The sequence below is a fragment of the Kamptonema formosum PCC 10802 genome (genome assembly GCF_000332335.1).
Lineage (GTDB): Bacteria > Cyanobacteriota > Cyanobacteriia > Cyanobacteriales > Oscillatoriaceae > Oscillatoria.
On the sequence record NZ_KB235948.1, the window covers coordinates 2,245,878 to 2,429,995 of the forward strand.

Annotated in this window: 143 protein-coding genes and 2 pseudogenes; 72 read left to right on the top strand and 73 right to left on the bottom strand. The window is 54.5% G+C overall.

Features of this window, described 5'->3' with window-relative positions; genetic code table 11:
* The 3 genes from OSC10802_RS39410 to OSC10802_RS39415 form a co-directional block, all read right to left on the bottom strand.
* Positions 1 to 572 (bottom strand): filamentous hemagglutinin N-terminal domain-containing protein (locus OSC10802_RS39410; RefSeq protein WP_155968724.1); only part of this gene is annotated, 572 nt, incomplete at its 3' end.
* A gap of 138 nt (positions 573 to 710) precedes the next feature.
* The gene (locus OSC10802_RS0109590; protein ID WP_017716562.1) at positions 711 to 3,974 is read right to left on the bottom strand and encodes a two-partner secretion domain-containing protein; all 3,264 of its coding nucleotides are present in this window, start codon (positions 3,972 to 3,974) and stop codon (positions 711 to 713) included.
* Positions 3,975 to 4,196: 222 nt separating this feature from the next.
* Positions 4,197 to 6,575, bottom strand: coding sequence for a filamentous hemagglutinin N-terminal domain-containing protein (locus OSC10802_RS39415; RefSeq protein WP_052334298.1), 2,379 nt, complete (start codon positions 6,573 to 6,575; stop codon positions 4,197 to 4,199).
* Between the two features lie 628 nt (positions 6,576 to 7,203).
* On the opposite strand from OSC10802_RS39415, the gene OSC10802_RS0109600 reads away from it, so the two are divergent.
* The 5 genes from OSC10802_RS0109600 to OSC10802_RS49365 all read left to right on the top strand — a co-directional run bounded on the left by OSC10802_RS0109600 (position 7,204) and on the right by OSC10802_RS49365 (position 12,257).
* On the top strand, positions 7,204 to 8,148 hold the full coding sequence (locus OSC10802_RS0109600; protein ID WP_026098338.1) for an ADP-ribosylglycohydrolase family protein: 945 nt from the start codon (positions 7,204 to 7,206) through the stop codon (positions 8,146 to 8,148).
* 600 nt (positions 8,149 to 8,748) lie between these two features.
* The gene (locus OSC10802_RS0109610) at positions 8,749 to 9,513 is read left to right on the top strand and encodes a PEP-CTERM sorting domain-containing protein (protein ID WP_026098339.1); all 765 of its coding nucleotides are present in this window, start codon (positions 8,749 to 8,751) and stop codon (positions 9,511 to 9,513) included.
* 470 nt (positions 9,514 to 9,983) lie between these two features.
* A complete protein-coding gene (atpD, locus tag OSC10802_RS0109615) occupies positions 9,984 to 11,441 on the top strand; it encodes a F0F1 ATP synthase subunit beta (RefSeq protein ID WP_017716567.1) in 1,458 nt (485 codons plus the stop codon).
* 181 nt (positions 11,442 to 11,622) lie between these two features.
* Complete coding sequence (atpC, locus tag OSC10802_RS0109620; RefSeq protein WP_017716568.1) at positions 11,623 to 12,039, top strand: ATP synthase F1 subunit epsilon; 417 nt, start codon at positions 11,623 to 11,625, stop codon at positions 12,037 to 12,039.
* A gap of 11 nt (positions 12,040 to 12,050) precedes the next feature.
* The gene (locus tag OSC10802_RS49365) at positions 12,051 to 12,257 is read left to right on the top strand and encodes a hypothetical protein (RefSeq protein ID WP_155967515.1); all 207 of its coding nucleotides are present in this window, start codon (positions 12,051 to 12,053) and stop codon (positions 12,255 to 12,257) included.
* On the opposite strand, the gene OSC10802_RS0109625 is transcribed toward OSC10802_RS49365, so the two are convergent.
* From OSC10802_RS0109625 to OSC10802_RS0109635, 3 genes are all read right to left on the bottom strand, one after another.
* Complete coding sequence (locus OSC10802_RS0109625) at positions 12,254 to 12,553, bottom strand: DUF7734 family protein (RefSeq protein ID WP_017716569.1); 300 nt, start codon at positions 12,551 to 12,553, stop codon at positions 12,254 to 12,256. The two genes, OSC10802_RS49365 and OSC10802_RS0109625, sit on opposite strands and share 4 nt — an antisense overlap.
* Positions 12,554 to 12,904: 351 nt before the next feature.
* Entirely contained in the window at positions 12,905 to 13,504 is a 600-nt protein-coding gene (locus OSC10802_RS0109630; RefSeq protein ID WP_017716570.1) for a DUF3177 family protein, read from the bottom strand.
* Positions 13,505 to 13,682: 178 nt separating this feature from the next.
* The gene (locus OSC10802_RS0109635) at positions 13,683 to 13,907 is read right to left on the bottom strand and encodes a Calvin cycle protein CP12 (protein ID WP_017716571.1); all 225 of its coding nucleotides are present in this window, start codon (positions 13,905 to 13,907) and stop codon (positions 13,683 to 13,685) included.
* Positions 13,908 to 14,714: 807 nt separating this feature from the next.
* Between OSC10802_RS0109635 and OSC10802_RS0109640 the strand changes: the two genes are divergently transcribed.
* Positions 14,715 to 15,935: an FIST signal transduction protein gene (locus OSC10802_RS0109640; protein WP_198525252.1), complete on the top strand. Its 1,221-nt coding sequence runs from the start codon at positions 14,715 to 14,717 to the stop codon at positions 15,933 to 15,935.
* Positions 15,936 to 16,138: 203 nt separating this feature from the next.
* Here OSC10802_RS0109640 and OSC10802_RS56950 read toward each other — a convergent pair.
* A pseudogene (locus OSC10802_RS56950) lies at positions 16,139 to 16,307 on the bottom strand (IS200/IS605 family transposase); the annotation flags it as partial.
* A 23-nt stretch (positions 16,308 to 16,330) separates the two neighbouring features.
* Here OSC10802_RS56950 and OSC10802_RS0109645 point away from each other — a divergent pair.
* Positions 16,331 to 16,939, top strand: a complete 609-nt coding sequence (locus tag OSC10802_RS0109645) for a hypothetical protein (protein WP_026098340.1) — start codon at positions 16,331 to 16,333, stop codon at positions 16,937 to 16,939.
* Positions 16,940 to 17,098: 159 nt separating this feature from the next.
* Here OSC10802_RS0109645 and OSC10802_RS0109650 read toward each other — a convergent pair whose 3' ends face one another.
* From OSC10802_RS0109650 to OSC10802_RS0109675, 6 genes are all read right to left on the bottom strand, one after another.
* A complete protein-coding gene (locus tag OSC10802_RS0109650) occupies positions 17,099 to 17,851 on the bottom strand; it encodes a cadmium resistance transporter (RefSeq protein WP_017716574.1) in 753 nt (250 codons plus the stop codon).
* A 605-nt stretch (positions 17,852 to 18,456) separates the two neighbouring features.
* Positions 18,457 to 18,990 carry a DUF1634 domain-containing protein gene (locus OSC10802_RS0109655; protein ID WP_017716575.1) on the bottom strand — a complete coding sequence of 178 codons (534 nt, stop codon included), beginning with the start codon at positions 18,988 to 18,990 and terminating at the stop codon, positions 18,457 to 18,459.
* A gap of 2 nt (positions 18,991 to 18,992) precedes the next feature.
* A complete protein-coding gene (locus OSC10802_RS0109660; protein WP_017716576.1) occupies positions 18,993 to 19,832 on the bottom strand; it encodes a sulfite exporter TauE/SafE family protein in 840 nt (279 codons plus the stop codon).
* A gap of 537 nt (positions 19,833 to 20,369) precedes the next feature.
* Complete coding sequence (locus OSC10802_RS54235; protein ID WP_232731656.1) at positions 20,370 to 20,693, bottom strand: cadmium resistance transporter; 324 nt, start codon at positions 20,691 to 20,693, stop codon at positions 20,370 to 20,372.
* Between the two features lie 512 nt (positions 20,694 to 21,205).
* Positions 21,206 to 21,469: a hypothetical protein gene (locus tag OSC10802_RS0109670; protein WP_017716578.1), complete on the bottom strand. Its 264-nt coding sequence runs from the start codon at positions 21,467 to 21,469 to the stop codon at positions 21,206 to 21,208.
* 359 nt (positions 21,470 to 21,828) lie between these two features.
* The gene (locus OSC10802_RS0109675) at positions 21,829 to 22,626 is read right to left on the bottom strand and encodes a sulfite exporter TauE/SafE family protein (RefSeq protein WP_017716579.1); all 798 of its coding nucleotides are present in this window, start codon (positions 22,624 to 22,626) and stop codon (positions 21,829 to 21,831) included.
* 1,271 nt (positions 22,627 to 23,897) lie between these two features.
* Between OSC10802_RS0109675 and OSC10802_RS55525 the strand changes: the two genes are divergently transcribed.
* Positions 23,898 to 24,032, top strand: a complete 135-nt coding sequence (locus OSC10802_RS55525) for a hypothetical protein (RefSeq protein ID WP_255349128.1) — start codon at positions 23,898 to 23,900, stop codon at positions 24,030 to 24,032.
* A gap of 73 nt (positions 24,033 to 24,105) precedes the next feature.
* Here the strand turns inward: OSC10802_RS55525 and OSC10802_RS0109680 are convergent, their stop codons facing one another.
* Positions 24,106 to 24,282 (bottom strand): hypothetical protein, encoded by a 177-nt coding sequence (locus tag OSC10802_RS0109680; protein ID WP_155967517.1) that lies wholly within the window; start codon positions 24,280 to 24,282, stop codon positions 24,106 to 24,108.
* A 294-nt stretch (positions 24,283 to 24,576) separates the two neighbouring features.
* On the opposite strand from OSC10802_RS0109680, the gene OSC10802_RS0109685 reads away from it, so the two are divergent.
* On the top strand, positions 24,577 to 25,317 hold the full coding sequence (locus tag OSC10802_RS0109685; protein WP_017716581.1) for a phosphatase PAP2 family protein: 741 nt from the start codon (positions 24,577 to 24,579) through the stop codon (positions 25,315 to 25,317).
* A 791-nt stretch (positions 25,318 to 26,108) separates the two neighbouring features.
* Here OSC10802_RS0109685 and OSC10802_RS0109695 read toward each other — a convergent pair.
* The gene (locus OSC10802_RS0109695) at positions 26,109 to 27,215 is read right to left on the bottom strand and encodes a metallophosphoesterase family protein (protein WP_017716583.1); all 1,107 of its coding nucleotides are present in this window, start codon (positions 27,213 to 27,215) and stop codon (positions 26,109 to 26,111) included.
* Positions 27,216 to 27,540: 325 nt separating this feature from the next.
* Here OSC10802_RS0109695 and OSC10802_RS44155 point away from each other — a divergent pair, with 325 nt between their 5' ends.
* Positions 27,541 to 28,839 carry a hypothetical protein gene (locus tag OSC10802_RS44155; protein ID WP_155967519.1) on the top strand — a complete coding sequence of 433 codons (1,299 nt, stop codon included), beginning with the start codon at positions 27,541 to 27,543 and terminating at the stop codon, positions 28,837 to 28,839.
* A gap of 338 nt (positions 28,840 to 29,177) precedes the next feature.
* On the opposite strand, the gene OSC10802_RS0109705 is transcribed toward OSC10802_RS44155, so the two are convergent.
* The gene (locus tag OSC10802_RS0109705; RefSeq protein WP_017716585.1) at positions 29,178 to 31,331 is read right to left on the bottom strand and encodes an NAD(P)/FAD-dependent oxidoreductase; all 2,154 of its coding nucleotides are present in this window, start codon (positions 31,329 to 31,331) and stop codon (positions 29,178 to 29,180) included.
* 154 nt (positions 31,332 to 31,485) lie between these two features.
* On the opposite strand from OSC10802_RS0109705, the gene OSC10802_RS0109710 reads away from it, so the two are divergent.
* Positions 31,486 to 31,719: a hypothetical protein gene (locus OSC10802_RS0109710; RefSeq protein WP_017716586.1), complete on the top strand. Its 234-nt coding sequence runs from the start codon at positions 31,486 to 31,488 to the stop codon at positions 31,717 to 31,719.
* 331 nt (positions 31,720 to 32,050) lie between these two features.
* Here the strand turns inward: OSC10802_RS0109710 and OSC10802_RS0109715 are convergent, their stop codons facing one another.
* On the bottom strand, positions 32,051 to 33,121 hold the full coding sequence (locus tag OSC10802_RS0109715; protein ID WP_017716587.1) for a M23 family metallopeptidase: 1,071 nt from the start codon (positions 33,119 to 33,121) through the stop codon (positions 32,051 to 32,053).
* A gap of 151 nt (positions 33,122 to 33,272) precedes the next feature.
* Here OSC10802_RS0109715 and OSC10802_RS0109720 point away from each other — a divergent pair, with 151 nt between their 5' ends.
* The 4 genes from OSC10802_RS0109720 (at position 33,273) to OSC10802_RS0109735 (ending at position 37,683) form a co-directional block, all read left to right on the top strand.
* Entirely contained in the window at positions 33,273 to 33,968 is a 696-nt protein-coding gene (locus OSC10802_RS0109720) for a phosphatase PAP2 family protein (protein WP_017716588.1), read from the top strand.
* Positions 33,969 to 35,098: 1,130 nt separating this feature from the next.
* Positions 35,099 to 35,401 (top strand): hypothetical protein, encoded by a 303-nt coding sequence (locus OSC10802_RS0109730; protein WP_017716590.1) that lies wholly within the window; start codon positions 35,099 to 35,101, stop codon positions 35,399 to 35,401.
* Between the two features lie 177 nt (positions 35,402 to 35,578).
* Complete coding sequence (locus OSC10802_RS39430; RefSeq protein ID WP_017716591.1) at positions 35,579 to 35,797, top strand: hypothetical protein; 219 nt, start codon at positions 35,579 to 35,581, stop codon at positions 35,795 to 35,797.
* Between the two features lie 707 nt (positions 35,798 to 36,504).
* Positions 36,505 to 37,683 (top strand): acyltransferase family protein, encoded by a 1,179-nt coding sequence (locus OSC10802_RS0109735; RefSeq protein ID WP_017716592.1) that lies wholly within the window; start codon positions 36,505 to 36,507, stop codon positions 37,681 to 37,683.
* Between the two features lie 256 nt (positions 37,684 to 37,939).
* On the opposite strand, the gene OSC10802_RS0109740 is transcribed toward OSC10802_RS0109735, so the two are convergent.
* Positions 37,940 to 38,617 (bottom strand): PHP domain-containing protein, encoded by a 678-nt coding sequence (locus tag OSC10802_RS0109740; protein WP_232731657.1) that lies wholly within the window; start codon positions 38,615 to 38,617, stop codon positions 37,940 to 37,942.
* Between the two features lie 88 nt (positions 38,618 to 38,705).
* Here OSC10802_RS0109740 and OSC10802_RS49370 point away from each other — a divergent pair, with 88 nt between their 5' ends.
* Positions 38,706 to 38,981 (top strand): hypothetical protein, encoded by a 276-nt coding sequence (locus tag OSC10802_RS49370; protein ID WP_155967521.1) that lies wholly within the window; start codon positions 38,706 to 38,708, stop codon positions 38,979 to 38,981.
* Between the two features lie 666 nt (positions 38,982 to 39,647).
* On the opposite strand, the gene OSC10802_RS39435 is transcribed toward OSC10802_RS49370, so the two are convergent.
* Positions 39,648 to 40,919 (bottom strand): HetZ-related protein, encoded by a 1,272-nt coding sequence (locus tag OSC10802_RS39435; RefSeq protein WP_017716594.1) that lies wholly within the window; start codon positions 40,917 to 40,919, stop codon positions 39,648 to 39,650.
* Positions 40,920 to 41,032: 113 nt separating this feature from the next.
* The gene (locus OSC10802_RS49375) at positions 41,033 to 41,173 is read right to left on the bottom strand and encodes a hypothetical protein (protein WP_155967523.1); all 141 of its coding nucleotides are present in this window, start codon (positions 41,171 to 41,173) and stop codon (positions 41,033 to 41,035) included.
* A gap of 724 nt (positions 41,174 to 41,897) precedes the next feature.
* Here OSC10802_RS49375 and OSC10802_RS56135 point away from each other — a divergent pair.
* The 3 genes from OSC10802_RS56135 to OSC10802_RS0109765 all read left to right on the top strand — a co-directional run bounded on the left by OSC10802_RS56135 (position 41,898) and on the right by OSC10802_RS0109765 (position 43,412).
* Positions 41,898 to 42,131 (top strand): hypothetical protein, encoded by a 234-nt coding sequence (locus tag OSC10802_RS56135; RefSeq protein ID WP_155967525.1) that lies wholly within the window; start codon positions 41,898 to 41,900, stop codon positions 42,129 to 42,131.
* 547 nt (positions 42,132 to 42,678) lie between these two features.
* Positions 42,679 to 42,924, top strand: a complete 246-nt coding sequence (locus OSC10802_RS0109760; RefSeq protein WP_017716597.1) for a UPF0175 family protein — start codon at positions 42,679 to 42,681, stop codon at positions 42,922 to 42,924.
* A complete protein-coding gene (locus OSC10802_RS0109765) occupies positions 42,915 to 43,412 on the top strand; it encodes a PIN domain-containing protein (protein WP_017716598.1) in 498 nt (165 codons plus the stop codon). Before OSC10802_RS0109760 ends, OSC10802_RS0109765 begins: the two co-directional genes overlap by 10 nt.
* Positions 43,413 to 44,010: 598 nt before the next feature.
* Here OSC10802_RS0109765 and OSC10802_RS39440 read toward each other — a convergent pair.
* Entirely contained in the window at positions 44,011 to 45,171 is a 1,161-nt protein-coding gene (locus OSC10802_RS39440) for a helix-turn-helix domain-containing protein (RefSeq protein WP_369797067.1), read from the bottom strand.
* Between the two features lie 346 nt (positions 45,172 to 45,517).
* Here OSC10802_RS39440 and OSC10802_RS54245 point away from each other — a divergent pair, with 346 nt between their 5' ends.
* From OSC10802_RS54245 to OSC10802_RS54250, 4 genes are all read left to right on the top strand, one after another.
* Positions 45,518 to 45,688: a hypothetical protein gene (locus OSC10802_RS54245; protein WP_232731658.1), complete on the top strand. Its 171-nt coding sequence runs from the start codon at positions 45,518 to 45,520 to the stop codon at positions 45,686 to 45,688.
* 192 nt (positions 45,689 to 45,880) lie between these two features.
* Positions 45,881 to 46,315: a CHAT domain-containing protein gene (locus tag OSC10802_RS0109785; protein ID WP_198525089.1), complete on the top strand. Its 435-nt coding sequence runs from the start codon at positions 45,881 to 45,883 to the stop codon at positions 46,313 to 46,315.
* 112 nt (positions 46,316 to 46,427) lie between these two features.
* The gene (locus OSC10802_RS0109790; RefSeq protein ID WP_017716604.1) at positions 46,428 to 46,658 is read left to right on the top strand and encodes a hypothetical protein; all 231 of its coding nucleotides are present in this window, start codon (positions 46,428 to 46,430) and stop codon (positions 46,656 to 46,658) included.
* Positions 46,655 to 46,879, top strand: a complete 225-nt coding sequence (locus tag OSC10802_RS54250) for a type II toxin-antitoxin system RelE family toxin (protein WP_044170039.1) — start codon at positions 46,655 to 46,657, stop codon at positions 46,877 to 46,879. The genes OSC10802_RS0109790 and OSC10802_RS54250 overlap by 4 nt, the downstream gene beginning before the upstream one ends.
* A 265-nt stretch (positions 46,880 to 47,144) precedes the next feature.
* Here the strand turns inward: OSC10802_RS54250 and OSC10802_RS0109805 are convergent, their stop codons facing one another.
* A complete protein-coding gene (locus tag OSC10802_RS0109805) occupies positions 47,145 to 47,813 on the bottom strand; it encodes an L-threonylcarbamoyladenylate synthase (RefSeq protein ID WP_017716606.1) in 669 nt (222 codons plus the stop codon).
* 71 nt (positions 47,814 to 47,884) lie between these two features.
* Between OSC10802_RS0109805 and larC the strand changes: the two genes are divergently transcribed.
* A complete protein-coding gene (gene larC, locus OSC10802_RS0109810) occupies positions 47,885 to 49,309 on the top strand; it encodes a nickel pincer cofactor biosynthesis protein LarC (RefSeq protein WP_017716607.1) in 1,425 nt (474 codons plus the stop codon).
* Between the two features lie 271 nt (positions 49,310 to 49,580).
* Here larC and OSC10802_RS0109815 read toward each other — a convergent pair whose 3' ends face one another.
* The 7 genes from OSC10802_RS0109815 to OSC10802_RS0109840 form a co-directional block, all read right to left on the bottom strand.
* Positions 49,581 to 51,902, bottom strand: a complete 2,322-nt coding sequence (locus OSC10802_RS0109815) for a S8 family serine peptidase (protein ID WP_017716608.1) — start codon at positions 51,900 to 51,902, stop codon at positions 49,581 to 49,583.
* Positions 51,903 to 52,123: 221 nt separating this feature from the next.
* Positions 52,124 to 52,810, bottom strand: coding sequence for a DUF6658 family protein (locus OSC10802_RS39450; protein WP_017716609.1), 687 nt, complete (start codon positions 52,808 to 52,810; stop codon positions 52,124 to 52,126).
* 465 nt (positions 52,811 to 53,275) lie between these two features.
* On the bottom strand, positions 53,276 to 53,707 hold the full coding sequence (locus tag OSC10802_RS39455) for a DUF6658 family protein (protein WP_198525090.1): 432 nt from the start codon (positions 53,705 to 53,707) through the stop codon (positions 53,276 to 53,278).
* Between the two features lie 18 nt (positions 53,708 to 53,725).
* Positions 53,726 to 54,784, bottom strand: a complete 1,059-nt coding sequence (locus OSC10802_RS0109830; RefSeq protein WP_445727652.1) for a zinc ribbon domain-containing protein — start codon at positions 54,782 to 54,784, stop codon at positions 53,726 to 53,728.
* A 31-nt stretch (positions 54,785 to 54,815) separates the two neighbouring features.
* Positions 54,816 to 55,439 (bottom strand): IS607 family transposase, encoded by a 624-nt coding sequence (locus tag OSC10802_RS0109835; protein ID WP_017716612.1) that lies wholly within the window; start codon positions 55,437 to 55,439, stop codon positions 54,816 to 54,818.
* Positions 55,439 to 55,654 (bottom strand): DUF6658 family protein, encoded by a 216-nt coding sequence (locus tag OSC10802_RS56390; RefSeq protein ID WP_017716613.1) that lies wholly within the window; start codon positions 55,652 to 55,654, stop codon positions 55,439 to 55,441. Before OSC10802_RS56390 ends, OSC10802_RS0109835 begins: the two co-directional genes overlap by 1 nt.
* Before the next feature lie 288 nt (positions 55,655 to 55,942).
* Positions 55,943 to 57,748 (bottom strand): alpha/beta hydrolase family protein, encoded by a 1,806-nt coding sequence (locus tag OSC10802_RS0109840; protein ID WP_026098345.1) that lies wholly within the window; start codon positions 57,746 to 57,748, stop codon positions 55,943 to 55,945.
* A gap of 98 nt (positions 57,749 to 57,846) precedes the next feature.
* Between OSC10802_RS0109840 and OSC10802_RS0109845 the strand changes: the two genes are divergently transcribed.
* Positions 57,847 to 58,941 (top strand): putative bifunctional lysylphosphatidylglycerol flippase/synthetase, encoded by a 1,095-nt coding sequence (locus OSC10802_RS0109845; protein ID WP_017716614.1) that lies wholly within the window; start codon positions 57,847 to 57,849, stop codon positions 58,939 to 58,941.
* A gap of 29 nt (positions 58,942 to 58,970) precedes the next feature.
* On the opposite strand, the gene OSC10802_RS0109850 is transcribed toward OSC10802_RS0109845, so the two are convergent.
* Complete coding sequence (locus OSC10802_RS0109850) at positions 58,971 to 60,392, bottom strand: Sll1247 family protein (protein ID WP_017716615.1); 1,422 nt, start codon at positions 60,390 to 60,392, stop codon at positions 58,971 to 58,973.
* A gap of 279 nt (positions 60,393 to 60,671) precedes the next feature.
* On the opposite strand from OSC10802_RS0109850, the gene OSC10802_RS49385 reads away from it, so the two are divergent.
* Complete coding sequence (locus tag OSC10802_RS49385; RefSeq protein WP_155967529.1) at positions 60,672 to 60,899, top strand: hypothetical protein; 228 nt, start codon at positions 60,672 to 60,674, stop codon at positions 60,897 to 60,899.
* A gap of 154 nt (positions 60,900 to 61,053) precedes the next feature.
* Here the strand turns inward: OSC10802_RS49385 and OSC10802_RS0109855 are convergent, their stop codons facing one another.
* Positions 61,054 to 61,794 (bottom strand): sulfite exporter TauE/SafE family protein, encoded by a 741-nt coding sequence (locus OSC10802_RS0109855; protein ID WP_017716616.1) that lies wholly within the window; start codon positions 61,792 to 61,794, stop codon positions 61,054 to 61,056.
* 207 nt (positions 61,795 to 62,001) lie between these two features.
* On the opposite strand from OSC10802_RS0109855, the gene OSC10802_RS0109860 reads away from it, so the two are divergent.
* On the top strand, positions 62,002 to 63,174 hold the full coding sequence (locus tag OSC10802_RS0109860) for a DegT/DnrJ/EryC1/StrS family aminotransferase (RefSeq protein WP_017716617.1): 1,173 nt from the start codon (positions 62,002 to 62,004) through the stop codon (positions 63,172 to 63,174).
* 385 nt (positions 63,175 to 63,559) lie between these two features.
* On the opposite strand, the gene OSC10802_RS39460 is transcribed toward OSC10802_RS0109860, so the two are convergent.
* The 3 genes from OSC10802_RS39460 to OSC10802_RS54255 form a co-directional block, all read right to left on the bottom strand.
* Complete coding sequence (locus tag OSC10802_RS39460) at positions 63,560 to 65,056, bottom strand: sensor histidine kinase (RefSeq protein WP_017716618.1); 1,497 nt, start codon at positions 65,054 to 65,056, stop codon at positions 63,560 to 63,562.
* Between the two features lie 708 nt (positions 65,057 to 65,764).
* On the bottom strand, positions 65,765 to 66,232 hold the full coding sequence (locus OSC10802_RS0109870) for a response regulator (RefSeq protein ID WP_017716619.1): 468 nt from the start codon (positions 66,230 to 66,232) through the stop codon (positions 65,765 to 65,767).
* Between the two features lie 276 nt (positions 66,233 to 66,508).
* On the bottom strand, positions 66,509 to 72,511 hold the full coding sequence (locus OSC10802_RS54255) for a PAS domain S-box protein (RefSeq protein WP_082218269.1): 6,003 nt from the start codon (positions 72,509 to 72,511) through the stop codon (positions 66,509 to 66,511).
* Between the two features lie 948 nt (positions 72,512 to 73,459).
* Between OSC10802_RS54255 and OSC10802_RS0109890 the strand changes: the two genes are divergently transcribed.
* From OSC10802_RS0109890 to OSC10802_RS44170, 12 genes are all read left to right on the top strand, one after another.
* Complete coding sequence (locus OSC10802_RS0109890; protein ID WP_017716623.1) at positions 73,460 to 73,921, top strand: ABA4-like family protein; 462 nt, start codon at positions 73,460 to 73,462, stop codon at positions 73,919 to 73,921.
* Positions 73,922 to 74,352: 431 nt separating this feature from the next.
* Positions 74,353 to 74,616 (top strand): hypothetical protein, encoded by a 264-nt coding sequence (locus tag OSC10802_RS49390; protein WP_155967531.1) that lies wholly within the window; start codon positions 74,353 to 74,355, stop codon positions 74,614 to 74,616.
* Positions 74,617 to 74,711: 95 nt separating this feature from the next.
* A complete protein-coding gene (locus OSC10802_RS0109895) occupies positions 74,712 to 76,139 on the top strand; it encodes a dihydrolipoyl dehydrogenase family protein (RefSeq protein ID WP_017716624.1) in 1,428 nt (475 codons plus the stop codon).
* A 254-nt stretch (positions 76,140 to 76,393) separates the two neighbouring features.
* Positions 76,394 to 76,639, top strand: a complete 246-nt coding sequence (locus tag OSC10802_RS0109900; protein ID WP_017716625.1) for a type II toxin-antitoxin system HicB family antitoxin — start codon at positions 76,394 to 76,396, stop codon at positions 76,637 to 76,639.
* Between the two features lie 2 nt (positions 76,640 to 76,641).
* Positions 76,642 to 76,746, top strand: a complete 105-nt coding sequence (locus OSC10802_RS57185; protein WP_017716626.1) for a hypothetical protein — start codon at positions 76,642 to 76,644, stop codon at positions 76,744 to 76,746.
* Positions 76,747 to 77,019: 273 nt separating this feature from the next.
* The gene (locus OSC10802_RS0109905) at positions 77,020 to 79,260 is read left to right on the top strand and encodes an SPFH domain-containing protein (protein WP_017716627.1); all 2,241 of its coding nucleotides are present in this window, start codon (positions 77,020 to 77,022) and stop codon (positions 79,258 to 79,260) included.
* A gap of 92 nt (positions 79,261 to 79,352) precedes the next feature.
* Positions 79,353 to 81,197 carry a serine/threonine-protein kinase gene (locus tag OSC10802_RS0109910; protein WP_017716628.1) on the top strand — a complete coding sequence of 615 codons (1,845 nt, stop codon included), beginning with the start codon at positions 79,353 to 79,355 and terminating at the stop codon, positions 81,195 to 81,197.
* 262 nt (positions 81,198 to 81,459) lie between these two features.
* Positions 81,460 to 81,846, top strand: a complete 387-nt coding sequence (locus OSC10802_RS0109915; protein WP_017716629.1) for a hypothetical protein — start codon at positions 81,460 to 81,462, stop codon at positions 81,844 to 81,846.
* A 681-nt stretch (positions 81,847 to 82,527) separates the two neighbouring features.
* Positions 82,528 to 83,529, top strand: coding sequence for an anti-sigma factor antagonist (locus tag OSC10802_RS0109920; protein WP_017716631.1), 1,002 nt, complete (start codon positions 82,528 to 82,530; stop codon positions 83,527 to 83,529).
* Between the two features lie 94 nt (positions 83,530 to 83,623).
* Positions 83,624 to 84,127, top strand: coding sequence for an ATP-binding protein (locus tag OSC10802_RS0109925; protein ID WP_082218270.1), 504 nt, complete (start codon positions 83,624 to 83,626; stop codon positions 84,125 to 84,127).
* A gap of 180 nt (positions 84,128 to 84,307) precedes the next feature.
* A complete protein-coding gene (locus OSC10802_RS44165) occupies positions 84,308 to 84,730 on the top strand; it encodes a hypothetical protein (protein WP_155967533.1) in 423 nt (140 codons plus the stop codon).
* Complete coding sequence (locus tag OSC10802_RS44170; RefSeq protein WP_155967535.1) at positions 84,676 to 86,619, top strand: SpoIIE family protein phosphatase; 1,944 nt, start codon at positions 84,676 to 84,678, stop codon at positions 86,617 to 86,619. The genes OSC10802_RS44165 and OSC10802_RS44170 overlap by 55 nt, the downstream gene beginning before the upstream one ends.
* A 106-nt stretch (positions 86,620 to 86,725) precedes the next feature.
* Here OSC10802_RS44170 and OSC10802_RS0109940 read toward each other — a convergent pair whose 3' ends face one another.
* Positions 86,726 to 87,061 carry an STAS domain-containing protein gene (locus tag OSC10802_RS0109940; protein WP_017716634.1) on the bottom strand — a complete coding sequence of 112 codons (336 nt, stop codon included), beginning with the start codon at positions 87,059 to 87,061 and terminating at the stop codon, positions 86,726 to 86,728.
* A 418-nt stretch (positions 87,062 to 87,479) separates the two neighbouring features.
* Here OSC10802_RS0109940 and OSC10802_RS49395 point away from each other — a divergent pair, with 418 nt between their 5' ends.
* The 5 genes from OSC10802_RS49395 to OSC10802_RS0109960 all read left to right on the top strand — a co-directional run bounded on the left by OSC10802_RS49395 (position 87,480) and on the right by OSC10802_RS0109960 (position 91,359).
* A complete protein-coding gene (locus tag OSC10802_RS49395) occupies positions 87,480 to 87,683 on the top strand; it encodes a hypothetical protein (protein ID WP_155967537.1) in 204 nt (67 codons plus the stop codon).
* Positions 87,684 to 88,000: 317 nt separating this feature from the next.
* Positions 88,001 to 88,834 carry a metallophosphoesterase gene (locus OSC10802_RS0109945; RefSeq protein ID WP_017716635.1) on the top strand — a complete coding sequence of 278 codons (834 nt, stop codon included), beginning with the start codon at positions 88,001 to 88,003 and terminating at the stop codon, positions 88,832 to 88,834.
* Positions 88,835 to 89,243: 409 nt separating this feature from the next.
* Positions 89,244 to 89,450 carry a serpin family protein gene (locus OSC10802_RS56395; protein ID WP_071593297.1) on the top strand — a complete coding sequence of 69 codons (207 nt, stop codon included), beginning with the start codon at positions 89,244 to 89,246 and terminating at the stop codon, positions 89,448 to 89,450.
* 156 nt (positions 89,451 to 89,606) lie between these two features.
* Positions 89,607 to 89,798 (top strand): hypothetical protein, encoded by a 192-nt coding sequence (locus tag OSC10802_RS56400; protein ID WP_198525091.1) that lies wholly within the window; start codon positions 89,607 to 89,609, stop codon positions 89,796 to 89,798.
* A gap of 313 nt (positions 89,799 to 90,111) precedes the next feature.
* A complete protein-coding gene (locus OSC10802_RS0109960; protein WP_232731659.1) occupies positions 90,112 to 91,359 on the top strand; it encodes a serpin family protein in 1,248 nt (415 codons plus the stop codon).
* Positions 91,360 to 91,423: 64 nt separating this feature from the next.
* Here OSC10802_RS0109960 and rppA read toward each other — a convergent pair whose 3' ends face one another.
* Positions 91,424 to 92,113 (bottom strand): two-component system response regulator RppA, encoded by a 690-nt coding sequence (gene rppA, locus OSC10802_RS0109965; RefSeq protein ID WP_017716639.1) that lies wholly within the window; start codon positions 92,111 to 92,113, stop codon positions 91,424 to 91,426.
* Between the two features lie 72 nt (positions 92,114 to 92,185).
* Here rppA and hisG point away from each other — a divergent pair, with 72 nt between their 5' ends.
* From hisG to OSC10802_RS39490, 4 genes are all read left to right on the top strand, one after another.
* Positions 92,186 to 92,830, top strand: coding sequence for an ATP phosphoribosyltransferase (hisG, locus tag OSC10802_RS0109970; protein WP_017716640.1), 645 nt, complete (start codon positions 92,186 to 92,188; stop codon positions 92,828 to 92,830).
* A 196-nt stretch (positions 92,831 to 93,026) separates the two neighbouring features.
* The gene (locus tag OSC10802_RS0109975) at positions 93,027 to 93,842 is read left to right on the top strand and encodes a VanW family protein (RefSeq protein WP_017716641.1); all 816 of its coding nucleotides are present in this window, start codon (positions 93,027 to 93,029) and stop codon (positions 93,840 to 93,842) included.
* A 300-nt stretch (positions 93,843 to 94,142) separates the two neighbouring features.
* Positions 94,143 to 95,972 carry an ABC transporter ATP-binding protein gene (locus OSC10802_RS0109980; RefSeq protein ID WP_017716642.1) on the top strand — a complete coding sequence of 610 codons (1,830 nt, stop codon included), beginning with the start codon at positions 94,143 to 94,145 and terminating at the stop codon, positions 95,970 to 95,972.
* Positions 95,973 to 96,137: 165 nt separating this feature from the next.
* The gene (locus OSC10802_RS39490) at positions 96,138 to 97,310 is read left to right on the top strand and encodes a clostripain-related cysteine peptidase (RefSeq protein ID WP_017716643.1); all 1,173 of its coding nucleotides are present in this window, start codon (positions 96,138 to 96,140) and stop codon (positions 97,308 to 97,310) included.
* 201 nt (positions 97,311 to 97,511) lie between these two features.
* Here the strand turns inward: OSC10802_RS39490 and OSC10802_RS0109990 are convergent, their stop codons facing one another.
* The 5 genes and pseudogenes from OSC10802_RS0109990 to OSC10802_RS39505 all read right to left on the bottom strand — a co-directional run bounded on the left by OSC10802_RS0109990 (position 97,512) and on the right by OSC10802_RS39505 (position 114,618).
* Positions 97,512 to 98,657 carry an FAD-dependent oxidoreductase gene (locus tag OSC10802_RS0109990; protein ID WP_017716644.1) on the bottom strand — a complete coding sequence of 382 codons (1,146 nt, stop codon included), beginning with the start codon at positions 98,655 to 98,657 and terminating at the stop codon, positions 97,512 to 97,514.
* A gap of 814 nt (positions 98,658 to 99,471) precedes the next feature.
* A complete protein-coding gene (locus OSC10802_RS44185) occupies positions 99,472 to 104,751 on the bottom strand; it encodes a PAS domain-containing protein (RefSeq protein ID WP_017716645.1) in 5,280 nt (1,759 codons plus the stop codon).
* A gap of 615 nt (positions 104,752 to 105,366) precedes the next feature.
* A complete protein-coding gene (locus tag OSC10802_RS44190; protein ID WP_017716646.1) occupies positions 105,367 to 108,906 on the bottom strand; it encodes a PAS domain-containing protein in 3,540 nt (1,179 codons plus the stop codon).
* Between the two features lie 770 nt (positions 108,907 to 109,676).
* The gene (locus tag OSC10802_RS0110005; RefSeq protein ID WP_017716647.1) at positions 109,677 to 113,198 is read right to left on the bottom strand and encodes an AAA-like domain-containing protein; all 3,522 of its coding nucleotides are present in this window, start codon (positions 113,196 to 113,198) and stop codon (positions 109,677 to 109,679) included.
* 97 nt (positions 113,199 to 113,295) lie between these two features.
* Positions 113,296 to 114,618 (bottom strand): annotated as a pseudogene (locus tag OSC10802_RS39505) (AAA-like domain-containing protein).
* Positions 114,619 to 115,560: 942 nt separating this feature from the next.
* Here OSC10802_RS39505 and OSC10802_RS54270 point away from each other — a divergent pair.
* The 5 genes from OSC10802_RS54270 (at position 115,561) to OSC10802_RS0110035 (ending at position 124,341) form a co-directional block, all read left to right on the top strand.
* Positions 115,561 to 115,833, top strand: a complete 273-nt coding sequence (locus tag OSC10802_RS54270) for a hypothetical protein (RefSeq protein ID WP_017716649.1) — start codon at positions 115,561 to 115,563, stop codon at positions 115,831 to 115,833.
* Positions 115,826 to 116,476, top strand: a complete 651-nt coding sequence (locus OSC10802_RS0110020; protein WP_017716650.1) for a sensor histidine kinase — start codon at positions 115,826 to 115,828, stop codon at positions 116,474 to 116,476. Before OSC10802_RS54270 ends, OSC10802_RS0110020 begins: the two co-directional genes overlap by 8 nt.
* 74 nt (positions 116,477 to 116,550) lie before the next feature.
* Positions 116,551 to 121,392: a PAS domain S-box protein gene (locus OSC10802_RS44195; RefSeq protein ID WP_017716651.1), complete on the top strand. Its 4,842-nt coding sequence runs from the start codon at positions 116,551 to 116,553 to the stop codon at positions 121,390 to 121,392.
* Entirely contained in the window at positions 121,389 to 123,224 is a 1,836-nt protein-coding gene (locus tag OSC10802_RS0110030; protein ID WP_017716652.1) for a GGDEF/EAL domain-containing response regulator, read from the top strand. Before OSC10802_RS44195 ends, OSC10802_RS0110030 begins: the two co-directional genes overlap by 4 nt.
* Before the next feature lie 28 nt (positions 123,225 to 123,252).
* Positions 123,253 to 124,341, top strand: a complete 1,089-nt coding sequence (locus tag OSC10802_RS0110035) for a diguanylate cyclase domain-containing protein (RefSeq protein ID WP_017716653.1) — start codon at positions 123,253 to 123,255, stop codon at positions 124,339 to 124,341.
* A gap of 219 nt (positions 124,342 to 124,560) precedes the next feature.
* Here OSC10802_RS0110035 and OSC10802_RS44200 read toward each other — a convergent pair whose 3' ends face one another.
* The 3 genes from OSC10802_RS44200 to OSC10802_RS44205 all read right to left on the bottom strand — a co-directional run bounded on the left by OSC10802_RS44200 (position 124,561) and on the right by OSC10802_RS44205 (position 134,948).
* The gene (locus OSC10802_RS44200) at positions 124,561 to 128,181 is read right to left on the bottom strand and encodes a PAS domain S-box protein (RefSeq protein WP_071593298.1); all 3,621 of its coding nucleotides are present in this window, start codon (positions 128,179 to 128,181) and stop codon (positions 124,561 to 124,563) included.
* A 562-nt stretch (positions 128,182 to 128,743) separates the two neighbouring features.
* Positions 128,744 to 131,467, bottom strand: coding sequence for a PAS domain-containing sensor histidine kinase (locus tag OSC10802_RS39520; protein ID WP_017716655.1), 2,724 nt, complete (start codon positions 131,465 to 131,467; stop codon positions 128,744 to 128,746).
* 619 nt (positions 131,468 to 132,086) lie between these two features.
* Positions 132,087 to 134,948, bottom strand: coding sequence for a PAS domain S-box protein (locus OSC10802_RS44205; RefSeq protein ID WP_155967541.1), 2,862 nt, complete (start codon positions 134,946 to 134,948; stop codon positions 132,087 to 132,089).
* A gap of 1,034 nt (positions 134,949 to 135,982) precedes the next feature.
* Between OSC10802_RS44205 and bchD the strand changes: the two genes are divergently transcribed.
* Positions 135,983 to 138,070, top strand: a complete 2,088-nt coding sequence (gene bchD, locus OSC10802_RS0110060) for a magnesium chelatase ATPase subunit D (RefSeq protein WP_017716658.1) — start codon at positions 135,983 to 135,985, stop codon at positions 138,068 to 138,070.
* 687 nt (positions 138,071 to 138,757) lie between these two features.
* On the opposite strand, the gene OSC10802_RS0110070 is transcribed toward bchD, so the two are convergent.
* On the bottom strand, positions 138,758 to 139,939 hold the full coding sequence (locus OSC10802_RS0110070; protein WP_017716660.1) for an NAD(P)/FAD-dependent oxidoreductase: 1,182 nt from the start codon (positions 139,937 to 139,939) through the stop codon (positions 138,758 to 138,760).
* A 162-nt stretch (positions 139,940 to 140,101) separates the two neighbouring features.
* Positions 140,102 to 140,779, bottom strand: coding sequence for a hypothetical protein (locus OSC10802_RS0110075; protein WP_017716661.1), 678 nt, complete (start codon positions 140,777 to 140,779; stop codon positions 140,102 to 140,104).
* A gap of 844 nt (positions 140,780 to 141,623) precedes the next feature.
* Here OSC10802_RS0110075 and OSC10802_RS0110085 point away from each other — a divergent pair.
* The 4 genes from OSC10802_RS0110085 (at position 141,624) to OSC10802_RS0110100 (ending at position 146,465) form a co-directional block, all read left to right on the top strand.
* Positions 141,624 to 142,982, top strand: coding sequence for an FAD-binding oxidoreductase (locus OSC10802_RS0110085; RefSeq protein WP_017716662.1), 1,359 nt, complete (start codon positions 141,624 to 141,626; stop codon positions 142,980 to 142,982).
* 208 nt (positions 142,983 to 143,190) lie between these two features.
* Entirely contained in the window at positions 143,191 to 143,994 is an 804-nt protein-coding gene (locus tag OSC10802_RS0110090) for a creatininase family protein (protein WP_017716663.1), read from the top strand.
* 201 nt (positions 143,995 to 144,195) lie between these two features.
* A complete protein-coding gene (locus OSC10802_RS0110095; protein WP_026098352.1) occupies positions 144,196 to 145,824 on the top strand; it encodes a CocE/NonD family hydrolase in 1,629 nt (542 codons plus the stop codon).
* A 14-nt stretch (positions 145,825 to 145,838) separates the two neighbouring features.
* A complete protein-coding gene (locus OSC10802_RS0110100; protein WP_017716665.1) occupies positions 145,839 to 146,465 on the top strand; it encodes a hypothetical protein in 627 nt (208 codons plus the stop codon).
* Between the two features lie 109 nt (positions 146,466 to 146,574).
* Here the strand turns inward: OSC10802_RS0110100 and fdxB are convergent, their stop codons facing one another.
* The gene (gene fdxB, locus OSC10802_RS0110105) at positions 146,575 to 146,868 is read right to left on the bottom strand and encodes a ferredoxin III, nif-specific (protein ID WP_017716666.1); all 294 of its coding nucleotides are present in this window, start codon (positions 146,866 to 146,868) and stop codon (positions 146,575 to 146,577) included.
* A 596-nt stretch (positions 146,869 to 147,464) separates the two neighbouring features.
* Here fdxB and OSC10802_RS0110115 point away from each other — a divergent pair.
* Entirely contained in the window at positions 147,465 to 148,067 is a 603-nt protein-coding gene (locus OSC10802_RS0110115) for a CBS domain-containing protein (RefSeq protein ID WP_198525092.1), read from the top strand.
* Positions 148,068 to 148,224: 157 nt separating this feature from the next.
* On the opposite strand, the gene modB is transcribed toward OSC10802_RS0110115, so the two are convergent.
* On the bottom strand, positions 148,225 to 150,054 hold the full coding sequence (gene modB / locus OSC10802_RS0110120; protein ID WP_017716669.1) for a molybdate ABC transporter permease subunit: 1,830 nt from the start codon (positions 150,052 to 150,054) through the stop codon (positions 148,225 to 148,227).
* 71 nt (positions 150,055 to 150,125) lie between these two features.
* The gene (modA, locus tag OSC10802_RS0110125; RefSeq protein WP_369797068.1) at positions 150,126 to 150,911 is read right to left on the bottom strand and encodes a molybdate ABC transporter substrate-binding protein; all 786 of its coding nucleotides are present in this window, start codon (positions 150,909 to 150,911) and stop codon (positions 150,126 to 150,128) included.
* Between the two features lie 259 nt (positions 150,912 to 151,170).
* Between modA and OSC10802_RS0110130 the strand changes: the two genes are divergently transcribed.
* Positions 151,171 to 151,380: a TOBE domain-containing protein gene (locus OSC10802_RS0110130; RefSeq protein WP_017716671.1), complete on the top strand. Its 210-nt coding sequence runs from the start codon at positions 151,171 to 151,173 to the stop codon at positions 151,378 to 151,380.
* Between the two features lie 107 nt (positions 151,381 to 151,487).
* Here the strand turns inward: OSC10802_RS0110130 and OSC10802_RS0110135 are convergent, their stop codons facing one another.
* From OSC10802_RS0110135 to nifB, 19 genes are all read right to left on the bottom strand, one after another.
* On the bottom strand, positions 151,488 to 151,739 hold the full coding sequence (locus OSC10802_RS0110135; protein WP_017716672.1) for a FeoA family protein: 252 nt from the start codon (positions 151,737 to 151,739) through the stop codon (positions 151,488 to 151,490).
* A gap of 193 nt (positions 151,740 to 151,932) precedes the next feature.
* The gene (locus OSC10802_RS0110140) at positions 151,933 to 152,289 is read right to left on the bottom strand and encodes a hypothetical protein (protein ID WP_198525093.1); all 357 of its coding nucleotides are present in this window, start codon (positions 152,287 to 152,289) and stop codon (positions 151,933 to 151,935) included.
* 300 nt (positions 152,290 to 152,589) lie between these two features.
* Entirely contained in the window at positions 152,590 to 152,889 is a 300-nt protein-coding gene (locus OSC10802_RS0110145) for a 2Fe-2S iron-sulfur cluster-binding protein (protein WP_017716674.1), read from the bottom strand.
* A 221-nt stretch (positions 152,890 to 153,110) separates the two neighbouring features.
* Positions 153,111 to 153,485: a HesB/IscA family protein gene (locus OSC10802_RS0110150; protein WP_026098355.1), complete on the bottom strand. Its 375-nt coding sequence runs from the start codon at positions 153,483 to 153,485 to the stop codon at positions 153,111 to 153,113.
* A 167-nt stretch (positions 153,486 to 153,652) separates the two neighbouring features.
* On the bottom strand, positions 153,653 to 154,399 hold the full coding sequence (locus OSC10802_RS39530; protein WP_044170046.1) for a HesA/MoeB/ThiF family protein: 747 nt from the start codon (positions 154,397 to 154,399) through the stop codon (positions 153,653 to 153,655).
* A 12-nt stretch (positions 154,400 to 154,411) separates the two neighbouring features.
* Entirely contained in the window at positions 154,412 to 154,729 is a 318-nt protein-coding gene (gene nifW / locus OSC10802_RS0110160; RefSeq protein WP_017716677.1) for a nitrogenase-stabilizing/protective protein NifW, read from the bottom strand.
* A complete protein-coding gene (locus tag OSC10802_RS0110165; RefSeq protein WP_017716678.1) occupies positions 154,726 to 154,950 on the bottom strand; it encodes a CCE_0567 family metalloprotein in 225 nt (74 codons plus the stop codon). The genes nifW and OSC10802_RS0110165 overlap by 4 nt, the downstream gene beginning before the upstream one ends.
* Before the next feature lie 156 nt (positions 154,951 to 155,106).
* Positions 155,107 to 155,580, bottom strand: coding sequence for a NifX-associated nitrogen fixation protein (locus OSC10802_RS0110170; RefSeq protein ID WP_017716679.1), 474 nt, complete (start codon positions 155,578 to 155,580; stop codon positions 155,107 to 155,109).
* 135 nt (positions 155,581 to 155,715) lie between these two features.
* Positions 155,716 to 156,114 (bottom strand): nitrogen fixation protein NifX, encoded by a 399-nt coding sequence (nifX, locus tag OSC10802_RS0110180; RefSeq protein WP_017716681.1) that lies wholly within the window; start codon positions 156,112 to 156,114, stop codon positions 155,716 to 155,718.
* 82 nt (positions 156,115 to 156,196) lie between these two features.
* The gene (gene nifN, locus OSC10802_RS0110185) at positions 156,197 to 157,501 is read right to left on the bottom strand and encodes a nitrogenase iron-molybdenum cofactor biosynthesis protein NifN (protein WP_017716682.1); all 1,305 of its coding nucleotides are present in this window, start codon (positions 157,499 to 157,501) and stop codon (positions 156,197 to 156,199) included.
* A 70-nt stretch (positions 157,502 to 157,571) separates the two neighbouring features.
* Positions 157,572 to 158,933 carry a nitrogenase iron-molybdenum cofactor biosynthesis protein NifE gene (nifE, locus tag OSC10802_RS0110190; protein WP_017716683.1) on the bottom strand — a complete coding sequence of 454 codons (1,362 nt, stop codon included), beginning with the start codon at positions 158,931 to 158,933 and terminating at the stop codon, positions 157,572 to 157,574.
* 134 nt (positions 158,934 to 159,067) lie between these two features.
* Positions 159,068 to 159,388, bottom strand: a complete 321-nt coding sequence (locus OSC10802_RS39535) for a Mo-dependent nitrogenase C-terminal domain-containing protein (protein WP_044170048.1) — start codon at positions 159,386 to 159,388, stop codon at positions 159,068 to 159,070.
* 198 nt (positions 159,389 to 159,586) lie between these two features.
* Positions 159,587 to 161,125 (bottom strand): nitrogenase molybdenum-iron protein subunit beta, encoded by a 1,539-nt coding sequence (gene nifK, locus OSC10802_RS0110195; protein ID WP_017716684.1) that lies wholly within the window; start codon positions 161,123 to 161,125, stop codon positions 159,587 to 159,589.
* Positions 161,126 to 161,446: 321 nt separating this feature from the next.
* A complete protein-coding gene (gene nifD, locus OSC10802_RS0110200; protein ID WP_017716685.1) occupies positions 161,447 to 162,907 on the bottom strand; it encodes a nitrogenase molybdenum-iron protein alpha chain in 1,461 nt (486 codons plus the stop codon).
* A 136-nt stretch (positions 162,908 to 163,043) separates the two neighbouring features.
* The gene (nifH, locus tag OSC10802_RS0110205; protein ID WP_017716686.1) at positions 163,044 to 163,931 is read right to left on the bottom strand and encodes a nitrogenase iron protein; all 888 of its coding nucleotides are present in this window, start codon (positions 163,929 to 163,931) and stop codon (positions 163,044 to 163,046) included.
* 245 nt (positions 163,932 to 164,176) lie between these two features.
* The gene (gene nifU, locus OSC10802_RS0110210; protein WP_017716687.1) at positions 164,177 to 165,076 is read right to left on the bottom strand and encodes a Fe-S cluster assembly protein NifU; all 900 of its coding nucleotides are present in this window, start codon (positions 165,074 to 165,076) and stop codon (positions 164,177 to 164,179) included.
* 88 nt (positions 165,077 to 165,164) lie between these two features.
* Positions 165,165 to 166,370, bottom strand: coding sequence for a cysteine desulfurase NifS (nifS, locus tag OSC10802_RS0110215; RefSeq protein WP_017716688.1), 1,206 nt, complete (start codon positions 166,368 to 166,370; stop codon positions 165,165 to 165,167).
* A gap of 17 nt (positions 166,371 to 166,387) precedes the next feature.
* Complete coding sequence (locus tag OSC10802_RS0110220) at positions 166,388 to 166,747, bottom strand: 4Fe-4S binding protein (protein WP_017716689.1); 360 nt, start codon at positions 166,745 to 166,747, stop codon at positions 166,388 to 166,390.
* Positions 166,748 to 166,788: 41 nt separating this feature from the next.
* Entirely contained in the window at positions 166,789 to 168,243 is a 1,455-nt protein-coding gene (gene nifB, locus OSC10802_RS0110225; protein WP_044170051.1) for a nitrogenase cofactor biosynthesis protein NifB, read from the bottom strand.
* On the opposite strand from nifB, the gene OSC10802_RS49415 reads away from it, so the two are divergent.
* The 12 genes from OSC10802_RS49415 (at position 168,237) to OSC10802_RS0110285 (ending at position 179,170) form a co-directional block, all read left to right on the top strand.
* Positions 168,237 to 168,380 (top strand): hypothetical protein, encoded by a 144-nt coding sequence (locus tag OSC10802_RS49415; RefSeq protein ID WP_155967545.1) that lies wholly within the window; start codon positions 168,237 to 168,239, stop codon positions 168,378 to 168,380. The two genes, nifB and OSC10802_RS49415, sit on opposite strands and share 7 nt — an antisense overlap.
* Before the next feature lie 1,017 nt (positions 168,381 to 169,397).
* The gene (gene cysE / locus OSC10802_RS0110235; RefSeq protein WP_155968733.1) at positions 169,398 to 170,057 is read left to right on the top strand and encodes a serine O-acetyltransferase; all 660 of its coding nucleotides are present in this window, start codon (positions 169,398 to 169,400) and stop codon (positions 170,055 to 170,057) included.
* Between the two features lie 19 nt (positions 170,058 to 170,076).
* The gene (locus OSC10802_RS0110240; protein ID WP_017716694.1) at positions 170,077 to 170,331 is read left to right on the top strand and encodes an Asr1405/Asl0597 family protein; all 255 of its coding nucleotides are present in this window, start codon (positions 170,077 to 170,079) and stop codon (positions 170,329 to 170,331) included.
* 67 nt (positions 170,332 to 170,398) lie between these two features.
* Positions 170,399 to 170,653 carry a DUF2949 domain-containing protein gene (locus OSC10802_RS56405; protein ID WP_369797116.1) on the top strand — a complete coding sequence of 85 codons (255 nt, stop codon included), beginning with the start codon at positions 170,399 to 170,401 and terminating at the stop codon, positions 170,651 to 170,653.
* Positions 170,654 to 170,670: 17 nt separating this feature from the next.
* Complete coding sequence (gene nifV, locus OSC10802_RS0110250; RefSeq protein ID WP_017716696.1) at positions 170,671 to 171,807, top strand: homocitrate synthase; 1,137 nt, start codon at positions 170,671 to 170,673, stop codon at positions 171,805 to 171,807.
* The gene (locus tag OSC10802_RS0110255; RefSeq protein ID WP_017716697.1) at positions 171,794 to 172,060 is read left to right on the top strand and encodes a nitrogen fixation protein NifZ; all 267 of its coding nucleotides are present in this window, start codon (positions 171,794 to 171,796) and stop codon (positions 172,058 to 172,060) included. The genes nifV and OSC10802_RS0110255 overlap by 14 nt, the downstream gene beginning before the upstream one ends.
* On the top strand, positions 172,057 to 172,260 hold the full coding sequence (gene nifT, locus OSC10802_RS0110260) for a putative nitrogen fixation protein NifT (RefSeq protein ID WP_017716698.1): 204 nt from the start codon (positions 172,057 to 172,059) through the stop codon (positions 172,258 to 172,260). Before OSC10802_RS0110255 ends, nifT begins: the two co-directional genes overlap by 4 nt.
* Before the next feature lie 381 nt (positions 172,261 to 172,641).
* Positions 172,642 to 173,277: a (2Fe-2S) ferredoxin domain-containing protein gene (locus OSC10802_RS0110265; RefSeq protein ID WP_017716699.1), complete on the top strand. Its 636-nt coding sequence runs from the start codon at positions 172,642 to 172,644 to the stop codon at positions 173,275 to 173,277.
* 322 nt (positions 173,278 to 173,599) lie between these two features.
* A complete protein-coding gene (locus OSC10802_RS39545) occupies positions 173,600 to 175,966 on the top strand; it encodes a bifunctional diguanylate cyclase/phosphodiesterase (RefSeq protein ID WP_017716700.1) in 2,367 nt (788 codons plus the stop codon).
* A 266-nt stretch (positions 175,967 to 176,232) separates the two neighbouring features.
* Positions 176,233 to 178,296: a PAS domain-containing sensor histidine kinase gene (locus tag OSC10802_RS39550; protein WP_017716701.1), complete on the top strand. Its 2,064-nt coding sequence runs from the start codon at positions 176,233 to 176,235 to the stop codon at positions 178,294 to 178,296.
* Between the two features lie 65 nt (positions 178,297 to 178,361).
* Entirely contained in the window at positions 178,362 to 178,805 is a 444-nt protein-coding gene (locus OSC10802_RS0110280) for an ArsC/Spx/MgsR family protein (protein WP_017716702.1), read from the top strand.
* Positions 178,802 to 179,170: a hypothetical protein gene (locus tag OSC10802_RS0110285; protein ID WP_017716703.1), complete on the top strand. Its 369-nt coding sequence runs from the start codon at positions 178,802 to 178,804 to the stop codon at positions 179,168 to 179,170. The genes OSC10802_RS0110280 and OSC10802_RS0110285 overlap by 4 nt, the downstream gene beginning before the upstream one ends.
* 66 nt (positions 179,171 to 179,236) lie before the next feature.
* On the opposite strand, the gene OSC10802_RS0110290 is transcribed toward OSC10802_RS0110285, so the two are convergent.
* The 5 genes from OSC10802_RS0110290 to OSC10802_RS0110310 form a co-directional block, all read right to left on the bottom strand.
* Positions 179,237 to 180,523: a nitroreductase family protein gene (locus OSC10802_RS0110290; protein WP_017716704.1), complete on the bottom strand. Its 1,287-nt coding sequence runs from the start codon at positions 180,521 to 180,523 to the stop codon at positions 179,237 to 179,239.
* Positions 180,510 to 180,962, bottom strand: coding sequence for an ankyrin repeat domain-containing protein (locus OSC10802_RS0110295; RefSeq protein WP_017716705.1), 453 nt, complete (start codon positions 180,960 to 180,962; stop codon positions 180,510 to 180,512). The genes OSC10802_RS0110290 and OSC10802_RS0110295 overlap by 14 nt, the downstream gene beginning before the upstream one ends.
* Before the next feature lie 248 nt (positions 180,963 to 181,210).
* The gene (locus OSC10802_RS0110300; RefSeq protein WP_017716706.1) at positions 181,211 to 181,696 is read right to left on the bottom strand and encodes a hypothetical protein; all 486 of its coding nucleotides are present in this window, start codon (positions 181,694 to 181,696) and stop codon (positions 181,211 to 181,213) included.
* Positions 181,697 to 181,743: 47 nt separating this feature from the next.
* Positions 181,744 to 182,973, bottom strand: a complete 1,230-nt coding sequence (locus OSC10802_RS0110305) for an NHL repeat-containing protein (protein ID WP_017716707.1) — start codon at positions 182,971 to 182,973, stop codon at positions 181,744 to 181,746.
* A gap of 159 nt (positions 182,974 to 183,132) precedes the next feature.
* Positions 183,133 to 183,645, bottom strand: a complete 513-nt coding sequence (locus OSC10802_RS0110310) for a NifU family protein (protein ID WP_017716708.1) — start codon at positions 183,643 to 183,645, stop codon at positions 183,133 to 183,135.
* Between the last annotated feature and the right edge of the window lie 473 nt (positions 183,646 to 184,118).

Below are 184,118 nucleotides of genomic sequence, written 5' to 3' on the forward strand. Positions count from 1 at the left end.
AGTTGAACTGCAGGTAAACTCGCTCCTGCTCCCCTCGATTGATTGACAATTCTCCCCGGATTTGGCCCGAATTGCAAGCCGGCAGGCACGTTAACTGCCAGCAGCGGCGGCGCTGCCGGATTCGTGGCGCTGAAATCGCTGCCATCTGCAAATTTAATGCTGTTTGCCGTGCTGCCTATAAATGAGCCGCCGATATTTAACTGCGCGTTGGGGCCAAAAATGATGCCGGCGGGATTGATGAAGAACAGGTTAGCGGTTCCATTGGCGCGAATTAACCCGTCAATATTGGAGATTTTGCCCCCCGTTACGCGGGTGAGGATGTTGCTAATGTCGGGGGCGCTGTTGAAAAATGCCTCGCTGCCGGTGGGGAGGGAAAATTCCTGAAAGCTGTGAAAGAGATTGCCACCGGCTCTTGTTCCCCCCTCAATGCGAAGCGTGCTGCCATCCCGCGTTACGGTCGAATGCAAGGGCAGGGTTGCGTCTGGTATAATTTGCGCATGGCTCGGACTTGAAGCTGCCAGCATCAGCAGAGAAATTGTGCCGATTTGATAAAGGCTGCGGGTGGGAAGCATTGGTTTGGGTGAGTTGAACGAAGGTCAGTTTGAGGGGCCGGCATGAATTCAGCGGGACTGGCAAGCCAACCAATCATAAGTGTTAGAAGCTTATCACTTTCTTGCACCTTTGTCAAGATAAAAAACGAGGCAGCGGGCTTAATTCCCGCACTTAGTCTGCCTGTACCAGGGACTGTGCGGAGTGGGGGCATTGGCCACCAGCTGCACCTGACCGGCAGCACCCATCACCCATCCCGTCGCCTCCACCAGTGGCGGTGCTGGCGGGATGGGGGATTCGGCAGTCTTGCGTGCCTGAGGTTGGGTGCCGGCTGTCCCCACAAGGCGCACGTCCCGCCAAATCGCCGTCCCGTTCAGGGGCTGGCTGGGGTCTTCCGGAATTCCGCCGCGTCCGGTGACCACAAAGCGATTGCCCTTATCCGCCGCGCAGCCGGAAACAATTTGATTGCTGATGTCACTGAAAGACGCTGACACCTGAAGCAACCCTGCGGCGGGGTTAACATCAGGGGTTTTGATTTCCACAGTACCGCTTAATTCAGGTCTTCCCCCAGTGGCGGTGATGTCGCTCTGTGCGGTTTGTCCTGAGCGAAATTGGGTGCCAAAAACTCCAACAGCACTGACACTGACGCGACCCCCTTGACTTTGTGCGGCGTTGGCGCTGATGTCGCTATTTTCCAAAGCAGCGAGGGTGTCGGCGCTGATGGTGATGTTGCCGCCGGTGGCTGTGCCAGTGGCGTTGGTGGTGATATTGCTGCCGGTGCGCAACTGCATGTCGCCGGCTCGCACGCTGATGTTTCCGCGACTGCCGGCGGCGGTTTGAGCGCTGAGGGTGCCTCGGTTTTCCATTCGCAGTGAGCCGGCGATAATTTGCAAGTTGCCGGCACTTCCGGTGGCAGAACTGTCTGCAGCGATGAAAGCTCCATTACGAACCGTCAGCCTCCCCGTTTCTATTTTCAAATCGCCAGCATCTCCGCTTTGTGCGGAGCTGGTTGCCAGGTAGGTGGGAAACCCGCGAACTCCTCCATCCACTATTAGGGAATCGGCAGCCTTCAGCGTTAAATCGCCGCCCTGTCCAGGACCGTAAGTGATAGTTGACAGGATGGCTCCATCCCTCACCGTCAACCTGCGAGTGGAGATCGTTAAGTTTCCCGCCGGTGCCGGTCCGAGCGTTACCGCACTGAAGTTGGAGTTAGTTATCTGACCGAGAATATAATAGGGCTGGCTTCCGATCAGTTCCACCGATTCCGTTGCGTTTACGGTGAGATTTCCGCCCCGACCGAATCCAGCCGTGCCGGTGGAGATTACGCCTCCATTGCGCACCGTGAAATTCCGGGTGTTAATCGTTATGTCGCCGGTGTTTCCCCAGCTTCCCGGTATATTCCCATTCGTTAACAGAGCGCCACTCACTTCTGCGGAGTCTTTTGCGCTGACGGTAATTGACCCCCCCTGACCGCCGCCTAAATTAGAAGCGAGCGCCACCGCTCCATTGCTAGCCGTGAATTTTCCGGCATTAACTTCTATATTTCCGGCATTCCCTCCCCCGAAGCTGAGGGCCAGCAAGCCGCTGCGCAAATCGGACGGGTTGAGCTGGAAACTGGAAAGTCCTTGCAAAATATCAGCCACTCTGACTGTGCCGGTCAGTTCCACTGAATCCGCCGCGTTTATTCTCAGGTTTCCCGCCGGTGCGGCGCTAGCTGTAGTGCTTGAGATTAGCCCGCCATTCCGGACGATTAACCGCCCGGTATCAATGGTTAAATTCCCTCCCGCGCCGCTCCCTCCTGGCGCGACTGATGTTGTTATCGTGCTGGGAGTTTTACCGTCTGCTGAGGTTCCTGAAACTTCCACCAAATCCGTCGCTCGTACTGTCAGGGTGCCGGCGGCTCCCGCGCCCGCCGTCCCTGCAGAGATCAGCGCTCCATTGCTGACGCTCAACCGTCCTGTTTCCACCGTCAAATTTCCCGCCGGTCCCGTACTGCCTGCAAACGCTTCTGTCTGCACTGCAGTGGGCGAATTCCTTTTATCCGCACCCGTCATATCTACCGATTCCGTGGCGCGTACTGTCAGAGCTCCCCCCTTTCCAACACCGCTCGTGCTAGCAGTTACTAGGGCACCGTCAGAGAGAATCATTCTTTTTGTCTCTACAGTCAGGTTGCCGGCATTGGCTGCAGTAACCGGCGGGGTTGCGGTTCCCAAGTAGCTGCCGAATCCGGACGAATCTGTCCCGCTAATTTCTACCTGTTCCGAGGCGCGTACCGTCACAGATCCTGCATTTTCCGTCCCAAAACTAGAAGAAAATATCAAGCCCCCTTCGAGAAGGCGCAACCGGCTTGTTTCAATATTAATGTTTCCAGCCTTTCCTGTGGCACCTGGATAGGCTTCCGTTACAATCAGGCTGTACAGTCCTTGGGGACTGGCACCGGAAAGCTCTACGGAATCTGCCGTGCGGATGTCGATGTTCCCGCCCGGTTGTGAGCCCAGCGTTGCCGACAAAATCGCACTGCCGTTTTCCAGGGAAAGTTGCTGTCCTTGGATCTGAATGCTGCCGCCGCTTTCTCCAGCGGTGATGGCGGATGAGGCGTTGGCGAAGCGGATATTCGCGAAATTTGCGAAATTTTGCACTCCGCCATACTGTAGCGCCCAACCCGAGGGTGCGGGGGCTAGCGTCACCTCTCCTCCCGCGCCGCCGCTCAAAATAATCCGTCCTGCCGGTGCGGTGAGATTGCCTCCATCGAGTAAAATATTGCCTCCAACCAGGGCTAGAGTTTTTCCCGGACTGACTTGCAATCCGACCGGGCGATTGTTTAGCAGATACAGGTCTGTTACTTCTTGAAAAAAGTTGTTTGGGTCAATTTCGATATTATGCCTTGGCCCCCGCACGACAATCCCCCCCGGATTGGGCCCCAATTGCAAGCCAACCGGCACGTTAACTGCCAGCAGCGGCGGGGTTTGAGGGTGGGTGGCGCTGAAAAGGCTGCCATCTACAAATTTAATGCTGTTTGCCGTGCTTCCTATAAATGAGCCGCCGATATTTAACTGCGCGTTGGGGCCAAAAATGATGCCTGCCGGATTGATGAAGAACAGGTTCGCGGTGCCATTGGCGCGGACCGAGCCGTCAATATTGGAGATTTTGCCCCCCGTTACGCGGGTGAGGATGTTGCTAATGTCGGGGGCGCTGTTGAAAAATGCCTCGCTGCCGGTGGGGAGGGAAAATTCCTGGAAACTGTGGAACAAATTGCCACCGGCACGAGTGCCCCCCTCTATCCGCACGGCTGTCCCTTGCTGGGTGACGGCAGAATTATTTGGCAGGGTCGCATCTGGTATAATTTGGGATCGTGCCGGGCTAGAAACCGTGAGCAACAGGGCTGAAATCGTGCCGAGGAAGCAAAGGTGACGGGTGGGGTTCATCTTTTTTGCAGTTAAGCGTGGCGGTTGCCGGCTTCAGATTGCTGTCAAATAGGGCGGCTTTTTTATTGGACTTTAAGGTTTTTAGGGTTGGGGTGATCCGGTTCCGGAGATAAGCCACCAAATCGGTGTTCCCAGCCCTAATATACCCGAATCCGCACCTCAACTCTTTATATCATAACCGCGTAAGTTTGTCAAGGGGAAAAAAGAAGGCGAAACGTGCGGTTAATTGCCGCACTCAGCCGGGGTGTGCCAGGAACTGGAGGGTGTAACATTAGGGGGATTGGCCAGTAGCTCCACTTGCCCTTTGCCATTGATCGCCCAGCCTTGTGCTTCAATGATTGGGGATGGGAGCCCCGATGTGGGTATTAGGGGGTTAGGAATTGCAGAGTTGCTCGGCTCGGTAGTGTCCCGCGCCGCCCACTCAATCGCCACAGCGTTGCTGGTGAGAGGTTGACTGGGATTGAGGGGCAAACCGCCTTTGCCGGGGATGGTGAAGGTGCTGCCTTCTGCAACAGCTTCACAGGGGTTGCGATCCATTAGACCGGCAAGATCGACCACCTGAGCGGAGAGCGCCACCAACCCCGATCTCAGGTCAACATCCGGCGTTTTTATTTCCACAAACCCGCTGAATTTGGGGCCCTTTTGAGATGTAGCAGTGATGTCACTTTCGGGGGTTGTTTGAGTTCGGTATTCTGCGCCAAATATAGCTCTAGCATTGATAGCGATCGAACCCCCAAATCCTTTTTGAGCGTTGGCGGTAATGTCGCTATTTTCCAGAGCTACCAAGGTTTTTGTATTGAGATCGATATTGCCGCCATTTGTATCGCCTGAGTTGGTGGTTATCCGGCTCCCACGGCGCAACTGTATGTTTTCCCGGACTTGCAGGATGATATTCCCTGCTAGCCCCTCTTTAGTGCTAGCAGTCATCTCCGCTTGATTGTCTAATTGCAGGGTGCCGGTGCTGATATTAATGTCGCCTGCGTTTCCGGTTCCTTTATTAGACACATTTATGACACCCCGATTGCGGAGCGCCAATTTTTCGGCTTCAACTGTGACGCTGCCGGCGTCTCCTGTCGCCTTTTCCACCGTGGCGCGGGCGTAAAAGCCACTGCCAATTTTGCCATCTGCAGAAGTCCCCTGAATTTCAATAGTGTTGGCTCGCACCGTCAGATTGCCTCCTTTTCCCGCTGCGAATGTACTGACGGTCATTACGGCTCCCCCTTCCAGAGTTAACTGCTCTGTTTCAACGGTAACATTACCCCCGACTCCGGTGGCGGGAATGCCGGCATTGGAAAAAATGCCGGTCAGACGAGAACCGCTGGCTGAAAGCCCCCCTAATTTGACTTCTCTCGCCCGCACGGTCAAAGCCCCAGCATGTCCTGCGCCGTCAGTTTCCGTCGATATCACTGCCCCATCCCGCAGGATTAACCGGCCTGTTTCAATCTTCAAATCACCTCCCGTTCCAGCAGCATTCGTCAAAGTCATCAAACTGCTGGGAAAACTCCTGGAAGACCGCCCATCTGATGTTCTGCCAATCAATTCCACTGACTCGGAGGCGCTGACATTCACACTCTTTCCTGGTTGCGAACCTTGAGTGAGTGCCAAAATCGCTGACCCCTCTTGCAGGGTCAAATTCCTTGCCTGTATCTGGAGCGATCCGCCGCTAGTAAAAGATTCCTCTGCCATCCCCCCGCTTGCGCCTGGAATCAGGCGAGCGCCACTGACATCTATTAATGCTGTCCCGTATAAGTGTATGTCTCCATATTTCGGATTCCCTTGTCCGCTGTTAAAGATTATCTGTGAGTTGTTGCTTGCTAAAGATAACTCACCGCCAGCAACTGACCAAAGCTCAATCCGTCCCGACTCAGCCGTTAGATTGCCGCCTTCTAATGCTATCTCTCCCCCAACCAGCGCTAAAGTTTTACCGGCTTTCACCGCCAGCCCCCGGGCGCTATCCTCCCTTTCAAGAACGCCTGTCTCCCCAGTAAAACTGAGATTGTGCCCAGAACCGCGCACGACAATCGCCCCCGGATTTGGCCCCACCTGCAAGCCAACCGGCACGTTAACTGCCAGCAGCGGCGGCGCTGCCGGATTGGTGGCGCTGAAAAAGCTGCCATCTGCAAATTTAATGCTGCTGGCAGTGCTGCCTATAAATGATCCGCCGATATTTAACTGCGCGTTGGGGCCAAAAATAATGCCGGCGGGATTGATGAAGAACAGGTTAGCGGTTCCACTGGCCCGAATTAAGCCGTCAATATTAGAGATTTTGCCCCCCGTTACGCGGGTGAGGATGTTGCTAATGTCGGGGGCGCTGTTGAAGTGGGCAGTGCTGCCGGTGGGAATGGAAAATTCCTGGAAGCTGTGGAACAGATTGCCACCGGCTTTCGTTCCCCCCTCAATGCGAACGGTGCTGCCATCCGGCGTTACAGTTGAATTGCTTGGCAGACTTGCATCGGGTATAATTTGGGCTGACGCCGAGCCGTTTGCCTGGAGCAAACAGCCCATCACTGTTAAAAACAGCCCATTTTTTGTCCAGGTTTGCCTTTTCTGGCAGGAGTTTGACCTGCCGGTTCTGCCAAATGAACTAGATTGCTTTGCCATCTGTAAAAAATAACTGCTCGTTCTGAAGTCGATTCCTATTTTATCATGCCTGCGTCTGTGCGGCGGTACTCTCCCACGACTTCAAGCCAGAAACCGGGTTTCTTTGGTGGTGCACTTAAATATGAGTTGACCCTGCCACAGAAACCCGGTTTCTCACCCCCTAAATAAGACAGAAACCGGGTTTCTTGAGCGTCTGGCCTTAAATATGAGTTGACCCTGCCAAAGCAACCCGGTTTCTCACCCCCTAAATAAGCCCGGTATGCAGCGGGTGGCAAGGTGCCTCACCCCTTAGGGGATAGCGCCCTCTTGCGCTCCCCCACAGGTTATGTCGTAATCAGAAATATCCCCGTGGGTGGTTGAGCAATCAAACCTCTGCCCTCCCACAGGTGAAAATCAGGCTTCCTCACAGATAGTCTGAATCATTTGCCAATCACCGGCAATCCTGCCGGTACTGATGCTGAACTTCTCTTATGGTGGTTTTAATACCTGAAACGCCCTCCAGCTTCCCACTGGAGGGCCTTGTATTTGTATCGGAAGATACAGTAATTGCCCCCGGCAGCCCCGGGCGGATAAACTGTTCTCTGTAGATGTGTCGGCTATGGCTTTCAACTGTCCAGCAGGTGCCATGATGCAATCGGGTTCAAAAGTCCTGTCCGCTTTGATGGGGGTGTGTGTCGGCGACGCCTTGGGGGTGCCGGTGGAATTTTCCCGCCGCGCCGACAGGATAAAATCGCCCGTTAGGGGGATGACAGGCTATGGCACTTACCGCCAGCCACCGGGAACTTGGTCAGACGACAGCTCCCTCACCTTGTGTCTGGCAGAATCTCTGTGTGCCGGCTTTTCTCTAGAGGCAATTGCCGAATCCTTCTGCCGGTGGTTCCGCGAAGCTGACTGGACTCCCCACGGTGACGTCTTCGACATTGGCAATGCCACCCGCGAAGCCCTTTACCGCCTGGAACGGGGCGTCCCACCCCTGGAAGCCGGTGGCACTGGGGAACACAGCAATGGCAACGGCTCCCTGATGCGAATTTTGCCGGTTGCCTTCTATCACAAAACCCTCGACTTGTCAAGCTTAATTCAGCGGGCACACCTGGTTTCTCGCATCACTCACGCTCACCAGAGATCGCAAATGGCCTGCGGCATTTATATCAGCATCGCCGCTTGTCTGTTGGAAGGCTTAGCGCCAAAACCGGCGTATCTCCAAGGCGTCCAAAATGTCCGAGAAATTTACTCCCAGCCCCCTTACGCACCAGAACTGGCTAATTTTAAAAGAATCTTTAGCGGCAAGTTAGACGAATTGCCGGTGAGTGAAATTAAGTCAGATGGCTATGTTATCTCAACCCTAGAAGCCTCCCTGTGGTGCTTGTTAAATAGCGCGTCTTATGCTGAAGCCGTGCTAAAAGCCGTGAATTTGGGCGGCGATACAGACACCACCGGCGCAGTCACCGGCGGGCTAGCAGGAATTTTCTATGGATTTGACCGCATCCCTCAAGAATGGGTAGCCCAAATTGCAAGAATTGATGATATCATCGCTCTATCGGGCCGCCTGGAAGCAGCGCTCCACAGCAGCTGACCGAGGTACAGGGCCGATCGGGATCGATATCGGGGCTTTTCGCAGGGGTTTACCCCTGCTATAATTTACGCTCCTGTTACCGCAATTAGCCTCAGGACAGGGAAGGAGCAATGCCGTTCCGTGCGGGCTCCCCAGGGGGCTTGCCCCGCACCCCGCCCCCGCGCCAGTGTGGGACAAATCAGCCCGCCTGCTGAGCTGGAGGCAGGAGCGATGCCCACTCCAGAGATTTCTCTATAAAGTTCAAAGAAATTTTCATTAAACCACCTTGTATAGAGCCGCTAAGATATGCCATACTTGTTCCATCTAGATTGAGATGACACTTCTCGAAATCGAACTTTATGTCAGGCGACATCCAGTAGGTTTACGGAGAGGTCTTTAAAGTTTTGGTGAAGCTAGTAGTTGTGCGGATCCTGAAGTCCGGCGGCGAGAACACTCATTGATTGGAGTGCGATCAAATCACACTCGTCAAAAGCAACTGCTACTTGGGGGGACTAGCGGCTCTCAATCACGCATCTCACGGGGTCTGCGGCTCCTCTAGCTCGCGAACCTTTCAGGGTGTCTCTAGCGCGTCTACTGCATCTTTTTGGAGGAAATAGCTTTATGTCTGCATCTGCTGTAATGAAAAAGTTCTCTAGGGTCGTGACTGGAGCCGCAGTTCTCGCCGCAGGAGCGGCTTTCGCTAGCGCACCGGCTGCCAATGCGGCACTGTTTGCGGTGGGCGACACGGGAAGGTGGGGCGCGGGGGGGGCAAACACCATATCCAACCTGGGCTTCAATATGGTGAGCCTTCCCAACAACCCCTCTGTGCCCGGAGGGTTCACTTCCGTAAACCAAATCTCGTCGCCCTCCAACACCTTGAGCTTCAGCAAGACAGTTCAGAAAGCTTACGTTGGCACTGACTGGGCCAAATTGCTCACCTCGCGCCTCACCACCGGCAGCCCGGTGTACTTTAACGGAGGCGCTAACAGTACGACGATCTCCTTGGCTAACGCTGTCGCGGCTTTAGATTTGGTCGTAGAGACAAACTCTCTGGCACCGCTTGTGTTCAATATTGCCGTAACAGCTTTCGGCGGCGTCACCCAGACGCTGACGCAGGGCGTGCAAGGTAATGTGGGCGGCCAGTATTTTGGGTTCTACACTACTGGTACAGACCTGATCTCTTCGATCACCATCACCGCTCCCAGTGGCGCTGAGGGTTTTGCTATGGGTGAGTTCCGCCTCGGCAACGTTCAAGCTCAACCATCTGCTGAACCTCAACCCTCTCAAGCTGTCCCCGAACCGACTACCATTTTGGGGACACTGGCGTTTGGCTCTTTTGTTGCCGGTGCCAAGCTCAAGCGCAAACAGCAGCAGAAAAAGGGTTAGGTTTGAGGCGGGAGCGGGGGAGCTTCGGGAGCGGGGGAGCTTCGGGAGCAAGGGAGGCCGGAATATAGGTTCCCTAAGTGCCTACTGCTATAGCACAACCGCTGTGTTCAGATGCCAGAACCCCGGTTTCTTTGAGAAACCGGGGTTCTTTAGCTTTGGGCTTTGGGCTTTGGGCACCGGGCATGGGGCATGGGGCATGGGGCATGGGGCAGCAGGCAATGAGGCATCCCCGGGAAACGAGGGTAAATGCCCTTATTGGGGAAAGGGAGGCGGAGCCTCCAGAGCAGCGTTCCCCGGCGGAGCCGGGGAACGAGCGGTAGGGGCGGGCCCTTCCGCCCCCGGCAGCGGGCCCTGTCCCGGGCCCGCTTGCGGGAGGCGAGGCGCAAGAAAAGTTCGCGGCGAACCCGTTCAGTGGTAATCTGAAAAATTGTAACGCACCGTAAAACTATCCCAGCGTACAAGGCGCGAGCATGGTCACCACCGCAGAAAAGACAAACGTAGGGTATCTCACCCAAATCATTGGCCCGGTCGTAGACGTTAAGTTTCCGGGCGGCAAGATGCCACAGATTTATAACGCCCTGACGATCACCGGCAAAAACGAAGCCGGTCAGGACGTGTCCGTCACCTGTGAAGTGCAGCAGCTGCTCGGCGACAACCAAGTCCGCGCCGTCTCCATGAGCACCACCGACGGGCTCGTGCGGGGCATGGAAGTCGTCGATACCGGCGCACCGATCCGCGTGCCGGTGGGCCCCGCCACCCTGGGCCGGATTTTCAACGTCATCGGCGAACCCGTGGACAACCAAGGGCCGGTCAACACCTCGGAATACTTCCCCATCCACCGGTCAGCCCCCGCCTTCACCGAACTGGAAACCAAGCCTTCCGTGTTTGAAACCGGCATCAAAGTCGTAGACTTGCTCGCTCCCTACCGGCGCGGCGGCAAAATCGGCCTGTTCGGCGGTGCCGGTGTGGGCAAAACCGTGATCATCCAAGAACTGATCAACAACATCGCCAAAGCGCACGGCGGCGTGTCCGTGTTTGGCGGCGTGGGCGAGCGCACCCGCGAGGGCAATGACCTCTACAACGAATTTAAAGAATCCGGGGTGATTAACGAAAAAAACCTCGGCGAGTCCAAAGTGGCCCTAGTCTACGGCCAGATGAACGAGCCGCCCGGAGCCCGGATGCGGGTCGGACTGTCCGCCCTGACAATGGCTGAATACTTCCGCGACGTCAACAAGCAAGACGTGCTGCTGTTCATCGACAATATCTTCCGCTTCGTGCAAGCCGGTTCGGAAGTGTCCGCACTCCTGGGACGGATGCCCTCCGCCGTGGGATACCAGCCCACCCTGGGTACAGAAATGGGCGAGCTGCAAGAGCGGATCACCTCCACCACCGAAGGGTCAATCACCTCCATTCAAGCCGTTTATGTGCCAGCAGACGACTTGACCGACCCCGCACCGGCCACCACCTTCGCCCACTTGGACGCCACCACCGTGCTGTCTCGGGGCTTGGCATCCAAGGGCATTTACCCAGCCGTTGACCCGCTGGACTCCACCTCCACCATGCTGCAGCCGAACGTGGTCGGCGAAGAGCACTACAACACCGCTCGCGCCGTGCAAGCCACCCTGCAGCGCTACAAAGAACTGCAAGACATCATCGCCATCTTGGGCTTGGACGAACTGTCTGAAGACGACCGGCAGACAGTGGCCCGCGCTCGCAAGATTGAGCGCTTCCTGTCCCAGCCATTCTTCGTAGCCGAAGTGTTCACCGGCTCACCCGGCAAATACGTCACCCTAGAAAAGACCATCAAAGGATTCCAGAAGATTCTGGCTGGCGAACTCGATGACCTGCCAGAACAGGCATTCTACATGGTGGGCGACATTGACGAGGCGATTGCCAAAGGCGAAAAACTCAAAGCCGGCGGTAAATAATCACAGGGTATAGGGCATAGGGCATAGGGCATAGGGCATCATCGCATCATCGCATCATCGCGATGGGCATTGAACAATCAATCCCCAATCCAATCCACGCATCCACGCATCCGGGCATCCAAAATCCTATGCCCCATACGCCATGCCCCATGCGCCATTCCCCAATTAGGACAGCTGAGATATGACATTAACAGTTCGCGTAATTGCCCCAGACAAAACAGTTTGGGATGGATCTGCCGAAGAAGTGATTTTGCCGAGCACGACTGGACAGCTGGGTATCCTCTCCGGACACGCTCCCCTGCTCACCGCTCTCGACACCGGCGTCATGCGAGTCCGCCCCGAAAAGGAGTGGCTGGCGATAGCGCTGATGGGCGGTTTTGCCGAAGTTGAAGACAACGAAGTGATCATTCTGGTCAACGGTGCCGAGCGCGGCGACAAAATCGATCTGGAAAAGGCTCGCACCGCCTACAGCGAAGCCCAAACCCGCCTCGAAAAAGCGCAGCAGGGCGACAGCAAGCAAGAGCAAATTCAAGCCATGCAAGCCTTGAAGCGGGCCCGCTCTCGCTTTCAGGCTGCCGGCGGCATGGTGCCGGTCTAAAGTTAGTTTGGATGCAAGGATGGGCGATTTGGGACTATAGCAGCCGGCAATTGGGCGCGGACATCAGTAGCCTAGGGATAAAAGGCGTAGGACAGGCGTCTCGCCTGTCCTACTGTCCTAACCTAAGAGAATACTGCTATAAATCCCAATCCCCAAATCCCCAAATCCCGGCATCTCAAATCTCCCAAATCCCAAATCCCAAATCCCAAATCCTCTAAACTCCCACTTCTGACAGCAGAGCCTGCATCGCTTCCCAGGTTAGTCCTTGCTGGAGATAGCGGGGGTTAGCCTGATTGTAGGGTCCTTGCGCCCGGTCGATGGCGATAATCTTGGCCTCTGCCGGCAGCACCGGCACATCTGGGTCGAAAGCCGTAGGGCGCATTAAGGAACTGGAATAGCCTTTAAAAATCATAATTTTATCTAGTTCACCCGCAATTTCAGCGCTGACGACCAGGACTTCCTGAGGGCGCTTTGCGGTGTATTTTTCCAGCCGGTGTCCGGGAGAATTATTCATCGCTGACAGTCTTTTAGTCCCTGAATAATATTATAGCAGCAGCCACTTAGGTTAGGACGTAGGACAGGCGTCTCGCCTGTCCTTAATATCGCTTCCGCCTGTTAGAGACTGTTTATAAAGGAATTCTTAAGGCCGGCAGGGGGGAAGAAACCGGGTTTTGTTTAGTGAGAACCCCGGTTTCTTTAAGAAACCGGGTTTCTGGCATGTACTTCATTCAACTAAAAACCGCTAATGGCAAGCATCGGGTAGGGAAGGCCCCCGGTGGCCGCCCCCGTGGCTGCCCCGGGTTCGAGCGCCCTCACGTTTTTTTTACAAACACTCTCTAACCAAATTGAACATTCAGAGTGCTTCTCACTGGCCGGTAGCGGAGCGTCCCTGCTTGCTAAGCCTCAGCATAAAAAAGCTAAAATAAGCCGCATAAATCAGCAAGCCGACAATTCCTAAAAAGCCTAAAAAATCTTCGCTGGTATTCGCGTGGAAATACTCCTTATAAGCCCAAGGCGGCTCCAGCCAAACGCTACAAAACTGGTTGGCGATCAAGTCTTTTTTGCCATACCCAGCGCAGCGGACAAAGGGAATGAGAAACAGGACTCCCAGGGCATTGTAAACCGTGACAGCCCAGCGCCAGGAGGTGAGGGCCAGCTTCAGCGGCGACTGGGGCTGGTCGTCAATTTCCTCGTTGAGATCCACCCAAAACCAGAGGGAGACGGGGATGAGAATCCGGGCCACCAGCCCCGTAATGAAGCTAGTGGGTATGGCCGCAATCATCAGGTAAACCGTGACAGCGAGCAAGCTAGCCACCCGCCAGTAGATAATCAACAGCCGCACAATCGGGTCAGATTTCTGGACAAACGCCCAAATGAGCAGAATTAGAGGGATAATAACCGTAAACAGAACCGCCAAGCGGTAATCTGTCCAGACCAGCGGTTTAAACCAAGGTTCAGGTGGCATAATATTTTAACATAAGTATTGCCGATTTGTCAACCGGCATTTCCAGGAGAAAAGGGGGATTGCCAGGCTGAGAGCCGGTCAAAAACGACAAACAACTGGAATCTTGCAGGCTGCGTTCCAGTTGTTTGCCATAAGTGGGGTTTTAGGCCCAATCACCCGAAGCTAGATGCCGGCGGCATTAGTCTTCATAGATGCGGCACTCAGACGCATCGGGGTTGTCATCGCAATATTTCTGAAAATTGGTTTTTGGCTTGGTTTGCCGCTGGTGGGAGGCTTCTGCTTGCAGTTCTTCGAGGGCATCCCACGCCGCCGCACACTCAGGAGAAGTTGCGCCGGAGGCATCACAGAGGGCGCGAGCCTGTTCCCGCTCTTGTTCGATTGTTTGTTCGATGTTGTTGGTCATAGATTTTGGGATCTCAATAAGGTTCTGTGAGTACCGGACAGAACTCAAGATTTCGCTATCCTGAGCGTTCAGTCAGGTGTTCGGGGCGGTGAATCGCGCTGGCGCTCACTGAGAACGTGATACATGCAGCTAGAGCTGCCAGACGGGATCGATCCTTATTTTTTAAGGTTTGGCGGCTCAGGGAGCGCCAAAGGCCGCGGACACGTGAGTGTACAGATAATATGTTAACTCATGTTAAGCTGCCAGGCTAGCTCGTTGCAACAGGGCAGCTGCGCGCCCTGGGGCTGTCTTGCGCAGTCGCAGGTATCCTACCATAGGTGGTGAGGGGGAAATACTGGCAAGCGAGACAAAAGCAAAGGTAACTCACCAACCCTGTGACACGAAGGAAGTTCGCTCGCTCGCGTCACGCCCCGTCTGCGATCTCGCGGGGCGCAAATGCGACCCGGCGGCGTTCTGCCGCTGTAGAATAGAGTTGCTCCTAGCTCTTAGACCCGATTGGGTGGGGCTTGACATCCCGTGAGGGCAAATATACCTGCCGGCAGCAAAGATGTCCCATCGGCGAGAGTTTCTAGGCAAAGCATGTTAAACCGAAAACGTAAAGGGAAGCCTTCAGGCAACCCGTAGGGGCGCTTTGGCTGCGCCCGTGAGAGTCCATTTGGGCTCCCATCCCGAATCTCCGTCGCTCTCGAGCGCGGAGAGTGTCAAGGGCGCTCCTGTGGCTGGGTGTGGTTCGAGCCTGGAAGCGCCAGAGGTCTAGAAGCCAAGACCGGTGAGAGTTTCAGGAGGGCAAGAGCGATGGCAGACCGGATGAAGTGGGCAAACGCCCTATCAACCCGTCCTTCCTTGGAAGCGGCAGTTAAAGAAGTTGTAGAGGGAGCGCAGCAGCAGTTGGGCGCACCGGCAGATTTGGGGCTGGTGTTTATTTCGTCGGCGTTTGCCAGCGAGTATTCCCGCCTGATGCCTTTGCTGCGGGAGCAGCTGCCGGTGCCCCACTTAATTGGCACAAGCGGCAACGGCATTATTGGCATGAACCGGCAGCAACAGCCCCAAGAGAGGGAAGGAGAGCCCGCCCTCAGCCTGACTCTGGCCCACCTGCCGGGCGTGGACGTGCGGTCGTTTCACATTTCCGCCGACGAATTGCCCGACTCCGACAGCCCCCCAGAAGCCTGGGTGCGGCTGATTGGGGTGCCGGCGGCGCAGCAACCGCAGTTTGTCCTCCTGGCGGATGCGCTCACATTTAAAGTCAGTGACTTAATTGAGGGGCTCGATTTTGCCTATCCAGGGGCGACGAAAGTGGGGGGATTGGCCAGCGGGGGCCCCACCGGCAGCAGTATGGCCCTGTTCTGCAACTCCCGGCTGTACCGAGAGGGGACAGTGGGCTTGGCGCTCAGCGGCAATATCGTGCTGGAAACGATTGTGGCTCAGGGATGCCGGCCTATTGGCCAGCCGTACCGCGTCAGTGCCGGCGAGCGCAATGTGGTAGTGGCTCTCAATGAGGGAGTTGCCTATGGCGATCGGTCGCGCCCGCCGCTAGAAGTGCTGCGGGATTTGCTGCAAACCCTCGAGGAGAAAGACCGGCAGCTGGCGCAGCACTCGCTGTTTGTGGGCGTGGCGCGCGATGAATTCAAACCGGATCTCGAACAGGGAGACTTTTTGATTCGCAATTTGCTGGGGGTAGATCCGAAGGGAGGGGCAATTGCGATTGGGGACCGGGTGCGCCCGGGGCAGCGGATTCAGTTCCACCTGCGCGACGCCCGCACTTCCGCAGAAGACCTGGAAATGCTCCTGCAGCGCTACCTGGATCTGGTATCCGACGCCCCACCGCCTGCCGGCGCTCTGATGTTCTCCTGTCTGGGGCGGGGCGCAGGGCTGTATGGCGAGCCGAATTTTGATTCGGAACTGTTCAGCCGGTATCTGGGCAAGGTGCCGGTGAGCGGCTTTTTCTGCAACGGCGAAATTGGCCCTGTGGCCGGCAGCACGTTCCTCCACGGCTACACTTCGGTGTTTGGGATTTGCCGGCAGCCTTAGGGAAAAGGAATGAACCGCCTCCGTTCCGGTTCCCCCCAGAAAAGATCGCAATTGCCCTCTTTTCTTTGCTCACACGGAGATAGCTCGGGATCTCGCGTCACGCCCCGTCTCGATCGCGAGGGGGGCGGAAAGGCGACACGGCGGCTTTTAGCCGCCATCAGCAATGGTGTGGGTCGTCGATCTATTCTATGATTCAAGCCGTACTAACGCAAGCCAGTCGTGCCGTAAAAATAGCTTTTAGTCCAAAGACTGGGCAATTTGCACCAGAGGGTGGAACTCCTGCGTGAGCAGTCTTGAGGAGCGACCTTTAAACGCTCTAACGATTGGGTAAATGGCAGTCTAGGGCCCATACTCTACCAAGACATGAACATTCTGTTAATCAGTGACGGCCAACCATGAGCGTAAAGCCTACATCCAAGCAGATAGGTGCATTGCAAAAGCTGTTCAACACCGGTGTTGAGCGAGCCAATGCTATGTTGAATTATATGACCGACAGCCCGATTCACTTGCAGATGTCTGCGATTGAAATCCTGTCGCCCCAGCAGTTGCAAGCCAAACTGGAGCAACCTGTTGGCAGGGCTCACGCTTATGGAATGGAGCTTTTTATCAGAGGGGAATTTGAGGCAATTGCCATCCTGGTTTTTTCAGAAAAGAGTGCTGCCACGCTTGTAGACATTCTCGCGGACGAGCAGCGGCGAGCTATCGACCGCGATTCGGTAAAAATGAAAACCCTCAGTGAGGTGGGGAATGTCTTCTTCAACGGGATAATGGGGGCGTTCAGCAGCGTAATTAAGAAAGGAATTACCTATATGGCTCCTAGCTTCCGCGACGGGAGGCTGAAGGAGCTGATTTTATCGGGCGACTCTGATTCCAATTATACCATCTTGTCCGGCCAAACACACTACGAAATCCCAGAACAGAAAGTTGCAGGAAATATGGTTCTCTTTTTCAAGGTCGATCCCCTGGAGAGGTTGCTGGCGGAGATCGATCGGGCTTCTCCGTAAACCTCTCGCCGAATCCTCTGGTTCTGGGGCGCGGCGGGACGCGCCCCGGATCGCCCCGGAACGCCGCTTTATTTGCTCCGCCGACTTAAGTAGCAACTGGTAATTGGGACCCCATTCAGGGGAGGCGAGACGCCTGCCCTCAATATAGCGTTTCTCATATTAGTGAGGTACTGAGAGATCCGGTGAGCGTAGGGGCTTTTGCGTGATTCTCTTTTGCGTGATGCCCATGTCTATTACTGAGCTGTCTGCTGCTATAGGAATAAAAGGCAGGAGCCGGTAAGTCCCGCTTTCGACGAGAATGAAAATCCCCAAGCCAATCAAAACAAAGGGGGCGATATCCTTGCCGTAACGAGTGATAACGCGAGCGAAAGCAGGCTGGCGGGTTAGCCGGGAAGCAATCCAGCACCAAACTCCTGTGAGCGAAAAGAAGACGGCTAAAATGACTGCTAAAGTAGGGATATCGCTGCTGGCAAACAGGGGCACATAAATGCCAATATTGTCTCCCCCATTGGCAAAGGTCACAGCGGCTACGTTATAAGTTTGGGGGCTGAGAAGACTGGCCAGTACGGACACCGCAGAGCGATTGGAACTTAAGGGGTTAAATTCACCGGAGACAGCCTGAACCTCCCGCTCATCGTTCGTTCGATTTAGCAGCCGGCTGAACCCGATGGCGAGCGGGACTAACCCCAGGAGCCCAATCCAGGCTCTCGGCACGATTAAGCCACCAAAGAAACCGGGCAGACTGGCTAGGACAATTGCGGCAAAGCCCAGGTACTGGCCGAGAACGATATGCCGGCGGCGGAAGGTGGGGCTCACCTGTGCGAAAAAGAGGATTAAAATCAGAATATCATCAATGTTTGTCGCGCTGAAAGCTCCGATTCCAGTGGCAATTGCAGTTCCTAACACGCTCATTCTTTTCTGTCCTTATTTTCTGGCGCTCACTGCCGGCGCTTTTGGCGGGGTGTCCCCCCAGGCTGGCAGCAAGGGAGGCAAGTATTGACTGCCAGATTTCCCACCGCTGAGAGCTATATCGCTTTTCAGTTGGGTGAAGTGCGCAAAACCCGGAAGGGGGTGTGGCGGAACCGTCGGTGTCAGCTTAAGCTCCTTACAGCCGGCGCGGTTTGGTCTGTGCCGTGGCGGTTTGAACCGCCCAGTTCAACTTAAGCTGACAGCAATGTTGCGGGACGCGCCCCTGCGCTTACCGGAGCTCTCAGTACCTCATTATTCTAAAAAAGGCTATCACTTAATATTATAGAATCACCCCAAATAAACAGCTGCAGGTTATCGAGAAGCGAGATGGAATTCGGGTGCGGGTTCCGAGCCAAGGTCTTTTCCTCGATTTGATTTGGGCCGCCACCAGCAAGCGGATGGGCTCACTGGCAGCCGGCTTCCAGCTGGCACTGGGGTGGAAAGCGGGAAGCGCAATCGGGTTCGGCAAGACAGGGGTATTGCTCGCCCAACTGCGCTGTGCGGGGATTTCGCTCCTGATAGGGGGTGAGCCGTCAGGAGAAAAATATTCATTGGAATCTCAAATAGGCTCCTATAAGGCTGTAGAGCAGCCCAGAAAGTACGATTGATGTCACGATTACATAGGTAAAATCTCGCTGCCGCAGGAAAGTTATTAGAGAAAATATCACCCGGATGACGGGAGTGGCAATTAACATTAGGAGTCCCAGTTGAATGATGCCGCGCCGGCTGCCGGACAGGACCGCGCTCACCACACCTGTGGGACTGCAGAACATCGAGGGCTCTCCTCGGAAAATGTGGTAGTCAGCCGGCTCCGCACCGTGGCGGATCAAGTACAGGACTGCGCCGATAAAGACTGTGGCGCTAGCTAGAATCACCCCATATTTGAGCAGGTTGGCGATCGCCAGCTGAAGCTGCCGGTCGCTCGACTCTTCTGCCACCTGACTCGAACCGGCCACCTCACAGTCCTGAGAGAGTTCGCCGGCATCACAGTCTGGGGCTTCCTGCTGCAGCGGGAATGGAACTACTTTACTCTCCGACCGCACTGGCGATAGCCACTGAGAACGCGAATCAAATTGATACATTATTAAAGCCCCCCATGCAGACTGTTGTAAACCATCTTAAACGCCATTGCCGCCAGGACTAAACTGAAAATAACTCTCAAAACCTGAGTCCGAGCTCCCACCAGTACCTTCGCGCCCAACAGAGCCCCAGGCACTACGCCCAGCATCACCGGCATTGACAGTCCCGGATCGATATAGCCCCGCGCCAGGTAAACCCCCGCCGACGCCGCCGCCGTCACGCCGATCATAAAATTGCTGGTGGTTGTGGAAACTTTGAACGGGAGGCGCATGGCTTGATCCATCGCCAGCACCTTCAGCGAACCGGAACCAATTCCCAGCAACCCAGAAATCACTCCAGCGAGCACCATCAGACTGAACCCAACCGGGAGAGAGTGAACCTGGTAAGACATCACCCCATCCGCTGTTGGATAAGTGCCATTGAGTCTGAGCTGAGCGACTAGGGGGTCAGGCGGGTCAGTCTCAAAATACTCATCAGGTCGGGGCTGCTGTGACAGGTAGGCTGAATACAGCAGGACAATGCCCAGCACCACCGTCAGCGCTTTGACAGAGACAAACGTGGCAATTAAAGCTCCGATTATCGCCCCGACTGTCGTCGCTACTTCCAAAAACATTCCCAGCCGCAGGTTGGTATAGCCTTTTTTGATGTAGGCGGAGGCCGCACCGGCGCTCGTCGCGATCACAGACACCAGGGAAGCGCCGATGGCGTACCGGATGTCAACTCCAAATACGGAAGTTAGGAGGGGCACAATCACGACTCCACCCCCTAACCCAGTCAGCGACCCTAAAAACCCTGCGGTAAATGACCCCATCCAAACCAGGAGGGTAAATTCAATAATGCTCACAAATCATTCCTTTTTTTGTAGTTGCTTATAAATATAAACCAGGCGGTTCCGCGTATTTTTATTCAGCCGCCGGTTTCCGGATCTGGCTGCCCACTGACTGCTGCGTTTCGGTCGCCCCTGCGAGCGCCGGCGCAGCAGCCAGAGAGACTGCTTCAGTCCTTCTCCACTTCAGGGAGGCTGCCATTCATTATAACCAGACCCGTCAAACAAAGACAGCTAGCAACTAAAGATAGCGGGTTCAAAGCGCTACTTTTCAACACAATATAAACCCCCTACCCAATCAGGACAAAAGGAACGAGCGTGTTGCCCAGGCGAGTCAGGGCATCTGCGACAGCCGGCAGCTGGGTTAATTGGCAGGCAGTGCAGCACCCAACTCCAGGCAGCAGGAAGAAGACCCCTAGAATTACCAGAAGGCTTGTCTTAGCGCTGCTGGCAAACACCGGCACCTAAATGCCAATACTGTCACCGCCATTGGCCACCGCAACAGCCGCCACACTGCAAGTTTGGGGGGATAGAAAACAGGCCCGTGGAGAGCGTTCAGACTCGTTCAGACTGCTCTGCTTCTTGCGCAACCTCCTCCGCACGGCTGTCCGGATTCAGCAACCGGCTCAGACGGAATGTCCCCGGCACTAAGCCGAGCAGACCAATCCAGCGCGGCGGCAAGATTAAGCCCCCAAAGAAACTGGGCAAGCTGGCGGCTACCCGGGCAGCGAAGCCCAAATACTGGCCGGCAACGGTGTGCCGCCGGCGAAATCCAGCACCCACCTGCGAGAAAAACAGCCGCAGGATTGCTAGATCGTCGATGTTGGTGCCACTAAAGGCTCCTATTCCTGTCGGGATTGCAGTGATTAACCCGCTCATTCCTGTCTCCTCCTTACGGTCAGGCTTTCGCTCGACGCACTTTTCGGGTGCGTTTTCCAGCAAGCTTCCGGCAACCGCGTCACGCTCTCGCTCTGTGTGAGGAGCGCACAGATCGGTTGGGCTGTGGGAGGTGGCAGATACATTCCCAGGGGAACTTCCTTTGGCCCCTATTTGGCGTCATTCCTAACGTCTACCTCCTAATTTTCTTATCTCTTCCCCGATCTATAGCTGGCTTGAGCCCGCTGACCTGCGAGCCCCACCCTCATATTACGTTTACCTTAAAAAGTAGTATAAAGTCAAATTTTTATATTTTTTTCACAAATTCTAAACCCCCGCAAGCACATCGGAATTTAGTTCTATGGGTTTTCCGCGTGTTTCTGGAAGTCTGCTTTTGCCAATCCCGCAAACCTATCGAAATTATGTAGATTAAATCACCTGTAACCCTATCGACATTTAGCAAAATTGTCAAATTTACAGGCAAATGTTAGGAGTTTCAGTATAAATGCACACTTTTAAATTGCCACCGGCAGCTCGCCGCTATTTTGGCCACCGGCAGCGCTGCAAGTCTGGGACAGCAGTGTCCCGCCCATCAGAGCTAGCCGGTGCCGGTGGCGCTGCAGCGCCGAGCCCCCAAAGCAGGCCGCCTGCCGGTCCCCGCCAGTGCCGGCTCTCGGAGCTTCTCGGTAACACCTGCGCGGCGGGGTGCGAGAGGGAGGGGAAGGCACGCCAGAGAGAGCCCCTTCGCTGACGCCAGCCTGTGTCTTGAGCGCCCACACTTATAAAGTGGCCGCTGTAACAGTTGCCGGTGTGAGAGACACGAGCCATATCTACGGCTCCTATTTCCTAGCAGTAAGCCTGCGAGTCTGCGAGTGATTATTATCCTATTGTTTAAATAATAGCATATTGCTGCGCTGTCGCTCACCGATTAACCGGTCAACTTGCCAGCGCTCGGATGTTAAGCCGGTGCGGTAAAGCCCCTATTCCTTTCCTATTGATTAGTTTAGATATTCTTATCTTATCTGAAACCAGTGCATTCAGGCTGCAGATGCCGGTGAGAGCGCTAATATCCGCTGACGTCACAACCTCCTAAAAGCGCTTTCCCGACGGCCATTCCCGCTCAGCCCAAAGTCTCCGCTCAGACATCATACACCAACTTCCAGCTCACCATCACTAACAGGCTGTAAATCACAAACTTCAGCCCGCTTTGAGGGACGATTTTGCAGAGCTTAGCGCCCACCAGCACACCGGGCACCGTCCCCAGCCACACCGGCAGCACCAAACTCCAGTGGACTGTGCCGAGGCTGAGATGTCCCAAAGAGGTAAAAATCAGCAAAATCGCCGCCTGTGCGATATCCGTGCCCACCAGCATCCGAGAGTCCAGGCGGAAAAAGGCAATCAGCACCAGGGCGAACATCGAACCCGAAGACACGCTAGTCAAGCCCACCACACAGCCTAAAATCGCTCCCACACTCACCGTCAGCAGGCGACCCGACTTAGTTTTTAAGTCCAGCTTAGGCGGTTCGGGTAAATTCAACTCCGGCACAAAAGTCTTCAGCAAGAATTGTGCGAGCGCCAACAGGGCGACAAGCAGCATCACCACCCCAATCGCGCGGAGCAGGATGGCATCGGGGTTGAGATTCCCATTCTGCTTGATGGCGGCTAAAATCGCCACCCCTGTCAGCGATCCGGGGACACTTCCCAAGGCCAGCCATTTGACAATTTGCGGGTCAAGCGTTTGCTGCCGCCAGTGCTTGACGCCGCCAATAACCTTCATCAATGTGGCCGATACCACATCCGAGCTAACCGCAATCGAAGGCGGAACCTGGAACACAAAAATCAACATCGGGGTGATGAGAGACGCCCCGCCAATGCCCGTTAAACCCACGATGATGCCTACTAAAAAGCTGAGGAAGGGGAGGAAGAAATAGTCCATGTTGCTGTCCTGATACAGGGTAAAGTGCGGGGAGCTAAAACAGGGCGTTGGTTTTGGCTTTCTGGCCAGCGGTGAGCTTGCCGGCGAGAACCCCTCTCGCGCAGCCTGCTGGAACTGCAGTGGGAGGCCCGCAAGCGGGCCCTCGATCTTGACTTTTGTCGCCTTTTGCCAGATAAATCCACTATCTCGCTCGACTTACCGTAGTTTACTGCAAGTGGTGAGCAAAAGTCACTGAGTAAAAGTGCGGATTTTCGCCGGTGGCTGCTGCGGGGCGGTGAGTCTAAAATTCTGTAACGAAAAACAGATATAGCAGTATGCACTTAGGTTAGTACATGAGCATCATCGCATCATCGCATCACGCAAAAGCTGTGAGTTTTTCCCATGCGCATGAGCCCGATGCGCATGAGCCCCATAAGCCATGTCATTAATGTCTTAACCAATATGACTACTGCTATATCGCAGTAGTCATATGGGTTAGGACAATAGGAGCTTCGGGAGCGGGGGAGCAAGGGAGGCCGGAATGTACGTTTCCTAAATGCCTACTGCTATATAGACGTAGGGGGGGCGTCCGCCGAGCCTGAAGGTCTAATGTCCTAATCTAAGTGGCTATTGCTATAAGCGGCAACCTGAGCGATAAAAACGTTAAAAATTTAGGTCAGTTGCAGCTTTATAGCAGCAGTCATATTGGTTAGAACAATAGAAGCTTCGGGAGCTCTGGAGCAAGGGAGGCCGGAATGTACGTTTCCTAAATGCTTACTGCTATATAGACGTAGGGGAGGCGTCCGCCGAGCCTGAAGGTCTAATGTTCTAACCTAGGTGCATACTGCTATATCTGTCCGCCGCAGCCCGTTCCCACGCACGGCAACTTATCTAATATCCGGTTGAAAGCATATATACAAAAACGGTCTGAAGGCGCGTTTTGCAAATCTCATTTAATCGGAAACCCTCTCATTTACGGCAATTTGCTGCCGAAAAGCGGCCACCGGCAGCCGAAAGTGGGCCACGAACAGCCGATTAGCCCCACAGAAGGGGGTGCCGGCGGGTCAAATTATCTAATATCCGGTTGAAAGCATATATACAAAACCTGTCTGAAGGCGTGTTTTACAAATCTCATTTAATCGGATATAGCAGCAGTCATATTGGTTAGAACAATAGAAGCTTCGGAAGCTCTGGAGCAAGGGAGGCCGGAATGTAGGTTTCCTAAATGCTTACTGCTATATAGGCGTAGGGGGGGCGTCCGCCGAGCCTGAAGGTCTAATGTTCTAACCTAAGTGCATACTGCTATAACGGGCTTTTTCAGCGTTTTTCAGGGTTTGTGGGCTTTTTCGACCGGCTCCCCCACCGGGCCGGCGTCTCGCCTGTCCACCGGGAGGGGGAAAAGGGGGTGGGGCGATCAGCCGGTGTGAGATATTGAGGGACTCAGAAACCCGGTTGAAAGAAACCGGGTTTCTGGGGCGCACTTCATCCAACTGAAAACCCCTAGATATATTCCCCACTTCTGAGGTGGGATTCTTCGCCTGTGGCCTCCGCCAGACACCGGCAGCCGGTTCGTCCCAGTGCCGGGGGAGCCAGTAGGTTGCGAGCGCCGGCGGGGATGGCTATGATAGTGGTTGCGACAAATTGCCCGTGAAAGCCAGCGGATTCGGCGTTGCACAAAGGCAGGATAAACCCGGCACCCCAACCCCCTCCCCGCAAGCGGGGAGGGGGAGTAAGAGAGGGTTTTGGATGAGTGCAAAAAGTTCAATCATCCTTCTCCTGTGCAACGCCGCTGATTCGGCAGCAAGTTTCAAAAGCCCGCGCTGTGCCGGCGCAGCTACGGGTGGCGTCTCGCCTGTGGTACAGCCCGCATCTGGGGCCAGGGTATATTAGCGTTAAGTAAGTAGACTCTCCCCGCCCGTCTCAAAAAAGAGAATTTTTCTAAAGTCCGCCCACTCTCGTTTAGCTTGGCGAATGTTTGAATCCGATTTCGCGAAACGTCTCCAGTCCTTCACTAGCTTTTTCAAGGAGCTGCTCCTCGCTCGCTGGCGCTCACTCCTGGCGCTATTGATAGGAATCTATTTACCTTTGCAGGTGTTTGAGCTGCTCGCACTAGAAATGCGGCAAAATAAAGGCGGCTTTCCGTGGGACTTGTCCGTACTGCGGGCAATTCACGCCACAGAACAGCCGCAACTGAATGCTTTTGCCGCGACGCTGACTAACTATGGAACGTTTGACACTCTGTTTCCGCTCCTCTTGGCGGTAGCGCTGCTGCTGTTCCTGCGCCGGCAGTGGCGAGCGCTTGTGTACTGGATCGTCACCCTGCAGGGAAGCAGCATCATCAACCACACAGCAAAAGTCGTGACGCATCGAATGCGCCCCCACCTCTGGGAGTCCTTCTACCCACACCCGTCGGATTACTCCTTTCCCAGCGGTCACGCCATGTCGAGCATGACGCTGGTGGCAGCTGTGGTAATTTTAACTTGGGGGAGCCGGTGGTGCTGGTTCGCTCTAATTTTCGGGAGCGTATTTGCAGTAGCTATTGCCTGGACGCGCCTGTATCTGGGAGTTCACTTTCCCAGTGACATTCTAGCCGGCTGGATGGTTTCGGTCGCCTGGGCAATGGGAGTCAGCCTGCTGCTCAAGCCGAATTTCTATAAAGCCAGCACCGCAACACACCGGCTCACCGAGCCCTCAGAAGACTCCGCTATCTGAGTGCGAGGGCTCTGATACGCCGGCTTTTTTAAAAAATTGCATCGCATGTAAATAGGCGTACCGCCCCCTGTGACAGAGCAATTCTGTGTGAGTGCCGGCCTAACCCACCTCACAATTGAGGTCGCTGCGTAAGTTCTGCTGCTATGATTTAGAGGAATGGTACAAACCCAAAGAAATTCCCTTTCAATCGCCCTATTATTGGGGTGGTTTTGCGCGGGTGTACAGTACAAGGGCCTAAATCCCAACTGCGAACCTTATTAGAGGGAGTAGTTATCACCCCCGCCGAGGCTCCCGATTTTGAGGCGAAAATTGAAGCTGAAGCCGCAGTTTTGCGACGCCTCCCGCAACCAAGAAACCGGGTTTCTGCGACAACTTTTGCATCCTACCCGAAACATTTATTCAGAAACCCGGTTTCTGGCCCCTTCTGGCCCCCCGCAACCAAGAAACCGGGTTTCTGGCTGCCGCTGCCCCCCGATAGCTTGAATCCGGGGATATAGCAGTATGCACTTAGGTTAGAACATTAGACCTTCAGGCTCGGCGGACGCCTGCCCTACGTCTATATAGCAGTAAGCATTTAGGAAACGTACATTCCGGCCTCCCTTGCTCCAGAGCTCCCGAAGCTTCTATTGTTCTAACCAATATGACTGCTGCTATATATAGCGGTTGCCAATGATTTGTGAAATCCTCTCTCTTCCTTGGCGCTCCTTCACGGCGGCGGTTTATTAAAAAAAAATTTCACTCCTCAACACCGAACCGCTATATAACCCGTTGAGAGAAAATCCTCCCTATCCCTAAAGCAGCAGCGTCGTGTGGTTGTCAATCGGATTGGGGGTGCCATCCAACCCAACCGCGCTAAACGCCTCGAAGTACCGGCGGGCATTTGTCGGGAAGTGGGAGAAATCAAACATGGCATCCCCCTTGGCAATATCCGCCCAGAAGTAGCGCAGACTGGGAACCAGGGGATCTGCCTGTGCCGGCGGCATATTTAAAGGCGGGTCCGTCAAAAGCCGCAGCATAAAAGGCCGGCTGCGCTCGCCTATCCACTCCCGGGACTGTAGCGGCAAATCTGGCCAACCCGGAACCGATGCCACCCAGTCGGACTCAATCTGGAGGGATTTTCGCCCCCACTCATCCATTTGAAAGTGCAAGATGCGGTAGGGGTGGGGGTAGCTCACCAGAGAGCCGGTGGTGATATCGCTGATCCCGCCGCTTTTGGCCACATCCTGAACGTGCAAATGGCCGGTAAACACCACCTGCACCCCAGCAGCCTGCAGCAGCTTCAGCAAAGCCGGTGCGTTTTCCAGCATATACCGGCGGCCTAGCTGGTGGCGAGACTGCCCAGGCAGGTGCTCCAAAACATTGTGGTGCACCATCACCAAGATTAACTCCTCGCGAGCTTTGGCCAGAACCGCTTCCAGCCAGGCCAGCTGCGCCTCATCCAGTCGCCCGAATGGCAGCAGCTTGCCCTTGGCATCAAACTGGTTGGAATTCAGCCCGATCAGCCGCACTCCCGGCAGCACTTGACAAGTGTAGTAAAGCTGTGCTATGTCTGCATAGCCCTGCCGGTGGTAGTAGCGAGGAAAATCTGCCAAGCCGATAGAACTGGCATCTGGCTGCAGCACCGGCACGTCGTGATTGCCCGGAACAACATAAACAGGAAACGGCAATTTTGTCAAGCGTTCCGAGAGCCAAGCGTGGTTGGCCGGCTCGCCGTGCTGAGTCAAGTCTCCGGGAAGCAGCAGGAAATCGATCTCCAGCCGGCTCAAGCGCTCCAGAACCGTCTCCAGAGCGGGGATACTGATTTCCACGAGATGAAAGCGGCTGGGATTGTCCCAGATTGTCTGAGGGAGGGCGATGTGTGGGTCGCTCACCACCGCAAAACGAAAATTTAGCTTCATAATAAAAATTTAACAAACTGGCCTGCTGTAAACCTTTGCCGGCACGGAAGCTCGGGGCTGGGAACTTCCGTGTCCGGGCATACATGCCTGTAACAATTTTTACTCTTTACTGCTGACTTTTGACGTTTTGGTGGCTCGGCACCCATCGCTGGCGGGAAAAATAGACCGTAGGGCTGCTATTCTGTCTTACTAAGCCAACTTCTGTGCAGGCACATTTAGTGGCAGGGATTTTAGACGGTGCGCGGACAGCCTGGAAATATTAAACAAATATTTACAAAGTGACGGAAGCCTGCCGTGAGGAGTTGTAAGTTCCTGGATCGAACCGATGAGTGAACCACACATGCCCAATAACCCGCATTTCCCTGAAGCGCAAGAGCCAGTCGGGGCGGATTCCCCAGCCGCCCCGACAGATGTCGCCTCTGGCGAGTCCCGCCCGTTCTCCGACACTGAGGCGGAAGACTGGCTGACAGTGAATTTCCCCAATGCCATTAGCATTGATGAAATTGAGTGCGAAACCTCACCGGCACCGTACAAGACAGAGGAGACGCCCCTCCCTGCCGGCGAGATCAAGAGCGCAATCGCCACTTGGCACCCCGCAAGAGCGCCCCAACTGCTGGCTGATGTCGAGGAGGTCGAGCCGGAGGTCAGTCTGCCTGCAGCGGTGGAACTGCTGGGCCTGATTCACCAGTTGCGCCAGCGCAACAGTGAGCTCGCCCATGAAATGGCGGAGATGGAAAACGCACTTCACGACACCCAAACGGCCCTGCAGCTGAACAAGACGCGAGCGCAAGCGCAACAAGTCTCCTTAACCCAACAAACTCAAGACTTGGCAGTGGCAAAAGCCCAAGTCCTGCGGGTGACTCGCGAGCTGGAATCCTCCCGTCAAGAAATCCAGCGCCAGCAGCAGCTGATTCAAAACCTGACCGATCGCCTGCAAACCAGCCAGCAGCGGCTAGCGCAAATCGAGCGGGAGTGCGCCCTCACCCAGCTGCGCTACAGCGAACAAGCTCAGCGGCTGTTGCAAAGCGAAACGACCTGCCGGGATTTGCGCTCGCGCCTCGCCAGACAGCAGCGCCAAACCTTGCAGTTCAAAGCCGCTCTGGAACAGTGCCTGGAGACGCCGGAAGCCCCGGAACAGGCCCGCATCATAGCTGCCAGCCTCTCAGAGGGCACCTTAAATGCCCCAGACGCGCACCTGGCCAAGGCGCTGCCCATCCAGCCCTGGACAGCGCTCCCACCCTCTGAACCCCTGGCGTCCCCACCCCCGGCAGAGGAAGTGCCGGTGCAGGTGTATCTCGCTGCGGCAACCGACCCAGCAGACGCCTTATTGCCCCACCCAGAACCCAATCCGCCAAAGGACCCTCTCTGGCAAGACTTAGCCCAGCTGATTGACAGGGCAGCTGAGGCAGTCAGCCCCAACGAGCCGGCCATCTTGACCCCCGCTGAGCCAGATAGCCCGACTCCTGGTCACAGCGGCGACACCGGCACCCCCACTGAGCCAGCCGGCTCCGCACCGGCTGCACCTCCGCCAGACTGGCAAGCGCCCGAAATTCCACCGCAGCAGCCGGCAAAAAAACGCCACTCACTCGCGGGGGTTCAGCTGCCCACTTTTCCCCGCCTGTAGCCTTGATTTCCCCGGCAGTGGGATTAGCAATTGCCAGCGCCGGCCAACCCAAGAGTAAAAGCGAGATCCGGGTTTCTTTGGCACGAAGATCGAGAAACCCGGCTTCTGGCTTTTGCGCTTTTGTCTGGGAAGCCAGACTTCTTTGAGACGTTGCCCTTAAGTAATTTGTGTGAGTAGAGCCCCGCATCTCACACAAGTGAAACCCCGAGTTTCTTTGAGTGCGAGGGCGCGCAAGCGTTCCGCCCCCGCAGGAGCCAGAAACCGGGCTTCTTCGGCGAAACCGGGTTTCTACGCCTTTTTCAATCCAAAATCCGGGCATCCAAAATCCAAAATCAATATCAGCTGTCAGCTGTCAGCTGCGGTTTGCCCGCTACAGCCACCGGCATCTGGAGGCGGGCGCGAGGCTTCAGGGGACGTCCCAACCCATCGGTGAGGGCGTAGCTCTGGCTGAGCAGCCACAGCCACAAACCGGGATAGCGGGGTTCGATCCAGGACTGGAGGCGGCGGCTCAATGCCGGCAGCCATCCAAGCAGCCAGCTTTTCAGAGAGTCCAGGGTGAAAGTGAGGTAGCTGCTCAACCAGCGCAGCACCTCCCCAACCGTTACAAATTCCACGATCCAGAGCAACAGGGAGGGGTTTTTCCAAGCTGCCTGGAGAGCCAGCCCAGTAAAGGTGCGCCAGTCCGTCCGGTCTTTGATAAAGGTTTCCGCCAGCTGCGGGTCTTGTGCGGCCAAAATCCCGAAGAAGACATTCAAGATGGAGTTGATCCGCTCGGGTTTGACAAACTTGCCGGTGGGCACCATCATGCCCTTGGAAAACAGCCACGTCACCGAGACATTGCTCTGGTAGGCGCGAATCTGGTTCAAGTGAGCGGCGCTGAGCAGGTCGTGCTTGAGGGCCGTGTGGAGCAAATCGGTCAAGCGAGGCAAATTCCGCACCAGCGAGCCAAAGCCGGTGAAGACGAGAGGGGATTGCAGGGAGGCGGCGTCGCCAATGGCAATCAGCCGGTCAAAGGCAACTTTGCGGTCCCTGGCGCTAGCGCTGAAATGTCCGGGAATATAGCCAAACGTAGCCTTTTTCCAGACCAGCTTGTCCATATCGCACCGGCGGTACTCTGGCAGGATCGTGAAAAAGTCCTCGTACATTTCCAGGAGGGAGCCCGGATTGTCTGGATGCACCTGGTGGTAGTGGAACAGATAAACCGTCAGTTCCTCACCGGCACCCGGGAACAGCTCCCAAATCAGCTGGCGTCCCCGCGAGATATCCCCGTGAGCGTTGAGCACGTCGCCATATTGCGAGTCCCAGACGGAGGGCTCAAACCCACCGGCAATCACCGCTCCCACTGTCGGGCAGACGCTGTTAAAAGCCCGACCCCCATTCAGCTGCCAGGCGATAGGCGAAGCCGTTCCCATCGCATCCACCAGCAAGCGACCGGCTGCCTCTTTTTCCTCACCTGCCGGCAGGTGCTTGACACGCACGACGACTTGTGATATACTTGTCTCGACCCGTAAAAATTCTGTCTCATCCCAGATTTCACCGCCGGCGGCTCTGAGTTTTTCCCCGCACAGCCGCAGGAGTTTCTCCGCATCGAGCGCCACATTCAGCACCTTGGGGGTGTGGAGGACCGGTGCCTTAGCGGAGGGCGGGTTATTGGAGTCAAAGAATTTGTGGAATCCGTCCCTGTACTCCCGGGCAATGATGGATTCAAACTCTGCCGGTGTGAACAGACCCAGGTCAATGAGACTTTGGAACTCACTGCGAGAAATATTCCACTCCCGATTCATGCGGGCAAAGGGCAGCCGCTCCACCAGCAGCACCCGATAGCCCAACCGGGCCATCACTGCCGCGTGGAGGACTCCGAGAGCACCACCTATATATATAAGGTCGTAAACCGGCGAGAGGGAGGGGGAAGGGCCACTCTCCCCCGCTTGAAACACAACCTGCCGGGGTGTTTGCGGATTGCGGACGCCCTCGCGCCAGCGCTGCTCCCACCAATAGACCCGTTTTAGGTCATACTCCCCGTTGGGTATTTTCTGAAAGTATTGAACAGTGAGGGGGTAATATGGGGCTAGTGCCTGAAAAATCGACTGCTGCGACAGATCGACAGCAGGCGGTTGCGGGTACTGGTAGGGAAACCGGTCTCTCAAACCGGCAGTTAGGCCAGCGAGTAACTGGCCCTCACCGGCAAGGGGCTTTTCTGCCCAGCGGAACACTTTTAAGTAGGTTGTCCGCTGCAGCGACCAGACAAAAATCGAGAGTTCCCCCTCGGGCACAGCCGGTGCGCTAGCGCCAGCGTCAGGAGAGAGTTCGACTTCTGTTTCAGGCGGCGGACTCGCTGGTGGCTGAACCGGCAAGCTTTGGAGCTGCACTCGGATACCGCCCCCGGCAGAGCGTTTCCACCAGCCCGCCGCGGGCTGGAATTCTTCAAGCAACCAGAGGCGGACTGAATCTGTATCCGGGGTGGGAACTTCCAGGTAGAGGATTTCTTTCATTGATTGGGCGTTGACTGCGACAGATCCCCTAAAGACAGAGTTGAAAGGAGCGCAACGTGGGCGCTTACTTCCGGATACTGAACTTAAAGAGGTTTAAAAAAAGTTTACATAACTCTCATATTGTTAACCTAGAAGATATTTGCCGGAACTTGCCATGAACTATCCCATTCCAACCAGTCCGCAAGAAATCGAGGCGATGCGGCACCTCACGGTGAGTGAGGAGTTGGTCGCAGCCGCGATAGTCGGGGTGATTAAAATCTTCCGCTCTCAGGGGAGCTCCTTAGAAGACTTAAAGGCAGAAGTGCTAGCCGAGGACTCTCTCCTCGACCAGGTGCAGAGACGCTGGCTCAGTGATGTGGTCGCTGAAGCTTGGAAATGTCTTTCCTAATCGAGGCGGCGCAAATTTATTTCTTTCTTTCTTTCCCTGACAGGGACTCACACAAATGGCCCGAGCGGGGGAAATTATAGCACATTTCCACAGGCTTTCCCCACGAGCCCGGAGGAGAAAAGCGCGCTACAGGCTTCTCCCTATATATAGCAGTAGCGATTTAGGGCGCGGACGTAGGACAGGCGTGTCGCCTGTCCCTAGTGGCAAGTGAGATGCCCTGTCCTAAACTGACTGTGTGCTGCTATATATCGCACGGCGTCAGAGCCGGTGCGAAGCGGCAGGCACGGCAGGCCGGTGGGGGGTGTGAGGGCTGAAGTCCTCACTGCAAATTCTACTTCAGCTCGACTTCTCGTTTTACGTCAATCAGCACCCGCTCGCCGCGCAGGAGTTGGTACTCTCCGCGCCAGACGCCAGGGGTGAGGGGGCGCTCTTTGGTGTTCTTCTTGCCGACATAATTCGACCAGTTAATGCGATTGGGGGATTGGAGCGCTCGTTTGCTCTCCGCAATGGTTGTGCCGTCAGGAGCGAGCAGGCGGAAATGCTCCACATCCCCTTTGAGAACGCCGAAAGGGTGAGCCCAGAAGATCAGCACCGGGCTGTTTGTAGAGATGGGGGCTTGGGAAAAGCTCCCCTCCCACAGGCTATTGATATCCCCCGGTGGCTGGCTGGAAAAGCCAGCTTTGACCAAACCCGTGCCGGCGTATTCCAGGTCCTGCTCCCACAGGGGGTGGCGCTTTACCTGACAGCCGGCTGCGGCGTCAGCGCCCACAAAGGGGTCTAAGGGTTGGCCCCGGTAGCGGAGAGTCAGGTGGACGTGGGGGAAGGAGGCCAAGCCAGACATCCCTACCATGCCCAGGACAGTTCCTTTTTCTACCTTCATTCCCGGTTTGACGGCTACGCTGCCAGAGCGCATGTGGCAGTATTGAGTTTGCCAGCCGTTGCCGTGATCGATGACGGCTCCATTGCCACACTCAATGCCTTTGAGTTGGGAGGCTTCTTCCATCGCCTGCATCCGCCGGTCGGGAATTGCGTCCCGCACCCGCAGGACCGTGCCGGCTGCTGAGGCTCTCACGGCCACCCCCCGGGCCATCGCCTGTTCGTCGGGAATTCCGAAGTCTGTGCCGTTGTGGCCATCGTAGGTTTGGCGACCGCAGCCAACATCAACGTATTCCGGGCCTGGAGCGCGGTCGAAGTAGGACAAAATGAAGCAGTCTTGGCCCAAGGTGCAGTCGATGGGAATGGCAAACTTGGGCGAATCGCCGGCTTGGGCGACGGTGGCGGCGGGTTGAGCTGCCGGTGCCTGCGCCCCTGTGGCTGTCCCCTGCTGGAAGCTGCTGGGGAGGCTGGCTAGTGTGAGGGCGAGAAGGAAGGTAAAAAGATGTTTTCTTGACAGTGCGATCATCGGTTGCATTCCGAAAAATCAAAAATATGCCGCATGGCTCAGCTCAATCCCAGGGCTGTGCGGTCTATAATGTGACGTGGGCCGGTGGCGGTCGGTGACTCTGCGGTAGAAATTTTGTTCACTTAAGAACGCTCTCGCGGTAATCCTGGAAATGGGACTGAAAACTAAGCTTTTATCAATCCTTTCGACGATTCGGATTGCGGGGTTGCTCCAGGCTGGTCTGGCGATGTCGGTATTTGCCTGGATTGCCAAGGAAGTGCTGCGCAAGCAAACCGCCGCTTTTGACACGGCAATTTTAATGGCTCTGCGGCAAACGCACACCCCCCTGCTGGACCGTGCCGTTGTGGCTGTCACCTTTTTGGGGGAGCCGGAATTTTTACTGGCCCTGTGTGCCGGTTCGGCAGCAGTGTTGCTGCGCGACAAGCGCCGGTCGGAAGCCACAACTCTCGGCATCGCCGCCGCCGGCGCAGTCGGTTTAAACTACTGGCTGAAACATCTATTTTCTCGCGACAGGCCGGCCCTGTGGGACCGCATTGTTGATGTCGGCTTCTACAGTTTTCCCAGCGGTCACGCTATGATTTCGATGGTCGTTTACGGGATGCTGGGCTATTTGCTGGCCAAGCGCTTCCCCCGCTGGCGCGGGCTGATTGTCTCCTCTACGGTTGTGCTGATTGCTGCCATCGGTCTGAGCCGGCTTTATCTGGGCGTCCACTGGCCTACTGATGTGATCGCCGGCTATTCGGCAGGTGTGGTTTGGCTGATTGCCTGTATCCTCAGCCTGGAAGTCTGGCGAGAGTATCGCTTGGTTGCCGGCGGTTCCGCAGACCGGTCCCTGCTGCCTGATTAATAGGTATTGTAAAACTTTATTACGTTTGCCGGCAAGAGCAGAGACTGGCAGACTATAATGGGTGGCTGCATTGCGACAGCATCCCAACCGGCACACCTTTCAGCAACGAACACCGCGCATTCTCAAAGGAAGCGTGCGATTCTCAGTTGGGACGTCAGTCAAGATGGTTTGAAGAGTGGTGCCGGCATAAATGGCGCATTGAATCGTTCGTTTTCAGAGGGACAATCACAGACAGAGCGATTGGCACCCTGCTCGGGGTTTAAGCAACGCTTGTGCCTTCCCCCAAGTATGAGGGGAACAGTTATCTGCCGGAAGGGCGAATAGCTCCAGCTTTCATGCGTGTCTATGCCCAACAGCAGAGTTGCTCAAACGCAGATTTATGAGTCTGTCGGTATTTGGCTGTGAGAGATGGAACTGTAAGACGGGCCCAGCCTATTTAACAGCATTCCTGACTTTCAAGGTTCTCTCCTCTCTCACCCCCTCACCGCCTCAGCTTGCCGTTTGAATGCGCGAGATCCGAAGTTGCCGGTTGCCCGAGGGACCGACGCCTCCGGGTTGCCGGTAAAACTCTCTACCTAGGAGAGTTTGATTTTTTTAGGATTTATTGCAACTAATTATCCGGACTTTAAAACAATCTCTGTCCCGCCCTGTCGATTTCAAGTGCAGCCAATTGTAAATTTATGTGTGCGCAGCCAGCAGGAGGGAAGAAAATATGATATTAGCAGAGCAGCCCGAGGAACACGCCGAAGCGTTTTCCGCACTCGGAAGGAGTTCGCCTTAGCGAGGGGAGGGGCTCCTGTGGGGTGGGGGTTGCCTTTGGGTAGAGGTTCTCGAAAGCTAGGATAAGATGAATTCCCGCGCCGGGCCTTTTCTCAACACCCGCCGCCCCCGGTGGGAAATTGAGGCAGAAAGAGGTTGCTGCGAGCGATAAGCACACAAGGATCGAGGCGCGACAGCTGGGGATCGCGGTTTTTAGCACCCGACCCCCAACAGCCAGCCCCAGCAAACCCCTGAAAACTGGCACCAAAAAGTTTTTAGTTAATTTGGTTACAATTTGAGGATTCTTCACGAGTTCTTCACGTTTGGCCGCTAACCTTAGTGAGATAGGCAGCTCGCTGAAGGGGAACGTTATGGTTGTGCTAAAGAATAAGTTTGATGAAGAGTTAAACCGGCAGGAAACGATGAACGATCGCTCGGGACGGAAGGTTGAGGTGAAGCCGCATCCGGGCGCTGTCCCGATCGTTGCCGAAGGCGATCCAGTGATGGACCGGCCTATCCGCTCAGTTCACGACCGGCAGCCGCACGGTCCAGAAGAGTTGAAAGCGGTTCGCCACTGCCCGATGAGTGTGGGTTCGTTTAAACCGGCGGGGGGTTCCAAGGTTCGCTATCTGGACTTCCAAGGGCATTTCACGGAGATCGGCAATTCTATGTAGTGCCCCTGTGGGACAAAACGCTCCTTGACTGAACTTGCTTCAGCCGGCTGGATCGCTGGCCCACCTCGCGGTCAGAGCGGTTCAATGGCAAATGGGCCACGCAAGCCGGTGTCGCGGGCGGGATGAGTGTCAAAAAATGTAATACAAATGTAACATAAAAAACGCGGATAAATCAGGGTGTTTTGGCGTTCAGGGGCGGTTTTTAATTGCACCTGCCGGTGTCAGACAGTTTCCAATGAGGGCGATCGCGACTGCGGGCAGTTCCGTCAGCCGGTGGAGCGCCACATCGTCAGTCAGAACGGCTTAACAGCTGGCGGCCATATTTCGCAAAATTCCATTACCTCGCGGCGCGGCTGGGGTGCAATGTCGCAGTGGGCCACTCTGCAGGGCAGGTGAGCGATGAGACGCAACTACTCCTGGAGCGTCAGCGCATCCGATTGTTTCACAAGCTGAAATAGGAAGTCTTGCGATCTGGCGGTTAACTCCAGTAAAATTGATAGGGATACCGGCACGATTAGTTTTAGGTTATGGCACTGCTGGGCAGCCGGCTAGTTGCGGCTGGCGTGCCGGTGCTGGGGTGAAACTGCCGGACGGAGCAACGAACACCGATTCATCTTCGATGCTAAATTTAGGCATTGTACGAGAAAAGTTAATTAATGTTAGCTCTTATTTTCTCTATTGTCCTGGCGCTCTAACCTTCAGGAAGACGCTGGCGCGTCTAGGGCGTATTGGCGGTTTCTAAAAAATAAATGACACAAATAAATTAGGCTCTATATCCCCTGAATATTTAAAATCTAGCCAAGATTTATTGGCAATTATAAACTCACGGCGACCAGAAAAGTAGCGTTACGCGGAGCGTAACGCACCCTACTGCTGCCTACACCGGCACTCTAGCAGTATTCACTTAGGTTAGGACAGTAGGACAGGCGGGACGCCTGTCCTACGCCTTTTCCCCTAGGCGACTGATGTCGTAACCAATATGACTACTGCTATAACGCCCTCGCCCCGCCACCCACACAAATTGAAACAAATCCCACGGATTCACAATCATCCGCCTCCATGATATCTTCCCCCGTATTCCTGAAAACACTAACCACCGGCACATGAGTGACGAACAATTCCAGCCAACCCAGAAACCGCAGAAGCGCCTGATGTCCCTCGACGTGTTTCGAGGCATCGCCATCGCCAGCATGATTCTCGTCAACAACCCCGGCAGCTGGGACTATATCTATCCCCCCCTGGAACACGCAAAGTGGCACGGCTGCACACCGGCAGACCTCGTATTCCCCTTTTTCCTGTTTATCGTCGGTGTGGCGATGTCCTTCTCTCTGCGCAAATACACGCCAGAAAACCGGCCCGCAGCAGCGGTTTACTGGCGCATCCTGCGCCGGTGCGCCCTTCTATTTGCCCTGGGGTTGCTACTCGCCGGCACTTCCTTAACCCTAGACTGGCTGCTCAACGGCAAACCCCTGGACTTCGGCACAATCCGCATCATGGGAGTGCTCCAGCGGATCGCAATCTGCTACGCCCTCGCCAGTTTAGCGGTGCTGCACCTGCCGCGAAAAGGGCAGTGGGGGCTGGCGGTGCTGTTACTGCTGGCATACTGGGGGGCGATGCAGCTGGTTCCCGTACCGGGTTACGGTGCCGGCAACCTCTCGCCCAATGGCGAAGGCAGCCTGGTGGGTTATATCGACCGGCTGGTGCTGACGCCGGCGCACCTGCTCAAGCGCGACATCGGTTTTGACCCTGAGGGGCTGTTGAGCACTCTGCCGGCAGTGGTGACGGTGCTGATGGGCTACTTTGCCGGTGAGTGGCTGCGGGTGAGGGAGGCAGAAGCGGAATCCAGCATCCAGCTAGCGCTTGCCGGTGCCAGTTGCCTGATTGTCGGGCATTTGTGGGGGTTTGTCTTCCCCATCAACAAGCAGCTGTGGACAAGTTCCTATACTGTGCTTACTGCCGGTTGGGCGCTGCTGCTGCTTGCCGGCTTGTATTACGCCATCGAGGTGCGCCGGTGGTGCCGGTGGGCGTGGCCATTTGAAGTTATGGGCTTGAACGCTATTTTCCTGTTTGTCGCTTCAGGAATGGTGGCCCGCATTTTGATTAAAACTCATGTCGGTGCCGGTGAGAGCGCGCCGAGCCTTTATACTTGGATATACGAGAAGCTGTTTGTGCCGGCAGCCGGTCAGATGAACGGTTCCCTGGCGTTTGCCCTAACCACGGTGTTGCTGTGGTGGCTGGTGCTTTACGCCCTGTACCGCCGTCGGTGGTTTTTCAAGCTTTAGATGGGGTGGTGCGCGTTCTCAGCCGCCACGGCGGGCGGGCAGCCACGGGGGCGATTGCTGCCAATTTAAACTTAATAAGGAACCGCCAAGAGGCCAAGGACGCCAAGAAGGAAGAAGAATCAGGAAGAGGTACAGCTGATGATAGGTTGTTAGAGGGGCTTATTTTAGCACAGTTTTGCAGAAATGTCAAGGAGTGCCGGCGGTAAAGAGGGGTGGGGTGCGCGGTTGAGCGCACCGAGCGTATTGTGTTGTGGCATTAGAGGCGCTGGAGCAAGTTGCGACCGTGGGTGTCGGTGCCGCAGGTGGTTAGCAAATTGCAGGCGGCGCTGAGTTCCAGCACCTGCTCGGTTTGCTTGGGGCTGGGGCACCAAGGTTTGGGGTTATTGTAGGCGTAGTAAGCTTCTGCGGCGTCGATACCGAGTTCGGCAGCGGCGGGGACTAGCTGAGTGGCTGGTATGCGGTAGCGAGCGGGGTGAGCCAGAACTGCCAGCCCACCGGCACTGTGAATGGCAGAAATGACACTGCCGGCGTGACAGTTACTCCCTGCGGCTGCCTTGCCTTGCAGGTAGGGCTCCATGTGCGGGTGCTGTGGGTCGAAGGCATAGCCGAGAATGTGCACCTCACAGCCTAGCAGATCGGCGTTGATTTCTACGCCGGTCCAGAGGTGGGGCAGCGGGGATGCGGCGACTGCTGGACGCATCGCCCGATCGCTGAACTTTTGCCGGTCGTCTAGCCAGCGCTGAGCGACTTGGTAGCCGCCGACGCTGTGGTGATCGGTGATGGCCAGCCCTTTCAGGCCAATTGCGATCGCTTGCTCAATCAATTCTTCTGGCTTCAAATGGCCATCGGAGAAGGTTGTGTGCATGTGAAAGTTGTGCGAGCGCGGACAACTTTCAGCACCGATCGTCTGAAAGACGTGCTTTAGTGCTGGCATATTCTGTGCTGCCGGCTTCGGTGAGCGAGAAGCCCAAGCAAGATTGACCGCATTGACCGCCATAAGTGTCTGACCGAGGAATTTATCTGTGTCTACTATATCGAAATATTTCTTAAAAAACAGCGAGTCAGGGCTGCTGGCCTTTAGGGAGGTGCTGGACAGTGGGGCCGGCTCAAGGGTGCCACCGTTTCGCCTCAACATGAGGTGGATTGCGTTTGCTGGACATGCTGGCGGTGGCAAAAGTTCCGCTGCGGTGGCGTCGAGCGTGCCGACCGGCGACTGGGGTGCCTGGAGGTGGCCCGGACAGGGTTCCCGGACCAATGCGCATTCATCTGAGCTGAGAGCGCCGGCAGGTTGGTTATAGCGGTTTTAGTGGAGTTGTGAGAGCTGATAAGTCCTGTTTACGTCCACATCCAGATTGATCGCAAAACATTTAGAAAGCCTAGAGTGGCTGTTACTGGTGCCGAATACCACTTGGGCGGGGAAATGTGCTATAATATACTATTTTTTGGGGGGAGTTGTATAAATACCTATCAGCGATGGAAAAATGTTTTTCTAGATTTAGCATCTTAGTGTGCCGGAATTGAATTGAACATATAACTTTTGCTGATAATTGCACGGCACCGGCTTCCTAGGCAGCTTTGTTCCAGTGAGCGGTGGGAGCGCTGCAGGCAGGAAATGCAGGGACATTGCAGGGGGACAGGCTCAACAGGTGGCTGTTGCCTGTGTGGAATGCGCCGTATCCTAAAATTCTTTTGTTCGATCAGCTGTGGAGTGGGCGAAAGCCGGCTGCACGAGAGGGCTGAACCGCGCTTAGCGCGTCAGTTGCAGAAAGCCGGTGGTTGCGGTCACTCACAGGCGAGGGAAAGGCGGTGAAGCTTGCTGTCAGGCGTGGGGAAGCAGGTTCTGGCGGGTGCCCTAACCGCAACTCCTACAGGAAAGCAGGGGAGTGAGAGTGGAGTGTTGAGGGTTGTTGAGGGAGGGGGTGATTGTTCCACGGATCGCTCAACACTCTGCAACTCATCACTGATCATTCCGCCCCCGGTCCTGAGTTGCGGGCTTCCCAGGCCAGGTCTAAGAGGGCTGTCCAGCGCTTTTGCACCTGTTTTGGCGTGCACTGGAGGGCTTGGGCGATTTCTGGCTCGCTGGCACCGGCGCGTTTGAGATCCAGCAGCTGGCGCTGTTGGGGGTTGAGCTTGCTGAGAAATGCTTGCCACTGCTTTTGTGGCATGCCCAAGTTTTGATCGAGGTCGGCACCCAGCCACTGGTGGACGAGTTTCCAGTTGTGAGAGCGAGCGAACTTTTCGACGTGGTACTTGAAGCGCTGCTGCAGGTAGTCCCGCTGGCGAGCCGACAGACCGAGGATTTCGTCAATCTCCTGAGCGGACATGTCTTGCAGTTTCAAGATTAGGTAGTCAATGCAGTCTTTTTGGCCTTGGGCCTCCAGGTACTGTACCAGTTCGGAGATGACTCGATCTCGCAGGACGGCCTCAGCGGGGTCAACGGTCTCGGCAACCATCTGCTCCCGCACCTGCTGGGCGGCGTGGGAGCGACTTTGGGCTTCGGCTTCCTCGCCTTTGGGGAACTCAACCGCCTGCTCAATGTCGAGGACCGTTTCCGCCGGCTGGCCGCTGGCAAAGCCTTGGGCCCGCAGGACAATCAGCTGCTGGGCACCCCGACCGGGCAAGCTGATGCGGCGCTTGGCGAAGTGTTCGGTAAAGGCCATGTATTCTGCCAGTTCCAGCGGGGTGCGGGGGGTGTAGCCCTCAGGCAGTTGGTTTTCCCGGCGGAAGGCGCGCAGGGACTCCATGTAGAAGCCTTGCAGGAAGTCTTCAATCAGGTTGTAGCGAGCTTGGAAGCCCAACCGCGCCCGCAGCGGGGCGATGTGCCGGTACACCATCGCGCTCAGGTTGCTGTGCAGTTCGACGCGCCCCTGTTTGGAGCCCAGCTCGTAGTATTCCAGGCACTTTTGCAGCCGGTGCCGCGCCAAGGCCACCTGCCAGGAGCGAATTTGACCAGATTTTTGGATGCGAGCGCTTTTTTGGCAAATCCGCTCGATTTCTTTGGCAATGCGCATGGCCACATCCGGCACGCTCTTGGTTGTTGATTGCAGCTTTTCGCGCAATTCTTTCTCCATTTGGTTGGCGAGCGCTGGGGTGTCCATTGCCGGCAGGGAGCTGTTTTCTGATAGGTCGTCATCGTGGCCATGCCGAGGGGCTTGGCTGCCGGCATCCGCTGGTTCTGGGTTGATGCCGAAAGTGTTGGAGGTTTGATAAAAAGAGTTTGCTAGTGGGGAGTTCATAGTTTTGCCTCTGGTGACGCACCGAACGCGATCTGCAAAGAACTAGGGGTTAGGGGGAGGATGCTGGGGGTGGTGCCACCCGCTCGACCCTCTCAACTGTCTACATTTCGACTTTAGGCAGCTGTAATTATCTCCAGGGGTTTGAGGTTGCTACTATCCATATCGTCCAATCTGGGCAAGTTGCCGGTGCCCAGGCTGGCTGGAAGCCGGCCCGAGCTGGAGGTGATGCGTCCCACTGGTTCACGATTGCGCAAACTCTTGCTGGATAAGCACTCCCCGCCATGCTGACCTGCTGTGACTGACCCTATAGGGGTGAGGGGTCACACCCCTACCCTACAGACACTTCCGAAACTGGTCAGCACCATGATGTGCCAGATCGAAAATTGGCACACAGATCGGTGGATTGTGAGGAAACTTCTGATATTTGCGCCGGATTGTTGGTGTAAGCCGGGAAGGTTTTTCAATTAATCGGTGTGGGGGTTGCAAGGCTCTTGTGGGGGCGGGTTCGCCGCAGAGGTGTGCCGGCACCACCGGCGGTCTGCTTTCCTCGCCCCTGTAGCTGTGGGGGTCAAGAGGGCCTTCATTGCAAGCTTCTAACACCAAGTCTACTTTCCGTTCGGGAATCACCCCACCCGGACACCCTTGCAATCGCTCCTGTGAGACACCCCATTTGGCGAGCTACACCCGACGCGCTCCCCTTTCAACAGTGCGTTACCGAACGAAACGGAGGAAGCTTTGCAACTCTCTTGACCCCTGGCAGACGCTTCCCAAGGCCGGTGCCGCTGGCGGCGGGGCGCACCGGCTTTTGACACGACGCACCAGACCCCGACATCATCCCACCGCTGCGACCCCAACGCGCTGCACCAGATGCCAAAATTGCTCTTCTGACTGGATGATGTATCCTGGGTCAGTCTCTCAGGGCATTTAGAAAATATTATAATTTATCTTTTTGCGCTCTTTTATGGTAAAGGAGAGGGCGTGGGGCGTGGGGCGTGGGGCGTGGGGCGTGGGGCGTGGGGCATGGCGGCGGGAGTGGCGGCGGGAGTGGCGGCGGGAGTGGGGCATCGGGTTAGTGATGGACTTCTAACCGAGAGATTTGGTGAAGAAAGCCGGTTTCTCACCCCCCACGCGAAAGCCGGTGTCCAAGAAACCGGGTTCCTGCGCGAATTTTGGCATCCTAAGCGAGATTTTGCTAAGAAAGCCGGTTTCTGACCCCCCACGCGCTCACCCTTGTCCAAGAATCCAAGAAACCGGGTTTCTGCGAGAATTTTGGCATCCTAAGCGAGATTTTGCTAAGAAACCCGGTTTCTGACCCCCCACGCGAAAGCCCGCCGACAAGAAACCGGGTTTCTGCGACAAGTTTTGCATCCCTACCCGAGAGATTTGGTTAAGAAAGCCGATTTCTCAGCCTGTGCGCGACTACAAAGAAACTCTAGGAGTCAAAGCTGGACTCAGGGCAAGAAAGCCGGTTGCTTCCGCTTGACATGAAACCCCCATCGCTATAAAATAGTAACAAGCGGGTTTCTCCAACTCCTACCCGGCACCCGGCATGAAGGAACAATGCATCCAAGCCTCTCTCGCCTTGATTCAAGAACTCCTCATCTGTCCCCGTGGGGAGGAAAACCAAGTCCTCAACAGGTCTGGAGGATTTGGTAGATCAGGGATTTGTGCCAGGTGGGGATAGGTAGCGGTGTTATTTGAATGTTGATGGCTTGTTAGCGACCCAGATATTGGAATCATTAATAATGGAGATTATGATATGACTTTAGTGATTTCTGAGGAAATTGTAAAAGCGAGTGGATTGTCCGAAGAGGAACTGCTACTAGAAGTTGTTTTGCTGCTGTTTAAACAGGATAAGATTAGCTTAGGGAAAGCGGCGGAATTGTTAAGCATGTCCCAGATTGGCTTGCAGAAGATCATGGCTAATCGCGATATTTGTGTTCATTATGATGTGGCTGAATTGCAGGAAGATATCCAGCATTTGACAGCAAAGGGATGGCTATGATTGTTGTTAGTGACACTTCTCCCCTCTGTGGGTTAGCCATCACGGGTTATCTCTGGTTACTGCAACAGCTTTACGGACGGGTGTTAATTCCGCCGGCGGTTGTGGATGAACTGAGGCGAGGGGGTGAGGACGATCCGCGCATTACAGGCGTGTTATCTCTAGATTGGATTGAGATTTGTCAGCCCCGAGATATCCTACTGGTGGAAACCCTACAAACCGAGCGAAATTTGGATCGGGGAGAATCTGAAGCCATCGCCATAGCGTTGGAACTGAGTGCAGACGAATTGTTGATTGACGAACGTTTAGGACGCAGGGAAGCTGTCCGTTTGGGGCTATCCATCACGGGTTTATTGGGGATTTTGCTCGTGGCTAAACGCCGGGGATGGGTGACAGCGATTCAACCGATAATCGATAATCTGATTGAGCAAGCGAGTTTTCGGGTGAGCGCTCGCGTTTATGCAGAGGTGTTAGCTGCAGCGGGCGAATAAACCGGCTTTCTGGACGAAAAATCTAGGAGGCTAAGTGAGACTCTGGGCTAGAAAGCCGGTCTCTCCAGCTTGACATGAAACCCCGAACGCTATATAATATAGAAAGCACCCCAAATCCTCAACCAACACCCGGAACTCATCGACCTGTCTTGCGTGGTTAACCTCCTAACCGAGAGATTTGGTTAAGAAAGCCGGTTTCTCAACCCCCACGCCCTCGCCCCCAGACAATAAACTGGGTTTCTGCGACAATTTTTGCATCCTAACCGAGAGATGTGTTAAGAAAGCCGGTTTCTCACCCCCCACGCGAAAGCCGGTGTCTAAGAAACCGGGTTTCAGCTAAGAAACCAGGTTTCTGGTGCGCGAGAAATAAACCTCGCCGTTATAACCCCATTATATATTGCCCGAACGCCCGGAACACCCTGTAGAGATTGTCTTGCTTTTCTATCAAGCAGCGCCGGGATAAAGATTGAAGCGAATTGAGTAAATCCGAAGGTGGCACTGTTACAGTTTCTAGCAATTTCGCCAGGTTGACCGGCTCGCTGTATTGAGCCAACCGGCACATCACTTGTTTTTCGATTTCCGATAACCGCTCCCACTGTTACTGGAAAACATCCTTCAAATCTGCCGGCAACAAAATGGGATGATTGGGGAATAAATCAGTCACGCCTAATCCCACTTCTTGAATCAGAGATGCGACGCTTTTTAAGCATAGCGGATTCCCTTGGTAGCCGTCAAGGAGTGCTGACTCATTCTGGAGGTTCGCCAACCCGTAATCCCTCAAAATTGCCCGACCGGCTTCCCTATCCAACCCAGCGAGTTGTAAAATCTTAATCGGAGTAGTTTGGCTGTTCTCTTTCGCCACTTCTCGCGGGAGTTCCCACCCGATTAACACAAAGCAACTTTGATGGGATAATTTTTCTACTTGTTGGAAGAGCGAGCGATAGTCTTGACAGCCGGCTTTGTACTTTCCCGCCAATTCGCCGGTACTGAAAAGGTGCTGATCGTCATCTAAGACGACTAAACAGCGATAGTTTTGTAAATGCTGAAGCAGAGGTAATAGCCCAGATTTACTTTTGGGTGTGTCGGGTCTTTCTGACGGTGAAAAAAAGTGGTGTAGACGCTCTTGAAATTCAGCTAGTGTCGGGGATGTCTCCAGACTGCACCAAATAACGTATTCAAACTCATCTTTTATTTGCTGTACGAGTTTCACGGCTAATGTGGTTTTGCCGATTCCGCTGATGCCGGTGAGGGCTATCAGGCGACAGCGTTGCTGTAAAATCCAGTTTGTCAGGGTTTCCAGTTCGCCGGTGCGTCCATAAAAAGCACCCAACTCCGGCATCTCACTTAAATCTTGATGTATTGGGGGTTGTTGGGGGTTGGATGTTTGTTCGGTTTGCCGGTTTGAGTTTGGGACATTGGGTGAGTGTGGCGTGTCTCCACAGATGTTAAAGCTATCGCTAACATCAACGCTGTTATGTGTGAAGTTGTTAAAAACATTTGAATTCTGCAACCTCTCCATTGTCGAGCGAAAATTCGTTTTACTGACCTCTTCCCCTAACTCTTCTGAAAGTATCCGCCACAATTGCGAACCGGCATTCCTCACACTACTTTCCGAACAGTCCGAATCCCTAGCTATTTTCTTGTATATTTGACCTTGCAAGGTCCCTCGCAGTACCGCTTCTTGTAAGTCGTCCAGGTGCTGGCCGGTTTTGGCAAACACTATCTGATCGGCCAGCTGTAACATTTCTTTAAGATTCATGGGGCTGTAAGATGCAAGCGTTTGGTATATGATAGCACAGGTCTGACATTTTTGCACATTTTTGTACATTTTACGATAAATTTAGATTTTTCCGGGTGAAATTCGGTGAACCGGGCGCGGCAAATTTGAACATTTATTGACTGTTCAAAGTTATAAATTAAAAGCACAATGTAAATTGTAGGGTTTGAACGCTTGCTGTTCTTGGCAGTGTATTGGTTTCAATCAACATGATTCAGTGGGGTCAAAAATGAGTAAGTGGTATCCTGGGGCAAACAGTTGGGAAAACAAAGGGTCTTATAAGGTAAAATATAAATATGACGATAATGGGAAGTGTACCGATATCCTTATGGCTCGTTCGAGTTTAACTGACAAACAAGCTGACGATGACCACATTCACATTTACAAGGTTGGCGAAACTGGCCAAGGCGCTACTTTTAAAGACGCTCAAGGTAGAGTGCTCAACTTATCTGATTATGACATCCAACAGATTCTTTCTGGGGCAAGACCTCTTTGGTAGGAAAATTTTATTAGTTTAAGGAAGGGAGCGCTGCCTTGTAAGTTGAACCGATATCGTAGGTTGGGTTGACGCAAGTCACCCCAACTTTTCCCTCAGAACCTTATCGATTATCAGCATAGCAAGGCGACTCACCTCATAGCAAATACCTGGCCTGACGAGGCGAGTATGGGGAGCGAACACTACACCAAAACCATGAGCGAGCGCACTTCTCACAACCCCCAAACCGTGCGGTGCTGTAGAAAGTGCGTTCGCCCCTTTCCGTTTTTCGGTTTGATGCCCATTTCCCAGATACTTGCCCTGTCCGCCTGTCACACCGGCACCCCCAATATTCGCACCGGCATCCGTAAGTATATCACAATTATAGCGGTATTTTTCTTTCCCGGCTCTCGGAATGTGTTGGGGAGGTTATGCGCGGCGAATCATATCTCGGCGGCGATTTTTAGGATTGGCTTTTATGAAACCCTCCTGGGGGAAAAGCACCCGCCGGTGGGGTTGGCGCTGAAGCAAACCCAGGAGTGGATGCGGGAAGCGCCGGTGGCGGAGCTGTTAGAGTGGATTGGGGGTTGCCGGTTGATGCGTGAGGGATGCCGGCAGGAAATGTGCTACGATCCAAGGAAAAGGGGCTAAAGCCCAACTACGAACCTTATAATCGCCCTATTATTGGGCGGTATTTTGCGCGGGTGGACAGGAAAAAGGGCTAAAGCCCAACAACGAACCTTATTAGAGGGAGTAGAACATTATGTCATCAGCAGCACTCAAAGATTTGGTGGAGATGGTAGAGGCTTTACCGAGTGATGTACAGGAACAAGTGGTAGAGCATTTGCGCGAGTATATTGCCGATCTTCAGGATGATCAGAAGTGGGATGCGTCATTTAGTCGAACCCAGTCAGCGTTGGTGGCGGCGGCGCGACAGGCTAAACAGGAACGAGCTGCGGGAAAAGCAACTGCGATGGATTATGATCAGTTATGAAATCTGAAGTTCTTCCTTCGTTTTGGGCGGAGTATCGCAAGTTAAGTGATAATGTTCGGCAACGTGCCCGCAAGGCATATCAGCTGTGGGCTGAGAATCCGTTTCATCCATCTCTTCATTTCAAGTGCATCAACCAAGAAGAGAATATTTGGTCAGTTAGAGTCACGCGGGGGTATCGAGCATTGGGATTCAAAGAGGAAGACACTGTAACGTGGTTTTAGATTGGCACCCATGAAAATTACGAGCAGTTCTTTGGCTAAAGTGGGATCCTAAATCTTTCCCCCTCTGGGGTGGTATCTTGGATCGCTCTACAGGTGCAGAAGAAGGAAAAGAGGCGCTATCCCTTGGTTCAGAAACCCGGTTTCTCCACCCCCCGCAACCAAGAAACCGGCTTTCTGCGACAATTTTTGCATCCTAACCGAGAGATTGGTTCAGAAACCCGGTTTCTCAACCCCCCGCAACAAGAAACCCGGTTTCTGGATCGCCCTAGCTGCTGACTGCAGCAGCGATACCCGCCACCGCTTCCCACCCCAACCCTTGCCGCACTATGGCCAACTCAGGGCCGGTAAAATCTAAAATGGTTGACACCTGGTATCCCGCCTCCTGGCCATTGTCCACAATCAGATCCACTAACTTGTCCAGCCGGTCAAACAGCTCCGCCTTACCGGCAGGTTTCTTGGGTTCCGCCCCGTCGGGCGTCTCTTCGTCGCTAAGCAAATGAGCTGAAGTGGAAATAATCGGATTCCCCAGCGCCTCCAACAGCGACTGGCACACGGGATGATCCGGCACGCGAATCCCAGTCGTTTTCCGTTTGGGGTTCATCACCAGTTTGGGCACTAACTTGGTTGCCGGCAAGACGAACGTGTATGTCCCAGGAATCAGGCGCTTCATAATCCGGTACGCTGAATCCGTCACCACCGCGTAGTGCGCTACGTTGGACAGGGAGGGGCACAGGAACGTCAGGGGCTTGTCGTTGGACAGCCGCTTGATGTGCCTGACGCGCTCTACCGCTGATTTGGCGTTCAGATCGCAGCCAATCGCGTACACTGTATCCGTAGGATATAGCATTACCGCTCCATTCTGGAGCGCGTCCTTAATTTCCTCGATTCTGCGTGCTTGGGGAGTCTGCGGGTGGATTTCGTAAAGAGTAGCCATTGGATTTTATATTTTAGATTTCACTCTTAGCATTCCATATAAAATCTAAAATCTAAAATCTAAAACCGCCAATGAAAAAGATTGCTTACCTTGACTGTCCCACCGGAATTGCCGGCGATATGTGCCTGGGTGCCCTGGTGAGCGCCGGCGTTCCGCTAGATTACTTAATCGAAAAGCTGAACGGGCTGGGAATTTCCCAGGAGTGCGAGTTGCGCGCTGAACTGGTCGATCGCAGCGGTCAGCAGGCAACTAAAGTGCATGTGGACTTAAAAAAGATGGCGGGACAGCCGGCAGCCCTGTCAAGAGCCGGCGAACTGGAACCGGGGGAACCTTTGGAAGCGCCTACCTTTGACCAACACCACCACTCCCACGAACACCACCACTCTCACGAACACCACCACTCCCACGAACACCCCCACTCCCACGAACACCACGCCGAACACGAACACCACTCCCACGAACACACCCGCCACTTGCCAGAAATTGAGGGGATGATTGTGGCGGCGGGACTGCCGGCACAGGTTGAGGCGTGGAGTCTGGCGGTGTTTCGCAAGCTGGCTGAGGCGGAAGGGGCGGTGCACGGGATTGCGCCAGACAAGGTGCATTTCCACGAGGTGGGGGCGACGGATGCGATTGTCGATATTGTCGGGACTTGTCTGGGGCTGGACTGGCTGGGGATTGAGGAGCTCTACTGTTCGGCTTTGCCAACCGGCGGCGGCACGGTTTGGGCGGCGCACGGACGCATGCCGGTGCCCACACCGGCTGTCCTGAAGCTGTGGGAAATGGGACAGGTGCCGGTGTACAGCAATGGCATTGAGAAGGAGTTGGTGACGCCCACCGGCGCGGCGATTGCCGTCACCCTAGCAGCCGGTTTTGGCAAACCCCCCGCCATGACTCTCGGGCGCGTTGGTTTGGGTGCCGGTTCCCGCAACTTGCCGGTGCCCAACATTTTGCGACTGTGGGTTGGCGCTGAGTCATCCAGCGCACCCTCACCCCCCAGCCCCCCCCATGAAGGGAGAGGGGGAGGAATTCCCAACCCCCAACCTTCTTCCCTAGAAACAATTGCGGTGCTGGAAACACAAATTGACGATCTCAGTCCGCAAGCCATTGGCTATGTGTTCGAGGCGCTATTTGACGCCGGCGCTTTGGATGTGTTTACTGTGCCTGCCGGCATGAAAAAAAGCCGCCCCGGCGTGTTGCTGACTGCTATCTGCCATCCTGAAAATCAGCCGGCGTGTGAGGCAGTTATCTTTCGGGAAACTACTACTTTGGGGATTCGCCGGTCACTTCAGGAGCGCTCAATTTTGCTGCGGGAGATTGTGCCGGTGCGAACGCCATTAGGGGAGGTGCGGGTGAAAGTTGCCAAATCTAGCGATAATAATAGTATCATAAATGTGGGGCCGGAATATGAAGATTGCGCGGCGCTAGCCCGGCAGCACAATCTCAGCTGGCGCGAGGTGCACCGGCTGGCGCTGCAAGCTTGGCACAGCCGGTAGGGTGCCTATAGCAGCAGACAGTAAGTTTAGTACAAGGTATCTCACTTGCTAGTAGAGACAGGGACAGGCGAGACGCCTGTCCTACGTCCTAACCTAAGTGGCTACTGCTATAATGCTGCTTTTCCCTTAAAAGGAGGCAGAGCCTCCAGAAAGGCGTTCCCAGGCTGTAGCCGCAGGCTTCCCGTAAAAGTGCCTGGGAACGAGGGAATGCGCCATAGCTGACTGCCGTTTTTTCAATCCAAAATCCAAAATCCAAAATCCAAAATAGGTGTCAGACAGTAATGCCAGCTGGGGAAGCAGTTGAACTCAGGATATTTTCAATCTGAGCCGGCGTTAGATTCGGGTTAGCCTGCAACATGAGGGCAATCACACCGGCAACATAAGGAGTTGCCATCGAAGTGCCATCGAGCGAGGCGTAGCTGTTATTTGGCGTCGCCGATCTGACATCCACCCCCGGCGCAACCACGAAATCGTAAATCCCCAGCAAGCTGCTGGCAGAATTGGAGAAGTAAGCAAGCTGGCGGTTGCGATCAACAGCCCCGACTGCGATTGCCAAATCTTCTGCCGCCCTGATAGCTGGGTCATCGGGCACATTCCCGCCGGCACCCTTCTCATTGCCTGCGGCGATCGCGGCAACCACACCGCGCTGTCTGGCTTCAGCAAGGGCGGCGGCTGTCTGTGGCAGGGAAGGATCTCCCGGAGAGTTGCCCAAGCTCATTTGCAGCACCCGCGCTCCGTTGTTAACCGCGTACCGAATTCCAGCAGCAACGGCACTATCAAATTCTTCGACAGTCCGAAAATCTCCTAACACCCTCACCGGCATTATTGTAGCATTGTACGCAACTCCTGTCACTTCAAAGGGATTCCCCAAATCATCGGTGCCGTCAGTGCCATTTCTTGCCGCCGCAATGATGCCGGCTACGTGAGTTCCGTGAAGTTCTTCAGCATCGTTATTGGAGGGGTCGGCATCGCCATCGGCAAAGTCGTATCCCTGAACGTCGTCGATGAACCCATTGCCGTCATTATCAATGCCATCGCCGGCAACTTCATCGCTGTTGCGCCACAACCTGCCTTGCAAGTCACGGTGTTTGAGGTCAATGCCGGTATCCAAAACCGCGACGGTGACGCCCGCGCCGGTATATCCCCTCGCCCACACGTCTGGAGCGTTGATTAAATCCAATCCGTAATTATTCACCACAGGACTGGGAACATCTGCAAATGGGGTGGTTTCCCCAATGGCACCGGCAACTGCGGCGGCGGCATTCACCAGACCGAAACCGTAGTTGGAATTGAAATTGCCCTGGGATGTGCTGGTGTTGGTTTGACCGGCAGCCGGTGCCGCCGACACACTTAGGCTGTAGTTCGTATCCCCCTGATACTGCTGAACCCTAATAAAATAGGTGCCCGGATTTAAAGTGCTGATGTTAATCGCCTCTGCAGCGCTGCCCGATTCTATTGACCGGCTCAAAATCTCAATTTGATCGACAATCGCACCGTCATTATTGAGGTCTTCCGCTAAGTACAGATCGGCATCCGCGCTCAAGCCATTCAGGCTGAGGCTGACGCTGCTAACCGTATTGAGACTGAAGCGGTACAGGTCGTCGAAATCCGCATTCCCGACAAAATCCGTCAGGGTTTGGGTAGCGCTCAGGGTGCCAATGTCACGCGCCGCGTTCGGGGTTTGACCGGCTAAGTCTTGCGGAACGTTGGCGAGGGGCGAAGCTGACAGGCTCAGGGTATAGTTCGTATCGCCGGCGTACTGCTGAACCGCAACAAAGTAGGTGCCCGGTTGCAAAATTCTGCTGAGTGTTTCGTCACTGTTACCGCCTGTTGCGGAGGAATCGATATACTCATCGAAATCAATTTCGCCATTGCCATTAAAGTCCTGTATCAGCGACAGGTCAGCATCCGCACTCAACCCGCCGAGGGTCAAGCTGAAGTCGCTAGTTGCGCTGATGCTGAACCGGTAGATATCCTCAAAGTTTGCATCGCCGACAAAACCGCTAACCGTTCTGCTTGCGAGGGTGCCGAGGTCGCTCGCTTCGTTCAAGTTGGCAGGAACTTGACTTGGAGTGGCTGCGCGTCCTTCAAACTGGCCAAATTCCAAATAGTGCTTTATGGCACTCAAACCGCCGGGACTGACAGCGGCTGCTACATCCGAGTTCTGCGCTAAATAAAAGCCGGTGTCGAAGCCTGGGCCAAAGTCACGGTTTTCATATTGACCGAACTTGACGAAGTGCTCGATGCCGGTGAGTTCGTCTCGCTGGACTGCTGCAGCTACGTCTGGGCTGTCTTCCAGATAAATGTCGGTATAGAATTCTGAGAAGGGGTCCCTGTTTTCTTCCTGGCCGAAATTGATGAAGTGTTCCAGCGCCGTGATTTCGCCTGTGGCCACTGCCTCTCCGACATCTGGGTAATATAAGGTATAAAAGTCCGGATCGAAGAGGACGCTGGGCTGCCGGTCTTCAAATTGACCGAACTGGGTGAAGTGGTCCAACCCACTGCTGAACCCGCCACTGGCCACTGCCCCCGCCACATCCGGGTTCTCCGCCAGATAGTAGCTTTCGTCGAACAGAGTATTGATATCTAACATTGCCCCTAACTTTCTACCTGAAGATAGATGTAATTTATTTTATTCTCACATAGAAGTCGAGGCGGTGTAATAACTTAACAAAAATTTAAAGTTTTCGGTCAGGCGTAAGCCACAGTAGCGCTCCAGAGGAGGGCACCCTACTGTGCAAAAAAGGCAAGTTGGGAGCCGGTGCTCCCTTGCCTTGCCTGACCTGGAAAGAGAATATCGGTTGGGCTTTTTAATTAATCGATAATATCTGCTTCCCGATTCAAATTGCGCTGAGAGGTTTGAATGCCCTCACGGACTTTGGCTCGTGCGGCACTGGCAGCATCTTCAGCGGCGTTCTGGCCTTGACGCGCTATATCTTTGCCCCGCTCGGCGGCGTTTTCAAAAGCCCGCTGCGTCGTCTCAATGTCTCGACTGACTTTGTTTCCGAGCCGGTCTGCTGTATCTTGAGCGGTTTCCTTGGCTCCTTCTACGAAATCTCGGGTATTTTCTCTGAGATTTTCGCTGCCGGTTTTAGCATTTTCGGCAAACTCCCGAGCGTTGCGCTGGGCAGTTTCTTTCACGTTTTCGCCAATTTCACCGATCTTCTCAGGGGCCTTCTGAACGCCTTCCCGGAAGTTCTCTCCCGTCTGATTGCGGTTCTTCAGGTTTTGCTGAGCGTTTTCCACCAGGGCTTGAGCTTTCCGGTCGGCTGCTGAGGTGTCTCTTCTGGGATCGACATCACTGTAGTCGTTCATCCCGCCCCTGTATTCAGAGGTCACAGCGCCCTCGGGAACTTCCTCCCTGATTTGGTCTGAGGTTTTCGCGAGTGCGCGAGGAGTGTTAGAGCAAGCTGCGCTAATAAATAGCAGCAGTCCGGCCATAAAAACCGTTAAAACTTTATCCAGTCGGAGCCTTTTCAGAAAGGCAATGATTCTCTTCATAGAGCCACTCCGTTGAGGTTGAGCGAATCAAACCGCTTTCTCGTCTGAAAGCGAATTTTTTTGTACCAATCTCGTACTAAAATTTGTGGGGGACTCAAACTCCCCTCACTTCTGTATAGAATAAAACAAAAATCTCGGTCCCTGCCTCTATCAAAGGTTGCATTCTCGCTGGCAACTCAATGCAGCTCAGGTGTGATGCGAAAAAGCCCTCAAGCTGGGGCTAGCCGCTGTGGCGGTAAGTCGAATTGCCGGTGAGGGCTGCAAGGCAATCGCTGGGATAGCGGGGGAAGCTGAAAGGGGAGTATCCCATGTTTGCAAAAATATAGCAGTATCGCAGTATGCACTTAGGTTAGAACATTAGACCTTCAGGGCAGGCGTCCCGCCGTACATACGTCTATATAGCAGTAAGCATTTAGGAAACGTACATTCCGTTTCTCAGTACCTCACAAAGGATGAAAAAGGCTCTTAGCTGTGTGACTTATCAGCCGGATTTTCTGCCCTATCTTTCAGGAAGCCGGAGGCATCTTGAAAAACCGCACCGGCTCTCTCTAAAAGCTTCGCATTTGGGTCGCTGCGGTTGAAGACCGGCTGGCGCTGCGCCGGCATCTCCCCAACATCCTCTAGCAGGGATTTGTCTCCCCCAAGTTGCCGGTTAAAAGTCTCAGTTTTCAGAGGCTCAGATCCCTGGTAGAGCAATCCCGATCCGCCAGGCTGGCTATCAGTTGTGGACGTGTCACCGCCGATGGCTGCGGCAATCACTCGCGTGGAGATTGGCTGCTGGCTGGCTCGCTGGCGCTCAGAGGTTGGTTTTGCGGTGTTCGCCTGAGGCTCAGGAGACATCTTGTAGTTAGTGTAACCATCTCCACCATTCTTGTGGGGGTTGTTCATCCGATACATTTTTGCTATCAATTGCTGTCAATTGATAGCAAATACATAAGCTGGGAGGCTAGCTCTCAGCCAAGGCGTATCAACCAATGCCCGCAGGAAGATCCCGCGAGCACCATTTAGATCCCTGTCCATGACCCGCCCGTCGCTCTTGGACTTAATCACTCTCGCTCCGCCGATTTTGACAATCTCGCCAGTCCAAGAGACGGTCTTGGAAGTGTAAGCTTCATTGATGTCGGACAGGAGGATTGTGCCTGTCTCCCAAGCTTTCCACTCCAAGTGCTTCTTGAACGCATAGTGAGATAGGGTCAGCATCTGGCGCACAGTCTTGGACTTGATTTTGCGCCGGGACTTGCTCACCATCTGAGACGATTCAAAACTGGGCAGGAGAATTACGTCAAAGTTTTCGACAAAGAATTTGGCCGTCTTGTGGTGCAGCTCTTTGACTAAGTGCTGCACTTTGCATCGGATGCGGTCAGCAGCTTTTTTAAAGCGCCGCTTTTGAGCTGACTTGGCTTTACTGATTTTTGAGATAAGGCGGTCAAGCTTAAAGCAGAACTTTTGAATCCGCAGATTGGCGTCATCGCCAATCCACCCACAAGACGATTCGGAGAAAAAAGTTATGAAGGTTCGGACACCGGGATCTAAGGCAACCACCCGCCCTTGGTTTTCGGGCTGGCGCGGCTGCACTTCTTGGGAGATTGTCAGGTAATACTCCCCATAGGCCATCGTTAGACGGCCATCGCTAAAGTCTTCCGGAAGAGTCTCGGCAAAGCGCATCTCTCCGAGGAGCGTGTGATAGACGCCGCGCTCACTGATTGCAGTTTTGGGAATAAAGATGGTCTGCTGCCTGTCTCTGCGGCTGCGGAACGTGCATTTGCGAAATTGGCCGTCTTTGGCAAAGCCACGCTTGGCTTCTCTGACCGCAGTGCAAGCGTCCTTCACGGCGATTTTCTTGATTTGATAGGGCACCGATTTCGCCCATTCAGGTAAGGCTCCCATAACGATGGGAGCGACAGCCATCCATTTGGCCTTTGTTTCTGGCTGCAGGAGGTATTTGATAGTGTGATTGTACGTATACCTGGACACCCCAAACCACTGTTTCAAAAGCGCCCTTTGACTAGAGCTTGGGAATATTCGGATCTTCCGAGATTTCCTTGCGGTATCGCAATCGTCCGTGCATGCGGCAACTGTAGCTTGCTTCCGCGAAGCGGTAGACATGGAGGATGGCGAGAAGAGGGACGCTATCGCGTCCCGCTTCGCTATCCGATGTGAGTTCGGATTCTGGGCAGTGAGGGGGTTCGCTGAGAACCAAGAGCTGCCCACCGTTTTGCTGCGCCATGAAGTCAAACAGCTCAAATCCGAATCGGCAGAGCCTGTCACGGCAGGCAACCACAAGTGTGAGCTTATCGCCGCGCATAAGTCTGACCAGTAGGGCTTGCAGTCCTTTTCGTTTAAAGTTAAGTCCTGAGCCGATATCTTGGATGATTTCGGCTCCGGGGTAGCGCTCTCGCATGAATTCAACTTGACGGGTGAGGTCGTCTCTTTGCTTTGCTGAGCTAACTCGACAGTAGCAAACAGTGGCAGCTGCAGCTGAATCCCCTCCCATCCCCCCGATGTCAAAGAGGCGCTGCCCCTTAGGCGTGCGGATGCTTTTGATTTTTCCTTCATCTGCAAACTTCCTGAGAGTTGTGGGGTGCAGTCCAAAAAACTTGACTGCTTTTCGTAATGGGACGTAGGCCATTAGAAAAATGTAGTGGAACTGCATCTAATGAGAGCAAATCGGCTGCTGCTGTCAAGCCCTCCTGCTTGAACGGTGGGGCTGTCGGGACGAGCACCTCGCATATCGCCACCGCCACTATTGCAAGCGGTGCTAAACAATAGCAACACGCCGGCTAGCAAAACGGTCAATATTTGATGCAGCCGCAGTTTTTTTAACAAAGCAGTCAACTTTTTCACAAAATCCTTCCCAATTTGTCACCAATACCTGTCAAGCATATAAATACAAGTGACAGCGCTCCATCTAGCGCAGGTGACATTTTTCCCGTTCTATGCCCTCAACATTTTTCTTACTTTAGAGAGATACAAACCCTTACGGATGAGCGTGGCGCATAGCGCGTGGCGCATAGCGCATGGGGCATAGCGCACGGCGCATGGGGCATGGGGCAAAACAATCAATCCAAAATCCACAATCCACAATCCACAATCCACAATCCACAATCCCCAATGCCCCAATCCCCAATGCCCCTACAGGTTGCGGGACTGGAACTGGACTTCTGGATAGGCAGCGGAAGCGCCGGCGAGCAGAGGCTCGCTCTGGTTCTTGAGATATTTGTCGAAGAACGCCACCGTATAGGCATCTATAATATCGTGGGCTCGCGTTCCCTCAATCGGCCCACTATCAGTCAAGCCGAGATTGCTGACCGTGCCGGTTGAGCCGAGCTGCTCGGGCGAATAGAGCGAAATCAGCGGCAATAGCAGGGAGCGGTCGGAAAAATCGGAGTGTTCCGTGCCGGCAATTGTAACATTATAACCGGCACTGGTCAGCTTTTGATAAACCGCTTGCCGCTGTTCGAGCTGCCCGACGGTTTGGCCCACCGGCGTATCGTTGTATGTCTGTCCAGCATTCATCAGCATAAATGGCTTGGTGATGGGCGTTTGAGTCAGGGCAGACGACAGGATCGGGCCATCCATACTGATCCCGGCTTGCAGGCGGGGGTCAAGCTCCATCGCTGCGGTGGTGGTGACGCCGCCGAAAGACTGGCCAAACATGCCAACCCGACTCAAGTCCATGCGCCCGGCAAGCAGTCCTTTCGGGTCGCTAGCGTTGAGAGCGGTGAGCTGGTTGAGGACGAAGCTGGTATCTGCAGCTGTGATTCCCACGATTTGAGCGAGGGCGGTTGGGAACTCTTGAAGATTCGCCGGCACGAAACTGGAGGCGAAGGGCACGACTCGCCCATCGGAAAGTGCGTTGATGCCAGAAACGCCGGTGTGATTGATGCCAGCGACGATATAGCCGTGACTGGCGAGTTCTTCGATCTGAGCGGTATAGGACTCGGGCAAGGCACCCAGTCCGTGAGAGAACAGCACAACCGGATAGCTCGCTTGAGCGGATGAAACGTCAGCGGCGGGAATGACATTCTGGCCGATCTCGCTGTAGAAATCAGATGGCAAGCCCTGAGCGCTCGCCACCAGCGGGCCCAAGTTGTCCAGGTAAGGCGGAACCTGCCCTAGGGCCAGCGGATTTGACTGGCCAGGATACCAAATCTTAACCGTGACCGTCCGTTTGTCGTTTGGATCTGGGGTGAAGATTTCGTCGCGGGAGGTGTCGGTAAATTCGTAGGAAGTGGTGCCCACTCCAAAGGAGCCGGTGGGATCTGGCAGGGGGAAGGAGGAGACAGTTTCTCTTTCTTCTTTGTAGCCAAACTCTGCGAAGTGTTCAATCGCCCCCCCGTCGAAAGCGCCGGCGCTTATGGCGCTGGCTACATCCGGATACCGCTGCAGGTAAAAACTGGTGTTGAACTGGGGGCTGGGGTTGCGCTTTTCATCAGTGCCGTACTCGACGAAGTGCTCAAAGCCCGTGAGTTCGTCTCTGCCAACAGCGGCGGCGACATCGGGATACTGCTGCAGGTAATAGCTGGTATCGAACGCGCCGGAAGGGTCGCGCCCCTCACTGTCCCCATATTCGACAAAGTGTTCGTACTCCCCTGTGAATTCGTCTCTGGACACAGCGGCGGCAACGTCTGGGTTTTTCAGCGCATACCAGGTGGGATTGAACAGGGGGTTGGGGTTGCGACCTTCAAACTGACCGAAGTCCAGGAAGTGATCGAAGGCGGTGGTGTCAAAGTTGCGCACAACAGCGGCAACATCTGGATTCTCTTGCAGGTAGTAGCTGCTGTCGAAGTAGGCGCTGGGGTTGCGCCCTTCGACGATGCCATATATATTGAAATGTTCTAACCCGTTTTTAAATTGGCCGGCGGCAACAGCACTGGCCACATCGGGGTTCTGGGCGAGATAAAAGTTTTCGTCAAATAGGCTGCTGGCGTCTAGCATATTTTAAAGTTGGGGTTGACTGTTAAGCTGGTTTAGAGATCACAATAGCGCTTGGCGGTCTTTTGGGGTGCAGCCGCGCCAATAACTAGGTAAGGAAGATGTGGCGGCTTGATTTCCGGAAATTTTTACAGCAGGTCCTGCGAGCTGGCTCGCGCCTCAAGCCTTTTCTGCGGTGGGCGATTCTCGGCGGGACGCTGTTTTTTCTTGGCAAAACCCTTAAGGATTGCGCAGCGGAAGTGGCGGCTGTCCGCATGGAGGCTGCCGGCTGGCTCACCCTGGCCCTGGCTTTTTTGCTGACGCTGCTGGCCCACCTTTGGGCGGCTCGCGTCTGGGCGGGGATTGTCCGCTCGTTCAGCCCGCCGGTGCCGGTGCCTCTGGCTGTGCGGGTTTACCTGAAAACGAATATCGCCAAGTATTTGCCAGGAAATGTCTGGCACTTTTATGGCCGCATTTTGGCGGTGACGGCTGCCGGTGTCTCCCCTGGAATGGCGGCGCTGAGCGTGCTGCTCGAGCCGGTGCTGATGGCCGCTGACGCTCTCCTGATTGCTTTAACCGGCAATTTGATAGCAGCAAATGGCCACTCTCATGGACTGGCGTCCGCCGCTGCGGTTCCCACCGGCTCTCTGGCATTGCTGCTTTTGGCGGTGGTGGCGGGGATTCATCCCAGGATTTTGAATCCTGTGATGCAATTTCTCGTCCGCCTGAAGGGTAAGGCGATTGCGGCGGCGACAGCCCGCCAACCCGCTTTTAAACAAAGGGAACAATCGGAAATAGAAATTGCTGCGGATGTGGGAGAGTCTTATGGTGGGGAGTGTACCAGTTCTGGCAGTGATAAATCTTTCCGAATTGAGCGCTATCCGTTTTGGCCGGCGATGGGAGAGTTGGGCTTTTTGGGATTGCGGGGTGCGGGGTTTGTGCTGGCCTTGCAAGCGGTCGCGCCGGTGAGTCCCGCCAAGCTGCCGGTGGTGTTGGGCGCTTTTAGCTGGGCGTGGCTGCTGGGTTTGGTTGTGCCGGGCGCACCGGGAGGAATTGGGGTGTTTGAAGCGACGGTGACGGTGTTGCTAGATGGCCACTTTGGGGCCGGCACGATTTTAATTGCCGCTGCCTTTTACCGGCTGGTGAGCGTGCTGGCTGAGGCTGCCGGTGCGCTTCTGGCTTGCTGGGATCTGCGGCACCGCACAACCGGGGGGTGAAGCGGCAACGGGCTTTCCCCCGGCGCAATTTACCTGTCAGCGCTGTCGTCTGGCTCGCCGGCCAACTCGTCTAGCTCCGTTTCCCCAGCGTCCTCTGCGGGAGGCAGCCGGTCGGAGTCCGCTCCCCCACGCTCCTTGAGGTTCAATCTCTGTTGGGAGAAAATTCGATAGCTGTCCAAATCGATTGTGGGGGAACCCTTGCCACTCTGATTTTTGACGGCTATTAAATTGTAACGCATATTTTCATCATAGATGACGAAGGTTATCTTTAAGATTTCCAGAAAGTTTACCACCCACTTGCATTCTTCTTCCGGGTAATCGACGTAATACTCGATCAGCTTAGCCAGACAGGTTTCCAGGTGAGTGCGCACCGGCTTGCAGAGCAGGGTAATCTTGAGCAGCATAATCACCAGAGTCAGGGCGTGCCCTTGAGAGACGAGCAAAATAAAAAGTTGGGAAGGGCTTTTGTGGTCTTCCGTCGTTAAAACTTCAATCACTCGCTTGCACGTCCTTAACAGCAGGGCGTCGGTCAAAGGCTTGCCGTCATGGCTTTGATAGAGATTTTTTAGGTGTTTTGAGAGCAGGGTATTAATTAGCAACACAATGTCCCGATTCTCTAGGGAATAAATTAAGTATTTTTGCAGGCCGATCTTGAAATCTGCGTAAAGGATTCCTTTCGTTTGTTCGAGAAAAATGTTGGCAATATTTTTATAGCTAAATTGGCCACGTTTTGCCATAACCATCTCGATCAGCTTCAGGACTTTATCCCCCAAGATGGTCGGATTTTTGTCAGGTTCGCCCTGACGTTCGTATGCTGAGCGAAGGCGAGCCGTATACATAGCCAGCTCGAATTTAAACCGCTCTCTCAGTTGCTGGGCTTGGATTCGGGCGGCTTCTCGCTGTTCCGGGGAATTGTTCATATTCACGTACTGGGGCACCAGCAGATAAGAAGCGTAGCGCTCACTCCAGTGACGTTGCTCCCGCTCTTCGTATCTGGCAAGAAATAGCTTAAGCTCCTCGTAATCTTTGCTGTTTCGGAAGTTTTTCAGCCAGTCCCTCAGGCGGTTTATACTCATCGATAAAGTTTCTTCCTCAAGGGCTGGGTCGCAAAATAGCTCTATTAAGTTTTGGATAGCTTCCGGGTGCCGGCGCGTCGTCCAGTTGTTAATCAGAATATAGCAGCACCGCTTAAGCGTATTCCTAAATTCACCTTCATCGTTGGATAAGATTAGTTCATATAAAGCGGATATGGCCTCATTCTTATCCCGGCATAAAAGGTGTAAAAATAGATTCCTAAAGTCCTGCAGGACTTGCTCGGCTGGGTAGATTTTGACGAGCTCTATGCAAAGGCAGTAGAGTCGCTCCTGAGCCTGTTGAAGCAGCTTTTTTTGCTCCTTGATTTGAAAATAAGTATTAGTCTGAATGTCAGTTTTTTCCAGATTGGTGGACATCCGTAGATCCTCCCCTGACTGTTGAATGTCTCAGGACTGTCTAGTGCGGGCGGCTTAACAAGTTTTGCCGCCAACTTCCGGAGGGCCTTTGTGCCTGCGGTACGAGTAAAGTTAACGGCAGTAGGTAGAAATGCGCTCGCAGTTTTGCCAGCTCTATATTACGCGAGGGGCCGGCAGAGAAAAGCCGCCCTCGGGCATACATCACCTCAATGTGCAACCTATCTCGTTCAAATAGCGCTCCTCCTTTGGTGCGAGCGGTGAATTTAGTCTGCGGTCGGAGTGGCGAGCGCAGCTGCTAGCTCGCTGGTGTCGGGTGGGCTAGCTTGCCGCCTCGAGTGGGTGCGACGCCAGAACCTTGATTCGCCAGGGGTTTCCCCTGAAGTCAATCCGACGAACGCTGCTGGACTTTGGCGCTCGACCCTGCGCGCAGCGCCGGCATCTCTCTACTTTAATGATAGGCGCTGTTTCGGCTTGCCGCCGGCGCTCGAAGGCTGCCAGAAGATGTGACAGTCTCGCGCGAGAGAGGGTGACAGGAATCACTCAGACGCTCGGGAGCACCTCCGCTCCAGGGACGAGTGCCAGTGGGGGAGAGAAATCGGGGTTCTTTGGGCAGGGCAAAGAAACCCGGTTTCTTAAGCTCGGGGGTAAAAAAAGTGGGATTCTACCAAAACATCACTAAATCTCGCTGTTCCCACAGCATAAAGACGGCGGCAATCACCATCATGCCAAGGACAAGCTGGCGAAACTGCACGTCGCTGATCTTGTGGAGAAGGTGCTGCGCCCCCCAGTTCGCCGGTGCCGCCGCCAGCCCGATCGCCAAACCGTAACCTAGGGATTGCGGCGTTAAGGCACCAAAGGCAGCGTAAGTTACCATTTTGACAATGTGAATAACTGTGACACTGGTGGCTTTTGTGGCAATCATCTCTTCTTTGAGCAAGCCATAATTCAGGTAAAGCGGGTTCATCGCCGGCCCGCTACTGCCGATCAGTCCAGAAACAAAGGCAAACAGGAAACCGGCGGGTAAGAACTGCCACGCCTTGGCGGTAAAGGTGCGCTCTTTTTTGCCAAACCCGAAACTAAAAACTGCCACCAACAGGAACACGGCAATCAGCAACTCCAGCCATTCCAGGTGGATTTTGGTGAAGGCATAAGCCCCTAGCACAGCGCCGGTGAGGGCTCCGGGCAAGAACCACAGGGTGACTGGCCAGTTGATGTGCCGCCAAAACATAAAGATGCGCTGGGAATTCCCCAGCAGCATGCCGGTGGTGATCGCCGGCGCTACCGCTGCAGGGCCCAGCAGGAAATTCACCAGCGGAACCAATACCAGAGGAGAGCCTCCGCCCGCTAGGGTGCTGATGAACCAGGCAACGAAACTGACCAGGGTCAGGGAAACAATGGGCATAGCCGGGTGGGGTACTAAAGGCTAAATCTCTGTTAATTGTGGCATTCTGGCAGCAAGCTTGCTGCCCACAAGGAACAGGGCGCAAGCAACGGCAGAGGGGAAACCCTCTACCCCCTCGCGCCGCCCTTGAATGCCGCCTTCGTGTCTGCTCTCCTCCGGCTCCGTCTGAGATAATCACAAGAAATTAACCGTTCGTGGTGTAAGCGCGTGAATAACATACCCCCTCTTGACTTGGCGCAACAGTACCAAACCATCAGTGAAGAAGTGAGTCAGGCGGTTTTGGAGGTACTCGCCTCTGGGCGTTACATCGGCGGTCCTCCGGTGCTCGGCTTTGAGCGGCAGTTTGCCGCCTATCTCGGTGTTGAGGAATGTGTGGCGTGCAACTCTGGCACAGACGCCCTCTATCTGGCCCTGCGGGCTCTGAAAATTGGCCCCTCAGATGAGGTGATTACCACCCCGTTCACTTTTATAGCCACTGCTGAGGCAATCGCTCTTGTGGGCGCAAGGCCGGTTTTTGTTGATATTGACCCGCTAACGTACAATCTCGACCTCAACCTGCTGCCGGCGGCGATTACCGGCAAAACTCGGGCGATCCTGCCGGTGCACCTTTTTGGCCTGCCGGTGGATATGACCGGCGTGATGGCCATTGCCGAGTCTCGCGGTTTGGCTGTGATTGAGGACTGCGCCCAGGCGACAGGCGCTGAGTGGGCGGGGCGAAAGGCCGGCAGCATTGGCCATGCCGGCTGCTTCAGTTTCTTCCCCACCAAGAATCTTGGGGCGTGCGGGGATGGCGGCGCGGTCACCACGAACGATCCGGCACTGGCACAGGCCATTCGCACCCTCAAGGAACATGGCTCCAGCAGACGCTACTATCACGAAGAAACCGGCATCAACAGCCGCTTGGACGCGGTGCAAGCCGCCATTCTCCAAGTTAAACTCCCCTATCTCGATACCTGGAATGACTTGCGCCGGCAGGTTGCGGCGCGCTACCGCCAGTTGCTCGCCCCCCTTGCGGATATCATTCTCCCCCAAGAACCCCCCGGAGGTAGAAGCGTCTGGAATCAGTACACCATCCGCCTGCTGGGCAACCGGCTCGATCGGGCCTCTCACTCAACACCTGGCTCCTATCGCGACCTTGTGCGCAACCGGCTGCTCGATCGCGGCACCGGCTCGATGGTCTACTATCCCCTGCCTTTGCACTTGCAGCCGGTCTACGCCGGTTTGGGCTATCAAGCCGGCGATCTGCCGGTTGCTGAGCGAGTCGCTGCCGAGGTGCTCTCCTTGCCGATCTTCCCCGAACTCTCACCGGAGCAGCAGGCTCAGGTGGTCTGCACTCTGAAAGATTGCTTGGCTGTGCCGGCCCCTCTCACCTCCGGTTGATTTCCCCCGCTGGCGATTGATATCCAATCGGGTTAATTCCCCCTCCTTAATTTCGCGCCGGAGTTCCGCGATATGCCCCGGCAAACCTGCCAGAAACCAGGGATCTTCAAGAAATCTGGTTTCTATATTTTCTCGTTTTCACTTAGTAGTAGGTATAGGGACAGGCGAGACGCCTGTCCTACGTCTTAACCTAAGGTTCTCTCGTTCCCCGCCTCAGGCTGGGAACGCAATCTGCCGGCTCCGCCGACTTTCAGCGGAAAAGCAGGTTAAAAGCCTAACAGCTTAAATGTCTTTGGCAGCGCCCGCAGAGCCAACGCACCCTACTGAATCTAAAAAATCTTATAACTTCAGGAATAAAGCGAAACAAACAGATAGGAAGTAGAGGCTACTTGCCTTCGGCGAGAGTGAAGTAGAACGTCGCACCTGCGCCCACCTCAGCTTCCGCCCAAATTCGCCCGCCGTGCCGGTGAATGATGCGCTCTACCGTCGCCAAACCAATGCCGGTGCCGTCAAATTCTTCTTTTTTGTGCAGGCGGCGGAAGGCAACAAACAGCTGGCCGGCGCTCTCCATATCAAAGCCGGCACCGGTGTCGCGCACGAAATACACCGTTTCCCCCCGCTCCTGAGTCACCCCGAAACTAATGCGGGCGACCGGCTTTTTTCCGGTATACTTCCAGGCATTCCCCAGCAGATTTTCCAGTGCGATTTGCAGCAGGCACTCATCCCCCGCCGCCGCCACACCGGCAGAGATGTCGATCTCCACCTGACGTTCTGGCTGCGCCTGCTGCAGTTGCTGAGCAATTTTTTGCGCCAGCTGGCTTAAATCAACGCGGGCAATCTGCATTTCGCTGCGGCTGACGCGCGACAGGTGCAGCAAATCTTCAATCAGTTGCTGCATGCGCTTGCAGGCGGCGCGAATCCGGTCGAGATAGTGTTTGCCTCGCTCGTCGAGCCGGTCGGCGCACTGTTGCAGCAGCGCCCAGCTCATGCCGTCGATAATTGACAGCGGGTTGCGCAAGTCGTGGGAAACTGAATAGTTGAAAGCTTCCAGTTCTTTATTCGCCACTTCCAGCTCTCCAGCCCGACGCTTCAAATCTTCGTGCAGCTTTCGGATTTCTGTCTCCGCGCGCTGGGGCTCGCTCAAATCGCGGATCACTTTGGCGAACCCCCGCAGCTGTCCGTTCTCATCTCGCAAGGCGGTGACCGTCACCGCCGCCCAGTAGCGCGAGCCGTCTTTCCGCCTGCGCCAGCCCTCCCCCTCGAACCGCCCCCCCACCGCTGCTGTTTGCAACTGCTGCTGCGGCAAGCCGGCTTCTATATCTTCGGCAACGTAGAAGCGCGAGAAATGCTCGCCGAGGATTTCTTCGGCTCGATACCCCAGGATGCGTTCGGCTCCGGGGTTCCAACTGATCGCGCGCCCCTCGGGGCAGAGGGTGAAAATGGCATAATCTTTGCCACCGGCAACCAGCAGGCGAAACCGCTCCTCACTGTCGCGCAGCGCTTCCAGGGTGTGCTTGCGCTCAATGGCGTAGCGCATGGCCCGCATCAGCTGCTGCCCGTCCACCTGACCCTTGACCAGATAGTCTTGCGCCCCTTTGCGGACGGCTTCCACGGCGAGTTCTTCGCTGTCTGTGCCGGTCATCACCACAATCGGCAGGCTGGGAGCCCGCTCTTGCACCTGCAACAGGGTGTCTAGCCCTTGCGTGTCTGGCAGCGACAGATCCAGCAAGATGATATCAAAGCTGTCTGCCTCCAGCCGCTCAATCGCTTCAGTAAGCCGCTTAGCCACCGTCAGCCGCACCGGCACTGCCGAGTCTTCTGTCAGAATCTCCTGTAGCATTACCGCATCAGCGCGGTTGTCTTCCACCAAAAGCAGTTGCATAATGGAAAGTTTATAGCCGATTTTTCCAGGCTTCTTCTTCAGGATAGGCTCTGGGGAGTTTCTGGAGGGGGGGACTCACAAAAATTTACATTTTTCTGCCGTGAAATCACAGAGAAATGCGTGTTTTTCAGCTAAAATATTTGTGAGGCTAGCTGTCCTGAAAGACCGCCCTCAAATGCTCTCTACCGGAAGTCAGAAATATCTGCCAAGGGGCAGAGAAAGAAGAAAGAGGGAGCATGCCGTTTTTGCAAAGACTGTGACCCTCACCCCCCTAACCCCCCTCTCCCAGGGCGGGAGAGGGGAGAAAGAATCAAGAATTCTCCCCTCACCCCAAAGTGGGAGAGGGGCTGGGGGTGAGGGGGGCATTGGCGTTAAGTTAAAGTTAAGAATGAACCGCCAAGACGCAGAGAGCGCCAAGAAAGAAGAGGGAGTTGCCTGCGGAAAAGCGCCATTGAGAGCTAAGGTGTGTAAAATACCTACACCTGTGAGCGCCCCTCCCGGGGGGGGCGATACCGGAGACGCCACTGGCTCAAATTTAAAGATATCAGAAAGAACCGCATTTCCAAAATCTGTCTTGAGACGGATTTTGCAGGTATGCTTTCTTTCGGAAATAAGAAATGTGTGCCCTAGGGGCAGACAAAACGGCCCCGACAGCTGGGTGCCGCCATCCCCAATCCATGCCTCCATGCCTCCAAAATCCTCACGCCCCTAACAGGCGGTGCCGAGGGCATCTGCCGGCAGCGTCGCCACTGCCAGCCAAAAATGCACAATGGCTTGAACCACCTCAATGAAATCGTCCAAGTCCAAAGGCTTGACGATATAGGAGTTGGCGTGGAGTTTGTAGCTGTTGAGGATGTCCGCTGGGGTGGCGGATGTGGTTAAAACCACAACGGGAATCAGCTGCAGGTGCGGGTCAGTTTTAATGGCGGCTAATAACTCGCTGCCATCCACTTTGGGCAAGTTCAAGTCCAGCAGGATGAGGGCGGGGCGGGGTGCGTGTTCGTAATTGCCCTGCCGGTGGAGAAAGTTGAGCGCCTCCACCCCATCCCTGACGACGTGCAGGTGTTTGAGCAACTTGGTTTCGCCGATCGCTTCCCTCATCAGGTGAGCGTCGCTGGGGGAGTCTTCCACCAGCAAAATATCCACCGGCCTATTGCCGGCTCTCCTATTGGCCATTGCGCTCCTTATTATTGAGAATCGGCTAGAGGGCGAGTCAAGGATAAAAAATCGGCGTCCAAAAACCGGTTAGAAGTCCCTGGAAACAGGACAGTAAAGTTGCTGCTACCAGGACCCCGGTTTCTGGGATGACTTGACTGGCTCTGTAGCAACTTATTGCAGGGCAAAATCATTCCCAGACCCAGACCGGCCCGCAGGGTGCGGTGTGAGCGCACCCTGGGGGCTTGTAGGGGTTGGGGGAGTGGGGGGGCGCGACGGCGGGGGCGCGCTCCCGCTTCAAGCCTGTTCCCCTGGAATCGTAAAATAGAAAGTCGATCCCTGACCGGGTGCGGACTCGACCCAAATGCGACCGCCGTGCCTCTCAACAATCTTCTTGCAAATAGCCAGACCGATCCCGGTGCCGGGATACTCGTCCCGGGTGTGCAAGCGCTGAAACAGCTGAAAAATGCGATCGCTATATCTTTGATCGATCCCAATACCATTATCGCGCACGGCGAACAGCACGTTACCGTTTTGCCGGTCAGCGCTGACATGAATCACCGGCACTCGATCGCTGCGGTACTTGAGGGCATTACTAATAAGATTTTGCAATAGCTGGGCGAGTTGGGTGAAATCCCCGCTCACCGTGGGCAGCTCGCCGTGCGTGACAGTCGCGCCACTTTCTGCCACAGCCACCTCCAGGTTAGCCACAGCCGCCTCGAACACCGCCAGAAAGTCCACCGGCACTAGCTCATTCCCCCGCGTGCCCACCCGGGAATACATCAGCAAGTCCTTAATCAGCTGCTGCATGCGGGTGGCTCCCTCCACCGCAAAAGCAATGTATTCGTCAGCTTTGGCGTCGAGTTGGCCAGAGTAGCGCCGGGATAAGAGTTGGGTGTAGCTGGTGACAGCACGCAGGGGCTCCTGCAAGTCGTGGGAGGCGACATAGGCAAACTGCTCCAGCTCGGCATTGGAACGGGCCAGATCTGCCGCCCGCAACTCCAGTTCCTGCTCGAACCGGCGGCGCTCGATGGCGGTGACAAAAATTTCTCCCACAATTCTCAGCAAAGCGATGTGGTCTTCCGTCCAGGTTTTGCGAGTGCGCACTGCGTCGCACCCGATAAATCCCACCACCTCACCGGCAGCGACGAGCGGCACATAAAGCAGCGATTGAATGCCTTCAAGCTGAAATTCCCCGGTTGCGGGAGATTGCGCCAGCACCTCTCCCCGCCCGATGGTGTCCCGCACCTGGCATAAGGCACCGGCAGGCAGATTTTGCCACCGGCTGGCGCGCGGTTCAATCCCGGGAGCTAACCACTCGTGGGTATTCTCCACCGTCGCGCCACTCTCAGCGAAGCGGAACACATAAGTGCGCTCAACCCCGAGAAATTCTCCGAGGGCGTGCAGCGCTTGGTGGATTCCCCGATCAGTCTGAGCCGGTGGCAGATTCAGGAAGTGGGTGGAGATGTCGCCGATCAGCTGTTCCAGGACAACGCGATACTGCAGTGACGCCTCCGCCCGCTTGCGCTCTGTAATATCGGTGTGAAAGCCAACCAGCCCCAGCAGCTCTCCTGAGTCATCCTTAATCGCATACGCCCGCAGCAAAACGGTCAGCTCGCTCCCGTCGCCCGCTCGCATCCCCACTTCACCAATCCAGCAATTGCCTCCCAGAATCGTGTCAAACACCTCAACAGACAGATCCGGATCGCAGAAGAGAGCCCCAGCACCCCCAGCAGCGTTCAGCTCTTCTGCGGTGCAGCCAAACATTGCCACAAAAGCCGGGTTGTGGTAAAATCCCTGACCGCTAGCGTCAGCCATGCTAATCGCATCGCTGGCACTTTCCACGGCTTTGCGGAACCGGATCAGTTGCTCCTCTGCCCGCTTGCGCTCCGTGATGTCTGTCCAGGAACCGACGAATTCTAAGGGGTTGCCACCGGCGTCGCGCACCACCTGCACTTGGTCATACATCCAGCGGTAGGTTCCATCTTTGTGGGAGAAGCGGTATTCCAGCGCTTGACAGTTTACTGACAGCAGCTCTGACAGCTTGGCTGTGACGCGCTCTGCGTCTTGCGGGTGCAGCCTTGCCGTCCAGAAATGGGAATCTTCCAAGAATTCCCGCGCTTCGTAGCCCAGCATAGCGGCGACGTTCTCACCCATGAAAGTAGTGCCGGCATCTCCCGACGCCTTGCAGCTGTAAATAACAGATGGGCTGGCGGTGAGCAGGTGGTGCAGGCGGGCTTGCGCCACTCGCAGAGACTCTTCCATCTGCTTGCGCTCGGTAATATCGCGGGTGGCGCACAGGATGAATGCAACTGTTCCATCTGCCGCAAATTCCGGTACAATTCGCGCTTGATAATATCGGACTTCAGCGTTCAGATCCTTCAATAAGGTAGAATTGAGAGAAGTCTCAATTCTGGAGCCTGATTCCTGCATCCTGGCTCCGGAGTTCTGAATTCTGGAGCCTGATTGCTGAATTCTGGCTGCTGATGACTCCATTTTGGAGCGGGATTTGTCAACGCTGGTTTTTGCTCCCTCAATTCTGGAGCCGGATTTCTCAATTATGGCTTCCCATTTCTGAATGACTTCTCCTGATATCTGTCTTCTGGCTCCTGCTTGCTGAATCCTGGCTCCTTTAGCTCCGGTTAACTCAAATTCTATCACAGTTTCCCTGCCGTGTTGAAAAACTTGCCGCAATACTTTTTCCCAGTCAGAGCCCAGGGGGTCTGGCATGCCTAACTCTCGGTTGGTTTTGCCTGTGACTTCCTGGGGGGAGAGTCCAGTTAGCCTTTGAACAGCTGGGTTGACATAGACATGGCGCAGCTCTCTGTCAAAGCGAGCGATAATATCGGGAGTGTTTTCCGCCAGAGTTCGGAATTTTTCTTCGCTGTCTCGCAGGGCTGACTCGGCTTGCTTGCGATCGGTCATGTCGCGAGCTACTGCATAGGTTAACCCGTCTGCCGGCACCGGCACGGCTGTCCACGCCAGCCACTTGTACGGCCCATCTTGACAGCGAAACCGATTTTCCAGGTTAAGGGTGGGCTCGCCGGTGATTAATTTGTGCTGGATCTCTTGCAGTGTGCGGGCGCGATCGTCAGGGTGAACAAAATGAAGAATGGGTCTTGACAAAAACTCTTCTGTGGTGTATCCTAAAATAAGTGTGCCGGCAGGATTGACGCGCTTGAAATAGCCGTCCGCCCCAGCGACAGCCAGGATATCGAGAGACAGGTTGAAAAAGCGGTCGCGCTCTTCTTCCGCCCGCTTCCTGTCGGTGATGTCTTCGGCAATGCCGGCGATGCGGTAGATTTCTCCCCTGTCGTTGCGGATGGAAAAAGCCCGATCTCTGATCCAGCGAATTGACCCGTCAGGTCGGACAATCCGATATTCGTGGTTGAAATCCCCCCGGAACTCACAGGCATTGGCAGCAATAAAGCGCTGGCGATCTTCTGGGTGGATGGCATCTGTGAAAGATGCGGGCTGCCGGTACAAACTGTCGCAAGTGCGCCCCCAGAGCCGCTCGTAAGCCGGACTGACGTAGAGCGTCTCGGTCCTGTCGGCTGTAATCATCCAGAACACGTCGGTGAGGTTTTCGGCGAGCTGGCGGAACCGCTCCTCACTCTCTCGCAGGGCAACTTCGGCTCGCTTGCGCTCGGTGATGTCGCGCACAATCGCTAAGACTTCATCTGTATTGCAGACAGCGATGCGAGCCTCGTAATGCTTTAGATCGCCGTTTTCAGTCAGCTGGTACTCGCAGATTTGCGCGCTGCGGCTTTCTGTGGCGATCTCTATGGCGCTCATTAACTGTCTAGCCACCGTTTCGGGGAAGATTTCTGTGACTTTTTTGCCTAAAAACTGACTGGGCGCTGCGAAGGGCTGGGAGTTAACTGCGGGGATGAAATCCACGCAGGTGCCATCGTTGCGGACGCGAAACAGCGGATCGGGAATCGCGGCGACTAGGGCTCGATTTTCGGCTTCACTATGCTGCAGCGCTTCTTCTGCTGCTTTGCGGGCGGTGATGTCAAGCGCTAAGCCGTCAAAGACAGCATCCCCACTGTCGAGCCGGTGCGGTCGTGCGACGGCGCGAACCCATTTTTCTTCCCCGGAAGTGGAGATGACGCGATACTCGTACTTCAGACGTGCTAGCGTCTGCGCCGAGAATTTTATCGCCTGCTGGAACTCCTGCCGGCAGTCGGGATGAATTTGGTTGAAGATCAGGGCTGGGTTGGCGGTGATGTCATCGGGTTCGAGTCCGATCAGCTCTCGCACGCCGGCGCTGATGTAGGGGATGGAAATTCTGCCGTCTGCGTGAGCGATAATGCGATAGACTACGCCGGGAAGGTTGCCGGTGATTGTGGCTAAGCGCTCGCTCATCGCCTGGAGTTTCTCTGCGGAAGCGATTAATTGCGTTTCTATCAGCTGGCGCTCGGCAATTTCCTGCTGCAGCTGCTGGTTGGCTCTGGTCAGTTCGGCGGTGCGCTCCTCAACCAGCCGCTCCAGTTGCTGCCGGTATTGCTGCAATTCTTCTTCTGCCTGTACGCGGTGCGTGATGTCGAGCGCTGTGCCGAGAATCAGTTGCGGTGCGCCGCCATCGGTTCTGGTAAATACCGTATCTCGACTGTATAGCCAGCGCCACTCACCGAAAGCGTGCCGCATGCGGTACTCAATTTCAACAATTTCTCCGTCTGGCGCTGCTAGCAATCGCTCGGCGCTGGCAGCAACTCGGGGCCAATCTTCAGGGTGAATGAGATTTTGCAGGAACCCAACTCCCATGTTTTGCACGTCCTCCGGCGAGTAGCCGGCAATCTCTGTCAGGTGCCGGTTGGCGTAAACATTGCGCTGTTCGATGAGATCATAGAGATACAGAATTGCGGGCGTCGCTTCGGCAATTTGCTGAATTAAACGCTGGTTTTCCCAGAGTGCCTTTTCGTGCAGGGATGCGACATGTCGCGTCTCTTCATATTCGGTGATGTCCTGACTGACGGCAATGGCTCCGATGATTTGTCCGCTTTCGTCGCGCAGGGGCACTGCTGAGTGCAGGACGGTTTTGCGCTGGCCTTGCAAGTTCTCGATGTCTGTGATATAATTGAGGTAAGATTCTCCTGTTGTGAGGGCTTTTACAAGCGGCCACTCTGCGGGGTCTATCCGCTTGCCAGTCTCGCGCCACCACCCTTTATATTGGCTGTACTGCTCGACTAGAGAGACGCGAGATATCGGAGACGCGACTGGGCTCTCTACAGCCAACCCACAAATTTTTTTGCTGGCTTGATTCCCGTGCAAAAGGCAACCTGTGGCGTCCGCGATACAAACGCCCACCGGCAGATTTTCTAACAGGTTTTCCAGGAGGGCTTGATTTTGCCGCAAAGCTCGCTCTGCTCCCACGCGCTGGGTGATGTCGGTGGAGATGCCGCAGAGGGCGTAGGGAGTGCCGGTGGAGTTATAAAGGGGAAATTTGAGCGACAGTAAGGTGTGCGTGCCGCTGTCGAGATCGAGTATTTCTTCAAACTCTAAAGGCGCTGCCGATGACCGCACTTTTCTGTCATTGCTCGCCAATCTGTCTGCGGTTCCCTGGGAGAAAATATCCCAGTCTGTGTTGCTTTTGGCTTGCTCTCTGGTGACGCCGGTGAGTGTTTCCCACCGGCGGTTGACCACAATATACCGGCCTGCAGTGTCTTTGAGGTAGATAAGTGCGGGGGAGTTATCTATAATAGCTTGCAGGCGCTGCTCGCTCTCTTGCAGTGCCTGTTGCGCCTGTACGCGCTCGGTGATGTCTCGCAAAACGGACAGGTGCCGGTGGGGCACAATATTGGCGGTGGCGGCATACTCCACCACCCGTTGAGTTCCGTCTTTTCGCTGCAGCTGGAATTCGCCAGATTCCTGTCCTTTTTCCAGGAAGCTCCGCCACGCCGGCTCGAAGTCGAAACCGGCGCTTGCAAAGTCTGCTATGCAGCGCCCGATGATTTCCTCTGCCGGCAAACCAAACAGTTCGCAGGCGGCGGGGTTGACTCCCACATACTCGCCCCCGTCATCGGCAATTAGGATGGCGTCTTTCGCCCGCTCGAAAACGGCTTGGTACTGCCGGTATCGCTCCAATTCTGTTTGGGTTTGGCGCAGCTGTTCCTCACACTCAGCTAGAGCGCCGGTCCTCCCTTCGCAATCGGGGTTAAGAAACCGGGTTTCTTGGCCACAATCGACCGCAGTTTCGCCCTTCATCCCCAAAGAAACCCGGTTTCTAGGATTGTTTGACTGGCGATCTGCAGTGTGCCGGTGAGAGTCTCCTGAAATTAAATCTTGTCGATCGCTCATAAGCAAACCCCGACGGGGGGCGGATGAAAGTGAGTGCAGCAAGACGGAGGCGCAATCCTCAAATCCGCCAAAACATTGCCGGTGGCAGATCAGTGGGGTGAGCCCCACCCCCCAACCCCCAACTCGCTACGGGCTTCGGTTTACACACAAATCCCCATTCATGCCAATTTTTCATGTTTCGCCCTGGGTAGGGTGCGTTCCCTAAGAGGGAACGCACCCTACTACTGCAGTCACATACCCAAGATGTGTATAAACGGTAGCTCGCTACGGGGGAGGGGGAGTAAAAGGGGTTTATAGCGGTTTTCAGTTGGGTGAAGTGCGCCCCAAAAACCCGGTTTCTTTAAGAAACCGGGTTTCTCAGCACCTCCCGTGCAGCTTCCTGCGAATTTCCGGTGCAGTTTTGGGCGCGTTTCTTTGCGCCCCAGTTGCGCTCAACCGCCGGCGGCGAAGGCTGCCATAATTGCTATGGAGAGTGCCAGCCCGGGGAAGAGGAGCATACCCAGCATTAACAGATCGTGTGATGACATACGACCGACGCCTTCCGTTGGTTTTCAATGCGTGCCGGCAGGACTGTATTCAGGCCGGCAATTCAGTTCAGCTGTTCTGCAGCCGGCAGTGGAAAGTTCCTTCCGCGCTGCTTTTTATAATATAGCATCTTTTCCAATTTCTGTGGGAAATCTTAAGGTTTATTTTAGACCGGCGCGCGCTTGCCGGCTAGCGGCAAGTGGCTTGCTGGCGGTTTGGCTTGTCTAGCCGGTGGGGGGCGCAGAAACCCAGTTTCTCAAAGAAACCGGGTTTCTGGCTGCCCAGAGGTTAGGGGCGGGTTTATCGGTGTTGTAGCTGTGTGGCACTCTTTGTGGGTGAACCCGCCCCTACATGATGTTAAACCCCTTGTCCAAACCTAAGTGCCTACTGCTATAGTCAGTGAGACATCAAGGAGTGGTAGCGATGACGATTGACCAACTGTTTGCCGGCGCTAACGTGTTTGTGCTGCCCTTTTGGGCGCTGATGATTTTCTTGCCCAACTGGGGGGTGACGCGAAAATTAATGCAATCCTATATCCCCTTTGCGGTGCTTGCCGGTTTGTATTTGTATTTGCTCACCGGCACGATTACCTCTGAATCGGCGCAAGCTCTCGCCAATCCCAAGCTCGCAGATATTGCCCGCTTTTTCGCGGAGGAAAAGGCTGCAGCCACCGGCTGGGTGCACTTTTTGGTGATGGATTTATTTGTGGGCCGGTGGATTTATTTGGAGGGCCAGCGCACTGGCGTCCCGACTGTCCACTCTATTGCCCTGTGCCTGTTTGCCGGCCCGCTGGGGTTGCTGTCGCACATTGTAACCTACTGGGTGAGCCAGAAGTTCTTCCCGCAGGCTGAGGCGTCGGAAGTGCCGGTGGCGACTCCGCAATAGGCACGCTCGCCGGAACCTCACCCCCTAACCCCCTCTCCGCAAGCGGAGAGGGGGGACAAGAGGCGAAATTCCCCGCACCTCCTGTTCCCCATCTTTCATTCTGCGAAGCTTGACGGATGAATCGGACTGAGTTACGGATGAATCGGACTGAGTTACGGATGAATCGGACTGAGTTACGGATGAATCGGACTGAGTTACGGATGAATCGGACTGAGTTACGGATGAATCGGACTGAGTTACGGACCCGCCGTACCGAGTTACGGACCCGCCGTACCGAGTTACGGACCCGCCGTACCGAGTTACGGACCCGCCGTACCGAGTTACGGACCCGCCGTACCGAGTTACGGACCCGCCGTACCGAGTTACGGATGAGTCGGACAGGCGGACGGATGAGTCGGACAGGCGGACGGATGAGTCGGACAGGCGGCTAGTTGCGTCTAATTCGCACAATCGCACCCCTGGAGGAAAGCGAATTCACTCCCGTTGCGACTTACACGATCGTTGAGGGCGAGGTGGAACTGGAAATGCAAGGAAAAAGGTGGTGTCCGCCGGCGGGAGAGGAGGTGCTGATTGGGAGCCGGTGTTACCCACTCTGTACGGAATCTTGGCGAGACGGCATCTCGCTGGTTCTATGGCTACAAACGCTAAAAATTATATGGGTTCCAGGGAGAATGAGGCGGAATGAGGCGGAATGAGGCGGAATGAGGCGGAGCCACAAAGTGGGGGGTTCCCAGCCGGTGCCGGGGAACCAGATATATAATCAGAGATGATAAGAATAGCGGGTAAAAGTGTGGCAGTAGAATACGATTTGGTGATTATTGGCGGCGGTTCTGGGGGGCTGGTTGTGGCGAGTGCGGCGGCGCAGCTGAAAGCGAAAGTGGCGCTGGTGGAACGCCACCGGCTCGGAGGGGACTGCCTGTGGTTTGGCTGCGTTCCCAGCAAATCCCTCATCCGCGCCTCTCGCGCCGCTTATGAGGTGAAAAATGCCAGCCGGTTTGGGATTGACTGCGAAAATATAGAGATTGATTTTGCCAAAGCTAGCGCTCATGTGCGACAAGCTATTGCTGCAATTGAACCGCACGACTCACCGGCACGCTTTGAAAGTTTGGGCGTGGAGGTGATTTTTGGCTCGGGGCAATTTACGGACCGGCAGACCTTTGAAGTCAGCGGGAGAAAACTCCGCGCCCGCGCTTTTGTTATCGCCACCGGCTCCCGCCCCAAAATTCCGCAAATCCCGGGTTTGTCAGAAGCCGGCTGCCTGACAAATGAGCGAGTTTTCGAGTTGGGGGAGCGCCCAGAATCCCTAGCCATTATAGGAGCCGGTCCGATTGGCTGCGAGCTGGGACAGGCATTTTACCGGCTCGGATCTCAGGTGACAGTTATTGGCAGTCGGGAGCAGATTTTGCCGAAAGAAGACCCGGAAGCTGCTGCTGTGGTGCGCCAGCAGCTGGAATCGGAAGGAATTGAGATTTTGACGGGGGTGCGAGCCGAGCGAGTTGAAATTTCTGACGGCAAAAAGGTGATCTGTGCCGGCGCTATGAAAGTGGCGGTGGATGAGATTTTGCTGGCTGCCGGTCGGGTTCCGAATGTGGACTATCTGAACTTGGAAGCTGCCGGTGTTATTGTAGCAGAAAAAGGGATTGCTGTCAACAAAAAATTGCAGACGGCGAATCCGCGCATTTATGCCTGTGGGGATGTGATTGGGGGCTACCAGTTCACGCACGCCGCTAGCTACGAAGCGAGCGTGGTGCTGAAGAATGCGCTGTTTTTGCCGGTGAGCGAGGTGAATTACCGGGTGATGCCGTGGTGTACTTTTACCGAACCGGAATTGGCGAGGGTGGGGGTGACGGAGAGGGAAGCGCGGGAGCGATACGGGGATGATGTTTGGGTGCTGAAGCAGGAGTTTGCCGGTGTGGATAGGGCGGTGGCGGAAGGGGCGACTGCAGGGTTTGCCAAGATTGTGGTGCGGGGGAGTGGGGAGATTTTGGGGGCGCATTTGGTGGGGGCGTCTGCGGGGGAGTTAATCGGCGAAGTTGTGATGGCGATGGCGCACAAGTTGCCGGTTTCTGCGCTGACGCGGATGACTCACATTTACCCGACTTTGGCGGAGGTGAGCAGCAAGGCGGCGCTGCTGCTGACCAAGCAGAAGTATGCGAAGAATCGCCGGTTGCAGGGGCTTTTGGAGCGGTTTTTACGGTGGAGGAGAAACCAGGCGTAGGACAGGCGTCTCGCCTGTCCATTGCAATTGCAGGACAGGCGTCTCGCCGGTCCATTGCCCCGGCGAGACGCCCCTATGCTTTTGGCCAAAAGCATAGGGTTTCAGCGATTTTCATCTGGGACAGGCAAGATGCCTGTCCTACAAGAGATGGGTGTGCAAAAATGGGAGGCTTCCCGACTATACATTAATAATAACGCACCCTAGTGAGATGTATAATAGTGAATACAGCCGACAAATAGGGAAGGAAACACCCAATGCTTGCCAGCTACATTGACCAGGCTCTGGAACAGGCGGTTTACGAGATTATTGAAGATGACGGAACTTACTGGGGGGAAATCCCCGGACTCCAGGGAGTCTGGGCGCGGCACACCAACCTAGAAGGGTGCCGGCGCGAATTGCGAGAGGCGCTGAGCGACTGGATTGCGCTGCGGTTGCGTTTGGGGCTGCAAATTCCAGTTCTAGCCGGTATCGACTTAAATAAACTCACGGAGGCGGTCTGAAAATGTCCCGATTAACGCCGGTTTCTTGGGGCGATTTGGTGAAGCGCCTGCGCGAAATGGGATTTGAAGGTCCTTATGCCGGCGGGCGGCATCCTCAAATGCGCTGAGCGGATATTGCCGCTATCATTCCCAATCCCCATGAAGGCGATATCAGCGCGGGTTTCTTGCAACGGTTGCTGCGACAGGCTGGGATTTCTCGTCAGGAATGGCTGGGAGAGTGAGTGAAATCCGCACCGGCTTGTTCGTGTTCGCACAGCCCCCGCACGCCGGCAAGCCGCAAATCCCTCCCGAGAATTAGTTTAAGAATCATTAAAATTCCCCCGCAGAGGGTTGCCAGAATGCTAAGGTGGCAGTAGTGTATCTGGGGGAGATCCCCTTATATGAAAAGTTTTCTCGCTTGGATGCGCCAGAGCCGGCTGAGGTTTCCCGCTCAGAGAGCAGCATCCCTACTCGCATCTCTCGCTATCTCTGCAGGAGCGCCCCTGGTGGGTGCTATCACACCCGCCGGCAGCATCGAGCCGGTTCGGGCTGAGAGTTCCCCAACAGCCGCGGACACCAATCGGGCAAACCTCACTGCTTCAGTTCCGCAACCGGCAGTGGCGCAACTGAGCGCCGGTGCCACTCTCACTTGGGCTGTCGTTCCCATTATTCTTGTCGGCGGTTTGGGCGCTATCGCCTTCACCTCCGGTCTAGTGGTCATCGGCGAGCGAGAAGTCGGCATCGTGGCCAAGAAATTTTCCAGCAGCAGCCTCCCGCCCGGTCGCCTGATCGCCCTCAGTGGGGAAGCCGGCTACCAAGCGGACACCCTGGCTCCCGGCTGGCACTGGGCCTATTGGCCCTGGCAGTACGCCATTCGCAAAGAGTCGGTGATAGAAATCCCCCAAGGCGAAATCGCCCTGATTGTCGCCGCCGATGGCGCATCTATCCCGCCAGAACGCATCCTGGGCAAAGTGGTTGACTGCGACAACTTCCAAGACGCCCGCAAATTCCTCACCGGCGGGGGCGAAAAAGGCCGGCAAATGGGCTTCCTCACCGCCGGCACCTACCGCATCAACACCGCCCTCTTCACTGTGATCGCCGCTGCCAGCGCCACACAGCACGGCATTGGCCCAGAGCGGCTGCAGGTTTATGCCGTCGCCCCCGACAAAGTGGGCGTCGTCACCACCCTGGACGGCATTTCCATCGAAGCGGGCGAAATTGCCGGTCACATCGTCCCCGCCCACGAAAACTTCCAAAATGGGCAGAAATTCATCGAAAACGGCGGGCGGCGGGGGTTGCAAGAGCAAATTCTCCTCTCCGGTTCCTGGAATCTCAACCCCTGGTTTGTCCGGGTTGAGCAAGTCGCCATGACCGAAATTCCCATTGGCTATGTCGGCGTGGTTATCTCCTATGTCGGGAAAGCCCACGAAGATGTCAGCGGCGCAGCTTTCACCCACGGCGATTTGGTGCGCCCCGGACACAAAGGCGTGTGGACAGAACCGCTTTACCCGGGCAAACATCCCGTCAATATGCGGGTGATGAAAGTTGAGCTGGTGCCGACGACTAATATAGTGCTCAATTGGTCCGCCCGCAGCGAGCGCCACAACTACGACTCCAAACTCGCCTCCCTGACTGTGCGCTCCAGAGATGGGTTTGCGTTTGATTTGGAAGTGGCGCAAATTATCCATGTCGGCGCTTTGGATGCCCCCAAGGTGATCTCTCGCGTTGGCTCCATGCAAAATCTGGTAGATCACGTTTTAGAACCCACCATCGGCAACTATTTCCGCAACTCCGCTCAAGACTATACCGTACTCGATTTTCTCAGCGCTCGCAGCGAGCGTCAGGCGGAGGCGGCTGAGTATATTAAAACAGCGCTGCGAGCTTATGACGTGCAGGCGATCGACACCTTAATTGGCGACATCCAGCCGCCGGCAACGCTGATGCAAACCCAAACTGACCGCAAAATTGCTGAGGAGCAGCGGAAAACTTATGAAGTGCAGCAGCTGGCGCAGACGCAGCGACAGGAACTGGTGCGCTCTACCGCCCTGGCGGACATCCAGCAAGATATGGTGAAAGCTGAGCAAGGCGTGAAGATTGCTGAACTGAAGGCGAAAGCTGATATCCAGCAAGAAGTGGTAAAATCTGAGCAAGGCGTGCAGATTGCTGAACTGAAGGCGACTGCGAAGGTGAAAGAAGTCACCGGCGAGGCGGAATCTATCCGCATTAAAGCTGCCGGTGAGGCTGAGTCTATCCGCCTGAAAGCTACGGCGGAAGCAGAATCTATCCGCGCCACCGGCACCGCCAAAGCGGAAACCTACCGTGCCGGTGTGGGAGCGCTGGGCTCGCAACCTTACACCGCCATGCAGCTGATGCAAATTATCGGCGATCGCAAAGTGCGCCTGATTCCTGATATTTTAGTCGGCGGCGGAAACGGCGGTCAGAACGGTTTGGTGGATGGGTTATTAACGATGCTTTTGTGGAATCAAACCGGCAAGTTGGTAGCGCCAACCCCGCCGCAAAACCAGCTGGAAACAAACACGCCTGAATCCCCGCTAGAGCTGCTAGACAAGCCGGCTTCTATTTCTGCTGAGTTGATCCCCGACCCAGAAAACGGTCTGCAAAAACGGCCTGCTGTTTCGTAAGGGGATTTCAGAAATTAGGTTTCCCTCGTTTTCCTCGTTCCCAGGATCCGCCTGGGAACGAGGGGAATTTGGTTTTAAATTAAAAATCCAAAATGCAAAATGCAAAATCCAAAATTGGTAGGCGCTATTGCCTGAACCCCGACTGCCCAAAGCCGCAAAACTGGGAGTTTGATAAAGTCTGTCAGGGGTGCGGTGCTGAGTTGCTGCTAGGAGGGCGTTTTCGCGCGATAGAGTTAATTGGTAATGGGAGATTTAGCCGGACGTATTGGGGTGCGGTTGAGAGCGAATCTCTGCTAGGGTTTTGCACGATAAAACAATTTTGGCTGCCGGAGATAGCACCGGCAGATTTTGAGAGCGCCTCAGAGGGGTTTCGCCAAAAAGCGCTGCGCTTGGAAGAATTGGGGGCACACCCGCATCTTCCCGCTGTTCTGGCGCATTTTGAGGGGGACGGTCGTTTGTATTTGGTGCTAGAATATATTGAGGGAAGGAATCTGGAAAAGGTGCTGGAGGAGGAGGGGACCTTCAGCGAAGCTCAGATATGGCAAGTGCTGGAAGCGTTGCTGCCGGTGCTGAAAGTTCTCCACGACCGGCAAATTATCCACGGGGATATTAAGCCGGTGAATATTATTCGCCGGCATCAGGACAGTCGCCTTGTTTTGGTTGATTTTGGGGCGGCTCAGCTGGTGAGTGGCACGGATTTGTGGGGAGGGGCAACCGGCAGCGCGGAATATGTCGCGCCAGAACAAGCGAAAGGAAACGCGGTTTTTGCCAGCGATCTTTATAGTTTGGGGGTGAGTTGCGCTAACCTGCTCACGGGGATTTCGCCTTTTCAGCTGTTCGATGCGGCGAGTGACTGCTGGGTGTGGCGCGATTATTTGAGGAATACTGGCAGCGCCGGCATCTTGCCTGTGTCCGCTCGCCTGGGTGAGATTTTGGACAAGCTGCTGGAAAATGCCGTTTTTCGCCGGTTTCAATCGGCAGGTGAGGTGATGCGGGCGATGAATCTGCCTTTTGTTTCCCGCGCCCCAACACCGAGCTCGTCTTGGCGCTGCACCGGCACTCTGGCGGGACATTCGGGGCTGTCTGCCGGTGTGACTTCTGTGGCGATTAGCCCTCAAGGGCATCTCCTCGCTACCGGCAGCGATGACAGAACTGCCCGCTTGTGGGATCTAGATACGGGAGAGTGTTTGAGGATTATAGCAGGTCACTCGAATTTTGTCAAGTCGGTTGCGTTCAGTCCTGACGGGAGGATTCTGGCCACCGGCAGTGACGACCGGACGGTGAAATTGTGGGATGTGGCGGGCGGGGGGCTGTTGCGCACTTTGGCGGGGCACTCGCACGCGGTTAAGTCGGTGGCGTTCAGTCCGGAGGGGCAATGCTTGGCCAGCGGCAGTTGGGACAAAACGGTGAGACTGTGGGACGCCGGTGGCGGGGAAGAGATTGCCACTTTGAGGGGGCACGGATTGCAGGTGGCGGCGGTGGCGATTTCGCCGTGCGGCCAGAGGGTGGCCAGTGGGAGTTTGGACAGGACGGTCCGGCTGTGGGATTTGCCCTCGGGGGGGGGTGCGGGGAGAGTATTGCAGGGGCACCTGTGGCCGGTGCTGGCCGCCGCCTTCAGTCCGGACGGGAAAATTCTGGCCACGGGCAGTGAGGACAATACGGTAAAATTGTGGGACGTTAAGACGGGAGACGTTATCCGCACGCTTTCCGGGCATTCGTGGTCGGTGGCGGCGCTGGCGTTCAGTGCCGGTGGGGAGATCCTGGTGAGTGGGAGTTGGGACAAAACGGTGAAGCTGTGGCGGGTGGCGACGGGTGAGGAAGTGGAAACCCTGGTGGGGCATACGGATTCGGTGTGCGCGGTGGCGGCGGCTGGGGGGAAGAGGGTGGCCAGTGGCAGCCGGGACAAGACGGTGAAGTTGTGGGAGCGAGTTGGTTAGGGTTTTGCTGTGTTTTGCGCTGCCGGCAATCTTGCCACATCTGCTGTATAATCAGCTGTCGGCTCAAGATTTGCCGGTGTGACGGAGAGCTAGCACAAAGGTTACGCAGGTCACACTCGAATAGCGATCTCGATCGCAGCGCCGGCAGAGGAGAGTCACACTGCGTTCACGACACCCGTCACAAAGAAATGTAAAGAAATGGTTGATGTTGGGAGTGCAGACGTCTTTGTTATGGCAGCAAGAGTCCTAGGAGGGACTTGCCGTGTTATCTAAACCCAGTTTCGACGATAGAAGTCTGGCTGAATCCTTTTACGGATCGCTGTTGCGCCACTTTTGTAATTCGTTTGACAGTTCCACGCAGGCGCTGTTAGCGGAGTGCAGATTTGGGATTGCCCCCAGTCCCGCTGGAGTGAAAACTTTTTTCATTGTGGCTCCTTCTGTGGCTGTGGCAGAGCAACTGATGCAGCGCACTGACAGCATTCTCAAGCAAGTTTCCCGACTGGTGGCTGGCGTCGAACTGACGGCGATCTGCGCCATCCCCCCCGCCAGTGAGGAAGATGGGGAACCCCCAGATGCAGACTCAAGGCGGCTGCCGCCTAAGCTGATGCTGGGCAAGATATTCTCCAACAGTTGCGATACGGGAAGTTAAAGTTAAGCCGCGGCTGTTCCTGTGGGTGAGGGGAGCATCGAAAAAGCGGAAATTCAGTATTTTTTCGGTTGTGTTTTGTTTGAGCCGGTGCTGTGTGCGCGACCTGTCGCGGCACGGCAATTTTTTCAGGCTAGAGGCCAGAGCGGCAGCCGGATGTGCCGGTGGGGATTGAAGTGATGGAGGTTTTCACTCGCTCGCGAAGGTCGCCGGTGTGTGAGAATAGGCTATTGGATACAGGGGTGGGGAAGTTTTGTGTGAGTTGCTATCAGGGATTGAAAAACCGCAATTGATTTCGCTGTCGCTCCGCCCCCGATCCCCCGCGCACCCGCTCACCGGCTCACCCCCTGCGTGCCGGTGGCGGGAAATCCACCGGACTTGAAAGGGCGGAGAGGTCCTGCCGGTGGGACACAGAGCACGGTCCGGGGAGAAGTGACGAAAAGATAGGGGTTTTAGCGCGTGGGCCCTGCCGGGTCCGCGATGCTGGAATAAAAAACCCGCCCCTTGTAAGCCCCGGTCAGGGGGGGAGGCGTGGCCTGTGAGTCAGGGTGCCAGGGGAGTTGATTCGGAAAGATTGGGTTTGATGGATAATAGCCGGTGTCTGAGCTACTATGGCAAGACAGCCGTAAAAGTCCTGTCTTAAAATTTCAGAGTTAAAACAGCAAATTGCAACATGAGGGTTACATGGTTAGCCAACCCCAAGACCCCAATTTTCGGGTTTCATTCTCGAACGAAACTCCCTTGGTTCACCTGCCCGCTCGCTTAAGCGTGCTGGAAGCGGTAGCCTTTAAGCAAACCTGCCTGCAGCTTTGCCAAGAGAGTCCCCATCCGAGCCAAATCGTTCTAGATTTTGGCCAGACCACGTTCATCGACAGCAGTGGCGTCGGTGCCTTAGTCAACAATCTCAGGACAGCCCAGCAACTGGGGATTCAGTTAGTGCTGCGGAATGTCCAGCCCCAGGTGAGGGCAGTGCTGTCCATAACGGGACTGGAGCAGATGCTGACGATTGAGGGGGCTGCGGAGACTTCCAGCAGGCCGGCGCGCAGCGCCTCTGTGAAAAGCTCGCTGCCGGCGACTCACCCCTCTGTGCGCTCTTGGGTGAAACGCTGGATAGACGTTGCCGGTGCCCTGGTGGGTTTGGCGATTACGGCGGTGTTGCTGATTCCGATTGCCATTGCCATTAAACTGGACAGTCCGGGCCCGATTTTCTTCAGCCAAATTCGCTGCGGCTGGATGGGCCGGCGATTTCGCATGTGGAAACTGCGCTCTATGTGCGTGAATGCGGAGGCGCTGAAATCCCAAATCGCAAACCAGGTACACGGTCCGCTGTTTAAGAATGAAAACGACCCCCGGATTACGCGGGTGGGCCGGTTTCTGCGGCGGACGAGCCTCGACGAACTGCCCCAGTTTTGGAACGTGCTCAAAGGAGAGATGAGTCTGGTCGGCACCAGGCCGCCCACACCAGATGAAGTGGAGCGCTATGAGGTTCCCGAGTGGCAGCGTCTAGATGTCAAACCGGGAATGACCGGCGAATGGCAGGTGAATGGGCGCTCTCAGGTGCGCAGTTTTGAGGACGTCATCCGCCTCGATTTGAAATACCAAAAAAACTGGAGCCTCCGGTATGATGTGGAGCTGATTTTGAAAACAGTCCTGCGCTTATTCCAGAAAAACAGTGGCGCTTATTGAATGAAGAATTGAGGGCTGAGAGGGGAGAGAGGTCAATTCTTGGGTCTTAATTCTTAATTCTTGATTGTAGATGACTGGATTTTGGAGGGACAGGATGATGTTAGGGAACCTGGGCAGCTGGTGGAAAGGATTCGCCTCCGGGCTGGGAATACAGCCGGCAGCAAATGAGCGCCCGATCAAGGAAGCGCAGCTACAAGTCGGTACGGATCTGACGGCTTTAGACGTGGTTTTGCGATGGTTTGAACAGTTCAACGCAGCGCCCCTCTCGTGCGAGGAGTGGTGGGAGTGCGAAACCGCCTTGGTAGAAGCCTTTACCAATGCGGTGCGCCACGCTCACGGCCACTTGCCGCAGACAGCGCCGATCGAGCTGGAGGTGATAGTTTTTGGGCACTGCCTGGAAATGAAAATTTGGGATCGGGGCGGGCCGTTTGATTTGGAAGCTTATATAGAAGAGCTGCTAAAAAAACCGCTCGATCCCTGGGAAATAGGGCACAAGGGACTGCGGATTATGAAAGAGCTGACAGATGAGCTTTATTACAGGCGCACTGCTGACGGTCGCAATTGCCTGCTGATGCGCAAAAGACTTGCCGGAGAGTGAAGTTGCGCTTGAATAATGAGGCTAATAATCCTCCCGTCAGAAGAGATGAGAATCAACCTAGGGGAGGATTTCGCCTGTCAGGTATGCCAATTTAGATGTTAAGCAAGAGGTTATAGGTTCTGGGAGTGGCGGAAAGCAGGTACTATCATGGTTATTTCTCTCGCAACCGGTCGCACCCCAATGAGAAAGGCACCACTGCCGGCGAACGAAGTCCAGAGAATTGAAGCCCTGCGGCGGTATCAGCTACTCGATCCGGCAGCAGAACCGGCATTTGAGGATCTGGTGCGCCTGGCGGCCCACATTTGCGGAACCCCAATCGCGCTGACCGGCATGGTTGACTCTGACCGGTGCTGGGTGAAGTCAAAGGTGGGCTGGACGAGGGGAGGGGCGTCGCGCGATATTATGGCTTTCAGCGCCAGCGCCATCCGGCACGACGGAGTGTTTGTTGTCGGAGATACCTTGAAGGACGCCCGGGCAAGCCAGCAATCCCCTGGTGGTGGGGTTCCCTCACATCCGGTTTTATGCCGGCACGCCGCTGATTGCGCCCGATGGCGAAAGCGGTGGGCATCTTGTGCGTCATGGACTGCGCGCCGCGCTCTTTGAGCCAGGACTTGCAAGATGCCGGCAAGATGCTGGCGCGTCAGATAATGGTTCTGCTGGACTCCCGCCGGCAGCTGATGCAAATGGAAAATATCAAGTCCCAGCTACAGGATTTTCTCGACAGGGCGCAGGTTTTGATTCAAACGGTGCGTCTTTCTGACAGGGGCTTTGCCTATGTCAACCGGACGTGGCGGCAGACCTTGGGCTATACGGAAGAGGAAGTGGGCCAACTAAAGGTGCGGGATATTCTCCATCCCGAGTACCGCCAGCTGTGGCAGGAGGTGGAAAAACTCTCCCTGATAGAAGCTCACGAGCCGGTGGAGATGATTTTTTTGACCAAGGATGGCGAGCCGGTGTGGGTGGAAGGGAATGTGAGCTGCCTGTGCGAAAATGGCAAACCCTACGCCACGCGATGGATTTTTCGCAATGTCACGGTTCGCAAATACCGGCAAATTTTTGAACATGCGGCGCAGGGGCTGTTTCAAGTCACCTTGGAGGGGCGCTACTGCACGGCAAACTCCGCCCTGGCTCGCATTTACGGCTACGACTCCCCCGCCGAGTTCCTCAAGGGGGTGGAAAATATTGCCCAATTCTATGTCGGTCCAGGGGACTGGGCTGAGTGCCTGCGCCGGTTAAAAGCGGATGGCTTTGTGGAGGACCGGGAGGCTGTTGTCCGCCGGCGCGATGGCTCCGTGATTTGGATTTCTGAAACGGTGCGGCTGCTGCGCGACGCCCAGGGGCGACCGGTGGGGGTGGAGGGATTTGTGCAGGATGTAACCAGACGCAAGCAAGCCGAGGAAACGCTGCAGCTGGCAAAAGACCAGCTGCAGGCGGTGCTGGATGCGGTTCCCGGTACGGTGTCGCTGATCAGCTCCGATTTGCGCTATCTGGGGGTGAACAGGCATTTAGCGGCCACCTACAAATTGCCCTTGGAGGCTTTTGCCAATCAAGAAGTGGGCTTCCGCCAGTCGCGGTTTGGCAAATTCGTGCGCGAGTTTTTTGCTTCTCCGGAGAAGGAAGCGTCGGTAGAAATTGACGCCCAGCTCGATGGCGCTCCCCGCAGTCATTTGGTGATGGCCAAGAAGTGGCTGCAAGATCGGGCAGCGGTGTTTGTCGGGATAGATATTACTGAGCGCAAGCGGGCGGAGGCGAAGCTGCAGGCGGAACTGGCGGAAGGGGCTGACTACGTGCGCTCGCTTTTGCCGCGCCCTTTAACCGAGCCGGTGGCGATTGACGCCCGGTTTATTCCCTCGCAACAGTTGGGGGGCGATTGCTTTGACTATTACTGGCTGGATAAAGACCATTTGGCGATTTACCTGCTGGACGTGTCTGGACACGGCTTGGGATCGGCGCTGCTGTCGGTTTCTGTTTTGAGCCTGCTGCGCTCCCGCTCCCGGCTCCAAACTAATTTTTACGAGCCCAGTGAAGTCCTCCACGCCCTGAATCAGTCTTTCCAGATGGAGAGCCAGCGGAATATGTACTTTACTATCTGGTATGGGGTTTACAATCGGCGAAAGCGCCAGCTCGTTTGCGCCAGCGCCGGTCACCCGCCGGCACTGCTGCTCTCGGGAACAGAGCCTTTGACTCAGCGAGTCCAACAGCTGAAAACCCCGAACGGTCTGCCGGTTGGAATGTTTCCCGATGCCAGCTACGCCAATGCTTGGTATTCTGTAGGAGAAGGCAGCACCCTGTACATTTTTAGCGATGGGGTTTACGAAATTATGCAACCTGATGGCACGGTTTGGAGCTTCGATGCCTTCATCGACTGGCTGGCAGATTACAGCCGGATAAATCCGGTCAACCTGGATCGAGTTTTGCAGGACCTCCGGAGTTTGACGGGGAAAGGTGCTTTTAATGACGACGTGTCTCTCCTGCAGGTTAAGTTTCGCTGACCCGGCAGCTCGGCTTTCCCCGCTGCCCCTGAGATGTTAGATGTTAGATTTTCGATTTTAGGGGGGCTCCTAACTAACAGCACACCCTCCAAAATTTTGCCAGCAATTAGTCCGCAAAGAAGCCGGCGCTCTTAAAGTCATCCCGGCTGGGGAAGACTTGAATTACTGTATCTACGCAGGCGATTTCAAACAGAATTCTAATTTGGTGGTTGATGGAACAGACGGCGAGCTTGCCATTGGCGGCTCTCACGGTTTTTACTGCGGAGAGTAAAGCGCCCAGACCCGAACTGTCCATAAAGGTGACATCCTGGAAATCCACTAACACAAGGCTGGCCCCTCGGTCAACAACGTCGCTAATCTGCTGCTGGAATTGAAGGGCCTTATTTTTGTCTAAAAGGCCAGAAGGTTGAACAATTTCAAGGGCGGAGTTAATATTTTTCATGGGGCCTTCACTTCTCAGGAATAAACTGCAGCCTTTCGGCGCGATAGATTTCTCCTAGCATAGCGGTAAGAAAAATCAGCGCCAATAATAACTTATATCACATGCGGTTGAGCGACCGCAATTAGGCTCCGGTAGCCGGGGATTAGCAATGTCCAAACGCCCGGGTGCTAGCGCGCCCGAACGCCCTTGGCTGAGACATCTTGCGGGCATTCATGTTATAGCAGTATGCACTTAGGTTAGTACATGGGCATCATCGCATCACGCATGCATGGCATCACGCAAAAGCTGGTAGGAGCGGGTTTACTAACATCTGGTAAAACCCAGAGACATCTTGGGTGAACCCGCCCCTACTGACCCCATGCGCATCGGGCTCATGCGCATGAGCCCCATAAGCCATGTCATTAATGTCTTAACCAATATGACTACTGCTATATATGCTCCCGGCGGGCACAGACGCAGGCAAAAATTACCTATTTATCCAGCGCCCGGCGGAACCGTTGAGCTGTGGGGGGCGCGCGCAGCGCTCGAGGCCGGTGCCGGGGCGGCGATCGTGAGATGGAAATGCCGGCTGTTATGGAAATCTCCCCGCTTGCAACCCCCAAGGGTTGCCGGTGCGGGCTGATGGTGCGCTTGGTGGCTTCCCGGCACCGGGCTCGTTCCAGGGGAGAGTGCTGCCTTCAGCCCGCCCGCCGCTGAATACTCAGAAATATAAGCGCTGTTTGGATAGCTGCATTCCGCTTCGGGGAGGCGGCTGCCCTCGCTCCTTCGTCCCGGTTTTGCCTGACCTGCGGCTGATTTGTTAAACTAGAATCTCTTCTGTGCAATTTCAATCCCTCAGAGACATTCAGCAGAATTGTCAGGGCTACTACTCGATCTGAAACACAAGTATAGCATTTCCAGGCACCGGCAGCGCAAATCTTATAAACAGAACTTAAAAATATGCACAAACTATTAACCGGCCCGTTGCGCGTTGAACATTTAACCATTGCGATCTGCAACTTGCCAGAACAGCTGCAAGGCACCAAGCTAGTCCAAATGTCGGATTTCCACTACGATGGCTTCAGGCTGTCTGACCAGCTTTTAGAAGAAGCTATCGCCGCCAGCAACCAGCAAAAGCCAGACTTGGTTTTGCTCACCGGCGACTACGTTACCAAAGACCCCGCACCGATTCACAGCTTGGCGCTGCGCCTCAAACAGCTGCAAAGTCGCGCCGGCATCTATGCCGTCTTGGGCAACCACGACCTGATCTACCGGCACTCAAAATCAGAAATCACCCGCGCCATGACTCGCATAGGAATTGGGGTTCTGTGGAATGAAGCCGTCTGCCCTCTGGGGCCCGAATTAGCCCTGGTGGGGCTAGCGGATTTTTGGTCTCGGGAATTCAACCCAGCTGCGGTGCTAGCGCAGGTGGGTGCCGGCACCCCCCGGATTGTCCTGTCCCACAATCCCGACAGCGCCGGGCTCCTGCGCCAGTGGCGAGTGGACTTGCAACTTTCTGGTCACACCCACGGTGGCCAAATTGTCATCCCCGGTGCCGGTCCTGCAGCCGGGCGGCTGAAATCGATTCGGCGCAAGATTCCCAAACCGCTGCGGCGCTGGATTCCTTACATGTCAGACGGGTGCGATAAAGTCGTTCACCACTGGGAGTGGGCTTCTGGATTGCATCAGGTGGGGGCGAACCAGCTGTACGTCAATCGCGGGCTGGGCACTTATCTCCCCGGACGCCTGTTTTGCCCGCCAGAAGTCACCGCCATCACCCTGGTCAGGGCTTGACGCCCCCGCGCTCGTGCGCTCGTGGGGGCAAATTTTGGGTGAGGGAAACGCAATCCGGCAAACTGAGCGTGGCGGATACAGACTTTCGCCCGTGCGAAAGCCGGGCTAGGCTGTTAGGCTTTTAATTTGCTTTTTAGAGGAAGGGGGCATATCCTCCATAGCAGCATTTTATGGGCAATTAGGGCAATGCCGAATAGAAATGAATAGCGCAAATTAAATGCGCAACAGGGCAATGCTTACTGTTCTCCCAAATCCGCCTGCGGGATGGGAGGAAGTCGCTTCTGGTGCACACCGTCACCAATGAAAATTATGCGCTCTTACGAGGCCCGCCGATTGGGCTAAAGCCCAACTACAAACACGCACTGAAAGCATCGCTGCTGAGTGCGGAGGCTTTCAGTGCCGGTGCTGATTGCACGCCGATCTTTGGGCGAACAAAAATGTCTCGTTCAAGCCAGACTTTATCCAAAAAACCCAGGACTTTTACGGGGCAAAAGTGACTCAGCCCGACGTTGGAGATGCCGGTGCCCCACCGATAATTAACAGCTCGGTGCAGCAGAACACCAGCGGCAAGACAGACAGAATCGTCGAGCAGCTCGCTCCAGATGCCTCTGTTTAGCGAATCAGCGCCACCTACTTCCAAGGCACCGGTCAGGAGCTATTCTCAAAAGACGCCACCGCAGAGGGTTCTTTTACCGGAGCCGCCGGCACTGCAGCACCCCCGGATGCAGCGTTTCAGGGAATAAGCTTGGCTGGCGGTCACGGAAGGCTGAGTTTGTACGTGTTCTCACCGAGAGGGAGTCACGAGAGCAGGCATTCTGCGACAGGCAAGAACGCCGACAGCTGGCAGGAGTGGGTGAAGCAATTCCAGCACAAGGAAGGTTCTCTTGTGCTGCCCCGCTTCAAAATGCAGTATGATATCTGCCTAAATGACGCCCGGAACATTTTGGGGATGGGCGTGGCGTAAGACCGGCAGGGGGCAGATTTTTCAGGGATGACGCCCGCACAGGGCTTGCCCCGATGAGGTGAGGCACAAAACTCTGGTGGGGGTGCGCGAAGAAGGCACGCCCAGCTACAGCCGTGACGGGTGGCGGCTGCGCCCCTGCGGGCGAGCGGGTGGAGGTGCGATTTAGCATAGTGGTGGTGAGCCCCATTATCTGCGCGATTCGCGACAATCAAACGGGAATACTATTATTTGTGGGGTCGGTTGCAGATCCCAAATAACACAGGCGATTGGGCTGACCCAAATGAGAAAGCATTTTTTTAGTTCTTTTGGGATAATGGTTGCCGCTGGTCTGGGTTTAGCTGTTCTGGGTGTGGCTTTTGCCGTGCCGGCACAGCAACCCGCCGGTCCTGCCGCCGCTGCGCCACAATCGAGCGCTGGGGCGCAGGCTGCCGGTGAGGCTTGGCGCGAAAAGCTGGTCGCCGCCAACACCAGATTTGGCTTCAAGCTGTTCTCGGAAATCCGCAAGCTGGATGCTAGCCAGAATATTTTTATCTCTCCCGCCAGTCTGGCGCTGGCGCTGGCCATGACTTACAACGGTGCCGGTGGCCAAACTGGGCAGGCAATCGCCAAAACCTTAGAATTGCAACAGCTAAGCTTGCAGCAAGTCAACCTTGCCAATGCCGCGCTGAAGGCGTCGCTAGCCAATTTGGACCCGAAAGTTCACCTGGCCATTGCCAACTCCCTGTGGGGCCGGCAGGGCGAACCCTTTAAGCCAGAATTTATCAAGAGAACCGAGGACTTTTACGGTGCCCAAGTCAGGAATGTGGACTTCGGCGCTCCCAATGCCCCGGACGTCATTAACGGCTGGGTGAAGCAAAGTACAAACAGCAAGATAGATAAAATCCTGGAAAAAAATGACATAAACGCCTCAACGATTGCTGTGTTAATCAATGCTATATACTTTCACGGGGAGTGGATGGTGCCCTTTTCCAAAGAAAAAACCCAAGAGCGCCCCTTCACCTTGAGCGATGGCTCTCAGAAGCGGCACCCGATGATGTTCCAGAAGGTTGATTACGCTTCCTACTACAAAAATGAGCTGTTTCAGGCGATCGGCCTGCCCTACGGCGAGGGCCGGTTGACCATGTACATCTTTCTCCCCCATCAGGGAGTCAGTCTCAAAACCTTCTACGAAAGCCTCAACGCCCCTAACTGGGAAAAATGGATCGGCGAGTTTGAGACTGAAGAGAAAGGAGTTATCCTCGGGTTGCCTCGCTTCCATGTGGAGTATGAAATCGATCTGAAAGACAGTCTGAAAGCCCTGGGGATGGAAAAAGTTTTTGATGCCGGCGCAGATTTCACAGAAATAACTCCGCAAGGTTTCGCCATTAGCAAAATTAAACACAAGACATTTTTGGACGTGAGTGAAGAGGGCACCGAAGCCGCAGGCGTCACGGCGATCGGGGGCACGAGAGGCGGGGAACCCGATATCACAATGATTGTTGACCGGCCCTTTTTCTGCGCGATTCGGGACGAAGAAACCGGCACCCTCTTGTTTATGGGGTCCATTGTCGAGCCGAAGTAAAAAATTGAAACTTTGCTCCAAGCCAGCGCTCTAGGGGCTCTAGGCGTCAGTGGGGTTTATTAAATCAATTCTCTGGCGCTCCCAAGCGATAGCCTTTGCCGTAGACCGTGTGAATCAGGGGCGGCTCACCGGCACCCTCTATTTTGCGCCGCAGCAGGCGAATCTGCGCCGCCAGAACATTGCTGCTGGATTTCTGAGCGTCCCCCCACACATGCTGGTGAATTTGCGCGTGGGTCAGCAAAGCGCCGGGGTGGCGCATGAAATATTCCAGCAGCCGGCTTTCTTTTTCAGACAGCTCCACGATGCGCCCCCGACGGTAGGCGAGCAGGCTCTCCAAATCCAGCTCCAGATCCTCGACTCGCAGCCTCTGGGTGCCGGCACCGGACTCTTGCGCCGCTCCCCGGCGCAGCAAGGCGCGGACTCGCGCCAGCAACTCCCGCAATTCAAAGGGCTTGACGAGGTAGTCGTCAGCACCGGCATCCAAACCGCGCACCCGATCGTCTACAGTATCTTTAGCAGTGAGAAACAGTACAGGCGTCAAACGCCCGAGCTGGCGCAGCTGCTGGCAAATCTCCAGTCCCGACACCTGCGGGAGCATCCAATCGAGAATCAACAGATCGTACACCCCCTGCAGCGCCAGCTGCTCGCCAGCGGTGCCATCACCAGCCACATCCACACTGTACCCCTCGCGGGCGAGCACCCGACTCAGCGGATCGGTCAGTTCAACCTCATCATCAACCAGAAGAATGCGCATATCAATTAGGGATTTGGGATTTTGGATGGATTTCCCCTCTACAATCTAAAATCTGAAACCTAAAATCATCCTATGCTCACCGTCGCATTGCCCAAAGGTGCCCTGCTAACCGACAGCATCCGGCTGCTGCGAGCCGTCGGTCTGGACTTCAGCGCCTTTCTCGACTCATCCAACCGGCAGCTGCAAATCCAAGATCCCACCGGCACCGCCAAAGCTTTGCTCGTGCGGGCGCAAGACGTGCCGGTTTACGTGGAATATGGCCAAGCCCAGCTAGGCGTTGTGGGCTATGACGTGCTGCGGGAGAAAAACCCAAAGGTGGCTAACCTCGCTGACCTGAAATTTGGCCGCTGTCGCCTGTCCGTAGCGGTGAGGGAATCCAGCCCCTACCGGCGACCGGTAGAGCTGCCGGCCCACGGTCGAGTGGCGTCCAAGTTTGTCCACTGCGCCCGCGAATACTTCCACAGCTTGGACTTGCCGGTGGAAATTGTGCCCCTCTACGGTTCCGTCGAACTCGGGCCAATCACCGGCATGTCAGAGGCGATCGTTGACTTGGTTTCCACCGGTCGCACCCTGCGAGAGAACGGCTTAATTGAAATTGCCGTACTCTTTGAAAGCACAGCCCAGCTGATCGCCCATCCCTTGAGCTACCGCCTCAACACCGATGGGATTGGCGATGTGATTTTGCAGCTGCGAGCAGCGACCCTGGCTGCAGTTTGAAAGCGCAGAAACCCGGTTTCTTAAAAAAACCGGGTTTCTGGACTCCGCTCACTCACAAATCATTTATAACTGCTATATCATGTCAGGCTGGTGAACCGCAATTCAGTTGCCAGCGCCCAATGCGATGATGCCCAGTGCCCGCCCTTAGAGATATGATAGGTATTCAACCTGACGAGATATAAAAGGTGTATTTGCCATGCGGCTATCCCAAGTCCACCCAATTTTCTATCACCTGCGCGTCCAGCAGAAACGGCTGTTTCGCGGGACAGCCAATGTTTGGCAAGCCAGCCGGTTTGCCCAAACACAGTCCTTGGAAAACTTGCGCCACACTTGCATCAAGCACCAATCCCTGCTGCGAAGAAAAATGGGCAGCACAGATCCCCTGTTACAGGAAAATAAAATTGTCAACCTGGGAATTGCCCACAAAACAATAGACGGCCTGATCATTCAGCCGGGGGAAATCTTTTCCTTTTGGCGTCGGGTCGGCAACCCAACCGCTGCCAAAGGATATGTGGAAGGGTTACAATTATCTCGGGGAGAGGTGAGAACCGGCACCGGCGGGGGGCTGTGCCAGCTCGCCAACCTGTTATACTGGATGGTTTTGCACACCCCTCTGGAGGTGATTGAGCGCCACCACCACAGCTTTGACCCCTTCCCGGACGACCGGCGAGTCTTGCCTTTTGGCAGTGGGGCTAGCGTTTTTTACAATTATGTCGATTTGCGCTTTCACAACCCAACCGAGCAATCTTTTCAACTTCGGGTCTGGCTAACGGATGAGCATTTAAAAGGAGCCGTCCGCACCGAAAGAGAGTGGCCCTTCTCTTACCATATCATCGAAAAAGAGCACCGCTTTTTGCGCGAGAGTGGCAAAAACTATCGGACGAATGAGATTTGGAGAGAAGCGATCGATAAGAGTACGGGCAAGAAACTCAAGGAAGAACTCGTTATTAAGAATTTATCGGAAGTGAAATACTCCATCGAATCTTTGTCAGAGCAACCCGAGAGCAACTAGCAATTAAGCTGTTAGGGTAATAATGCTGCATGTGGTCTAAAGGAGGCAGTCACGATGAACTGCGCACACCGCCACCAATGAAAACTTGCTCCACTGCGGGAGATTCGGTAGGGCTAAAGCCCAACTACAAACCTTTTCAAGGCTCTGCCTCCAGATTCGCGTTCCCAGGCTCCGCCTGGGAACGAGAGTTAAACGAGAGTTAATGCGATGATGCCCCATGCCCAGTGCCCCAGTCGGGCTGTCTGCGCTAGATTGGGAGGGCGTGCTTTTTTGTAGCAGAAATTTCTGCAGTGACTGTAGATGACTAGCATATCACCCCTGACAGAGAATCGCGAACACCGGCCCCGGCGCGAAAATGACTGGCGCTTGCTCCTGCGCTTGGTGCCCTATGCCCGTCACAGCGGGCGGTTGCTGCTAATTTCCATGCTGCTGCTGGTGCCGCTGTCTGTCGCCAGTGCCATTCAGCCGATTATCATCGGGCAAGCCATCTCCCTGCTTCGCCAGGAGCCCAATATTTGGGCGTTTTTCCAGGGGAAACCCCTGTCTTGGGGGCTGAATGTTCTCACCGGCTTGCTATTCCTAACCATAGCCGTGCGCCTCGGACTGGAATCCCTGCAAACCTATCTGGTGCAGAAGGTGGGCCAAAAAATTACTGCCGACATCCGCAACGACTTGTTCGAGCACGTCACCTCTTTGGCGGTGCGATTTTTTGACCGCACTCCCGTGGGGCGGCTGATCACCCGCCTCACCAGTGATGTGGACGCCTTGGGAGAGGTGTTTTCCACCGGCGCGATTGGCATTGTCACTGATTTATTCTCTATTGCGGTGATTGCGATCGCCATGTTTGCCTTGCAGTGGCAGCTGGCTTTAATGCTAGTTCTGATGCTGGTGCCAGTTGCCGGTGTGGTGATATACTTCCAGCAACAGTACCGCAAAGCCAATTACCGGGCGCGGGAAGAGCTCTCCGCCCTCAACGCCACCCTGCAAGAAAATATCACCGGCATTAACGTGGTGCAGCTGTTCCGCCGCGAGCAATTCAACGCCGAACTGTTTCGCAGCATCAACCAGCGCTACGTCCTCGAAGTGGACAAAACCATTTTTCACGACTCCGCCGTTTCCGCGACGCTGGAGTGGATTGCCTTGGTGGCAATTGCCGGCGTACTCTGGCTCGGAGGCGTGCGCCTGTTGCAGCAATCTCTCAGTTTTGGGACGCTATCGGCGTTTATCCTGTTCGCCCAGCGGCTTTTTGACCCCTTGCGGCAATTTGCTGAAAAATTCACCGCCCTGCAAGCCGGTTTCACCGCCATTGAGCGGATTAGCGACATCTTCAACGAGCCGGTGGAAATCCGCGATCCAGAAGTATCCGGCACCCGGATCTCCCCTTCCGACTTCCCAGAGAAAACGGGGGAAATCCGCTTCGAGCGCGTCTGGTTTGCCTACAAAAAAGATGAGTACGTCCTCAAAGATTTGGATTTTACCATCCGTCCGGGTGAGAAAGTGGCTTTGGTCGGACCCACCGGCGCGGGCAAAAGTTCTATTATCCGCCTGCTGTGCCGGCTTTACGAACCCAGCAAGGGGCGGATTCTCATTGATGGCATTGATATTCGAGACATGCCTCAGGCTGAATTGCGCCGGCACGTGAGCGTGATTTTGCAGGATGGCTTTCTGTTTGCCGGTGATGTCAAGAGCAACATCACTTTGGGAGATAATTATTCCTTCGAGCAAATCCGAACAGCCGCCGAGCGAACAAATGTGGCGCGTTTTATTGAGGGGCTTCCTCAAGGTTATGACACTGAGCTGCGGGAGCGAGGCACCAATCTCTCTGGCGGACAGAAACAGCTGCTAGCTTTCGCTCGCGCTGCGATTCGCAAGTCCCGGATTCTGGTGCTCGATGAAGCCACGGCAAGTTTGGATGTGGGCACGGAAGCGCTAGTTCAAGACGCCCTCGACCGGCTGCTAGTAGAGCGCACCGCGATTATCATCGCTCACCGGCTGTCTACAATTCGCAATGCCAACCGGATTTTGGTGCTCAAACGGGGTCAGCTTGTGGAGCAAGGCAGTCATGAAGAATTGCTGCAGCAAGGGGGGCTGTATGCGAGTCTGTACCAGCTGCAGATGCTGGGGACTTAGCAATTTTGGATTGTGGATGCCCGGATTTTGGATTGAAAAAGGCAGCAGTAAAGCCTTGACCTCTGACCTCGTTGACCTCGTTCCCAGGCGGAGCCTGGGAACGGGGGGCTGGAGGCTCTGCCTCCTTTCGTGAACAAGCAGATTTAAAACATAATAGCATAAAATATGAATCGGAGAAAATTTATTCAATCTGCAGCTTTGGGAAGCGCTTCATTTGCAGTTAATCTGAGTCTGCTAAACCTCAAACCGCTAGAGAGTTCTTCTGCAAGCATGAGGGAGAAGGAGCGATTTGACTGGATTTTCCTGTACTGGATGCCCTACGACAACGACCTGTCGCGCTTTGGCCAACCTATCCTGGAGATGCTGGAAAAAGGGGTGCGGAGTGACAGTATCCTTGTGGCTGTAGAATCGGATTTGTGGGGTGAGAAAAACCTTTCAAGAAGGGTGTTCGCAAAAGACCGGCTAGAGGTTGAGCAGCTAGAAACTGCGAACAGCGCGAGTGAGGAAGTGTTTGCGGAATACCTCAATTGGGCGAACTCGCGCTTTGCTGCGGAAAAGTGGGCGATCGTGTTCTTGGGACACGGGGGGCGTTTGGATGAAATCAGTCCTGATGAAAATACAGGAACCATCCAGTTTGAAACCGAGTGGATGAATATCAAAAAGCTGAGTGATGTCATTCAGGAGTTTAATAAAAAAATCGGCAAGCCGGTGGAGTTATTATTTTTGCAAAACTGCAATAAGGCTACGATTGAGGTTCACTACACCTTTCGAGAGGCTGCCCGCTACACTCTGGCGTCTCAAAAACTTCTCGGCGCTCCGAATTACTATTACGAACAAGTGCTGCAATTCCTAGGAGGCAACCCAGGGGTTAGTGGGGGGCAACTCGCCGAGAAGATTATGGAATATGAGCGCCCAGATATGTACAGCAGCTACACGGTGACGGAGAACCGGCATCTCCGCGATCTGCCGGCAAGACTCAATCCGCTGATCGATGAAATTCTGTCTTCTCTGTCTTCTGATATGCCGGCAATTTCCCGCAGCGATCTGAAACCTTACCTGTACAGGGATGAACTCTTCGCCGATGCTGTGTTTTTGTTAACAGCGCTGGCCAAGCGGTCGGGTTCTGCTGAAAAGCGCTGCAATGAGTTTGTGGAGTTCTTAAAAACGTCAGTGATTTACAGGTATCAGCAGAACCCACAAAAACTCAACCCAGATTTATCAGGTTTGGGTTTGCTGTTACCGCGAAATAAGCGGCAGATCGAACAGTACCGGTATTTGCCGGCGTTCTCTGATTTGAAACTGGCTGAACTGTTTGAGGCTATTCTGTCTGACGGATAGCCGGCAGAATCGCAAGGGCGCAACAGCTCAGTAGGCGCGTGGCGGAACGCGCCCCTATGGGGATTTTTCAACTGCTTGGGGTGCCGGTTTCCCAGCCGGCTTGTACCTAGTTGAGATAGATAGTATTTTGGACTCTGGCTGAAAAGGCTTTACTGCCGTTTTTTCAATCCAAAATCCAAAATCCAAAATCCAAAATTGGTATTAACTTAAGAGAGCGCTCGACCTTTCAGTTATTTTTCCTGCTGACAGCATTTTTTTTGCTATCTCTACAACCTCCAGAGCGCAGCCCCATGAGAAACTGACACCAGAACCGCCGTGTCCGTAGTTGTGAATGATGCAAGTGCCCTGTTCTTGTTCCAAGCGGACATTCTGCTGGCGTAAAGGGCGCAAACCAACACGAACGGGTTCTTTCGGATCGATTTGGGCATTTTTTAGCACCGGCAAAAACTCAAGGCACCGGTCGAGGATGTCCTGAATGGGGCGGTAATTCTCCAAGCCAATATTTAAATCCCACTCATTGGCTTCAGCGAACCCTCCAAGAAGCAGCATTTTATGCCCTCTCGGCACGATGAAAATGAAGCCGGTGTCTTTCTCAGAGCCATCGTGGGAAACGCAGTGAGCCTTGGTGATGCGGGGCATCGTTTTGCCGTCGTTGCGAATGCGAATCAGCGCCCCTCGCAGGGGGGAAACGGTGTCATTCGTCAGTTCCGTCGCCCCCAAGCCGGTGCAATTTATGATGGCATCAACGCCGAAATAGGTTTTCATAGTTTGCTCTTCATCTGTTAAATAGCCCGAGATTTTTCCGGGTTTGATATAGCAACCGGCTCGCTCCACTTCTTTAAGCAGCCAGTCCATGTAAACGTCGGTATCAACCATCGGAGATAGATGGCTGTAAGCATCTTTCAACCCCAGATTAGGGCTGACTCCATTTTCTTCTATCAACCCTGCATCGTGGGAGAAGTCCAAAACTTTTTCTTGGAGTTCGAGCATTTTCTCAAAGTCTTTGGTACTTTCCTTAACTGGGTGTTTGAAATAAAACACTGACGGGCGCATAAAAACGCCCGTTTCCGGATGGTCAGCCAGAGTTGAAAAAATGTTGTAAGAAGTCACGCACCAGTCTTTGGAGCGTGTTAGCGAAATGGGGTCTTGATGGTGCCCGCACACAGCCGGTGGCCACTCCCACAAAGCACCGGCAACCACTGAAGTTATGTGGGGGGCAAATTTTTCGGCTACTACTGTCACCTCAAATCCCTGCCTTTGCAAACACAGAGATGTCGTGAGCCCCGTGACACCGGCACCAATTACAAGGACTTTTCCTTCAGCTTTTTTTGCGGTTTTTGTTAACATTTATTTGGCCTCGTTTTGTTGTGGGAGTTATGTCTCGCCTTGTGACTCAACCTCAGGTCAAGTCATCCGGCTCCAGTAGAGATCCCCTGCTAAACTGACAGACTGTTTCTCTTATCCCAAGTTGAGATAGATAGTCTTTTGTCTTCTGGCATAAAAAGCTTATCTGTGGGCCGTTATTTAATCCAAAATCCCAAATGTAGAGCAGCAGTCATATTGGTTAGAACACGCTATGGCCCAATTGCCGGCTGCTATATCAGAGGTTAGGGGCGGGTTTATAGGTGTTGTAGCTGTGTGGCACTCTTTGTGGGTGAACCCGCCCCTACATCATGTTAAACCCCTTGTCCTAACCTAAGTGCCTACTGCTATAAAATCCAAAATTGGCATCATTTCAAAGCCCCTGCACTCGGCTCTATCTCGAAAATGCAGCTGTCAAATCTGCTTAATTTACGCTCTTGCCGTTAAGCGATCGGGACTTACGCTTGCGCCTCTATCTGTAGGGTGGGTTAGCGATAGCGTAACCCACCACACAATTAAGTGGCGTAAGTCCTGTTGCTAAAAACCCGATTGCCCGCACCGGCAACCCAGCACCTCTTTAAAAGGGGGCGGCATATCCCATAACCTCTGGCACCCAGTTGCGATTTGTTTATCTTGGAACACTCAGCCGCACTCCTATTAACCATTTAACCACACCCTTCTGTAAATTTTACTAAATTTTCTTTTTTTTATGTTGATTTAACAATTATCGTGTCCGCTCAATTCCGCCTCCCAATCAAATTCATGAAAGCCGCGCAAACTGAATCTCTCGAACGGGCCGCTACGTCAGGTTGGCAGACCTTTCGGAGAGTCTCCTCACCGGCACTGTAATCGCAAACTCTGTGCCCTCACCGGGTTCAGAATTCACCTCAATCCGCCCCCCGTGCTTGGCGACAATCTGGTAGCAAATCGAAAGACCTAGCCCACTCCCCTGACCGACAGGCTTGGTCGTGAAGAAGGGGTCAAAAATCTTATTTTTAATTCCTGCCGGTATGCCGGGGCCATTATCTCGAATTCGCACCCGAAGGTGATGGGGGCCTACGGGTTCTGTCCGAATCACAATTTGCTTTTCCGCTTGCATGCTTTTCTCCAGTAAGGCGTCAGCAGCATTGCTGAGGATATTCATAAACACCTGATTCAGCTGGGCGGGGTAACACTCAACCAAAGGCAAATCTCCGTACTCCTTAACCACCTCAATACCTTTTTTGAGCCGGTGCTGCAAAATTAACAGCGTGTTTTCGATGCCAGAGTGGAGGTCAACCTCCTTCACCTCGGCTTCATCCAGTCGGGAGAAGTTGCGCAGCGACAGGACCAGCTGGCGAATCCGCTGTGTGCCTACCTTCATCGATAATAGCATTTTTGGCAGGTCATCTGCAAGAAATTCCAGGTCAATGGCCTCCTGTTTGGCTTGAATTTCTAGAGTGGGGTGGGGGTATTCCTCCTGGAATAGCCGCACTAAGCCCAACAGGTCTTCGATGTACTTATCGGTGTGTTGAATATTGCCGTGGATAAAGTTAACGGGGTTGTTAATTTCATGAGCGATGCCGGCCACCATCTGGCCAATGCTCGACATTTTTTCGGCTTGAATAAGCTGGGCTTGCGTTTGCTGGAGTTGGTGCAGGGCATTTTCCAGCTCCTCAGTTTTCTGTCTCAATTCAGCCTCGGATTTCTGCAAGGCATCCTCCGCTTGCTTGCGCTTGACCCACATGGCAATCTCGGAGGCGGCTAATTCCAGCGCCTTGAGAGTTGCGTCGGAAAGCGGTTTGCGGGCAAACATTGCGATCGCACCCACCACCTGACCTTCTACCATCAGGGGATAGCCGGCAAAAGCCACCATTCCCTCCCGAAGAGCCCACGCCTTGTCACTGACGCGAGGATCGTCTTGAACAGAATTCGTCAGGTGAGGTTTGCGCTCGTGAGCGATGGAGCCGATTTTGAATTTGCCCACCGGCACGCGGCTGTGCGAGCCATTAATATGCGTGTACATCCCCGCACTGACTTGCAGTTCCAGCACGTTCTCCTCAAAGTTCAGCGTCCAGATGCGAGCGAAAGCCGCATCGAGATGCCGGACCGCCGCCTCAGCGCACTGGTGCAGCATATTCTGCAGCGTGTCGCTCTGACCGAAGGCAGAGTCCACCTCCGCACGAAATGTTGCCAGGCGCACTTGCTCCGCCAGCGCCTTTTCCGTTTCCCGCACTTCTTCGAGGGCAAATTCCAGCTGAGTGGCTTTTTCGCGAGCCAGATGCGAAGAATTGCGGGCGCGGGCGTAGAGTTCAGCTTGGTTGATAGCGATCGCAAGCTGGTTGGCAATGCGAGACAGCAGTTCCAGCTCTGAATCGCTCCAGGGTCGCGCCTTCTGGCAGCGAACGCAGTGGAGAGCACCGATCTCACCCGATTGCGTCTCAACCGGCAGCGATAAAATAGAGCAATTCCCTGAAGCGAACAGCAGCTGCTGCAGCTGTGGGTCGCTCTCAGTTCTGACATCATCCACCCGGAATATTTCCAAGCGCTGCAGCTTCTCAGAAAGCGGGCGAAAGGTTTCTGCCGGCACCAGCCCCAGCCAGCTGGGGGCGCTAATATTCTTAGCTTCCTGAATCACTTCCCAGCGGGGTTCAGCCATATTGGAGCGATACCAGCCGAAGGTGCAGATATCAATCTCCAACTGCCGGTGAATCTCCCGCACAGCCGTTTCCAGAATCGTATCCAGCTCCAGAGAGTTGCGGATCTGGTACGCCAGAGAGTTTAGCAGCTCTTCGTGAACCGCCAGATCCCGGAAGCGAGCTTCCGATTCTCGCAGCGCCTTTTGCGAGCGCTCGCGCTCAATCACTCGACCGAGTTGGGTGCCAATATTGCCGACAATCTCTAACAATTGCTCGTCCCGATCTCTCGCCTCGGGCGAGAAGAACTCCAGCACCGCCACAACTTCAGCCCCCACCAGCACCGGGAAGGCAAAACCGGCTTTAATTCCGAGGTCTTCCGCCCTCCTCATCCAAAACGGCTCCTCGCTGACATTGGCGCACCACATCGCTTTGCCACTGGCGAGAACCCGACCGGGCAAACCTATTCCTGGAGCGAAGCAAGTGGCTTCAGTTATGGTGCGGAATGTCTGGAACCGCTCTGGATCTTTGATGTGCCAAATCTTCGCAGGAGCTAAGTTCCCTGTGGCGTCAGGAAGGTAAACCTGTCCCACCGGCCAGCCGGTAAAAGCGCAGATTTCCTCCAGACAGCTCTGCAGCGCCTCGGCGCTCGTCGCCAGCTCGTTGCAAGCCACAGCCATTCGCTGCAGCAGCTGCACGACTCTGTTCTTCTCTCGCAGCGCCTCCTCCGCCTGCTTGCGCTGCGTGATGTCGGTCCTGATGGCTAAATATTGAACAGGTTTCCCGCTGTCATCTAAAAAAGGGACAATCCCACTGTGCACCCAGTAGTAACTTCCATCTTTGGCTCGGTTTTTGATCTCTCCTTTCCAAACCTCGCCCCTGGCAATCGCTGACCAAAGATCCTTGAAAAATTCTTTGGGATGATAGCCAGAGTTGAGAATTCGGTGGTCCTGTCCGAGCAGCTCTTCTCGGGAATATTTGGAAATCTCACAAAATTTATCGTTGACATAAGTGATAGTTCCCTTCGGATCGGTTATGGCCACGATGGAAGTTTGATCCAGCGCCAATTTGATGTCTGACAGTTCTTGCAGCGAGCGCCGGAGGGCAACTTCAGCAGCTTTGCGCTCGGTGATATCCATCATCGAGCCGATCGTGCGCACCGGCTTCCCCCGGGCGTCACGCACGACAAACCGCCGGTCAATTACCAGGGCGTAAGAATTGTCCGCGCGGCGGTAGCGGTACTCGCCCGACCAAATTTCCCCACCGCTGTCGATAACCTCTTGAACGCCGGCGCTCACCCTCTCCCTGTCTTCTGGGTGTGTGCGCTCGTACCGCCAAGCGGCAGTGGGCTCAACTTCCTCTAGCGAGTAGCCGAAAAGTGTCCGCACGCCTTCGTTCCACTCCACTTCATCGGTCAGCAAATTCCAGTCCCAGATCGCATCATTTGTGGCTCGCGTCACCAGCCGGTAGCGCATTTCTCTCTCCCGCAACTCTTCCTCGACGCGCTGGCGCTCAGCAATTTTTTTGTTCAATTGCCTGATGACGTGCCTTAACTGAACCGTTCGCGCCTCGACTCTGGTTTCTAGCGCTTCGTTGCTCGAACGCAGCGCTTCCTCCGCCTGCTTGCGGCGAGTAATGTCGGTAACTGTTCCGTCAATTCGGACAGGCGTTCCGCTTTCCGAGCGAGCCAGACTCAAATGGGCGCGAACCCAGCGCACCTCAAGAGCCGGTCGCACAATCCGGTATTCTATTTCTTGATTGCAGCCGCCTGATAAAAGCACCTTCAGAGCGCTTTGCAGCTGCAGCCGGTCTTTCGGGTGAGCCACTTCTATCCAGAGGTGCCGGTTGGAGAAAAACTCTCTCGGAGGGTGCCCATAAACTTTTTCGACGGCGGGGTTGAGGTAAAGCACCTCGAAAGTCCCGGCATCCACTGACCAAACTGCGCTGTCGAGGGAATTGAGAATGCTGTTGAGCCGCGCTTCGCTCTCCTGCAATGCCGCCTCCGCCAGCGAGCGCACAGCAATCTCTCGCTGCAATTCACGGAGGGCGCTATTTAATTCCTCTGTCCGCTGGCTGACTCGCATTTCTAGCTCTTGGTTGAGCCGTTTGAGATTCTCCTGAGCCTGTTTTGCGGGTGTGATGTCGCGAGCGACTCCATACAGTAACCCTTCTTCCGGCACCGGCACAGCTGTCCACGCCAGCCACTTGTAAGAGCCGTCTTTGCTGCGATAGCGATTCTCGAAGCTGCCCGAAATTCCGCTGCTGGCAAGTTTCTGCATTTCCGCAGCAGTTGCCTCTCGCTCCTCAGGATGGAGAAACGCCAGGTACGGTTTGCGAAGCAGCTGTTCACGGCTGTAGCCGAGTGTTCTTTCAAAGGCGGGATCGATCCGCCTGAAATAGCCGTCGGCACCGGCAATGCAAAGCATGTCGGAGGAGAGGTTGAAGAAGCGCTCCATCTCCGCTTGAGAGCGCTTGATTTCCTCTAGGGATGCAGCGACGCACCCGATCAGCTGGTTCAGCGAATTTGTCAGCTGCCCGATTTCATCAAAGCTTTCCACCGGCACCCTCAGGTCAAAGTTGCCTTCCGCCGTGACGCGCCGGGCGATTTCGGTCGCGATTCTCACCGGGCGCGCTATCGCCCGACTGGTTCGCCGCGCCAGAATCACCGCCAGCGCCACTGACAGCACAATGCTAGCGCCAACCGTGCCGATTCGCAGTAACTGCGCCTCTCGCAACGCGACTCCAGCCGAGCCCTCTTCCTGCGCCGCACGCGACAGCAGTTTGGTCAAGCCCTCCTCAAACTCCTCCAGCTCAACTCTTCCCCCAGAGCCGGCTTGCCTCCCCCACTCTGCTGGAGCGTCAAATTTCTTTGACTGCCCAGAGGCTGTCCCCATTTGCTCTAGGAGCGCTTCCAGTCGTTGCGTGCCGGCTTCGGCACTCCCCCCATAAACCCGCAGAAATTCTCCCACCTCTGCAGCTCCTGCATCCCCCTTTCGGAACACTTCCGCTCCTCCAGAAGATTTCAATTCCGCCAACAGAGCCTTTAGCCGGTCCAGCGCCTGCCGCATTTCAGCTTTTTCGCTTTCCATCCCGCCTGGGGAACCCTTTTGCATTTCGCTCCCCAAAACCGTAAAATTTTGACTGAACTTTTGAAAAGTTTGCTGCCGCTCCCTCAACTCCAGCACAGCAACTTTCAACTTGAACAGCACGATTCGCTGTTCTTCCTCGCTGTGTTTGCGAGCCAGCGCCTGCGTTTGGCCCCACTCTCCCGCCAGCAGCCCCGCACCCGCTCCCAAAACCGCTATCCCAACTGTCAGGGCATACCCATACCCAATCTTTTTCCCAATGCTTGCGCGACTGAGCCGCAGCTCCCCCCACTGTTTATTAAATTTTCTTAAAAGTTTCTCCCCTATGGCAAAAGACAAAAGACCGGGGTTAGGGCAGCTTTGACTTGGGTCAGTCATGGCAATCACCTTTCAGGACAGCATTCCTTTTCATTTTCCAGCTTAATCTAAAGTGGGGGTTAAAAATCTAAAAATTGCCTTAAGTTTCAACTTAGCCGACCGCCCATCAGCAAAATAATCCCTCTTCCGACTGGGTTTTACAGCCGGTTTCGGAGTGGGTGGGTGTTTAAGCTATAGGCTACTGTTGCAGAAAGCTTCAGCTCCAACTTGGCTAAACCTTCGATAGGCCGGTTCGCACAGATTCACTCAATCGATATTTCGCGAAATGCAGTACATCTACTTAAGCGCCTGTCCTACCCGTATATAGTGGAATTTACCACCTAAATGTGAAGATCTCGTGAAGACAGCAAAGAAGGGTTTTAAATTTAAGTAACAAATGGGTGAGTGCCGGAAAAACAGGTCTTCCAATAATCTATGCCCTGCGGCTGTGTCCTGAGCCCAAAGATAGAAAGTGCCCGCTTGAGTTGAGAGTCGAATTAATGCCGGTCGCTAAACTTATTAGAGTGCGTGGCGCATGGGGCATGGCGCTCATGGCATGGCGCATCATGGAAGACTCACAGCTTTTTGCCCAATGCCCCATCGCCCACTGCCCCAATGCCCATGTCCCGCTATATATTAAGACGCACCGGCAGCAGTGGCGGGCAACTGCTTCACCGGCACCACAACCGCAAACTCCGTTCCCTCACCGGGTTGGGAAACTACCCTGATTTCTCCCCCATGCTTTTCCACCATCTGGTAGCATATAGAAAGTCCCAGCCCCGTGCCTTGCCCTATGGGCTTGGTAGTGAAGAAGGGGTCAAAAATCTTGTCTTGGATGGCCGGCGAAATTCCTGGGCCATTATCCCCAATCACGATCGCAACATGGGATTTGGGGATTGGGGATTGGGGATTGGGGATTGGGGATTTTGGATTTTGGATTTTGGATTGACTGTTCAATGCCCGATGCGCCATGCCCGATGCGCCAGGGGCGATGCCCCACGCCCCATTCCCCACCTCGGTGCGAATCCAAATCGCAGGGGATGGGCCATTGCGCGGGGGGGATTGTGTTACTGCTTCCCCACCCTCGATGCCCGATGCCCGGTGCCCCATTTCCAAAGCGTCAATGGCATTGCTGAGAATATTCATAAACACCTGGTTGAGCCCGGCAGGGTAGCACTCAAGCAGTGGCAAGTCTCCGTACTCCTTGATCACTTCAATCCCTGAGAGCCGGTGATTCAGGATTAACAGCGTACTGTCGAGGCCGGAGTGCAGGTCAACCTCTTTCATCTCCGCTTCATCCAGGCGCGAGAAGTTGCGCAGGGACAGCACCAGCTGGCGAATCCGCTCCGTTCCCACTCTCATGGAATTCAGGAGCTTGGGCAAGTCTTCTGCCAGAAAGGCCAGGTCAATCTCTTCGAGCTTGGCTCGAAGTTCAGGAATGGGGTTGGGGCAGTGTTCCTGGTAGAGCAGCGCCAGTTCCAGCAACTCCTGAACGTAGGAGTGGGCGTGTCTGAGGTTGCCGTGGATAAAGTTCACGGGGTTATTGATTTCATGAGCCAAGCCGGCTACCATCTGGCCCAGGCTTGACATCTTTTCGCTCTGAATCAGCTGCGCTTGAGTTTGCTTGAGTTCCTCCAGCGCCAGCAAGAGCTGGCCTGCTTTTTCCGTGGCGAGACGGGCAGAATTTTGGGCGGAGGCGTAGAGTTCCGCTTGGCTGATGGCGAGCGCCAGCTGCTGGCAAACCGCCTGCAGCAGTTCCACTTCACTGTCAAGCCACGATCGGGCACCGCTGTGCTGGGCGCAGGCAATCACACCCTTGGCACCAGAGGGCGTCTGCACCGGCACATCCAAAAAAGAGGTGTAGCCCAAACACTGAAAGAATTGCCGCTCTACTGGATCGGAGATGGCGGCGACATCATCTATCCGGTAGATTTCCAGATTAAACAGCTTTTGTGCCACCGTTCCTGTGGCGTCAGCAGGGTAGTAACCCAGCAAGGACGGCAAGTCGGGATTCTTGGCTTCATGGGCCACATGCCAGACCGGCGGCTGCGCCTCGGGGAGATACCAAATAAACAGGCACCAGTCGGTTTGCAGCAAGGAGCGAATCTGGATGGCGGCGGTTTCCAGGATCGTGTCGAGATCCAGAGACTGGCGGATTTGACCGGCTAGCCGGTAGAGCAATTCTTCGCGCTGGACTTTTTGCCGCAACTGCGCCTCACTTCGCCGCTGCGCCTCCTCCGCTTGCTTGCGCTCTGCGATTTCCCCCTGCAGCTGCTGGTTGGTTTCGGTGAGTGCTACAGTCCGCTGCGCCACCCGCTCTTCCAGGTGTTCCTGATACTGTCGCAGCGCCTCTTCCGCCCGCTTGCGACGAGTGATGTCGGTAACGATGCTGTCAATGCGGACAGGGGTGCCGCTGCCATCTTTTACGAGGTTAGATTGGTCGTGAACCCAGCGCACCTCAAGAGCCGGCAGCACGATCCGGTATTCTGTTTCTATCCTGCCGGTGGAGAAAAGCACCGTGAAATCCCTCTCCACCCCCTGCCGGTCTTCCGGGTGAACAGCCTCCAGCCAGCTCAGGCTGTTCAAGAACTCTTGCGGAGGACGCCCGTAAACTTTTTCGGCGGCGGGGTTGAGGTAAAGCAGCTCAAACGTGGTGGCGTCCACCGAACGCACCACGCTTTCGAGAGAATTGAGTATGCCGTTGAGCCGCGCTTCGCTCTTCTGCAAAGCTGCCTCTGCCTGCCGGCGCACAGCCATTTCCCCCTGCAGCGCTCTCACTGTATCATTTAACTCGGCTGTCCGCTCCTCAACTCGCATTTCTAGCTGTTCGTTGAGCTGTTTGAGCGCTTCTTCTGCCCGCTTTGCCGGCGTCATGTCGCGCCCCACGGCATACACTAAACCTTTCTCAATAACCGGCACATAAGTCCAAGCCAGCCACTTGTAGGAACCGTCTTTGCAGGGATACCTATTCTCCACGAAGCCAGCCGCTCCACTGGCAAAAAACTTTCGCGCTTCAGCGCAAATCGCCGCTCTATCGGAGGGCTGAATGCTCTCAAAGTACGGGTTAAAAAGAAACTCTTCCGGGCTGTAGCCGAGGGTTTTTTCAAACGCTGGGTTCACCCGCCGGAAACAGCCATTCAAATCCGCAATGCAAAGCATGTCGAAAGAGAGGTTGAAGAAGCTGTCCAGCTCAGCTTTGGACTCCTCGATCTCCTCGATGGAACCCGCTACGCACTGGATCAGTTGGTTCAGGGAGTTCGTCAATTGCCCGATTTCATCCAATGTTTCCACCGGCACCCTCAGGTCAAAATTGCCTTCTGCGGTGACGCGGCGAGCGAGGGAGGTGGCAATTTGCAGGGGGCGAGCAATCGCCCGACTGGTGCGCAGCGCCAGAATTGCCGCCAGGGCGACTGACAGCAGAATGCTAGCGCCAACAATCTCAATGCGCACGAACTGCGCTTTTATCACGAGGGCTGTAGCCTCTTCTTCTTTCTCCGTGGCTTTCTCAATCAGTTGTGTTAAGTTCTCCTGAAAATCCTCCAGATGCACCGCCTCCAACGCGCCGGCAAACTCCAGCATCGCCTTTGCATGTGGGGAAAATTCATCGGGCTGCAAACCGGCTGTATTGATTCGCTCTAGGAGCGCTTCTAGTCTTTGGATGTTGGCTTCTAGCCTCCCCCCGTAAATCCGCAGAAATTCTCTCATCTCCGCCGATTCTCTCTCTTTCTCGCTCAACCCTTCGGCTCCCACCCAAGATTTGACCCGGGCAAAATCTGCCTTTAGCTGGTCTATCCCCCGCCGCATCTCAGCTTTTTTTATCTCAATTTTAGCGGGCTCAATTTTGTGGGTATGCCCCGCAAATTGGAAGAGCAATTTGTACTGCTTTTCGCTCAGCTCCAGAACAGAGACTTTCAAATCGTACAGCAAGGGCTCTTCTTCAAATATTCTTGGATTTATCGCCTGTTTTTGGTAAGAGTCTCCTGCCAGGATACCCGCGCCGGTGCCCAAAACAGCTATCCCAATCGCTAGGGCATACCCACAGGCAATCTTTTGCCTGATGTTTAAGCCATAGAGCCAGCGCTGTTTCCAGGTTTTATTAAAAGATTTTAAAGTTTTACTCTCACCTCCAACAGATAAAAAACCTTCTTTGATATGTGTTTTAATTTGCTCTTTCATGGCCAGCACCTTTCCCGATAGCGCTCCTGTTTATCTCTAGACCGTAGCCTAAATTTGGACAGCCCCCGCAAATATTATGTAAAATATTAAAAAGGTTTTGGCGGTCAAATAAGAAAGCGAAATCATCCCTCCTAGGTTAAACGTTGAGCAGACTGCTCTCGAAGTAGGGGTGGGGTGAAGCTATACCATGCGGTTGTGGGAAGCCCCAGTCCCAAGTTAATCAACGCTTGAATGCGTAAGGCTTTCAGAAATTTTATCGAGCGGTACTTTCCGGCCAGTGTGGCATCAACTTGAGCGCCGCCGCTCTCCTCAACGCCCTGAACGACCGGTATTTATTGCAACCTATCACACAAATGTGAATATCTCGTGAAGACAGGCTGGAATGAGTGTAAATTTTTGTAAAAAAAAGCGCATCAATATAATTGACCCCACTTCATACAAATTCATACTGCTGGAAGCAAGTTTCAGGGAGTATAGCAGCAGTCATATTGGTTAGAACAATAGAAGCTTCGGGAGCTCTGGAGCAAGGGAGGCCGGAATGTAGGTTTCCTAAATGCTTACTGCTATATAGACGTAGGGGGGGCGTCCGCCGAGCCTGAAGGTCTAATGTTCTAACCTAAGTGCATACGGTACTGAGCAACCCGGTTTCTTTAAGAAACCTTCCCAGCCTGAGGCTGGAAACGAGAGAATAGCACCAGGCGCTGGCTTCTCAAAACTTGTGTGAGCGCGGCAAAGAGGGCATGGGAAAGATTTCAGCAATGCCCCATGCCCTATCTTCCATCACACAGGTGCCGGTCGCCCTCCGCCACCAGAGCATTCGTCCGCAAATAATCCCGCACCCGATCGCAGGCATAGGCAAGCTCGTCAAGATTGAGAATTTTCCCCACATCCCACAGAATCACCGTGCGGTCGTCCCCTGCGGAGGCAATAGATTTGCCATCGGGGCTAAACGCCACCGCCCAAACATTCCCCTCATGTCCGGTGAGGGTTGTTATTTCTGTCCCGTCTGTTTTCCAGAGTTTGAGTGCGCCGGTTGCGCCTCCCGCCACCAATATTTTCCCGTCCGGACTGAAATCAACCCCCATCATGCCTCTCGTGTTTCCCTTGAGGGTTTTGAGCAGCGCGCCATCGCTCGTCCAGAGTTTAATCGTGTCATCCATGCTGGCACTTGCCAAAGTGCTACCGTCCGGACTGATAGTAACTCCCCAAATAGCGCTGCGATGACCTTCTAGAGTTTTGGAAAACCTGCCGTCAAGACTCCACAACCGAACAGTGACGTCGCCACTTGCGGAAACCAGCCTCTGTCCGTCCGGGGTAAACTCTGCGTCAAGAACCCCGATCCGGTGTCCTGTGATAGTTCTCAGCAAGGTGCCATCCGCCTCCCACAGCCTCACGGTTTTATCGTCGCTGGCAGAAGCGAGTAAGCGACCGTCCCGACTGGCGGAGATATGCAAAACTCCCGCCTCATGCCCTGTTATGCTTTTCAGCAGCGTCCCGTCGAACTGCCAGAATGCAATCGTTTTATCCTCACTGGAGGTAGCGAGTGCCCCCCTGAGAAAAGCAACGGAGCGAATGGCAGCCGGGTTGCCGGCAAAAGACTTTAGCAAGGTGCCGTCGGTCGCCCAGACTCTAACACTGCGATCGGAACTCGCTGAAGCTAGCATTCTCCCGTCGGGGCTGAAATTCACATCCCAAATGGTGCCGCCATGTCCGTAAAGGACTTTCGAGAAGGGGTTTGTCGGGTTCCAGAGTCGGGCGGTATTGTCGTCGCTGGCGGAAACCACGAGTTGAGTGTTGGGAATAAAGCTAACGCCGCGAATTCCAGATTGATGCCCTTTGAGGATTTTCAACAGCGTCCCGTCCGGTTTCCAGAGGCGGACGGTTCCGTCGGCGCTGGCGGACGCAATCACATCGCCTGCTGTGCTGGCGGCGACTTCAAACACTTCAGAATTGTGACCGCTGAGAGTTAGGAGCAGCGTTCCGTCGGGCTGCCATATTTTTACAGTGCCGTCAGCGCTGCCTGAGACAATGGCGGGACGTTTTGTGCCGGCACGGCCTGCAAGGTATGCAAATTTAACGTCAAAAACGCCGGCCCTGTGCCCTTCCAGGGCTCTCACCAGTTCGCCGTCCCCGGTCCAGACTTTGACTGTGCCATCGATGCTGCCAGAGGCGAGCTGTTTTCCATCCGGACTGAAGGCAACCCCCCAAACCCCACCTTGATGTCCGCTCAGGGTTTTGAGGGGGTGGCCGTCAGCGCCCCACAGGCGAATGGTGCTGTCCTCACCGGCAGAGGCGATGCGCTGGCCGTCCGGACTCACCGCAATGTCCCAGATCGCACCGCTGTGTCCGGCAAAGATTTTGAGGAGTTTGCCCTGCCGGTGCCACAGATAAATGTTGCCGTCGAGGCTGGATGTCACCAGGCGCTGGCTGTCGGGAGTGAAACTGAGCGCGTGAACCGTCGCCGTGTGCGGGAGAGTTTGCGTCTCTGTGCCATCGAGCTGCCAAAGTTTGACCGTTCGGTCGTTGCTGCCGGTGGCGACGAGCTGACCGTCCGGACTGGCATCCACTCCCAGAACCCAGCCGCTATGTCCCGACAGGCGATTGAGTTCTGCCGTTCCGTAGATGGCTTGTTGCAGCACTTGCTGAACTTGAGATTGCAACTCGGGGCTGGAATGAGCGAGACTGTCGAGCCGGCGTCTGGCTTTAATCGCCGTCACCAGGGAATCTAATCGCTGTTGGGAGGCGAATTGCCCTGCGGATGAGGAGGTGAGGGCTTGAATTTCGCTCTGTGCGGCGCGGTGATATTGCCAGAGGGCGAAAGTGCTCGATGCGATCGCATCGAGAAGCGCCCCGCTCAGCGCTGCCATAAACCTCCGCTGTCGCTTGGCTGTTTCGAGTTCTAAAACTAGCCGCTTGCGCTCTGAATCCAGTCGGGCTTCCACTTCTGTTAGCCGAGCCGCTTCTAGAGCTTGCTGCACTTCAAGCCGGTCTAACTCACCAGAAGCTGCTAAAAAGTGGCAGTCTAAGTCGCTCAAACTTTTTCCCTGCGCCCAGAGTTGGGCGTCTTTGAAAGCTTGCCCCCTGAGAAGGCGCGATTCATCGGTCTGTTTCGAGCCAACCCAGGCATGCAGCGCCTGTGAGTAGGGGCGCAAGGAAGCAAGCTGTTGGCTCACCCACTCCAGGTTGAAGACTTCTTGATAAATTCGGTTTCTTACCTTCAGTGCGCCTCCCTCTTTCACGACTAATCCCGATAGCAACAGTTCGATTTGCTCTCGACTGTCATCGCAGGGTATGGGCGTGCCGGCACCCGCTCCGGCGCTTTGCCAGATTTGCTGGTAGAGTCCCAGCAATCTGCCGGCTCGCTGTTCATTTCTCAGGAGCCGATCTCGTATGGTCCGCAAATGCTCTGGCTCATCTTGGGATTCCCAGCTGGTGACGATCCGCTCTCGCGCCACAACTTCCACCCAAAATCCCTCTGTATCGGGCGGAATCTTCAAAGGGCCAAGAATTGTATTTTGGCTGGCGAGCAGGACCTGCTGGCACAGCTTTTGGCTGAGAAACGGCTGCCCTCCTGTCCACGCTAATATTTCTTTCAGAACGGCTTCGGCGTTCTCGATATGATCCGACAGTCCTTTGGCAAGTGGCTGCGCTTCCTCCAGGGAAAACCCCTGCAAGTCTATCGCTCGCCCAATATTAAACGGTGTCCGGTTGCGGTCAGCAATTAAATCGCTGGGAGTGGCAACTCCGAAGATCGCAAAGGTAAGGCGGCTGTATTCAGGATTGACGGCTCGCCGGTTGTAGCAGAAGCGGATGAGGGCGAAAAAATCATCGACCGGGAAATCCAAACTGAGAATGCTGTCTATCTCATCCACAAATATAATAATTCTGTCTTCCGGGAATTTGACGAGCAGGATATCTTCTATAAAATCGCTCAATCTCTGGAGGAGAGAGACGGCTTCTGCGTCCCGCCACCAGGTTTTTAAATTGACTTTTCCCAAGAGATTGAAGCCGCGCCACAGCTCAGCGACAATTCCTTTATACCACTGGATGGGGGTGATATTTTCGCTGCCAGTGCGCGTCATATCCAGGGTGGCGCACCGGCACCCTTCGGCTTGCAGCCGGTGGAAAGTCCTCACCAGCAGGGAAGATTTGCCCATTTGCCGGGAGTTGAGGACGTAGCAGAACTCGCCGCTCATTAAGGCTTCGTAGATTTCGGCGTCAGCTTTTCGCACCACATAGGTGGGCGCGTCGCTGGCGAGACTGCCGCCGATTTGGTATTGGACTTCGCTCATATCTCTCCGAGATTTTAAAGCGCTTGCCGATTTTTCCTTCCAGACACCTGGAAGGAAAATCACTTCTACTTTAGCATACAAGGTGCAGCCGCGCCCTCTAAACAAGATTTAGGCAGGCAAAAAACTGCCGGTACAGATCGCAACTGATCGTGCAGTCATTGCCATCCAGGCGTACCAGCCCCAAACTGTCTAATTTATAGGCTACTACAGGTTATAATTGCACCTTGCTCTTTGCTGAAAGTACCTGTTTGATGGCGGCAAATAGTTCTGGATGCTCTTGCAGTATTGCCCAGAGACTGCGCAAGTATTCTTTATAAATGCCGGCCATTGTGGGAGCCTCTCTCAGCAGCTGGTCTGGGGTCAAATTCCCCTGACAGAGGTGATAGAACGCCAGCCGCACTAAGTAAGGGTGCCCCCCGACCATTGCCATCAGTCGTTCGGCCCACACGCCATCTCTCCAGTCCAGTCCGTGCCGGTTGGCCAAAGCGATTACCTGCTCTTTCGTAAAACAGGGCAATTGCACCGGCAAGCCCACGTTAAAAGGAGATTGCGTCAGCTTTAAGGGAATATAGACCTCTGTGGAGTGCAGGACAATGAACCGGAGTTTTTTCAGGCTCTCGCACCGCCTAGCTTCTTCGTGCCAGCTGCGCAGCAGGGGCAAGAACTCACCGGCAATTTTCGGATACTCGAAAAGCCGGTTCACTTCATTTAAGGCCAAGACCACTGGGCTGTCGGTTTCCTGCAGCAGATACCCTTGGAAATAGATGGTGCAGCTGACTTTGCTGCCCATATCCTCATCCCAGTAATCGTCCAGTGCCGGCAAGAGCTTTAGCTGCCGGCTGGCGCAGGCGCAAAACCAGCGCAAAAATTTATCCAGGCTGTCAAAAATGCCCTCTTCTGCTTGCTGGAAGTCCAGCGTCACCGTCCGGTAGCCAAGAAAAACCGCCCGCTCTAAAATCCGCAGCATCAGGGAACTTTTTCCCATTTTTCTGGGGGCTTTAATGCGGATGACGCTTCCCAGTTTGACAATTTCTTTATACACAAGGTCTTCCACGGGCGGGCGCTCGATGTAAAATGGGGAGCCGAGTGGCACTGGTCCGGAGGGAAATTCTGGAGGCGCGGCTTGCTTTTGCCGGCGGATGAATTCCTGGATTAACTGTCGCTCTTCCTCCGTCAGGGGGCGCGGCTCCAGAGTGGAGCGCAAGTTGGCTTTGCTCACAGGAATCTCAAAAATTTCTGTGAGCGCATGCCATAAAACGTAGGCCGTGTTCCTCAAATATTTTTCCCCATATTTAGAGCCCTCGGCTATGTCAGAATAGGTCTGGCTGTCCCAGACTTTGCGGAGGACGAGTTCCTGTACGGGGGTTAAATCTTTTTGCCCTTTGGCGCGAATGAGCTGTAGGACTTCTTCTATCGTCATAAAATACTCTCTGCATAGGGGATAAACTTCGTTCCTGCTTGAATTGTGACACACGATCGAGATCCAGCGTTCGGTTTTGAGCTGTAGCAGAAAAGCCTCACCAACAACCGTGGCATAAGCCCCCCTTTCTAAGGGGGGTGGGGGGATCGAAGCTTTCAACCCCTACCCTTGAAAAGCCGGCTTGATTCGTGAGCCCAATTTATCATAAGGGCGGCGCTCTCGTCGCAAGTTGTTAGTTGGCAATTTGTAGAGCCTGAAAAATAAAAAAAATTTAATAATCAAGAGATTGACAAAAAAACACTAATCTGTTATGTAACGTAGCCAGTGTGCAGTCATCTTTGGCCAAGCGCCCGTGAGCGATGTCACATCGAATGTCACATCGAATGCCGGTTGTAGCAGCTAAAGATGTGACAAAAGTGGCGCGAAAGTTAAGCAGACTTGAGGTAGGCTAATCAATAAAGGTCAGCCAGGCACAAACGTCTGGCTCGCTCTGAGAAAAATCCGGAGGAGAGCCCGGGACGCCCATTTTGGCCGTAAGGCCAGGGCGTTCTTCTTAATAAATTGTTGTAAGATTATGTGGTGCAATTTAAAATCAGATTTACGCTAAACAGCAGGGGGACGCTCCGCAAAGCGGTACGCCCCCACCCTCACCGGCTCACAGTTGGGGAAAGCATCGGGAGCATCTCCATTTTGTTAAAATATCCTGACAATTTAACCTCTCCCCCTCTTTCCCCTTCCCGCGTTAGCGCACCGGCTCAGAAGGAGCGGCGGGAGAGGGTGGAATTCCCGCCTCTGGGGATCGGAGGCTGGGGGTGGGGTTGCGGGCTCCTTTGCGGGAGTGAGCCCCTCGCGCTTTGGGACAGACTGGTTTACTAAACAGGTTAGCGGACAGGAGTTCAAAACACGAGAGGTAAAAATGGCGGAGGGGTTCTTGTGACAGAAATGGTTCACCACTTTTTTTCAGGTTATTTTATCCCGCACGGGCATTGCTACTTGTGGAAGCCCGAGTTGGTGGGGCTGCACATTGTCTCGGACACCCCGATCGCACTGGCTTACTTCACAATTCCCCTGGAGCTGATTTACATCGTAAAGAAGCGAGGGAACCTGCCTTTTGACTGGATTTTCATGCTGTTTGGCTCCTTCATTGTCTGCTGCGGGATCGCCCAGATTATGGAAATCAGGACAGCCCCACCGGCCCGCGATTCAAGTGATTAAAGAATATAGAAATCTGCCGCCGGTGGAGTGTTACGCGGGGCAGCTGAATCAAGTGTTCATGAATATGATAGCGAATGCGATTGATGCGCTGGAAATGGGGCACAGGGCATCGGGCATTGGGCATGAGAAAGAACAGCAATTCCCCTCGCCCAAGGCCCAAGGCCTGACGATTTGGATTCGCACGGATTTAGTTGAGAGCGACTGGGTGCAAATCCAAATCGCTGACAGTGGCACCGGCATGACTCCTGAAGTGATGGCGAAAATCTTCGATCCGTTTTACACCACCAAACCCATCGGTTACGGAACCGGACTGGGACTGGCCATATCCTACCAGATTGTAAAAACCCATCAGGGTTATTTGCGCTGCGTCTCCGAAATAGGAAAAGGCACCGAGTTTGTCATTGAAATTCCCCTGACCTCAAAGGGGTTGCCCCAGAGTGAAGATTTCCCGGCACAGGCAGCGGATATCTGCGCCAGCGCTAGCAGCTGCGCTGCCCCTGAGCTAGCGCACCTAAATTTATCCGAAAAAGCCGGGTCGGTCTGCGCCAATGCTAGCAGCTGCTGGGCCCATACAGAACGGCTAGGAGGGGGACTGCCAGGGGGAGAGAGAGAAATTTTCGGCAGGATGAATTTTGCCGCTTGACAGGAAAAATCTGTGCGACAATAAGATAAAAAGATAATCTGAAATAATGGTATCTAAGTCTGCAATATCCAGCCATGCATGAAGAGATTCTTGGCAGTTATGACTTCCGCCTGACAGCGCTGTCACTGACCATTGCAATAATTGCCTCCTATACGGCGCTAGACTTGGCGGGGCGAGTCACACCGGCATCGTCGCGGCTTTCGCGGCTGCTGTGGACTGCCGGTGGGGCAGTGGCAATGGGCACCGGCATTTGGTCGATGCACTTCATCGCCATGCTGGCCTTCAAGCTGCCAGTGCCGGTCAGCTATGACGTGCCGCTCACCCTGCTGTCTTGGGCCGGTGCCATTCTGGCCTCTGGGCTGGCGCTGCTGCTGTTCAGCCGCCCGAAACTGACTGCGCCAGTGCTGAGCGGGGGCAGTGCCGTCATGGGACTGGCGATCGCCTCCATGCACTACCTGGGCATGGCAGCGGTGAGAGTGCCGGCGGCGGTGCACTACGACCCGGGCCTTGTGGGCCTGTCTGTGGCCATCGCAATGGCCGCATCAGGTGCCGCCTTGGGGCTGGCTTTTCAATTTCGCCACTCAACAGCAGAAGGAAGCGACTGGCAGAAATTGGGCAGCGCCGGCATGATGGGTGTTGCGATCAGCGGCATGCACTACACCGGCATGTGGGCGACGTGCTTTTCCCGAAGGCCAGAGTTAGACGGCATCCAAATGGAAGGATCTGACAGTTCTTGGCTGGCGATTCAGGTGGGAGCCGCCACCCTGATTCTGTTGAGCGCAACCCTGCTCGCCTCCCTGTTCGACCGGCGCTATGCCGACCAGTCAGTCAGGCAAGAAGCCCTGCAAGAAACCGAAAAGCAATTCCGTTCGCTGATCGAGAAAATGCCAGTAGGGGTGCTGCTGCTGGATGGGGGTGGCAAAATTCTTTTGTGCAACCCAGTGGCGAGCGAACTGCTGGATCTCGCAGAGTGCGAGCTGCAGGGAAAAAGTATTTTTGACCTCAATTTGCAGCTGCTCGACGAAGAGGGCAAAATGTTCCCCCAGCAGGAGAGTCCCTTCAAGCAAGCGCTCGCCGGCAGCCAGCCGGTGCGCAACCTGGTTGCCGGCGTAGCTCGCCCCAAGGGAAAAAATCCGCTGTGGCTGCTGCTGAATTTTGACCCGCAGCTTGCAGCTTCCGGCGGTGTCGAGCGCGTTGTTTGCACATTTAGCAATATAACAGAGCGCAAGCAAGCCGAGAAAACGTTGCAGCAGCAAGCCGCCGCAATGGCAGCTGCTACGGATGGGATTGCGATTCTCAACTATAGCGGAGAGTTTATCTATATAAACCAAGCCCTCGTCAATATTTTTGGCTGTGACAGCGCCGAAGACCTGTTGGGGAAAAGCTGGCAAGCGCTGTACAGCGAAGCCGAACTGCAAGGGGCTGGCAGAGAATCCTTCTCCAACTTTTTGCAACAGGGGAACTGCCGCATTGACGCTGCCGGCAGCCGGCGCGACGGGACGGAATTCTATCACGAAATCGCGGTGACGCTTCTAGAAGAGGGCGAGAGAATTTATATTGTCCGCGACATCACCGAGAGAAAGATATCAGAAGAGGCGCTGCGGGAGAGCAAGCATTTTATTGAGCGGATTGCCCAGACATCTGCAAATTTTTTGTACATTTACGATATAATTGAGGAGCGCAAGGTCTATGCCAATCGCTCCGCAGCCGCTATTCTTGGCTACACGCCAGACCAGATTCAAGACATAGGTGCGGCGCTGCTCCCAGCGATTATGCACCCTGAAGACTTCGCAAACATTCCAAACAATCTCCAGCAACTCTCCGCAATGGCAGATGGGGGGATTTTTGAACACGAGTACCGGCTCCATGACGCCCAAGGAGAATGGCGGACTTTCTTCGTCCGGGAAACCCCGTTCGCCAGAACTCCTGACGGGAAGCTGAAGCAGGTTTTGGGCACGGCGACTGACATCACTGAGCGCAAAGTGCTAGAACGAGAGATCGCCTTGCGGGAAGCCAGACTGCATGCCTTTTTCAGCTGCTCGCCGGTGGCAAAGGCCATCCTGGACGACCGGCTGCGCGTCACGCAAATCAACGAACCGCTAGCAGGGATTAATGGACTGCCGGTGGGCGAGCATCTCGGCAAAAGCCTCCGGGAAGTCGCGCCCCAACTCGCCCCCACGCTCGAACCTCTCTGCCTGCAGGTGCTGGCCACCGGCCAACCGGCGATCAACCAAGAAGTGTCGGGAAAAGTGCCGGCGCAGCCGGGTCTTGACCGCCACTGGGTGGTGTCTTGCTTTCCCATTCCAGGAGAGAGCAATCGCCCCTCAGGCGTGGGGGTCGTTGTAGTGGAAATCACCGAGCGCAAACGAGCCGAGTCGGAACTGCGGTCAGTCACAGAACGCCTGCAATTCTTGCTGACTTCTAGTCCGGCGGTGATTTTTAGCAACCAGCCCGGAGGAGACTACAAGATAACATTTCTCAGTGAGAACGCCAAGACAATTCTGGGCTACGAAGCGCGAGAATATATAGAGGATGCTTCTTTGTGGCCCAGTCTCATCCACCCGGAAGATCGGGAGTGCATCTTTGCCGGACTGTCACAGCTGTTTGAAGCCGGGCGTCACTCCCACGAATACCGCATTTTGCACAAAGACGGGGCTTATCGCTGGGTGTACAATCAGCTAAGATTGGTGAGGGACTCTGCCGGCAGCCCGATCGAGATGGTGGGGTATGTGGTGGATATTACGGAGCGCAAGCTGGCAGAAGAGGCATTGCGGGAGAGCGCTTTTCGGGAGCGATCTTTGGCTCAAGTGATTCAAAGGATACGCCAAACGCTGGATATTGAAACGATTTTCAGGGCGACTGCCCAGGAATTGCGGCAAGTGCTCAACTGCGATCGCGTTCTGGTGTATCGTTTCCATCCCGACTGGAGTGGCGAGATGGTTGCTGAGTCCACCGGCAGCCAGTGGGTTTCCCTGCTCCAGGAACAGGGCAGCAACCCGCAGCTGACAGCGAATGCCATAGAAAACGACTGCTGCGCGGTGAGAGCGTTTGACAGCGCAAATGCCGTGACCGTTGAGGACACATACCTGCAAGAAACCCGGGGCGGTGCCTACAGCCGGGGGGCGTCGCACCTCGCTGTCTCAGATATCTACAGCGCAGGGTTTAACGACTGTTATATTAATTTGCTGGAACAGTTCCAAGCCAGAGCCTACCTCACGGTTCCGATTTTTTGTGGCAGTCAGCTTTGGGGATTGCTGGCGAGCTATCAAAATTCTGGCTCCCGCCAGTGGAAGGATGCAGAAATTAAAGTCGCCATTCAAATTGGCAGCCAGTTGGGAGTTGCCCTGCAGCAAGCTGAATTGCTCGATCGGACCCAGCGGCAGTCGGCAGCGCTGCAAAAAGCTTTGGTGGCAGCCGACGCTGCCAACCTCGCCAAGAGCGAGTTTTTGGCTTCCATGAGCCACGAACTGCGAACCCCACTCAATGCTATTCTCGGCTTCGCTCAATTGATGGCCCGCGATTCATTGGTGATAGCGGAACACCAGCAATACCTGGGAATTATCAATCGCGCCGGCGAACACCTGCTGTCACTGATCAACGACATTCTGGAAATGTCGAAAATAGAGGCCGGCAGGACGGCGTTAAATGAAAGCAGCTTTAATTTAATTCGCTTCCTGAACGCCCTGGAGGACATGTTGCGATTGAAAGCCGAGTCCAAGGGATTGCTGCTCCTGAGCGACCGCGCTACAGACCTGCCCCAATTTGTCAAAACTGACGAGGGTAAATTGCGCCAAGTGCTGATTAATATTCTGGGAAATGCTATCAAATTTACAGAAAAAGGCAGTGTGACGCTGCGGGTGAGAGTGGGGCGCAGGGCATCGGGCACTGGGGAAAACAGTCAATCCCCAATCCAACATCCAAAATCCGAAATCCAAAATCCCCAGTGCCCAGCGCCCAATTCCCAGTGGCCAATCACCTTTGAAATCGAGGACACCGGCCCGGGGATTGCCCTTGAGGAGATGGACAAGTTGTTTGAAGCTTTTGGGCAAACCGAAACCGGTCGGAAATCCCTGCAAGGAACGGGGCTGGGTTTGCCGATCAGCCGCAAGTTCGTGCAGCTGATGGGAGGCGATATTAGTGTCACGAGCATTCTGGGTGAGGGAAGCCTGTTTGCATTTCATATCTCTGTCACCGTGGCTGGCGCACTGGAAATGCCGCCGGTTGTCCCGCAGCGCCGGGTAATTGGCCTAGAGGCCAACCAGCCCGAATATCGCATTTTGGTGGTTGACGACCGCTCCGACAGCCGCCTTTTGCTGGTAAAATTGTTGGCGAGAATCGGCTTTTCTGTGCGAGAAGCCGAGAATGGGCGAGAGGCGATAGCTGTGTGGGAGAGCTGGGAGCCGCACCTGATCTGCATGGACATGCGAATGCCGGTGATGAATGGCTATGAAGCCACTCAGCACATTAAAAGCACTCTGCGGGGTCAGGCCACGGTGATTGTCGCCCTGACGGCTAGCGCCTTTGAGGAAGACCGGAAGATGGTCTTGGATGCCGGTTGCGATGACTTTGTTCGCAAGCCATTCCAAGAAAAAGAGTTGCTGGAAAAAATCAGGGAACATTTAGGGGTGAACTATATCAGTGAGGAGCCACCGGCAGCCGTGACGGGCGGGCCGTCAGATCGAGACGGTTCGCCAGGGGTTTTCCAGCTGACAGCGGACAGCTTGAAAGTGATGCCGGCTGAGTGGCTGGCGCAGGTATATCGCGCTGCACTTCAGTGCAGCGATGACCTGATTTTGGAGCTGCTCCAACAAATTCCCACTGAGTTCTACCCACTCGCGCAAGCGCTGGCGGATTTAGCAAACAACTACCAATTTGATAAAATTGAAGAATTAACTCAACAGGAGGCAGCGGGATGAGCGCCGAGCGGATCGACCCCTCCCAAAAAAACATTCTCATCGTTGACGACAACCCCAATAACCTGAGGTATTTAGCCCCGCTCCTGATGGAGGAGGGGTATAAGGTGCGCAAAGCCCTGACCGGCCAGATGGCGATCAAGGCGTGTCAGAGCCTCTTGCCCGACCTGATTTTACTCGATATCATGATGCCGGATCTGGATGGGTATGAAGTCTGCCACCGCCTGAAAGCTGCGGATAAAACCAGCAAAATCCCAGTAATTTTCTTGAGCGCACTGGATGATGTCTTCGACAAAGTGAGGGCGTTTAAGGTCGGGGGTGCGGACTACATCAGCAAGCCGTTTCAGGTGGAAGAAATTTTAGTCCGCATCCAAAATCAACTGGCGCTGAAAGAGGCGGAAATCAAAATTAGCCGGCTCAACGCCGAACTGGAACAGCGGGTGCAAGAGCGCACCCGCCAGCTAGAAATAGCCAATCAAGACCTGCTCCAGGAAATCGTTGAGCGCAAGCAACTGCAAAATCAACTGCTGCACCTGGCGCTGCACGATTCGCTCACCGGCACCCCCAACCGGGCTCTGTTCACCGAGCGTCTGGAACGGGCGATAGAACGCGCTAAAGAACAGCCGGACTGTCAGTTTGCTGTGCTGTTTTTGGACTGCGATCGCTTCAAAGTTGTCAATGATTCTCTCGGGCATCTGGTGGGGGATGAGTTGCTAATCGCCATCGCCCGCCGGCTGGAAGCGTCTCTGCGCGAGGCTGACACGCTAGCGCGACTGGGCGGCGACGAATTCGCCATTCTCCTGGAAAATATCCCCGATATCAGCACAGCAACTCAAGTGGCGGAGGGAATTCTTGAAAAGCTCTCCTCCCCTTTTATGCTCTCCAGACATGAGGTGTTCATCAATGCCAGTATTGGCATTACTCCCAGCCATATTTGCGGTGACAAGCCAGAATATCTGCTGCGGGATGCTGACACGGCCATGTATCGGGCCAAGGCGCTGGGAAAAGGCCGGTATCACGTCTTTGACCCGGCAATGCACCAAGAAGCGCTCCAGACTTTACAGCTAGAAAACGACCTGCGCAGGGCTGTCGGCAGCTCAGAATTCCTCGTTTACTACCAGCCAATTGTAGCGCTCAACACCGGCAGAATAGCTGGATTTGAGGCCCTCGTGCGCTGGCGGCACCCGGAACGCGGCTTGGTTTCTCCCGCCGAGTTTATTCCAGTGGCGGAAGAAACCGGCTTGATTGCCTCTATCGACACTTGGGTATTGCGGGAATCTTGCAAACAGCTCAGCATCTGGCAGGAGAAAAAACTGGCAGACGCCTCCATAACCGTCAGTGTCAATGTTTCGGCGCGGCATTTTTTACAGCCCAACTTAATTGAAGAGATTGATAGAAGCCTTCAAGAAACGCAGCTGAATCCCCAAAACTTAAAGCTAGAAATTACAGAAAGTGCTATAATGGAAGATGGGGGATCGGCCAGGGGAATTTTACAGCAACTCAGAGAGCGGCAAATCGGGGTCAGCCTTGATGACTTTGGCACCGGCTATTCCTCCCTGAGTTACCTGCACTGCTTTCCCGTGAGTGGGCTAAAGATTGACCAGTCCTTTGTCAAGCGCATGGATGGCAGCCCCGAAAATAGCGGGCTGGTTCCCGCAATCGTCGGCATCGCCCGCACAATGCGGATGAGTGCGGTTGCCGAAGGCGTGGAAACCCCGGCTCAGCTCGCTCAGCTGAGATCCCTGGGCTGTGATTTCGGTCAGGGATACCTGTTCTCTAAACCTTTGGAGAGTCAGTTAGCCGCTACCTTGCTCGCTGCAGCGCCCCAGTGGTAAATATAATGTATCCCCTGGGTTAAGAAGAATGAGTACAAAGCCAGCTGAAACACCAAAGGGCAAGATTCTAGTGGTTGACAACCAGCCCAATAACCTGCGTCTTTTGTCCGCGATTCTGGCCGCACAGGGATATAGGGTGCAAAAAGCGATTTCCGGAAAACTGGCATTGAAGGCGGCGCTCGCCGCCCATCCCGATTTGATTTTGCTCGACATCAACATGCCAGAAATGAATGGCTATGAAGTCTGCCTGCAGCTGAAAGCCTGCGCACAAACTTGCGATATCCCAGTAATTTTTATCAGCGGGTTAGATAATGTTGCGGACAAAGTGCAAGCCTTTAGGGTAGGGGGAACGGACTACATTACTAAACCGTTTCAGCTGGAAGAAGTCCTGGTTCGCGTAGAGAGCCAGCTGACTATCAGACGCCTGCAAATGAAGCTTCAGGAAAAAACTCGGCTGCTGGAGGAGCAAAATGAGAAGTTGCTCCAGGAGATTGAGAGCCGGCGCAGGGCTGAAGCAGCTTTACAGCAAGCGAACGAAAAATTGCTGCATTACGCTCGCTCAGACAATTTGACGGAAATTGCCAACCGGCGTCACTTTGATGAATACTTGCTGTTGGAGTGGTGTCGGGCAGAGCGAGAGCAACTCCCTCTCTCCTTGATTTTGTGCGATATTGATTATTTTAAAGCCTATAATGACACTTACGGGCACCTAGCTGGGGATGCTTGTTTGAAGCGGGTCGCCCAAGCCATTAGCCTGGGGGTCACTCGTCCCCAGGATTTGGTAGCGCGTTACGGAGGAGAAGAATTTGCCGCCATCCTGCCCAATACAAGTTTTCCGGAAGCTGTGCGGGTGGCGAGCGCCATCCACTTTCAGGTGCGGCAGCTGAAGATTCCCCACGCCCTATCTTCCGTGAGTAACTGGATTACACTCAGCCAAGGCATTTCCACCACAGTGCCGCGCGAGCGAGAATCCCCACAAGCACTGATTGCCAGCGCTGACAAGGCACTTTATAAAGCCAAGCAGCGCGGGCGCAATCAATACTGCGCGTCGGGCCCGATCTTGCCTAACCTGGGAACTCTTGAACACTCGCCAAACCATTATTTGTTCGACGAATAATACTCTAGCAATAGACAGTCAGTTTAGGACAGTGGGATAGGAAGTATAGGCCTTACGTCCTAATTTAAGTGCATACTGCTATAGCAGTATGCACTTAGGTTAGAACATTAGACCTTCAGGGCAGCCAGACGCTGGCCTACGTCTATATCCCAGTAGTAATATGGGTTAGGACAATAGGAGCAGGAGTGGGGGGTGCAAACGAGGCCGAAATGTACGCACCTAAGTGCCTACTGCTATATAATTTGCGTCAGTGATATCAGGGCGGCTGACATGCTGTTGCCGTACCGGAATCGCAATCACAAACTCCGCCCCCTGTCCGGGCGCTGCAAAACACGCCAGCGAACCGCAGTGTTTTTCCACCACAATCTGATAGCTAATCGACATCCCCAAGCCGGTGCCTTTCCCCACCGGCTTCGTGGTAAAGAAGGGGTCAAACAGGCGCACTCTCACGTCCTCCGCCATTCCCGGACCACTGTCAGCGATTTCGATCCGGACAAATTGATCGCTGGGGATTTTGGATTTTGTATTTTGTATTTTGGATGGATTGTTTTGCCCCGCGCCTCCGGGACCCTCCTCTATGGAAGTTCTAATCCGAATATAGGGAGATTGTTTTTCTTTCCCATGCCCGGTGCCCGATGCCCGATGCTCCATTTCCAAAGCATCAATGGCATTGGTGAGGATATTCATAAACACCTGATTCATCTGGCCGGCATAGCACTCCACCTCAGGCAGGTTGCCATACTCCTTAATCACTTCAATCGCTGGTCGCCCCCCTGTTTCTTTCAGCCGGTTTTGCAGCAATCTCAGCGTACTGTCAATGCCGGCGTGAATATCCACCGGCTTCATCGCCGCTTCATCCAAGCGCGAGAAATTGCGCAGCGAAAGCACAATATCGCGGATGCGCTCTGCGCCCATTTTCATAGAAGCCAGCAGTTTTGGCAAATCTCCCACCAAAAAATCCAGGTCGATTTCCTCCGCCAGCTCTTGAATCGCCGGTGCCGGCACAGGGTAGTATTCCTGGTACAGCTCCAGCAATTGCAGCAGGTCTTGGATATAAGTTACAGCCGGGTCAATATTCCCATAGATAAAACTCACGGGATTGTTGATTTCGTGCGCGACACCCGCCACCAGCTGCCCCAAAGACGACATTTTTTCACTGTGTACCAGCTGAGCCTGAGTGCGCTGGATTTCTTGCAGCGCTCCCTGGAGCTGATCGGCTCTCTCTCGCTCTCGCGCTTCCGATTCCCGCAAGGCTGACTCCGCTCGCACGCGCTCCGTAATTTCGGTGGCAACACCAATCAAGCCCACAACTTCACCGCTCTCACCCCACATGGGTGTGACGCGATTATCGTACACAGGGCCGCCCAGGTCTGCGCTAAAATTTACATCAGCACCTTTTCGCAAAACCTGGCGAATTGCTTCCAAAACGTTAGGCAAAAATTGATATAAGTCAAAAACTGACTGCCCCACTACTTCACCAGGCTGGAGTCCCATACCCTCTAACCCTTTGCCTTCGGAAAAGGTAAATATTCCCGTGCTGTCTATCCCGTAGAGGATAAGCGGCGCATTATTAATAACCGTCCACAGGCGCTGCTCACTTTCGCGCCGTGCCGCATCCGCCTCTATGCGGTGGGTAATGTCGATCGTCACGCCATCGCACAGAATATCTCCGCTGGCTTGTTTTTCCGCTCGCGCGATTGTTTGCACCCACTTTATGCGACCCGACGGCGTGAGGCAACGCCCCTCCCAGCTGACAGGCTGCAACGTCTGGGCTGAAAGTGCTATCGTCTTTTCAAGGCTTTGCCGGTCATCTGGATAAATTATCTCAAAAAGCAGCTCAGGATTCTGCCCAACTTCCTCTGGCTCCACTTCATAGAGGTCGCGACAGCCAGAACTGACATAAGGAAAACAGCGGGAACCATCCGCACGGAGGAGGAACTGGTAAATAATTCCCGGCACATTAGCCGCCAGCCTTTGCAACCTCGCCTCGCTATGCCGCAGCGCCTCCGAAGCTTGCTGGCGCTCTGCCATTTCCTCCTGCAGTTGCTGATTCGCCCGCGCCAGTTCCTCCGTCCGCTCTGCCACCAAATCTTCCAGGTGTTCTTGATACTTTCGCAACGCCTCCTCTGCCTGCTTGCGCCCGGTGATGTCCAGGACAGTTCCAAACAGCTGAATCACCTGCCCCTCACTGTTGAGAACGGGTTGCCCTTGACCCCAGACATACCGGACAGATCCGTCAGGGCGGACAATCCGATATTCAAATTCATAGGGTTTCCCTTCATAAAGACCTTGCCCGACTGTTTGTTCCCAGAATTGCCGGTCATCCGGATAAACCAGTTCTAGCTGTTCTGAGTAAGTCGGTTCAGGTCGATCTGGGTCAAGCCCATAAATTCGGAAGATTTCCTCTGACCAACTGATCTTCTGGGTGACGGCATCAAATTCCCAGCTGCCGCAGTGCGCCAGTTTTTGCGCCGCTGCCAGATTCGCTTCGCTCTTGCGCAGCGCTTCTTCCGCCCGCACGCGCGAGGTAATATCCATCACCAAGCCATCCCAAAGAATGTCGCCGTTGGCTTGCTTTTCCGGTCGGGAAGCGCCTCGCACCCACTTGATTTTCCCGGAAGGGGTGACGATCCGCCACTCCAAGTTCCACGGCTGCAAGGTGCGGGCTGATTCTGCAGTGGACTCAAACAGGGCAGGACGATCTTCGGGATGAATTAACTCATTTCTCTCATCTTCCAGCAGCACTTCTGGCTCATTTTCATAAAGATCCCGGCAGCCCGGACTGACGTAGGTCAGTGCGCCGACTCCATCCGCACTGAGCCGGTATTGATAAATCATTCCCGGCACATTAGCCGCCAGCTTTTGGAAGCGAGCCTCGCTCTCTCGCAAGGCTTGCTCTGTCTGTTTGGCGGGAGTGATGTCGCGAGCCACTGCATACAGTAACCCTTCCTCCAAAACAGGAATGGATGTCCACGCCAGCCACTTGTGCGAACCGTCTTTACAGCGATAGCGATTCTCAAAGCTGAGCGTAGCAGCGCCGGTGGAAAGCTTCTCCATTTCGTCGAGGGTGCGGCCTATGTCTTCGGGATGAACAGAATCCAGGAACGGTTTGGCCATCAGTTCTTCTGTCGTGTAGCCGAGGGTTTTTTCAAAGGCTGGGTTCACATGGCGGAAATAGCCGTCTAACCCGGCAATACAGAGCATCTCAAATGAAATATTAAAAAATCGCTCAACTTCTTTTTGCGCCTGCAGGAGAGCCGCAATTTCTTGTTGCAGCTCTTGCAAGGCGGCTGCCATGTCCGCACGGGTTGCCGCGCCGGCTTCCAGCAGTTTGTCAATCTTTTCTTCCAGGGTGCGGTTTCTCTGTGTCGCCAGGGTGCCGGCGGGCCCTCCTGCCGGCGCAAAGGGCGGTGCCTCTCCGGCCTGTGCCGGCGCAGCGATCAATTCTGCCAGCACCACCGCACCGCCAATTTCGCCGGTTCCCTCCCGCCAGGGAGTCGCTCTCCACCTCACCCTCACCGCTGAACCGTCGGGGCGAACCGTGTGCCCCCACCACTGCTGCTCCTCTCCGCCTAAACAGTTTTCATACCTCTCTCGCCAGCTTTCAGGCAGGTTGGGAAAGACTTCGCAATGGCGCAGCCCCGTCAGGGCTCGGTTTTCCAGTCCCCAGTCCTCCCGCCACCGCCGAGACGCCAGCAAATAGCGCATTTGCCGGTCAAACATGGCCACACCGGCAGGCATCCATTCCGCAAATAGGCGAAGTTGCTCGCAGCTGTTTGAGCCTGCTGTTTCTACTCGCTGAGACTTCGTTGTTGAAGATTTAATCTTTCGGGTCGCCATTACCTCTACCTTGTTCGATGGAGAATCCCCTTCCGGGGGGTATTCAGAGAGCTATCGGCCCAAATTGCAAATTATCAAGTTCTCCGCTATTTTATAACGGATCTTTTACAATTTGCAACTAAATTTCAATGGCCAGGGCCGCAGGGTGCGTTCTGCCGGCGCTCTCTGGAGCGGGCACTCCTGACGGCGGAACGCTGTTTGCTAGCGGTGAATTAACACGACTGCACGCCGGTCGATTTAAGCAAAGAGATTGGAGAAAAGACATTTTAGTTTCACAGTTTCCCGTTTTTCACCGTCAGATGTGTGAGAAGCCAAGCTCTGACTGGGTTTTAGCTAAAATCCCGCCGTTCGTAATGTAAAGTAATTAGCCGGATTGAAAAGTTGCCCCGCAGTCGGATACGTCGCGCATTGAATTTGCGCCGGCCTTCTGGGAGGCTCCGCCTCCGGTGGGGCGTTCCCAGGCGGAGGCTGGAAGGTGAACTCAAGCAATCTCGCGCACGGTCGGTGCTTTTTGTCAGCGGTGTGAGAGAAACCCGGTTTGTGGTCTTGCAACACCCGCCACCTAGCCGCGATTTGGCTGCCGCAGGGGAATTTCAATGACAAACTCCGCTCCCTTCCCCGGCGCAGAAACGCACCGCAAACTGCCGCCGTGTTTTTCCACAACAATTTCGTAACTAATCGCCAGCCCCAGACCGGTGCCCTTGCCGGCAGGTTTAGTGGTAAAGAAGGGGTTAAACAGGTTATTCGTGACTAATTCAGTCATGCCCGAACCGCTGTCGGCTATCGAAATCCGAGCGAATTGGGCATGGTTCACCGGGCATGGGGCATGGAGAACTGGGGATTTTTCTGCGTCTCGATGCGCGCTTCCCAGTCCCCCATTTGCCACTTCGGTGCGAATGGTGATAGTGCTGGGGCTGGCTTTAATTTCCGAGGCGGAGCGCTGCTCGTTCCACTCATCCAAAGCATCTATGGCATTAGACAGGATATTCATAAACACCTGGTTCATCTGACCGGCATAGCACTCCACCTTAGGCAAGTTGCCATAATCTTTAACAACTTGAATGCCGGAGTGTTCCGGTTTGGCTTTCAAGCGGTTTTGCAAGATCAGCAGCGTACTGTCAATGCCTTCATGAAGGTCCACCTCTTTCATATCCGCTTCATCCAGCCGCGAGAAGTTCCGCAGCGACAGAACAATATCGCGGATGCGATCTGCTCCCAGCTTCATAGAAGACAGCAGTTTTGGCAAGTCTTCCATAAGAAACTCCAAGTCAATCGCTTCCCTTTCCTGCTGAATTTCTGGTGCCGGCTCGGGATAAATTTCCTGGTACAGTTCCAGCAGTCTCAAGATGTCTTCGGTGTAGTCTTTTGCGTGAGTGAGGTTGCCAAAAATAAAGTTTACCGGGTTGTTAATTTCGTGAGCGACACCGGCAACCAGCTGCCCCAGAGAAGACATTTTCTCGCTCTGAATCAGCCTCGACTGGGTGCGCTGCAGTTCCAGCAAAGCCTCTTCGAGTTCCTGTCGCGCCTCCCGCTCGCGGGCCAGGCTCAGAGCCCGCTCCTCTTCCGCCCGCTTCTGGCCGTCAATGTCGGTGCAGGTGCCAAACCACCTGACAATCTGCCCTTCCCTGTCGCGGATGGGCAGCGCCCGACCGAGGTGCCAGCGATACTGTCCGTCCGCTCGCTTCAAGCGGTATTCGATTTGGTAAATCTCCCCCGTCCGCAAAGCTTGCGTCCAGAGGTCGAAGCACCGCTCGCTGTCCTCAGGGTGGAGTATCGACTGCCACCCCCAGCTCTCGCTTTGTTCCAGAGTCATGCCGGTGTAGTCAACCCAGCGCTGGTTGCAGTAGTCCAGATAGCCGTCCGGCAGGCTGCTCCACACCAGTTGCGGGATGGTTTCGGCGAGTGTGCGATAGCGCTGCTCGCTGGCTTCAGCAGAAGCGCGGGTGGCTTGTTCGAGCGCCAGCAGTTGGGCGCGTTCTGCCTCTGCCTGTTTGCGCGCGCTGATATCGCTGTTGATTTCCAAAAAGGCGCAAGGCTCGCCGGTTTCATCGCGCTGCAGCGTCCACCGGCTGCCCATTAGGATCTGGGCCCCATCCCGTTTGGTGTGAGTCAGCTCTCCCTCCCAGCGCCCCTGATGCCGGCACAGCTCCAGGACTTCCTCCAAGGGCTGCGGAAAGACAGTTTGCAAAAAGGTGTGGATGTATTTGCCGGTGACTTCTTCTTTCTTCCAGCCGTAAAGCCTTTCTGCGCCTTGATTCCAATAGGCGATCCGGTCGTCGAGAGTCCGAATCACAATGGCGTCACTGGCGAGGTCAATTATCTCCAGATGTTGGCGCAGGGCTGCCTCCGCCTCTTTGCGCTCGCTGATTTCGCGGTTTAAGGCAGCGTTGATCGCTCCCACCTCTTGCGCCCTTGCTTTTGCGCAAAGCGCCTGACGCAGGGCAAAGGTGAGGCACAAGGAGACTAGCAAGCCGGCAGCCAGCACCAATTCCGGCACCGGCGACTGTTGGGATGCCAGCAGCTCCGCACTGGGCCAGACGCGCACCCGCAACGTGATCCCATCCAGGGGGAACGATGTTTCCTCACCTGTGCCCGATGCGTTCTGCGGACTGTCGGAGTCGCGGCTGAATATTTTCGTTTGCCCCTCAAACACGCTCAGCCCGTATCCGGCGACAGTCTCGTCGCTCAAGATGGTTTGGAACAATCCCTCGGTGCGAAAGGACGCGAAGAGAAACCCGTCGAAGCTCCCTTTGTAGTACACGGGGATATAGACCCACAACTCTCTGCTGCCTTGTTCTGAAAGGGAGGGAACGGCGATCATATCCTTCCACTTGCCGGACTTGGGGGGTAATGCCTGCCGGTGCGACTCCGCCTCCGGGGCGACAATTCCAGGTCGTGAAACTGTCCAGCGGGGCTGTAACGAGGGCGCGAGCCACTGCACGGTTTGGCAGTTCGGGTAGAAATCGATGTACACTTCCGCACCGATTTTCCCCTGCCCCATCGTCGGCTGCCCCCGCTTCTCCCAGCGCTCGGCCATCTGCTGCAGCCCCCCAATGCGGGTGGCAAGCTGCCCTTGCACTTCGTTTCTGATCGCCTCGGTGGCTAACTTCACCTTGCCCTCAATCTGTGTGCGCTCCTGGAAGCTCGCTGCCTGCCAGAGCCCTAGGGTGGCCAGGAGGGCGCAGCCCCCCACTAGCAGCGGGGTAGCTCCCAGAACCCCTGGCAGCCGGCTCGTGCCGGTGCCCCCCCACTTCCCCCATCCCCAAGATATCTTCTCTGTTTTCATAGCCCGCTCAAGTCTGACGCCGTAGGACGATCTTGCCACAGTTGCCAGATAGTGCGGGCAACAACCGGCAAATTATTAATATTTTATTACAAAAAGTGCTAAATGTGTTTTGCTATGGTATAATGCGGCAATACAGAGGCGGAGATATTTTCAGTGAGTATTCACACTTACCCGAATTAAGCAAATTATTGCTGAACCCACGGCTCCTCCGCAGAAGCCGTGCGCATTGCCAGAGGGAACGCACCCAAAAAGCGCCACGGGTAGGGCAAGTGAGCGCGGTTGAGCAACCGCAAATTCTACAGGTGTGGCGTCCGTAAATTCACTTAAGTCCGGCCTCCGCAAATTCCGCAGATAAATCGGAGAAAGCAGGTTTCTTTTGGCTTCCCCCACGCAGAATTGGCCTGGACGGGAAGCGAAACCCTGGAGGCTCTGCCTGCTTTTTTCAATACGCATATTAAAAGCGTAACAGCTTACTTCCTATTGAGGATGCCCCCAACGCTAAAAACAATCTAACCCTTTAACAGAACTAAACATTAATTTGTGCAAAAAACGTGCGAGGGAACCGCCGGGGATGCCGGCGCGGGAGGAGGAGGAGGGCTTTCAGGCAAGTCCGAGACGGCTAACCGCCCAAGGGAAGTGCCGGCGCGCGCGCTGGCAGCCCTTGCTGGCGAATGGGAATTTCAATGACAAACTCCGTCCCCTGTCCCCGTGCGGAGAGGCAGGTCAGCTTGCCCTTGTGTTTGTCCACCACAATCTGGTAACTAATGGACAGCCCCAGACCCGTACCTTTCCCCACCGGCTTAGTGGTAAAGAACGGGTCAAATAGCCGGCGGCGCACATCCTCTGTCATCCCCGGACCGCTGTCAGAAATCGAAATCCGAACGAATTGGGAATTGGGCATGGGGTATGAAGCGCAGGGCGCAGAGGATTCTTCTCCCCGATGCCCGGTGCCCCATTCCCCATGCCCCACCTCGGTGCGAATTGTAATCGTGCGAGGCGCAGTTTGAGTTTCCAGCACATCAATTGCATTCGTCAGGATATTCATAAACACCTGATTCAGCTCACCGCCACAGCACTCCACCTCAGGCAGATTGCCATACGCCTTAATCACCTCAATTCCCGAATTCCCCGCCTTGCTTTTCAGCCGGTGCTGCAAAATCAGCAGAGTATTCTCAATTCCCTCGTGAATGTCCACCGGCTTGTACTTCGCTTCGTCATGGCGGGAGAAATTGCGCAGCGACAGAATAATCTCCCGGATGCGCGTAGCGCCGGCATGCATCGACTTCAGGAGTTTGGGCAAATCTTCCCTGACGAAATCAAGATCGAGTTCCTCAGAACGGGCGGAGATTTCCGCCGGCGGGTGCGGGCAGTGCTGCTGGTAGAGATTCACCAACTCCAGCAACTCTTGAATATACTGACTCGCGTAAATGAGATTGCCATAAATGAAATTCACCGGGTTATTAATTTCGTGAGCCAAACCGGCAACCAGCTGGCCGAGAGAAGACATTTTTTCCGTCTGGATCAGTTGGGTTTGGGTGCTTTGCAGCTGCCGCAGAGCGATTTCCAGCTGAGTCGCTTGCTGCTGCAGGGACGCGATTAACTGCGTCTTTTCCGCCTCTGACTGCCGCAAAGCTTCCTCTTTGAGCACCCGGTCAGTGATATCTTCCGAAGTCAGCAGGATTCCCACAACATTCCCCTCTCCGGAGTGGAGGGGGATTCTGTTCTTGTCCAGCCAAACTTGCTGGCCACCGGCTTGCATTTGCGATTCGATGACGTGATATTCCGGCGCATCCGCCTCCATGACTCGCCGGTCGCACTGGCGGAAATAAGCGGCCTGATCCGGCTCCCACCCCAAATCCCAGTCCGTCTTGCCAGCGATATCCTCTGGAGAGCGCAGCCCCGCAGCGCGGGCGAAATTGCGGTTGCACCCGAGATACGCCGAATCGCGATCCTTCCAGGCAATCAGCTGCGGGATATTGTCCATCACCAGCTGGAGCATTTCTTGGGAGTTGCGCAGCTGCTCCTCAATGCGCTTGCGCTCAGCAATCTCGCTGTGCAGCTGGGCGATCGCGTGCCTGAACGCCGCTGTCCGCGCCTCCACCTTAATTTCGAGCTCTTCATTCGCCTGCTTGAGCGCCTCCTGCGCCCGCCTGCGCTCGGTGACGTCCCGGACTGTACCGATCATGCGCACCGGCATTCCAGAGGCGTCGCGCACCACTTCCCCATTGCTGAGAATCCAGCGGCTGCTGCCATCGGGCCAGACAATGCGGGTTTCGATATTGTACTCTTCCCCCGCCTCAACGGCCATTGCGAAAGCCAGCATGGCGCGGCTGCGGTCCGAGGGGTGGACGAGGTTGAGATAGGCGAAGTAGGTGCCCGGCAACTCGCCTGCAGGCAAGCCAAACAGGGATTTGGCCCCCTCAGACCAAGTCATGTCGCCGGTGACAATGTCCCACTCCCACACACTCATGCGAGCCGCCGCCAGAGCCAGCTGCAGCCGCGCCTTTACAGAGGTGAGATGTTCCGTCTCCACCCGCAGCGCCTCCTGCGCTCGCACGCGAGCGGTGATGTCCTGAATCAGCGCCACGAAGTAATCGGCAGATCCGTCCGCCTTGCGGACGCACTGCGCCCCGATGCTGGCGTGGATAACCTGGCCATCTTTGCGGACAAACCGCTTCTCCAGGGAATAGCCATCAATCTCGCCGGCTAAAACCCGGTTGAACTGGGCCACATCCGCATCCAGATCCTCTGGATGCGTTAGCTCCACCCAAGTCATTTGTAACAGTTCTGGCCGGGAATAGCCCAAAATCTCGCACAGAGCGTCGTTGACTTCCAGCCAGCCAGAGTCTGGCTTGGCGATCGCCACGCCGATCAGCGACAGCTCGAAATACTTCCGGAATCGCTCCCCTGAAGAGCTTCTCGCCGCCTCCGCCTGTTTGCGCAAGCGTATCTCCTGTTTGAGCCGGGCGATGGTGCGCGTCAGCTTTGCCGTCCGTTTCTCCAGCAGTTTTTCTAACTCGCCGCGCCCCTTGTGCCCAACCAGCAGGCTGCCGGTGCTCTCACTCGGGGTGCCATCACTAGCTTGCGGCACCGGCTCAAAAGCGCTCTCCCGCACCGCTGCGTAAATCAGCTCCTCTTCCGGCACAGCTGCCGCATTCCACAGCAGCCTTTTGTAGGAGCCGTCAGCGCAGCGGTAGCGATTTTCAAAGGAAATTGTCTCCTCCGTGCCTGCCGCCAGTTTTTCTAGGGCCGCTGCGGTGGATTCTCGGTCTTCCGGATGCGCGAATTCAATCAGCGGTTTGAGCAGCAACTCGGAGCTGCTGAGCGACAGCGTTTTTTCCCACATCGGGTTGAGGCGCTTGAAATCGCCGCCGAACCCGGCCACACACAGCATCTCCTGCGACAGGCTGAAGAAGCGATCTGGCTGGGCTGCGCGATTTTGACGCTGATTCCTTCCATTTTTTAGTGCTTGGATTGCCATATTCTCCTTGCTTTTTAATTTGCCCGAATCCCCTGCGCCTTGGAACGCAACACCCACTCACTTTCAAAAAAATTGGATTTTTATTCCGAATAGATTTGTTTAATCTTCTTTTCTCTTTCTGGCAGTTGACCTGCCCTTTTTCACCCTGTGATGGCTCATCTTAATACACCTTAACAGATCCCAGTCACCTGCGCACCTCAGTGGCGCGTAAAAAATCGCGAAAAATCGCGAAAAATCCCGATTCAGAAGCGCTGCAGGCTGCAGCGCGAGTCCTATAAACTCATGAGAATTCCCTCCCTCACTCAACCCAAAATTATTTTCTCACCCCCTACCCCCATCCCTGCCGGCGGCACCCTCTCTGGCCTTCAGGGACTCGAAATCGCCAACTGAACACCCTGATGCTAGAACCGCGCCTCACTTCACCGCCATAGAGTTCCCCCAGCAATGGACAGCCCCCCACCCCCCCATTGCCGGCTGCCTCTCCCCCACGCCCTAGCGCTTGCCCCAGCCACCCTTCCCCTCCGGAATGGGAGCGCCTGCTGGCTGCCGCGCTGATTGGCCACCTTTACTGAATCCCATCATTTTTGTTTGATTCCTCATTCTTAGAGTCAAGATTGCGTAAGCTCCGAGAAAAATTAAATAAATATTAATCAGACGTAAAAGCTCATAGCCAGGGGCGGGGCGGCTTTCTCTGAGCGGGAAAGAATAGCACCTTGATTGTGAGGCGGGGGGAGCGGGTTGGGCTTTAGCCCAACTGCAAACAATGCCTGAGGGATTGAGACGCACCCGTTTGCTGCCGTACCGCTCTGGGGGAGAGGGGTGAGCGCTTTACTATGTTTGTATTATTGTTGATTTTTGATACCTTTTGTCAGGAGGCATTTAAAAATTCTTAATGTATAGCATTTAAAAAATTGCGAGGCCGGCTTTCTCAGCACGCCGGCTCGCCTATTGGGCGGCAGGCACTGCGGCGGGGCCGCCGGTGAGGTATCCTGAAGAAAACGGCCACTCACCCTCGAATACCCACACTGCCAACGATGCCCGCACCTGTTAGCGCGTCCACCACTGCATTTCCCCTGATCGCTGTTGTCGGTCAAGAAGCCATCAAACAAGCCCTGCTGCTGTCAGCGGTCGATCCGGGACTGGGAGGGGTGGCCATTTCCGGTCGTCGCGGCACCGCGAAATCCGTCATGGCACGCGCCGTGCACGCCTTACTGCCACCGATTGAAATTGTCAAGGGGTCTGTCAGCAACTGCGACCCCAACAAGCCCGAAGAGTGGGACGATTACACCCGCGCCCTCTACTGTCCGGACGAGAAATCAGAGGTTCCCACCGCCGGTGAGGTCCCCACGGAAGTCATCCCCGCACCCTTCGTGCAAATCCCCCTGGGCGTAACAGAAGACCGGCTCCTGGGTTCTGTGGATGTCGAGCAATCCGTCAGACGGGGCGAAACCATCTTCCAGCCCGGGCTGCTGGCAGCGGCGCACCGGGGCGTCCTCTACGTCGATGAAATAAACCTGCTCGACGACAACATCGCCAACCTGCTGCTGTCCGCACTCACAGAAGGGCGCAACCCGATCGAGCGCGAGGGCATCAGCTTCCAGCACCCCTGCAAACCCCTGCTGATCGCCACCTACAACCCCGAAGAAGGCCCGCTGCGGGAGCACTTGCTCGACCGGATTGCCATTGCCCTCTCCGCTGACGGCGTGCTGGGAATGGACGACCGGGTGCGAGCCGTGGAGCAAGCCCTCTCCTACGCCAGCTCCCCCCAAACCTTCCTCGAACAGTACGCCGAAGACACCGACACCCTCAAAACCCAGGTAATCCTGGCGCGGGAGTGGCTCAAGGAAGTCCGCATCACCGGCGAGCAAATCGCCTATCTCGTCGAAGAAGCCATTCGGGGAGGCGTCCAGGGACACCGCGCCGAACTGTTCGCCGTCCGCGTGGCCAAGGCAGCGGCAGCCCTGGAAGGGCGCACCGCCGTCAGCGCCGAGGATTTGCGCCGCGCTGTAGAGCTCGTTATCGTCCCCCGCGCCACCATTGTCCAGACGCCCCCCGAACAGCAGCCGCCGCCACCGCCGCCGCCACCGCCACCCCAGGATGACTCTGAGCAAGAGCAAGAGGAAGAGGAAGACAAAGAAAACCCCGAACCCCCGGAGGAACAGCAGGCGACTGTGCCGGAAGAGTTTCTTTTTGACCCGGAAGGGGTGCTTCTCGACGACTCCGTGCTCTACTTCGCGCAAATGGCCAGCCGGCGGGGCAAGTCCGGCAGCCGCAGCGTGATTTTCTCCGACGATCGGGGGCGCTACGTCAAGCCGGTGCTGCCCAAAGGTAAAGTGCGGCGAATTGCAGTGGATGCCACCCTGAGGGCGGCTGCGCCTTACCAAAAAGCCCGGCGCGAGAGACTCGCTCGCGAAACCGCAGAAATATCCCCAAATCCCCAAATCCCGGCACCCCCTCCCCGCCGGCGCGTTTTCGTCGAAGAAGGTGATGTCCGCGCCAAGCGTCTGGCCAGAAAAGCCGGTGCCCTAGTCGTGTTTGTGGTGGACGCCTCGGGCTCGATGGCGCTCAACCGCATGCAGTCCGCGAAGGGTGCGGTGATGCAGCTGCTGCAGGAAGCGTATCAAAGCCGCGACCAAGTGGCCCTGATTCCCTTCCGGGGCGAGCAAGCGGATGTGCTGCTGCCCCCCACTCGTTCCATCACCACCGCGCGCCGGCGTCTGGAACGGCTCCCCTGCGGCGGGGGCTCGCCTCTGGCCCACGGGCTGACTCAGGCGGTGCGCGTGGGTGTCAATGCCCAGCAGTCTGGGGATATTGGCCAGGTGGTGATTGTGGCGATTACCGACGGGCGGGGGAATATTCCCCTGGCGCGCTCTCTGGGCGAGCCGGTTGTGGATGGCGAAAAGCCGGATATTAAGGGGGAATTGCTGGAAATTGCCGCGAAGATTCGGGCGCTGGGTGTTCAGCTGCTGGTGATCGATACGGAGAATAAGTTTATTTCCACCGGCTTTGCCAAGGAACTGGCCAAAACTGCCGGTGGGAAATATTATCATTTGCCCAAGGCGACAGACCAGGCGATTGCGGCAATGGCCAAGGACGCGATTGCCGGTATGAAATCCCGGTAGGCACCTGGCCCAACAGCTAGAAACCCGGTTTCTTTGGGAAAGCTGTCAGCGTTACCCCTCACCCCCCAACCCCCTCTCCCACAAGGGGAGAGGGGGAGAATCCCCTCGTTCCCAGGCGGAGCCTGGGAACGCGCATCGGGAGGCTCTGACTTGAAAAGGTTCGTAGTTGGGCTTTAGCCCTACTGGATCGTCCGCCGCCCTTGCGAATTTTCATTGGTGGTGGTGTGCGCAGATCGTCGCGACTGCCTCCCCTGCCGGACAAGCAGCATTATTATTTTATCTTATCCGGAAGAAAGCATATATACAAAAACCGTCTAAAGTCGGGGTTTTGTGAAAATCATTTAATCGTAAGTTATCTCATTTAGTGTCCGGTGGACGAAAAATGGCCGCGAACTGGGGCTGATGGCCACCGGCAGGGGGCAATTGGGCCCCGAAAAGCAGACTGGCCGCACCGCTGCGGGGGCGAATTAGGGCAAATTTTGCAATATCCGGAAGAAAGCATATATACAAAACCGGTCTAAACTCGAGTATTTGTGAAAATCATTTAATCGGAAAATATATCAGTGACGCCAGAAACCCGGTTTCTTAAAGAAACCGGGTTTTTCACGTCTTCCGGGGGAGGGGGGACAGGCGGGACGCCTGTCCTACGCCTTCCGGGGGGGAGGGGGGAGGGGCGGGACGCCTGTCCTACGTCTGTCTTGCGGGGGAGAGCTGGGGGACAATCTCGTCGGTGCCGGTGGCGGCGAAGCGGGCAAATCGCCGCGCTAGAGGGGGGGCGAAGACTAGGGGACTGCTAAAACCGGAGAAGAGATGAATGCCCTGGAATCCGGGGATTTCTCCGATGAAGGGGAGCTGATCGGGACTGAATGCGACCGTGCACTGGTGCCAGGTTGCTGGGAGGTTGGCTAAAGCCGGCAAAATTTTGGCGATTTCAGTGCGCATTGCGGCTTCACTTTCGGCGGGGTCTACTGCAGGGTTGGGAAGGCTGGGGTTGGTTAAGGCTCGGCTGATCTGTCCGATTTTGATTCTGCCGTCTAGAAACTGAATTGCACCGGCATCGAGGATAGGCGGTGCCAATTCTCGATCGGGTCTGTCCCAAAGTTTTTCAGCGTCTGGGGTGCTGGCGCGGGTTTCTAATTGCAAGCGCTGGTTGCTCGCTGACATGACACAAGTTCGCAGGTGGGTGTGGACGGGGGGCGTTTCGAGAAGTTCAGTACAGGTAAAATAGACGCGCGTGTCGATACCGGCGGCTTTGAGGGTGGAGCGAGTCAGTCCGCCGGCGCAGATGGCGACGTTGGCGGCGCGAATGGTGCCGGTGGGAGTGGTGACGCCGGTGATGGAATTGCCCTCGCGCAGGAGTCCGGAAACGGGGGCAATTTGCATTGCGCCGCCGGCTCGGATAAAGGCTTGACAGTAGGCGCGCACGAGAGATTCTGGCTGGACGTGGCCGTGACGGGCGGCTAGAGCGCCGGCGATCGATTTGGGATTGAGTAGGGGTTCGAGATCGCAGGCTTCGCTGACGCTGAGCAATCGGGGCGGGATGGCGAAATTGGCAAAGCCAGCGGCAATTTGTTCCGGGTTTTCGCCGGCGGAAACTGTTAGTAAAAGGTCTAATTCGCGGAACAGGATATTGGCGTCTAATTCTTCGGAGAGGGCGCGCAGGAGCGCAATCCCTTCGGCGCTGACTTGGCGCGTCAGCTCTGTGGTGCCGGCCCAGTAGCCAACACCGGCATAACTGAGGCGAGTTGCGTTTTGCAGCGCTGGGTGTTGCTCTAATAGGAGGACAGAAAAGCCTTTCTTGGCTAATTCATAGCTGAGCGCCGCACCAGTGATGCCGGCTCCGACGACAGTCCAGTCGTATGTTTTCATCCTTATTGGCCAAAAGGGTTTTCTTGACCGTGCAATTATAGCAGTTTTCACGCCCCTGAAACCCGGTTTCTTTAAGAAACCGGGTTTCTCAGCATATACCCATAACCGAGTGCCGGTGTGGGGGATGGCTTGTTAGCCAGCCATCCTCCGGTGACTCATCTGCTAGATTTGGTACTGCTCCTGGCTGAACTGATTTTGCTCTCCAGTCAGCACGTCAGTACCGAATGACGGTGGCATATCCCACCGCAACTCAGCCAGCAGCAGCAAGGTGGATAGCATCACAGCTCCAGTGGTGAGAAACTGCCAAGCGCCAACGCAGGGCAAGATAGAGATACCGAGCAGGTGAACTAGACCGATAAAAATCATGGCTCGCGATTGCATTCCCAGTCCGGTAAACAAGTAGCCAAAGGCAATTAAACCCAGCCAAAAATCGCAGATGTGCATCAAAACTTCCCCCCAACCCAGGAAGATGCTCAGGTCGGTGATAGCCAGACCGCCCAGCATCAAAATTACCCAGCAATAGACTACCCAGCTGAGGCGTTCCACCCTCACCGAACACTGAGTCATTACTACCATCGCAACCGTACCGGCCAGGGTTACCGCTGACCACAAGATGGCTTGAACGCCCCAATTGAGGGGGAGAAACTGCGCCGTGCCAAAAATTACTGCTGAGAGCAGCCCCCAAAGGATGCAAGCTTGATCGAACTGGGTGTAGAATGTCGAATAGAGCTTAAGGTTTCCAATCTGCCAGTGAACGACTCGCACCCCGGGGAGACGCTGGATATCAATCGTAAGCGTTTTTTTGCGAAAAATTGGTGTGTAAGATTTGAAGAATCTCATCGCATGCATGGCCAAAGTAAGATTTATTTCGATTTACAATGCGGCACTGCCGTCCGAAATCTATGTCTATACTGGCTGCTTAAGACATTCTCCCCCAGCTATCAAAAGAGGTAAATTTGTCTCGCGGAAACTCTATCTATAGAAATAGAGGGCTCTGGAAATCTTTATTTTTTTATAACCTCGGGAGGCTGATTTAGCAATACCCTTAAGATTCCCGGTTCCTGGATTGAGGTTAACAATTACTTTAGAAATCAGCTCTCAGAGAATCCATTGCCGCCCTCTCCATCTTTAAGTGATATGGAACCCTGAGTAAAAATGAGGGAGCTGCGGTGTCACCGTGGGGGATGAACTGAACGCTGACGACTTTACTGTAGCTGCTGCCGGTGAAAGTTGCAGTGTTCCGCTATACCAATTAGGGAATAGGATGTGTTATAATTTTATGAGATGTCAGTCCGGACTGCCCAGAGAAACCCGGTTTCTTTAAGAAACCGGGTTTCTGGGCCATAGTTCATGCAACTGAGAAACGCTATATAGCACCAGCCAAATTGGGAACGGACATTAGATATTGAGGGTCGGAGGGAACGCCAAGCTTACGGATATACTTGGCAGGACCGGCATCTTGCTTCTCCGGAGGGGCGGGCTGAGTGATGGTTTGACGGTCAGTAAAGTTGGGGACTTTCAGGGAGCAGCTGTGGCGAAGGCACTCGGATAAAGTAGAGGCAAGGGCATCTGGCCTCTCGGCTTCGTGCCGGCGGCTGGGGATGGATGCAGCGCGGCTCCACCGGCTCTCAAAAATGCGCTACAATCTTTTCATCCAAAATCCAAAATAAAAACAAAAATGGTTATGGCGGCTACCCAAACAGCAGCAAGAGACTGGCAGGCGTTTCAAGATGCCTTAGCTGGGATAGAGGTGATTGCAGATCCCGCGCAAGTGGCTAAACTCTCAGGGGATTATCACACCTTTAGCCCGATTCTGACAGAAAAATTGTCGGGGAAAACGGGGGAAGTTGCGGTGCGCCCGAAGAACGAGGCGGAGGTGTTGCGGGTGGCGTCAGCTTGCGTTAAATTTAAGGTGCCGGTGACGGTGCGGGGTGCGGGAACCGGCAACTACGGACAGTGCGTTCCCCTGCAGGGCGGCGTGATTTTGGACATGACGCTCCTGCAGGAGATACGCTGGGTGAAACCGGCAATCGCCCGCGTGGGGGCGGGGGCGAAACTGGTGGCAATTGACAGGAAAGCGCGGGAAATTGGGTGGGAAATGCGCATGGTTCCCTCAACGTACCGCACGGCGACGATAGGCGGATTTATTGCCGGTGGGAGTGGCGGAATTGGTTCGGTAACATATGGGCAATTGCGCGATCGGGGCAATATCCTGGCCCTGCGCGTGGTGACAGTGGAGGAGGAACCCCGCACGATTGAATTGCGCGGCGATGAGGTTTACAAGGTGAACCACGCCTGGGGGTTGAATGGGATTATCACGGAGTTAGAAATGCCTCTGGCACCGGCTTATCCTTGGGCGGAGTTAATCGTCGCCTTTGACGATTTTATGGCAGCGGCTCGATTCGGTCAAGCCCTCAGCGATGCCGACGGGGTGATAAAAAAGCTGGTGTGCGTTTGCGCTGCGCCGATTCCTTCCTACTTTGCCGCTTTCAAGAATCAAATTCCAGCCGTTGCCAGCTGCGCTATACTGATGGTAGCAGAATCCTGTCTGGAATCTCTGCAGTGCTTAATCGCTGATTTTGGCGGCAATATTTGCTATCAAAAATCTGCTCAGGAAGCCAGCAAGGGCACGTCCGTGGCTGAATTTACTTGGAATCACACAACTTTGCACGCCCGCAGTGCCGATCCGTCCCTAACTTATTTGCAGACGCTGTTCCCAGCGGACAGGAGTCTGAAGCTGGTTGAGCAGATGTACCGCCACTTTGGCGATGAAGTGATGATGCACTTGGAATTTATCCGGGTGAGTGGGGCGGCAATTCCCGCCGGCTTGCAAATTGTCCGCTACACAACCGAGTCGCGCCTGAATGAGATTATTCGCTATCACGAAGAGTGCGGGGCGTTTATTGCCAACCCCCACACCTACATCATAGAAGATGGGGGGCGCAAGCGCATGGACCCGCAGCAGGTGAAATTTAAGGAAATGGTTGACCCCTACGGGCTGCTGAATCCTGGTAAAATGCGGACGTGGCTGGAGCGAGTTTAGGTTTGATCTGGGGGGAAGCGACAGGCATCGGTGTCAACTTAGAACTACCCGGCGATTGAAATCGCGGCTACACAAACGAAGTCCGCCTTCGCGGACTATAACAGTAGCGATATTGATTAGGAGATGACACCAACGATCGACATGTCGCCTCCCCACACTCTAATGGCAATGTCAGTCAAGAAACAAGGAAAAATCCCCAAGATATATGATGCACGGCTTTATTCCCCCAGAGCGCTTTTTTCCCTACCTGACTTGGACGGATATCCAGGCGATGCCGGATAAGGAAAATGTGACGATCGTCCAGCCGGTGGGCTCAATTGAACAGCACGGTCCGCACCTGCCGGTGATTGTGGATTCAGCGATTGGTGTGGCGGTGCTGGGAAAGGCGCTGCACAAACTAGATGCTTCTATCCCCGCTTATGCCCTGCCGCCGCTATATTATGGAAAATCGAACGAACACTGGCATTTTCCCGGCACAATTACGTTGAGCGCCGAGACGATGCTGGCAATGCTGGCGGAAATTGCTGACAGTGTTTACCGGGCGGGGTTTCGCAAACTGGTGCTGCTGAATTCCCACGGGGGGCAGCCGCAGGTGATGGAGATTGCGGCGCGGGACCTTCATGTTAAGTATGGCGATCTGTTGGTTTTTCCGCTGTTTGTGTGGCGAGTGCCTAATATTACGAAGGAATTGCTGGCACCAAAAGAGGCGGCGTTGGGCATCCACGCTGGGGATGCTGAGACGAGCCTGATGCTGTCTATTTTGCCAGAACAGGTTAATATGGAAGCGGCGGTGTGCGAGTACCCCGAGAGTTTGCCTGAAGACAGTCTTCTGAGTATGGAGGGCAAGTTGCCTTTTGCTTGGGTGACGCGAGATTTGTCTAAGAGTGGGGTTTTCGGCGATGCGACTGTGGCGACTAAGGAAAAGGGCGACCGGATTTTGGAATCTCTTTCTGATGGTTGGGTGCGGGTAATTGAGGATATTTATAAGTTCCGGCAGCCACAGGTTATGTAGGAAATTTCGAAGCTGGAGGCTCTGCCTCCAGAAAGTAGTTCCCTGGCTGAGCCAGGGAACGAGTAAAAGTCCCGTTCTTTTCTTAAGTCCGCGAAGGCGGACTTCGTTTGTATAGCCGCGATTTCCAATCGCCGGGAGCTGAAGTGTTGACTTTGATGAGGGGGATTTGGCAGTATTGAGGTGTGTGAATAGGGAGGTGCTATGCTGAAAGTAGGTCCGAAAGAAACGGCATCGATGCTCACTCGCGACGGGGTGCGCTTGGATGCAGATATTTATCGCCCCGACGCTGAGGGGAATTTTCCGGTGTTGCTGATGCGCCAGCCTTATGGGAGAGCGATCGCATCGACTGTGGTTTACGCTCACCCGCGATGGTACGCCGCCCAGGGCTATATTGTGGTGATTCAGGATGTGCGGGGGCGCGGCACTTCTGAGGGGGAATTTAAATTATTCGCCAGTGAGGTTGAGGATGGGTTTGACACTGTTGCTTGGGCTGCCGGTTTGCCGGGAAGCACCGGCGATGTGGGGATGTATGGGTTTTCTTACCAGGGCATGACTCAGCTGTACGCTGCTTCCTCCCGCGCGCCGGCGCTAAAAGCTATCTGCCCGGCGATGATTGCCTGGGATTTGTATGCGGATTGGGCTTATGAGGGGGGAGCGTTCTGCCTGCAAGCGAATCTGGGTTGGGCGATTCAGCTGGCGGCAGAAACAGCTCGTTTGCGAGGGGATGAAGACGCCTATCTCGCTCTGTTTAATTCCTCTCGCAATCTGCCACTTTATGACAGGATGCCGGCCAGTCCAGACCTGTTGCGAAAATTAGCGCCTGATTCATTTTATCACGAGTGGTTGGAGAATTGCCAAGATGGGGAATACTGGCAGAAACTTTCCCCAAATATGGCCGGGGTGGATATGCCGGCGCTTCATATCGGGGGGTGGTTCGACACTTACTTGCGCGGCACTCTGCGTTTCTATAAAGAAATGGCAAATCGCAGCGCTTTTCCGCAGCGCCTTATCATTGGCCCTTGGGCGCATTTGCCTTGGGGTCGCAAGGTGGGTGCGGCGGATTTTGGCTCAGAGGCGGCTACTCCTGTTGATGAGCTGCAGGTGCGCTGGTTCGATCAGTTTCTTAAAGGTGCGGATGCGGGGTTGCTGGATGAGCCGCCCATTTCTCTATTCGAGATGGGCAGCAATCAGTGGCGCTACTTTGATAACTGGCCGGTTTATAACCACAAATCCTATTATTTCTCAAGTACAGGGCTTGCCTGTTTGAGGGAAGATGAGGGCGCTCTGACAGAAAGTTTGCCAGAAACTTGCCCTGAGGATCTGTTTGTGCATGACCCTTGGCGACCGGTTCCTTCTCTAGGCGGTCATGCGGCAATTCCTGCTGGGTCATTTGACCGTTCTGCTATTGACTGTCGCGCGGATGTTTTGACTTATACGTCTGAAACGCTGGCGGAAGATTTGCATCTGGCAGGGGAGGTTGCGGTAGAAATTTGGTGTGAAGCTGACGCGCCGAGTTTTGACTTGTGCGCGGTGCTGTCTGAGGTGAAACCTGACGGCAGTGTTTGGAATTTCACTCAGGGGTATTTGCGCGTCAATCCGGGTGAGGATAGCGATCCGTTGCTGATTTCTCTGCAATCAACTTGCGTGAGGGTTGCTAGGGGAAATGCTTTGCGCCTCAGTTTGAGTGCGGCTTGTTTTCCTGCTTATGCGGTGAATTCGGGAACGGGTTTAAGTGCGGGAAAATCGCGTTTGATTGACGCTCGGATTATTACGCTGACTGTCAGCTGCGGGGGGGAATTTCCGTCGCAAGTTTTGCTGCCGGTGGTTTGATAAGCTGTTAGGCGTTGTACCCGAATGCCAGACCGCTTATTGGGCTAAAGCCCAACTACAAACCTGCTGGGCTGAAGCCCAACTACAAACCTATTGGGCTAAAGCCCAACTACAAACCTATTGGGCTAAAGCCCAACTACAAACCTATTGGGCTGAAGCCCAACTACAAACCTATTGGGCTGAAGCCCAACTACAAACCTGCTGGGCTGAAGCCCAACTACAAACCTGCTGGGCTGAAGCCCAACTACAAACCTATTGGGCTGAAGCCCAACTACAAACCTGCTGGGCTGAAGCCCAACTACAAACCTGCTGGGCTGAAGCCCAACTACAAACCTATTGGGCTGAAGCCCAACTACAAACCTATTGGGCTGAAGCCCAACTACAAACCTGCTGGGCTGAAGCCCAACTACAAACCTATTGGGCTGAAGCCCAACTACAAACCTATTGGGCTGAAGCCCAACTACAAACCTATTGGGCTGAAGCCCAACTACAAACCTATTGGGCTGAAGCCCAACTACAAACCTATTGGGCTGAAGCCCAACTACAAACATTTTCAAGTCAGCATTTTAATTAATTGTTTAACCGGATATTTTTTTATATTAAATGACGTTAAAAAGCCAGAGCCGTGCCGGCAGAGTTAAGTCTGCCGGCACCATGCGTCCGCAGCGGATTAAAGAAAAAAGTGGCCAGAAACCCGGTTTCTTTGAGAAACCGGGTTTCTGCGTTTTCACCGGCGCTGGCGGAACCGGCTCATACAGGTAAAGCGGCATGGGTGTAACAGTTTTTGGGACAAACCCTCGAACAAGCCTGACAGCCAATACAGTAGTCTGGGTTGACGACGGTCATCACCTTGCGCTCAATTTCCTCCTCTTCTTCGTTCTCCACAAATTCCCCATCCTCGTTGAGCGCCCGCAGCAACAGCACGTCGCGGCCACACACTTTAAAGCATCTGCCACACCCGATACATTTGTTTTGGTTAATGGCCTGAACAAATTGGGGTATCCAAGTTTCGCCCGAGCGAGTCAGTCCAGTTAGCGTTGCCATGATTGAATTTCCTTCGATTGCGGTTTTTACTGCTTTTTGTCTCTCACCTATACTAACGTATCACGCCAGCTTTGTGCGTGAAGAAATGTTGCAAAATTTGGCGGATATTGAGAATTTTTGCTATTAAACGCCGGCGCAGTTTGTTTATCTTTTTGTAAAGCGAGTGCGGTCACAAAGCGCGGATTTTTGCTGCAAAACTTTACGAAAAAAGTTGCACAATTCGGGAGAGGTGTGATATTCTGAAAGAGTGAATGAATTGTTGCCAATTACACCGATATAAATCCCAGGCGATTGTAGAATTCAATAGGGATACGCACTTTAAAACTGGCCTGCGCCACCCCTAAGATGGGGGGACAAAGGGGAGAACCCCAGATGGGACGGGTCGAGAGAGAGGCGGAAGTCCTATTTAAGCAAAACAGCCCACTTTCTCGGGTGGGAGATGAATTCAAGAAATCTGTCTGGTCTCAGTTTCCACCGGCAGCGACTCAAGTAGAGCGACCCGAAGGTTGCTAAATGGATTCGCTGGTGTGGGAGAAGGGCAGCAATTTATAAAGAGGTTGATTTTCACTGAAAAACAACAAAAGGATTTGGTAATTATGAAAGCCAAAGACATTATGACTGAAGACGTGGCCACTATTCGCGGTTCTGCTACTGTGGCGGAAGCGGTAAGGCTGATGAAGCTGAAGGAATTGCGGGCTTTGGTTGTGGAGCCCCGCAACGAAAATGACGCTTACGGGATCGTGACCGAAACGGATATTGTGTACAAGGTAGCGGCCTACGGGAAAGATCCGAAAGATGTGCGGGTCTGCGAAATTATGACCAAACCTTGTATCGTGGTGAATCCGGATCTGGCTGTGGAATATGTGGCGCGGCTGTTCGCCAACACCGGCATCCGGCGGGCCCCGGTGATCCAAGGCGATCTGCTGGGCATCATTTCTGTTACCGACATTCTCACGAAAAGTGACTTCACAGAAAATCCCAAACTCTTGTTCCTGGAAAAAGAACTCCAGAAGGCCATCTCCAACGCTCGCTCCCTCTCTGCTAGCCAAGGGACTAATTCTAAAGAAGCTGCTGAAGCTTGGGATCAGGTAGCGGAAATTGAAGCGGAAGCCGTGAGCTTGGGAGCGCAAAAACCGGCAAAATCAGCGGTTGAGCAATTCCGCGAAGAGCAACAAGCCGAGCCGGTGGCGGTTGGCTAAACCGATCTCTCGCTCTACTGATTGACCCGCTAGGGGAGGGCGACCGCAAAGGTCGCCCTTAGAGCTGATTTAGACAGTTATTGTTAAGCCGGTTCAGAAACCGTGTTTCTTGAAGAAACTCGGTTTGTTGAGGCTTTCCTTTGTTTTTGTAAATGGACTATTCTCGCAGGAGAAGCAGTCGCAATGGATGGATATGAATGTGCCAAGGGAAGGGGCGGTCTTTGAGAGCCGCCCATTTTTCTTTGAAGACTTCCGCTTGCAAGTGGTAGTCTCGGTCGCTCTCCGGAGGAGCGTGCAGTTTCAGATAAAGCGTCATCCGGTGGGGTGTTTCGCTCGTGGCCACTAGCCAGCAGGGGAAAGTATTTTCCTGACTGGCGTCGTTCGGGAAGCTCAGCTGGTGGGCGCGAATTCCCACGCAGCTGAGATCCTCCGGAATCGGTTCGAGAACTTGCAGGGTGCAGCCCCAGTCGGTGGCCTCTATCTGCTGGGTGCCGGTGGCGGCAGCGCCAGAAAAATTTTTACACCCTGTTAGTTGGGCAACGCTAAACGTGGGAGGTTTTTCAAAAATGTTGTGTTTGGAACCGCAAACAACTGCTTTGCCGCGCTCAATCACTAAGAGATTTTGGCAAACCCGGTAAGCTTCTTCCAGATTGTGGGTCACAAAAAGGGTGACGCCCCGGTAAGTCGCTAGCAGGGAAATCAGTTGCTTTTCCAGCTGGCTGCGCAGGTGGGTGTCCAGTGCGGAAAACGGCTCATCTAGCAACACTGCTTCTGGCTGGCTGGCTAGGGCTCTCGCCAGGGCAACTCGCTGCTGCTGGCCGCCAGAAAGTTGGTGAGGGTAGCGGTTTTCTAATCCCTGCAACTGGAAGGCAGCCAGTTGGGTTTCTACCTCCTGGTTGACGCTGGACGCCGGTCGGCCTCTGGGCAAGCCGAAGGCAATATTTTGTGCCACGGTTAGGTGAGGGAAGAGGGCGTAGTTTTGAAATAAAAAGCCAATGCGGCGCTCGCGAGAGGGCAGGTTCATTCCCTGTTCCGAGTCAAACAGCACGCGCCCGTTCAAGACAATTTTCCCCCGGCGGGGCGTTTCCAAACCGGCAATGCAGCGCAAAGTCATGCTCTTTCCCGAACCGGAAGCGCCCAAAAGTCCCAGCACCTCCCCCTCCGCACTCAGGGAAACATCCAGAGGAAAGCAGGGGAGTGGCTTTTCAATGTCCGCGAACAGCCCTATTTCGGAAGGCGTTCGGTTGCCTCTGGAGGGCATTTGGGGCGCTGCCGGTGGCTGTCTCTCCGTGAGGGCGATCGCATCTCCTGGTGCGCCGGCAGCCAAGCGCCGCCCGGATGCAGACCAGTAATTGACGGCAGCCAGCACGCTGAGAGAAATCCCCAGGATAATCGCCACCCAGATGGAAGCTTGCTTCATGTCACCGGCTTCCACGGCAAAATAGATTGCCATTGGCACAGTTTGGGTCTGTCCGGGAATATTGCCGGCGAGCATCAGCGTCGCGCCGAATTCCCCCAGCCCGCGCGTAAATGCTAAAATTGCCCCCGCCACAATTCCAGGGTACGCCAGCGGCACCATCACTCGCCAAAAAACAGTCCATTCTGACGCCCCCAAAGTGCGGGCGGCGTGCAAGAGAGTGGGGTCGATTTGCTCAAAGGCTCCCAGAGCTGTTTTGTACATCAGCGGGAAGGCTACAACTGTGGCGGCAATCACTGTTGCCGGCCACGAAAAAATTACAGTTAATCCGAATTGCAGCAAAAACTGGCCAACCGGCCCATTTCTGCCGAACAGCAACAGCAACAAAAACCCCAGCACTGTTGGCGGCAACACCAGGGGGGCGATGAAAAGTCCCTCAATTATTGCTTTGCCTTTGATGCGAGTTCCCTGCATCCACCGCGCGGCGGCAATCCCCAGAAAGAAGGTGATTGCAGTCGCCAGCGCTGCCGACTTCAGGGAGATCCATAAAGGTGAAAAGTCAAAAGTCATGGAGTTGAAATTTTTGGTTTTATCTGTGAGCGGCGTGGGCGTCGCAGCCAGAAACCGGGTTTCTTTTTCTATCAGCTGGCAGTTCCAAAGCCGTATTTTTCAAATACAGTTTTGGCGTTATCGCTTGCGATAAATTCGACAAACGCTTTAGCTGCGCTGGCATTGCGGCTGCTTTTGATAGCTGCTATTGGATAGACAATGGGCGAGTGCAAATTTGCCGGAGCCGTTGCCCTCACTTGTACTTTATCGGATTCTTTGGCATCTGTCGTGTAGACGATGCCGGTATCGGCGTTGCCGGTTTCCACAAAAGTGAGAACCTGGCGGACGTTGTTGCCGAATACAATTTTCGGCTGAATTTGCTGCCAAATTCCCAGATTCGTCAGCAGTTCCTGGCTGTATTGGCCAGCGGGCACGCTTTTGGGTTCCCCGATGGCGATGCGCTTGATTCGCGAATCTGTCAAGTCTTTGAAACTTGTCAGGTTGAGGCCATTAAGGGGGACAATCAAGACCAGGCGATTCGTCAGCAGGTTGCGGCGCGTTCCTGGAAGCAGGAGGTCCGCTTTCTCAAGGGTGTCCATTTGCTTGGTCGCTGCAGAAAAGAACACATCTGCCGGTGCTCCCTGCTGAATTTGCTGCGCCAGAGCGCCGGAAGCGCCAAAGTTATACGTAATTTTTACATTGGGATTGCTTTGCTGGTAAAGAGTCTTGATTTCCTCCAAGGCATTGGTCAGACTGATAGCCGCTGAAACCGTCAGGTTTACTGGCTGCTGCGCTAGAGCGACGGGGGCTGGACTGTCGAGCCGGTGAATGCCCAGACTCAACAGCAGACCAGCGGCACTCGCGAGAATAAAACTCAAAATCTTTCTTCTGTTCACAAGCTTCACCCCAAGGATTTGTCTGAGAAAGTGGCACTGGCGTTTAGGTTAACAATAGATTATATGGGATTCTACAAAAAGTTTGTAACAAATTATACGAAAAGGGTTTTATTTTTACGCCTGTGAGGCAGATTCCGAAAAAAGGCTAAAGAAAAAGGGCAAGCCGTGCCGGTGCTGGGTGGCTAAATTCATTGTGTGGTAATGTAGATATTGACTAAACATAGTTTATCAGGATCGGGGTATGAAAGTTAGCGCTCGCAACGCCCTCAAGGGCACGGTAAAACAGGTTGCGCCTGGAGCAATCAACACAGAAGTAACTGTAGAAGTTGCTCCCGGGGTCGAGGTGGTTTCCATCATCACAAAAACCTCTGCTGAGAATCTTGGCCTTGCGGAGGGCAAGGAGGTCTACGCGGTGATTAAGGCATCCGATGTGATGATTGCCGTGGATTAAGCAAACCTGCGAACGCGCCGGCAGTGAGTGCGGGTGTCCCCCGGGTGGTGACACCCGACTCGCCCGCACCCCAGCCCGGTGGACAATCGGCATAGCAGCACCTCCCCCTATTTAGCAATCCGCACATAAATTGAGCGAGCCATCTCTTTTGCGAGTGGCAAGAGAGTCTCGCCGGCTTTGATCACAAAACAGGGAGAGCGCTGTTCGAGTGTGACGGGAAGACCTGGCGTTATGCCCATCTCCCTCAATTGAGCGAAGGTGGCGCTGTCGGGATTTATAAAGTGAGTGACAGTCCCTCGCTCGCCGATTTCCAGCAAGTCCAGTGAGGCTCCTGCAACAGTAAATCCTTTAGCAAACATTGTCCCCTCCAAAAGGTCAGGTAACCCTTCTATAAATTTTTCCATTCAAAATATATAAGATGGCCTCTATCAAAAGCCTGCATTTCCCGGATGTGGGGTGCGTTCCGAGATCCAAAACACTCGGGAGAAGTGGGGGACTGCTTTTGCGGAACGCACCCGCTGCTAAGGCGCAGCACAAAGGGAAATAATTATTTTATTTTCCCTGTGTTGCGATCCAGTACAGTTCCAGCCAGAAGCGGGGGTTTTGCTCCTTGAGCTTGGACTTTGGATCGCGCAGCAGTCGTGTGGCATTGAGGAAGACTACCTCAACTAGACCCATGTTTTCTGCAACTTCTTTCAGCACATCTTTCTGGGTTTGAATATCGGCCATTACCTCCTCAGGGCAGTAAATTCCCAGGTAATAGAAGCGCTTGCGAAGTCGCTCAATCTGACACTCGATAACTTTCAAATAACAGCGGTGGAGCATTTCCCCTGTTTTCGGGTAAAAGTTATCTACAACTCTGGCAAACTCTGTGGCCAGGTGTTCATCCCTAAACATTGCGACACCCATTTGGTATCAAAAAGGACTTATTCTACTATACTCCTTTCTTTTCCAATTGGGGCGTGAATAGTTGTTGGAGGTTTAGCCTCGGAGGCTAAGGCTAGGCTATAACTGGCCAGCAGGTAAATCAACAATTCCAAGGAAGCCAATAGGCGTCCCCAAAAACTATGTGGCATGGGCGACCTCAATTATAGCGAGTATCTTCCCCCAAAAAATTCCTCTAAAATATGGATGATAGGAGCCGGAGTTTTTGGGAAAAACTGCGGCCCCTAGTGAAGCGTGAGGTTGAAATAAATATTTCAGAAGATTTCAAACGAGATACGCTTCTTGATGCGTGCGGATAGTGACATCAGACCGGGGGTAGGTCACGCAAAGGAGGGCGTATCCTTTGGCCATCTGTTCGTCATCCAGAAAGGTTTGGTCGGACTGATCGATTTCACCTTCTATGACTTTGCCGACACAGCTAGAGCAAGCGCCTGAGTGACACGAGAAGGGCAAATCTATCCCTTCTTTTTCTGCCGCATCCAGGATGTAGGTATTCTCGTCCACTTCAAATGTGGTGTCGATAGAGTATTTTTTATTGACCAAATGTACCTTGTAAGTTGCCATCGCTAGACCATCCTTAAGCAATCGGGAATTTTATCGCACTGTGCTTTTGTTTCCAGCCCCCCTGACGGTCAGCCTGCGGCTCCGGGCTTGGAATGAGGGTTAGGGTTGGGCTAAAGCCCAACTACAAACTTTTGGGCTAAAGTAGGGGCGGTTTCACCCAAAATGTTTCTGCGAAGTTTAGATATTAGTAAACCCGCCCCTACAAACTTTTGGGCTTTAGCTCAACTGCAGGGGGCAGCGGCTGGCGTGCAGTCACCGGCTTTGAAGGATTTGCCACAGCCACAGCTTTCAGTGGCGTTCGGGTTGAGAAACTTAAACCCGGACTGGGTGAGCCCCTCAACAAAGTCGATAACAATGCCTTCCAGTAACGGCGCACTTTGCCGGTCGATATAGAAAAGCACTTTGTCTTCCTCAAACACCACGTCATCTGGTTTGGGCGTGCTGGTTATATCCAAGGAATACTCGTACCCGCTACAGCCGCCATCAACCACCGCCAGCCGGACGCCTACAGGTGTGGGGGTTTCTTCCTGAGCGCGGCTGGATCGCAGGAAAGTGCGAAGCCGAAATGCTGCTTTTTCCGTTAAGCTGAGAGCCATGATATCTCCTTCTCTGATTGTTTTTGCGTTTTCGTTTCTGGACAAAAGCCGATATTCTGGGAGCGAGGTAAGTGCCGGGTTATACCAAGTTTGGACAGGGATTATTTTTTGGGAGATGAAAATGCTGTAGCCTTTTTCAAGCCCAAATACAAAATCCAAAATTGGTATTAATGGATGCTGCCGCAGACAGGACAGTAGGGGTCATGGTAGGGCCGGCGCTTAGCAAATTCCATGCTGTCTAAGTTCATGGTCAGGAGTTGGGACAGCAGGGGCTTGCCAGTGCCGGAGATCAGTTTGATAGCCTCCAGGGCAGTCAGGCAAGCCAGAGTCCCAGAAACCGCACCCAGCACGCCGAAACCGCGCCGGTCCCAATCCGGTTTTTCTGGAAAGATGCAGGACAGACAGGGAGTTTTACCGGGAATAATTGAGGTCAGGTAAGCCTCCATTCCGTTCATTGCCGCTTCCACCATTGGCTTGCGCCAGCGCACGCAAGCGGCATTCAATAAATCTCGCTCTACAAAATTGTGAGCGCAGTCGAGGGCAACATCCGCCTGCAGCACCAGGGAGTCTACATTCTCTGAAGTGACATATTCTGGAATCGCTTCGATTTCCACATCAGGGTTGATGCCCTTTAGGGTTTCTTTTGCTTTGAAAACTCGCGGCTGGCCCACCCAGTCATGGGTCATCAGAATCTGCCGGTTCATATCATCGAGCCGCAGTTCGCCACCCCGGACTAGAATCAGCCGCCCGACACCGGCGACTGCTAAATAGAGAGCCGCTGTTCCGCCCAGTCCCCCCACACCCGTGACGAGCGCGGTGGCCTTGCGAAGCTTGTTCTGCGCTTCTTCGCCAAAACCGGGGAGCATCATCTGACGCCGGTAGCGTTCTAATTCAGTGGGTGTAAGGTTGAACACGATTTTTGCTCCTTATTCGGTCTTGATGTCGGTTAGCAAAACAACATTGGCCGGCTTTTCATTAAACACCTTGAATAGCTTTTGCTCCACAGGTGTTGAAGATTGGAACAGCTCGTAAGCTTGCTGGAGAGCCTGCTGGTACAGGCTGAGCTTTTCTGACTCGCTCGCTTCTGGGGTATTAGAGTTAATTTCATCAATAAACTGGGAAAATTTTTTCAAAATGTGCAGCCGGTTGACATTCACGAACTGCTGGTCGTAAGGCAGCCCAAAAAACTCAAAGTATTCCTCGGCATTTACGAGTAATTTGAAAGCAGATAAAGTCAGTGTCATTTCTGTTGCTCCAGTGCTTTTAGCTGTTTCTTCATCTCGTCTAACTGTTTGAATAGTTCATAGGTTCTGCCCGCGACTTCCATAATGTTCTCGTAATCCGCCGGCAGACCTTCGGCCAAATCGTGAAGCTCCATCTTCAGCTGGCCACCCTTGCTATTCAGGCGTTTAATTTGAGTTTTTAGATCCTCAACGCTTTGCGGTGACTCTCCTACTTTAACCATAACCTTGTCCTGCTGTCAATTGTCCGCTGTTCGTTCCCTCGTGCTGATGCGCTATCTCAAGTCCAGTTAATGGCCCGCAATTCATTGAACTCTTGCCCTCGGCAGGGTGAGGGATGAAGAAAAAATATAATTGCGGACCCTCAACTGGATGGCTTATTAAGCCTTCGCTACTTCAGGATAGCGCTTCGCCAAATCTACCGCAGCTTGTGTCAGTTTTTCTCCCTCCGCTGCTAATTTTTCCAGGGAGTCAAAGCCAAACCGCTGAGCGTCGCGCAGGGTTCTGGCCACCACCAAAAGACGACCGCAAAAGACAAGCGCCCAGCCAAAACCTTCATGGCTCAAATCAATTACAACCTGGGCGAGCTGACCGGTTTCCTGCTCGACGCAAACAGCCACCGATCGGTAGAACGCAAAAATCCGCAACTTGGTGACCGGATCTACATCCCCGTCAACTGAAATTTTTCGTTTTTGCTCTTTGGTCAGAATTAAGGGTTTGAGGACTAGATCGTTCGACCATTTCCGGTAAGTGCCAAAAGAATCTTGGGCCCGTATTTGCCGTACCATTTCTTGCAAGAAAGGATGCTCTAGAATATCAGAGTTTGTCTGCTGTTCGGGAGTTTTTACCGTCATATTTGTGTTTTTTCCTCATCCATGAATTCGATAAATTCTGAAAACCAGCGCAGGTTAAAAGGGAAAAGTAGAATCAGGGGCAGAGCGCAAGCAACTTGCGTGTACTTTTCCCTCGGTTGGCGTTTGCCCTTGGAGTTATTCCTCCTCAAAATCACTGGATTTGTCCTTTTGCTGTAGAGCCTTGCGAAGCCAGGGCGGCGGATTTCCCTTGAGTGTCTTTACGAGCTGGTCGAGAATGTCAGTAATCTGCTCCTCCTCAGACCTCGACTTTATCGGCGTGACTCGCTTGCGAATAAGCCTTGCCGCCGCACTCCCACCAATCGCGGATACATAGACAATTGTGCAGTCAGAAAGGGCTTCAATTTTGGGAACGAGTTTGTCCTCATTGCCATCTTCTTTCAGGTCGCCCTCAAACTTGACAGCCTCTAAAAAGTCATACCCTTCTGGAGAAACTTCGTAAACGGCCATTTGTTTGGCCCAGCCAAAATGGGCGTTTATGTGAACCAAATCATTTGTGGCGAACGCTATTTTCATGTTTTCTCTCCCTTAGCCTAGACATCATTCTATGAGAGCTCCACCTGAAAAGTCAAGCTTTTGAAGCGATTTTAATTCTCTTTTAATGTTTGACGCTCGCTTCTTCTTGTTCCAGCAAAACATTGCCAATATCGAATAAAAGTTGCATTGACCCCCGGTAACTGACAGAGCAGCGATGGCCATTTCCCAATCGGTCAAAAATTGGCATTCCTTGCCGGTAGAGGGGGATGCCCAGTTTTTTGGAAACTGCCTTCCCGTGGGAGTTGGCAATGAGCAAATCCGAACCGGCTGCCAGTTCCTGGAAATCTTCCAAGTCGCCAACAATCACCGTTTCCACCGGCATCTGTTCGAGTAGAGGCGACTTGGTAGTGGTCACAGCCGCCTGAATTTCCGCGCCCATCTCCCGGAAAAACCAGCTCATCTGCCAGAGCAAATCCGGCTCCAGCGCCAGGGACACCCGCTTGCGGCCAAAATAGAAATGAGTGTCGAGGATGGCATCTTGCAGCTGGCGGCGCTGCCGGCGGTATTTTTCCGGCACAGGGCGATCGCTAAGCTGCGACAGCAGGTGGAAAAAACTGTCGGCAGGCCCCAAACCAGACAGACGCTCAAACACCTGATAGTTGGTGCCAAAGCGCTCACACAAACTGCGAGCCGCTTTCCGCACGCTCTCCCCGATCGCAAGCGTAAACGCCGACGACCCCACCTTGCGCAAGTCCGCCAGCGCCGTCCCCCCCGTGGTGGTAGCGCTGTAACTGTCATCCAAGTGGCCGTCCAGAGAGCCAGACAAGTCGGGAACCGCGATCGGGACCAGCCCAAAATCCGAGACAATCTCCTTAATTTCCTGCAGGTCCCCAGGCATCAGCGAAGGGCCGGCCAGAATCGTAACTTGATGCGGATTTTTCTCCCCAGCTTCAGGAATCTCCCTGACAATACTCTCAACTGCTGCCGCAAAACCATCTTGCAGCGCCCCCTTAAAATCGGGAGTTGAAACGAAAACAATAGGGAGTGTATTTAACTCTGGGTGGCGTTTCCGAATACTTCTGAGGATGCCTTCCATATCATCCCCGCGAGTTTCCGTCAAACCCGTCGTGCACAGTCCAATAATCTCGGGCTTCGACTTTTCCACCAGGGTTAAAATCGCCTGCTCAACATTATCCTCGCCCCCCAAAATCGTCGTCACTTCAGTCATCGCCGTGGTGGACAGGGGAATCGCTTCCCGGAAATGACGCACCAGAAGAACTTTGGCAAAAGCCGTGCACCCTTGGGAGCCGTGGAACAGAGGCATCGTTCCTTTCAAACCCAGAAAAGCTAAGGCCGCACCCAAAGGCTGACTTTGCTTGAGGGGATTTACCGCAACAGATTTTTGACGTGTTGTGACTGTAGCCATAGCGATACCTGTCTGCCCCAATCTAAAATCTTCCAATCTTGGCGCTCTTGGCGGTTAAAATCTAAAACCCTCACTCCCAAGGCGCGGGCCGGCGCACCTGCTCCCACACCGGACTGTAGAGCGCCTCCTCCAATTCTCGCGCCATTTCCACCATTCCGACATAACCGGCATAGGGGTGGTGGCGTTCCTGGTTGATATCCAGAAAGGGAATCCGGGCTTTCAGCGCTGTATATTGGTTGCGACCGCCGGCAATCAGCATATCTGCTTTTGTCTTTTCAATCACGCGCAGCAATTCTTGAGCGTTGCCCTTTTCCAGCATAATACCATCTTTGCCCAGCAATTCTTTAATCCGGGCTTTATCTTCCTCAGTGCTTTTCTTGGTGCTGGTGGCAACCACTTCCATGCCTAAATCTTTCGCCGCCGAAATAATCGACCAGCTTTTCACGCCGCCGGTGTAAAGCACCACCCGCTTGCCCTTCAGTCGGGCGCGATAGGGAGCCAGCGCCACATCCAGGGCGGCAGTTTCCTCAGCAATTAATTTCTCCACTCGCTCCTGCAAATCCGCATCGCCCAGTTTCGCAGCAATATTTCGCAGGCAGCGGTTCATGTCATCCACGCCGTAGAAAGATTCCTCGACGTAGGGGATGCCGTAACGCTCCTCCATCTTTCTCGCCATGTTGATCAGCGCTTTCGAGCAGATCATCACATTGAGTTTGGCCCGGTGAGCGTGGCAGACTTCTTGATATCGGGCGTCGCCGGTAATTTTGGACAGCACCCGAATCCCCACTTTTTCAAAGAGAGGCAGCACCCCCCACATCTCACCGGCAATATTATATTCCCCAATCAGGTTGATGTCGTAAGGTGTGGTGAAGTCCGGCTCAGCAGTTCCCACAACATACTCGATCAGAGCTTCCCCGCCAATGCGGTTGCCGAGGTTTTTGCTGCCAACAAAGCCAGGAGAATTGACAGGAATAACCGGAATGCCTGTTTTTTCGGAAGCGGAGGCGCAAACTGCATCCAAGTCGTCGCCAATCAGAGCGGTAACGCAGGTAGAGTAGACAAATACCGCTGCCGGTTGGTAGCGATCGGACACTTCCTTAATCGCTTTATAAAGTTTCTTTTCTCCGCCGAAGATGACATCATTCTCATTCAAATCAGTGGTGAAGCCCATCTTGTAGAGGTGAGGCCCAGAGGAAAGACTGCCACGGCTGCCCCAAGAATTGCCGGCGCAAGCGATCGGTCCGTGAACTAAATGCGCCGCATCTGTAATCGGCACCAAGGCAATCATCGCCCCGTCAAACGCACAGCCACCTTGGGCTGCGCCCGGTTGCGCCTGCTGCGTGCACGACTTTTTCTTCTGCCCGTCTTTGTGATTGTGCTCGCAGGCTTTTTCACTGAGAAGTTCGGCTATTTTACCTTTTGTTATCTTCATCTTTTACTCCTAATATTTTAAGCGGCTTTTATTCCTCGTTCCCAGGCTCCGCCTGGGAACGCAGATCCGGAAGCTCTGCCTCTATTCCTGGGCTGCTGCCTCCAAATCCTGTAGCAACGGGAATGGGTAAAAGTTTAACAAATATATTTCGTGACATCTTCGCCGCACACATCTGAAAGGTAGCTTAAGGCGCGGAAGCGCAACCCGACAAACTCGTTATAGAACGGGTTCAGCTTGCACAGGGGCGGGATGTGGAACAGCGTGCGCCCAAACAGAGTGAAATTGCGCTCAAAGGGGCAGCAGCAAGGGATAACTTGGCAAATCCAGTGCGCGAGCTTGGCACTGGTTATCTCTATACTGTCCACCCTACGGCGCAACGGGTACAGGATATCAAAGGAAGGACGCCCGGGGGCTGGGGGGTGGAAATGGTCGTGAGAGTGAGTGAGACTTGCCATAGGAGACACCGTGGGGTAGAATGAAAAAGTTAACACTTAAAACGAACCTTGGATGCCGGCTGGGGTCGATCGCCCGGCAGGCGTTGAGCGGAGCATTCGGTATTCGCCGGGATGATCGTTCTCCGATCTAATTAGTTTACCTCTGATGCCGTAAGGCGCTGTGTAGAGACGCGAGAAATCGCGTCTCTACAGCTTTTTTTAGCGAATCAGGTCGTAGGAAATATCCGTTTTTGCCGGAATAATGGTGTTGCGGTCTAACTCATCCAGAACCGTATTCACAATCCAGTTCAGCAGATTGATCGCACCCTGATAGCCGATGGTGGAATAGCGGTGCAGGTGGTGCCGGTCAAAGATGGGGTAGCCGATGCGAACCATTGGGGTTTTGGTGTCGCGCCACAGGTATTTGCCGTAGGAATTGCCGATGAAGAAGTCAACCGGCTCAGTGAACAGCAGCGAGCGCATGTGCCACAAATCTTTGCCACCCCAGATTTTACCGTCTTTACCATAGGGGCTAGAATCCAGCAGCGCTTGCAACTCTTTTTCAAAGACGTCGTTGCTGTTCGTCACCACAATATGCACCGGCTCTGCACCCACTTCCAGCAGGAATTGCACCAGCCCAATTACCAAATCCGGATCGCCGTACATCGCCACCCGCTTGCCGTGCAGCCAAGCTTGGGAATCCGTCAGCGCATCAACCGCCCGCCCGCGCTCAATTTCCAATTCTTCAGGAATCGGCTGTCCAGTCAGTTCGCTGAGCGCCATCAAGAACTCGTCGGTTCCCTTAATCCCCCAGGGGCGGACAACGCGAGTCGGTTGCTGCCATTCTTTCCCGATATATTCCCGCGTCTTGGTTGTGGAGTAAGCTTGCAGCGCGATGGTTGCCTTGGCGTTAATCGAATCAGCCCCTTCCTCCAGGGTTGTCCCGCCGCGATACATCTGGTATTCCCCATTATTCGGCGAATCCAAGGTTTCAGAATTATCCGCCAGCAGGGTGTGCGGCACTCCCATCACAGACGCCATCCGCTTCAACTCGCGCAGGTTGCCCACATAAGTTTCAAAGCCAGGGATAAAATTAATCTTCCCGTTGCTGGTTTCTTTCTTCTTCCCTTCAGTCAGGTTGGAAAGAATCCCTTTCATCATGTTGTCGTAGCCCGTAATGTGAGAGCCGACAAAGCTGGGAGTGTGCGCGTAGGGAACCGGCAAGTCTTGGGGAACAGAACCGTCGTTCTTCGAGGTGGTGATAAATGCGCCCAAGTCATCACCAATGACTTCTGCCATACAGGTGGTGCAAACCGCAATCATCTTCGGCTTGTAGAGGGCGTAGGAATTCGCCAAGCCTTCGATCATGTTCTTCAGCCCCCCGAACACCGCTGCGTCCTCAGTCATCGAGCTGGACACAGCATTGAAGGGTTCTTTGAAGTGGCGGGTAAAGTGGCTGCGGAAGTACGCGACGCATCCCTGAGAGCCGTGAACGAAAGGCAGGGTTCCTTCAAAGCCAACCGCAGCCAGGATTGCCCCCAGGGGCTGGCAAGCTTTGGCCGGGTTAACGGTTAAAGCTTCGCGAGAGAAGTTCTTTTCGCGGTACTCCCAAGTCTTCGTCCACTCTGCAATCCGGTCAACTTCTTCCGGACTGTGCCCGCCCTCACAATTTTCTTTTTTGGCCTGAAATAGCTCTTGGTATTCGGGTTGCTGGAATAGTTCGGCGTGGTCTTTGATTTTCTCTACATTCTGAGCCATGATGAGTGTTCTCCGATTCCGTGGCGAAAAGTTTTGCGATCAGATGAGTTGTTGGATTAGGAAAGGAATTGAGAAGGAAAACTACAGGTTTAGGAGAGTATGTCTAGCGTTTCATTCTCAATCCTGTAGGCTAAAAGCTGCGAGGCTAAGCTTCTCGTGCCGGCCACCGGCATCTTGACAGGTGGCAAGGTCGGTGTCGCCGTGTATAATAGTGGCGGGGGGGCATTCTAACCTCTGATGCCGGTCGGCGTTGATCGCCCGGCAGGCGTTGAGCAAGCCAACCCGTCGTATCCGTGTGGCGTGCCGCCCCCCCTCTAACCCCTAGCTATCTTTCTTCCAAGGGGTCTTCACTAAACCCCAGGTCGGGCTGTTCAGGGCTAAGTCCATATCCCTTGCAAAAATTGCGAACCCGTCATAACCGTGGTAAGGACCTGAGTAATCCCAGGAGTGCATTTGGCGGAACGGCAAAGCCATCTTCTGGAAAACGTACTTCTCTTTAATCCCTGACGCCACCAAATCCGGCTTAATTTTCTTAACAAATTCCTCGAATTCGTAGGCGGTTACGTCGTCGTAAATCAGGGTGCCGTTTTCGATGTAGTGAGTGGTGCGCTTGTAGTCGTCGTTGTGGGCGAATTCGTAGCCGGTGCCGATGATTTTCATCCCCAAATCGAGGAAAGCGGGAACGACGTGACGGGGGCGCAAACCGCCAACCATGATCATCACTGTTTTGCCTTCCAGGCGCGGGCGGAACTTGGCAATTACTGCATCGGTTTGGGCTTGGTACTTGGCGATAACTCGCTCAGCGCCTTCCTTAATATGGTCGTCGAAGTGCTCAGCAATTGCCCGCAGGGATTCAGCAATCTTGGTGGGCCCGAAGAAGTTGTACTCCAGCCAGGGAATGCCATATTTTTCTTCCATGTGCCGGCTGATGTAGTTCATCGACCGGTAGCAGTGGATCAGATTCAATTTGACGGTTGGGGTCAGCTCAATCTCTTGGATGGTGCCGTCACCAGACCACTGAGCGACGACGCGCAAGCCCATTTCTTCGAGCAAGATGCGGCTGGACCAGGCATCCCCACCGATGTTGTAGTCACCGATAATTGCCACATCATAAGCGCCTGACTCATATCCCGACTCTTTGCGCTTCTTGTCTGCATTGGGGAACACCCAGTCGCGGATGGAGTCGTTGGCGATGTGGTGACCGAGAGATTGGGAAACGCCCCGGAAGCCTTCGCAGCGCACCGGCACCACCGGCTTGCTAATTTCTTTGCTGGTTTTCTTGGCGACGGCTTCGATGTCATCTCCGATCAGACCGATGGGACATTCTGACTGGATGCTGATGCCTTTGTTGAGGGGGAAGAGCGCTTCAATTTCGTGAATCAGTTTGGCGAGTTTCTTGTCTCCGCCGAACACGACGTCGCGCTCTTGGAAGTCGGAGGTGAACTGCATCGTCCCGTAGGTGTCGATGCCGGTGGTTCCGATGTAGTAGTTGCGGCGACCGGACCAGGAATAGTAACCGCATCCGACCGGACCGTGGCTGATGTGAATCATGTCCTTAATCGGACCCCAGACCACACCCTTGGAACCGGCATAGGCGCAACCGCGAGTCGTCATCACGCCAGGATTGGACTTGATATTAGACTTAACGCCGCAGTCGGATTTGCCCTCTTCGTATACATTCAGGTGCTTTTCCCGCTTTTTGGCAGTTTTCTCGGGATAAGCTTCTAGAACCTCTTTGATTAGCTCTTTTTTATCTTGGACGGATTCAACTGGTGGTGTCATCGTCTTCCTCTCTTAAGTGTTGCAGCAGGGGTGGGGGGGATGAGCGATGGGTAGCGCCCATCCCTGAAGCAGTCGTTGTGGGGGGTGGTGGGCGAGTGCCGTGAGAAAGTGCCCACCATACTTTTTGGCGTCCTGGTTAGACTGCAGCGGTGGCTCTTTCTTCCGCAGCGGTTTTGCCAATGATCCCTTCCACTTCTTTTTCGTCGCCCATGAAACCGAACTCGACAAGCAGTGCTTCCAAGTCGTCCATTTCCAGGGGGGTGGGAATGGTGAGGCGGGTGTTTTCCTTGATCGCCTTGGCGAGTTTGCGGTACTCCTCGGCTTGCTTGTGGGTCGGATCGTACTCGATCACGGTCATGCGGCGCAGTTCTGCGTGCTGGACCACGTTGTCGCGAGGGACGAAGTGAATCACTTGCGTGTTGAGCCGCTCAGCCAAAGCTTGAATCAGGTCGAGCTCGCGGTCAACTTTGCGGGAGTTGCAGATCAGGCCGCCCAGACGGACGCCGCCGGAGTGAGCGTACTTGAGAATGCCTCGGGCGATGTTGTTGGCGGCATACATGGCCATCATTTCGCCGGAGGTGACGATGTAGATTTCTTGGGCTTTGCCTTCGCGGATTGGCATGGCGAAACCGCCGCAAACCACGTCACCCAGCACGTCGTAGCTCACAAAGTCCAGGTCTTCATAAGCGCCATTTTCTTCGAGGAAGTTGATGGCGGTGATGATCCCGCGACCGGCGCAGCCCACCCCGGGTTCCGGACCGCCAGACTCAACGCAGCGGACGCCTTTGTAGCCTGTGAGCAGCACTTCTTCGATTTCCAGGTCTTCCACTGCACCGCGTTCGGCAGCCAGTGATAGAATAGTCGTCTGCGCTTTGGAGTGGAGCATCAGGCGGGTGGAGTCTGCTTTCGGGTCGCAGCCCACAATCATGATGCGCTCGCCCAGTTCAGCCAGTGCTGCGATGGTATTTTGAGAGGTCGTAGACTTACCGATACCGCCTTTGCCGTAAAATGCTATTTGTCGCATGTCTTCTTACTCTGGTTAGTTAGTTAGATTCTGGAGTTGTTGTCTGGTGCGATGGGTTAGCTGTTAGCTGTTAGTTGTTGAATGGCAGTTCTCGACTGACAGTTAACGGCTATGTTTTTTGTGTGAGCCGCACCCCTTACTCACTCAAGGGAGTGAGAGAGCTTGCGCGGGTTTAGAAAGCTGCCCGGGGAGGCGGTCGCTCTCTGGAGCTATTCATGGGTTGCATCCTAATTGGCAGTAAAGATTTATATGGCTTCGACTACAAGGCTGGGCAGGACTCGCTCCCGCAACCGGGCCTCGATCGCTATTTTCAAAGTTGCTGTGCTGCTGGAGCAGGAACCGCAAGCGCCTTTTAACTGAACTTTCACGCGGTCTCCTTCTACATCATACAGCTCTACATCTCCTCCGTCAAGAGCTAAAACCGGTTTTACTTCTTCCTGCAAAACTTTCTGAATCAGTGTGATTTTTTGCAGGTTGGTCAGAGGTCCAGAAGAGGGAGAGCTGCTGGATTGCGCGCTAGCCGCTTCTTTGGCTTTTGCCGCAGCCTTTCGCTCCTGTTCGAGGTGGAGTTCTTCCAGCAGGTCGTCAATATGGGAGAGACAGGACCCGCAACCGCCACCGGCTTTCACGTAGTTCGTAACCTGTTCCGCCGTGGTGAGGCTGTTTTCCAAAATCACCCGGCGAATCCGGGGTTCGCTGACGCCGAAGCAGGTGCAGATTAGAGCGCCGTCATCGTCTTCGTGGGTGACTACAGGAATGCCTTTATAAGCGAAAATCGCTGATTCGAGCGCTTCTTGCCCCATGACTGAGCAGTGCATCTTCTCTTCGGGCAAGCCGCCCAGAAATTCTGCAATATCCCGGTTGGTCAGTTTCAGGGCTTCCTCTACCGTCATGCCCTTGACTAGCTCAGTCAGGGCGGAGGAAGACGCGATTGCGCTGGCACACCCAAAAGTTTGAAAGCGAGCGTCAATTATCTTATTGGTCGTCTCATCAATTTTGAGGTGCAGTCTCAGGGCGTCCCCGCAAGCAATGCTGCCCACTTCGCCGGTAACGACTTTCAGCCCTGGTTCGCTGACTTCTTCTAGCGATCCTTGATTCTTGGGATTGTAGAAGAAATCCATTACCTTTTCTGTATATTCCCACATGGCAGTCTTTCTTGTCAAGAGGTGAATTATTACAAAATGTTTAAACTCTTTCTTTGGCGTCAGACAGGCGAGACGCCTGTCCGGCAAATTAGCGGTGGGCCAAAGAGAGTCCTTTTTCCTGCTCTTGCAGCCAGCCCGCTTCGTCACTGTTGAAAGGAGACATGGCGCGAAGCCGCTCTACAATCCCAGGCATTACTGCCAGCACTTGGTCAATTTCGGCTTCAGTAGTGTAACGCGAGAGGCTGAAACGAATAGAACCGTGGAGCACTGTGTAAGGTAAGCCCATAGCCCGCAGGACGTGCGAAGGTTCCAGAGAGCCCGAGGTGCAGGCAGAACCAGAAGAGGCGCAAATGCCGTACTGGTTTAATGATAGCAGAATTGCTTCGCCTTCGATGTACTTGAACCCGATATTCGTGGTGTTGGGAAGACGCTGCTTTTGGTCCCCATTCACTTCGCAATCCGGTATAGAACCTAGTATACCTCTTTCTAACCGATCGCGCAACTGTTTTTCAAAATTTATTTCCTTTAAATGTTCCTGGGCCAGTTCTGCAGCTTTGCCGAGAGCGACAATGCCAGGGACATTCTCCGTGCCGCCGCGCCGGCCCCGTTCTTGGTGGCCGCCGATCACGAAGGGGCGGAAGCGGACGCCTTTGCGGACGTACAGAGCGCCAATCCCCTTGGGTGCGTGCAGTTTGTGACCCGACAGGGTGAGCATGTCCACCGTGCTAGTCTTCATATTAAGCGGAAGTTTGCCAACCGCCTGCACCGCATCCACGTGGAAGAGAATGTTTCGCTCTTTGACAATCTGCCCAATTTGCTCAATCGGGAAGATGACGCCGTTTTCATTATTGGCGTACATGACCGACACCAGAGCGGTGCTGCCGGTGAGCGACGCTTCCAGCTCGTCGAGATCCAGCTGCCCCTTCCTGTTCACCGACAGGTAAGTAACAGTATAGCCCTGTTTTTCCAGCAGCTTGCAAACATTCAGCACCGCTGGGTGCTCCACCTGGGTGGTAACAATGTGCCGCTTGTCTGGCTTAGCGGCAACCGCCGCCCGAATCGCGGCATTATTCCCCTCGGTGCCGCAGCTGGTAAACAGAATTTCTGTAACATCCGCTCCCAAAAGTGCTGCGACCTGGGCCCGGGCATCACTCACGGCTTTCCCCACTTGCCCCCCAAAGGTGTGCATGCTGGAGGGGTTGCCGTAATACTGGGTCAAATAAGGCAGCATTGCCTCTAGAACCGCCTCATCAGTCCGCGTGCTGGCATTGTTGTCGAGATAAATTACGGTCATGCTTCCACTCCTACAGTTTAAGGCTTGCGGGATTGAATCTGCTTCGAGAGTTCCTGCGAGTAAGTGTTAAACCACCACTCCCAGTAATCGGTATTTTGGGCTGACTTCAGCCGCGCTAAGGCGCGGTTGTAAGTGTTGAACCACAACTCCCAGTACCCAGCGCTACTGGAAGAGCTGAAACTGCTTGAAGAGCGAACGCAGCCACCGTTGGTTGGGCACACCGCCTCGCACTGGGGCACGCTGTAGTAGCCATCGCAATTGTTGCAGAGACTGGGTTCTATCCAATAGCGCTGTCCCTCTTGGCGGATAGCACTGGTGGGGCACTGGAACTGGCAGCGACCGCAAGCAATGCAACTGTCTGTAATGAGGTAAGTCATTGTGATGCGCCTTGTAGGGGATAGGGAGTAAAGGAGCCGGTTTAGGCTTGACGCTCAGCCCACGTCTGATAGAAGTCGAGGGCTACTTTTTCGATAACATCGTAGGCTTCCACCGGCTCAATCCCAGCTTTCTGCAAGTCCTCTTGGGGGCAGTGACCGATCTTGGAAACCAGAACCGCTTTGCAGTCGGAGAGCATCTTAATAATCCCTTCCAGGGAGTGATCCTCGCCATAACCGCCCTGGCAGTAGTGCTCCACCTTGCGGTGACCGACAAACTTAGCCTCGCTGCCATCCACCTCGTAAATCATGAATTCCTTGGCGTGACCGAAGTGCTGGTTAACCAGCCCGCCGCCCTTGGTGGCAACCGCAACGAGGATTTTAGCAGCACCGGCAACTTTCTTGGCACCGGCTACCTTGCCTTTCGCCGCCTTCAGCTGTTCCTTAAACTTCTCAATCCCATCGTGAACTTCCTTGCGCGTTTCAAGGCTGTACTCGGGCGTCATTTCCAGGAACTTGTCTTTCGTGAATTCCTGGCTGCGATCCTCGCCGAGAAGCCCCACCGCATCAGCGCGGCACTGCCGGCAGTGACGCATCATCTTCATATTGCCGGAGCACTTGTCTTGCAGTCCCTTGAGCTCCTTAGGCGTGGGCCCGCGCTGGCCGTTCAAACCGAAGTAGGTGCCGTGTTCCGGTGCGGAGATCAGGGGCATGATGTTGTGGAGGAACGCACCCTTGGAGCGAATAACTTCATCCACTTCCGCCAAGTGCTCATCATTAATCCCCGGAATCATCACGGAGTTGACTTTGCACAGGATGTCGGCTTCCTGGAGCGCTTGCAACCCTTCCATCTGCCGTTCGTGCAGGATGCGGGCGGCTTCCAAACCCTTGTAGCGCCGGCGCTTGTAGTGAACCCAGGGGTAAATCTTGGTCCCGATTTCCGGGTCAACCATATTAATGGTGATCGTGACGTGATCGATGTTCAGCTGTTTGATGCGATCGACGTAATCGGGGAGCATCAAGCCGTTGGTGGACAGGCACAGCTTGATATCAGGGGCTTTTTCGGCAATCAGCTCAAAAGTGCGGAAAGTCTTCTCTGGGTTGGCCAGGGGGTCGCCAGGACCGGCAATGCCCAGCACCGTCATTTGAGGAATCTTGCCGGCAATCACCAGGACTTTGTGCGCGGCTTCTTCCGGCGTCAGCAATTCGCTGACTACTCCCGGGCGGCTTTCGTTGGCGCAGTCATATTTGCGGTTGCAGTAGTTGCACTGGATGTTGCACGCCGGCGCTACGGCTACGTGCATGCGGGCGTAGTGGTGGTGAGCTTCTTCGCTGTAGCAGGGATGGTTGGCAATCCGCTGCTTGAGCTTCTCATCCATTGTTTCTGTGCTGCTCGAACCGCAGCTGGATGACGCGCAGCCACTGGATGTCTTGCTGGCATGAGCGACCTTTGCCGCAGGAGCCTCTTGTGTTTGAAGTGCTGATATTGGTGGTGTCATCGAATTCCGTGGTTGAGAGAGATGGGCTGACCGCCAAAAAGGCGAATTTTCGGTGCGCCAGCACGTTTACCGGCAGTCCGGAACGAGTGGTAACTTTCGTCGGAGGGTTGAGCGCCCTGGCGTTATTAGAGTTATAGCAGCCCCCAAAACTGGAGCTTTGCCTCTCTCCTGGATTCAGATTTATTTAATTAATTAAATTTGTACTCAGCCCCTTCAACCCGCTGCTGCTGGGGGTAAAAAAATTTTTTCGGGGTAGGGGCGCTAGTATTTTCGAGCTGGGGTGCGAGTATTTACGGGAAGGGGTGCGGGCGTTGCTTGCACTCACGCTCAAAGCCCGTCTGGGACTCGGTTTTAGGGCTGCTCACCTAGGGATTTTTGAGTCGTACCCCTGCACTCAACGCTCAATTCGTTTCCAACTGGCTGCCCCCTGGAACCTGCTTCCTGCGGAGAGGGTGAGCCCCCAAAGGCTCGCTGAAAGGCAGTCATCTTGGAAATAAGACTGGAGTAGACAGACTTTGGACTACCCCAGTGCGGCCACGGAATTCTATTCTGTATCTAAAATATCATTTTTTTTCAGGGGTGTCTCACAGAAAAGGGGATTTTAGGAAATCTTAAGATTTCGCCCCTACAGCACAGCCACCTATCTATAGCGGCTCTCAGCTGGATGAACTATGGCCCAGAAACCCGGGTTCGCAGGATACGGGGTTTCTCAGTACCTCACCAATCTGAGAAGCGCTATATATATAAAAAAACTAGCGGAGGGGACGGGCCCTTGAGTGCACGCGCCTGTGGCAAAAAATCGCGGGCAAAAAGCCTTCAAACCTTTCTGCCGGTTGGGTTTGGTATTGAGTGCACAAATGCTCGCCACCCTGCCTGGAAATACTCGCTCCCCAGCCGAGAAATACTAGCACCCCCACCCCAAAGAAATTTTTTTACGCCCGCCGGCTAAGGCTTGCAGGCTTTGAGTGCAACCTTAATCTCTCTAATAAATTCAGATCCGCACCGGCAGCGCTGCCGTGGTGGGAGGCACCTGCTATAAGCAGTTAAACAAAAGACGTCCTTTAAAACCACGGAATTCGATGCTACAGCTGTTTCCCGCGCTCCCGACCGGCTTGACTCGCCACAAGCCCGCTGGCAAAGCCAGCCTGCTGGCGATGGTTCAATCCCTGAAGCCAAATGCACTCGCAGCAGGGCTCTCGGCGCTGCGAGCGGATTTTGCCATTATCTTTGAGAGAGACCCTGCCGCCCGCAACTGGCTGGAGGTGCTGTGCTGCTATCCGGGCTTGCACGCCCTAGCCCTGCACCGGCTCGCCCACGGGCTGCACAGCCTCTGCGTTCCCTTGATCCCCCGCCTGATCTCCTACGCCAGCCGGTTTTTCACCGGCATTGAAATACACCCGGGCGCAACCATAGGCAATGGAGTGTTCATTGACCACGGCATGGGCGTCGTCATCGGCGAAACCGCCATCGTGGGAGACGGCTGCCTGATTTATCAGGGCGCGACACTCGGAGGCACCGGCAAAGAAACCGGCAAGCGCCACCCCACCCTGGGAAAAAATGTCATCGTCGGTGCGGGGGCGAAAGTGCTCGGCAATATCCACATTGGGGATAGCGTCCGCATCGGTGCCGGCTCGATTGTCCTGCAGGACGTGCCGGCGGACTGCACCGTCGTGGGCGTACCCGGTCGCATCGTCTCTCGCTCCGGTCACGGATGCCCGCTGGAACACGCCCAGCTGCCAGATGTCCACGCCGCTGTGATTCGGATTTTGCTAGACCGAATTGAGAAATTGGAACAAAAGTTACAAAATTTATAGCCCGGACGCAGTTACTGTAATGCAAACACCCCCTAATCCTGACGGATCAGCCGGTCAGATTGTCAAGGTGAAGCGCAGCGACCGCTGGCTAATCTATTACCGCTTGCAAGAGTTAATGATTCCCTGCTGGTGTCCAGCAGATGGCTCCCTGCGGGTGGAAGTGAATGATTGCGTCGCCGCTCTTCTCGTCCGCAGTACCGTTCAGCAATTTGTTGCCTCTCGCCAAGAATTAGTGGACTGGCTAGAGCGGTGCTGGCACGCGCGAATTTCTTGAAAACCCACTCGATCGGAGCAATTTCAAAATACTTTTATGGAGCCGAGTCGCAACCGAGAGCGAATTCATCAATTTTTTGCGGGACGAGCTGGCAATTTCTCCGCCGGCTCTAGCCATGACGCTCCAGCACCGGCGGCAGTTGGATCGCCCCTTGCCCATGCCCCTCTGGCAATATGGGCTGGGTTCCCCAGATCAGCTGCAGCAGATTTTTGACGGGCTGGAAAAGCAAGTTTATCTCTCACCCGCGCTTAACGATCGGGAGGCAACTCCCCCCCTTCCTTCCAGGCGCAAGGCCCTTTCCGAAAGCGCCCGCCGGCAATAACAAGATGGAGATACAAAATGAACAGACAAGTCCAAATTAACGACACCACCCTCCGGGACGGCGAACAGGCTGCCGGTGTCGCCTTCAGTCTCGAAGAAAAAGTAGCGATCGCTACTTTTCTGGATGCCATAGGCGTGCAAGAATTGGAAGTGGGAATTCCAGCGATGGGTCCGGAAGAAACGCGCGCGATAAGGGCCATTGCTGACCGAGGCTTGCAAGCCAAACTCCTCGGCTGGAATCGCGCTGTCCGCTCGGATATAGACGCTTCTATGGCCTGCGGTTTGCAGCGGGTGCACATTTCGGTGCCGGTTTCTGACATCCAAATTGAGGCCAAGTTCAGCGGACAGTGGCGCTTGATGCTGTCCCGACTGGAAGAAACTGTTAAATACGCTCTCGACCGAGGGTTATATGTGTCAGTGGGGGGAGAGGATTCTTCCAGAGCGGATGAATTTTTCCTCCTGGACGTAGCTCTTTACACTGAGGAGCTGGGCGCATCGCGGTTTCGCTTCTGCGACACGGTAGGAATTCTCGACCCGATGGCCACTCACACAAAAGTCCGCCAGCTGGTGGACTGGCTGTGTGTTCCAGTGGAGATGCACACCCATAACGATTTGGGTTTGGCAACAGCCAACGCGATTGCCGGTGTCAGAGCGGGAGCTATATCAGTGAACACAACGGTGAACGGGTTGGGCGAAAGAGCCGGCAATGCCGCCTTGGAAGAAGTTGTCATGGCGCTGAAGCGGATTTACGGAATCGAGCTGGGAATTGACACCCGGCGTTTGCTGGAACTGTCACGACTGGTGGCTGGAGCTTCAGGCTGCCCTGTACCCCCCTGGAAGGCAATTGTTGGCGAAAATACCTTCGCTCACGAAGCCGGGATTCACGCTCACGGGGTGATGAAAAATCCCAATACCTATGAGCCATTCGCCCCAGAGGAGGTGGGGTGGGAGCGACGTTTAGTGGTCGGGAAGCATTCTGGCCGGCACTTGGTGTCCAGCGTCCTGAAACAGCACGGTGTCACCCTCAACCCAGAGGAAACCCAGTCGGTTTTGGACGCTGTGCGCAAGCTGTCAGTAAAGATGAAGCGCAGCTTGAGTGTGGAAGAACTGTTGAGTTTAGTACCAGAGAGGAGGATGGCCCATGGAGTCGGATGAAATTGAGTTAAACAATCCGCCCATATTTGAAATGGGAGAAAAGGTGCGGGTTCGCAAGCTAATCCGGAACGACGGCACTTTTCCAGGTCAAGAAATCGGGGCGACTCTTGCGAAGAAGGGAGATATCGGCTATGTTGTCGGTATCGGCACTTATTTGCAGACTTATTATATCTACGCGGTGCATTTCCTGGAAAAGGGATTCATCGTGGGGTGCCGCAGGAAAGAACTAGATTTTTTTGAGGAAGTACAATGAAAGTCATGTTGCGTCGCAGTGCGGCAGGAAAGCTCATCGCCTATGTCGCGAAAAAAGACCTAGAAGAAGAAGTGACGAGCGAAACGACCACCTCCGAGGGAAGGATTTTCACTCTGGCGAACGGCTGGGAGTTAGCGATTCCCAATTTACAAGACCCCCTCCAGCTGCCGCAAACTGTAGAGGCGAAGCGAATCGCCTAGCCGAGCACACAAGTTGCTCTCCCACGGGCGGGCCGGTGGGGGGAGGGGGAGCAATATTTTAATGGCGCAGGGCGTGATAAATGCCTTGTAGAGTAAGGTTTATCTAGCGGATCTCATATTAGTGAGGTGCGGAGAAACCCGGTTTTTTTAAGAAACCGGGTTTCTGGGCCGTAAATCATTCAAGTGAGAGCCTGTCTATAAATAATAGCGGGCGCTTTCCCCGTTTCCCGGCGGAGCCAGGGAACGAGGAATTAAGGAGGAATGATTGATCGCTATCAGGCTAGCGCTTGGGAGCGCCCTGCGGTCGGCGGAGCCGGCAGTGAAACCCCTTGGAAATTATACGATTAAGGTTGAAAAGTCAGTCAGGCGACGGAGGCGATTGTGAAGCTAGCTAATTTAGATGAGAGGGCAAAATTCCGGGTTGAGGGGCAGTTCCTGGGTTTTACCGGCTCGCCGGAAGGCAAACTGAAATACATAGTCGTTGCAGCCGGCGAAAGCGAGTGGCGGATTAAACTGCCCAAACAGTCTCGTGAAGCTATGGGGCAGAGTTTAGTTCCGGGTGACTGGATTGAGGTGTTTGGGGAAAAGAAGCTCAAGGGAGACACCGGCAAGCTGAAACTGAAAGCCTCTCAGGTGAGCAAAGTCGCGGCGGTTTCGCAGCAGACAGAGCCGGCGGCTGAGGTGTGGGAGTCTCAGCCGAAAGCTCAGCCGAAAGCAAAGATTCTCGTGTGCCAGAAGTCAGGCTGTGTCAAGCGGGGCGGGAAAACGCTGTGTCAGGCACTGGAGACGGCGCTGTGCGAGCGGGGGCTGCAAAACCACGTAGCCATTGAGCGCACCGGCTGCCTGAAAGGGTGCTCCTCCGGACCCAACTGCGTATTAATGCCCAGTAAAACCCGCCTCAGTCCGGCTCAGCCAGAGGCGATCGCAGCGCTGCTAGAAAAACACCTGGGGTGCCGGTCAAGCCATACCACAAACCGGATTTCTTTGGATGGGAGCAACGAAATTATGGCCTTCTAGCCCAAAGAAACCCGGTTTCTTGCCGGTCGCCCCGCACGGCGACAGTCAGGAGCTGTCGCGCCACCAGCCAGAGTAAGGTAACGCGCTGTTACCGCCAGCCGCCCCAGAAGTGCGGAACTGACAAGCTGCTTGTCCCATCTTTAATAATCCTAAATTCAAGAAGACCGCACAGGTGTCTTTGAGCGATTGTTGAGTGATTATTTGCAATCACTTAAATAATCGTAACTATAAATAGTTGCACTGCCAGGGCTTTAGGTAGTGCAGTATACATAAATTGGGGCTCTGGGTTAACTAAAACTAGATCAGGATTCAGAGGTAGGGGATGACCGGCTCCGAGCAGGAACGTCCCGCCAAAGGACTCTTTGTATTTATAGCTGTAAGCCAAGCTGATATGAATGCCAGACCCCTTCAGGAAGAATATTCCGAATATTCCGCAGCCCGGTGTAGGGAGAATTACGGAAGCCATCCTAATGTAGTAGAGCTGGAAGCCTACCGGTGTGATGTTACTCAGTGCCAGCACGTAGGGGAAAAACTTCACCAAACCCTGAAAGAACTATCCAACATCAAATATGCGCTCGACCAGGCGGCCATTATCGCGATTGCCGACCGGCAAGGGACAATCCACTACGTCAACGATAAATTTTGTGATATTTCTAAATATAGCCGGCCAGAACTCATTGGCCAGCACTACCGCCTCCTCAACTCCGGCTATCACTCCCAGGAGTTCTTCCAGCAGCTCTGGTCAACGATTAGCGCAGGGAAAGTTTGGAAAGGAGAGATAAAAGATAGGGCGAAAGATGGCAGCTATTATTGGGTAGATACCACCATTGTGCCGTTTGTGAACGAGCGGGGCGAGCCGGTTCAATATTTAACCATTCAGTTTGAGATTACGGAGCGCAAACTGGCAGAAGAAGCCCTGCGAGCGAGCGAGAACCGGTATCACACCCTAGTCAACCTATCACCCGTCGGCATATTCTCCACCAATGCCAGAGGTGAATTTTTAGATGTCAACGCTCGCTGGTGCGAGATGGCGGGACTGACTGCCGAGGAAGCAGTCGGAGAGGGTTGGGCGAGAAGCATCCATCCCGACGACCGGGAGCGGATTTTATTAGAATGGTATCAGGCAGCGTGGAAACACTTGCCCTTCAAATCCGCCGAATATCGATTGCAGCGTCCGGATGGCATGACCGCCTGGGTGTTCGCTCAAGCCGTTGCAGAGACAGGAGCGGCGGGAAGCACCATAGGGTACGTCGGGACGATCACAGACATCACAGAACGCAAGCAAGCCGAGGAGCAGCTGCGATACCACGCCTGGCATGACGCCCTCACAGGTTTGCCGAACCGGGCGATGTTTTTACAGTGCCTCCAAGACGCGCTCACCAGGGGAAAACAGAGTCGAAATAGCGTGTTTGCGGTGCTGTTCCTCGACTTAGACCGGTTCAAAGTCGTTAACGACAGTCTGGGGCATTTAGTAGGCGACCAGTTGCTCTCAGGGGTAGCCAGGAGGCTGTTAGGCTGCCTGCGCTCGCGGGATATTGTAGCGCGGCTGGGGGGAGACGAATTCACCATCCTGCTCGAAGATATCCGAAATGAGCGGGATGCCATTAAGGTCGCCGAGCGCATCCAAAAAGAATTAGCAAAGCCATTCCACCTGGCCGGGCATGAAGTCTTCACCTCAGCCAGCATTGGCATTGTCCTCAGTGGCGCTGCCAAATCGAAAAACTCCAGTTCGATAAGTTCCCACGAGAAGCCAGCGCACTTGCTGCGCGACGCCGACACCGCCATGTATCACGCCAAAGAGCGGGGTGGGATTGGGCGCTATGCGGTGTTTAACCAGGCAATGTACACCCATGCGCTTGCCCTGTTGCAGCTGGAGAATGACCTGAGGCGAGCTGTTGAGAACTGCCAGGAATTCACCGTGCACTACCAGCCGATTGTTTGCTTGAAAACCGAGGAGATTTCAGGGTTCGAGGCGCTGGTGCGCTGGCACCACCCAACTCGCGGGCTGGTTTCTCCTGCAGAGTTCATCTCCTTGGCAGAAGAAACGGGACTGATTATTCCCCTGGGCCGGTGGGTGCTGTCGCAAGCGGCGCACCAGTTGCGCGTCTGGCAAGAGGCATTTCCCGCCGCAGCGCCCCTGAGCGTGAGCGTGAATCTGTCTCCCAAACAATTTTCGCATCCAGAACTGGTGGCGCAAATCGATCTGATTCTCCAAAACACAGGCTTGGATGGAAAAAGTTTGCACTTAGAAATTACCGAAAGCGCCCTGATGGACGACGATTCTGAGGCGGTGGCGCACACGCTGTACCAGCTGAAAAATCGCGGGATTGAGCTGTCTATCGATGACTTTGGCACGGGTTACTCTTCCCTGTCCCGCTTAGTCGGTTTCCCACTGCACACCTTGAAGATTGACCGCTCCTTTGTCAGCCAGATGGGAGAGGGGGGCGAAAATTATCAGATCCCCTGGACGATTGTTACCCTGGCACACAATCTGGGCATGGAAGTAGTTGCTGAAGGGGTGGAAAGAGCGCATCAGGTGGCGCAACTGAGGAGCCTCGGATGCGAGCGAGCGCAGGGCAACATTTTCTCGAAACCTTTAGACGCTAAGGCGGCTTCGGCGCTGCTGGCTTCTGGGAAAGCCACTGGGTGTATTTCAACGGCGATGGCCCCTGAGCGGGTCGGGGTGTAGTTGCAAAGAAGAGTGCATCTATTTTGGATGAATATGGATGAGAGCCTAAATTATAGGGTCAGGGTGGGTTCAGGGGAGAAAACCCAATTTTGGATTTGGGATTTTAGATTTTGGATTGAAACGGGCGGCAGTCAAGCCTTCTCACTTCCAGTAAAATCCCAGATACAAAGTTGATAGGACTCCTAAATGGTCGGAGGGATGAGTGAGAGCATAAGGCTCGCAAGTGGGGCTACAATTTTAGGGTAAAATGCGGAGGATAAGAGCCGGTGAAGAATTTAGATATTTGTATAAACAGGGCCAAACGAATTGCGCCAGCAGAAGGAAACTTGAAAGCTTTTTTCCACCTGTCACCTGACCTATTTTGCGTTCTGGAACCCGAAGGAACTTTTAAACAGCTGAATCGGGCCTGGTCAAGAGTTTTGGGCTGGAGCAGCGAAGAATTGCGCCTCACGCCTTGGATTGAATTGGTGCATCCGGAAGATGTAGCCCTTAGCCTTGCGGTGCTGCAGCGCCCAGAGCCAGCGAGCCAGCTAGAAAATCGCTGCCGCCACAAAGATGGCAGCTACCGGTGGCTGTCTTGGAGCCTGTCACCCTCAGCAGACGGGCTCGTTTATGCTGTAGCCCGCGACACAAGCGAGCGGGTTAAGGAATTTAACACGCTCCAAAAAGAGCAGCAAAATCTTTACCAGCTGCTCGACCAGCTGCCGGCTTTCCTCTATGTAAAGCCGCATAATTGTTCCATAAAGTTTTTTAACCAGCGCTTCCGGGAAATCTTTGGCGATGGCAAGGAAAAGCACTGTTACGAAATGATTGCCGGTGGTGTGCGCCCCTGCACAACCTGTCCCACCGTCCGCGCCTTTGAAACCGGCACCCCTCAAACTTGGGAGTGGGTGGATTGGCGGACAAACAAGATTTATCAGATGTATGACTACCCCTTCAAGGACGCCAGCGGTGAGACGATGGTGGCCCAAATGGGGCTGGACATTACCGAGGTCAAACAGCAGCGACTGTGGAACATACTGGAAGTTAGCTTAAACGAAATTTATATTTTCGATGCGGAAAGCCTTTATTTTCAGTATGTCAATGCCGGTGCCCGACGCAACCTGGGCTATTCTATGGAGGAGATGCGCCGCCTCACCCCCATTGATTTGAAGCCAGAAATGGATGAAACCTCCTTCCGCCGGCTGGTTGCGCCGCTGCAGGAGCGCCAGCAAGAAAAACAGGTTTTTCAGACCCATCACCGCCGCAAAGATGGCAGCCTGTATCCGGTGGAAGTCCACCTGCAACTGATTGAGGAAAATGGCGACCGCGTTTTTTTAGCCGTCATCCAAGACATTACTGAGCGCCATAAAGTAGAGGCAGCCTTGCGAGCCAAAGAAGCCCAATTGCAACAGAAAGCCCAGCAGCTAGAAGAGTCTCTATACGAACTGCAACGCGCCCAAGCCCACCTGATTCAGAGCGAGAAAATGTCCTCTTTGGGGCAGCTGGTGGCCGGTGTCGCCCACGAAATCAACAACCCCGTTAATTTCATATACGGCAATCTCACATATCTCCGGCAATACAGCCACTCCTTGCTGCAACTGCTGCAACTCTACCAGGAACAGTGCCCCTCACCAGCGCCGGCGCTTCAGGAAGAAATGGATAGTATCGACTTAGATTTCCTCAAGCAAGATATCCCCAAAATACTCAATTCCATGAAAGCCGGCACTGAGCGCCTGCGCGAGATCGTTCTTTCGCTGCGCACATTCTCTCGCCTGGATGAAGCTGAGATGAAAGAGGTGGATATCCACACTGGCATCGACAGCACGCTGACGCTCCTGCAAAACAGCCTGAAACCTCAAACCGACGGTCCGGGTATCAGGGTAATTAAACAGTTCGGCGCTCTGCCGCTTGTCGAGTGCTATCCCGGACAGCTCAACCAAGTGTTTATGAATATTATCACCAATGCCATTGAAGCCCTGGAATACCAATCAGCGCCACGGCTGATCGCGATTTCTACTTCTGTAGAAACCAGGCATGAATGTTCTACTAGCCGCCAGCACCGGCACTCTGGCTCCTTCGCTGTCATTAAAATTGCCGACAGCGGTCCTGGGATGACACCGGCAGTCCGCCGCCGCGTGTTTGACCCCTTCTTCACCACCAAACCGATAGGCAAGGGAACCGGTCTGGGACTTGCTATTTCCTACTCTATTGTTGTTGAGAAACACGGAGGTCTGGTGTCCTGTATTTCATCCCCAGGTAATGGCGCAGAATTTGTGATTGAGATCCCCCTCCGGCAAAACTCGCCATCCCAAGCTTGTGAGGGTAAAGTTGTCCCTTTTAGCAGGTAAAGAAAAGGGTGCCGGCAAAGTCTCCCCCAAAGAGTTTCCCCTAAGTAAAAAAAGTCAAACCAGCAATGACTGACATTATCTTTTACGAAAAACCTGGCTGCATTAACAACGCTAAGCAAAAGGCTCTGCTGCTAGCAGCCAGTCACCAGCTACAGGTTCGCAACCTGTTGCAGGAACCTTGGACAGCAGAAACCCTGCGCCCTTTTTTTGGCTCTAAACCTGTTGCTGAGTGGTTCAACCCCTCCGCACCTCGCATCAAATCGGGAGAAATCATCCCTGACCGGCTGGATGAGGCAGCAGCCCTAGCGTTGATGGTGGCCGATCCGCTCCTGATCCGGCGTCCGCTGATGCGTGCCGGCGATATTTTTGAGGTGGGGTTTGACACCGAAAAGATAAATGCCTGGATTGGCCTAAAGCCCGCAAATAGCCCAATTCAAGATTTAGAAACCTGTCCCCGCAGCCACGCTGCAAAGCCCTGTAAATCCCCTTTAGAGGAAATGGTGCCATGAACAACCCTCTCCTTCCCGCTGATGATTTGCCTTCTCCTAATGCGACGGCAATAGATAAGCTACTGCGCCAGCAACTGGAAGATTCTGCCAGCACATACTTTTACGAAGCTTGCGACCGGCCCCGGCAAATTTTACTCTCGGCTTGTCAGTGGAGCGTGACGGCTAGCGCCCAAGCTACAACTTTGGTGATTGAATGCCCCGATCTAGTCCTGAACTGGCTTATATTGAGGAATCTTGTAGAGTTTGGCACGGTGCTGGAACAGTTCGGAAGCAGCAGCAAGATCCGGATTTGTCCCCCGCCAGGGATGGGAACACCGTTTGAAATGAGGGTGGAGGAAATCTCAATTTATCGGGATTCGTTCTAGCGCGACAGCGGATGCCGGCGGCAGAAACCCGGTTTCTCAAAGAAACCCGGTTTCTACGCTTTCGGTTCAAATCCCAATTGCCATCGCGAAGATTACATCTTTCTCCGTTCCTAAAAACGCCCTCGTCTCATCATCATAATAAGCCCCCATGCCGCTGCAGTTAATTCCCAGATAGTGGCTGGCGAGATAAACTCTTTGCCCTCGAATGCCGGCAAATTGCAGGGCGGTTTGATAATTCCTGTAAGCTGAAACAAAAAACAGGGTCACCGCACTATCTCTGGCGATAAGTTGATGCACGCACAAGTACCCAACCTTCTCACTCAAATCTCCCGCCTTGAGCAGGCGGTCGCCTTTATATAACCCTCGCTCCATCCCCTCCACTCTATTGATGGCCAAGTAAATCTCAACCCCCTCAAAACTTTCTGCCGGCACAGGCTGCTCAGCCGCCCGCAAAACTGCCAAAAAATTCTCTTTCGAGACCGGCTGCTTATAAAAGCGCCTAGCCGACCTTCTCGTCCAAATCGTCTGGGAAAATCTTTCCCTTTCAAAATTGAATTGGGGCTGCTCTAGTTTTTGAGCGAAACTAGCCGGCAAAAGCGTCTCTCTGTACCCCTCCTCTACAAACTTATTTTGCTCAAAATAGTCAGTGCCGCACACAAACGGCACCTTGAGTCGCAATTTCCTTACGGTTTTTTCCTGCAACTCTCCAGAAATCGCGCAAGCGGTGACGAACTCCTTATTTTCAAAGCCTAAATCTTCGTTCAGAGCCAGCTTGTCGAAATCAAAGAGGAATTGGATCTCCCTTTCATGCAGGTAAGCTGAAGCCTCAATGGCTCCCAGGTGGTGCCCGCTATCCAAGAAGCAGTATCTGAGACTGCGGTTATTATATTTCCAGCTCGACCTGTAATAAACACAGCTCACTAAAAAGATGAAACCCTTGACCGTCCGGTTGGAAAAAATATAACTTTCCAGCCCATCATCAATTAACTCATAGATGAGGGTCAGGCAATTATTGGCAACTTCCAGATGGTAGATGCCATCTATCATGCCCTCAACTCCCCTAACCTGCACATAGATTTCTGTGGGATATAAACCCCCAGCCGATGGGTTAACCCTCAGTTTATAGGGGCCACTTTTATACACCTTTTCAAAGGTAATGGCGCTGGTCAGCCGGATAAACGAATGAACCGGGCTGTCGTCTTCCAGCGGGAATCGCCTGTAAAACTTGGGGTAAAATTTTAACGGTGATGGCTGGGTGGAGGACTCCACATAATTCGGATCTATCTTCACCGATAGATAAGAATGTTTCGTCACCTGGTGGTAGTGTTTTCCCGCAACCTTAGTTGGCAGCATTCTTTAAAATCCTTAACACTTCAATGGTACTCGCAAAATCTATCGCCTTAAAGTCGTCTAGATTTTTCAAATGCAGATTGGCCCCTGAGTTTAAAAGCAAGTTCACGGCTTCTGTCTTGCCGGCTGAGGCTGCGTACATTAACACCGTAGCCCCATTGTCATTTTGGTTGTCCAGATTGATCCTGGCGGCTACCAGCAGATTCATCAGATCGTAATGATTGCCAAAACAGGCGAACCACAGGGCATTGTTGCCATCCCTGTTTCTGGCATTGATGTCCGCACCGGCATCCACCAGTTCCTTTACGACTGCTGTCTTCCCCTCTCGTGTGGCTTTCATCAAAGCCGTATCCCCATTGCCCCCCGGAAGATTTAAATCTTCCGGGCTGTATCCATTCCCCAGCATCCAGCTGCGTGCGGTTTCGCTCAATGTATAGCTCACTGATTTGCCTCCGAGCTTCTCCTCGTTTTCTCTCTAAATTATACCCGCCCCACCCCCGTAAAAAAGCCGCTCTTAATATATCTTATCACAAGCTCCCATTGCCGGCAGCTCACCCGTCTTAGAAACCCGGTTTCTTAAAAAAACCGGGTTTCTCTGGCTCTCACTGACTTGAGAAAACCTATACAATTGCCGGCACCTCACCGGCAGGAGCGCCCCAGCCGGCGGTGCGCTCCTGATGTGGCCTGGAATTACTCGTCCTCTTCTTCTGGGCGCGTTAAAATGTCCAGCACGAGGGAAGCGCCAAACTCGTTTTTCTCGTCAATCTCCTTAATTTTCTCAGTGACTTCTTTGGCTTTCTCTATCTCTCCCAGCTTGGCCAAGATAAAGCCGGTAGCGGCAAAAGCATTTAAGTAGAGCCGGATCTCTGGGTCATTGCGCCGGCTGGCTAAGATGGGCTTAATTTGCTCCCACTCATCAGGCAGATTTTCCGATAGCTTCACTTTCCGCACGACTCTCTCCGCCATCTGGAGCGCCATCGGATGGTTATTCTTGTAGTAATAGTACCTGTAAGCCGCCACCAGAACATCCGTATATTCTTCCGAGCTTTCCAACGCCCGGGTAATGTACTTGTCCGACTCAGCGGTATTTTCCCAGTTTTGGGCGGCCAGCACCAGCAGGCTTTTGACATCCTCTGGAACCCTGTACCACGAAAACGTCCCTTCGCTAACATTCATCTCACGTTCCTCCCTGACTTAGTTTTTTTTACAAATGACTGCCGGCTCTAGACTTCCCAGTCCCAAAGCAAAATTCGGTTATTCCCGGAATCAGCAATAACCGCTGTTTTGCCGGAAAACTGTATTCCATAGGGCCAGCAAAGACTGTCTCGCGCCGGCATCCCAAAAGAGCGGTTTTCGCCCTTACTTTGAAAATCCAGCTGGCCCGCCAGCGCCTCCGCACCGGCACTCACATTCCGCCACCCCAGCAACCGGGAATTCCCCGTATCAGCAACCACCAGCCACTCACCGGCAGCCGCAACACCATAGGGCATATTTAGACTGCCCGCACTGGGCCAGTAAACCCCCTGATTCAGCTCAACTAAATTAAAATTCAGCTGTCCCAGCACGACGGAACAGGGGGCATTATTTTCTGCCGGCATCCCCTCCCAGACTGTCACCCGGTTATTCCCCGCATCGCTGACGGCCAGATTCTCTCCCCAAAAGGCGATACTGTGGGGCCAGCGCATAGAAGAAGCATTAGGAGTGCCGCCACCATTTTCGTTGCGCGAGGTCATATCTGGCTGCCCCAGCACCAAATCCGCCGGCTGCCCATTCGATTCAGGCAGCTGGTGCCAGACCAAGACCCGCCGGTTGCCGGTATCGGCAACAAATAGCCGCCCTCTGTGATAAAAAACCCCATAAGGCCAGTGCGTGCTATTTGCCGCTGCCTCTTGGCTTCCCCGGTTAGGTTCAGTCTGGGTAAAATCTGCCTGACCTAACACCAAATCAGCGGGGACATTGCTATCTTCCGGCAGCTGTTTCCAAATCAAAACCCGGTGATTCCAAGCATCTGCCACCGCTAGCCCCTCCCCGCAAGCGCAAATTCCCGCCGGCACACTTAGGGTTGCCCTTCCCGGAGTGCCTTTGGCATTTTGCCCCTCGCAATTAAAGTCTGGCTGCCCAATCACCCAGTCCGCCGGCTGGCCGTCTGTTGTGGGACGGTGACGCCACCCCAGCAGCCGGTGGTGCCCCGTATCTGACACCCACAGCGGGCCGGTTTCTCGCACCAGCAAAGCGCCTCTAGGGCCAAACATTGTTGTGGCGCTAGGCTGCAAAGGCACAGCCACCGGCGCGAAATTGCCGGCGAAATCTCCCGCCAAATTTCCGGGAAAATTTCCCGCACCGGCACCCAGTACCGCACCGGCACCTTGAGCCGAGAGGGGCAACCTTTTTGGCTGTTCCGCTATCTCTCCCTTCCGTGCCGGTGCCAGACCAATTTTAATTCGGCTCTCCATCCCCACTCCTGCAGCTGGATAAACACCCTGTCACTGCGGCGCTGCACAGTGGGATGAACCCCACCCCCCAACCCCCTCCCCGTGTGCGGGGAGGGGGAGTAAGAGGGGGGGTTTCGATGAGGGAAAAAGTTTCAATCATCATTCTACTGTACAGCGGCATCACCGCACCGCAACAACCCTAACAATTTCTGGACAGTGCGCCTTAATTGCCCGCTCTACCCCTTGGGATAAAGTAAGCGCTGAAGCCGGACAGTTGCTGCAACTTCCCCTCAAGCGGATCTCCACCGTATCCGGCGGCTTAATCGCCACCAGCTCCACATCTCCGCTATGGCTCTCCAAGCTAGGGCGGACTTCATCAAGCGCCCGCTGAATCCGTTCTGAGAGGGGCGGTTTCGGCGGTTTTACCAGTTCGTGATAGAGCAGGACTCCATACACTATCTTATCTTCAGCGGCATGGCGCAAGGCGGCTACCGACTCTTGTTTCACACTGCGGATCAGACGCACCAGCGCCTCTCTGTGCAACTCTTCAATCGCTCTTTTCAGCCCCACAACCACATCCCGCTGGGGCTCATCCCACTCGGCGATAATTGCCTCAAAGCGGCTGATTTCTGTAACTAATTCCTCCAGAGTCGGTGTTTCCTGAATAGCCGGGGAAGCCTCAGCCACACTCATCGGTTCTTCTCCTCACTTGAAACGACTGTTGAGCCCCTTCCAGGCGCGGTTCGCAGTTGGGCTTCAGCCCAAAGGTTCGTAGTTGGGCTTCAGCCCAAAGGTTCGTAGTTGGGCTTCAGCCCAAAGGTTCGCAGTTGGGCTTTAGCCCAAAATTCGCAGTTGGGCTTTAGCCCAAAGGTTCGTAGTTGGGCTTTAGCCCAAAGGTTCGTAGTTGGGCTTTAGCCCAAAGGTTCGTAGTTGGGCTTTAGCCCAAAGTTTGTAGTTGGGCTTTAGCCCCAAAGGTTCGTAGTTGGGCTTTAGCCCAAAGGTTCGTAGTTGGGCTAAAGCCCAAAGGTTTGTAGTTGGGCTTTAGCCCAAAGGTTCGTAGTTGGGCTTTAGCCCAAAGGTTCGTAGTTGGGCTTTAGCCCAAAGTTCGTAGTTGGGCTTTAGCCCAAAGGTTCGTAGTTGGGCTTTAGCCCAAAGTTTGTAGTTGG

What these genes read in the sequence shown, in the direction of transcription:
- OSC10802_RS0109590 (WP_017716562.1), bottom strand. Translation starts at nt 3,974, where the DNA reads ATGAACCCCACCCGTCACCTTTGCTTCCTCGGCACGATTTCAGCCCTG.
- OSC10802_RS39415 (WP_052334298.1), bottom strand. Translation starts at nt 6,575, where the DNA reads ATGGCAAAGCAATCTAGTTCATTTGGCAGAACCGGCAGGTCAAACTCC.
- OSC10802_RS0109600 (WP_026098338.1), top strand. Translation starts at nt 7,204, where the DNA reads ATGCAATCGGGTTCAAAAGTCCTGTCCGCTTTGATGGGGGTGTGTGTC.
- OSC10802_RS0109610 (WP_026098339.1), top strand. Translation starts at nt 8,749, where the DNA reads ATGTCTGCATCTGCTGTAATGAAAAAGTTCTCTAGGGTCGTGACTGGA.
- atpD (WP_017716567.1), top strand. Translation starts at nt 9,984, where the DNA reads ATGGTCACCACCGCAGAAAAGACAAACGTAGGGTATCTCACCCAAATC.
- atpC (WP_017716568.1), top strand. Translation starts at nt 11,623, where the DNA reads ATGACATTAACAGTTCGCGTAATTGCCCCAGACAAAACAGTTTGGGAT.
- OSC10802_RS49365 (WP_155967515.1), top strand. Translation starts at nt 12,051, where the DNA reads ATGCAAGGATGGGCGATTTGGGACTATAGCAGCCGGCAATTGGGCGCG.
- OSC10802_RS0109625 (WP_017716569.1), bottom strand. Translation starts at nt 12,553, where the DNA reads ATGAATAATTCTCCCGGACACCGGCTGGAAAAATACACCGCAAAGCGC.
- OSC10802_RS0109630 (WP_017716570.1), bottom strand. Translation starts at nt 13,504, where the DNA reads ATGCCACCTGAACCTTGGTTTAAACCGCTGGTCTGGACAGATTACCGC.
- OSC10802_RS0109635 (WP_017716571.1), bottom strand. Translation starts at nt 13,907, where the DNA reads ATGACCAACAACATCGAACAAACAATCGAACAAGAGCGGGAACAGGCT.
- OSC10802_RS0109640 (WP_198525252.1), top strand. Translation starts at nt 14,715, where the DNA reads ATGAAGTGGGCAAACGCCCTATCAACCCGTCCTTCCTTGGAAGCGGCA.
- OSC10802_RS0109645 (WP_026098340.1), top strand. Translation starts at nt 16,331, where the DNA reads ATGAGCGTAAAGCCTACATCCAAGCAGATAGGTGCATTGCAAAAGCTG.
- OSC10802_RS0109650 (WP_017716574.1), bottom strand. Translation starts at nt 17,851, where the DNA reads ATGAGCGTGTTAGGAACTGCAATTGCCACTGGAATCGGAGCTTTCAGC.
- OSC10802_RS0109655 (WP_017716575.1), bottom strand. Translation starts at nt 18,990, where the DNA reads ATGTATCAATTTGATTCGCGTTCTCAGTGGCTATCGCCAGTGCGGTCG.
- OSC10802_RS54235 (WP_232731656.1), bottom strand. Translation starts at nt 20,693, where the DNA reads ATGAGCGGGTTAATCACTGCAATCCCGACAGGAATAGGAGCCTTTAGT.
- OSC10802_RS0109675 (WP_017716579.1), bottom strand. Translation starts at nt 22,626, where the DNA reads ATGGACTATTTCTTCCTCCCCTTCCTCAGCTTTTTAGTAGGCATCATC.
- OSC10802_RS0109685 (WP_017716581.1), top strand. Translation starts at nt 24,577, where the DNA reads ATGTTTGAATCCGATTTCGCGAAACGTCTCCAGTCCTTCACTAGCTTT.
- OSC10802_RS0109695 (WP_017716583.1), bottom strand. Translation starts at nt 27,215, where the DNA reads ATGAAGCTAAATTTTCGTTTTGCGGTGGTGAGCGACCCACACATCGCC.
- OSC10802_RS44155 (WP_155967519.1), top strand. Translation starts at nt 27,541, where the DNA reads ATGAGTGAACCACACATGCCCAATAACCCGCATTTCCCTGAAGCGCAA.
- OSC10802_RS0109705 (WP_017716585.1), bottom strand. Translation starts at nt 31,331, where the DNA reads ATGAAAGAAATCCTCTACCTGGAAGTTCCCACCCCGGATACAGATTCA.
- OSC10802_RS0109710 (WP_017716586.1), top strand. Translation starts at nt 31,486, where the DNA reads ATGAACTATCCCATTCCAACCAGTCCGCAAGAAATCGAGGCGATGCGG.
- OSC10802_RS0109715 (WP_017716587.1), bottom strand. Translation starts at nt 33,121, where the DNA reads ATGATCGCACTGTCAAGAAAACATCTTTTTACCTTCCTTCTCGCCCTC.
- OSC10802_RS0109720 (WP_017716588.1), top strand. Translation starts at nt 33,273, where the DNA reads ATGGGACTGAAAACTAAGCTTTTATCAATCCTTTCGACGATTCGGATT.
- OSC10802_RS0109730 (WP_017716590.1), top strand. Translation starts at nt 35,099, where the DNA reads ATGGTTGTGCTAAAGAATAAGTTTGATGAAGAGTTAAACCGGCAGGAA.
- OSC10802_RS0109735 (WP_017716592.1), top strand. Translation starts at nt 36,505, where the DNA reads ATGAGTGACGAACAATTCCAGCCAACCCAGAAACCGCAGAAGCGCCTG.
- OSC10802_RS0109740 (WP_232731657.1), bottom strand. Translation starts at nt 38,617, where the DNA reads ATGCCAGCACTAAAGCACGTCTTTCAGACGATCGGTGCTGAAAGTTGT.
- OSC10802_RS39435 (WP_017716594.1), bottom strand. Translation starts at nt 40,919, where the DNA reads ATGAACTCCCCACTAGCAAACTCTTTTTATCAAACCTCCAACACTTTC.
- OSC10802_RS0109760 (WP_017716597.1), top strand. Translation starts at nt 42,679, where the DNA reads ATGACTTTAGTGATTTCTGAGGAAATTGTAAAAGCGAGTGGATTGTCC.
- OSC10802_RS0109765 (WP_017716598.1), top strand. Translation starts at nt 42,915, where the DNA reads ATGGCTATGATTGTTGTTAGTGACACTTCTCCCCTCTGTGGGTTAGCC.
- OSC10802_RS39440 (WP_369797067.1), bottom strand. Translation starts at nt 45,171, where the DNA reads ATGAATCTTAAAGAAATGTTACAGCTGGCCGATCAGATAGTGTTTGCC.
- OSC10802_RS54245 (WP_232731658.1), top strand. Translation starts at nt 45,518, where the DNA reads ATGGCTCGTTCGAGTTTAACTGACAAACAAGCTGACGATGACCACATT.
- OSC10802_RS0109785 (WP_198525089.1), top strand. Translation starts at nt 45,881, where the DNA reads ATGAGCGAGCGCACTTCTCACAACCCCCAAACCGTGCGGTGCTGTAGA.
- OSC10802_RS0109790 (WP_017716604.1), top strand. Translation starts at nt 46,428, where the DNA reads ATGTCATCAGCAGCACTCAAAGATTTGGTGGAGATGGTAGAGGCTTTA.
- OSC10802_RS54250 (WP_044170039.1), top strand. Translation starts at nt 46,655, where the DNA reads ATGAAATCTGAAGTTCTTCCTTCGTTTTGGGCGGAGTATCGCAAGTTA.
- OSC10802_RS0109805 (WP_017716606.1), bottom strand. Translation starts at nt 47,813, where the DNA reads ATGGCTACTCTTTACGAAATCCACCCGCAGACTCCCCAAGCACGCAGA.
- larC (WP_017716607.1), top strand. Translation starts at nt 47,885, where the DNA reads ATGAAAAAGATTGCTTACCTTGACTGTCCCACCGGAATTGCCGGCGAT.
- OSC10802_RS0109815 (WP_017716608.1), bottom strand. Translation starts at nt 51,902, where the DNA reads ATGTTAGATATCAATACTCTGTTCGACGAAAGCTACTATCTGGCGGAG.
- OSC10802_RS39450 (WP_017716609.1), bottom strand. Translation starts at nt 52,810, where the DNA reads ATGAAGAGAATCATTGCCTTTCTGAAAAGGCTCCGACTGGATAAAGTT.
- OSC10802_RS39455 (WP_198525090.1), bottom strand. Translation starts at nt 53,707, where the DNA reads ATGTATCGGATGAACAACCCCCACAAGAATGGTGGAGATGGTTACACT.
- OSC10802_RS0109835 (WP_017716612.1), bottom strand. Translation starts at nt 55,439, where the DNA reads ATGGCCTACGTCCCATTACGAAAAGCAGTCAAGTTTTTTGGACTGCAC.
- OSC10802_RS0109840 (WP_026098345.1), bottom strand. Translation starts at nt 57,748, where the DNA reads ATGCTAGACGCCAGCAGCCTATTTGACGAAAACTTTTATCTCGCCCAG.
- OSC10802_RS0109845 (WP_017716614.1), top strand. Translation starts at nt 57,847, where the DNA reads ATGTGGCGGCTTGATTTCCGGAAATTTTTACAGCAGGTCCTGCGAGCT.
- OSC10802_RS0109850 (WP_017716615.1), bottom strand. Translation starts at nt 60,392, where the DNA reads ATGTCCACCAATCTGGAAAAAACTGACATTCAGACTAATACTTATTTT.
- OSC10802_RS0109855 (WP_017716616.1), bottom strand. Translation starts at nt 61,794, where the DNA reads ATGCCCATTGTTTCCCTGACCCTGGTCAGTTTCGTTGCCTGGTTCATC.
- OSC10802_RS39460 (WP_017716618.1), bottom strand. Translation starts at nt 65,056, where the DNA reads ATGCAACTGCTTTTGGTGGAAGACAACCGCGCTGATGCGGTAATGCTA.
- OSC10802_RS0109870 (WP_017716619.1), bottom strand. Translation starts at nt 66,232, where the DNA reads ATGGCCAATAGGAGAGCCGGCAATAGGCCGGTGGATATTTTGCTGGTG.
- OSC10802_RS54255 (WP_082218269.1), bottom strand. Translation starts at nt 72,511, where the DNA reads ATGAGCGATCGACAAGATTTAATTTCAGGAGACTCTCACCGGCACACT.
- OSC10802_RS0109890 (WP_017716623.1), top strand. Translation starts at nt 73,460, where the DNA reads ATGACGATTGACCAACTGTTTGCCGGCGCTAACGTGTTTGTGCTGCCC.
- OSC10802_RS0109900 (WP_017716625.1), top strand. Translation starts at nt 76,394, where the DNA reads ATGCTTGCCAGCTACATTGACCAGGCTCTGGAACAGGCGGTTTACGAG.
- OSC10802_RS57185 (WP_017716626.1), top strand. Translation starts at nt 76,642, where the DNA reads ATGTCCCGATTAACGCCGGTTTCTTGGGGCGATTTGGTGAAGCGCCTG.
- OSC10802_RS0109905 (WP_017716627.1), top strand. Translation starts at nt 77,020, where the DNA reads ATGAAAAGTTTTCTCGCTTGGATGCGCCAGAGCCGGCTGAGGTTTCCC.
- OSC10802_RS0109910 (WP_017716628.1), top strand. Translation starts at nt 79,353, where the DNA reads ATGCAAAATGCAAAATCCAAAATTGGTAGGCGCTATTGCCTGAACCCC.
- OSC10802_RS0109920 (WP_017716631.1), top strand. Translation starts at nt 82,528, where the DNA reads ATGGTTAGCCAACCCCAAGACCCCAATTTTCGGGTTTCATTCTCGAAC.
- OSC10802_RS0109925 (WP_082218270.1), top strand. Translation starts at nt 83,624, where the DNA reads ATGATGTTAGGGAACCTGGGCAGCTGGTGGAAAGGATTCGCCTCCGGG.
- OSC10802_RS44165 (WP_155967533.1), top strand. Translation starts at nt 84,308, where the DNA reads ATGAGAAAGGCACCACTGCCGGCGAACGAAGTCCAGAGAATTGAAGCC.
- OSC10802_RS44170 (WP_155967535.1), top strand. Translation starts at nt 84,676, where the DNA reads ATGGCGAAAGCGGTGGGCATCTTGTGCGTCATGGACTGCGCGCCGCGC.
- OSC10802_RS0109940 (WP_017716634.1), bottom strand. Translation starts at nt 87,061, where the DNA reads ATGAAAAATATTAACTCCGCCCTTGAAATTGTTCAACCTTCTGGCCTT.
- OSC10802_RS49395 (WP_155967537.1), top strand. Translation starts at nt 87,480, where the DNA reads ATGACTACTGCTATATATGCTCCCGGCGGGCACAGACGCAGGCAAAAA.
- OSC10802_RS0109945 (WP_017716635.1), top strand. Translation starts at nt 88,001, where the DNA reads ATGCACAAACTATTAACCGGCCCGTTGCGCGTTGAACATTTAACCATT.
- OSC10802_RS0109960 (WP_232731659.1), top strand. Translation starts at nt 90,112, where the DNA reads ATGGTTGCCGCTGGTCTGGGTTTAGCTGTTCTGGGTGTGGCTTTTGCC.
- rppA (WP_017716639.1), bottom strand. Translation starts at nt 92,113, where the DNA reads ATGCGCATTCTTCTGGTTGATGATGAGGTTGAACTGACCGATCCGCTG.
- hisG (WP_017716640.1), top strand. Translation starts at nt 92,186, where the DNA reads ATGCTCACCGTCGCATTGCCCAAAGGTGCCCTGCTAACCGACAGCATC.
- OSC10802_RS0109975 (WP_017716641.1), top strand. Translation starts at nt 93,027, where the DNA reads ATGCGGCTATCCCAAGTCCACCCAATTTTCTATCACCTGCGCGTCCAG.
- OSC10802_RS0109980 (WP_017716642.1), top strand. Translation starts at nt 94,143, where the DNA reads ATGACTAGCATATCACCCCTGACAGAGAATCGCGAACACCGGCCCCGG.
- OSC10802_RS39490 (WP_017716643.1), top strand. Translation starts at nt 96,138, where the DNA reads ATGAATCGGAGAAAATTTATTCAATCTGCAGCTTTGGGAAGCGCTTCA.
- OSC10802_RS0109990 (WP_017716644.1), bottom strand. Translation starts at nt 98,657, where the DNA reads ATGTTAACAAAAACCGCAAAAAAAGCTGAAGGAAAAGTCCTTGTAATT.
- OSC10802_RS44185 (WP_017716645.1), bottom strand. Translation starts at nt 104,751, where the DNA reads ATGACTGACCCAAGTCAAAGCTGCCCTAACCCCGGTCTTTTGTCTTTT.
- OSC10802_RS44190 (WP_017716646.1), bottom strand. Translation starts at nt 108,906, where the DNA reads ATGAAAGAGCAAATTAAAACACATATCAAAGAAGGTTTTTTATCTGTT.
- OSC10802_RS0110005 (WP_017716647.1), bottom strand. Translation starts at nt 113,198, where the DNA reads ATGAGCGAAGTCCAATACCAAATCGGCGGCAGTCTCGCCAGCGACGCG.
- OSC10802_RS54270 (WP_017716649.1), top strand. Translation starts at nt 115,561, where the DNA reads ATGGTTCACCACTTTTTTTCAGGTTATTTTATCCCGCACGGGCATTGC.
- OSC10802_RS44195 (WP_017716651.1), top strand. Translation starts at nt 116,551, where the DNA reads ATGCATGAAGAGATTCTTGGCAGTTATGACTTCCGCCTGACAGCGCTG.
- OSC10802_RS0110030 (WP_017716652.1), top strand. Translation starts at nt 121,389, where the DNA reads ATGAGCGCCGAGCGGATCGACCCCTCCCAAAAAAACATTCTCATCGTT.
- OSC10802_RS0110035 (WP_017716653.1), top strand. Translation starts at nt 123,253, where the DNA reads ATGAGTACAAAGCCAGCTGAAACACCAAAGGGCAAGATTCTAGTGGTT.
- OSC10802_RS44200 (WP_071593298.1), bottom strand. Translation starts at nt 128,181, where the DNA reads ATGGCGACCCGAAAGATTAAATCTTCAACAACGAAGTCTCAGCGAGTA.
- OSC10802_RS39520 (WP_017716655.1), bottom strand. Translation starts at nt 131,467, where the DNA reads ATGAAAACAGAGAAGATATCTTGGGGATGGGGGAAGTGGGGGGGCACC.
- OSC10802_RS44205 (WP_155967541.1), bottom strand. Translation starts at nt 134,948, where the DNA reads ATGGCAATCCAAGCACTAAAAAATGGAAGGAATCAGCGTCAAAATCGC.
- bchD (WP_017716658.1), top strand. Translation starts at nt 135,983, where the DNA reads ATGCCCGCACCTGTTAGCGCGTCCACCACTGCATTTCCCCTGATCGCT.
- OSC10802_RS0110070 (WP_017716660.1), bottom strand. Translation starts at nt 139,939, where the DNA reads ATGAAAACATACGACTGGACTGTCGTCGGAGCCGGCATCACTGGTGCG.
- OSC10802_RS0110075 (WP_017716661.1), bottom strand. Translation starts at nt 140,779, where the DNA reads ATGAGATTCTTCAAATCTTACACACCAATTTTTCGCAAAAAAACGCTT.
- OSC10802_RS0110085 (WP_017716662.1), top strand. Translation starts at nt 141,624, where the DNA reads ATGGCGGCTACCCAAACAGCAGCAAGAGACTGGCAGGCGTTTCAAGAT.
- OSC10802_RS0110090 (WP_017716663.1), top strand. Translation starts at nt 143,191, where the DNA reads ATGCACGGCTTTATTCCCCCAGAGCGCTTTTTTCCCTACCTGACTTGG.
- OSC10802_RS0110095 (WP_026098352.1), top strand. Translation starts at nt 144,196, where the DNA reads ATGCTGAAAGTAGGTCCGAAAGAAACGGCATCGATGCTCACTCGCGAC.
- fdxB (WP_017716666.1), bottom strand. Translation starts at nt 146,868, where the DNA reads ATGGCAACGCTAACTGGACTGACTCGCTCGGGCGAAACTTGGATACCC.
- OSC10802_RS0110115 (WP_198525092.1), top strand. Translation starts at nt 147,465, where the DNA reads ATGAAAGCCAAAGACATTATGACTGAAGACGTGGCCACTATTCGCGGT.
- modB (WP_017716669.1), bottom strand. Translation starts at nt 150,054, where the DNA reads ATGACTTTTGACTTTTCACCTTTATGGATCTCCCTGAAGTCGGCAGCG.
- OSC10802_RS0110130 (WP_017716671.1), top strand. Translation starts at nt 151,171, where the DNA reads ATGAAAGTTAGCGCTCGCAACGCCCTCAAGGGCACGGTAAAACAGGTT.
- OSC10802_RS0110135 (WP_017716672.1), bottom strand. Translation starts at nt 151,739, where the DNA reads ATGTTTGCTAAAGGATTTACTGTTGCAGGAGCCTCACTGGACTTGCTG.
- OSC10802_RS0110140 (WP_198525093.1), bottom strand. Translation starts at nt 152,289, where the DNA reads ATGGGTGTCGCAATGTTTAGGGATGAACACCTGGCCACAGAGTTTGCC.
- OSC10802_RS0110145 (WP_017716674.1), bottom strand. Translation starts at nt 152,889, where the DNA reads ATGGCAACTTACAAGGTACATTTGGTCAATAAAAAATACTCTATCGAC.
- OSC10802_RS0110150 (WP_026098355.1), bottom strand. Translation starts at nt 153,485, where the DNA reads ATGGCTCTCAGCTTAACGGAAAAAGCAGCATTTCGGCTTCGCACTTTC.
- nifW (WP_017716677.1), bottom strand. Translation starts at nt 154,729, where the DNA reads ATGACACTGACTTTATCTGCTTTCAAATTACTCGTAAATGCCGAGGAA.
- OSC10802_RS0110165 (WP_017716678.1), bottom strand. Translation starts at nt 154,950, where the DNA reads ATGGTTAAAGTAGGAGAGTCACCGCAAAGCGTTGAGGATCTAAAAACT.
- OSC10802_RS0110170 (WP_017716679.1), bottom strand. Translation starts at nt 155,580, where the DNA reads ATGACGGTAAAAACTCCCGAACAGCAGACAAACTCTGATATTCTAGAG.
- nifX (WP_017716681.1), bottom strand. Translation starts at nt 156,114, where the DNA reads ATGAAAATAGCGTTCGCCACAAATGATTTGGTTCACATAAACGCCCAT.
- nifN (WP_017716682.1), bottom strand. Translation starts at nt 157,501, where the DNA reads ATGGCTACAGTCACAACACGTCAAAAATCTGTTGCGGTAAATCCCCTC.
- nifE (WP_017716683.1), bottom strand. Translation starts at nt 158,933, where the DNA reads ATGAAGATAACAAAAGGTAAAATAGCCGAACTTCTCAGTGAAAAAGCC.
- OSC10802_RS39535 (WP_044170048.1), bottom strand. Translation starts at nt 159,388, where the DNA reads ATGGCAAGTCTCACTCACTCTCACGACCATTTCCACCCCCCAGCCCCC.
- nifK (WP_017716684.1), bottom strand. Translation starts at nt 161,125, where the DNA reads ATGGCTCAGAATGTAGAGAAAATCAAAGACCACGCCGAACTATTCCAG.
- nifD (WP_017716685.1), bottom strand. Translation starts at nt 162,907, where the DNA reads ATGACACCACCAGTTGAATCCGTCCAAGATAAAAAAGAGCTAATCAAA.
- nifH (WP_017716686.1), bottom strand. Translation starts at nt 163,931, where the DNA reads ATGCGACAAATAGCATTTTACGGCAAAGGCGGTATCGGTAAGTCTACG.
- nifU (WP_017716687.1), bottom strand. Translation starts at nt 165,076, where the DNA reads ATGTGGGAATATACAGAAAAGGTAATGGATTTCTTCTACAATCCCAAG.
- nifS (WP_017716688.1), bottom strand. Translation starts at nt 166,370, where the DNA reads ATGACCGTAATTTATCTCGACAACAATGCCAGCACGCGGACTGATGAG.
- OSC10802_RS0110220 (WP_017716689.1), bottom strand. Translation starts at nt 166,747, where the DNA reads ATGACTTACCTCATTACAGACAGTTGCATTGCTTGCGGTCGCTGCCAG.
- nifB (WP_044170051.1), bottom strand. Translation starts at nt 168,243, where the DNA reads ATGACACCACCAATATCAGCACTTCAAACACAAGAGGCTCCTGCGGCA.
- cysE (WP_155968733.1), top strand. Translation starts at nt 169,398, where the DNA reads ATGGTTCAATCCCTGAAGCCAAATGCACTCGCAGCAGGGCTCTCGGCG.
- OSC10802_RS0110240 (WP_017716694.1), top strand. Translation starts at nt 170,077, where the DNA reads ATGCAAACACCCCCTAATCCTGACGGATCAGCCGGTCAGATTGTCAAG.
- nifV (WP_017716696.1), top strand. Translation starts at nt 170,671, where the DNA reads ATGAACAGACAAGTCCAAATTAACGACACCACCCTCCGGGACGGCGAA.
- OSC10802_RS0110255 (WP_017716697.1), top strand. Translation starts at nt 171,794, where the DNA reads ATGGAGTCGGATGAAATTGAGTTAAACAATCCGCCCATATTTGAAATG.
- nifT (WP_017716698.1), top strand. Translation starts at nt 172,057, where the DNA reads ATGAAAGTCATGTTGCGTCGCAGTGCGGCAGGAAAGCTCATCGCCTAT.
- OSC10802_RS39545 (WP_017716700.1), top strand. Translation starts at nt 173,600, where the DNA reads ATGACCGGCTCCGAGCAGGAACGTCCCGCCAAAGGACTCTTTGTATTT.
- OSC10802_RS0110280 (WP_017716702.1), top strand. Translation starts at nt 178,362, where the DNA reads ATGACTGACATTATCTTTTACGAAAAACCTGGCTGCATTAACAACGCT.
- OSC10802_RS0110285 (WP_017716703.1), top strand. Translation starts at nt 178,802, where the DNA reads ATGAACAACCCTCTCCTTCCCGCTGATGATTTGCCTTCTCCTAATGCG.
- OSC10802_RS0110290 (WP_017716704.1), bottom strand. Translation starts at nt 180,523, where the DNA reads ATGCTGCCAACTAAGGTTGCGGGAAAACACTACCACCAGGTGACGAAA.
- OSC10802_RS0110300 (WP_017716706.1), bottom strand. Translation starts at nt 181,696, where the DNA reads ATGAATGTTAGCGAAGGGACGTTTTCGTGGTACAGGGTTCCAGAGGAT.
- OSC10802_RS0110305 (WP_017716707.1), bottom strand. Translation starts at nt 182,973, where the DNA reads ATGGAGAGCCGAATTAAAATTGGTCTGGCACCGGCACGGAAGGGAGAG.
- OSC10802_RS0110310 (WP_017716708.1), bottom strand. Translation starts at nt 183,645, where the DNA reads ATGAGTGTGGCTGAGGCTTCCCCGGCTATTCAGGAAACACCGACTCTG.